The 209,686-nt window shown below is 70.0% G+C and carries 196 protein-coding genes and 7 pseudogenes (1 of these 203 running past the window's edge); 69 read left to right on the forward strand and 134 right to left on the reverse strand.

Annotated elements, in window-relative coordinates; translation table 11 throughout:
• From ACODT5_RS02110 to ACODT5_RS02120, 3 genes are all read left to right on the forward strand, one after another.
• A protein-coding gene (locus ACODT5_RS02110; RefSeq protein WP_422517437.1) for a non-ribosomal peptide synthetase crosses the window boundary here: on the forward strand, positions 1 to 1,751 show its 3' portion. 265 nt of this gene lie to the left of the window's left edge; only the last 1,751 of its 2,016 coding nucleotides appear in the window; its start codon lies beyond the left edge, outside the window; its stop codon occupies positions 1,749 to 1,751.
• Positions 1,752 to 1,844: 93 nt separating this feature from the next.
• Complete coding sequence (locus ACODT5_RS02115) at positions 1,845 to 3,695, forward strand: non-ribosomal peptide synthetase (protein ID WP_422517438.1); 1,851 nt, start codon at positions 1,845 to 1,847, stop codon at positions 3,693 to 3,695.
• A complete protein-coding gene (locus tag ACODT5_RS02120; RefSeq protein ID WP_422517439.1) occupies positions 3,692 to 6,532 on the forward strand; it encodes a condensation domain-containing protein in 2,841 nt (946 codons plus the stop codon). Before ACODT5_RS02115 ends, ACODT5_RS02120 begins: the two co-directional genes overlap by 4 nt.
• 160 nt (positions 6,533 to 6,692) lie before the next feature.
• Here ACODT5_RS02120 and ACODT5_RS02125 read toward each other — a convergent pair whose 3' ends face one another.
• The 5 genes from ACODT5_RS02125 to ACODT5_RS02145 form a co-directional block, all read right to left on the reverse strand.
• Positions 6,693 to 7,001: a hypothetical protein gene (locus tag ACODT5_RS02125; RefSeq protein WP_422517440.1), complete on the reverse strand. Its 309-nt coding sequence runs from the start codon at positions 6,999 to 7,001 to the stop codon at positions 6,693 to 6,695.
• Positions 7,002 to 7,429: 428 nt separating this feature from the next.
• Complete coding sequence (locus tag ACODT5_RS02130; RefSeq protein WP_422517441.1) at positions 7,430 to 8,650, reverse strand: TIGR02679 family protein; 1,221 nt, start codon at positions 8,648 to 8,650, stop codon at positions 7,430 to 7,432.
• A complete protein-coding gene (locus tag ACODT5_RS02135) occupies positions 8,650 to 12,714 on the reverse strand; it encodes a TIGR02680 family protein (protein ID WP_422517442.1) in 4,065 nt (1,354 codons plus the stop codon). Before ACODT5_RS02135 ends, ACODT5_RS02130 begins: the two co-directional genes overlap by 1 nt.
• On the reverse strand, positions 12,711 to 14,207 hold the full coding sequence (locus tag ACODT5_RS02140) for a TIGR02678 family protein (protein WP_422517443.1): 1,497 nt from the start codon (positions 14,205 to 14,207) through the stop codon (positions 12,711 to 12,713). The genes ACODT5_RS02135 and ACODT5_RS02140 overlap by 4 nt, the downstream gene beginning before the upstream one ends.
• On the reverse strand, positions 14,204 to 15,787 hold the full coding sequence (locus ACODT5_RS02145; RefSeq protein WP_422517444.1) for a TIGR02677 family protein: 1,584 nt from the start codon (positions 15,785 to 15,787) through the stop codon (positions 14,204 to 14,206). Before ACODT5_RS02145 ends, ACODT5_RS02140 begins: the two co-directional genes overlap by 4 nt.
• A 200-nt stretch (positions 15,788 to 15,987) precedes the next feature.
• Between ACODT5_RS02145 and ACODT5_RS02150 the strand changes: the two are divergent.
• Positions 15,988 to 16,197, forward strand: a pseudogene (locus tag ACODT5_RS02150) (IS6 family transposase); the annotation flags it as partial.
• Positions 16,198 to 16,269: 72 nt separating this feature from the next.
• Here the strand turns inward: ACODT5_RS02150 and ACODT5_RS02155 are convergent.
• The 3 genes from ACODT5_RS02155 to ACODT5_RS02165 all read right to left on the reverse strand — a co-directional run bounded on the left by ACODT5_RS02155 (position 16,270) and on the right by ACODT5_RS02165 (position 18,081).
• Complete coding sequence (locus ACODT5_RS02155) at positions 16,270 to 17,172, reverse strand: IS5 family transposase (protein ID WP_422517445.1); 903 nt, start codon at positions 17,170 to 17,172, stop codon at positions 16,270 to 16,272.
• A gap of 409 nt (positions 17,173 to 17,581) precedes the next feature.
• Positions 17,582 to 17,830, reverse strand: coding sequence for a type II toxin-antitoxin system RelE family toxin (locus ACODT5_RS02160; protein WP_422517446.1), 249 nt, complete (start codon positions 17,828 to 17,830; stop codon positions 17,582 to 17,584).
• Positions 17,827 to 18,081, reverse strand: a complete 255-nt coding sequence (locus ACODT5_RS02165) for a type II toxin-antitoxin system Phd/YefM family antitoxin (protein WP_422517447.1) — start codon at positions 18,079 to 18,081, stop codon at positions 17,827 to 17,829. Before ACODT5_RS02165 ends, ACODT5_RS02160 begins: the two co-directional genes overlap by 4 nt.
• Positions 18,082 to 18,296: 215 nt before the next feature.
• Between ACODT5_RS02165 and ACODT5_RS02170 the strand changes: the two genes are divergently transcribed.
• From ACODT5_RS02170 to ACODT5_RS02180, 3 genes and pseudogenes are all read left to right on the forward strand, one after another.
• Positions 18,297 to 18,782 carry a DM13 domain-containing protein gene (locus tag ACODT5_RS02170; protein ID WP_422517448.1) on the forward strand — a complete coding sequence of 162 codons (486 nt, stop codon included), beginning with the start codon at positions 18,297 to 18,299 and terminating at the stop codon, positions 18,780 to 18,782.
• Positions 18,783 to 19,393: 611 nt separating this feature from the next.
• Positions 19,394 to 19,744 (forward strand): transcriptional regulator, encoded by a 351-nt coding sequence (locus tag ACODT5_RS02175; RefSeq protein WP_422517449.1) that lies wholly within the window; start codon positions 19,394 to 19,396, stop codon positions 19,742 to 19,744.
• Positions 19,741 to 20,046, forward strand: a pseudogene (locus ACODT5_RS02180) (hypothetical protein); the annotation flags it as partial. The gene ACODT5_RS02175 and the pseudogene ACODT5_RS02180, both read left to right, overlap by 4 nt.
• A 241-nt stretch (positions 20,047 to 20,287) precedes the next feature.
• Here ACODT5_RS02180 and ACODT5_RS02185 read toward each other — a convergent pair.
• Complete coding sequence (locus ACODT5_RS02185) at positions 20,288 to 21,856, reverse strand: hypothetical protein (RefSeq protein WP_422517450.1); 1,569 nt, start codon at positions 21,854 to 21,856, stop codon at positions 20,288 to 20,290.
• Positions 21,857 to 22,059: 203 nt separating this feature from the next.
• Here ACODT5_RS02185 and folK point away from each other — a divergent pair, with 203 nt between their 5' ends.
• Both folK and ACODT5_RS02195 read left to right on the forward strand, forming a co-directional pair.
• Positions 22,060 to 22,650 carry a 2-amino-4-hydroxy-6-hydroxymethyldihydropteridine diphosphokinase gene (folK, locus tag ACODT5_RS02190; protein ID WP_422517451.1) on the forward strand — a complete coding sequence of 197 codons (591 nt, stop codon included), beginning with the start codon at positions 22,060 to 22,062 and terminating at the stop codon, positions 22,648 to 22,650.
• Positions 22,651 to 22,698: 48 nt separating this feature from the next.
• Complete coding sequence (locus tag ACODT5_RS02195) at positions 22,699 to 23,967, forward strand: FAD-dependent oxidoreductase (protein ID WP_422517452.1); 1,269 nt, start codon at positions 22,699 to 22,701, stop codon at positions 23,965 to 23,967.
• Positions 23,968 to 24,120: 153 nt separating this feature from the next.
• Here ACODT5_RS02195 and ACODT5_RS02200 read toward each other — a convergent pair whose 3' ends face one another.
• Both ACODT5_RS02200 and ACODT5_RS02205 read right to left on the reverse strand, forming a co-directional pair.
• A complete protein-coding gene (locus ACODT5_RS02200; protein WP_422517453.1) occupies positions 24,121 to 25,446 on the reverse strand; it encodes a GNAT family N-acetyltransferase in 1,326 nt (441 codons plus the stop codon).
• A 297-nt stretch (positions 25,447 to 25,743) separates the two neighbouring features.
• Positions 25,744 to 27,108: an IS701 family transposase gene (locus ACODT5_RS02205; protein WP_422517424.1), complete on the reverse strand. Its 1,365-nt coding sequence runs from the start codon at positions 27,106 to 27,108 to the stop codon at positions 25,744 to 25,746.
• Between the two features lie 283 nt (positions 27,109 to 27,391).
• Between ACODT5_RS02205 and ACODT5_RS02210 the strand changes: the two genes are divergently transcribed.
• The 3 genes and pseudogenes from ACODT5_RS02210 to ACODT5_RS02220 form a co-directional block, all read left to right on the forward strand.
• Entirely contained in the window at positions 27,392 to 28,627 is a 1,236-nt protein-coding gene (locus ACODT5_RS02210) for an IS701 family transposase (protein WP_422517622.1), read from the forward strand.
• 707 nt (positions 28,628 to 29,334) lie between these two features.
• Positions 29,335 to 30,828 carry an IS701 family transposase gene (locus ACODT5_RS02215; protein WP_422517426.1) on the forward strand — a complete coding sequence of 498 codons (1,494 nt, stop codon included), beginning with the start codon at positions 29,335 to 29,337 and terminating at the stop codon, positions 30,826 to 30,828.
• 83 nt (positions 30,829 to 30,911) lie between these two features.
• Positions 30,912 to 31,430, forward strand: a pseudogene (locus tag ACODT5_RS02220) (IS30 family transposase); the annotation flags it as partial.
• On the opposite strand, the gene ACODT5_RS02225 reads toward ACODT5_RS02220, so the two are convergent.
• The 9 genes from ACODT5_RS02225 to ACODT5_RS02265 all read right to left on the reverse strand — a co-directional run bounded on the left by ACODT5_RS02225 (position 31,402) and on the right by ACODT5_RS02265 (position 39,404).
• Positions 31,402 to 32,055 (reverse strand): IS3 family transposase, encoded by a 654-nt coding sequence (locus ACODT5_RS02225; protein WP_422517626.1) that lies wholly within the window; start codon positions 32,053 to 32,055, stop codon positions 31,402 to 31,404. The pseudogene ACODT5_RS02220 and the gene ACODT5_RS02225 overlap by 29 nt on opposite strands.
• A gap of 5 nt (positions 32,056 to 32,060) precedes the next feature.
• On the reverse strand, positions 32,061 to 32,387 hold the full coding sequence (locus ACODT5_RS02230; protein WP_422517454.1) for a transposase: 327 nt from the start codon (positions 32,385 to 32,387) through the stop codon (positions 32,061 to 32,063).
• A 393-nt stretch (positions 32,388 to 32,780) separates the two neighbouring features.
• The gene (locus ACODT5_RS02235) at positions 32,781 to 33,359 is read right to left on the reverse strand and encodes a hypothetical protein (protein WP_422517455.1); all 579 of its coding nucleotides are present in this window, start codon (positions 33,357 to 33,359) and stop codon (positions 32,781 to 32,783) included.
• Between the two features lie 193 nt (positions 33,360 to 33,552).
• Positions 33,553 to 33,858: an IS3 family transposase gene (locus ACODT5_RS02240; RefSeq protein WP_422517627.1), complete on the reverse strand. Its 306-nt coding sequence runs from the start codon at positions 33,856 to 33,858 to the stop codon at positions 33,553 to 33,555.
• Complete coding sequence (locus ACODT5_RS02245; protein WP_422517456.1) at positions 33,822 to 34,565, reverse strand: IS6 family transposase; 744 nt, start codon at positions 34,563 to 34,565, stop codon at positions 33,822 to 33,824. Before ACODT5_RS02245 ends, ACODT5_RS02240 begins: the two co-directional genes overlap by 37 nt.
• Positions 34,566 to 34,931: 366 nt before the next feature.
• Positions 34,932 to 35,495: a hypothetical protein gene (locus tag ACODT5_RS02250; RefSeq protein WP_422517457.1), complete on the reverse strand. Its 564-nt coding sequence runs from the start codon at positions 35,493 to 35,495 to the stop codon at positions 34,932 to 34,934.
• A gap of 65 nt (positions 35,496 to 35,560) precedes the next feature.
• A complete protein-coding gene (locus ACODT5_RS02255; RefSeq protein WP_422517458.1) occupies positions 35,561 to 36,304 on the reverse strand; it encodes an IS6 family transposase in 744 nt (247 codons plus the stop codon).
• A 136-nt stretch (positions 36,305 to 36,440) separates the two neighbouring features.
• Positions 36,441 to 37,175 carry an LptA/OstA family protein gene (locus ACODT5_RS02260; RefSeq protein WP_422517459.1) on the reverse strand — a complete coding sequence of 245 codons (735 nt, stop codon included), beginning with the start codon at positions 37,173 to 37,175 and terminating at the stop codon, positions 36,441 to 36,443.
• Between the two features lie 966 nt (positions 37,176 to 38,141).
• Positions 38,142 to 39,404 (reverse strand): Tn3 family transposase, encoded by a 1,263-nt coding sequence (locus ACODT5_RS02265; RefSeq protein WP_422517460.1) that lies wholly within the window; start codon positions 39,402 to 39,404, stop codon positions 38,142 to 38,144.
• Positions 39,405 to 39,519: 115 nt separating this feature from the next.
• On the opposite strand from ACODT5_RS02265, the gene ACODT5_RS02270 reads away from it, so the two are divergent.
• Both ACODT5_RS02270 and ACODT5_RS02275 read left to right on the forward strand, forming a co-directional pair.
• The gene (locus ACODT5_RS02270; RefSeq protein ID WP_422517461.1) at positions 39,520 to 39,807 is read left to right on the forward strand and encodes a hypothetical protein; all 288 of its coding nucleotides are present in this window, start codon (positions 39,520 to 39,522) and stop codon (positions 39,805 to 39,807) included.
• A 13-nt stretch (positions 39,808 to 39,820) separates the two neighbouring features.
• A pseudogene (locus ACODT5_RS02275) lies at positions 39,821 to 40,768 on the forward strand (ISAzo13 family transposase); the annotation flags it as partial.
• Positions 40,769 to 40,785: 17 nt separating this feature from the next.
• Here the strand turns inward: ACODT5_RS02275 and ACODT5_RS02280 are convergent.
• Entirely contained in the window at positions 40,786 to 42,144 is a 1,359-nt protein-coding gene (locus ACODT5_RS02280) for an IS4 family transposase (RefSeq protein ID WP_422517462.1), read from the reverse strand.
• Between the two features lie 70 nt (positions 42,145 to 42,214).
• On the opposite strand from ACODT5_RS02280, the pseudogene ACODT5_RS02285 reads away from it, so the two are divergent.
• A pseudogene (locus ACODT5_RS02285) lies at positions 42,215 to 42,967 on the forward strand (ISAzo13-like element transposase-related protein); the annotation flags it as partial.
• A gap of 230 nt (positions 42,968 to 43,197) precedes the next feature.
• On the opposite strand, the gene ACODT5_RS02290 reads toward ACODT5_RS02285, so the two are convergent.
• Positions 43,198 to 44,439: a glycosyltransferase gene (locus tag ACODT5_RS02290; RefSeq protein WP_422517463.1), complete on the reverse strand. Its 1,242-nt coding sequence runs from the start codon at positions 44,437 to 44,439 to the stop codon at positions 43,198 to 43,200.
• A gap of 237 nt (positions 44,440 to 44,676) precedes the next feature.
• Between ACODT5_RS02290 and ACODT5_RS02295 the strand changes: the two genes are divergently transcribed.
• The 3 genes from ACODT5_RS02295 (at position 44,677) to ACODT5_RS02305 (ending at position 48,271) form a co-directional block, all read left to right on the forward strand.
• Positions 44,677 to 45,087, forward strand: a complete 411-nt coding sequence (locus tag ACODT5_RS02295; RefSeq protein WP_422517464.1) for a peptide deformylase — start codon at positions 44,677 to 44,679, stop codon at positions 45,085 to 45,087.
• 81 nt (positions 45,088 to 45,168) lie between these two features.
• Entirely contained in the window at positions 45,169 to 45,450 is a 282-nt protein-coding gene (locus tag ACODT5_RS46975; protein ID WP_479685658.1) for a DUF6087 family protein, read from the forward strand.
• A gap of 157 nt (positions 45,451 to 45,607) precedes the next feature.
• Positions 45,608 to 48,271 (forward strand): TOTE conflict system archaeo-eukaryotic primase domain-containing protein, encoded by a 2,664-nt coding sequence (locus ACODT5_RS02305; protein ID WP_422517466.1) that lies wholly within the window; start codon positions 45,608 to 45,610, stop codon positions 48,269 to 48,271.
• A gap of 336 nt (positions 48,272 to 48,607) precedes the next feature.
• Here the strand turns inward: ACODT5_RS02305 and ACODT5_RS02310 are convergent, their stop codons facing one another.
• The 6 genes and pseudogenes from ACODT5_RS02310 to ACODT5_RS02335 all read right to left on the reverse strand — a co-directional run bounded on the left by ACODT5_RS02310 (position 48,608) and on the right by ACODT5_RS02335 (position 55,128).
• Positions 48,608 to 49,504 (reverse strand): ParA family protein, encoded by an 897-nt coding sequence (locus ACODT5_RS02310; protein ID WP_422517467.1) that lies wholly within the window; start codon positions 49,502 to 49,504, stop codon positions 48,608 to 48,610.
• Positions 49,501 to 50,844 carry a ParB/RepB/Spo0J family partition protein gene (locus ACODT5_RS02315; protein ID WP_422517468.1) on the reverse strand — a complete coding sequence of 448 codons (1,344 nt, stop codon included), beginning with the start codon at positions 50,842 to 50,844 and terminating at the stop codon, positions 49,501 to 49,503. Before ACODT5_RS02315 ends, ACODT5_RS02310 begins: the two co-directional genes overlap by 4 nt.
• 170 nt (positions 50,845 to 51,014) lie before the next feature.
• Entirely contained in the window at positions 51,015 to 51,758 is a 744-nt protein-coding gene (locus ACODT5_RS02320; protein ID WP_422517469.1) for an IS6 family transposase, read from the reverse strand.
• Between the two features lie 55 nt (positions 51,759 to 51,813).
• A pseudogene (locus tag ACODT5_RS02325) lies at positions 51,814 to 52,062 on the reverse strand (transposase); the annotation flags it as partial.
• A gap of 143 nt (positions 52,063 to 52,205) precedes the next feature.
• On the reverse strand, positions 52,206 to 53,699 hold the full coding sequence (locus tag ACODT5_RS02330; RefSeq protein ID WP_422517426.1) for an IS701 family transposase: 1,494 nt from the start codon (positions 53,697 to 53,699) through the stop codon (positions 52,206 to 52,208).
• Positions 53,700 to 54,064: 365 nt separating this feature from the next.
• A protein-coding gene (locus ACODT5_RS02335; protein ID WP_422517359.1) for an IS630 family transposase occupies positions 54,065 to 55,128 on the reverse strand; the annotation gives its coding sequence in 2 pieces (ribosomal slippage) (positions 54,065 to 54,664 and positions 54,667 to 55,128; 1,062 coding nt in all).
• Between the two features lie 771 nt (positions 55,129 to 55,899).
• Between ACODT5_RS02335 and ACODT5_RS02340 the strand changes: the two genes are divergently transcribed.
• Positions 55,900 to 56,220, forward strand: coding sequence for a hypothetical protein (locus ACODT5_RS02340; protein WP_422517470.1), 321 nt, complete (start codon positions 55,900 to 55,902; stop codon positions 56,218 to 56,220).
• 36 nt (positions 56,221 to 56,256) lie between these two features.
• On the opposite strand, the gene ACODT5_RS02345 is transcribed toward ACODT5_RS02340, so the two are convergent.
• A complete protein-coding gene (locus ACODT5_RS02345; protein ID WP_422517471.1) occupies positions 56,257 to 57,621 on the reverse strand; it encodes an IS701 family transposase in 1,365 nt (454 codons plus the stop codon).
• A 156-nt stretch (positions 57,622 to 57,777) separates the two neighbouring features.
• Positions 57,778 to 58,497 carry a prepilin peptidase gene (locus ACODT5_RS02350; protein WP_422517472.1) on the reverse strand — a complete coding sequence of 240 codons (720 nt, stop codon included), beginning with the start codon at positions 58,495 to 58,497 and terminating at the stop codon, positions 57,778 to 57,780.
• Between the two features lie 387 nt (positions 58,498 to 58,884).
• On the opposite strand from ACODT5_RS02350, the gene ACODT5_RS02355 reads away from it, so the two are divergent.
• The gene (locus ACODT5_RS02355; RefSeq protein WP_422517473.1) at positions 58,885 to 60,291 is read left to right on the forward strand and encodes a DUF2637 domain-containing protein; all 1,407 of its coding nucleotides are present in this window, start codon (positions 58,885 to 58,887) and stop codon (positions 60,289 to 60,291) included.
• A 23-nt stretch (positions 60,292 to 60,314) separates the two neighbouring features.
• On the opposite strand, the gene ACODT5_RS02360 is transcribed toward ACODT5_RS02355, so the two are convergent.
• Complete coding sequence (locus ACODT5_RS02360; RefSeq protein ID WP_422517474.1) at positions 60,315 to 60,872, reverse strand: hypothetical protein; 558 nt, start codon at positions 60,870 to 60,872, stop codon at positions 60,315 to 60,317.
• 514 nt (positions 60,873 to 61,386) lie between these two features.
• On the opposite strand from ACODT5_RS02360, the gene ACODT5_RS02365 reads away from it, so the two are divergent.
• Positions 61,387 to 61,590: a helix-turn-helix domain-containing protein gene (locus tag ACODT5_RS02365; RefSeq protein ID WP_422517475.1), complete on the forward strand. Its 204-nt coding sequence runs from the start codon at positions 61,387 to 61,389 to the stop codon at positions 61,588 to 61,590.
• A gap of 9 nt (positions 61,591 to 61,599) precedes the next feature.
• Here the strand turns inward: ACODT5_RS02365 and ACODT5_RS02370 are convergent, their stop codons facing one another.
• Complete coding sequence (locus ACODT5_RS02370; RefSeq protein ID WP_422517476.1) at positions 61,600 to 61,866, reverse strand: hypothetical protein; 267 nt, start codon at positions 61,864 to 61,866, stop codon at positions 61,600 to 61,602.
• A gap of 120 nt (positions 61,867 to 61,986) precedes the next feature.
• Positions 61,987 to 62,361, reverse strand: coding sequence for an ExeA family protein (locus ACODT5_RS02375; RefSeq protein ID WP_422517477.1), 375 nt, complete (start codon positions 62,359 to 62,361; stop codon positions 61,987 to 61,989).
• 44 nt (positions 62,362 to 62,405) lie between these two features.
• Here ACODT5_RS02375 and ACODT5_RS02380 point away from each other — a divergent pair, with 44 nt between their 5' ends.
• Complete coding sequence (locus tag ACODT5_RS02380; protein ID WP_422517420.1) at positions 62,406 to 63,149, forward strand: IS6 family transposase; 744 nt, start codon at positions 62,406 to 62,408, stop codon at positions 63,147 to 63,149.
• Between the two features lie 196 nt (positions 63,150 to 63,345).
• Here ACODT5_RS02380 and ACODT5_RS02385 read toward each other — a convergent pair whose 3' ends face one another.
• A complete protein-coding gene (locus ACODT5_RS02385; protein ID WP_422517628.1) occupies positions 63,346 to 63,618 on the reverse strand; it encodes a DUF5372 family protein in 273 nt (90 codons plus the stop codon).
• A gap of 77 nt (positions 63,619 to 63,695) precedes the next feature.
• Between ACODT5_RS02385 and ACODT5_RS02390 the strand changes: the two genes are divergently transcribed.
• The 3 genes from ACODT5_RS02390 to ACODT5_RS02400 all read left to right on the forward strand — a co-directional run bounded on the left by ACODT5_RS02390 (position 63,696) and on the right by ACODT5_RS02400 (position 67,046).
• Positions 63,696 to 63,917 carry an IS3 family transposase gene (locus ACODT5_RS02390; protein ID WP_422517478.1) on the forward strand — a complete coding sequence of 74 codons (222 nt, stop codon included), beginning with the start codon at positions 63,696 to 63,698 and terminating at the stop codon, positions 63,915 to 63,917.
• 1,204 nt (positions 63,918 to 65,121) lie between these two features.
• Positions 65,122 to 66,024, forward strand: coding sequence for an AAA family ATPase (locus ACODT5_RS02395; protein ID WP_422517479.1), 903 nt, complete (start codon positions 65,122 to 65,124; stop codon positions 66,022 to 66,024).
• Positions 66,025 to 66,602: 578 nt separating this feature from the next.
• Positions 66,603 to 67,046, forward strand: coding sequence for a hypothetical protein (locus tag ACODT5_RS02400; RefSeq protein WP_422517480.1), 444 nt, complete (start codon positions 66,603 to 66,605; stop codon positions 67,044 to 67,046).
• A 572-nt stretch (positions 67,047 to 67,618) separates the two neighbouring features.
• Here ACODT5_RS02400 and ACODT5_RS02405 read toward each other — a convergent pair.
• Positions 67,619 to 68,218, reverse strand: a complete 600-nt coding sequence (locus ACODT5_RS02405; protein ID WP_422517481.1) for a hypothetical protein — start codon at positions 68,216 to 68,218, stop codon at positions 67,619 to 67,621.
• A 577-nt stretch (positions 68,219 to 68,795) separates the two neighbouring features.
• Here ACODT5_RS02405 and ACODT5_RS02410 point away from each other — a divergent pair.
• From ACODT5_RS02410 to ACODT5_RS02430, 5 genes are all read left to right on the forward strand, one after another.
• A complete protein-coding gene (locus ACODT5_RS02410) occupies positions 68,796 to 71,261 on the forward strand; it encodes a hypothetical protein (protein ID WP_422517482.1) in 2,466 nt (821 codons plus the stop codon).
• Positions 71,262 to 71,365: 104 nt separating this feature from the next.
• Positions 71,366 to 72,109 (forward strand): IS6 family transposase, encoded by a 744-nt coding sequence (locus tag ACODT5_RS02415; RefSeq protein ID WP_422517456.1) that lies wholly within the window; start codon positions 71,366 to 71,368, stop codon positions 72,107 to 72,109.
• 171 nt (positions 72,110 to 72,280) lie between these two features.
• Complete coding sequence (locus ACODT5_RS02420) at positions 72,281 to 72,520, forward strand: hypothetical protein (protein WP_422517483.1); 240 nt, start codon at positions 72,281 to 72,283, stop codon at positions 72,518 to 72,520.
• Positions 72,517 to 73,089: a DUF6262 family protein gene (locus tag ACODT5_RS02425; RefSeq protein ID WP_422517484.1), complete on the forward strand. Its 573-nt coding sequence runs from the start codon at positions 72,517 to 72,519 to the stop codon at positions 73,087 to 73,089. The genes ACODT5_RS02420 and ACODT5_RS02425 overlap by 4 nt, the downstream gene beginning before the upstream one ends.
• A 168-nt stretch (positions 73,090 to 73,257) precedes the next feature.
• Entirely contained in the window at positions 73,258 to 74,547 is a 1,290-nt protein-coding gene (locus tag ACODT5_RS02430; protein WP_422517485.1) for an MFS transporter, read from the forward strand.
• Positions 74,548 to 74,569: 22 nt separating this feature from the next.
• Here the strand turns inward: ACODT5_RS02430 and ACODT5_RS02435 are convergent, their stop codons facing one another.
• From ACODT5_RS02435 to ACODT5_RS02495, 13 genes are all read right to left on the reverse strand, one after another.
• Complete coding sequence (locus ACODT5_RS02435) at positions 74,570 to 75,385, reverse strand: IS5 family transposase (protein WP_422517629.1); 816 nt, start codon at positions 75,383 to 75,385, stop codon at positions 74,570 to 74,572.
• 355 nt (positions 75,386 to 75,740) lie between these two features.
• Positions 75,741 to 76,220 (reverse strand): GNAT family N-acetyltransferase, encoded by a 480-nt coding sequence (locus ACODT5_RS02440; protein ID WP_422517486.1) that lies wholly within the window; start codon positions 76,218 to 76,220, stop codon positions 75,741 to 75,743.
• A gap of 39 nt (positions 76,221 to 76,259) precedes the next feature.
• The gene (locus ACODT5_RS02445; protein ID WP_422517487.1) at positions 76,260 to 77,645 is read right to left on the reverse strand and encodes an NUDIX domain-containing protein; all 1,386 of its coding nucleotides are present in this window, start codon (positions 77,643 to 77,645) and stop codon (positions 76,260 to 76,262) included.
• Positions 77,642 to 78,448: a class I SAM-dependent methyltransferase gene (locus ACODT5_RS02450; protein ID WP_422517488.1), complete on the reverse strand. Its 807-nt coding sequence runs from the start codon at positions 78,446 to 78,448 to the stop codon at positions 77,642 to 77,644. Before ACODT5_RS02450 ends, ACODT5_RS02445 begins: the two co-directional genes overlap by 4 nt.
• Positions 78,449 to 78,508: 60 nt before the next feature.
• The gene (locus ACODT5_RS02455; protein ID WP_422517489.1) at positions 78,509 to 78,922 is read right to left on the reverse strand and encodes a GFA family protein; all 414 of its coding nucleotides are present in this window, start codon (positions 78,920 to 78,922) and stop codon (positions 78,509 to 78,511) included.
• Between the two features lie 101 nt (positions 78,923 to 79,023).
• Positions 79,024 to 79,578 carry an HIT family protein gene (locus ACODT5_RS02460; RefSeq protein WP_422517490.1) on the reverse strand — a complete coding sequence of 185 codons (555 nt, stop codon included), beginning with the start codon at positions 79,576 to 79,578 and terminating at the stop codon, positions 79,024 to 79,026.
• On the reverse strand, positions 79,575 to 80,858 hold the full coding sequence (locus ACODT5_RS02465) for a protein-L-isoaspartate O-methyltransferase family protein (RefSeq protein WP_422517491.1): 1,284 nt from the start codon (positions 80,856 to 80,858) through the stop codon (positions 79,575 to 79,577). Before ACODT5_RS02465 ends, ACODT5_RS02460 begins: the two co-directional genes overlap by 4 nt.
• Positions 80,859 to 80,917: 59 nt before the next feature.
• Entirely contained in the window at positions 80,918 to 81,835 is a 918-nt protein-coding gene (locus ACODT5_RS02470; RefSeq protein ID WP_422517492.1) for an NUDIX hydrolase, read from the reverse strand.
• A 17-nt stretch (positions 81,836 to 81,852) separates the two neighbouring features.
• Positions 81,853 to 83,151 (reverse strand): MFS transporter, encoded by a 1,299-nt coding sequence (locus ACODT5_RS02475; protein WP_422517493.1) that lies wholly within the window; start codon positions 83,149 to 83,151, stop codon positions 81,853 to 81,855.
• On the reverse strand, positions 83,148 to 83,996 hold the full coding sequence (locus ACODT5_RS02480) for a 5'-3' exonuclease (RefSeq protein ID WP_422517494.1): 849 nt from the start codon (positions 83,994 to 83,996) through the stop codon (positions 83,148 to 83,150). Before ACODT5_RS02480 ends, ACODT5_RS02475 begins: the two co-directional genes overlap by 4 nt.
• Positions 83,997 to 84,115: 119 nt before the next feature.
• Entirely contained in the window at positions 84,116 to 86,131 is a 2,016-nt protein-coding gene (locus ACODT5_RS02485) for an ATP-binding cassette domain-containing protein (RefSeq protein ID WP_422517495.1), read from the reverse strand.
• Between the two features lie 59 nt (positions 86,132 to 86,190).
• Positions 86,191 to 86,607, reverse strand: a complete 417-nt coding sequence (locus ACODT5_RS02490; RefSeq protein ID WP_422517496.1) for an NUDIX hydrolase — start codon at positions 86,605 to 86,607, stop codon at positions 86,191 to 86,193.
• Between the two features lie 441 nt (positions 86,608 to 87,048).
• Positions 87,049 to 87,987, reverse strand: a complete 939-nt coding sequence (locus ACODT5_RS02495; RefSeq protein ID WP_422517497.1) for a S66 peptidase family protein — start codon at positions 87,985 to 87,987, stop codon at positions 87,049 to 87,051.
• Between the two features lie 170 nt (positions 87,988 to 88,157).
• On the opposite strand from ACODT5_RS02495, the gene ACODT5_RS02500 reads away from it, so the two are divergent.
• Positions 88,158 to 89,123 carry a phosphotransferase family protein gene (locus ACODT5_RS02500; protein ID WP_422517498.1) on the forward strand — a complete coding sequence of 322 codons (966 nt, stop codon included), beginning with the start codon at positions 88,158 to 88,160 and terminating at the stop codon, positions 89,121 to 89,123.
• Here ACODT5_RS02500 and ACODT5_RS02505 read toward each other — a convergent pair.
• Positions 89,107 to 90,153, reverse strand: a complete 1,047-nt coding sequence (locus ACODT5_RS02505) for a TauD/TfdA family dioxygenase (RefSeq protein ID WP_422517499.1) — start codon at positions 90,151 to 90,153, stop codon at positions 89,107 to 89,109. The two genes, ACODT5_RS02500 and ACODT5_RS02505, sit on opposite strands and share 17 nt — an antisense overlap.
• A gap of 155 nt (positions 90,154 to 90,308) precedes the next feature.
• Between ACODT5_RS02505 and ACODT5_RS02510 the strand changes: the two genes are divergently transcribed.
• Positions 90,309 to 90,968 carry a pentapeptide repeat-containing protein gene (locus ACODT5_RS02510; protein WP_422517500.1) on the forward strand — a complete coding sequence of 220 codons (660 nt, stop codon included), beginning with the start codon at positions 90,309 to 90,311 and terminating at the stop codon, positions 90,966 to 90,968.
• A gap of 11 nt (positions 90,969 to 90,979) precedes the next feature.
• Here ACODT5_RS02510 and ACODT5_RS02515 read toward each other — a convergent pair whose 3' ends face one another.
• The 8 genes from ACODT5_RS02515 to ACODT5_RS02550 form a co-directional block, all read right to left on the reverse strand.
• Entirely contained in the window at positions 90,980 to 91,951 is a 972-nt protein-coding gene (locus ACODT5_RS02515) for an alpha-ketoacid dehydrogenase subunit beta (protein WP_422517501.1), read from the reverse strand.
• The gene (locus tag ACODT5_RS02520) at positions 91,944 to 93,050 is read right to left on the reverse strand and encodes a thiamine pyrophosphate-dependent dehydrogenase E1 component subunit alpha (RefSeq protein WP_422517502.1); all 1,107 of its coding nucleotides are present in this window, start codon (positions 93,048 to 93,050) and stop codon (positions 91,944 to 91,946) included. Before ACODT5_RS02520 ends, ACODT5_RS02515 begins: the two co-directional genes overlap by 8 nt.
• A complete protein-coding gene (locus tag ACODT5_RS02525) occupies positions 93,047 to 93,814 on the reverse strand; it encodes a hypothetical protein (protein WP_422517503.1) in 768 nt (255 codons plus the stop codon). Before ACODT5_RS02525 ends, ACODT5_RS02520 begins: the two co-directional genes overlap by 4 nt.
• Positions 93,815 to 93,827: 13 nt before the next feature.
• Positions 93,828 to 94,844: an ornithine cyclodeaminase gene (locus ACODT5_RS02530; RefSeq protein WP_422517504.1), complete on the reverse strand. Its 1,017-nt coding sequence runs from the start codon at positions 94,842 to 94,844 to the stop codon at positions 93,828 to 93,830.
• Positions 94,841 to 95,887 carry a pyridoxal-phosphate dependent enzyme gene (locus ACODT5_RS02535; protein ID WP_422517505.1) on the reverse strand — a complete coding sequence of 349 codons (1,047 nt, stop codon included), beginning with the start codon at positions 95,885 to 95,887 and terminating at the stop codon, positions 94,841 to 94,843. Before ACODT5_RS02535 ends, ACODT5_RS02530 begins: the two co-directional genes overlap by 4 nt.
• Entirely contained in the window at positions 95,884 to 103,398 is a 7,515-nt protein-coding gene (locus ACODT5_RS02540; protein ID WP_422517506.1) for an amino acid adenylation domain-containing protein, read from the reverse strand. Before ACODT5_RS02540 ends, ACODT5_RS02535 begins: the two co-directional genes overlap by 4 nt.
• Before the next feature lie 71 nt (positions 103,399 to 103,469).
• Positions 103,470 to 103,718 (reverse strand): acyl carrier protein, encoded by a 249-nt coding sequence (locus ACODT5_RS02545; protein ID WP_422517507.1) that lies wholly within the window; start codon positions 103,716 to 103,718, stop codon positions 103,470 to 103,472.
• The gene (locus ACODT5_RS02550) at positions 103,702 to 105,261 is read right to left on the reverse strand and encodes an AMP-binding protein (protein ID WP_422517508.1); all 1,560 of its coding nucleotides are present in this window, start codon (positions 105,259 to 105,261) and stop codon (positions 103,702 to 103,704) included. The genes ACODT5_RS02545 and ACODT5_RS02550 overlap by 17 nt, the downstream gene beginning before the upstream one ends.
• Positions 105,262 to 105,582: 321 nt before the next feature.
• Here ACODT5_RS02550 and ACODT5_RS02555 point away from each other — a divergent pair, with 321 nt between their 5' ends.
• Positions 105,583 to 107,061 (forward strand): peptide deformylase, encoded by a 1,479-nt coding sequence (locus ACODT5_RS02555; protein ID WP_422517509.1) that lies wholly within the window; start codon positions 105,583 to 105,585, stop codon positions 107,059 to 107,061.
• A 360-nt stretch (positions 107,062 to 107,421) separates the two neighbouring features.
• Here the strand turns inward: ACODT5_RS02555 and ACODT5_RS02560 are convergent, their stop codons facing one another.
• Together ACODT5_RS02560 and ACODT5_RS02565 are read right to left on the reverse strand one after the other, a co-directional pair.
• The gene (locus ACODT5_RS02560; RefSeq protein ID WP_422517510.1) at positions 107,422 to 108,468 is read right to left on the reverse strand and encodes a phosphotransferase enzyme family protein; all 1,047 of its coding nucleotides are present in this window, start codon (positions 108,466 to 108,468) and stop codon (positions 107,422 to 107,424) included.
• A 13-nt stretch (positions 108,469 to 108,481) separates the two neighbouring features.
• Positions 108,482 to 108,685, reverse strand: a complete 204-nt coding sequence (locus ACODT5_RS02565) for a hypothetical protein (protein WP_422517511.1) — start codon at positions 108,683 to 108,685, stop codon at positions 108,482 to 108,484.
• Between the two features lie 503 nt (positions 108,686 to 109,188).
• Here ACODT5_RS02565 and ACODT5_RS02570 point away from each other — a divergent pair.
• From ACODT5_RS02570 to ACODT5_RS02605, 8 genes are all read left to right on the forward strand, one after another.
• Positions 109,189 to 110,334 (forward strand): aldo/keto reductase, encoded by a 1,146-nt coding sequence (locus ACODT5_RS02570; protein WP_422517512.1) that lies wholly within the window; start codon positions 109,189 to 109,191, stop codon positions 110,332 to 110,334.
• Between the two features lie 32 nt (positions 110,335 to 110,366).
• Positions 110,367 to 111,614, forward strand: coding sequence for a class I SAM-dependent methyltransferase (locus ACODT5_RS02575; RefSeq protein WP_422517513.1), 1,248 nt, complete (start codon positions 110,367 to 110,369; stop codon positions 111,612 to 111,614).
• A 127-nt stretch (positions 111,615 to 111,741) separates the two neighbouring features.
• Positions 111,742 to 112,461: a uracil-DNA glycosylase family protein gene (locus ACODT5_RS02580; RefSeq protein WP_422517514.1), complete on the forward strand. Its 720-nt coding sequence runs from the start codon at positions 111,742 to 111,744 to the stop codon at positions 112,459 to 112,461.
• A 92-nt stretch (positions 112,462 to 112,553) separates the two neighbouring features.
• Positions 112,554 to 113,330, forward strand: coding sequence for a nucleoside 2-deoxyribosyltransferase (locus tag ACODT5_RS02585; RefSeq protein WP_422517515.1), 777 nt, complete (start codon positions 112,554 to 112,556; stop codon positions 113,328 to 113,330).
• Positions 113,331 to 113,495: 165 nt separating this feature from the next.
• Positions 113,496 to 115,280 (forward strand): AMP-binding protein, encoded by a 1,785-nt coding sequence (locus tag ACODT5_RS02590; protein WP_422517516.1) that lies wholly within the window; start codon positions 113,496 to 113,498, stop codon positions 115,278 to 115,280.
• Positions 115,277 to 116,413 carry a beta-ketoacyl synthase N-terminal-like domain-containing protein gene (locus ACODT5_RS02595; protein ID WP_422517517.1) on the forward strand — a complete coding sequence of 379 codons (1,137 nt, stop codon included), beginning with the start codon at positions 115,277 to 115,279 and terminating at the stop codon, positions 116,411 to 116,413. The genes ACODT5_RS02590 and ACODT5_RS02595 overlap by 4 nt, the downstream gene beginning before the upstream one ends.
• The gene (locus tag ACODT5_RS02600; protein ID WP_422517518.1) at positions 116,410 to 117,378 is read left to right on the forward strand and encodes a beta-ketoacyl synthase N-terminal-like domain-containing protein; all 969 of its coding nucleotides are present in this window, start codon (positions 116,410 to 116,412) and stop codon (positions 117,376 to 117,378) included. Before ACODT5_RS02595 ends, ACODT5_RS02600 begins: the two co-directional genes overlap by 4 nt.
• A 41-nt stretch (positions 117,379 to 117,419) precedes the next feature.
• Entirely contained in the window at positions 117,420 to 118,421 is a 1,002-nt protein-coding gene (locus tag ACODT5_RS02605) for an alpha/beta fold hydrolase (protein WP_422517519.1), read from the forward strand.
• A gap of 76 nt (positions 118,422 to 118,497) precedes the next feature.
• Here ACODT5_RS02605 and ACODT5_RS02610 read toward each other — a convergent pair whose 3' ends face one another.
• From ACODT5_RS02610 to ACODT5_RS02705, 20 genes and pseudogenes are all read right to left on the reverse strand, one after another.
• Complete coding sequence (locus tag ACODT5_RS02610) at positions 118,498 to 118,887, reverse strand: hypothetical protein (protein WP_422517520.1); 390 nt, start codon at positions 118,885 to 118,887, stop codon at positions 118,498 to 118,500.
• Positions 118,888 to 119,325: 438 nt separating this feature from the next.
• Positions 119,326 to 119,628: pseudogene (locus ACODT5_RS02615) on the reverse strand (hypothetical protein); the annotation flags it as partial.
• Positions 119,629 to 119,741: 113 nt separating this feature from the next.
• Entirely contained in the window at positions 119,742 to 120,263 is a 522-nt protein-coding gene (locus tag ACODT5_RS02620) for an NUDIX hydrolase (protein WP_422517521.1), read from the reverse strand.
• A gap of 412 nt (positions 120,264 to 120,675) precedes the next feature.
• The gene (locus tag ACODT5_RS02625) at positions 120,676 to 121,155 is read right to left on the reverse strand and encodes a PPC domain-containing DNA-binding protein (RefSeq protein ID WP_422517522.1); all 480 of its coding nucleotides are present in this window, start codon (positions 121,153 to 121,155) and stop codon (positions 120,676 to 120,678) included.
• Positions 121,155 to 122,153: an asparaginase gene (locus tag ACODT5_RS02630; protein ID WP_422517523.1), complete on the reverse strand. Its 999-nt coding sequence runs from the start codon at positions 122,151 to 122,153 to the stop codon at positions 121,155 to 121,157. The genes ACODT5_RS02625 and ACODT5_RS02630 overlap by 1 nt, the downstream gene beginning before the upstream one ends.
• Positions 122,154 to 122,225: 72 nt before the next feature.
• Complete coding sequence (locus ACODT5_RS02635) at positions 122,226 to 123,764, reverse strand: hypothetical protein (protein ID WP_422517524.1); 1,539 nt, start codon at positions 123,762 to 123,764, stop codon at positions 122,226 to 122,228.
• On the reverse strand, positions 123,761 to 123,988 hold the full coding sequence (locus ACODT5_RS02640) for a hypothetical protein (protein ID WP_422517525.1): 228 nt from the start codon (positions 123,986 to 123,988) through the stop codon (positions 123,761 to 123,763). Before ACODT5_RS02640 ends, ACODT5_RS02635 begins: the two co-directional genes overlap by 4 nt.
• Before the next feature lie 65 nt (positions 123,989 to 124,053).
• Positions 124,054 to 124,581, reverse strand: coding sequence for a hypothetical protein (locus ACODT5_RS02645; protein WP_422517526.1), 528 nt, complete (start codon positions 124,579 to 124,581; stop codon positions 124,054 to 124,056).
• Positions 124,578 to 125,189 (reverse strand): hypothetical protein, encoded by a 612-nt coding sequence (locus ACODT5_RS02650; protein ID WP_422517527.1) that lies wholly within the window; start codon positions 125,187 to 125,189, stop codon positions 124,578 to 124,580. The genes ACODT5_RS02645 and ACODT5_RS02650 overlap by 4 nt, the downstream gene beginning before the upstream one ends.
• 17 nt (positions 125,190 to 125,206) lie before the next feature.
• On the reverse strand, positions 125,207 to 126,055 hold the full coding sequence (locus ACODT5_RS02655) for an SAM-dependent methyltransferase (protein WP_422517528.1): 849 nt from the start codon (positions 126,053 to 126,055) through the stop codon (positions 125,207 to 125,209).
• Entirely contained in the window at positions 126,052 to 126,579 is a 528-nt protein-coding gene (locus tag ACODT5_RS02660) for a helix-turn-helix domain-containing protein (RefSeq protein ID WP_422517529.1), read from the reverse strand. The genes ACODT5_RS02655 and ACODT5_RS02660 overlap by 4 nt, the downstream gene beginning before the upstream one ends.
• 71 nt (positions 126,580 to 126,650) lie before the next feature.
• Positions 126,651 to 127,871 carry an MFS transporter gene (locus ACODT5_RS02665; RefSeq protein WP_422517530.1) on the reverse strand — a complete coding sequence of 407 codons (1,221 nt, stop codon included), beginning with the start codon at positions 127,869 to 127,871 and terminating at the stop codon, positions 126,651 to 126,653.
• A 131-nt stretch (positions 127,872 to 128,002) separates the two neighbouring features.
• Positions 128,003 to 129,232 carry a hypothetical protein gene (locus ACODT5_RS02670; RefSeq protein WP_422517531.1) on the reverse strand — a complete coding sequence of 410 codons (1,230 nt, stop codon included), beginning with the start codon at positions 129,230 to 129,232 and terminating at the stop codon, positions 128,003 to 128,005.
• On the reverse strand, positions 129,225 to 129,764 hold the full coding sequence (locus tag ACODT5_RS02675; protein ID WP_422517532.1) for a hypothetical protein: 540 nt from the start codon (positions 129,762 to 129,764) through the stop codon (positions 129,225 to 129,227). The genes ACODT5_RS02670 and ACODT5_RS02675 overlap by 8 nt, the downstream gene beginning before the upstream one ends.
• Positions 129,761 to 130,654 carry a hypothetical protein gene (locus tag ACODT5_RS02680; RefSeq protein ID WP_422517533.1) on the reverse strand — a complete coding sequence of 298 codons (894 nt, stop codon included), beginning with the start codon at positions 130,652 to 130,654 and terminating at the stop codon, positions 129,761 to 129,763. The genes ACODT5_RS02675 and ACODT5_RS02680 overlap by 4 nt, the downstream gene beginning before the upstream one ends.
• On the reverse strand, positions 130,651 to 131,745 hold the full coding sequence (locus tag ACODT5_RS02685; RefSeq protein ID WP_422517534.1) for a hypothetical protein: 1,095 nt from the start codon (positions 131,743 to 131,745) through the stop codon (positions 130,651 to 130,653). Before ACODT5_RS02685 ends, ACODT5_RS02680 begins: the two co-directional genes overlap by 4 nt.
• On the reverse strand, positions 131,739 to 132,476 hold the full coding sequence (locus ACODT5_RS02690) for a hypothetical protein (protein WP_422517535.1): 738 nt from the start codon (positions 132,474 to 132,476) through the stop codon (positions 131,739 to 131,741). Before ACODT5_RS02690 ends, ACODT5_RS02685 begins: the two co-directional genes overlap by 7 nt.
• The gene (locus tag ACODT5_RS02695) at positions 132,473 to 132,988 is read right to left on the reverse strand and encodes a hypothetical protein (RefSeq protein ID WP_422517536.1); all 516 of its coding nucleotides are present in this window, start codon (positions 132,986 to 132,988) and stop codon (positions 132,473 to 132,475) included. The genes ACODT5_RS02690 and ACODT5_RS02695 overlap by 4 nt, the downstream gene beginning before the upstream one ends.
• 48 nt (positions 132,989 to 133,036) lie before the next feature.
• The gene (locus ACODT5_RS02700) at positions 133,037 to 133,594 is read right to left on the reverse strand and encodes a DUF5999 family protein (RefSeq protein WP_422517537.1); all 558 of its coding nucleotides are present in this window, start codon (positions 133,592 to 133,594) and stop codon (positions 133,037 to 133,039) included.
• Positions 133,591 to 134,052 (reverse strand): ATP-binding protein, encoded by a 462-nt coding sequence (locus tag ACODT5_RS02705; RefSeq protein WP_422517538.1) that lies wholly within the window; start codon positions 134,050 to 134,052, stop codon positions 133,591 to 133,593. The genes ACODT5_RS02700 and ACODT5_RS02705 overlap by 4 nt, the downstream gene beginning before the upstream one ends.
• A 306-nt stretch (positions 134,053 to 134,358) precedes the next feature.
• Between ACODT5_RS02705 and ACODT5_RS02710 the strand changes: the two genes are divergently transcribed.
• Both ACODT5_RS02710 and ACODT5_RS02715 read left to right on the forward strand, forming a co-directional pair.
• Positions 134,359 to 135,747 carry an NsdA family TPR-like regulatory protein gene (locus ACODT5_RS02710; protein ID WP_422517539.1) on the forward strand — a complete coding sequence of 463 codons (1,389 nt, stop codon included), beginning with the start codon at positions 134,359 to 134,361 and terminating at the stop codon, positions 135,745 to 135,747.
• 63 nt (positions 135,748 to 135,810) lie between these two features.
• Positions 135,811 to 136,320 (forward strand): TrmO family methyltransferase domain-containing protein, encoded by a 510-nt coding sequence (locus ACODT5_RS02715; RefSeq protein ID WP_422517540.1) that lies wholly within the window; start codon positions 135,811 to 135,813, stop codon positions 136,318 to 136,320.
• Between the two features lie 272 nt (positions 136,321 to 136,592).
• Here the strand turns inward: ACODT5_RS02715 and ACODT5_RS02720 are convergent, their stop codons facing one another.
• Positions 136,593 to 136,907 carry a hypothetical protein gene (locus ACODT5_RS02720; protein WP_422517541.1) on the reverse strand — a complete coding sequence of 105 codons (315 nt, stop codon included), beginning with the start codon at positions 136,905 to 136,907 and terminating at the stop codon, positions 136,593 to 136,595.
• 85 nt (positions 136,908 to 136,992) lie between these two features.
• Between ACODT5_RS02720 and ACODT5_RS02725 the strand changes: the two genes are divergently transcribed.
• The 10 genes from ACODT5_RS02725 to ACODT5_RS02770 all read left to right on the forward strand — a co-directional run bounded on the left by ACODT5_RS02725 (position 136,993) and on the right by ACODT5_RS02770 (position 144,936).
• Positions 136,993 to 138,174 (forward strand): helix-turn-helix domain-containing protein, encoded by a 1,182-nt coding sequence (locus tag ACODT5_RS02725; protein WP_422517542.1) that lies wholly within the window; start codon positions 136,993 to 136,995, stop codon positions 138,172 to 138,174.
• Between the two features lie 5 nt (positions 138,175 to 138,179).
• A complete protein-coding gene (locus ACODT5_RS02730; RefSeq protein WP_422517543.1) occupies positions 138,180 to 138,389 on the forward strand; it encodes a DUF397 domain-containing protein in 210 nt (69 codons plus the stop codon).
• Positions 138,390 to 138,655: 266 nt separating this feature from the next.
• Positions 138,656 to 139,666, forward strand: a complete 1,011-nt coding sequence (locus tag ACODT5_RS02735; protein ID WP_422517544.1) for an NsdA family TPR-like regulatory protein — start codon at positions 138,656 to 138,658, stop codon at positions 139,664 to 139,666.
• Positions 139,663 to 140,553 carry a phosphotransferase family protein gene (locus ACODT5_RS02740; protein WP_422517545.1) on the forward strand — a complete coding sequence of 297 codons (891 nt, stop codon included), beginning with the start codon at positions 139,663 to 139,665 and terminating at the stop codon, positions 140,551 to 140,553. The genes ACODT5_RS02735 and ACODT5_RS02740 overlap by 4 nt, the downstream gene beginning before the upstream one ends.
• A 425-nt stretch (positions 140,554 to 140,978) precedes the next feature.
• Positions 140,979 to 141,953: a transcriptional regulator gene (locus ACODT5_RS02745; RefSeq protein WP_422517546.1), complete on the forward strand. Its 975-nt coding sequence runs from the start codon at positions 140,979 to 140,981 to the stop codon at positions 141,951 to 141,953.
• Between the two features lie 224 nt (positions 141,954 to 142,177).
• A complete protein-coding gene (locus ACODT5_RS02750) occupies positions 142,178 to 142,597 on the forward strand; it encodes an NUDIX domain-containing protein (protein ID WP_422517547.1) in 420 nt (139 codons plus the stop codon).
• Positions 142,598 to 142,653: 56 nt separating this feature from the next.
• Positions 142,654 to 143,331, forward strand: coding sequence for a pentapeptide repeat-containing protein (locus tag ACODT5_RS02755; protein ID WP_422517548.1), 678 nt, complete (start codon positions 142,654 to 142,656; stop codon positions 143,329 to 143,331).
• 90 nt (positions 143,332 to 143,421) lie between these two features.
• Positions 143,422 to 143,715 carry a hypothetical protein gene (locus tag ACODT5_RS02760; protein WP_422517549.1) on the forward strand — a complete coding sequence of 98 codons (294 nt, stop codon included), beginning with the start codon at positions 143,422 to 143,424 and terminating at the stop codon, positions 143,713 to 143,715.
• A 246-nt stretch (positions 143,716 to 143,961) separates the two neighbouring features.
• On the forward strand, positions 143,962 to 144,123 hold the full coding sequence (locus ACODT5_RS02765) for a hypothetical protein (protein ID WP_422517550.1): 162 nt from the start codon (positions 143,962 to 143,964) through the stop codon (positions 144,121 to 144,123).
• A 69-nt stretch (positions 144,124 to 144,192) separates the two neighbouring features.
• Positions 144,193 to 144,936: a hypothetical protein gene (locus ACODT5_RS02770; protein ID WP_422517551.1), complete on the forward strand. Its 744-nt coding sequence runs from the start codon at positions 144,193 to 144,195 to the stop codon at positions 144,934 to 144,936.
• Between the two features lie 120 nt (positions 144,937 to 145,056).
• Here the strand turns inward: ACODT5_RS02770 and ACODT5_RS02775 are convergent, their stop codons facing one another.
• The 4 genes from ACODT5_RS02775 to ACODT5_RS02790 form a co-directional block, all read right to left on the reverse strand.
• A complete protein-coding gene (locus ACODT5_RS02775) occupies positions 145,057 to 145,659 on the reverse strand; it encodes a hypothetical protein (RefSeq protein WP_422517552.1) in 603 nt (200 codons plus the stop codon).
• Positions 145,660 to 145,801: 142 nt separating this feature from the next.
• On the reverse strand, positions 145,802 to 146,362 hold the full coding sequence (locus tag ACODT5_RS02780; protein ID WP_422517553.1) for a hypothetical protein: 561 nt from the start codon (positions 146,360 to 146,362) through the stop codon (positions 145,802 to 145,804).
• A gap of 40 nt (positions 146,363 to 146,402) precedes the next feature.
• Positions 146,403 to 147,266, reverse strand: a complete 864-nt coding sequence (locus ACODT5_RS02785; protein ID WP_422517554.1) for a hypothetical protein — start codon at positions 147,264 to 147,266, stop codon at positions 146,403 to 146,405.
• A 326-nt stretch (positions 147,267 to 147,592) separates the two neighbouring features.
• A complete protein-coding gene (locus ACODT5_RS02790; RefSeq protein WP_422517555.1) occupies positions 147,593 to 148,051 on the reverse strand; it encodes a hypothetical protein in 459 nt (152 codons plus the stop codon).
• 444 nt (positions 148,052 to 148,495) lie between these two features.
• Between ACODT5_RS02790 and ACODT5_RS02795 the strand changes: the two genes are divergently transcribed.
• The 3 genes from ACODT5_RS02795 to ACODT5_RS02805 all read left to right on the forward strand — a co-directional run bounded on the left by ACODT5_RS02795 (position 148,496) and on the right by ACODT5_RS02805 (position 152,027).
• Complete coding sequence (locus tag ACODT5_RS02795; RefSeq protein ID WP_422517556.1) at positions 148,496 to 149,986, forward strand: hypothetical protein; 1,491 nt, start codon at positions 148,496 to 148,498, stop codon at positions 149,984 to 149,986.
• A gap of 413 nt (positions 149,987 to 150,399) precedes the next feature.
• The gene (locus ACODT5_RS02800) at positions 150,400 to 151,098 is read left to right on the forward strand and encodes a hypothetical protein (protein WP_422517557.1); all 699 of its coding nucleotides are present in this window, start codon (positions 150,400 to 150,402) and stop codon (positions 151,096 to 151,098) included.
• Positions 151,099 to 151,193: 95 nt separating this feature from the next.
• Complete coding sequence (locus ACODT5_RS02805) at positions 151,194 to 152,027, forward strand: hypothetical protein (RefSeq protein WP_422517558.1); 834 nt, start codon at positions 151,194 to 151,196, stop codon at positions 152,025 to 152,027.
• Between the two features lie 113 nt (positions 152,028 to 152,140).
• On the opposite strand, the gene ACODT5_RS02810 is transcribed toward ACODT5_RS02805, so the two are convergent.
• The 5 genes from ACODT5_RS02810 to ACODT5_RS02830 all read right to left on the reverse strand — a co-directional run bounded on the left by ACODT5_RS02810 (position 152,141) and on the right by ACODT5_RS02830 (position 154,924).
• Positions 152,141 to 152,728: a hypothetical protein gene (locus ACODT5_RS02810; protein ID WP_422517559.1), complete on the reverse strand. Its 588-nt coding sequence runs from the start codon at positions 152,726 to 152,728 to the stop codon at positions 152,141 to 152,143.
• A 189-nt stretch (positions 152,729 to 152,917) separates the two neighbouring features.
• The gene (locus tag ACODT5_RS02815; RefSeq protein ID WP_422517560.1) at positions 152,918 to 153,178 is read right to left on the reverse strand and encodes a hypothetical protein; all 261 of its coding nucleotides are present in this window, start codon (positions 153,176 to 153,178) and stop codon (positions 152,918 to 152,920) included.
• Complete coding sequence (locus ACODT5_RS02820) at positions 153,175 to 153,834, reverse strand: hypothetical protein (protein WP_422517561.1); 660 nt, start codon at positions 153,832 to 153,834, stop codon at positions 153,175 to 153,177. Before ACODT5_RS02820 ends, ACODT5_RS02815 begins: the two co-directional genes overlap by 4 nt.
• A gap of 36 nt (positions 153,835 to 153,870) precedes the next feature.
• Complete coding sequence (locus ACODT5_RS02825; protein WP_422517562.1) at positions 153,871 to 154,350, reverse strand: hypothetical protein; 480 nt, start codon at positions 154,348 to 154,350, stop codon at positions 153,871 to 153,873.
• 28 nt (positions 154,351 to 154,378) lie between these two features.
• Positions 154,379 to 154,924 (reverse strand): hypothetical protein, encoded by a 546-nt coding sequence (locus ACODT5_RS02830; RefSeq protein WP_422517563.1) that lies wholly within the window; start codon positions 154,922 to 154,924, stop codon positions 154,379 to 154,381.
• Between the two features lie 330 nt (positions 154,925 to 155,254).
• On the opposite strand from ACODT5_RS02830, the gene ACODT5_RS02835 reads away from it, so the two are divergent.
• The 4 genes from ACODT5_RS02835 to ACODT5_RS02850 all read left to right on the forward strand — a co-directional run bounded on the left by ACODT5_RS02835 (position 155,255) and on the right by ACODT5_RS02850 (position 157,399).
• Complete coding sequence (locus tag ACODT5_RS02835; RefSeq protein WP_422517564.1) at positions 155,255 to 155,986, forward strand: hypothetical protein; 732 nt, start codon at positions 155,255 to 155,257, stop codon at positions 155,984 to 155,986.
• 32 nt (positions 155,987 to 156,018) lie between these two features.
• Positions 156,019 to 156,714: a GNAT family N-acetyltransferase gene (locus ACODT5_RS02840; RefSeq protein WP_422517565.1), complete on the forward strand. Its 696-nt coding sequence runs from the start codon at positions 156,019 to 156,021 to the stop codon at positions 156,712 to 156,714.
• Positions 156,715 to 156,770: 56 nt separating this feature from the next.
• The gene (locus ACODT5_RS02845; protein ID WP_422517566.1) at positions 156,771 to 156,938 is read left to right on the forward strand and encodes a hypothetical protein; all 168 of its coding nucleotides are present in this window, start codon (positions 156,771 to 156,773) and stop codon (positions 156,936 to 156,938) included.
• Between the two features lie 125 nt (positions 156,939 to 157,063).
• The gene (locus ACODT5_RS02850) at positions 157,064 to 157,399 is read left to right on the forward strand and encodes a hypothetical protein (protein ID WP_422517567.1); all 336 of its coding nucleotides are present in this window, start codon (positions 157,064 to 157,066) and stop codon (positions 157,397 to 157,399) included.
• 62 nt (positions 157,400 to 157,461) lie between these two features.
• Here ACODT5_RS02850 and ACODT5_RS02855 read toward each other — a convergent pair whose 3' ends face one another.
• A complete protein-coding gene (locus ACODT5_RS02855; protein ID WP_422517568.1) occupies positions 157,462 to 157,770 on the reverse strand; it encodes a hypothetical protein in 309 nt (102 codons plus the stop codon).
• Between the two features lie 348 nt (positions 157,771 to 158,118).
• On the opposite strand from ACODT5_RS02855, the gene tap reads away from it, so the two are divergent.
• The 3 genes from tap to ACODT5_RS02870 are packed head-to-tail and all read left to right on the forward strand — an operon-like array spanning position 158,119 to position 163,596.
• Positions 158,119 to 160,620 carry a telomere-associated protein Tap gene (tap, locus tag ACODT5_RS02860; protein WP_422517569.1) on the forward strand — a complete coding sequence of 834 codons (2,502 nt, stop codon included), beginning with the start codon at positions 158,119 to 158,121 and terminating at the stop codon, positions 160,618 to 160,620.
• 8 nt (positions 160,621 to 160,628) lie between these two features.
• Positions 160,629 to 161,201 carry a telomere-protecting terminal protein Tpg gene (tpg, locus tag ACODT5_RS02865; RefSeq protein ID WP_422517570.1) on the forward strand — a complete coding sequence of 191 codons (573 nt, stop codon included), beginning with the start codon at positions 160,629 to 160,631 and terminating at the stop codon, positions 161,199 to 161,201.
• 43 nt (positions 161,202 to 161,244) lie between these two features.
• Positions 161,245 to 163,596, forward strand: a complete 2,352-nt coding sequence (locus ACODT5_RS02870) for a DEAD/DEAH box helicase (protein ID WP_422517571.1) — start codon at positions 161,245 to 161,247, stop codon at positions 163,594 to 163,596.
• A 33-nt stretch (positions 163,597 to 163,629) separates the two neighbouring features.
• Here the strand turns inward: ACODT5_RS02870 and ACODT5_RS02875 are convergent, their stop codons facing one another.
• Positions 163,630 to 164,187, reverse strand: coding sequence for a hypothetical protein (locus ACODT5_RS02875; protein WP_422517572.1), 558 nt, complete (start codon positions 164,185 to 164,187; stop codon positions 163,630 to 163,632).
• Between the two features lie 532 nt (positions 164,188 to 164,719).
• Between ACODT5_RS02875 and ACODT5_RS02880 the strand changes: the two genes are divergently transcribed.
• On the forward strand, positions 164,720 to 165,532 hold the full coding sequence (locus tag ACODT5_RS02880) for a hypothetical protein (RefSeq protein ID WP_422517573.1): 813 nt from the start codon (positions 164,720 to 164,722) through the stop codon (positions 165,530 to 165,532).
• Positions 165,533 to 165,635: 103 nt separating this feature from the next.
• Here ACODT5_RS02880 and ACODT5_RS02885 read toward each other — a convergent pair whose 3' ends face one another.
• The 18 genes from ACODT5_RS02885 to ACODT5_RS02970 form a co-directional block, all read right to left on the reverse strand.
• Complete coding sequence (locus tag ACODT5_RS02885) at positions 165,636 to 166,466, reverse strand: SDR family oxidoreductase (RefSeq protein WP_422517574.1); 831 nt, start codon at positions 166,464 to 166,466, stop codon at positions 165,636 to 165,638.
• 20 nt (positions 166,467 to 166,486) lie between these two features.
• Positions 166,487 to 167,299: a class I SAM-dependent methyltransferase gene (locus ACODT5_RS02890; protein ID WP_422517575.1), complete on the reverse strand. Its 813-nt coding sequence runs from the start codon at positions 167,297 to 167,299 to the stop codon at positions 166,487 to 166,489.
• Positions 167,300 to 167,484: 185 nt separating this feature from the next.
• Positions 167,485 to 171,120, reverse strand: a complete 3,636-nt coding sequence (locus ACODT5_RS02895; protein WP_422517576.1) for a LysM peptidoglycan-binding domain-containing protein — start codon at positions 171,118 to 171,120, stop codon at positions 167,485 to 167,487.
• Positions 171,121 to 171,125: 5 nt separating this feature from the next.
• Positions 171,126 to 171,554: a pilus assembly protein TadG-related protein gene (locus ACODT5_RS02900; RefSeq protein ID WP_422517577.1), complete on the reverse strand. Its 429-nt coding sequence runs from the start codon at positions 171,552 to 171,554 to the stop codon at positions 171,126 to 171,128.
• A 13-nt stretch (positions 171,555 to 171,567) separates the two neighbouring features.
• Positions 171,568 to 172,017: a TadE/TadG family type IV pilus assembly protein gene (locus ACODT5_RS02905; RefSeq protein ID WP_422517578.1), complete on the reverse strand. Its 450-nt coding sequence runs from the start codon at positions 172,015 to 172,017 to the stop codon at positions 171,568 to 171,570.
• On the reverse strand, positions 172,014 to 172,436 hold the full coding sequence (locus ACODT5_RS02910) for a TadE/TadG family type IV pilus assembly protein (protein ID WP_422517579.1): 423 nt from the start codon (positions 172,434 to 172,436) through the stop codon (positions 172,014 to 172,016). The genes ACODT5_RS02905 and ACODT5_RS02910 overlap by 4 nt, the downstream gene beginning before the upstream one ends.
• On the reverse strand, positions 172,433 to 172,630 hold the full coding sequence (locus tag ACODT5_RS02915; RefSeq protein WP_422517580.1) for a hypothetical protein: 198 nt from the start codon (positions 172,628 to 172,630) through the stop codon (positions 172,433 to 172,435). The genes ACODT5_RS02910 and ACODT5_RS02915 overlap by 4 nt, the downstream gene beginning before the upstream one ends.
• A gap of 27 nt (positions 172,631 to 172,657) precedes the next feature.
• Positions 172,658 to 173,560, reverse strand: coding sequence for a type II secretion system F family protein (locus ACODT5_RS02920; RefSeq protein ID WP_422517581.1), 903 nt, complete (start codon positions 173,558 to 173,560; stop codon positions 172,658 to 172,660).
• Positions 173,557 to 174,489, reverse strand: coding sequence for a type II secretion system F family protein (locus ACODT5_RS02925; RefSeq protein ID WP_422517582.1), 933 nt, complete (start codon positions 174,487 to 174,489; stop codon positions 173,557 to 173,559). Before ACODT5_RS02925 ends, ACODT5_RS02920 begins: the two co-directional genes overlap by 4 nt.
• On the reverse strand, positions 174,486 to 176,054 hold the full coding sequence (locus ACODT5_RS02930; RefSeq protein ID WP_422517583.1) for a TadA family conjugal transfer-associated ATPase: 1,569 nt from the start codon (positions 176,052 to 176,054) through the stop codon (positions 174,486 to 174,488). The genes ACODT5_RS02925 and ACODT5_RS02930 overlap by 4 nt, the downstream gene beginning before the upstream one ends.
• Positions 176,051 to 176,872, reverse strand: a complete 822-nt coding sequence (locus ACODT5_RS02935) for a CpaE/TadZ family protein (RefSeq protein WP_422517584.1) — start codon at positions 176,870 to 176,872, stop codon at positions 176,051 to 176,053. The genes ACODT5_RS02930 and ACODT5_RS02935 overlap by 4 nt, the downstream gene beginning before the upstream one ends.
• Positions 176,872 to 177,567: an SAF domain-containing protein gene (locus tag ACODT5_RS02940; protein WP_422517585.1), complete on the reverse strand. Its 696-nt coding sequence runs from the start codon at positions 177,565 to 177,567 to the stop codon at positions 176,872 to 176,874. The genes ACODT5_RS02935 and ACODT5_RS02940 overlap by 1 nt, the downstream gene beginning before the upstream one ends.
• A 21-nt stretch (positions 177,568 to 177,588) precedes the next feature.
• Entirely contained in the window at positions 177,589 to 178,134 is a 546-nt protein-coding gene (locus ACODT5_RS02945) for an ATP/GTP-binding protein (protein ID WP_422517586.1), read from the reverse strand.
• Between the two features lie 386 nt (positions 178,135 to 178,520).
• The gene (locus tag ACODT5_RS02950) at positions 178,521 to 179,090 is read right to left on the reverse strand and encodes a hypothetical protein (RefSeq protein WP_422517587.1); all 570 of its coding nucleotides are present in this window, start codon (positions 179,088 to 179,090) and stop codon (positions 178,521 to 178,523) included.
• Between the two features lie 144 nt (positions 179,091 to 179,234).
• A complete protein-coding gene (locus ACODT5_RS02955; protein ID WP_422517588.1) occupies positions 179,235 to 179,696 on the reverse strand; it encodes a helix-turn-helix domain-containing protein in 462 nt (153 codons plus the stop codon).
• Positions 179,697 to 180,244: 548 nt separating this feature from the next.
• Positions 180,245 to 180,598, reverse strand: coding sequence for a hypothetical protein (locus ACODT5_RS02960; RefSeq protein ID WP_422517589.1), 354 nt, complete (start codon positions 180,596 to 180,598; stop codon positions 180,245 to 180,247).
• Positions 180,585 to 181,304, reverse strand: a complete 720-nt coding sequence (locus tag ACODT5_RS02965) for a hypothetical protein (protein ID WP_422517590.1) — start codon at positions 181,302 to 181,304, stop codon at positions 180,585 to 180,587. Before ACODT5_RS02965 ends, ACODT5_RS02960 begins: the two co-directional genes overlap by 14 nt.
• Positions 181,305 to 181,618: 314 nt before the next feature.
• On the reverse strand, positions 181,619 to 182,329 hold the full coding sequence (locus tag ACODT5_RS02970; RefSeq protein ID WP_422517591.1) for an HNH endonuclease family protein: 711 nt from the start codon (positions 182,327 to 182,329) through the stop codon (positions 181,619 to 181,621).
• A 324-nt stretch (positions 182,330 to 182,653) separates the two neighbouring features.
• On the opposite strand from ACODT5_RS02970, the gene ACODT5_RS02975 reads away from it, so the two are divergent.
• On the forward strand, positions 182,654 to 182,989 hold the full coding sequence (locus ACODT5_RS02975; RefSeq protein ID WP_422517592.1) for a hypothetical protein: 336 nt from the start codon (positions 182,654 to 182,656) through the stop codon (positions 182,987 to 182,989).
• Between the two features lie 52 nt (positions 182,990 to 183,041).
• Here ACODT5_RS02975 and ACODT5_RS02980 read toward each other — a convergent pair whose 3' ends face one another.
• The 4 genes from ACODT5_RS02980 to ACODT5_RS02995 form a co-directional block, all read right to left on the reverse strand.
• Positions 183,042 to 184,031: a hypothetical protein gene (locus ACODT5_RS02980; RefSeq protein WP_422517593.1), complete on the reverse strand. Its 990-nt coding sequence runs from the start codon at positions 184,029 to 184,031 to the stop codon at positions 183,042 to 183,044.
• Between the two features lie 215 nt (positions 184,032 to 184,246).
• The gene (locus ACODT5_RS02985; protein ID WP_422517594.1) at positions 184,247 to 185,086 is read right to left on the reverse strand and encodes an N-6 DNA methylase; all 840 of its coding nucleotides are present in this window, start codon (positions 185,084 to 185,086) and stop codon (positions 184,247 to 184,249) included.
• Between the two features lie 513 nt (positions 185,087 to 185,599).
• The gene (locus tag ACODT5_RS02990) at positions 185,600 to 186,112 is read right to left on the reverse strand and encodes a hypothetical protein (RefSeq protein ID WP_422517595.1); all 513 of its coding nucleotides are present in this window, start codon (positions 186,110 to 186,112) and stop codon (positions 185,600 to 185,602) included.
• Positions 186,113 to 186,178: 66 nt separating this feature from the next.
• A complete protein-coding gene (locus ACODT5_RS02995; RefSeq protein WP_422517596.1) occupies positions 186,179 to 186,649 on the reverse strand; it encodes a hypothetical protein in 471 nt (156 codons plus the stop codon).
• A gap of 469 nt (positions 186,650 to 187,118) precedes the next feature.
• On the opposite strand from ACODT5_RS02995, the gene ACODT5_RS03000 reads away from it, so the two are divergent.
• The 3 genes from ACODT5_RS03000 to ACODT5_RS03010 all read left to right on the forward strand — a co-directional run bounded on the left by ACODT5_RS03000 (position 187,119) and on the right by ACODT5_RS03010 (position 192,210).
• Positions 187,119 to 188,663, forward strand: coding sequence for an IS1182 family transposase (locus ACODT5_RS03000; protein ID WP_422517597.1), 1,545 nt, complete (start codon positions 187,119 to 187,121; stop codon positions 188,661 to 188,663).
• Positions 188,664 to 189,151: 488 nt separating this feature from the next.
• A complete protein-coding gene (locus ACODT5_RS03005; RefSeq protein ID WP_422517598.1) occupies positions 189,152 to 190,189 on the forward strand; it encodes a hypothetical protein in 1,038 nt (345 codons plus the stop codon).
• Between the two features lie 323 nt (positions 190,190 to 190,512).
• A complete protein-coding gene (locus ACODT5_RS03010) occupies positions 190,513 to 192,210 on the forward strand; it encodes a hypothetical protein (protein WP_422517599.1) in 1,698 nt (565 codons plus the stop codon).
• A gap of 149 nt (positions 192,211 to 192,359) precedes the next feature.
• On the opposite strand, the gene ACODT5_RS03015 is transcribed toward ACODT5_RS03010, so the two are convergent.
• From ACODT5_RS03015 to ACODT5_RS03100, 18 genes are all read right to left on the reverse strand, one after another.
• Entirely contained in the window at positions 192,360 to 192,716 is a 357-nt protein-coding gene (locus ACODT5_RS03015; protein WP_422517600.1) for a zinc finger domain-containing protein, read from the reverse strand.
• Positions 192,706 to 193,692 (reverse strand): DUF4007 family protein, encoded by a 987-nt coding sequence (locus ACODT5_RS03020; RefSeq protein WP_422517601.1) that lies wholly within the window; start codon positions 193,690 to 193,692, stop codon positions 192,706 to 192,708. The genes ACODT5_RS03015 and ACODT5_RS03020 overlap by 11 nt, the downstream gene beginning before the upstream one ends.
• A 71-nt stretch (positions 193,693 to 193,763) precedes the next feature.
• A complete protein-coding gene (locus tag ACODT5_RS03025) occupies positions 193,764 to 194,672 on the reverse strand; it encodes an SRA domain-containing endonuclease (protein ID WP_422517602.1) in 909 nt (302 codons plus the stop codon).
• Between the two features lie 102 nt (positions 194,673 to 194,774).
• Complete coding sequence (locus ACODT5_RS03030) at positions 194,775 to 195,476, reverse strand: hypothetical protein (RefSeq protein WP_422517603.1); 702 nt, start codon at positions 195,474 to 195,476, stop codon at positions 194,775 to 194,777.
• 181 nt (positions 195,477 to 195,657) lie between these two features.
• On the reverse strand, positions 195,658 to 195,888 hold the full coding sequence (locus ACODT5_RS03035) for a hypothetical protein (protein ID WP_422517604.1): 231 nt from the start codon (positions 195,886 to 195,888) through the stop codon (positions 195,658 to 195,660).
• Complete coding sequence (locus ACODT5_RS03040; protein WP_422517605.1) at positions 195,888 to 196,244, reverse strand: hypothetical protein; 357 nt, start codon at positions 196,242 to 196,244, stop codon at positions 195,888 to 195,890. Before ACODT5_RS03040 ends, ACODT5_RS03035 begins: the two co-directional genes overlap by 1 nt.
• A gap of 228 nt (positions 196,245 to 196,472) precedes the next feature.
• Entirely contained in the window at positions 196,473 to 196,916 is a 444-nt protein-coding gene (locus ACODT5_RS03045) for a hypothetical protein (RefSeq protein ID WP_422517606.1), read from the reverse strand.
• A gap of 68 nt (positions 196,917 to 196,984) precedes the next feature.
• A complete protein-coding gene (locus ACODT5_RS03050) occupies positions 196,985 to 197,380 on the reverse strand; it encodes a hypothetical protein (RefSeq protein ID WP_422517607.1) in 396 nt (131 codons plus the stop codon).
• 121 nt (positions 197,381 to 197,501) lie between these two features.
• Positions 197,502 to 197,891 carry a hypothetical protein gene (locus ACODT5_RS03055; RefSeq protein WP_422517608.1) on the reverse strand — a complete coding sequence of 130 codons (390 nt, stop codon included), beginning with the start codon at positions 197,889 to 197,891 and terminating at the stop codon, positions 197,502 to 197,504.
• 212 nt (positions 197,892 to 198,103) lie between these two features.
• Entirely contained in the window at positions 198,104 to 198,382 is a 279-nt protein-coding gene (locus ACODT5_RS03060; protein ID WP_422517609.1) for a hypothetical protein, read from the reverse strand.
• A gap of 191 nt (positions 198,383 to 198,573) precedes the next feature.
• Positions 198,574 to 198,855, reverse strand: a complete 282-nt coding sequence (locus ACODT5_RS03065; RefSeq protein ID WP_422517610.1) for a DUF3263 domain-containing protein — start codon at positions 198,853 to 198,855, stop codon at positions 198,574 to 198,576.
• 167 nt (positions 198,856 to 199,022) lie between these two features.
• A complete protein-coding gene (locus tag ACODT5_RS03070; protein WP_422517611.1) occupies positions 199,023 to 200,330 on the reverse strand; it encodes an Eco57I restriction-modification methylase domain-containing protein in 1,308 nt (435 codons plus the stop codon).
• Positions 200,331 to 200,457: 127 nt separating this feature from the next.
• Positions 200,458 to 201,462 (reverse strand): hypothetical protein, encoded by a 1,005-nt coding sequence (locus ACODT5_RS03075; RefSeq protein WP_422517612.1) that lies wholly within the window; start codon positions 201,460 to 201,462, stop codon positions 200,458 to 200,460.
• Positions 201,463 to 201,598: 136 nt separating this feature from the next.
• Complete coding sequence (locus ACODT5_RS03080; RefSeq protein ID WP_422517613.1) at positions 201,599 to 202,066, reverse strand: hypothetical protein; 468 nt, start codon at positions 202,064 to 202,066, stop codon at positions 201,599 to 201,601.
• Positions 202,067 to 202,687: 621 nt separating this feature from the next.
• Positions 202,688 to 203,260, reverse strand: coding sequence for a hypothetical protein (locus tag ACODT5_RS03085; RefSeq protein ID WP_422517614.1), 573 nt, complete (start codon positions 203,258 to 203,260; stop codon positions 202,688 to 202,690).
• The gene (locus tag ACODT5_RS03090; protein ID WP_422517615.1) at positions 203,257 to 203,964 is read right to left on the reverse strand and encodes a hypothetical protein; all 708 of its coding nucleotides are present in this window, start codon (positions 203,962 to 203,964) and stop codon (positions 203,257 to 203,259) included. The genes ACODT5_RS03085 and ACODT5_RS03090 overlap by 4 nt, the downstream gene beginning before the upstream one ends.
• 200 nt (positions 203,965 to 204,164) lie before the next feature.
• Positions 204,165 to 204,773: a hypothetical protein gene (locus ACODT5_RS03095; RefSeq protein WP_422517616.1), complete on the reverse strand. Its 609-nt coding sequence runs from the start codon at positions 204,771 to 204,773 to the stop codon at positions 204,165 to 204,167.
• A 34-nt stretch (positions 204,774 to 204,807) separates the two neighbouring features.
• Complete coding sequence (locus ACODT5_RS03100; RefSeq protein ID WP_422517617.1) at positions 204,808 to 205,062, reverse strand: hypothetical protein; 255 nt, start codon at positions 205,060 to 205,062, stop codon at positions 204,808 to 204,810.
• Between the two features lie 350 nt (positions 205,063 to 205,412).
• Here ACODT5_RS03100 and ACODT5_RS03105 point away from each other — a divergent pair, with 350 nt between their 5' ends.
• Positions 205,413 to 207,032 carry an ADP-ribosylglycohydrolase family protein gene (locus tag ACODT5_RS03105; protein ID WP_422517618.1) on the forward strand — a complete coding sequence of 540 codons (1,620 nt, stop codon included), beginning with the start codon at positions 205,413 to 205,415 and terminating at the stop codon, positions 207,030 to 207,032.
• 102 nt (positions 207,033 to 207,134) lie between these two features.
• Here the strand turns inward: ACODT5_RS03105 and ACODT5_RS03110 are convergent, their stop codons facing one another.
• The 3 genes from ACODT5_RS03110 to ACODT5_RS03120 all read right to left on the reverse strand — a co-directional run.
• The gene (locus tag ACODT5_RS03110; protein ID WP_422517619.1) at positions 207,135 to 207,911 is read right to left on the reverse strand and encodes a hypothetical protein; all 777 of its coding nucleotides are present in this window, start codon (positions 207,909 to 207,911) and stop codon (positions 207,135 to 207,137) included.
• Between the two features lie 76 nt (positions 207,912 to 207,987).
• The gene (locus ACODT5_RS03115; RefSeq protein ID WP_422517620.1) at positions 207,988 to 209,109 is read right to left on the reverse strand and encodes a hypothetical protein; all 1,122 of its coding nucleotides are present in this window, start codon (positions 209,107 to 209,109) and stop codon (positions 207,988 to 207,990) included.
• Between the two features lie 288 nt (positions 209,110 to 209,397).
• A partial coding sequence (locus tag ACODT5_RS03120) for a GP88 family protein (protein WP_422517621.1) occupies positions 209,398 to 209,686 on the reverse strand: 289 nt, incomplete at its 5' end.

Consider the following 209,686-nt stretch of genomic DNA (forward strand, 5'->3'; position numbering starts at 1 on the left):
AGCTGGCCGACACCCTTCGCGGCCGGGTCCGGCCCGGGGACCTCGTGGGCGTCTGTCTGGACCGGTCCGTCGCCCTGGTCGCGACGGCCGTCGCCGTGGCCCGGCTGGGCGCGGTCTACCTGCCGCTCGGCACCCGGCCGGGCGAGCGACGGCTGGCCGCGGTGACGGAACGGCTGCGCGTGGCCTGCCTCATCGGGTCCGAGGACGCGGTCGCGCGGACGGCCGGTGCGGTGGGCGGGACGGCGGGCGGCGAGGCGGACGGGCTGCTCCAGCTCCCGCTGCCGCTCGTGGGCGCCAATACGGACGGCCACCCGATGGCTGCCTTCCCGGCCGGGGCGGCCGACGCGGAGCTGCCCGAAGGGACCTTCTACGCCGTCCTGACCTCCGGTTCCACCGGGACCCCCAAGGCCGTCGCCGTCGGCGGCGCCTCCCTCGACGCGGTGGTGGCCTGGTACAACGCCCGGACCGGCTCCGGGCCGGGCGACCGGCACAGCATGCTGATCGGCGTCGCCTTCGACCCGCACGTCAAGGAGGTGTGGGCCGCGCTGTGTTCGGGTGCCGCGCTCGCGGTGGCCCCGGACGAGGTGCGCTGGGATCCCGGCTGCCTGACCACCTGGTGGCGGCGGGCCCGGGTGACGGTCAGCGTGCTGCCCACCCCGCTCGCGGAGTTGGTCCTCGCCCGGCCCTGGCCCCGGCTCCCGAAGCTGCGGTACCTGGAGATCGGCGGTGACCGGCTGAACCTGTGGCCGGACCGTGAGGTCACGGCGGCCGTGCACAACTCGTACGGGCCGGCCGAGGCGACCGTCGTCACCACCAGTCACCTGGTGCACGCGCCGGACGGCCCTGAGCTGGGGCCGGAGACGGCGCCACCGCCGGTCGGGCTGCCGGTGGACGGGGCCGTGCTCGTCGTCACCGACGACGAGGGCCAGCCCGTGCCCCGGGGCGAGGCCGGTGAACTACGCATCGGCGGCGACGGTCTGGCCCTCGGGTACCTCGACGCGGAGCTGACCGCTCGTCGCTTCGTGCCCGCGCCGCCCGGCGTCGAGGACGTCGACCGCGTGTACCGCACCGGGGACCGGGTGCGGATGCGGCCGGACGGCGTCCTCGACTTCCTCGGCCGCTGCGACGGCCAGGTGAAGGTCAGCGGGGTCAGGATCGAGCCCGCCGAGGTCGAAGCCGCCCTGGAGCAGCACCCGCGGGTGCACCGGGCCGTCGTCGTGCCGCACCGCACCGGGGACGGTCCGCTTCAGCTGCGCGCGTACGTGCTGCTCGCCTGGGCCGGTGAGCAGGATACGCCGGACGGTCCGGCCCTGCTCGCCGAGGCGGCCCGGTGGCTGCCGCGGCAGGCAGTGCCCGCCACGGTCCGGCAGGTGGACGCCTTCCCGCTGGACGCCAACGGCAAGATCGACCGAGCGGCCCTGCTGACCGCCCGGCCGGCCATGTCGCAGGTCGTCCACGACATCGTCGCGGGGAGTGATACCGAGCGTCATCTGCTCGCGCTGTGCCGGGAGTTGCTGGGTAACGAACGGCTCGGTCCCCGGGACGGCTTCGTCGCCTCGGGCGGCACCTCGCTGGACGCCGCACGCCTGCTGACCCGGCTGGAGCAGCACTACGCGATCCGGCTCCGCACGCCGGAGCTGCTGCGCCAGCCGGACCTGCACGCGATGGCGCGGCTAGTGGACAGCCGCCGTGCCGCCGCGTCCGGGGGCGGGGCCGATGCCGGGGAGCTGACCCCGGCCACGCGCGGCTGATCCGTGTCCCGGGTCCCGTCCCGTCCTCCGCCCCCGCGTCCCTCCTCCCCCTCCTTCCGTTTCCCCCTCCGTCCGCTATTGAGGAACCCCTCCATGCCCCCTCTCCCCGCCGCCCCGGCCGGTCTTCCGGCCCGGATCGCGGAGCACGCCCGGATCGCCCCCGACGCCGTCGCGGTGCACGACGGCACCCACTCTCTGACGTACGGGCAGCTCATCGACTCTGCCCGGCAGTTGGCTGGTGTGCTGAGTGCGTCCGGGGTGGGCCCGGGCAGTGCCGTCGGGCTGCTGATGCCGCACGCTGTACGGACCGTGGTGGCGCAGCTCGCCGTCTGGTGGGCGGGCGGGCACTACGTTCCGCTTGACCCCGCCTATCCCGAGGCCCGCACCGCCGCGATGCTGCGCGAGACCGGCGCCGCACTCACCCTCGCAGACCCCGAGCTGCTCTCGGGCGCCCCCGTACTGCCGGGATCCGTCCTGGAACTGCCTGAGCTGCCGCTCGTACCGCTCGCCGAGGAGCTGCGGGACCTGCCCGCTGGTCCGCCGCCGTACGATCCCGACGCGACCGCGTACGTGATCTACACGTCCGGTTCCACCGGCCGTCCGAAGGGGATCGCGCTCACGCACCGGGGGGTCGGGCTGATGGCCACCGCGCCGCCCTGCGGCCCGCTCCGGCAGGAGGACCGGGTGCTGTTCCACTCCCCGATGGCCTTCGACGCCTCGGCCTTCGAGGTGTGGGCGCCGCTGGCGCACGGGGCGACGGTGGTCGTCTGCGCGAGCGGGCGGCCCGCTGTGGAACACCTGGCGACGGAGGCCGCCCACCTCGGCGTCACCGTCGCCTTCCTCACCACCAGCCTCTTCCATCACCTGGCCGGGCAGGACTCGGCGCTGTTCGGTCTGGTGCGGACGGTGGTGACCGGCGGTGAAGCCCTCTCGGGGCCGCACGCCCGCCGCGTGCTGCGCGCCCGGCCCGCGCTGGAGCTGGTCAACGCGTACGGGCCCACCGAGTCCACCACCTTCACCACCGCGCACCGGGTCCGCGACGAGGACTGCGACGCGCCGCCGCCCATCGGCCTGCCGCTGCCGGGCGTCGGGGCGCACGTACTGAACGACCTGCTGCGGGAGGTGCCGCAGGGCGAGGCCGGGGAGCTGTGGCTCAGCGGGCCGCGGCTGGCGGGCGGTTACGTGGACCGGCCGGAGCTGACGGCCGAGCGGTTCATGCAGCCCGCCGCCGGGGCCGACCCGGCCGAGGCGCCGTGGGGGATCCGCCTCTACCGCACCAGTGACCTGGTTTCGGTCGACGCGGACGGGGTGCTGCGCTTCCTGGGGCGGACGGACGGGCAGGTCAAGGTACGTGGGCACCGTATCGAGACTGGTGAGGTCGAGCACGCGCTCCACCTGCATCCGGGGGTGCGGCGGGCGGTGGTGGCGGTCCGGCGGCCGTCGGCGGAGGACGCCCGGCTGACCGCGTACGTCGTCGGCGCGCCCGGACAGGACTGCTCGGCCCGGACCCTTCGCGCGCACCTGACGCGGCTGCTGCCCGCGCACATGGTGCCCGGGATATGGATACCGGTGGTCGAGCTGCCGATCGCCCTGGGCGGGAAGGTGGACCACCGGGCACTGGCGGCGCTCCCGCTGCCGACGGGCCCGGACGACGGCCCGCCGACGGGCCCCACTCCGCCCCCCTCCTTGCTGCTTTCGCCGCTCCAGCGGACCGTGGCCGAGGCCTGGTCGGCCGCGCTGGGCGTCCCGGTGGACCGGCCCGAGGCGGACTTCTTCGCCCTCGGCGGCCATTCGTTGCTCGCACTCTGCGTCCTTGAGGGCATGCGGCGCGACCTGGGGGCGGGCACCAGCCTCGCCGCGTTCTACGCGGACCCCACGGTGGCGGGCCACGCCACCCTCCTCGCGGCGGCCCTCGGGGACAACCAGCCGGAGGCGGCCCGATGAGCGGCCTGTCGCGTGACGACGCCGAAGAGGCCCTGCTGACGCGGGCCCGAGCGCGGGTGGCCCGTGTCCGGGACGCGGCCGGGAGCGAGTCGGCGGTGGACGAGGCGGCGGTGTGGGACGTGCCGTTGTCGCGCGCTCAGCGGCGGATGTGGCTGCTGGAGCAGCTGAGCCCCGGCACCGACCGGTACAACGTCCCGATCGCCAGCCGCGTCCGCGGACCGCTCGACGTCGACGCGCTCGGCCGGGCCCTGACCGCGCTGACCGCCCGGCATTCCGTCCTGCGGACCCGTTTCACGACCGGCCCGGACGGCGAGCCCCGGCAGACCGCCGACGCGCCCGCGCCCGTCCCCGTCGAGGTGGTGGACCGCCCGGACGGCGCAGGGGCCGACGCGCTGGTGCGCGCGGCGGCGGCCCGGCCGTTCGAGCTGGCGGCGGGACCGGTCCTGCGCGCCCTGGTGGTCCGGCACGCGGCCGAGGACCACACCGTGCTGCTGGCCTTTCACCACATCGCGGTCGACGGCCCGTCCGTCGCGCTGATCGCCGACGAGCTCACCGTCCTGTACGGATCGCTCGGATCACACGAAGCCGAAGGAGGCACGGGCGATCCCCTGCCGGCCGCGCCCCAGTACGCCGCTCTGGCCCGGCGGGAGTGGGCCGTTCCCGCCGCCGCGCTGGCGCACTGGCGGGAACGGCTCGCCGGGGCCGCGCCCGTACGCCTGCCCCGGCCGGAGGGCGCCGACGCCGGGCGGCACGGCGCGGCCGTCCAGGCGCAGCCTCTGCCCCCGAACGTCCTGGAGCCGCTCCGCACGCTGGCGGTGGCCCACCGCACCACCCTGTTCACGGTGGTCCTCACCGCCGCGTACGCCGCGCTGATGGCGGGCACGGGGCAGCAGGACCTGCTCATCGGCTGTGCCAGCACCGACCGGGACCTCCCGGAGGCGGCCGGGACGGTGGGCCCGTGCGTCAACATCCTGCCACTGCGCGCCGATCTGTCCGGGGTCACGGACTTCGCGGGCGCGCTGGAGCGAGTGCGGGAGGTGCTGGTGACCGCGCAGCAGCACCGGCACGTCCCCCTCGACGCCATCGTCGACGGACTCGGCGCCGGTTCCCGTGACGGCGACGGCACCGCCCTGGTCAGCGTGAGTGTGGACCTGGTGGGCCCGGCCGAGGTACTGCGGTTGCCCGGCACCACGGCCGTGCCCGTCGAGGTGCCCTCGGCCACCGCGAAGTTCCCGTTCGCCCTGTGCGTCGAGGAGACCGGCGACGGGCAGGTCCGCGCGCTGGCCCACCACAACCTCGCCCGGGTTTCCCCGGGCGCGGCGCGGGCGTTGCTCGCGTCGTTCGCCGGGCTGCTCGCCCAGGCGGCGGACGACCCCGCGACGCCGTTGGTGCGCGGCCGGGCCGCCGAGCTGTACGTGCGGGCGCTGCCCGGGGTCGCGGACGTGCTCAGCGTCGGGCCAGACGGCCCGGACGGCGTCCTGTACGTGGTGCCGGACGGGACGGCCGGACTCGACGCCGAACGGCTGCGCGCCGCCCTGCGCACCCGCCTCGGCCCGGCAGCGGCGCCGGGCGCGCTGACCGCGGTGGACACCCTGCCGGGCGCGGACGGGGGCGCGGACGACGACGGCCGGGAGGCGGGCGGTACCGAGGCCGTCCGCGCGGCCTTCGCCGACCTGCTCGGCCAACCGGTGCACGACGACGAGGACTTCTTCGTGCTGGGCGGGCACTCACTGCTCGCCGTCCGCCTCGCCGAACGGCTGCGCGAGGGCTTCGGGGTGCCGATGACGGGGCTGGACGTGATGCAGCAGCGCACGCCCGGCGCGGTGGCCGCCCTGGTGCGCTCCCGGACGGCGGACCGCGCGGCCCGGGAACGCACCACGCGCCCGTCGCCAGCACGGTCCGGCGCGACCTCGTCTGCGGAGGGCGCCGTCCTGCTGACTGGGGCCACCGGCGGGGTCGGGGCCTTCGTCCTGCGCGAGCTGCTCGCGCGCGGGACCCCGGTCCGCGCACTCACCCGGCCCGAGTCGGCGCACCTGCTGCCCTTGGCCGGGGTGGAGGTCGTCGAGGGCGACCTCACCGACCCGGACTCCCTGCGCGCCGCCCTGCGCGGAACGCGCGGTGTCATCCACGCCGCCTGCACCTTCACCGAGCCCGAGGTGGACCGGGTCGCGATGGCGGCAATGCTCGACGGGTGGCACGACGGGCCGTTCGTCTTCATCAGCAGTACCGACGCCTACGGGCAGCCCGCCACCGCCGACGTCACCGAGGACACCCCCGCCCGCGGCCCGCACAGCGGGTACGGGCGAGCCAAGCTGGACTGCGAGGAGCTGCTGCTGACGGCGGCGTCCACCCCAGACCGGCCCGGCCGGGACTGGGCCAGCGTGCTGCGGGCCCCGCTGGTGTGGGGCGCCCACCCGCGGCTGCGCGAGCAGCTGCGCTGGGGCGCGACCGGTTCCCTGTACCAGGCGGCGCTGGCGGGGCGGCCCCTGCCACTGCCCCCCGCCCACCCGGATCCGGACGGCGGGGCGTGGCTGGGCACCGCGTGGGTGCACGCGGCGGCGCTCGCACGGGCCTCGGCGCAGTGCCTCGCCGCGCCGCTGCACGGCCGGGCCAACACGGTGAGCGGGCACCTGGCGTGGCGGGACATCGCGGAGGAACTCACCCGGCTGCTGGGCACCCCCTCAGCCACGGCCTCGGCGGAGGCGGAGGACCGGGACCTGCCGGTGCACCTGCACCGGCGCCGCTACCGGGCCGAGCGACTCGCGGCGGTCCTGGCGCCCGGCCTGGGCGAGGACTGGCGGTCCGCCCTCGCGGAAACCGCCGGCCCGGAACGCTGAGCCCGGCCCGTACGGCACGCCGGGCCCCCGGGACCGCTCGTCACCTGGACCCCGACCGGTTTGGCAGACCCCATAGGCTTCGGGCAGCTCGGCGATGCCGCGCCGGTGAACCGATCTATGACACTCCCGGGCCGGACGGGTGTCCGGCCCGGGGACCTGATCAGCTCGCGGTCACCGTCCACTTGTCGGGCTGGATAACCTGGACCGAGGTCGGCTTGGTCTGCGGAATCGGCATCTCGATCTCGAGGAGGTCCGGGTGCCCGGGGACCGGCTTGGCGGTCTCGGTCTGGCGGCCCGGCATGGACCGGGTCGCGGGCGTCGGGCAGCGGGGTCGGGTTGACCTGGTCGCGCTTGGGCCGCCGAACGGCATGCCCAAGTGGCCGGTGAACGCGAAGGGGCAGTGGTCCTGCAGGGTGTGGTTGACGACGCGCGGCCCGTCGAGGAACTGGTTCCGGATCCGCAGCGACATCGTCATAGGCTCCGGCCCCACCAGATACACCGCCGCCCTCTACACGGCCCGCGCGAGCCTCCAGCCGCTCGTCTTCGGAGGCGCGGTCTTCGTCGGCGGGGTGACCGCCCGGACGTCCCGCACCGCCGCCACACCCGGGTCACGGTGCAAGCCGGCACGATTCGAGGCGCGGCCGCTGGAACATGGCCGGACCCCGGGCGGTGCGTCCGCCCCGTACGGGGTCCGGCTCCGCTGCCGGCCGGCGCAGGGGCGGGCCCCCGTCCGGGCCGAGGACGACCGCCAGGCCGTCGGTGGCGTGCCGGACCGTTCCCACGGTATGGACCGCACGCCACGCGCCCCGGACGTGGCCATACTTGCTGGCCCAGACTGAGATCGCCACGACCGCCCTCTTCGGGGGCGTGAGGAGGAGGTCGGCGGCTCGCGCTCGTTCAGTGGCGCCCGGCTCTTTGGAGGTCGTCGAGTAGGGCGGGGAGCAGGCGTTCTTCCATGACGGTGCGGTCTTGGGCAGTCATGAGGGCGGCGAGGGCGGGGTCCCAGGGGCTGGGCGCGGGTGAGCCGGTGAGGCGGGTGGTCTCGCCCTCGTCCAGGCTGCGGCGGTAGTCGGTGGCGCTCATCCGCCAGGGCGTCGCGCGGTGTGCGGCGATGGCCTTGGCGGTGATGCGCAGGCCCGTCCAGTCGAAGTCGGCGCGCCAGTGCAGGCGTCCGGTCGCCTGGGCGAGGAGGCGGTGGCAGGCGGCGGAGGGAATTCCCTCGGTGCACACCAGGGGTGGGCAGTGCTCGCCGAGTTCGGCGGCGGCGACGCGTAGCACGGCCGGGTTCTCGCAGACGTACAGCTCGCGGGCAGCGGGGATGACCGGGTCGGTGGTGAGCTGCTGGAGGGTAAGCCGGAAGGGGATGGCGAAGTCGGCGGCGTCGTTGAGCCAGCCGGAGACCACGTCGTCGCCGGTGCAGCGGACGTTCAGGACGAGCACCTGGCTGGCCAGGTCGTCGGCGATGCCCCCGGCGCTCTCCCAGAGAATCCTCTGGCCCGTGCGGTCGCGCGGTACGGCCGGGACTCCGGTGCGCAGGGCCAGCGCGCGCAGGACGAGCATCGCCAGGGGGCTGCCCGGGACGAGGGCCTTGGTGTCGCCGGTGGCGCGTTCGGCGAGGACTGGCAGCGGTACGGGGCCGGGTGCGGCGAGGAGGTGTTCCAGTGCGGTGACCGCCTGCCCGGCGAGCCGGTCGTCGCCTCGGCGGACCAGTCGGGTGAGCGTGCCGTCCGCCGTGAGGGAGTCTCGCCAGTCGGTGAACCACCCTTCGCCGCCGAGGGAGTCGGAGGTCAGGTCGGACAGCGCCTGGGCGCGGCGTCCGGCTTCGCCCGCGCGTTCGGCGGGACGGTCGCGCAGCGGTCCGTCCAGCGCGGCAAGCGTCTTCAGCAGTCCCTCGCCGTACGCCCGCGACAGCGCGAGGTCCAGATCGGTGAGGCGGACGGTGAGGCGCCCCGCGGTCTCGGGGCGGTAGCTACCGGTGACGCCGATGATGATCTTGCGTTCGGCCTCGCTCGGCTCGTTCAGCGAGATGGCTCCGTCAAGCTGCCCGCCGGTGCGTTCCAGGCGGCGCCGAGCGGCCGCCAGCAGCCGGCGCCAGCCCGCCCCGCGCAGCTCCTCCATCAGGCCGCCGGTTCCGGTTCCGCGGTGCGGCGGCGGGCTCCCGGCGAGCCGAGGGCCGCTGCGAGCTCACCCGCGTCGTCCGCCAGCAGCTCGGTGCCGTCCCAGACCAGCAGCAGGGCGCTGACGGTGTGTTCGGCGGGTGAGTGCGCCAGGTCGTAGTGTGCGGCCGCCCGCACGTCGGCGTGGGTGGCCCACAGGTCGTACCCGGTCATGAACAGATCGAGGTCGAACTGGGCGGCCAGGCTCATCAGTTCGCCCCGCCCGGTGTCGTCCACGCCCGCGAACGCCTCGTCGAGTGCGAGCAGCCTCGGTGCGTGCGGGGCGGCGGAGTTGAGCGTGGCGTGCGCGGCGGCGAACAGCGGCAGGTGCAGCGAGACGGATTGCTCGCCGCCCGAGAGCCGGGAGTGCCGGGCGCGGGTGAGTTTCTGCTCACTGCCGTCGGGCCGTACGAGCTGGAAGGCGAACTGCCGCCAGCGCCGGTAGTCCAGAACCTGGGCGAGCAGTTCACGGAAGGGCAGTTCGCGGTGCACGGCACGCGCGTTCTTGATGCGGTCGGCGAAGTGGCCGCGCATCTTCGTCAGCGCGTCCGGGCCGAGCCGGGCCGCGTCCGCGTCCAGCAGGGAGGACACCTGGCGCTGCTCGGGGTCCAGGTCGTCGGCGAGGAGCCAGTTGACGCCGACGGTGGTGCCGGAGGACATCTTGCGCTGCCGCATCTCGGCGTTCATCCGGTGGATGAGGTCGCGTGCGTCGACCGTCCGCTCGTGGATCTGCTGGGCCAGCCGGGTGAGCAGCGCGTCCTCCAGGATGCGCTGCTCGGATTCGCTGAGCAGCAGCTGCTGGTCGCGGCGGGCGGCGGCGATGCGCGCGGCGAACGCGCCGACGGGCAGCGGTCCCTGTTCGTCGGCGATCCGCACCACGATCACGCCGTCCGCGCTGTCCCACTCGGGGTGGTAGTCCTGGCCGGCCGCGCCGAGCTGGGTCTGTAGTTCGTCGAGAGCCTTCGTCAGGCGGGTGGCGGACTGCTTGAGCGAGGTCTCGGTGGGGGTGAGTTCGCGGGTCGCGTCCAGGATCGCCGCATGGATGTCCGTGACGACCTGGGGCAGGTGGTCGTCGGCCCAGTCGTCCTGTTGCGCGGGCCAGGCGAGCCCGGGTGGGCACTTGAGTACGTCGAGGAGTTCGCGGGCCGCGTAGGGGCCGAGGCCGTGTGCGGTCTCGCGTTCCTCGGCGGCGGCCACGGCTGTGGCCTGGCGGGCGGCGGCGAGGCGTTCGCGGGCGGCGACCTGGACGGTGAGTGCCTCGCGCTCGGCGGTGCGGGCGGCGGCGTCCTCGGCCTCGGCGGCGGTGATCTCGTGCTCGGTGTGCTCGATGCGGTCCATGACCTCGCGGGCCTCTGCACCGACGGCGCCGCGCAGCGCGTCGAGCTTCGCGGTCTCCTCGGTGTGGCGGCGGCGCGCGGCGCGTGCGGCGTCGGCTGCGAGTTGCTCGTCCTCGGCCGCCGCCTCGAGCCGTTCGGTGGCCTCGGTGACGGAGTCGTGCTGCCGGTCCTGCTCGCGGCGCTGGGCGGTGAGCTGTCCGCCGCCGGTCTCGAAGCGGCGTACGGCGTCCTGGACGTGGTCGACGGCCGAGGGGTCGAGGCCGCCTTCGGCGGCGGTGCGGCGTACCGCGCGCTCGGCGACCGTGCAGGAGGCTACCGATTCGTCGTACGCGGACTGGGCGGCGTCGGCCGCGGCGCGGGCGGCCCGCAGCCGGCCGGCCGCGCGGATCTCCTCGCGCAGCGCGGCGGCGATCGGCCCGGTGCGGGGCAGGGCCGCGCGGGCGGCGGCGAAGGCGTCCAGCGCCGAGTCGAGCCGGGCCAGGCCGCGTCCCGCCTCGGTGATCTGTGCGTCGAGCGCGGCGATGCGCTGCTCGCAGTCGGCGATACGGGCCGCGCGGCGTCGGCCCCGGGCGGTGGCGCCGACGTACTCGGCGTGCTCCTTGCGGTGTGCGCCGACGGTGACGCCGTGCGCGTACCGGCCGTCGGTGGTGACCTGGGCGGGGCCGGGGGCCACGTCGCCGGTCAGGGCGATGGATGCGAGGACCGCGCTGATCCGGGCGGCGGACACGACGGCGTCGCCCTCGGGGACGAGGGGACCCGCGAGGCTCGCACCCCGGACGGGGGCGCCGGGCAGCAGATAGCCGTCGCTGTCCCCGGCCGCGACCGTGTGGTCGGCGGGGTGGATCCAGGCGTCCAGCATCCCGGAGGCTTCGAGCGCGGCCTCCAGGGCCGCGGCCGTCGCGTCGTCCACGTCGTCGGCGAAGCGCACCAGCTGCCACAGGGGCGCGCCCGCGCGGTCCGTGCGGTCGGCGCGGCGGGCCGCGGAGGGCGGCGGGGCGTCGTCGCGTTCGGCGGCGATCGCGTCCCGCTCGGCCACCGCCTCCTGGCGGGTCCGCTCCAGGCCGGTGCGGTGGGTGCGCAGCGCGGACCTCTCGTCGCGTACCTGCTGGACGCAGGCTGCGGTTTCCTCGCCGAAGACCGCCTCCAGGGATGGCGCGTCCGGTTCGCCCGCCTGTTCCAGGGCGGCCGACAGGGCGGTGTCCAGCCGGGCGGCGGCGTCCGTGTCCAGCGGAAGGGTGTGCTCGTCCAGCCAGCGGGTCAGCTCGGCGCGCGCCTCGGCGCGCCGCTGCTCGACGGCCTCGGCCGCTTCGGCCTCGGCGGCCTCCGCCGCGGCCGTCGTTTCCTGAGCCGCGTCCAGGGCGCGGCGGGCCAGGTCACGGGCCTGCTCGGCGGCCCGGTGCGCCTCCAGCGCGGCCCGCAGCGCCCGGATCGCCTCATGCCGTTCGGCACTGCGCGCGGCCACCCGCTCCGCCAGCCCGGCCGCCTCGGCGTCGGCCGGGCTCCAGGCGATCCCGGCGGCGGCCGCATCCTGGGCGAGCCGTGCCGCCGTGCGCGACACCTGAGCCTGGAGTTCGGTCAGCACTTCATGGGCGCGTTCCCGCTCGCGGCGGGCCCGGCCTGCGGCCTCGGCGCGGCGCGCGGCCTCGGTCTCGGCGGCCTGGTCGGCCTGCTCACAGGTGCGGACCAGCCGCTCCAGGTCGGCGAGCTGCTCGACGGCCTGGTACGCGGCTGAGGAGCGCAGCTGCTCCACCCGGGCGCGTGCAGTGGTGAGCGCGCTGTCGGCCGCCTCGCAGCGTGCCTCGGCTGCCGTCTGCTCCTCCTCCGCGCGCACCAGTGCGGTCTGCGAGGAGGCCACCGCCTGCCGTCTGGCGCCGGTGTCGTGAAGGCGCCGGGTCAACGCGTCGGCGGCCCAGCGGGCGTGGGTGCGCACATAGGTCGTGTAGCCGGCGAGGAAGGAGCGGGTGGCCTCGTCGGCGGCGGTCAGGCCCTCCAGGGTGCGGGCGACGGACTCCATGTCGTCGAAGGAGCGCGCGGCCTCGGCGATCAGGTCGTCGTCGAGCGGGCGCAGGCCCTCGGTGAGGGTGCCGGACAGCTTCACCGGGTCGAGGTTCTTCGCCAGCTGCGGCCGGCGCAGCGTCAGGATCAGGGTGAGCAGCTGCTCGTACCGCTCGCGCCCGAGCCCGAACAGGCGCCGGTCGATCGCGGCCCGGTAGTCGGTGGGCGAGACGAGCAGCGCGCCCTCGCCGAGTTCTGCGGACAGCTGCTTCTTCGTCATCGGCCGGTCGTCGGCGGTGAGCAGCGAGAAGTCCTGTCCGACCCGCCCGTCGATGACGAAGTGCCAGCGCACCGGGGCGTCGCGGTGCCGCTGGGCATGTAGGCCGACGCCGATGGTGACAGCCTCGCCGGTGTCGCGGTGGGTCAATTCCAGCCAGACGTAGCCGACGGCGTTCTCCTGCCCGCGGAAGAGCAGGTTGGACTTCATGGTGCGGTCCTCGGCGGCGAACGGGTTGAGCCGCTTGGGGTCGATCCGCCCGTCCAGTACATAAGGGAACAGCACTTCGAGGGCCTTGGTCTTGCCTGAGCCGTTGGGCCCGCGTAGCACCAGCCAGCCGCCCGCGAAGCAGAACTCCTCGTCCCGGTAGTCCCACAGGTTGACGATCCCGGCCCGGGTGGGCTCGAAGCGGGTCACGCGCGGTCGTCCTTCGTCTCGATCGTGGTCGCGGTCCCGGTTTCGGTCCCGGTTTCGGTTTCGGTCGCGGTCGCGGTCGCGGTCGCGGTCGCGGCGAGGATCTCCACCCGCGCCTCCGGGTCAGTCTTGCGGCCGGCCTGCCGGGGCAGTCTGATCTGCGCGGTCACACCGCGATAGCGGGCCAGCAGGGGCAGCACCAGCACCCCGCCGTCCACCCGGGCCAGCAGGCCCATCGAGGCCAGCAGCCCCAGTGCCTCCGCCAGCAGTCTTTCGGGGTCGGCGAGCTGCTTCTCCGCCATGCCCGCGCCGAATTCCGCGGTCAGCTTGCGCAGCGCGGCGCGCAGCCATGCCTCGGTGAGGAAGGGGTACGCCGCCTCCTCACCCGGCTCGCTCTCCTGCCGCTCCGGCCGCGGCCGCTCCGGGGCGTCGTTCAGCAGCTCGGCCGCCGCCGCGCGCGCGGGCAGCGCGCCGTCGATCCGCTCGGCGGCCCGCTGCAGCCGCTCGGCCGCATCCGGCGCCGGCAGGTACTCGATCCGCCCGCGCGACGTCGCCGCCCACTCCACCTGCCCGGCGATCTTCGCGCACAGCAGCAGCGCCGCCTGCGCGACCGTGCCGCCCGCCGGGAACGCCGTGTCGGAGAGCCGGCGCGCGATGTCCACCAGCGCCACCCCCTCGGCGCGCCGCTCCACCTCAAGGCCCGTCAAACGAGCCAGGTCCTCGGCCAGTGCGGGGGAGCGCAGCTGGCCGTGCAGGGCCGCGTCCACGTCCGCGTAGTAGACCACCGGTTGTTCCAGCACCATCCTGCGTGCCTCGCGCGCGGCGGCCCGGCGCTGGGTCTCCCGGCCCTGCGCGAGACCCCGGGATCCGCTCTCGTGGAGCAGACCGGTCACCGAGTCCAGGTGCTGGAGGGCGCGCGAGGGGCGGAACAGCGCGCCGACGACCTCGCGGTCGATGTCGTACAGCGCCTCGGCCTTGTCCGGGTCGCCCGCCCAGTCGGCGGCCGAGCCGTCCGCCATCCGCAGCGCTGCACAGGCTTCCAGCCACGTCACCGCGTCCACGAACGCGTCCCGGTCGGGCTTGCGCCCGGTGTCCATGCCCAGGCCGTCGATCCGCCCCGCGTCGGCCGCCACCGCCGACGCCAGCTCGCTCAGGGACACCTGCGTACCGCTGCGGCCCAGCGCGGCCAGGGTGAGGGCCAGGTAGGCGTACCGGCGCCGGTCGAAGGGACGCCCGGCCTTGGTCAGTGCCGGGCGGGTGGCGTCGAGGGCGTCCTGGGTACGGAAGAGCCGCGCCGTCTCCCCGTCCGTCACCAGCCGGTAGCCGAGCACCTCCCCGAGGTCCGCGCGCAGCAGCTGTGCCCAGCGCCGTACGAGGGGCAGCGCGGCCCGGTCCGGATGGCCGGCGGTGATCAGCGGATGGCGCAGTACGAGGCGTACCGCCTTCTGGTACTCGGCCAGTTCCAGCGCCGGGACCCCGTCGGCGACCCTGCTCATGCCCTCACCTCCAGCCGCAACCCGTCCAGATGAAGCCGCCCCCGTACGGTGTGGACGGTCGTCGAGCCCGGCGTGGGGCGCAGCGTGAGCCGCACCCCGTGCGCGGAGCCGCTGGCCTGCGCCACCCCGCGGCTGACCGGGACGCGGGCGGCGAGCGCCAGGTCCAGCAGGCCGAGCAGGGTCTGGGTCTCGGGTTCGTCCAGCACCCGCCCGTAGACACCGTCGGTCGCCAGCTGCGCCGCGGCCGTACGCCGCTGGGCGGTGGCCTTGAGCTGCTCGGCGCGCAGCCGCTCCCGCACCGCCTCGTTGCGTTCGATCCGACCCGGACCGCGCAGCGCGGGAGCCCGCCCGGAGCGTACGAGGGTCCGGGCGAGCTCCACCGGCTCGGCCTCCCACCAGGACTGCCGGGTCGCGATCAGCTCCGGGTCCTCGTACGGCACGGCGATATGGCGGGGCGCGCCCAGCGCGAACACCGCCTGGAACAGCGCGTGCGCGTCGGCGTCCGTCGGGCAGCCCGAGAACCACTGGGCGAGATGGCGCAGCTGGCTCTCCCGGCTCACCCCGCCGCGCCGCGACTCGGTGACCCTGCGCAGCAGCGAGGTCACATTGGCGATCGCGGTGACCGTGGCGTCCTGCAGCCTCTCGGCCTCGCTGCGTCCGGGGGGTCCGGCGGCTGTCCCCCTGGAAGGGACGGCGTCCCCGAACCAGTGCACCAGGCCGTCCCAGCGCGTGAGCCAGTCCTGTACGCGCTCCACCGGGGTGCGGAACAGCCGCTCGTCGGCCTCCGCCGCCAGTTCCGCGATCCGCTCGGAGCCGACCGCGGCCGTATCGGCGACGGCCTGCGCGAGGAGGGGGGCGTAGCGCGACAACTCGGCGTGGAATTCCCGCATATGGGCCAGCAGCGCGTCCTTGTGCGCGAGGAACACCTCGGGCCGGGTGTCGTTGGTACGGGCCAGATCGCCCAGCATCAGGTAGAAGCGGGCGGCCCGCTGCGCCATGTCGCCCAGCGCGCCGTCGAGCCGGGACAGCTTGCGGTACACCTCCTCGCTGTCGCCCGCCCGCCCCGCCTCGGCGAGCGCGCGCAGGTCGGCGAGGATGTCGGGGAAGACGAGCCGCGAGAGCTGGGCGTCCTCCAGGCTCGCCCCCAGGACGTCCTCGACGGCCTGGTAGGCGCGGTACCCGGCCTGGGTGAACTGGTAGACATAGTGCCGGTTGCGGTACTCGGCGAGGTTCGCCGCCCGTGTCCCGTCGTAACTGCGGTCCAGCACCTGCCAGTCCGCCAGCGCGTCCAGCAGCGGCTGCACCTCCCCCACCGCGCCCGCCGCAGGCTGCTCCGCGGCCATCCTGCCGAGCAGAGCCCCCGCGTCGGAGGCGTGCAGCAGCACCTGGTACTCGGCACGCGCCCGGTCGAAGGCCCGCAGCAGCCACAGATACTCGCGGCGCTTCTCGGCGGCGGCGAAATGGAACAGCCGCAGCCGGTCGTCCAGGGTGAAAGCGTCGATGCCGAAGCTGCCCTCGCCCGCGTCGACAGGCGTGCCGGCAGCAGACATCGGGGCCTCGTTCGTCGGTACGGCATCCATACGGTCACCAGCATGCCGCATGCCCCAGGCCGCCCGCGCCACCCTTGACATCTCCACCGAACCGCTATAAGGGACGCCGCTACAGGTTGAGCGAGGGCATCTCCGGATAGGCTGATCACCGGGCAGACCACTGCCAGGGAAGGGCGGGTTGTGGACTCGGTGCAGGCACTTCGTACCGGGGCTACCGCCGCCCTTCGGAGATCATCGCTCAATGTGTGTGGCTGTACCACCGGTTCGCCCTCAGCCTGCGTGCCGTCCAGGAGCTGATGCTGGAGCGGGGGACCGAGGTCACCTACGAGACGATCCGGCAGTGGTCCCTCACGTTCGGCCCCGACTACGCCACGGCCCTGCGCCACCGCAGCCCGCGACCGGGCGACAAGTGGCATCTGGACGAGGTCTTCGTCAAAATCCTGGATGAGCGGCCGTACCTGGGGTTTTCCCCGTGGACCAGCACGGCAAGAGCCTGTCGGGTGGCCGGTTGATTACGATGCGATGAGGTCCTCAACGGTCTTGGCTCGGGCGGTCTTGCGGTGGGATTCAGGGCTCCACGGCGATGGCTGTCCGGCGAGCCGGACGAGCATCAGGCGGATCATCGCCACCTTGATCATGGCCTCGGAGGTCGCGGTCAGCCGTTCGTAGTCGCGGGCCAGCCGGCGGTTTCGGACCAGCCAGCCGAAACTTCGCTCCACCACCCAGCGGCGGGGCAGGACCTTGAAGCCCTTGACGTCGTCGGTCCGCTTCACGATCTCGACGACGATGTTCAACGCATCCCGGGCCCATGAAAGCAGCGTGGAATCAACGGAGTTGGCGTATCCGCCGTCGGCCCACACCAGGCTGACCGTGCGGAAGCCGGCGGCGAGCCGGGCCAGGACGGTGCGGCCTCCGGCCCGGTCCTGCACGGACGCGGAGGTGACGGCGACGACCAGCAGCAGGCCCATCGTGTCCACGATCACGTGCCGCTTGCCGCCCGTCGTTCGCTTGCCCGCGTCGAATCCACGTGCTTCGCCGCCCTCGCTGGTCTTGATCGACTGGGCGTCGATCACCGCGGCCGACGGCTCGGGGTCGCGTCCGGCCCCGATCCGGACCTGGCGGCGGAGCTCGTCGTGGACGCGGTCCCAGGTGCCGTCCCGGCGCCACTTGGTGAACCAGCGGTGGGCCGCGTCCCAGGGCATCAGATCGCGCGGGAGCATCCGCCACTGGCAGCCCGACCGCAGCACGTAGAAGACCGAGTCGAGCACCAACCGGTCTCCGTACTTGCGCATCCCGCCGCCTTTTCGCAGGTCACGCACGGGAAGGAGCCGCTGGATGATCTCCCACATCTCATCGGTCAGGCTGTACGGATAGCATGGGCCGCTGACGGCCTCGGAGTTGTCGCACTGGCACACACCACGTGATCATTCCGGGGCCGTCGCCATACCCGGAGGGCAGATCGCAACCATCACGCTTCGCGCATGATCAGCCACCCGACAGGCTCTGAGGCGGGATTGGCTGGCCTCCCTGGAGGAGATCGAGCTGGTCGACCTCCGCAAGATCCTGGACGTCGTCGCCGAGGTCCTCACCGGACGCGCGCCCGCCGTCCGGAGAGGACGTGGACCGGCGCTGGCGGCGCCCCGACCCGTGTCCGCGTGGACGGGGCCGTGGCCTGGCGCTGTAACATCAAGCGCGGCACGGCCAGCGCCCCACGGCTCATGTGGTGGAAATAGCCCGACAGCACGGTCGAGCTGGGCAGCATCGCCGCCCATGACGACTTGCACCTGCGCGTGCCGCCTCCGGGGAGACGGCAAGCGACGTCATCTAAGCCCGCCCGAGGTGGAAGACGGTGACGGTGACCGTCTGATCCTGGATCTCATACTGGATCCGGTAGAGCCCCACCTGAATGCGGTAGATACCGCTGGTCCCCACGGTGAAGGCACCCGTCGGGCGGGGGTTGTCGGCCAGGAGGTCAACGGCTCGGAAGACCTGTTGGATGCCTTCGCGATCGCCCGCGGCGTGCTTCTCCGCCACGGCCAGGACGCGGGGCTCCCAGACGACACGGAAGCTCACGAAACGTCCCCGAAGATCCTGCGACGGGCTTCGTCATGGGGGATGCCGGGACCGGTCTCACCGCGTTCCTTGCGCGCCAGGTACTCCGCGGTGACCCGGTGGTACTCGAGTACTTCCAGCTCGGCCGGGCTGATGAGCACGGCCATCGTCTGGCCCCGGTCAGTGAGAGCGACCTGCTTCTGCTCGGCGCTGACCTGTCTGGCGAGCGCTCCCAGCTTGGTACGGGCCTCGGTGATGGGATAGGTGTCCATGCACAGAACTCTACAGTAGTGCGCACTCTTCGGCAGGCCGTGCCGCTGGTATCGCTGCTGTGATCGCTGACCGGGCACCGGCAGCCATGCGCGAGGGCGCTATTGTCTGGCGGGAATCGGAGGCAAGGGGAGGCGTTTCATGGGACGTGGATGGGTAACGAGCAGGCCGGTCGTTCTCGCTGTTGCGATGGTCGCGGTATCGGTGAAGTGTCGGCATGTACCTGTTTCAACCGTGGAAGCTGTGGCAGGACGAGACCGTGCGGGAGGCCCTGCCTTCCACGGCCGCCACCGCGTCGCCCGGGCCGTCCCAGCCGAGCCCGCGTCCGACGCTCTCTGCGCCTGCGGGCCCTCGGACGGTCTCTGCGGGGCAGCTGATCAGTCATGAGCACCCGACGACGGGCACAGTGAAGATCGTCCGTCTTGCGGATGGTTCGCACACGCTGCGGCTGGAGAACCTCGACACCAGCAACGGCCCCGACCTGCACGTCTGGCTCACGGATGCGCCAGTGAAGGAAGGCAAGGCGGGCTGGGAGGTCTTCGATGACGGCAAGTACGTCAGTCTAGGCAAGCTCAAGGGCAACAAGGGCGACCAGAACTACGTTCTTCCCGCGGATGTCGACCTCTCGCAGTACACGAGCGTGAGCATCTGGTGCGACCGCTTCAATGTCTCCTTCGGTGCCGCGGCACTCGCGAAGGCCTGACAGCCTGACGACAAGCGGCCCGCCGACACGCGGAGCCGGCGGGCCTTCGTCGATCCCCTTGTTTCGTGGCGACCTGTTTCTGTTCGGCCAGTCCCATGGTGCGGCTGGCCCTGTGCTCTGCTGTTGGAGCGCGCCTCGGCCCTGGACGTACAGCACGTGTTGAAGGTTCAGGGGGCCTCCCTCAGAGGGCTGGAGCCGATCGCCCCCCAGTCCAGCGGGTACTCGGGGCCGCTCCACCCACACGAGGAAACCACCCGCAACTCGGCCGCCTACGGGATGTGCGGTCGGCGGGCGTCGTAGACACTCCAGTGCCGCGCCTCCGTGCCGCCAGCCCGACCCGGAGTCGAAGTACACCGGCCCCGGAACGCTCCCGTCGGCCAGGACCACCCCTGCCGAACCCTCGTGCGAAGCCCCGAACTCGTCCGTCGTCCAGCTCTCCTCCACCGCGCTCCCCAGCTCCGTGCCGCGCCCGGTATCCGGACACGACGATCCCGCACGTGCCCCGGCCACACCCCCGAACGGACAAGATGCACGCTCACATGCTGCTGTGGCGCGCCGGGCAGGGTGGGCTAGGGGCACCGGTCGGCGCCGGGCCGGGGGATACTCGGGGCGTGACTGTCTCCGACCCCGGTCTCGACGACGCCGCGCTGTACCGGGTGAAATTCGCCCGCCGACTGCCGGCCGGTCTGTCCGAGCTGACCGGGCCCGTACACGGAACGGTCGAGCTCCCGCTGCATGTGGTGTGGTCCGGGCTGCGCGCCTTCGACCTGGACCAGCCGCGCCAGCGGATGGGCCTCTACCGCACGGTCCTCGCCGAGGGCACTCGTGAGGACCTGTGCCGGTTCCTGAACGCTGAGCTGCTCGCCAGCCTGTGGCCGGTGCTGCGCACCCTTGCCGGCCCGAGCGTGCGCGACGTGTGGGAGGACGCCTTCCCCCAACTGCGGGAGCGGGCCGCGGCGTGAAGATGCCCGACCTGCACGCACGGCTGCTCGCCGACGTGCTCGCCCTCGGCTCCCCGTACCCCCTCGTCCTGACCGGCGGCTATGTCGTACAGGCCCACCAGCTCCTGGAGCGGGTCAGCCAGGACCTGGACGTCGCCACCGAGTCCGCGACTCCCATGGGAGAGATCGCCCAGGCTGTGCGTGACGGGCTCACGGAACGCAGCTGGCAGGTAGCCATGGTCGAAATCGCCCCGCTCTCCGCGCGCTTCCAGGTCACCGACCCGCTCACCGGCGAAGCGTGCGAGGTCGACGTGTTGAAAGAGGTCGGGTGCAGTTTCCTGTGAGGGTCCTTCGTTGGGGTGATTCGCGGGGGTTTTGGTGTATGCATGGCGGGTCTGGCTTCTACCTTCGGCGGTGAGTCGTTCGCCGTCGGGTGGAACTTCACACCCGTAAACCGGAGCTTCGTTGCGTACGTGACGCCCCTCCATGAACATCACCAGCCCGCCGTGACCAGCGACGCCACGTGATCACCCCGACTTTGAATCAGCCCTGGGGCCCACGGGCTCACGCGCCGCGCACGGCGGCGTTGATGCGGGCGCCAAGGTCCAGGACCGCACGGCGCAGGGACGCCTTGTCGGTGATGGCGAGGGTGTGGCTGTAGATGGACGTGGCGATGTCGGACTTGTCGCGCGCCGTGGCCGGGGCGTACTCCTCGCGGCCGCCGCGGATGCCCAGCAGGCTGCCGTCGGCGGAGCTGATCTCCTCCAGCTGGGTCAGCAGGGCCAGTTCGGCGTCCGGCAGCGCCGCGCCCGAGCGTTCCAGGGCCTGGCGGGCGGCCGCGGTCATCCGCTGGAGGTACTTGGCGCTGCGGTAGAAGGCCTCGCCGGAATCGGCGTAGTGGGTGAGGTCCTTGAGGAGGTCGCCGAACTGCTCGTTGAACGACTGGAGGTAGTGCGCGCTGGTGACGGTCACCTCGGTCTTGGCCTGTTTGCCGACGACGTCGAGGACGGCGCCCTCGGAGTGGTAGGCCTCCATGGCGTGCCAGAGGGAGTAGCTGGTCTGGCTCCGGATGGCGAGCGCCAGGCCGTCGTCGGTGGGGTCGGCGTCGTGGCGCGCCTGGAGCGTGCGCAGCTCGGCCGCGTACTTGGCGTACAGGAGGTTGCGCGCCTTGACGACGGCGTCGGGGCGGGAGTGTTCCAGCTCCTCGATGAGGGCGGCGGCGGTCGTGGCGGGCCGGACCTCGTGGGTGTCGGCGCGCAGCCGGTCCGCGAGTTCGGTCGTGGCCTGGCGGTGGGTGTGGTCCGCGGCGGCGTGCCGGTCTTGGACCCCGGCGCGGGCGGTGGCGGGCAGGTGGGCGAGGACCTGGTCGACGTACGGCTGCCAGTCGGCGTCCGGCAGGTACTTGCGGAGCTTGGTCAGCGCCGCCACGTCCTGGTCGGCCTCGGCAATGCCGAGGGCTTTCTTGTCAATCGGCCGGACGAGGCCCGAGTCCGGGGTTTCGGGGCTGAGCCGGCGCCCGCCGGGGGCGGGTTCCCAGCCGTCGGCGGTCCGCTCCCAGGAGCGGACCTGACGCGGGTCACCGGCCAGGGGCGGCAGGAGTTCGGTCTCGGACCAGCGCAGGCCGGGGGCGCCGGGGGCGTAGGGGAAGGCGAAGTTGCCGCGCTCCGGCAGGAAGTCCTTGACGTAGAGGTTGACGTCGAAGACGGTGGCCGACTCCTTGCCCCACTCGCGGCGGAAGGACGCGTTGAACTCGGCGACCGCGTCGGCGTCACCGGGCCCGCTGACGGTGATGTCGTAGTCGGAGGTGGGGTTGGCGCTGCCGACCGAGCGGATGCGCAGGCCGGGGTACCGCCTGCGCAGTTCCAGGAGCCGGGCGTCGATGAGGACCTTGCGCCACTGGGCCACGCTCAGCATCTCCGCGGACGAGCCGTAGAGTTTCTTGGCCTCCACCCAGTCGTTTTTGGCGTCCTCCAGCAGGCGGCGCGCCCGCTCGAAGGAGGTGCCCGCGAGCTGTTCCTCGGCGAGGCCGGGCGCCATCTGGCCGGGGACCGGCGGCTGGGGCTGCTCCTGCCATTGCCGGGAGGGGACGGGCCGAACGGTCAGGGGCTGCGGACCGGTCAGGTACTGGGGCATGACGTCTCAACGCCTCTCGCACGGGGACAAAGTTCGACGCTAGCCAGACTTTCCCTGGTTTTTGCCGATCAGGGGTGGACTTCTTGTCTCCTTTCGTACGCACATAGTGGTCCTTTCGGCGACCGGAAGTATCCGATGGGCGGGTGCCGTGGAGCGGCGGGCCGGGTGAGGATCGGCAGACCGCCCTTTCCCCGGAGCCGCAGATGCCCTACGACGCCTACGATGCCCCGAGCGCCCCCCACCCGCCGCCCAGGCACGTCTTCGGGGCGCCGTGTCCGGCCGTCCTCGCGCTCGGCGCGAACGCGGGCCACCGGCTGGAGAGCCTCCAGGACGCGGTCGACGCCCTCGGCGACACCCCGGGGCTGCGGGTGGTGGCCGTCTCCCCCGTCTGCGAGGCCGAGCCGTGGGGCCGGGACGCGGGGATGTCCTCGACGCAGGCGGCGTATCTGAACGCGGTGGTCCTCGTACGGACCATGCTGGCCCCGCGCGCGCTGTTGGAGCGCGGCCAGGCCGTCGAGGAGGCCTTGCGCCGCGACCGCGCGGACCCGTGGGGGCCGCGCACCATCGACGTCGACCTCGTCTCGTACGGCGGTCTGGTGCGCGCGGAGCCCGGCCTGACGCTGCCCCACCCGGCCGCGCACCGGCGGGCCCGGGTCCTCGCGCCCTGGTACTGCCTGGACCCGGGGGCGTGGCTGCCCGGGCACGGGCCGGTCGAGGAGCTGCTGGCCGGGCTTCCTGTCGGGGCGGTGGACGCGTGCCCGCGGCCCGACCTGTGGCTGAGCCCGCCCTTCTGAGCGTCCCCTACCTGTCCCTGTCCTGACGAGAGAGAGCGAACCGGCATCGTGCACAGCGTCACCCCCCTGCACACCGAGGAATTCGACGTGGTCGTGGTCGGCGGTGGATCGGCGGGAGTGGCCGCGGCGCTGGGCGCCGACCGGGCCGGGGCGCGGACCCGGCTGATCGAGAAGTACGCCTTCCTCGGGGGCGCCGCCACCGCCTCCGGCGTGGCCATCTACTGCGGGTTCACCGACCAGCGGCGCGAACGCGTGGTGGCGGGCGTGGGCGCCGGGATCCTGCGGCGGCTGCACGCGGCGGGCGGTTCGCGGGAGTCCGGGTTCCCGTGGTCGGGGAACAGTTTCGTGCTGCTGGACGTGGAGACCACCAAGGCGGCCCTGGACGAGGAACTGGCCGCCTCCACCGTCGACTTGCGGCTGCACAGCAGTGTGGTCGCGGCGCGCAGCGCGGGCGGGCGGGTGCGGGAGGTGGAGGTCGGCGATCCGGCCGGGCGCCACCGGGTGCGCGCCCGGTCCTTCGTGGACGCGAGCGGCTGCGGCTCCTTCTCTGCGCTCGCCGGTGCGGGGGTCGTGGTGACCCCGGTGGCGGACCGTCAGACCAGCACGCTGATCAGCCGGATCGGCGGGGTCGCCGCGGACGCGGACCTCTCGCAGGCGGGCACGGCGGCCGCGGTCGCCGCGTACAACGCGATGACCGGCCGCGCGCTGCCCCGGGACCGGGGGGTGCTGGCCCGGCTGCCAATGACCGGAGAGGTGATCTCCCTTCTCGTCGACGAGCACATCGACACCCTCGACCCGGCGGAGCGGACCCGCGCCGAAATGTCGGCGCGCCGCCAGGCGCGGGCGTACCTCGACGCGCTGCGGGCGGGTCTGCACGGCTGGTCCGGGGCGTACCTGCTGGCCACCGGCCCACAGCTGGGCATCCGCGAAGGCCGCCGGATCGCCGCCCGGGAGGTGGTCACGGGCGCCGACGTACGCTCGGCCCGCAAGCGCCCGTACGACTCGATCGCCCGCTGCGGCTGGCCGATCGAGGACCACGAGGGGCCGGGCGTGACCCGTTACGAGCCGATCGCAGGCCGGGGCTGGTACGACATCCCCTACGGCGCGATCTGTTCGGCGAACCGGGAGAACCTGTGGGCCGCCGGGCGGCTGACCGGTTCGGACGACGACGCCTTCACCTCGCTGCGGGTGATGGGCACGGCCTTCGCCACGGGCCACGCGGCGGGCGTCGCGGCGGCCCTCGCCGCGCGTGGCGGCCCGGCGCACGACATCCCGGCGATCCGCGCGGAGCTGCTGCGGCAGGACGCCTTGGTCTGACGGGCGGTGAGCGAGTGGCCGCGTCAGCTCCCGTACGTCCTGATCGTGATCGGCGTCCTCACCGTCATCGTGATCGGGACTCGCTGACATCCGTCCCCGGTGCACCCGCTCGGCGCCCGGGCCCGTCCTCCCGACGGAGGACGGGCCCCGGGGTCACATGCGTGGCAGCAGCGAGCGGCAGAAGGCGTACGGCAGCCAGGGGGCCACGGTCGAGGCGAAGGCGGTCGTCGCGGCGGGGAGCGCTCCGGGGCGGTGCTCGCGGACCCGGCCGGCTCCGGCCAGTTCGGTGAGGGTGATGCCGCCGAGGTAGGCCGAGCCGAGTGCGGAGGCGTCCAGGGAGAGGTCGGGGGCGTCGTAGGTGCGGGTGCACACCGCCCCGGCGGCGTCCCCGGTGAGCCGCCAACGGCCCTGGTTCCAGGGGGCCAGGGGGTCCTCGATCTCCAGGACCAGGTCGATTCCGGCGGCGTAGGTGCGGGCGGTCAGCGCGACCGGGGCGTCCACCACGCGTACGTACAGGCTGTCCAGCACCGTCGGCGTGCAGTGGCGGACGTCCGACACCAGGTGCAGGAACGGTTCGTCGACCGGCCGGTTCGGGAAGATGACCCGCGAGGTGAGGTCGGTCTCCAGTAGGAAGCGCCACAGCGCGGCGTAGGCGCGTGGGTCCCGGGCCTCGATGTCGCGGACCCGGACGGTGCCTTCGGCCGTGTTGGTACGGGACCAGTCGACGGCCACCGCGTACCGGGCGTAGCCGACGACCTCGCCGTCCACCCGGGCGACGACGCATTCGAGCGGGGACGCGCCCTGCCGCCAAGCGGGCGGGTCGAGCAGCGGCAGCAGCTCCCAGCCGTCGGCGCGGGTCAGCATGCCGGGGCGCAGCGGGACCTGACGCGCGTAGAACTCCTCGCAGGCACCGAGGGCCTTGTGCGGGTCCTCCACGGTCAGTTCGATCTCGGGGTCGCCGTTGCCGTTGCCGTTGCCGTCGTCGCCGCGGGGCGGGGTGGCGGTCCGGACCCGGCGCGAGGCGATGTCCAGGGAGAGCTGGCGGGCCGCGACCCCGTAGCCGAACCGCCCGTAGATGGGTGCCTCGGAGGCGGTCAGCACGGCGAGCGGTTCGCCCTGGCGCTGGAGCGACTCCAGTTGGTGGCGCATCAGGGTGCTGAGAACACCGCGTCGGCGGCACGCCGGCTGGACGCTGACCATGCTCACCCCGGCGGTGTCCACGAGCCGCCCGCCGGGGACCGTCATGCGCAAGGAGAAGACCGCCGCCGTGCCGGCGATGGTGCCGCGGTCCTCGACGACCACGCAGCGCTGCGGCTCGGCGAGGGTCCGCCACAGGTCGGTGACCTCGTCCGGTTCGGTTTCGTGGAACGCGCCGAGCACCGCGGCGTAGAAGGACGTCCAGTGATCGGTCGGGAGGGCCCGCACCTCCCACGGGGGAGGCGGGAGGCCGCGGGTGAAGGGCTGGGTGGACGATGACATCTTCGGGACCCTCCTGGTTCTTTCTCGTTCTTTGTCAGGCTTCGTCGCCCATCTGTAGCAACGGAAGCCAGGTGTTCATAGGGGGCCGGGCTGCTTCACGCCATCCACCACGCCCGTCAATTCTTCAGGTCATAGCGCCGATTCGCTTGTCCATCCACGGCGATTCGGCGAATTCTCCCCTGAGAACGGAGGTGTAGATCGTCCACTTCTTTGGCCGGAAGGCCGCCCGGCCGACCGCCTCGGGCAACGACCCGGGTCAGACACGGCAGCTGTAGTTCGTGACGTGTGAGGTTCCTGTCATGTGACGGCTGCTGCGGTGACGTTGTTCCAGTGGCGGTGGTAGTTGGCGGCGCGGTGCTGGTGTTGGCGGCGCCGGTGAGACCACTGGAGTGCGTGTGCGGGGTCGGTGTCCTGGCGGGGCCGGGGCAGGGTGAAGCTCCGGAGCAGGGTGAGGAGTTCACGTGGGCTGACGGGCACCATGTCGTCTTCGTCGTCGGGCTTGCCCGCGGTGCGCCGGCGCTCGTGGAGGGCGCCGATGGCGAGGAGCGCGTAGGCGATCATCGACATGAGGGTCCAGCGGTGCCAGGAGGTCCAGGAGGTGGTCTGGCCGGTGTCGAGGTGGGCCAGGCCCTTGGCTCCTTGGAAGTCCTCTTCGACGCGCCAGCGGCGGCAGACCGCGCTGACCAGCATGGATATCGGCTGCTGGGCGGTGTGCCAGGTGCGGTAGAAGGAGAGGGTACCGCTGCGGCGGTGGCGCCGGATCAGGACGTGGCTGTGTCCGGCTTCCTGGCCGGGTGGTGTGTCGTCGGCGGCCACGTCGATCACCGCCCAGTCGTAGAGCCGTTCGCCCTTGGTGCCGTTTCCGGTCTTCATCCGCATCCAGGCCCGCTTCGGTATCCGCTTCAGCAGTGCGGTGACCTGCTCCTTTCCGCCGCCGGGCGTGGTGACGCAGTGGCTGGTGGGCACGGCCATCGCGTAGCCGTAGCCCAGAGAGCGGATCCGGGTACGCAACTCCCGGCCGCCGTAGACCTCGTCCGCGGCGACCGTGGCGGTATGGATGCCCGCGGCGTGCGCGGCGGCGAGCATGTCGCCGGCCAGCTGCGGCTTGGTGGCGAACCCTGTCTCCTCGGGCACCCCGACCAGATCGCGGCGCTCCTCGTCAGCGGCCCATGCCTCACCGAGATACAGGCGGTGGTCGATCAGCGCGTGCCCTTCCGCGCTCACATAGGACAGGTGTACCGCGACCTGGCACAGACCGATCCCGCCCAGCGCCCCGGAATACTGCCTCGCCGCGCCGGCCGCGTCGGTGGAGGACTTCTCATCACCCGTCTCGTCCACCACCAACATCACATCCTCCGGGCCGAGTTGCTCCACCGTCCAGGCCGCCGCAGACCGGCGTATCGCCGCGTCGTCGAACCGGGCCCGGGACAAGAAGTGCTGCAGGACGTGCGGGCCACCGTGCCCGATCGCCTCGGCCAGCGACCAGCAGTTCGCCGACTCCTTCACCACCAGCAGCCCCTCGACCACATTCCGGCAGGTCATCCGGGTCTCCCGGCGAGGGAAACACCCGGCCAGCCGGCCCATGAGGACCTCAAAGGAACCGGCCCACACCTCATGCACTACCGTGGCCGCTGCGGCCACCGCGTTCTGATTCGTCGTCACAAACGATCACAATGCCGGTGGCCGTACCCATGCCCACAGGCACCCACCCACCACGCTGACCAGCGACGACGCCCTACACCTCACGAACTACAGCTGCCGTGACAGCCACCCGAACAAGCCGAAGCACTGGATATCCGACAAGTACTTCGGCCGGTTCAACAGGTCCAGGAACGACCGGTGGGTGTTCGGCGACCGCGACAGCGGCGCCTACCTGCTCAAGTTCTCCTGTACTACAGCCGGAGATCTTGTGACCGTGTCCTGTCAGCGTCGTTGACCGGGCATGATGACGGATGTGACGGCTGAGCAGATAGCCGGGTGGGATGCGGAACTGTCCATGTTGACCGGCTCGTTGGGGCGGTTGTTCAACCGGCCCGAGCCGCGGGTGGTGTTCGCGCAGTACGTCGAAGGGCTGCTGGCGGAGCTGCCGAAGAAGAACGGCTGGACGCTGTCGGAGCGGGCCGGGCACGTGACGCCGGACCGGATGCAGTGGCTGCTGAACGGCTCGGTCTGGGACGCCGACCAGTTGCGCGACGCCGTGCGCGACTATGTGGTCCAGCACCTCGGCGCCCCGGACGCGTCGCTGGTGATCGACGACACCCAGGCGCAGAAGAAGGGCACCAAGTCGGTCGGCGTGGCCTTCCAGCACTGCGGACTGACCGCGGATGTCCGCAACTGCCAGACCATGGTCATGCTCACCTACGCCACCGAGAACGCCCACGCCTTCATCGACCGCCGCCTCTACCTGCCCGAGGAATGGACGAACGACCGCGACCGCTGCCGCGAGGCCGGCGTGCCCGAGACCGTCGGCTTCGCCACCAAGCCCGAACTCGCGATCGCGATGCTCGAGAAGGCCCTGGCCGCCGGCGTCCCGTTCGGCTGGGTGCTGGCGGATTCCGGCTACGGCCGCGACCGGAAACTGCGCGCCTTCTGTCACGACAGGACGCTCCCCTACGTGCTCGCTGTCCCGGTCGACCTGCCACTCGACGGGCCGCCCGGCAAACCGCGTCAGCCGGCCGTGCGCCGGGCCGACGGCCTGCTCCACTACGCCAAGACCCGTGACCAGTGGGAACGCCGTTCCCTCGGGGAGGGTGCCAAGGGTGAACGCCTCTATGACTGGACCGCGTTCGCGGTCACCGTCAAGGACGAGGCCCCGTCCGAGGGCTTCGTGCACTGGCTGGTGATGCGCCGATCCCTGCACCCCAACCGGCGCGGCAAGGACGGACAACTCCACCGGGAGATCGCCTACTTCCTCATCCACGCCCCCGACGACACCACGCTCACCGAGATCATCAGCCGGGCCGGCGGGCGGTGGCGGATCGAGGAGGACAACGAGATCAACAAACAGCTCGTCGGCTTCGCCCAGTACCAGGTACGTAAGTGGACGCCCTGGCACCGTCACATCACCGCTTGCATGCTCGCCACCGCGTTCCTCACCGTCCAGCACGCCGCCCTCGCCGATCCCGAGGAGGAAGATCCGGGAAAAGACCCGACGGCCGGAGAGAGCGAGACCACCGGCTAATCCCCGGCCCGCTGCTGCGGCCCTCCCGCCAGACCATCCGACACTGCCTCGCCACCACCCGCCTCAACCCCCACCACTCCATCGAAACCGTCCTGACCTGCGAGTACTGGCGCCGCCTCCACCAAACCCGCGCCACCGTCAGCCACTACCGACGCCGCGGTGACCCCCTACCCCGCCGCCTACGGGCCTGGGCCGACCACCAGCCGACCCCACCGATCACCGACCCTCAAGATCTCCGGCTGTAGTACCTGGACGAAGATAGTCCGGCACCAACTGGTCAAGGGGAAGTCGTCCCCGGACGACCCTGCCCTGGAATCCTATTGGGCTCAGCGGCGACGCAAGGGAACCTCTCTACCAATCGACGCTATGACCGTGCGTCTACTACAGGCACAACACGGCCGTTGCCCGATCTGCGGAGGACTCTTACTGCACGCCGACCACCCGCCACAAAGCCCGCAGGAATGGGAAACGTGGCGGGCGGTCATCCGGAAGGCGATCTCCAAGCAATACATCGCGTTTCCGGATGGCAGTACGCCGGACGGTCAACGACTCCGTCTCCTCCACACCCATTGTCAACGGCGGAATGGAGCCGCCGAGATGACAGATCCAGCACTTTTGCCTGCCGGCGAGCCTTTGGGGCTTGTACTACAGCGGCAGATCATGTGACTGCTGATCGGTTGTGTCGTTGAGCGGTCATGCTGGCTGTTGTGACAGAAGAACAACTCGGTGAGTGGGCCGAGGAGTTAGCGGTCTTCCTGGGTGGTCTCGGGCACTTGTTCGCGCGGCCGGAGCCGCGGGAGGTGTTCGCGGATCTGGTCGAGGGGCTGCTGTCGGACCTGCGCAGGAAGAACGCCTGGACGATGTCCGCACGCGCGGGCCACGTCACGCCGTCGCGGATCCAGAAGTTCCTCAACGCGGCCTCGTGGTCGGCGGACGCCCTGCTCGGCGAGCTGCGTGCCTACGTCGCCGAACACCTGGGCGACCCGGCCGCGACGCTCGTCCTGGACGACACGCAGGTGCAGAAGAAGGGGACCAGGTCGGTGGGGGTCGCCAGGCAGCACTGCGGGGTGACCGGCGACGTACGGAACTGCCAGGTCATGGTGATGCTGACCTACGCCGCCCCCGGCGGGCACACCTACATCGACCGCCGCCTGTACCTGCCCGCGGCCTGGACCGACGACCGGGCCCGCTGCCGTGAGGCCGGGGTACCCGACGCGGTCGCGTTCGCCACGAAGCCGCAGCTGGCGGTTCGCATGCTCGAACAGGCCCTGGCCGAGGGGGTGCTGTTCTCCTGGGTCGTGGCCGACTCCGGTTACGGCCGCGATGGCGGCCTGCGCGACTTCCTGCATCGCGAACGCCTGTCCTACGTGCTGGCGGTCCCGGTCACTCTGCCGCTGGCCGGCCCGCCCGGCAGCCCCGCCCCGGGCACCGCGAGGATCAAGCGCGCGGACCACCTGCTGCCCTACGCGAAGCGCCGTGACCAGTGGGAACGCCGCTCCTGCGGGGAGGGTTCCAAGGGTCTGCGCTACTACGACTGGACCTTGTTCGCGGTGACGGTCACCGGCCAGGAACCGGCCGACGGATTCGAACACCAGCTGCTGATCCGACGCTCCACCCACCAGAAGCAACTCGCCGGCGGACGGTTCGACTACGAGTACGCCTACTTCCTCGTCCACGCCCCCATGGGCACCCCGGCCGGTGCGGCGATCGGGCAGGCAGGCGTGAGATGGCAGATCGAGGAGGACAATGAGCAGGGAAAACAGCTCACCGGTCTGGACCAGTACCAGGTCCGCAAGTGGACCCCATGGCACCGCAGCATCACCTGCACGATGCTCGCCCACGCCTTCCTCACCGTCCAGAGTGCCCGGCACCCGAGCGATGCCCTCGAACTCCCAAGCGGCACAACGGACCTGGCCGCAGCCGCCCCCGCGCTCCCCGAGGTACCTGCGGTCCCGACCTCCCGCGCGCGCGAACCCGGCCCGATGATCCGGCTGACCCTCTCGGCCATCGCCGGACTCCTCGCCCTCACCGGCCTGGCCGTCCGCCACGACGACGCCGAGCTCCTGCGCCAGCACCACTGGCGAGTCGAGCACCAGACCGCAGCCGCCATCAGCCACTACCAGCGACGTGGCGACCCCCTGCCCGCACACCTTCGCCCAATCGAACCAACCCGATCACATCAGCAAGATCCGCCGCTGTAGTACTTGCTTGAGCCGTGTGCGGTGAAAGCTGCTTGCACGGTTCTGAGGGGGCGGGGACGCAGCAATGCGTCCCCGCTACCCGACTGATCATCGGCACCAACCAGTCCGCGATCGGCACTCTCGTGGAACGCACCACCCGGCTCACCGTGCTGCTGCACCTGCCTCGCCTTGAGGGATACGGCGTCGAAGCACGCGTCAAGAACGGTCCGGCGCTTGCGGGGCACGGCGCCGAAGCCGTCCGGATCGCACGTGCCGCCGCTTTCGAGACGCTGCCGGAACACATGCGCCGCTCGCTGACCTGGGACCGCGGCAAGGAACTGGCCCAGCACGTCCAACTGACCGCGGACACGGGGATGAAGGTGTTCTTCGCCGACCCGCACAGCCCCTGGCAGCGTGGCACGAACGAGAACACGAACGGGCTGCTGCGACAGTACTTTCCGAAAGGGACGGACCTGTCCCGATGGACCGCCGATGAGATCAACGCAGTGGCTGCCACCCTCAACAGCAGACCGCGCAGGACCCTCGACTGGAGAACTCCTGCCGAAGCCCTCACCGATCAGCTAATGTCGCCGGTCAGAGCCGGTGTTGCAACGACTGGTTGAATCCGCCTTGCGATCCGGCATCCGAGTGATGGATCAACTCGCCCCGAATGTAAGGGTATTGGTCGCGATCGCGCTGCCACAGGGCCATCTCCAAGGCGTCCAGGACGAGCTGGGTTTCCTTCGATGTGGCGGCGGACCAGCCGACGATACGGCGGGAGAAGGTGTCCACGACGAAGGCGACGTAGACGACGCCGGCCCAGGTTGCCACGTGCGTGAAGTCGGCGACCCAGGTGCGGTTCGGGGCGTCGGCGACGAAGTCGCGCTCGACGCGGTCCGGTGCCCGCTCGGCCTTCTCGTCGGGGATCGTGGTGATCACCTTCTTGCCGCGGACGGCGCCGGTGATGTCCAGCTCGCGCATGAGCCGCTCGACGGTGCAGCGGGCCACCGCAAGGTCCTGGCGGTTCAGCTCGCGCCATATCTTCCTCGCCCCGTAGACGCGGTAGTTGGACGCGTAGACCTCCTCGATCTTCTCCTTCAGCTCGGCATCCCGCAGGGTCCGCGCGGACGGTGCGGCGAGGCGTTTGTGGTGGGCGTAGTAGGTGGAGGGGGCGATCTTGCAGTCGTGCATGGTCAGCACGCGGCAGATCGGATCGACACCGCCGAAGCGGCCCCGGTGCTCGTCGATAAACGCTACGAGCGTGTGAGTGGCCGGTCGATCTCGGCCGCGAAGAAAGACGCCGCGGCCTTCAGGATCTCGTTGGCGCGCCGAAGCTCGGCGTTCTCCTTCTTCAGCGCCTTGAGCTGGGCGGACTCCTCCGTGGTCGCCCCTGGCCGCTGCCCGGAGTCGACCTGGTCCTGGCGCACCCACTTGCGCAGCGTCTCGGTCGAACCGATCCCCAGCTTCTGGGCGACCGCCTTGATCGCGGCGGACTCGGCCGGGTAGTCGCCGAGGACCTCGGCGACCAGGCGCACCGCACGGCGGCGCAGCTCAAGCGGATAGGAAGAAGGTCGTGCCATGACTCTGATCCTTACATGGAATCGAGTCTCTATTCGACCCGGGGCGGTTCACTACCGACAGGAGATGGCTCACCGCTTCACCGTCTGGAACACGGTCACCGGCGTGCCCACCATCGGCTGACTTCGGGCGGGTATCGCCGGCTGACACGTCCTGATCCGGAACTGACCGTTCAACACCCCACCAAGTTGACGACGCCCTCCACGAACGACCCCTCCCCAGCGGCGATCAACCTGATGATCATGCCGGAGGGAGGGTCCCCCGCTCAACCTGACAACGCCCATGGGAGACGTGGTGAAACCCACGAGGCCACGGCTCAGGAGCCGTGGCCTCGTCGGGACAGCGTGACAGTTCACCTCTGCGAGTGGCGGACTGCCCGCCGCCGATTCAGAATGTCACTTAATGGGCTGGAAGACGTGCGTAGCGAAGTCAAAAGCCTTCGGACCTGTCCACACGCCCATCCGGTCCGCCAGGACTTCACTCCCCGGCTTGGTGTCGGCGAAGGCGACAGCGACAGCCTTGAAGTCACCAGCGCGATCGCCCGGCTCCGCGGCCAGTACCGGTTCACCGGAACACGTCGCATTGTCGAAAAGCAGAGCGACCTTCTTGGTTTCGTTGGCGATCTCCGTGACCGAGCCGTTGGCTACTGCCAGGTCGTGGCACTTTTCTTCCGACAGATCATTAATCTGTGCGTGCTGCGGCTTACCCGCCTTCATGAAGGTGTAATTGAAGGCGTTGCTGTCGTCCGCCAGTGCCTGGGAAGCGGTGGGCAGGATGATGGCCATGGCCCCGACAAGGACGGCGGCGGTGGTGCGAAGACGCATGAAAGTTCCGTTCTTCCACGTGATGAATGCCAATCTGTTGGCAATCCATGCAAAGCATAGAAGGGCATCCTCATCCCAACGGATTCTTCTGAGAGTGCCGTTCGCATGTTCACCCGACTGCCTTGCCATGTAACTCAGCTGCTCTAACACGGCAGCTGTAGTTCGTGACGTGTGAGGTTCCTGTCATGTGACGGCTGCTGCGGTGACGTTGTTCCAGTGGCGGTGGTAGTTGGCGGCGCGGTGCTGGTGTTGGCGGCGCCGGTGAGACCACTGGAGTGGAGTTCCACCTCTGACACGGCAGTGAGGGGCCGCGCGTTTTCCGGACACCGGTTACGGGTGTTTTCTATGCCGCGAGCTGCATCTCTACATATTCGGCGTAGACCTCTGCAGGGGTCTTGTAACCGAGTCCCGAGTGGAGTCGCTTGCGATTATAGAACACCTCGATGTAGCGAACGACCGCGCGCCGGGCATGTTCGCGTGTAGGGAACGCTGTTCGGTAGATTAGCTCGTTCTTGAGGGCGCCGAAGAATGATTCGGGCGTCGTCAACTTGGTGGGGTGTTGAACGGTCAGTTCCGGATCAGGACGTGTCAGCCGGCGATACCCGTCCGAAGTCAGCCGATGGTGGGCACGCCGGTGACCGTGTTCCAGACGGTGAAGCGGTGAGCCATCTCCTGTCGGTAGTCACGGGCTGTCATCAGGTGGCGGCGGGGCCGGAAGTGGGGCGAGATGAAGCTGAATGCCCCCAGGAAGCGTTGCGCGGCTCCGGCGGAACGGAAGTACTTCATTGACCGTTCTCGCTCGCGGGTGGGTTGGTGGGAGTTCTCGGCCCGGTTGTTCAAGCCCTTGTGCGAGCGGTGCTCGACCGAGGGCATCGTCTCGCGCAGGGCCGCCCCGTAGGAGCGGAGCTTGTCGGTGACCACCACCCGGGGTACCGAGGCGGTCTTCTTGCGCAGCTTCTTGAAGAACCGCCTGGCCGCAGCCGCATCCCGGCGGGACTGGACCAGGATGTCCAGGACGTTGCCGTCGGCGTCGACGGCCCGCCACAGGTACTTGCGCTCGCCGCGGATCCTGATGAAGACCTCGTCCAGGTGCCACTTGTCGTCCGGGGCCGGGCGGCGGTGCCGCAGCCCCCGGGCGTACTCGGGGCCGAAGGTGATCGACCACTGCCGGATCGTCTCGTGGGTGACCTCGATCCCGCGCTCGAGCATCAGCTCCTCGATGTCGCGCAGGCTCAGGGTGAACCGGTGGTACAGCCACACGCAGTGACCGATGATGTCCGCGGGATAGCGGTAGCCCCGGTACGACGGTGTCTCCACGAACGACCCCTCCCCAGCGGCGATCAACCTGATGATCATGCCGGAGGGAGGGTCCCCCGCTGATGATGTGCATTGATTTGTCAGTGATTTTTCGGCGTTGATATGTCAGTGGTTCTTCGGGGGATTGCCGCTGGTCGGCGGGTGTGTGGGCTGGGTTTTGGTACTGACAGTTGGTGCCGATTTCGCGGTGACGTCTTTGGCGTTTTGCCTGGTCAGTTTGGTGGAGATTGGTACTGAGATTTCGGGGTCTGCGTGGGCCCGTGGCCGAGATGTTGGGTCTTCGAAGGGTGGCCTCAACCCTGTGGGCCCCGGGGGCGTATGGATTGCTGCTCTGCCGTCGGGGCGCGGGCTGGCGGCCCCTGGATTGCGCCGGCTTCCTCCGCGTACTCCGGAGGTGTGGGGGTTTCAGCGGGGTAGGCGGGTGCGGATGGCGTTGGCGTGTTCGGTGAGGGTGGCGGCGTTGCGGGCGGTGATGAGGGGGTGGAGGGCGCTGGTTGGTGGGCGGCCGGTGTCGAGGTGGTGGTGGTGTGCTGCGGTGATGAGGGTGTGGGCCCAGGTGGGCAGGGCGTGGACGCGGCAGTGTCGGTGGGTGTGGGGGTCGTGAAGTTTGACGTGGGTGCCGTGGGGGTGGACGTCGGTGCCGCGGAGCATGGCGAGGCGATCGGGGCCGGTTGCGGTCAGGAGGCTGATGGTCAGGGCTGCCGCGTTCAGGGGATGGGCGATGGTGTGCAGACGGTCGGCGAGTTCGCCGGAGTCGTCGCTCTGCAGTAGTGAGGGCCCGTCTGGGTGGGGGAGTGCTTCGATGCCGTCGCACAGAGCACGTCGGGTACGGGAGACAGGCAGACCGGGCAGGGGTGGTGGCGGATCGAGCCAGGGGACGGATGTCCGCGGTGACCGGCGACCTGCGGGTCCGGGGGCTGTGCCAGTGGGGTTGGTCGGGACGTCGAGGGTGTCGGTGGGCGTCGTCAACTTGGTGGGGTGTTGAACGGTCAGTTCCGGATCAGGACGTGTCAGCCGGCGATACCCGTCCGAAGTCAGCCGATGGTGGGCACGCCGGTGACCGTGTTCCAGACGGTGAAGCGGTGAGCCATCTCCTGTCGGTAGTAACGGGCTGTCATCAGGTGGCGGCGGGGCCGGAAGTGGGGCGAGATGAAGCTGAATGCCCCCAGGAAGCGTTGCGCGGCTCCGGCGGAACGGAAGTACTTCATTGACCGTTCTCGCTCGCGGGTGGGTTGGTGGGAGTTCTCGGCCCGGTTGTTCAAGCCCTTGTGCGAGCGGTGCTCGACCGAGGGCATCGTCTCGCGCAGGGCCGCCCCGTAGGAGCGGAGCTTGTCGGTGACCACCACCCGGGGTACCGAGGCGGTCTTCTTGCGCAGCTTCTTGAAGAACCGCCTGGCCGCAGCCGCATCCCGGCGGGACTGGACCAGGATGTCCAGGACGTTGCCGTCGGCGTCGACGGCCCGCCACAGGTACTTGCGCTCGCCGCGGATCCTGATGAAGACCTCGTCCAGGTGCCACTTGTCGTCCGGGGCCGGGCGGCGGTGCCGCAGCCCCCGGGCGTACTCGGGGCCGAAGGTGATCGACCACTGCCGGATCGTCTCGTGGGTGACCTCGATCCCGCGCTCGAGCATCAGCTCCTCGATGTCGCGCAGGCTCAGGGTGAACCGGTGGTACAGCCACACGCAGTGACCGATGATGTCCGCGGGATAGCGGTAGCCCCGGTACGACGATGTCTCCACGAACGACCCCTCCCCAGCGGCGATCAACCTGATGATCATGCCGGAGGGAGGGTCCCCCGCTCAACCTGACAACGCCAGTTCGTAGGGTCTGTATGCACGCGGACGCTGTTCCGGTCAGATTCCGTAGTGCTTGTCAGCCAATGCAGGTCGGCGGCGGCGAGGCCTCAGGCCTCTGTCAGGTGGTGGCCTTGCCGATGCAGAACCAGACGGTGCCCGCACCGAGTCCTCCGGCGGCGGTGATGCACGGTACGCAGGCGGCGCCGGCCGTTCCCACGCAGGCGCCGGCGCATGCGGTGGCGATCAGTGCCAGGGTCCAGGATGAGATGCCCGCGCTGGCGAGGCAGTTGTTGAGCTTGCTCCAGCTGAAGCCGAAGGTGGAGAGCTGCGGCTGCTTGATGCTGAGGTCCTTGGGAAGGTCCGCAGCGTTGATGATCTTGTCGGCGGTCAGGCTGCCGTTGCGCCACACCTGTGCGTGGCCGGTGTTGTCGTCGTGGGTGAGCTGCATCTCCAGCGTCTCGATCAGCTTGCCGGAGGAGTCGTACACCGCGTTCAGGCTCGCGCCGACGATCTGGCCGCTGATGGGGACGGCGATCTGGGTGTTGCCGTTCTTGAACTTGTAGACGGTGGCGCCTTCCGTCACCAGAGACGAGTCGGCCTTTAGGTGGGTAGTGATCTTCTTGGCGTCCACATCGGCGCCGACCCGCTCCACCCATGCCCGGGCCTGGTCGCCGTCGATGACGGAGGACTGGCTCTGGAGTGCCTGGATGTTCTTGGCCAGCGCGGCCGATTCGGGGGAGACGCCGCTTGCGGCGGACGCCGAGGGGGCGAGCGCGTGGCTTTGCGCCGCCGTCGTGCCAACGAGAGCCAGGCCGGCCAGGGCGGCGGTGGCTATGCGATAGGAGAGCTTCAAGAGAGCGTTTCCTTCTGGAACAGGGATGGGTGCGACTGCTCGCACGGATGGGAACCTCAGCGCTTGCGGAGCAGCACGATGAAGACGAGTACGGAACCGGCGGCTGCGGCGGCCCAGGGGCTCGGGCCGTTATCCCAGGTGGCTACCGTTGCGGCGATGGTCAAGACCGCGTTGAATCCTGCGATTCCCAGGGTTGATCCCGCTGTTCGCTCGTTCTCCATCTGCGTTCCCTGCTGTGGTCGTTCACCGCTGCGGTCGGAAGCAACCGTATGGGCGAGATAAGACCCATTCAAGCGTCGACCAGGTCATAGTGATCATTTCCGGACATGCCGCAGTGGCGTTGCGGCTGCCGACGCACCGCCTGCTTCATGGCCCGGCGACTGGTAACGGCAGCTGTATGGCAAGCCGTTGACCACGGATGTCGAATTCTGCGGGCCTTCGGGCGTGGTGATCGGCCGTTCGATTGACCTTCGATGAGATGTCCTGATTGGTTGACAGCGCGTTGGCCCGCGCGCCAGCCGGGAGATTCGGACGCACTGGACCGCCCTCGCCGGCGGCCTGCCGGGCGTCACCGACGGCGTACGGCAGGTCCTGGCCCGCGCGTAGAACACCACCGGGGCTGGCGGTGGGATCGCGCGGTGTGCGGCTCCCGGTCCTCCCGTTGGGCCCGTCTCGCCCAGAGACGGGGCGGGCCCAACGGCCGCCGAGGCCGGCGTCACCGACGCGGCGATCGTCTCCCTGATCGGGGCCGCCGACTCCTTTACCGTCTCCACCATGCCCGAATGCGTCGAAGGCGACCACGCCATCGCCGGACACCTCCACGAAGCCTCAATCGACACCCACTTCGCCCGCGCCTACGTCATCCCCGACTGACATCCCGGCCGCCGGCCAGGGTGTTGGCACCATCGGCCCGGGCTGCCGCCCCTTCCCCATCGGGGCGTCGCCGGGGCCGGCTGCTGCCCGGGGCTATTCCTCGGAGGCGGCCGGATAGCTCAGCGGGCGCAGTGAGCCGTCGCCGTGGGAGCGGACGATCGGGTACCGGCCATGGACGATGTGTTCATGGACCAGCGGAGAGAGCCGGGAGCGGATCTCCGGTGAGATCGTCAGCCCGCCGGCCTCCAGTTCCTTGACGGCGGCGTCCATGTAGAGGGTGGTCCAGACCACCGCGTTCAGGGCCATGCCCAGCGCCCCCAGCTGATCCATCCCCTCCCGGTAGGCGTGCCTGAGTTCGCCGAGCCGTCCGAAGAAGATGTTCCGGGCCAGCGCGTGGCGGCCCTCGCCGATGTTCAGCTGGACACCGATCATGCGCCGGTACGCCTCGGAGTCGATGAACTGGAGGATTATGTGGAGGGTCTTGAAGATCCGGCCGTGGTGCGCGAACGCGTCGCCCAGGCCGGTCATGCGGTCGCCGCTGGTCATCATCCGCAGCAGGTCGTATGCCCGCACCTTCCCGGTCGTGAGCGACCCGGCGACGCGGAGCATGTCCTCCCAGTTCTGCCAGGTGCGCTCGACCTGCACGCGCTGGCGGGAGACCGGCTGGAGCGGTCCGTAGTCCTTGGACATGTCCAGGCGCCACAGCCGCGCGTCGGAGATGTCGGCGATCCTGGGGGAGAACTGGTAGCCGCAGATCGCGAAGAGCCCGAAGACGAGGTCTAAATACGAACCGGTATCGGTGATGACGATCTCCGGGCGGACCGGCCCGTCGAGGTTGAACATCGCGTCCAGAATGCCGAGCGAATCCCGCAGCGTGCCGGGCATCACGATGCCGCCCAGGCCCATCACCCGGTCCGAGACGACGTTGAGCCAGGTCGCCCCGCGACCTGTCGAAATATACTTCCGATTCGGCCGGGTATGTATAGATTTGAGGGGGACGGTGAAGCGCATCCCGTCGGCGGAGGCAACGTGCGCGCCACCCCAGTCGGAGGCGAGGTCGATATCACCCTGCCGGCCGACCAGCAGGCCAGAGGCGGCACTCATCCCGGGCAGGTTCCAGTAGCCCCAGTCCGCCGCCGTCAGCCGCGAGCGGGTCAGCGCCTTCTCACCGGGCTTGATCACCGGCTCGAACCCGATGTTCGTGGACTTGCTGACCAAGAGCGCGGTGAGCGTGAGGTCAAGATCCTGGGGCCGGGAGACCTTCCCGCCGACGTGCTCGAAGGGGTCGAACATGCCGGTACGGGCGTGGCCTTCCAGCAGCAGCTCCGGATAGCGGCGCCGTCCTGCTCCCAGCAAGCATGGCGTTCGCACTGACATGGCGCCGACCGCCCCTGACCATCCGGGGCCTTTAGTCCGCCACCCCCAGACCCGGCCTCCGCACGAGGCCGTCGCACCCCTTACAAGGAGAAACGTGCACCACGTACGCACGCGCGCAATCCGCGGCGCCGCCGCCGCCGCGGCCATCCTGACCCTGACCGCCGGCATCGCCCCCGCACACGCCGAGGGCTACTTCACCTCCTCGATCAGCAACTTCAGAGACGGCAATGAGTCCCGCCGCTGGACCGACAAGAACACCGACGGCACCAGCACCTCCGTCTCCCTGTGGAACTGCAGTGATCGTCAACGAACTGGCAGCCGTTCAGGAGCCGTAATTTATCTACTGCCGGATTCGACTCAACTTAGCTGTTTGATGTGGTAGTTGGGTTGTTGTGATGATTCCGGGTGAAGTCCTGGTGGTGCTGGATGTGAAGTTCGCGGCGATTCTGCCGCATCTGGATGAGCGTCAGCGTCGTCTGTACCTGGCTTCCGAGGCGGAGGCGTTGGGGCATGGCGGGATCGCGGCGGTGGCCAGGCTCGCGGAGGTCTCCGAGTCGACGGTCGCAAGGGGGCGTGAGGAACTTGCCGCAGAGGCAGCGCCGTTGGGGCGGGTGCGCAGGGCTGGCGGTGGACGCAAGTCCGCTGCTGAACGTGACCCCGGCCTGGTGGCGGCTCTCGAGCCGCTGATCGAGCCGCGTGAGCTGGGAGATCCGGTCTCCCCGCTGCGCTGGACCACTGCCTCGCTGCGGGACTTGTCCCGGGAGCTGACCGAAGCCGGTCATCCGGTCAGTGCCCCGGTGGTCGGTGGTCTGCTGCGTGCGATGGGCTTCAGTCTGCAGGGCATGGCCAAGACCCGGTCCGGAAGCCAGGTCCCCGACCGTGACGCCCAGTTCCGGCACATCAACTCGACCGCTGAACGCTTCCTGGCGGGGGGCTTGCCGGTGGTGAGTGTGGATACGAAGCAGAAGGAACCTATCGGCGACTTGGCCCGCCCCGGCCGCACCTACCGTCCCAAAGGCCGGCCGATCACCGCCCCGGACCATGACTTCATCGGCCCTGACACCTCGTTCGCCATTCCGTATGGCATCTATGACCTGGGACGTGACAGCGGCTGGGTGAACGTGGGCACCGACCGCAACACCGCTGCGTTCGCGGTGGAGTCCTTGCGCCGCTGGTGGAAGCTCCAAGGGCACGCCGACTATCCCGGAGCGGACCGCTTGCTGGTCACCGCCGACGCCGGTGGGGCAAACTCGGCAGACTCCCGCCTGTTCAAGATGGGCCTGGCCAGCCTTGCCGACGAGTGCGGGCTGAGCATCACCGTCATGCACTTTCCACCAGGTACTCAATGCCGTTGCTTGACTCATTGAACTATCGCGGGCTGCAGCGTGATGACCTTGGGTGTGGCCCGCCGTGTCGGGCGCCGGTCCCGGGTGTTGATCCGGTAGGAGAGCTTCGAGGAGTACTTCGAGTCAGGCCGCTTGAGGTGTCGGTCCGCCTCGCGCAGGCGCCTGGCGCCGTTGTCGAGCTTCCGGCTCACCTTCGCCGCCAGCACGGCCAGGAACCTCTTGATCTTCTTGGGCGTGTCCGCGCACTGGCGAACCACGCTTCGCCGCGTGTGCTTGAGGACCTTGACGAACGAGACCCGGCCCGGATCGATGCCGCTGTCGTCGGCCAGGGCCATGATGACCCGCGTAAGGCAGTGATGCACGACCATGTGCGCCCAGACCTCCTGCCGCACCAGGTCCGGATCTCCCGAGCGCAGGACCTCGGCCGGTCCGCGCTGGAAGGTCTTGATCTGCCGGAACGCCGACTCCGCCTCCCACCTCGCGTGGTAAAGCCGGGCCAACTCCGCCGCCGGATAGGCAGCCGGGTCCAGCAGATCAGTCAGCAGCCTGACCACCTCGCCGCCGTCGACGCGGTACTCGATCACCCGGACCAGTACCCCGCCCGGATGCGAGGCCCGTTGGCCAGCCAAGCTCATCCTCCCCAGGTAGGTCCCGTCGGGCAGATGCTCGACCGGCCGGTGTGCCACCGGCGAGCGGGCCCGGATCAGCAGGTGGGCCCCAGCCCCGAGATAGGCCTTCCATAACTCGACCCCGGGGAAGCCCCGATCCATGATGACGAGCATCTTGCTCGCCGAGGGCGCCAGAGCGATCGCCAACTCCCGCTCACCGCCGTTGAATCCGCCCACCGCCGCGTCGATCTGGGCATGCGTGCCGCACTCGGTCAACGTCACCACCCGCACCTGCGGAAACCCAGCCGGCTGCCCGTTCTTGACCGGCCCGCCGAACGTCGCCCGGTTGGCCGCTGTGTCCGGCGCGTCCAGCACGAACCCGTCCACCGCGGCCAGCCGCATCCCGCGGTAGAAGGAGCCCTCCAGACCGGCAGGGGCCAACGTGTCGGCCAGCTCGCGGAACACGGTCTCCAGGACCAGCGGTCCCAGGCGTCTGCGCGCCCGCGTGAACGAGGACTTGTTCGGGATGCACCCGCTCAGCTCCCGAACACTCCCCACCAGTTGCTCCGCCACATCGTCATAGGAGTCCTGCTGGAACAGCGCCAGGGCAAGCGTGAAATAGACCATGAACCCGGCCGGCAGCGCGCCGGGCTTCTTGTCCCGAACCTCGCACTTCTCCAACACCTCGCTGATCAGTTCCGGAGTCACCCACCGGGTCACCACACCCAGTCGCACATGATCGGACAACCCCACCCAAGGATGCATGCCGGGCCCAACGACCGCGCTCCTCCAGCGTCACTGCGAACTGCTTGACGAGTTCAAGCAACGGCATTGACCAGGTACTTCAAAATGGAACAAAGTGGAACACCGGCTGTTCTCCCGAATCACCCACAGCCTGCGCGGACAGCCGCTGACCAGCTACGAAGTACTGCTGCAGACCATCTCCGCCACCCGCACCAGCACCGGACTGACGGTCCAGGCCATGCTGGACGAGAACATGTATCCCACCGGCCGCGTGCTCACCCGGGCCGAGCGCAAGAGCGTCGATCGGCGGGTCGAGCGCGATGCGTTCCACGGCGAGTGGAACTACACCATCGCGCCACGGGACCCCGACCAGCAGCTTCCGGAAGACACACACGACGAGCCAGGGCCTCCAGTCCCGCCCGAGGCCACCTTCCTCCTCACCCACCCCGCACTCACCGGCATGACCCGAGAAGAGTTCGAGCAACTCGTGCTCCAGCTCGAACCGTGCCGACAGGTCCTGGCCGAAGCCGAACGACAGAGTGAAGGCAGGGACCACCGCGGTCGCAACCCCGGCTTCGGCATCCTCGATCACCGACACCGCGTCCTGGCCGCCGTGCTCCGCAGCCGCAACACCATCACGCTGACGCTCGCGGCCGAGCTCATGGGCCGGACACGCAACGTGCTGAGCTACCACGCCGGGAGGGCCAAGCCTCTCCTGGCCTTCGCCGGCCCTGAACTCGCCAGAATCCTCGTCTTCCACAGGACCCACCCACCCCGCACGCTCGAGGCTTTGAACCGCGTGACCGAGCAGTACGACAGAGAGATCGAATCCGGCAGTAGATAAATTACGGCTCCTCAGGAGCCGAATTTAGCTCGGAAGTAGAAGGCGCCATCAGCGAATTCGCCCACGGCCACGGCATGCGCCGCTGCCGAAGGACCCGCCCGACCTTGTGGACCTCCCATCAGCCGAAATCCGCCGTCCCTACCAAAGTCGGGATGTCCCCGCGCCCGCACCGCTATGCTCCCCACCCTCAAGCCGTCGACCAGTACCAACACCGAAGTCCGACTGGAGTACTACGTGAGGCGCTCCAGTGTGGCCAGTACCTGTTGGGCTCCGTCCTCACGGGCCAGGGCCGCGGAGAGGCGGCGGGAGCGTATGCGCAGGGCGGGGTCGCCGGTGGCGGTGAGGATCGCGGCGGTCAGGCGCTCTACGGTCAGGCGCTGGTAGCGCAGTGGGGCTGGGGCGACGCCAAGGCGGGTCAGGCGGCCAGCCCAGAAGTGCTGGTCCAGCTGGACTGGGACTGGGACGGCCGGAACCCCGGCGCGGAGTCCGGCCGCGGTGGTACCGGCTCCGGCGTGGTGGATGACGGCGGCGGTTTTCGGGAACAGCCAGGCGTGCGGGACTTCCTGGACGGTGAGTAGGTCGTCGTGCTCGGCGTGCAGGCCGCTCCAGCCGGCTTGGATGATCCCTCGTACCTTCGCCCGGCGCAGGGCGTGGGCGAGCAGAGCGCTCAGCCGCTCGGCGTCGGCGGCGACGAAGCTGCCGAAGCCGGCGAACACCGGTGGAGGTCCGGCGTCGAGGAAGTTCAGAAGCCGGGGGTCGGGCTGCCAGCCGGGCGGCGTCCCGGGCCACCAGTAGCCGCAGACTTGGTGGCCTTCAGGCCAGTCCGTGGGACGTGGAACGATCCGCGGGCTGAAGCCGTGCAAGACCGTCCGCCCGCGCGGCAGGCCCCGCGGCCCGCCGAACCTTTGCGGCGGCAGACCCAGTTCGCGCCGCAGCTCACCGACGGCGGGAGTGAAGATCCGGTCGGTGCCGGCCAGCAGGCCGTGCGCGGCCAGCCGGTTGCCGTACGGTCCGAACGACCGGAATCCTGTGACCAGTGGCGGAAAGGCCGAAGTGGGCTGGATCGGCTGGAGGTAGACACCGATGCTCGGCAGCCGCAGCGCTTCGCCGAGCGCCGAGCACATGGGGTCGGTGAGCGTGGAGCTCAGCAGTACGTCGGCACCACGTCGTACGGCGTCGGCGACACCCGCGGTCAGCTGCGGCATGAACGCCGCTGCCATGCGCATCAGCCGTGCCACCGCGACCGGTGCGCTGACCGCTCTGGCGAGCCCCTGACCAACCGCTGAACCCAGCTCCTCCCGCGGGTCGACCGGCAGCGGCCGGAACCCTAGATCGTGGGCGGTCACGGCCTCCTCGAACCGCTCATGGGTGGCAAGCACCACCTCGTGGCCGGCCGAGCGCAGTCGCGAGCCCAGCCCAATGTAGGGCGCGACGTCGCCCCAACTCCCCGCCATCACGATCAGTACGCGCACCAGTACAGAGTGCCATATCTGTGAGGAGCGGTACAGGAAACGCGCCACGGTAGCGGGGTGCCGTCGCCCCGACGGCAGCGGGTGAGTCCCGCAAGGTCAAATCGCCGGTCCCCCGCTACAGCGAGCGCCAGAGCGACGGTCGGCCCGACGTCAGCCGCACCGCTACCGTCCTCGACATCATCGTCCTCGAACCTCGTAGCCCGTGCTGCCTTCCTGGCCGAGCCTGCCCGCCCCTTCGTGCTGCCTGCCGAGAGGGAGACCGCTGAAGGTGTCATCGGTGAACTCCTCGACGCCATGGAGCGCATCCGTCGCGCGCACGACTTCTCCGGCAAGGGCCTGGGCCTGGCCGCCCCGCAGATCGGCAACGGCTGGAGCCGCCCGGCGCCGACCCGGTCGCGCTGCTCAACCCCCGCCTCACCCCCGCGTCCCGCGTCCGAAGAGATGGACGAGAAGTACGAGGGGTGTCTGTCGTTCATCGACGTACGCGCCCTGGTCCCCAGGGCCCTGCGGATCACGGTCGAGTCGGTGACGCCTGGGGGGAACGCCTCGACCGCGGTCTACGAGCACGGCGTGGCCCGGCTGATCAGCCACGAGATCAACCGCCTCGACGGCTTGCTACTTCTGAACCGGATGCGGGCCCGGCGGTAACCCGATCCCCGTCGATAAGTACCGGCAGACCGTCGAGGCCACCGGCCGGGCCTGGTCGTACGAGTAGGGGAGGTCGAGCTCATGGACAGACACAGCCGCCCTGGACCTTCGGATCAGCCCTCCCGCGCGGTCCCGAGCGTCGATCCTGGTGATCCGCTCGCCCCGTACCACCGGAGGCGTCGCGCACCGATGGACGTCTATCGCCACCACCGCCCGGTGGGCGGCGCGGCCGGCCACGTGCGGCCGCAGGAGCCGAGGATTCTGGAGTCCTGGGACGGATTCGCCTGCATCCCCGAAGGAACAGCCCCGAACCTTGCGGCCGCTCAGCTCTGGGCTGCCGGGGGTTCGCCGCCGCTCTCGTAGAGCGCGGGGAGCGATGCCCTTGGGTCCGCGGCCCCGCCCGTTCCTGGACGGCCAGCTCCGTCGTGTTCGAGAGTCTGGTCGAGCGCCACTCGAACCGGTTGGTGAAAGACACCCGAAGTAGCTGCGCATCCAACGTCCGGTCTGGATCATGAGATGCGTGGATGACTGGTCCGTTTGCGACGATCCGGTGGAACTCCGGATCCGGCTCGACGTGGCGCTCGAGGAGAACGCAGAGCTGCACACCGAACTCGCCGCGCTCCGTGCCGAGAACACAGCCTTGCGTACGCGCCTGGGTATGCCCAACGGCGACGGCCAAGATGAGCTGCCGCCCGTTCCCGAGGCTCCCGAGGTCCCGGCGTCGCCGCTCCGGGGCGACGGCAGCCTGCCGTACGCGGACGCCTCCTCCAGCACGGAGGCGAAGATCGCTCTCTTCAGGGCGCTGTTCGCCGGCCGCGAGGACGTCTACGCCACCCGGTGGGTCAGCGCGAAGTCCGGCCGGACCGGCTGCCGCCCGGCCGAGGACGACCCCTTCGCCAAGAACAAGAACGACGCCGAGCGAGTGTTCTGGCCGCTGAGCGACCAGGCCGTCTACAACCACCTCTCCCGGCCCGAGCCGGGGCGCCGGGAGGTGCACCTCGGTCTGTACCCGCTGCTGGCCGACGACACCTGCCGCCTGCTCGCGGTCGACTTCGACGGCAAGGACGGCAGCGACTGGCGCGGGGATGCGGCCGCCTACGCCGCGGTCTGCCGGGGCGCGGACGTGCCGGCCCTGGTAGAGGTCTCCCGGTCCGGGGCCGGCGCACACGTGTGGACCTTCTTCACCGCCCCCGTCGCCGCGGCCACGGCCCGCGCACTCGGGATGGCGTTGCTGCGCCGCGCGATCGACGCCCGCGGGCGGATGACGCTGGCCAGCTATGACCGGCTCTTCCCCGCCCAGGACCTGATGCCGACGAACGCGAAGGGCAACGCCCGGTTCGGCAACCTGATCGCGCTGCCGTTGCAGGGCGTCTCTCGCCTCAAGGGCAGTACGGTCTTTTGCGACCCGCAGACCTGGACGCCCCACCCGGACCAGTTCGCCCATCTCTCCCGCGCCGAGCGGCTGTCTCCGGATCAGGTGGAGGCGCTCGTCGACAAGCTCGGCCAGGTCAAGGCCGGCCCTGCAGCGACGGCGGCGCCGCTGCCTGCGCCCAAGCCCCGCCGCAGCGCCCTGGGCAAGGCGCCCAAGACGGTCGCGGCGCGGCTGTCGTCGATGCTCGCGATCTCCACCGAGGGCCTGCCGTCCCCGTTGCTCGCCGCACTCAAGCACGCGGCGTCGTTCCACAACCCGGAGTTCTACCGCCGCCAGAACCAGCGGTACTCCACCTGGGACACCCCGCGCCTAGTCTGCTCCTACGACGCCACCGACCCGGACTGGCTGAAGCTGCCGCGCGGCCTGCGTGACGAGGCGGCCCAGCTCATCGCCGCGGCCGGCGGGACCCTCACCGTCACCAGCGACTTGCCCGACCTCGCACCCGTCACCGCCCGGTTCACCGGCGAGCTGACCGCAGTGCAGCGCCAGGCCGTAGACGCGATGAGGGACCACCCCGCCGGTGTGCTCGTGGCACCCCCGGGCTCGGGTAAGACTGTCATGGCATGCGCGCTGATCGCCCACCACCAGACGGCCACCGCGATCATCGTCAACAGGTCCGAGCTGCTGGCCCAGTGGCAGGACCGCCTGGCCGCGTTCCTAGACCTGGGTGAAGGCCGCGTCGGCTCGCTCGGCGCGGGCAAGGACCGCCGTGGCCACACCGTCGATCTGATCATGCTGCAGACGCTCAGCCACCGTGACGCCGCCGACGATCTGCTGGACGGGTACGGGCTGGTCGTCGTCGACGAGTGCCACGCCGTGGGCGCGCAGGGCGCCGAGGCCGCGATCCGCAAGGCGCGCGCCCCGCGGTGGATCGGGCTGTCCGCAACCCCCTACCGGGCCGATCAGATGGACCCCCTGATCACCATGCAGTGCGGCCCCATCCGGCATGAGATCGAGGAAGCCGGCACCTTCGCCAAGCACCTCGTGGTGCACTCCACTTCGTTCACCACCGCCGAGCCGGGCAAGGACGGCGCATCCCTCCAGGCCATCTACACGGAACTCGCCGCGAACCAGGACCGCAACACCCAGATCGCTGCTGATATCGCCGACGCGGCCCGGCGCGGCCGGTGCAGCCTGGCGCTGTCCAACCGCGTCGAGCACCTCCACCAGCTCGCCACAGCCCTGACCGCGCACGGTGTCGAACCACTGCTCCTGCACGGCGGTATGCCGTCGGCCGAGCGCGCCCGCGTCCGCAAGGTCCTGGCCGACGAGACCACAAGGCCACTGGTGCTGCTGGCGATTGACAAGCTGGCGGGGGAGGGCTTTGACGCCCCCCGGCTCGACACTCTGTTCCTTACCAGCCCGATCTCGTTCAAGGGCAGGGTGATCCAGCAAGTCGGACGGATCATGAGGAACACCGAGGCGAAGAAGTCCCACGTCGAAGCGCACGACTACCTCGACGCCGATGTCCCCTGGCTGGAACGCATGCACCACAGGCGCCGCCGCACCCTCGAACGCCGCGGCTTCCACGTCACCCCCCTCGACGACCTCCCACAGCCCCAGCTCCATGTGACGGTCCCCGCCCGCCGGCAGCCCGCACCCATGCCCACTTCGGCAGCCACACCGTCGGTGGCACAGGTACGCCAGTGGGCTCGGGACCGGGGCATGGACGTGCCACCGCGCGGCCGACTCCGCAACGAGATCTGGGACGCCTGGCACGCAGCCCACGCGCCGGATCACCCCGTCGGCTGATCCGTCTCATCACGAGCGCGTGGCCCCATCCCCTCCCCCGGCGACGCTCGGCAGGGTGAAGTCCCGCGCATCAGCCGTAAGCCTCCAGGATCTGGCTGGATCTCGCATCGGCCGGGGTCAGCCGGTGGAGTCCGCCCCTGCAGCGTGATCAAGAACCAGCGGCCGGTACGCACCGTCGATCGGGGTGACGGTCATCCGCTCCGAGGCCCGGTCGGCGGAGGGAGCCTGCGATGCGTTTGGGAACTCGCGCTCACTCGCGTACGGGGTGCCTTGCAGGCAATGCCCCGGGCCACCGAGCGCCCGGTGATACCGGGTCCGTTTCCAATGGAAACGGCGTCAGGTCCGGTTGGGGAATCCGATGTGGGTCATCAGCTTCCGGTAGTCGACGGCTGGCACCGAGTTGGGCAGGAGGATGGGTAGGGGACAGCAGTCGTCGTACAGCTTCTTCGCGTCGGCGGAGTACCGGATGTAGGGCGTGAGAATGTCGCCGTACAGGGACTCGGCTAGTGCCGTTGCCTTCCTGGCTGATGCTTCGGTGTAGCTGGCGGTTGGTGTGCCGGTGAGGATCAGGTGGCGGACCGTCGGGCGGCCAGGCACGGAGCGCCTGAGACGGTTCTTCTCCCGGACGCGGTCCAGTTCCTCGAACAGCGGGACCAGCAACTTGACGTCTTTCGGATCTGCCCGGACCGACGGGATGACGGAGTCGTCCTCGTCGAGCATGCGGATCACGGAGTAGACCATCTTCCCGTAGCTGGCCGGGAAATCGAGCCAGAAGACGTCGTCCTCGTCGCCCTCGTAGCCGAGCAGGATCTCAGCGAACCAGTCTTGCCTGTCCGCATCCTCAGCGATTGCCGTGTCTGCGGTGGACATCTCCTTGCCGCTGGGCACGATGCGCAGGCCGGGGATGTATGCGAAGGCGTCGTCGTCATATCCGTCGCCGATGCGGTAGCGGGCCGGCAGCGCCACCTCGTCCAGGGTCGCGGTTCCGTGGATGAGGTCGAGGACGGTCTTCCGTCCCTTCATCGCCTCTTCGTCGTAGCCGAGGATCGTGGTCGTGGACCGGTTGGCGTCGAAGTCGAAGATGGTGCCCCGGTATCCGCGGAGCGCTGCTTCCGTGGCCATGGACGTGGCGCTGGTGGTTTTGGTGGAGCCTCCGCACTCGAGGATGAATGCGTAGATCTTGGGGTGGCGGCGCCCTCTGGGGCGGAAACGGGGCTCTACGGTGCGCGTCACTCGGTCCCTCCTGTGGTGTCCAAGCCCAGTTCCTTCTTCTCCCACGCGGTCTCCGGGGCGTACTGCGCGTGGTCCTGGAGGAGACGGAGGTAGCCGATCTCGCGGCTGCCCCACGAGTGCCGACGGGCGGCGGTTCGGAGCTCGGCAGCAGCAAGGGCGCTCGCGAAGGCGGCGAGCTTCTGGAGTTCGCCGTCGCCAGACTCCTGGATGGCGTTGAAGTACGAGCCGGCGTTCTGGTCGTCGATATTGTGGCGTTCGGCTCGGCGCAGCCAGACCAGGGCGCGCTGCTGCGCTGCGGACTGCTGCTGCGGAGCGAGCAGTGCGCCGGTCATGGTTTTGAGGAGGAGCTCGCTGTCGGCGGCGTCGCTGGTGTCGACGGTTTCGACGAGGAGCTGGCAGGCGGCGTCCCGGGCAGCGGCTGCGGTGCTCCGGTCTCGTTCGTACTGGTCCGCGGTCGGTTTGGGCTGTTCCCTCTTCGGTGCCGTCCGGGACTTGGGGGTGCCGTTTCCAATGGAAACGGCAGTATCCACCGGGGCCGGGCCGTTTCCATTGGAAACGGCATCATCGCTCCCACTCTTATCAGAGTCGGGCGTGTCATCGGTCTGGCGCTGCCGCGCGAGGATCTGTGCCTGGGCCTCCAGCGGACGCATGCCGGCTTGGACGAGGGCCACGGCTTCCCGCTGGTCTTCGGCGCTCATCTTCTGGAGCTTCTCCGCGTTACTGACGGCCAGCGTGCCGTCCCGGAGAGCGTCCTGGACTTCTGGCTCCATGGTGAGGAGCTGGACGCGTTTCCAGACGGTGCCTTTGGAGATGGCGCCCTTGGCGGTCTCTCCGACCTTTTGCGCGATCTGCCCGTACGACAGCCCGCTTCTCTTCAGAGCCGCGTAGTGCTCTGCTTCTTCCAGCGGGCTGAGCTGTGCGCGGCGGAGGTTCTCGATGAGGGTGATGAGCCGGGCGTCAGCGACCTTGTCGTCCATCAGGACGCTGGGGATCCTTTCCCAGCCCAGGGACTGGACGGCGCGCCAGCGGTGCTCGCCGAAGAGGATTACGTTCGCGGCGGTGATCTTCTCCGCTGTCTCCGGGTAGTGCGTGAGCCAGATGTCCGCAGGGATATGGGCGATGCTTTGAAGGAGGCCGACTCCCTCGATCGTGGCGGCGAGTTCTTCGACGCCCGACATGACCCTCCGATTGAAGGGGTTGGGGCAGAGGTTCGTGGGGTGGAGTTCAACGGTGTCGCCGCTGCGGTCCTTGCCGCCCCGGTAGAACGCCTCTTCCCTGGGCGGAGCCGCAGGGGTCTGCTTGGTGCTTGTGCGCTTGGGCCTTGGAAGGGTGGCAGCCATAGATTCTCCAGGACGACTTGAAAGTACGGCCCGAGACTAGCCGTTTCCAATGGAAACGCTGGCCTCCTCGCACAGCCCGCGTATGCGCTGCCAGGGCGTCGTCAACTTGGTGGGGTGTTGAACGGTCAGTTCCGGATCAGGACGTGTCAGCCGGCGATACCCGTCCGAAGTCAGCCGATGGTGGGCACGCCGGTGACCGTGTTCCAGACGGTGAAGCGGTGAGCCATCTCCTGTCGGTAGTAACGGGCTGTCATCAGGTGGCGGCGGGGCCGGAAGTGGGGCGAGATGAAGCTGAATGCCCCCAGGAAGCGTTGCGCGGCTCCGGCGGAACGGAAGTACTTCATTGACCGTTCTCGCTCGCGGGTGGGTTGGTGGGAGTTCTCGGCCCGGTTGTTCAAGCCCTTGTGCGAGCGGTGCTCGACCGAGGGCATCGTCTCGCGCAGGGCCGCCCCGTAGGAGCGGAGCTTGTCGGTGACCACCACCCGGGGTACCGAGGCGGTCTTCTTGCGCAGCTTCTTGAAGAACCGCCTGGCCGCAGCCGCATCCCGGCGGGACTGGACCAGGATGTCCAGGACGTTGCCGTCGGCGTCGACGGCCCGCCACAGGTACTTGCGCTCGCCGCGGATCCTGATGAAGACCTCGTCCAGGTGCCACTTGTCGTCCGGGGCCGGGCGGCGGTGCCGCAGCCCCCGGGCGTACTCGGGGCCGAAGGTGATCGACCACTGCCGGATCGTCTCGTGGGTGACCTCGATCCCGCGCTCGAGCATCAGCTCCTCGATGTCGCGCAGGCTCAGGGTGAACCGGTGGTACAGCCACACGCAGTGACCGATGATGTCCGCGGGATAGCGGTAGCCCCGGTACGACGGTGTCTCCACGAACGACCCCTCCCCAGCGGCGATCAACCTGATGATCATGCCGGAGGGAGGGTCCCCCGCTCAACCTGACAACGCCCTCATCACCCGTCTCGTCCACCACCAACATCACATCCTCCGGGCCGAGTTGCTCCACCGTCCAGGCCGCCGCAGACCGGCGTATCGCCGCGTCGTCGAACCGGGCCCGGGACAAGAAGTGCTGCAGGACGTGCGGGCCACCGTGCCCGATCGCCTCGGCCAGCGACCAGCAGTTCGCCGACTCCTTCACCACCAGCAGCCCCTCGACCACATTCCGGCAGGTCATCCGGGTCTCCCGGCGAGGGAAACACCCGGCCAGCCGGCCCATGAGGACCTCAAAGGAACCGGCCCACACCTCATGCACTACCGTGGCCGCTGCGGCCACCGCGTTCTGATTCGTCGTCACAAACGATCACAATGCCGGTGGCCGTACCCATGCCCACAGGCACCCACCCACCACGCTGACCAGTACTACAGCGGCGGATCTTGCTGATGTGATCGGGTTGGTTCGATTGGGCGAAGGTGTGCGGGCAGGGGGTCGCCACGTCGCTGGTAGTGGCTGATGGCGGCTGCGGTCTGGTGCTCGACTCGCCAGTGGTGCTGGCGCAGGAGCTCGGCGTCGTCGTGGCGGACGGCCAGGCCGGTGAGGGCGAGGAGTCCGGCGATGGCCGAGAGGGTCAGCCGGATCATCGGGCCGGGTTCGCGCGCGCGGGAGGTCGGGACCGCAGGTACCTCGGGGAGCGCGGGGGCGGCTGCGGCCAGGTCCGTTGTGCCGCTTGGGAGTTCGAGGGCATCGCTCGGGTGCCGGGCACTCTGGACGGTGAGGAAGGCGTGGGCGAGCATCGTGCAGGTGATGCTGCGGTGCCATGGGGTCCACTTGCGGACCTGGTACTGGTCCAGACCGGTGAGCTGTTTTCCCTGCTCATTGTCCTCCTCGATCTGCCATCTCACGCCTGCCTGCCCGATCGCCGCACCGGCCGGGGTGCCCATGGGGGCGTGGACGAGGAAGTAGGCGTACTCGTAGTCGAACCGTCCGCCGGCGAGTTGCTTCTGGTGGGTGGAGCGTCGGATCAGCAGCTGGTGTTCGAATCCGTCGGCCGGTTCCTGGCCGGTGACCGTCACCGCGAACAAGGTCCAGTCGTAGTAGCGCAGACCCTTGGAACCCTCCCCGCAGGAGCGGCGTTCCCACTGGTCACGGCGCTTCGCGTAGGGCAGCAGGTGGTCCGCGCGCTTGATCCTCGCGGTGCCCGGGGCGGGGCTGCCGGGCGGGCCGGCCAGCGGCAGAGTGACCGGGACCGCCAGCACGTAGGACAGGCGTTCGCGATGCAGGAAGTCGCGCAGGCCGCCATCGCGGCCGTAACCGGAGTCGGCCACGACCCAGGAGAACAGCACCCCCTCGGCCAGGGCCTGTTCGAGCATGCGAACCGCCAGCTGCGGCTTCGTGGCGAACGCGACCGCGTCGGGTACCCCGGCCTCACGGCAGCGGGCCCGGTCGTCGGTCCAGGCCGCGGGCAGGTACAGGCGGCGGTCGATGTAGGTGTGCCCGCCGGGGGCGGCGTAGGTCAGCATCACCATGACCTGGCAGTTCCGTACGTCGCCGGTCACCCCGCAGTGCTGCCTGGCGACCCCCACCGACCTGGTCCCCTTCTTCTGCACCTGCGTGTCGTCCAGGACGAGCGTCGCGGCCGGGTCGCCCAGGTGTTCGGCGACGTAGGCACGCAGCTCGCCGAGCAGGGCGTCCGCCGACCACGAGGCCGCGTTGAGGAACTTCTGGATCCGCGACGGCGTGACGTGGCCCGCGCGTGCGGACATCGTCCAGGCGTTCTTCCTGCGCAGGTCCGACAGCAGCCCCTCGACCAGATCCGCGAACACCTCCCGCGGCTCCGGCCGCGCGAACAAGTGCCCGAGACCACCCAGGAAGACCGCTAACTCCTCGGCCCACTCACCGAGTTGTTCTTCTGTCACAACAGCCAGCATGACCGCTCAACGACACAACCGATCAGCAGTCACATGATCTGCCGCTGTAGTACCAGCGACGACGCCCTACACCTCACGAACTACAGCTGCCGTGACTATGAATCAGCCCTGCCTGCTGATCAACCCAGCACCCTCATCGGATACGCACCCATCAAGAAATCCAGAATCGGTCAGGGAAGACGGCACCTAAAGGTGTTTCGCGCGTCTTGAGAATCCATCGCTGTCGCTGTCGTACGGGCCGCTAGGAGGCACTCCAGCAGAACCTCGAATTCTGCTGCCGGCATGCTCTCATGGAGCGCCGACACCAGATTGGCTGCTACTGAACTTGAATGTGTGATGTCGGTTTGATCGTGTCAGCTGGTCAGGGTCAGGCCGGTGCCTATGAGGCAGCCGTCGATGAGGTGCGGTCGGTACTGGGTCTTCTTGAGGCTGCGCTTCACGGCGGCGGCGAGCTGGTCGAGGTTGGCGGCGGCGAGGTTGCCGATGGTCCGTTTCACCAGGGACCAGATGCCTTCCTGAGGATTGAGGTCAGGGGCGTAGGACGGGAAGTGGAAGACGGTCAGCCAGTGCTCGTTCGCGGCGATGAAATCCTTCATCTGCGGCATGAGATGGGTGCGCAGGTTGTCCCAGACCAGGACGATGGGGCCTTTGAGCTGGTTGTGCGCCCGCACGATGAGGTCGCGGTAGTCCTGCCAGGTGAAGCCCTTGGGTTCGCCCTTGCGGCCCCGGTGGACGCGGAAGCTGTAGATCAGCCGGGAGCGGTCTCCGGGGCGGAAGCAGACCATTCCCGCCATCGAAACCCGTCCGGAACCCCTGCCCCGGACGCGGACTACCGGCGTCTGGCCGATGCGGCCCCAGGACCTCGCGCGTGGCGGCCTCAGCGACTGGCTGGCCTCGTCCTCGAAGACGATCCAGGCATCGCGGGCCGCCGCCGTGCTTTTACCTGCGGCCACACCTCCTTCTTCCACAACTCCACTGCCTCGTCGTCACGTTCGATCGCCCGGCGAGCCGGCTGCTGCCACGACCAGCCATGACGCTTCAGCAGCCGCCATGTCCCCTCCACCGTGTAGCTGACGTGGAACAACCGTCCGATCAGAGTCTTCACCCGGGCCAGTGTCCACCGCTGGTCAACCCAGCCATGGGCGAGCGGACCGCGCTCCAACTCCCGCTCCAGTTTCACGATTTGCTCTTCCGAAAGCCTCGGGCGTCCTGGCGATCCCTTCGACCGGACACCCTCTTCGCCCCGCTCGCGCCACTGACGGCGCCAGCGCTCCACCGACCGCTCGCTCACCCGCAGCGCGGCAGCGATCTCCCCGTTCTTCGCGCCGCTCTCGAAGCGACCGACCGCCTCCAGCCGGATCAGCTCTCTTGCAGCCCTCTTGGCATCGGTCAAACCGCCGCCCTGCGCGTATCTCACACCACACAACTACCGACCTAACTCAGACCCTGTCAGGCGAACGGCCCGACATCACCCAATCAAGTTCAGTAGCGCGACCACAGGCCCGGGATCGGGTCCGAAGCGTAGAGTCAGGGGCTCCTGCAGATGCGATCGGAAGGTGTCCGGAAGCAGCGAGAGTCGTCGGTCTCGCCGCGTCCTCACTGCTTCTTGAACGCATTCGAGGAAGGCTTCGTAGCCATTGCGTGACAGTGATCCGACCAAACTTTGGAACACAGTGTGCCCCATGCCGGTCGTCACAGGTGGGACACTCTCGTACCGCTCACTGAGGTGAATGCCGAGGTGGGACAAGTAGAGCAACTGATAGTCAAAGAATTGCGTCCTCATAGAGGACGGGGATAGTGCGTTCCCCGGTGACTGCTGGAGTCGACGCGCCGAGGTCCGTTGCGGGGAGCCTTGGGAATCACCCGTCTGCCATAAGATTGACACGTGGTTGACCGGACCGAAGCACCGGCACAAGGTCCTGTTGGCGCCCCGGATTTCGTCGGGAGTGGACGGATCACGTGCTCTCGCAAGGTTCGAGCGACACGATATCCTTGAGTCGATTCTTCTGCGGACCCGCCTGCTGGTCCGCCAGTCAGGTGTAGAGAGCGATCGTTTCGGCTCGAATTCGGGTTCGCGGGGGCAGAACTGGTGTTTAGTTCGATCGCGCGGATGACACATGGGACATCCGTGTATGGCCGGTCTGGTGTTGTCGACACCCGCCGGAGGAAACGGAAAGAGGGCCGCGTAGTGACCTACAGCCACCACGATGAGGCAATGCCGCTGGACGAGAATCGCCACGCATGGTCGTTGGAAGCGGCGCACAAGGACCTGGGTGGCGCGTTGGGCTGGCTGATCGCCCTCGCCACGCAGATGCAGGACATGTGTAGGACTGCAGATGTCCCCACAGGTACCGATGAGTGCTTCGCACAGGCCTTCCGCTCCGTCATCATCTGCATCCTCAGGTGTGAGGTGCTTCAGGAGCATTCCCATGCTGCCGCACTACAGGTGGAGTGCGGCAGCACTTCCCTGGGGTCTGGCGAGCGGTGGCGAGATTTTCGACGGGGCTGACACGGCAGCTGTAGTTCGTGACGTGTGAGGTTCCTGTCATGTGACGGCTGCTGCGGTGACGTTGTTCCAGTGGCGGTGGTAGTTGGCGGCGCGGTGCTGGTGTTGGCGGCGCCGGTGAGACCACTGGAGTGCGTGTGCGGGGTCGGTGTCCTGGCGGGGCCGGGGCAGGGTGAAGCTCCGGAGCAGGGTGAGGAGTTCACGTGGGCTGACGGGCACCATGTCGTCTTCGTCGTCGGGCTTGCCCGCGGTGCGCCGGCGTTCATGGAGGGCGCCGATGGCGAGGAGCGCGTAGGCGATCATCGACATGAGGGTCCAGCGGTGCCAGGAGGTCCAGGAGGTGGTCTGGCCGGTGTCGAGGTGGGCCAGGCCCTTGGCTCCTTGGAAGTCCTCTTCGACGCGCCAGCGGCGGCAGACCGCGCTGACCAGCATGGATATCGGCTGCTGGGCGGTGTGCCAGGTGCGGTAGAAGGAGAGGGTACCGCTGCGGCGGTGGCGCCGGATCAGGACGTGGCTGTGTCCGGCTTCCTGGCCGGGTGGTGTGTCGTCGGCGGCCACGTCGATCACCGCCCAGTCGTAGAGCCGTTCGCCCTTGGTGCCGTTTCCGGTCTTCATCCGCATCCAGGCCCGCTTCGGTATCCGCTTCAGCAGTGCGGTGACCTGCTCCTTTCCGCCGCCGGGCGTGGTGACGCAGTGGCTGGTGGGCACGGCCATCGCGTAGCCGTAGCCCAGAGAGCGGATCCGGGTACGCAACTCCCGGCCGCCGTAGACCTCGTCCGCGGCGACCGTGGCGGTATGGATGCCCGCGGCGTGCGCGGCGGCGAGCATGTCGCCGGCCAGCTGCGGCTTGGTGGCGAACCCTGTCTCCTCGGGCACCCCGACCAGATCGCGGCGCTCCTCGTCAGCGGCCCATGCCTCACCGAGATACAGGCGGTGGTCGATCAGCGCGTGCCCTTCCGCGCTCACATAGGACAGGTGTACCGCGACCTGGCACAGACCGATCCCGCCCAGCGCCCCGGAATACTGCCTCGCCGCGCCGGCCGCGTCGGTGGAGGACTTCTCATCACCCGTCTCGTCCACCACCAACATCACATCCTCCGGGCCGAGTTGCTCCACCGTCCAGGCCGCCGCAGACCGGCGTATCGCCGCGTCGTCGAACCGGGCCCGGGACAAGAAGTGCTGCAGGACGTGCGGGCCACCGTGCCCGATCGCCTCGGCCAGCGACCAGCAGTTCGCCGACTCCTTCACCACCAGCAGCCCCTCGATCACATTCCGGCAGGTCATCCGGGTCTCCCGGCGAGGGAAACACCCGGCCAGCCGGCCCATGAGGACCTCAAAGGAACCGGCCCACACCTCATGCACTACCGTGGCCGCTGCGGCCACCGCGTTCTGATTCGTCGTCACAAACGATCACAATGCCGGTGGCCGTACCCATGCCCACAGGCACCCACCCACCACGCTGACCAGCGACGACGCCCTACACCTCACGAACTACAGCTGCCGTGTCTGAAGCTCACGCGCAGCCCCGCTCTGTCGTGCAGCCCCATCGGCGTTGTGGTGTCAGGCGCCTTTGCTGAAGGCGGAGACTGTGAGGGCTCCGAGGATCATGTAGGGGCCGAAGGCGAGTTCGGTCTTTCTGGTGGCTCTCCCGAGCAGCATGAGGGTGAGGCCGGAGGCGGCGCCGAGGAAGAAGCCGGCGATGGTGCCCCAGAGGACGGCGGTCCAGCTCGACCAGCCCAGGAGCGCTCCGACTGCTGGCGCCAACTTGATGTCGCCTCCACCGGCCCGGGTGAAGAGGTAGACCGCGGTGACGGCCGCGGCTCCGGCGAGGGCGCGCCAGAGGCTGCCGGATTCTCCGGCGAGCGCCGCTCCGTTGATCAGCAGAATGGTGCCCGCGGACGCGGGCAGTGTCAGGACGTTGGGCAGGCGGTGGACGGCGAGGTCGATGAGGGCCAGGGTCGCGCCGCAGGCGAGGAGCCAGTACTGCGCTGCGCCGATCCAGCCGGTGGCGCCGGTGGCGGCGAGCGCGGCGAAGGTCGCTCCGGTGAGGAGTTCGGGGAGCCAGGCTGCCGGACCGGCCTTCGCCTTGCAGGACGGGCATCGGCCGGTCGTCGCCCGGAGTCGGACGCGGAGGCCGGGGGAGAGGTAGTCGGCGTCGCAGGAGGGGCAGGTCCGCCGGTTCGGCTCGCCGCTGGGGACGGCGCGGGCGAAGATCAGCGGCCGGGCGGCTGCGCCGGCGGCGAGGCCCGAGAGGAGCGCGACGACGGTGACCACGTACATCTGGGCTCTCCAGGCGATCTGAGGTAGCTGATTTCAGCCAGCTCGAAAGCTGGACAACTGAAGCGTAACGAAGTCGCCCGGGGTTGCCGCCGGGGTGGGGCAGATCGTGATCTTCAGTACAAACCAGCAGGTGGCACAGGGTAACGTGAGGCAAAAGGGGGTGGTTCGCAGACTTCATCCCTCGTACCGTTCAGAGTCGCCGGGGTGGCTTGAATACGAGGGGGCGTCGATCCGGTGTCACACCCGAGGCGTTGATCGCACCTCTATGTGTGATGCGCGCCTGCGCACGGACTCGACGAGAGGGAAGTACGATCAATGACCGCTGGGTCGAGCAGCACAAGTCTTCAGCCGCCCCCGTCGCCCGATGCGGCTGCGAGGCCCGCCGGGGTGCGGTGGACGAGGGGACGCAAGGCGCTGTTCGGTGCCATCGGGTTCGGGTCGACCGTGATCGCGGGGGTGGGCTTCGTCGGCTCCTACACCGCGGTGCGCGCGCTGGCGGAGGAGAAGGGCTTCGGTTCCTTCGCGCCGGCCTTCCCGCTCGCGGTGGACCTCGGAATCGCGGTGCTGCTGGCCCTGGACCTGGCCCTGACGTCGATCAACCTGAAGTATCCGCTGCTGCGCTACATAGCCTGGCTGCTGACGGCCGCGACCATCACCTTCAACGCGGCCAGCTCGTGGCCGGACGTGCTCGGCTCCGCGATGCACGCCACGATCCCGTTGCTGTTCATCGCGGTGACCGAGGCGATGCGCAACGCGATCGCCAAGGCCACCTCCATCGAGCTCGACCAGCACATGGACTCCATACGGCTGTCCCGCTGGTTCCTCTCCCCGGCGGCGACGTTCTCCATATGGCGGGACATGAAGCTGTGGGAGATCCGCTCGTACGCCCTCGCCCTGCAGCGGTACCAGGAGAGGATGCTGCTCCGCCAGGACCTGAGGGCCGAGTACGGACGCGGCTGGCGGAGGAAGGCGACGAGCGCGCAGCTGCGCCCGCTGCGCCAGGCCCGCCTCGGCATCGCCGTCGAACGCGGGACCACCGACGCGCTGGTCGTCGAGCCGATGCGTGACGAAGCCCCGGTCCAGGCGCTCGCCCCGGTGCAGTCGCCGGCACTCGCCCCTCAGGGCTCGGCCGCCGTCCTGGAGGCGACGCCGGCTCTCGCGCCGCAGAACCTTCCCGCCACGCCCGCACCCGTGGCCGACGCCGTCCAGGCGCGCGCGGTGGTGCTGGAGCAGTTCGTGCCGCTGGCTCCAGAGCCGGCTTCGCAGCCCGCCGTTGAGGCTGTCGCCCCGATCCCGGCCGCGCGCGAAGAACACGCCGAGCCCGGCCTCGCCAAGCTCACGCCGCGGTCCGGCCCGGTACCGGCTCCGGTCACCGAACCGCAGAGCGGGGACCCCGTCGCACCCCAGGGCGTCGACGCCGCCGATCCCGGAACGGGGGAGAGCGCCGGCGAGGAGCCCGAGACCGCGGACCACGCCGAGGACGACGAGGCCGCCGGGGGAGAGATGGAGGAGCCCCGCGTGGACCTGGGCGTCGCGCCGCCCGGGGAGACGAAGGGGCAGCGCGCCGAGCGGATCTACCTGGCCCACCAGCAGGCCGGGGTGGAGCTGACCAAGCCGAACCTGGCCCGGTGGGCGGGATACCAGCAGGAAGGGTCCGGCCGCACGCAGTACAACAAGCTGGAGAAGACGCACGGACCGATCATCGTCCGCGAAGGCGCCGACCAACTCGACCTGGACTGGCGCCAGCCCGGAGGCCAGGACGCCGGACTGCGTCCGGCCGAGTCCGTGCGGTAGAACCCGGAGCGGACCGGGGCGCTTTACGGGGCGGGGGAGGGGCGGGGCAGGCCGTTCATCCAGCACAGGTGGGAGACCCGCCGGCGAAGGGCGGCCCAGTCGTCGCCGGTCGGTGCGAGGCTCTGCTGGAGCCGGTCGCAGACTTCGCTCAGGCACCGAAGGGCCTCACGGCCGTGGCCGCCGCGTACCGCGTTGCGAGCCCGGTCCAGCAGCAGATCGGTCTCGGCGTCGGGCGCTCGTCGCTGCATCGCGGCGATGTGGGGCAGGAGCTCGGGGATGACGGGCGAAAGGACGCGGTCGGAGAACGCGACGGACCGCGCCCGTCGGAACACGTGCACGATCACGACGAGCCCAGCCGCCCACACCACCTGCTGGGCCAGGCCCAGGAGCACACCGCCGGGGCGGGGGAGCAGGCCCAGCTGCATGATCAGCAGGAGGCCGAACTGGCTCGCGGTCACGAGAACGACCCAGCCCATCGGGCCCGGGAGTGGCGAACCCCAGCGACGCTCGGGGTCTGCCACCTTGGCGTACCCGACGGCGCCGAACGCGATGGCCGTGAGCCAGCCCAAGGTTCCCGCCATCACCGTCACTGCATGCACCGCGCGCCCTGCCCTCGTCTCGCCCGTCTGGTCGCACGACACTACCCGGGCGCTCTGACACCGCGAGGTTCCCGATGCAAGGGAGGCCCGGCCGCCCGCGCCCGGTGAGTCGATCCTGCCGTAGAGCCCAATGAAGGCTTGGCGGTCCGGCACCGTCCGACGGCGTGGAGGAGCAGAACGGAAAGGAGGCCCCGCAGCGTCGACGGCCATGGCCGACACTCGAAACGCCCTCCTCCATGCCGGTGAAGATCCCTTCCGCCCCGATCCCCTTCGCGAGTCCGGTCGTTCTGTTCGACATGCGGTCGGGACACGGTGAAGAGGGCCGAGGATGAGTAAACGCCAGAAGGGCCGACGGCGTCGCAGCGTGAACCGGACCCCGCGCCCGGTCCGCCACCGTGCGGCCGCTACCCCAACGCCCACGGCGGCGGCGCCTGCTGTGCGGCGAGACAGCCCCCGAATTCCCGCGCCGGCCGAACCGCCCCCACTCGGCCGGAATGTGGCACGCACCTACATCCGTCTGACCGAGGCCGGGGCGCGCACGGTGCAGGAGTTGTGCGAGGCGGTGGGCTACACCCCGCGGACCATCAACCGCCACCTGGAGGACCTGACACGCCACGGCCTGGCCGTCTGTTCGACGGACGGCCGCTGGACGGCGATCAGGACCCCGGGGACGAGAGCCGGCGGTCCGATGATTACCTGATTTCCCAGTTCAGAGGGAGACTGCACCATGGATGAATCGCTGTTCATCGGTCGTCCCGCAACAGGGAAGACCCGTCTGCCAGCCGATGCCGACATCGCCGCGTTCGTGTCGCAACTTCGGCGCGCTGAGCTGGAGATCGGCACGCGCGAAGGTGGTGCCCGTCCGATCGCTGACTACCCGCTCTACGTGCTCTCCGCGGAGCACCTTCGGGCCCGGCATCCCGACAGCGTAGAACTTCATCAACTCCTGGTGTTGCTTGCCGTTCAAGATGAGCATGGGGTTGTCACTCCCGATGAGCATGTGGGGCGACGAGAATGCCCTGCCGGACTCCGTCCGGCAGGGCGTTTGATGCTCACGGTGTCACTGGGATGCTCATCGTGCCGTTCGCGAGGGTGGTCATTCCTCGGTGACTTCGGCGACGGCGGCGCGGGCAGAGGACTCGTCGACGATGGACTTGTTGTCGGCGTAGGCGGAGAGCAAAGCCTGAACGGCGAGGTTGTTGACGGCGCGGGGGTAGCCGCGGGCGGTGTCGTGGATCAGGGTGATCGCGTCGTCGGAGAACAGGGTGTCGCTGCGGCCGGCGAGTGCGAGGTGGTGGGCGAGGTAGCTGGTGGTCTCCTCGCCGGTCATGGGCGGCATGTTGTATCGGATCGCGATCCGCTGGTCGAGGGCGGCCAGCATGCCGAGCTTGATGTTCCGTCGCAAGGTGGGCTGCCCGACGAGGAGGCAGGCCAGCGGGCTGGTGGAGTCCATGTCGTGGTTCGTGAGCATCCTCACGGGCGTTGTCAGGTTGAGCGGGGGACCCTCCCTCCGGCATGATCATCAGGTTGATCGCCGCTGGGGAGGGGTCGTTCGTGGAGACATCGTCGTACCGGGGCTACCGCTATCCCGCGGACATCATCGGTCACTGCGTGTGGCTGTACCACCGGTTCACCCTGAGCCTGCGCGACATCGAGGAGCTGATGCTCGAGCGCGGGATCGAGGTCACCCACGAGACGATCCGGCAGTGGTCGATCACCTTCGGCCCCGAGTACGCCCGGGGGCTGCGGCACCGCCGCCCGGCCCCGGACGACAAGTGGCACCTGGACGAGGTCTTCATCAGGATCCGCGGCGAGCGCAAGTACCTGTGGCGGGCCGTCGACGCCGACGGCAACGTCCTGGACATCCTGGTCCAGTCCCGCCGGGATGCGGCTGCGGCCAGGCGGTTCTTCAAGAAGCTGCGCAAGAAGACCGCCTCGGTACCCCGGGTGGTGGTCACCGACAAGCTCCGCTCCTACGGGGCGGCCCTGCGCGAGACGATGCCCTCGGTCGAGCACCGCTCGCACAAGGGCTTGAACAACCGGGCCGAGAACTCCCACCAACCCACCCGCGAGCGAGAACGGTCAATGAAGTACTTCCGTTCCGCCGGAGCCGCGCAACGCTTCCTGGGGGCATTCAGCTTCATCTCGCCCCACTTCCGGCCCCGCCGCCACCTGATGACAGCCCGTGACTACCGACAGGAGATGGCTCACCGCTTCACCGTCTGGAACACGGTCACCGGCGTGCCCACCATCGGCTGACTTCGGACGGGTATCGCCGGCTGACACGTCCTGATCCGGAACTGACCGTTCAACACCCCACCAAGTTGACGACGCCCCAAGAGCGCACGACCACCCCGAAGAAGCACAAGGAGCAGGTCAGGCCGTGGAACGAGCCCCCGCGCGCGCCCAGGCACGAGCACGCGCACCCGTCGCTCCGGCCGGAATCCGACGACACTCACGGCGTCATCCCTTCGACACCGCCCAGCCCCCGATTCCGCAGGTGCTGGACCAAATCCGCAAGCTCGAGCAGATCCTCGGTACGGAACGGACAGCACGCACCGGCCATCGCCACGAACGCGTCCACCGGCGCGACATCCGTCCATTCCACCGGGAACGAGCACCTCCGGCCCTGCCCGTCCAGCACGAGAACCACGTCCCCACGCCACGAGTTCAACCGCTCGAGGAACTCAAAGACCTCACCGTTCCGCGGGTGGAACGGATGGATCAGCCGGACACATCCATCGTCAACGCGGTGAACGAGCGCATTCGACGGTTCATGCCAACGCCCTCGCCGAGAACCTCTGGATGCTCATCAAGACCGAATGCGTCCGCGGCCGCGTCTTCGAAACGAGGGCCGAGGCCAACCTCGCGCTCTTCGAGTACATCGACGGCTTCTACAACCCCCGGCGCATCCAGAAACGCCTCGGCTACCTCAGCCCCATCGAGTTCGAAGAGAAGCACTACGCCAACCAGGCGACGACCGAACAAGCGAACCTCAAACCCCGCCAACCCGCCCTGACCAGCTAATCAGCACCTCCCGCCCAGCGGGGGAACCTCAGCCCACCATCGGCTGACTTCGGGCGGGTATCGCCGGCTGACACGTCCTGATCCGGAACTGACCGTTCAACACCCCACCAAGTTGACGACGCCCATGGAACGGCTACGCCGACGTTCGGACCTGCGATTTCACGACTGATGGGCCTACCCACATCACCGTCCGTTACCACCGGATGTGAGACAGAGCCGTTACCTTGGCTCTGGCTCACATTCGGTGACGGAGTGTCACGTCATGCCTGGGAAGTCGTCGATCCGAGAAGTCCGCAGGCCAGTGGATCCGAGTGGAATCCGACGCGGAGTGTCAACCTGGCCGTCGATTGTCCGCCGAGCGTGGGCAGCTCACTCCAGATACCCGTAGGCCGACTGACGAACCGCCAGGCGAGAGGGCCTGCCGAGGTCAATCTTTACCGAGGGTGAACTCGGTCGCCATCTGTCACCACCGGATGTGAGCCAGAGCCGTTAACTTTACAGACCCCTGCTCGCCCTTCGGCCTCCCGTCAGGCCTCGACGGCAGACGGACAACGGATGGCCGCACTCGCCGCGGACTCACGCCTCTTCCTGGGCATCCCCCACGACCCGGGGCCGTCTCCGGACCCGCTGAAATTCACCTCCCTAGCGACCTCTGCCCATCGTCCAGAAAGGTAATGAGTTCGCAAGATACACCACTTGACCTGCTATTTCACAAATACACAACCTGGGACACAAGGCGAGACACAAGGCGAGACACGAGGACACAATCGGCCCAGCGAATACCCCACCCTCCGCGAGATCGACACCCTCCAGGCCCCTGCTTCCACTTCACAACCGCTACCCCGCTGGAACTCGCACAGATCGCGAGGTCTCAACTCAACGCGGACGCGGGTCACTCAACCCCGCGCCTACACGCAAGACATAGTCTCTCTCTGCTAGCGTGGCCCCGCCGCTTTGAAGAGGAAGCGGTTACAACCCGCCACCGTTTGCGCTACCGCGAGACCTTGACTGCCTACCGCTCCCGGGAACAACAGCCTCGCGGACGCAGCATCCCCTGCGACCGCGGAGCCTACCTAGGAGCTTCGGGACTCACCGCAAATTGAGACTCAAGGGCGCGCGCATAGACGGGGAGTCGCCCCCCAAGGTCACTCCAGGCGGGGTACAGGTAGTCACTCGCCAACGCAAGAGCAGGTACCAGACAGACATGACCGGTCAGATCACACCCACCACGGTCCACCAATCCACAGAGGCGCCCTCTCCTCTGATTCCCGCTCAGGCAGCTCGCCTGCCCCTCACACTTCCGGCCGACCTTTCGCCCGAGGTAGCAGAGCTCGTGAAGAGCCTGCCCGAGCCTCTGCAGACCGCCGTTGTCGCTGCCCTGAACACACCGGACGGCGTTCGCCTGACCATGGGGAACGCCAAGGGCGGCGTCATGAAGACGACCCTCTCCGTCTATGTCGCGCTGATTCTCGCGTTGACAGGTGAACCAGTTCTCCTCGTGGACGCGGACGAGACCAACAAGACGTGCCTTAAGTGGCAAGCCACTGCCGGCGACAGTTGGCCGGGGCTCGTGACGGTGGTGGGATACTCCGGCTCTGCATCCGGTGCAACAATGCCCAAGTTCGTGAACGACCTGATGGCCCGCGGCTTCAAGCACCTGATCATCGACGTCGGCCCCACCGACAAGGGCGTCCTCAAGATGGCGTGGAGCCTGACCAAGAAGGGCCTCGTGCCTACCCAGCAGTACGTCGGTGACGTCGTTCAGCTGACAACGACGTTCGCCCTCCTCGCGGAGATGGGGGAGCCCGTAGACCTCAAGGTCGTCCTCGCACGAACCTTCCCGAACCGCACCAGCTACGGCCGGGCGCAGGATTACGTTCGCGGTCTGATCGGGGGCGCCAGCCCGGATCACCCGAATGGCCTACCGACCGTGACCCTCCTCGATGGGACCGTCCCTCACCTTGAGGGGATCGCCGAGACCTGGGGAGACATCCCCGACGACTTCGGTCACTTCGCCCATGTGCTCGCCGAGACGCTTGGCGTCAACTCGTCGGACATCGCCTGGCGCATCCAAGCTGAGGACGAAGCACACACGGGTGGTCGGTAGCCATGGCAGCCCGAAAGGCCAAAGCAGGCACCGCGTTCGACAGGCTCAACAAGATGACAGCGTCCGGCACTCTCGCTGGCCTCAACGCGGCTGCCCCGCCGGCAGATGTTCCTGCCGTCACCGACCAGACCTCCGCAGCGTCACAGCCTGACAGCACGCCTGTACCTGACGACGCCGGCCCCGTCGCCACTCTCGCAGCGCCGAATCCGCAGGTCGAGTTCATCTCGCCCCGCTCTGAGCAGGACGTCGTGGCGGCCGGATCTCCGGCAACCGCTACTACGCCGCGCGTAGAGCAGCCCACCGACTCCGGCGCAGCGGCTAGCCCGGGGACAGCGGCAGAAGAATCACCGCTTGAAGCACACCAGGTCCTCCATTTCTCTCCTGTGGCTATGCCCGCAGCTCCCCTGCAGGAGCCGAGTGCGGGTGACGAAGACAAGGTCGGGTCGACACAAAGGAACTACACGTCTGTTTCAGTGCGCCCCAGTGCAACCCCAAGCTTCACTCAGGGCAGCGGCATGGGACGGGGCCTCTCGGCAAACCTCCCGGCACCACTGGCCGAGAAGGTGCGCGGTCTCCCAGTGGCCTACCAAGAACTCGCAGCGAGCTACCGTAACGCCAAGGACACCCGCACCGGGAAGGCGCTCACACGCCGGAACATCCGGCTTCACAGCACCCTCACCGCCACGCTGACCAAGCAGCTGGTGCACGACAAGCGCCTACTGAAGCTTCGCGACCTCGTCCCGAGCTACTACGTCGACGCAGCGCTGGCCTTCATGCGCAGCCTTCCGACGTCCCAGTTCATTGAGGCAGCGGACAACTTCCGCGATCGACTCGTGGGATCTGACGCGGGATTCGAGGCCCCCAACCACTACAGCATCACCACGGAGAACGACGACTGGCTGGAGGACATGAAGGACGAGTTGATGCTCGCAGGCACCAAGGGTCTCCACGGGCACATGATCAACGCGATCATCGAGGCCTTCCTCATGCAGCTCAACCAAGAACGCTCCTCGGGGGACTAGACACCGGAAGTCCTAGGACGAAGGCGGGCCCAGAACGGGCCCGCCTTTCGCGTTTTCACAAGCGCACAGCTTGGGACACAAGGCGCGACACAGAGACACAACCGGCGACACTCGCCGCTGGGCCACTCACCCCTCGCCGCCGTCCGCCCCCTTCCCGTAGGGGCAGAATCCTCTCTCGCTCCGGCATCAACAGGGGCCCACCTCAGTGGACCGTTCTCGCACCCAACCGGGCTTACCTGCGCGAGGGTCGCGCACTCACGTCTAGTCGGCCGGTTGCCCGACCGACCCAACGCGACGGACCGCGGGACGCTCCCGCTCGGACGCATCTCCGACACTCCAGCAACACCGGCGCGCTTCAACGGCTCTGACGAGGTGTTTTTCATTGATGCCCGTCCGGCTTCGCTCAACTACCGGCGTGTCGCCACGCCGGTAGTTGACGTCGCGGCCCATCGGCGCGCTAAGTTGAGCGAAGCCAGGTGCACGAGGGTCGTATGATTTCGCCCGTAGAACTAAGTCGGACACCGGGTCAACTCGTGCTGATCTCGTTTGGAGGGGAATACGTGCCACGCCGGTCACCCGTGCGCGCTGACGGAACCATGTCCCAACGGACCGTCTCGTCGTGGTCTGGAGTCAGCGCCGGCACGTTGAAGAATCTCGCCCGCATCGACCTTCTTCCTCACGCCGATAAACTCCAGCCCCGTGATGTCGTACTGGCACAGGTAGGTGTCGCACTCGGAGCCACACGTTCGACAAATCGGGACACCCAGCAGGGTGTTCGGACCGAGACGGCGAACTCTCGCGACTGGGACGCCATGAAGGTAGTCCTCGAGCTGCTCATCAAGGAGACCCCAGACAATCCGGTCTCCCCTCGCACACGCCTGGTCGCCTTCCCGGCGCGCGTCGTGCTCATTGAGCACGACTACGAGCTCCTCGCTCTGAGCGAAGAGGCACTCGTCGCGGGCTGGGCCTGGCAGGTACTCCCTGTCGGAGCATGGCACGCAGATGTCTGCAAGCGGCTCGCCGAAACACATGAGGTTCTGGCGCAGGATCCGCAGTTGGTTCTGGAGGCCGCTTCGATAGCCGCGTAAATACGGAACGGCACCCGACTCTCTGCCGCAAACAGAGGGGGTGCCGTCCATAGAAAAGGCTAGGTAGCCCTTCTCGCCGCCCATGAGGTTACCAGCCTCCAGCCGAGCCGTCTCCAGCACCTGGAGCCTCGGCTATACGTGTCTCCCCAATAGCACAGGACTGGTATCTCATGAAACGATCTTTGGCCCAGTATCGACCGGTTTCCCATCGAGCAGCTACAACCGGGGCGCACACACCGAACTGCGTCTGCCTAGGCCTCGTGGACCAAGCCCACAGCGAGTTCCTCTCACGCCACTCAGGCGCGTGGCCACTTCGCCTGGTCTCCAGGTACCAGTCCGCCTGATCCATCGGGCGGCCGCGACCTACTGCAGCCACGAACGAGCCCGCTCTCCCCCTGTTGTCAGCTTGTCGGAGGGAAGCACGCTCTCGGTGTTTCGCCTTCACCCTTCGCGCTCGGAGAAGATCATCACCAGCAACCCGAGGGGTGGCTTTGTCTTGCCGTCCCCGGGTACAAGGCCACCCCGCGCCCCGCGCCCGCATGCCCAATCACCGAAGTCCCCTTCCACCGGTCGGCGTTTTGGACCCCGTACCGTGTACCGCCACGCGGCTGGACCGATTCTGCCCGCTGGACCCGGGCGTCCCCTGCAATTGGGCTGGGCTATGCGCACGCGGCTGCTCACCGCTGTACGCGCGGTGCTCGCTGATCCGGCGTTGTCTGGTGCCCTGGATGCGGTGCGTCTGGCTGCGGTGCTGCTGCTGGCGAAGGCGCCGGCGGCGGCGGCGGGTGTTCGAATCCGTGCGAGGGACTTGGCGGCCTGGTTGGGTTGTTCGGAGTCGTACGTCGACCACGTTGTGCTGCCTGCTCTCCGGAGCGCGAGTGTGGTGCGCTCTCGTCCGACGAAGGACGCCGACGGGCAGGTTGATGGTCTTGAGTTGACGCTCATGTCGTTGGAGCGCGGCCGCGCTGAGGGTCCCGGTGACCCGTTGTCGTTGTCGCAGCCGGAACTGGCGACGCTGTTGCGTCTGGCGGAGGCGGTGTTTGGGCCGGGTTGGCCTGCGAAGGACGATAAGCCGGAGACACCTCCGGGGCTGCTTGCTGGCCGACGGGGCAAGGGGGCGGGCACGGAGCGTCTCGCGTTGTTCCTTCTTGTGCTGCAGACCCGCCCCAACGGGCGAGTGGTGATGGCGCCGGGATCGGTGACCGCCGGGTTCGGGCGCGCCGCAGCTACGGTTGCGCGCCAGCTCGGGAGTTCGCTTCCCGTTGCTCAGCGGGTCGTCCAGAGCCTGGAGGCCGCCAAGCTTCTTCAGATCGACGGGGTTCTCAACCGGGAGCGCCTGGTCGTGCCGGCCGTCGCGCTGGCCCACCGTCCCACGCGGGACGCAGCACCAGAGCCGTCGCGGTCTGGACTTCCCGACGCTACTTCGCCTTCCGTGCCGATCGGTTGTGTCCACTGTGATCACTGCGTGGCCGCAGGCTCGGACCGGGTGGGGGAGTTGTCGGGGGAAGGCTTCGTTCAGGAATCGTTCGACGACGTGCTGAGGGCTGCTGAAGGCGACGTTTCTGGTGCACTCAGGGATCATTTGGATCTTGGCGGGGCGAATGCGATGCCTGAATCCCTTGGGGCTGCTGGGGTGGACGGGCTTGTGGCGGATGTGGACGGTGGCGGCGATGGTGCCCTGCTCCACACCACTCACCCGCAGTTGGTTGCTAACGTAGGTTCTTCTGACGGGTATCTGGATGGTTTTTCCGGCTCTGCCGTCTCGGGTTGCGGTCCGCTGCCGGACCGCGCGAGTGCGGGCGAGAGTCAGCCGGAAGTCGACGACCCATCGACGGCCGCGGATAGCGGGGCGGTTGCTGAGTGCCCGCTGCGCGGGGAGAAGCCGGCATCTTCTGTGCGAGGGGCAGGTTCATCACTTCTGCCTGCTTGGCTGGTTGGTCAGACCGCGGTGGCCGTTCCACGCGATCTGACACTGGCTCTCGCTCCGGTGGGCTTCTTGTGGGCGCGTCTGGGAAAGCCCAGTACGCAGCGGTGGATGGCCTCGCGGGTTCGTTCCGAGCTCGAGCGGATCAGGGATCTGGTTGGCGCCGATCGCGCTGAGCGGGTTCTCGCGGCTCGCTTCGAGGTGCGGTTGGGCGAGCTGTTCGGGCGGCCGGTGGCTGATCCCGTGGCGTGGATCCTCAAGCGGGCCCTGCCACAGCGGGTCGGTTGCTGGTCGGTGCTGTGCGACAACGAAGTGCGGATGGACACCGGTCTGCCCTGTGCCAGCTGCGCGACGATCACGGGGGACCGGCGGGACCTCCGAGCGCGGATTCGCGCCGAAGTCGTTGCAGAGGCGGTCGGCCTGTCGCCGGGGGAGCAGCGCGCCGAGGTGGATCGTCGGTTGAACCTGGCTGTCCAGCACCAGATCGTGATGGCTGAGCTCCGTCGCGAACGGGGCCTGGCGGAGAAGGGGCTGCGGATGGAGGTCGTGGAACGGCGGCGAGCCGAGATCGCCGCCGAGCACACGGCCTGGGCCGGACAGCCCTGCGCGGACTGTGGCATCCCGGACGCCGGTGGGCTCTGTCTGGCCTGCACCGCCGATCGGGGCGTGGCACGGGTGCTGCGGCAGGCCGTGGACGTCGCGGTCGCGATGCGGGCTGACTTCACCGACCTCCAGGCCGTACGGGACTTGTCTGCGCAGATCGAGGCGGACACTCTGGCCACCGCTGACGCTGCCGCTGCGGGCGAGGTCCTGCGGGATCCAGCCGTTGTCACTTTCGCCCGGCTCTCAGCACTACGCAAGATCCTCGCGGAGCGCACCCAGCGGGCTCTCCACCGGCTGGAAGCGGGATCAATCGCGCAGCGGGCGGCCCGGCAGGTCCGGTGGGCCGCGGAACGCCGCACTCACCTGTACTCGACGGACGCGGAACGGCAGGCAGCTGTCGCGAGCGAGGAACACAAGGCCCGTGCGGGAGCAGCGCGGGACCTCCTGGACGGACTGCTCGCGGACGTAGCCCGGTCCCAGCCAACAGATCCGGGCCCTCCGGAGCCCAGATGGTCCGCTGTCCTCTCCGGCCTCGCTGCTCGGCCGCTGCCCGGTGACACGATCCACGTAGCCTCCGGCGAACTCGTGGGCGTGGGATGAACGGCGAGGAGTGAGAGCGGAGGGCCGGGAGCCTGCGGCCCTGGAACACCTCCGGGGCCTGCCTATTGGCGTTGTCAGGTTGAGCGGGGGACCCTCCCTCCGGCATGATCATCAGGTTGATCGCCGCTGGGGAGGGGTCGTTCGTGGAGACACCGTCGTACCGGGGCTACCGCTATCCCGCGGACATCATCGGTCACTGCGTGTGGCTGTACCACCGGTTCACCCTGAGCCTGCGCGACATCGAGGAGCTGATGCTCGAGCGCGGGATCGAGGTCACCCACGAGACGATCCGGCAGTGGTCGATCACCTTCGGCCCCGAGTACGCCCGGGGGCTGCGGCACCGCCGCCCGGCCCCGGACGACAAGTGGCACCTGGACGAGGTCTTCATCAGGATCCGCGGCGAGCGCAAGTACCTGTGGCGGGCCGTCGACGCCGACGGCAACGTCCTGGACATCCTGGTCCAGTCCCGCCGGGATGCGGCTGCGGCCAGGCGGTTCTTCAAGAAGCTGCGCAAGAAGACCGCCTCGGTACCCCGGGTGGTGGTCACCGACAAGCTCCGCTCCTACGGGGCGGCCCTGCGCGAGACGATGCCCTCGGTCGAGCACCGCTCGCACAAGGGCTTGAACAACCGGGCCGAGAACTCCCACCAACCCACCCGCGAGCGAGAACGGTCAATGAAGTACTTCCGTTCCGCCGGAGCCGCGCAACGCTTCCTGGGGGCATTCAGCTTCATCTCGCCCCACTTCCGGCCCCGCCGCCACCTGATGACAGCCCGTGACTACCGACAGGAGATGGCTCACCGCTTCACCGTCTGGAACACGGTCACCGGCGTGCCCACCATCGGCTGACTTCGGACGGGTATCGCCGGCTGACACGTCCTGATCCGGAACTGACCGTTCAACACCCCACCAAGTTGACGACGCCGTTTCCAGTGCTCGGGCTGCCCGTCGTTTCGGCCCGATCCCTCTCACCTGCCTGCCATCGAGGATCACGTCAGGACGCTGAAGACGAACAAGGAAATGGCTGAGGCCATCGGGGCGGCCGACTACACGATCACGGGCATGGCGGGCGAGATCAGCGACTACCAGAAGGTGATCATGAAAATGAGAGACAAAATGGAGGGCATGTCGGACGAAGAACGCGCCGAGGTGGAAGAAGCCAGCCGGGTCCTGCGTCGGCTGCGGGCCTCCTCCACCGCCCCAAGCCCCGTTGCCCTGCCGATGCCGGTGGTCCCCCGGCGGGCGGGTGGAGTGGCATGACCGAGTCCCGGACGCCCGCCCAGGTTCTGCTGGAGGCGCGTCGCAAGGACAGCCGCGACAAGCGGACGAGGGTGTTCGCGGTGGTGGACCAGATGAAGGCGAACGGGGAGCCGATCAGCTTCCTCGGGGTGGCGAAGGCCGCCGGCGTCTCGAACTGGCTGGTCTATGCCGAGGGTGTCCGGGAGTACATCGAGCAGGCCCGCAAGGGGCAGGCCGGGGAAACGTCACGCCGGCGCACTGAAGGCGCCAGCGCGAGCTCGGCGAGCCTGGCCACCGACCTGGAGCTGGCCCGCGCTGAGCTGCGGGCGGTCCGCGAGGAACGTGACCGGCTCAGGGCCGCGGTCGAACGGAGTCTGGGGCAACAAATCGACCAGGCGGGCTCTGCGGAACTGGTGGCCCGAGTGCATGAGCTGGTCGAACACGTCCAGGAGCGAGACCAGGCGCTGGAGGCTCTGGCCGCCGAACGAGTTGCGCTACAGCGGACGCTGGATGAGGCACAAGACGATCTGATTGCGGCTCGCACAGCTCTGCGGAACATGATGCGGGACCAGAACCGGCCGGCAGAGTAAGAACTCCTAACGAAATAGACCTGGAGGTTGACCAGAGCGAGCAATTCTCCGGCGGTGTACAGCAGCTTTCCCCGCAGCGGGCACCACGACGAGTGGGCCTGAATGTCAGTGCCGTGTGGCACTGTCGCTCCGTGATCATCGTCATCGTCGGATCAATCGGGGGACCCAATGGCGGCCAGTGATGAGGTGGCCGAGGAGACTTTGGAAGCCGGTGTCGCCCCGGTTCCCGAGGTGTGTGACGAGAGGCATGGCCAGGACCGGCTGCCTCGGGCGTACACGTTGTGGCTCGTCGGCATCCTGGTGTCGCTCGTGGGTAATTCGGTCTTCTACTTCGCCCTCGGCTGGGCAGCCAGCGAGTATGGCGGGAGCATCGCCGCGCTGGCCCTGAGCGCGATCACGCTGCCCCGCGTCCTGCTCCTCCTCGTCGGAGGGGCGGTCAGCGACCGCGTCAGCGCACGCCGCGTGCTGATCACCGGCGACGCGGCAATGCTGATCTTCTCGCTCGCTCTCGCGGCTGTCGCCTACTCCCTGGGGGCCACGCCCTTGTTGCTCATTGCAACAGGCGTTGCGGTCGGTGTCGTCGACGCGTTCTATCTCCCAGCCTCAGGGTCTATGCCCCGCCGGTTGGTGGCCAAGGCTCAGTTGCCTCGTGCGTTGTCCCTCAGGCAGGTAGGCGGCCAGGTGATCAACATGGGAGGCGGTCCGCTGGCCGGCGTGCTGGTCGGTCTGGCCGGGTTCGCGGGCGCCGCTTTCGTCAACGCGGTCACGTTCGCCTTCACTCTGGTTGTCCTGATCGCCGTCCGCCCCCAGCACGACGTGCCTCCGTCTCCGAAGACGGACGGTCTCCTGAAGGAAGCCTTGAGCGGGGTGAAGGTGGCCTTCTCCCATCCGGTGCTGCGCCCGGGACTGTGGCTCACTGGGGCAGCGGCCGGTTTCCTGCTGCCCGTGCTGTCTCTGCTGGTCCCCCTGCTTGCACGCGAGGAGGAGTGGGGCGCGGGAGCCGCCGGGCTGGTGTTTGGAGCGCAGGGCGTGGGCATGGTGGCGGTCACCCTGCTGGTGGTGAAGCGCGGCCCGCTGGGGCGGCCTGGTCTGATGGCGGCGAGCGCGCTGATCCTTGCGGGTGTGGGCGTGCTCGCGCTCGGTCTCTCCCCCAGCGCGACCGTAGCCATCGCCGGCGGCCTGGTAATCGGAATCGGCAACGGGACCTTCTCCGCGCACATCGCGCCGCTGGTCCTTGCGTCATCACCCGACTCGCACTTGTCGCGAATCCAGGCGGTTCTGGTACTTGTGCAGAGCGTGGCCCTGTTGTTGATGAACAACGTGCTTGGCGCGCTCGTCGACCTGCAAGGCGCCACCGTCACCGTTGTCGCCTGTGCCGTCATGCTCGTCGGTGTGGGGCTCACAGGTCTGGCCTCGAGCCCGCTCCGAAACGACCGAACGGGACTGAGGCGCCGCTGACCGCAACCGCCGCTCGGAAGTGCTATCGCACCGATTTCAGGCGCCGCCAACAGATCAGAGCACAGCCGAGGATGAGGAACGCTTCGTGGATGTCATCGCGTTTCTCCCAGCGGATCCGAAGTCGGCGGAACCAGTGCAAGTGGGCGAACGCACGCTCGACCACCCACCGTTGAGTCCCCAAGCCGGAACCGTGCGCAGCGCCGCGGCGGGCGATCACCGGCTTCACACCGAGATCCCAAACGAGACGGCGGTACTTGTCGTGGTCGTAGCCGCGGTCGCCGAGCACGATGTCCGGACGGCGCCGGGGTCGGCCGCGCTTGCCGCGCACGGGAGGCACGGCCTGGAGCAGTGGAATGAGCTGGGTGACGTCGTTGCGGTTGCCGCCGGTCAAGGTGGCGGCGAGCGGGATGCCGGTAGCGTCGGTGATCAGGTGGTGCTTACTGCCCGTCCTGCCCCGGTCGACAGGGCTTCGTCCCGTCTTAGACCCCCCCTTTAACGCCCGGATGTGGGAGCCGTCGACGGCCGCCCGGGAGAAGTCCAGCGCGTTCGCGCTGCGGAGTTCGGCGAGGAGGGCCTCGTGCAGTCGGGGCCATACACCTGCCTCGGTCCACTCGGCCAGGCGGCGCCAGCAGGTCATGCCCGAGCTGAAGCCGAGTTCCTGCGGCAGGTGTTCCCAGGCGATCCCGGTGTGCAGAACGAACAGGATGCCCTGGAACACAAGCCGGTCCGGATGCCGCTTGCGCCCCGGGTGCCGAGTTCGGCGCTCGACTTTGGGCAACAGTGGCTCGACCATCGCCCACAACTCGTCATCGACATACCACGGCTTCGGCCGAGCCACCCCATACCCGCGGATCAACAGTCCCAGAGTGATCCAACCACCTCGAAGATCATTTTGTTAGGAGTTCTAAGGGGCAGGGCTGCTGCCGCGGGAAAGTCCGGGCAACAGATGCAGGGCCCCGGCAGCTTGAACCGCAGGCAGCCGGGGCCTTCGCCACGTCCAGCCTCATGGACCAAAGCGAGCTCCAGGCTCGACCGACAGAGCCCAGACAGACCGCACCGGCGATCGGACGCCCCTCAACGTGCCTTACGTAACTGATCGACCAGTACGTCTCTGATCAGCAAGAAAGCTTGACAGCCCTAGATAAGGGAGAGCGTCGCGGCGAACTCCTCCGGAGGCAACCAAGCAGTGCCGCTCACGACGTCCTCCCGTCGAGCGGGGCGGCGAAACGGGTCATCCGCATCCGCATGGGATCACTCGCGAAGCCGAGCCCCTCGTAGAGCGGGGCGGAGTCCTCGTTCGCGTAGAGCTCGTACAGGGTGACCCCCTCGTCTTCCAGATGATCCAGGAGCGCGGTGAGCGCGGCCTTGGCGTGGCCACGGCGCCGGTACTCGAGGTCGGTGGCCACCGCATGGATCCGTACGGCAAGCCCCTTGGGGTACTTGGGGGCAGGCAGGACCTTGTGGACGAGACCGAGGGCGCAGCTGGCCAGGCGGTCATCGGGGGCGTCGACCACGTAGGCGCGCGCGTCGCCTCCGGATACGAGGCGTACGGCGAGCTGGTCTGTGCATCGGTCCAGCCAGAGCGGGTCCAGGGGCTCGGACAGGATGTTCTCCGAGCGCAGGCGGGAGATCTCCGCCGCGTCGGCGGGTGTGGCCAGGCGGGGCTGGGACATACCGTGTTCCTTCCTCGAAAGCAGGGCTCCGGTCGCGGGTTAGCGGTGGCGGGCGGTGTGGAGGCGCAGCAGGGTCCGGCGTCCTCGTTCGGTGACCTCGGGGTCGCCGTGCGACATGCCGTAGGCGATGCCGGAGACCGCGTCGAAGGCCGCCTCGCAGTCCAGGCGCAGCTCCTCGTCCGCGTCGAGCAGCCGGCCGTACCCGTCCAGAAACGCCGCCCGCAGGTCGCCTCTGCCGGCCCAGGTGTCGGAGAGCCGCACCATGTCCCGGGTGTCGGAGGCGTACTCGGAGCGCTCGAAATCCAGCAGTCGCAGCCCTCCGTCGTCGCCGATCAGGACGTTGCGGTACTGCAGGTCCCCGTGTGTCGGCACCGCGAGAGGCGCGGGCAGGTCCGCGTACGAGCGGGCCAGAGCGAGGACCAGGTCCTCGTCGCCGACGGCCAGGTACGGTCCGGCCGCTTTCAGGTGCCGCTCGATCTTGCCCAGCGCCGGGGAAGGGCCGGCGGGCTGCGCGGGAGCGGCGCCGTGCAGGGAGGCGGCCAGCCGGCCCAGACCGTGCTGGATTTGTGCCTCGGTCGCCGGGTCCAGGGCCATGCCGTGCAGCGGCCGGCCGGTGAGAGCCGTGACAACGATCGCCTGCGCCTGGCTGTCGGCCGCGACTAGCCGCGGGGCCTGCGCGCCGAGTACCGGCGCCCACGCCCGGAGCGCGGCCACCTCCCGATCATGGAACTTGGCCCCCCGGTGCCGTTTGAGGTACCAGATACCGCCGCCGGCGCCGGTGATCCGCCAGACCCTGCTCCCGGTCCGTACCCAGGAAACGTCCTCAGCTCTGGTGATCCGGCCCACGGCCCGCTCGGCGAACTCCCGCAGCTGGTGGGGGAGTCCGGGTCCGCCGACCGGCGGGCCGGGCAGGAGAAGGGTGCGGTCGGGCCCCTGGGGGGCGTAGGGGATCGGGTCGCCCGGTTCCTGGAAGTGGACGGCGGCGGGCAGGCCGGCACGGTAGGCGTCCAGGCCGGCCCGGCAGTACGCCACCATCGGCTCCGGCAGCCCGCCCTCCAGCGGGTACCAGCCCATGTCGTCGCACCGGTCCGGCTCCATCACGGCCGGCTGTCCCGACCACCGGCGGACCTCGAAGAACACGCCGAAACGGCTCCCGGCACCGACCGGCGGCCGGTGATGGACGATCACGGCCACGGTCACGTCCTCAGGATCGATGAGGACCCCGGTCTCCTCGCGGGCCTCCCTGATGACGGCCACCACCATGTCCTCGCCAGGATCGAGATGTCCCGACGGGCAGTGGAAGAGCTCCGTCGCGTACACGGGACCGGCACGGCGCGACAGCAGTACCTCCGGGCCGTCCTCGCCGTCACGGCGCAGGATGAGGTGGACGTCGACCGGCACGGTGTGCCGCGGGCCGCCGCTCACCGTGCGGCCTTCGGCCGGCGGGCGACGAGCACGGTGAAGACGGACTCCTCGTTCAGCGGGCCGTCTTGGGCATGCGCCTCGAGGAGTTCCAGGGCCTGCTCCTCGAATCGGGCGTGGTCGGGGAAGAGGTCGGGCCGGGCGAAGCTGGTGGAGCGCAGGTACCCGATCACACCGGCCGGGGTCCACGTCCGGGTGAACGGAAAGCGCTGCTCGGTGACGTCGCTGAATGCGGAGTCGGCCAGGTCGTCCTCATACCGGCGTCCGGGCCCCGAGTAGGCCCCGGTGGTACCCGCGCGGCGGCCTTCGCCGAGGTGCGTCTGGATCAGCTCCTTCAGCGCGGCCGTCCAGTCCGCCTGATGGGTCCACAGACTTCCGTCACCCAGGAGCGCGAACGCCGCCGTGCGGGTGGTCACCCGGTCGGCCATGGCCAGCACCGCTGGCCGGTCCATCCAGTGGAACGACCTGCAGCAGGTGACCAGATCCGCCCGGTAGCCCGGGGGCGCCGGAGCGAACTCCTCGGCCCGAACGGCGTGCGGGACCGCGGTGCGCTCGCCGAGGTGCGGGCGCAAGGCCTCCATCGCCGCGCTGAGCATGCCCTTGTCCTGATCCACGAGGTCGAGGCGTGCGGAGGGAGGCAGGGCGGGGAGGAGCGCGAGGGCGACCTGGCCGGTGCCCGCGCCGAGGTCCACCACCGTGGGCTCAACCACCCCGGCCAAGATGCCGGCCAAGAGCTGCACCACGTCGTCCGGCACGCCGGGCCGGTACCGGTGGTAGTCGTCAGCTACCGAGTCGAACAAGGCCATGCGTCTCCGATCGGGACGGTGGGAACGGGCCGCGAGCGAGCCGTCACGGCAGGGCGGTGATCAGGCATGGAGGCCGGGGCGGCTGTCGGGGACCTGCGCCAGCCACGGCACCGCGTCCTCACGGTGGCTCTGGTTGACCGGGAGAAGATCCGCCGGATTGCCGAGCGCGGAGAGCGTGATCGCGATGCTGTCCGCGCCGTCATCGAGCGCGCAGAGCTGGCTCCCGCACCTCGGACAGAATCCTCGGCGGGAGTCCGGCCACGTGTAGTGCCAGGAAGGCTCGCCTCCGGCGCCGGTCCACTTCATGCCATCCAGGGGGAAGGACACCCAGGCCATCATCGGGCCGCCGGACAGGACCTGGCAGTGGTTACAACTGCAGGTATGGACGTAATCGGGCTCGCCGGTGACCGTGAACTCGATGTCCCGGCACTGACAGCGCCCGGTCCGAGTAGTGGCCCTGATGGTGGTGGTCATGTGTCGACTCTCTTCTCGATGTGCCGCGCTGAGCGGGATGAACGGGTATGGCGTGAGCGTGTGAGGTGCATGGCTTCGGGGCGTCGCGGCACTTGCCGCTCTCATCCCGAGTTCGTATCGCGGCGGGTGAGGCCGGTTGCCGGGTCGAGGAGCAAGCGGAGATGGGCCGCGTCGTGCTGGAGTTGTTCCTCCGGCTGGCGGCCTTCGTCGAGGAACATGAAAGGCAGGGGCCCGCCCGGGCTGGGGTCGATCCCCGCCGCGTACCGCGGGATCACATGCGTGTGCAAATGGGGCAAGACGTTACCGAGGGTGCAGTAGTTGGTCTTCAGAGGCCGGTAGTGGGCCTCGATGGCACGGCCGAGGGCCAGGGTCTCCCGGGCGAAGGCGGCCGCTGCCGCGTCCGGAAGCTGGGTGGGTTCGGCGACGTGACCGTCCCGGTAGATCAGGACGCAGTAGCCGCGGATCTGACCGGACCGCCATAGGTAGGCGTTCGCGACCTCGCCGCGGCGCAGCAGGATTCCCCACTCGATGTCCTCGGCGGCGAAGTCGTTGCCGCACATCGGGCAGCCGATCCCGGCCATGTGCTCCTCGAACTGCTCCGGCCAGCGGCCGACGGCGAGCTCCGGCGGTCCTGCGGGCGTGGAAGAGCTCGTCATCGGGCCCCCTGAGACGTTGCCGCCGAGGTGTCGGCGGTGGGCAGGGTCCAGGACAGTTCGTGACGGCCGGATCCGGCGCCGAGCCACTGCTGTCCGTCGCCTTCGAAGTGGAGCCGGTAGGTGGTGGGGCCGCCGGCGGCCTGCCAGCGGGCAGCCGTCTGCTGGATCTCCTCCCAGATATCCCGGGGCCCGGCCGAGGTGACCTCCCAGCCGCCCGTGCTGCCCGGGTAGGCGGTCACCCAGGATCCGCACGCGGGCGCACCGATGATGAGGTCGTCCGTTCCCCCCTTCCGCACCAGCCCCGGGTGGAGAAAGTTCAACGCCAACCAGAACCCGCGCGCGGTGTCCGGCGGCAGGGCCTTGCGGCTCTGGGAGACGGTGCCACCGTCGCGTGCCTCGATCCGGTCCCGGAAAGGCTTCTTGAGGAAGATCCAATCCAGGCCGTGCCCGGCCCGGTGCCCGTAACGGACGGGCCGGAACTCACCGGCGGTGCGCCCGGCCGGATCCCTGGAAACGACGGCCAGCCCCGGCCACGACGGGGAGCCGGTGGTCAGGTGGAGCAGGGCCGTGCCACCCGGTGCCAGCTGCTCCAGCCATGGCGCCGGAACGCGGGCGAGGGAGTAGGAGGCGAAGATCCGGTCGAAGGGAGCCAGCGCCGGCCAGCCGGCCTCGCCGTCGCCGGTGACCAGCGTCGGATGCAGGCCGAGAGCGGCGAGGTGGTGGCGGGCGGCTTCGGTGACGTACGGATCCCGGTCGGTGGAGACCACGTGCTGGTCGCCGCAGATCCGGGCGGCGATCGCGCACGTCACCGCGGGGCCCGTCCCGACGTCCGCGACCCGTAACCCCGGCCGGAGAGCCAGCTGTTCCATCAGCACCGCGGTCATGAACATACCGCTGGACATCGACGTCATCGTGCCGCCCGTCCGCCGCACACCGGCCTCCCGCCCGAGGATGGGCTCGCCGTCGTGCTGGATCAAGACGCTCTCCCCGCAGTGCAGAGCGTCGAGGTGCTCCACCCGGTCCGCGGGCACCGACCAGTCCAGCAACTGCCACTGCACGGGAAGCTCGTCCAAACCGGTACGACGGACGTAACCCTGCGGCATGAGGCCCTCGCGCGAGAGGTCCAGCAGGACATCGCGCACAGGCCCCGCGTACAGGGCCCCTTCCTCTTCGAGGCGGGCGACCATCGCGGCCCGGGCGGCCGCCGGATCCGGTTCAGGGCTGGGGAGTTGGCGGGGCACTGCTGCGGTGAGGCCGTCGGCAAGAGGCTGTTCAGACAAAGGGAGATCTCCTCGGCATCCGGGGACAGGGACGGTGCGGCGCGCGGCAGATCTGCGGGTCACGACCAGCCGAGCTCGGTGTACGTCTCACCGCGGCCGATCGCCTCGATGGCGACCTGCGTGTAGCTGACCATCGGCTCAGGCAGCTGGGACGGGTCGGCCCAGATCCACTCCACGCACTTGTCCGGCTCCCGTACCTCCGGCGTGCCCGACCAGGTGCGGGCACGGAAAACGAGACCGAGCCTCGGCTGCCCATCTGTGTTTTCGCCCTCGTCGAGCATGTGGACGGTGTGGATCAGTTCGAGATCCCCGGGGGCGATGGTGAGGCCGGCTTCTTCCTCGGCCTCCCGGATCAGCCCGGACTTGGCGCCCTCGGTCTCCAAGTGGCCGGCCAGGAAGTGGAAGTGGTCGCCGGCGAAGGCGACATCGGGGTGGCGCCGGCCGAGGAGGATCCGGCCGTCCGGGCGCTCGAGGAAAAGGTGGACGCCGATCACGTTGAGCCGGGTCCCGCTCCTCCCTGCTCGTGCGGGCCCGCTCGCCGATCGGGGGGCCGGGACGGGGGCGGTCTTCTGGTGCAGGGCGATGACCTCGGCCGTCCACGGGCACATGGTCAGGAAGGCCGTGGTCTCGGCGGGAAACCACTTGAACATGATCCCTTCGGGGCACGGCAGGCTGCTGTCGTCACCGTCCCAGGCGCCGATGTACACCTGGATCTGGCCCTTGTCGCCGGTCGGCACGTGGGCGTCGACGACGGTGAGGGGCTCCAGCTGGACGTTCAGGCCGGTCTCCTCGAGGAGCTCGCGTTCGACTGCCTGGCGGCAGGTTTCCTCGCCCTCGCGGTCACCGCCCGGGATGGACCACGTCCCCGGGTCACAGATGTACGGCTTGTTGGCGTCCCGCAGATGCAGGAGGTACTGGCCGGCAGCGTTCACGAGAAGGGCTGCGGTGCCGCGCGGCTCGGTGGACAGGATCGTCATGGTCGGACTCCTCAAGATCAGGGGCGAGTGGCGCCGGCGGGCGCGGTGGACGCGGGGACCGGCATCGTGGTGAGGCGGGAGACCGGTGAGCGCCACAGGACGAGCGCGGGCACGGCGAGCACGAGTGCTCCGGCCAGCAGGACCGTCCACACGTTGGTCGCGGCGGCCAGGGCGCCCGCGGTGAGGGCGGCGAAGGGGCGGCTGCCGGTGACGAGCCAGGTGGAGGTCTGCTGGGCACGTGCCTGCAGCTCGGGGGGACAGATCTGCTGGCGTACCGAGCGCTGGGTGGTGCCCGCGCAGGCGGCCGCCGCGAGCTGGAGACCGCCCGCGACCGCTAGGACCAGCAGCCAGATCGGGCCGGGCCCGGCGAACAGGAGCGGCACGCTCATCAGCGGGTACATCGCGAAGCCGGCGACCAGGACCCGTCCGGGCCCGAACCGGCGGACGATCCTCGGTGCGGCGAGCGCCCCAACTAGGCATCCGGCGCCGGACACCCCCATGATCACCCCGAGCCCGGTCGTGCCGGTCTTCACCGTCGTCAGGAGATGGAAGGCCCAGAAGGTCGAGGTCAGCGCCGAACCAAAGCCGGTGCCGCCGAGGCACAGCACGAGCGGCCTCACGAGCGGGGTGCGGGCCACGTACACCAGGCCCTCCCAGATCTCGACGGCCATCCTCCGCCGCGCCCTGGTGGACGGCGGTGCGGGCGCGGTACGGATCCGGGTCGCGCACCATGCCGAGAGCAGGTAGGAGGCGGAGTCCAGGGCGAAGGCCCTGCCGGCTCCGACGAGGGCGACCACGGCGGTCCCCAGGTAGGTGCCGGCGGTGTCGGCGGCGCCGAACGCGGCCCCGATCCGCGAGTTGGCCTGCTGCAGCAGCCCGGGTTCGACGAGCTGGGGGACGATGGCGATGGCCGCGGCCTGGTGCAGCACCGTCACGGCCCCCAGCGCTACGGCAACGCAGTACAGCACGGGCATGGACAGCGTTCCCAGGACCGCGGTGGCCGGGATGACCGCGACCACTGCGGCCGCCACGAGATTGGTGACGACCAGCACCGTCTTCTTGTCGTGCCGGTCGATGACCGCCCCGGCCGGCAGCGCGAGCACGAAGGTGGGTAGCTGGGCGAGGAAGGCGAGGAGCGAGATCTGCCCTGGGGTGGCCTTGAGGTGGAGGATCGCGAGCGTCGGCAGCGCGACGCCGTGCACGGCCGTTCCGACCAGGCTCGCGCTCTCGCCGGTCAGATAGGCGCGGAAGGACCGGTGGCCCCGCAGGGACACCTTGGCGGCCATCGGGGTGAGGGCCGCCGGGGGCGTGTTCACCACAGGCCGGCCGCCTTCATCAGCACCGCGGGCGCGATCAGTTCGGGCGTGGCCGTCCCGGTGACGGAGTCGTGCGGGATCGGGACCTCGCTGTTCAGGCGCAGGAGGGACCGTTCGCGCAGGACGTTCTCCCAGGTCTCCCGGATCCGGAGCAGTGGCTTGGCCAGGTGGCCCGGCGCGGTGGCGGGGAGGTCTTCGAGGTGGCGGCCGCCGGTCAGGAGCCGGGCGGCGGTCACCGGTCCCACCCCGGCAACCCCGGGAAGGTTGTCGGCCGGGTCCCCGGTCAGGGCCCGGAAGTCGGCCCACTGAGCCGGCGTCACCCCGTACCGGTCGGTGACAGCACGGGCGGTGATGAACTCGCGGCCGGGCGGGGCCTGCGGGTTGAGGATCTGGACCCGGTCCGCGGCGAGCAGGCTGTAGAGGTCCCGGTCTCCCGAGAGCACCACCACGGCACGGCCGACGGCGGCCTCGCGGGTGGCGATCGTGGCCAGCACGTCGTCGCCCTCGGCGCCGGGCCATTCCAGCCACCGCACCCCGCCCTGGTCGAGCATCTCCTTCAGCGGCGCCAGGGCCTGGATCGGGCTGTGGTCGGCGTCAGACCGGTTCGCCTTGTACCCGGCATCAACCTGGACCCGGCCGCCTGCACCGTCCTCGGCGTCGAAGACCACCAAGACCTCATGGCCGGCGCAGTGCTCCCGGTGTGCCTTCCGCAGGAGCGCCACGAACCCGAACGCGCCAGTCACATCGGTGCCGTCCACAGCCCAGAAGCGCTTTAGAAAGCCGAAATGCGACCGGTAGAGGAGATGGTGGCCGTCGACGAGCAGGAGCGGTGTGGGCGCGGGCATGGCCATGATGGTGCCTCCGGGCATCCGAGGCGCCAGCAGCCGCGACGCCCGGGCGCCCCGGGACGGGCAGCCCGCCAGAATATCGGCCCCCGCGCGGCGCCGAGCCGCTGACACGGAAGTCACGTCCGGTCCTCCGCGCGATCGGCAGCGGGGCCCCGCTGAGCGGGCACGCTGTCGGCGAAGGCCGCGGCCTGAATCAGGTAGGCGTCACGGAATTCGCCCGTACCGATGCTCTCGTCCATGAGCTCGGCGAACGTCCCGGACTCGGCGAACGTCCCGGACTCGGCGACCTGACCGTCCTTCATGACGTGGATGACATCGGCGTCGCGCACCGAATGCAGGCGGTGAGTGATCAGGACAACGGTCTGTCCCGTGGCGGCCACCGCGCGGATCTGGTCGAAGACCCGCTGCTCAGCTACCGCGTCCAGGGCACTCGTCGGCTCGTCGACCACCAGAATCCCGGCGCGTTTGTACCAGGCCCGGCTGATCCCGACCATCTGCCACTCCCCGCCCGATGCTTCTTGTCCGCCCTTGTAGCCGCGCCCGAGTAGCGTGCCGAGACCGCGGCGCAGTCCGGCGATGAACCGGTCGGCGCCGGAGAACAGGGCGGCGTCCCGGACTGCCTGGTCGTCGATGGGGGCGGTGGGCCTGCCGATCCCGATGTTGACCCTGACGGTGAAGGGCCAGCGGAAGAACGACTGCGACATGAGGGCGATGCGGGAGAAGATCTGCTTGCGGTCGGCCTTGGCGGCATCGACGTCGTCCCACCAGATCGTGCCGCCTCCGACGTCTGGGAGGTGCAGGCCGGCCAGGAGCTTGACCAGCGTGGACTTGCCCGAGCCGTTCGCTCCGACCAGGGCGATCACCTTGCCCATGGGGAACGCCAGCGATACCTCGCGCAGGGTCGGCTCCGGCGTCTCGCCGCCACTGCCAGGATAGGTGAACGTGACCTTCTCGAAGCGGACTTCCCGCACATCCACCGGCAGGTCCTCCCCGCTCTCCGGGATCGCCCGCGCCTTGGCCTCCGTACAGAGCCGCTCGAAGTCCGCCACAAAGAGGGACTCCTGGTGAAGGTCGGCCATCTGCACGACGAGGCTGTCCAGGCTGGAGGAGCCGGTGCGGATGGCGAGGACCGCGGTGCCGGCGACCGCGAGATCCATCCGCCCGCTCCACAAGAACAGTCCCAGCGCCCCGTACGTGAGCAGGGTGGCGACGCCGGATGCGCCGTCGGCGATCAATCCGATCTTCGCCGCGTTGCGGGCAAGGCGGGTCTGCTCGCGCTCGCTCGTCTCGGCCATCTCCCGGAAGTGAGAGAGGAGGAAGGGCCCGACCTCGTGGACGCGGACCTCGGCGGCCGCCTCCCGCTGGGTCAGCAACTGCCCCAGCAGATGTCCGGCCCGAGCGTGCTGGACGAAGGCGTGAAAGGAGAGGTAGCGCTGCCGGGAGATCGTCAGCGCCCTCCACCCGCTCGGCAGGGTCATCAGCACGAGCAGGGGCAAAAGTCCGACGTGCAGAACGGTGATCACGCCGGCCGCCGCGATCAGGGAGATCCCGGAGTTCAACGTGTTGGTGCAGTACCGGATCATGCGCCGGGCCGAGTCGGCCCCGTACCGGGCGGCGTCCAGCAGCCGGTGGAACTCGTCGTCCTCGATCGCCGCGAGCTCCACCCGGTGCACCAGCCCCAGGTACTGCTCGGTGGCCACCCGCTGGACCTTCGGCTCCAGCTCACCGGTGGCGGCCGTGGACGCGGACCGCAGCAGCGAACCCACCAACGCGGCGACGGCCACGACGATCAGCGCCGGGAACGCACTGGTCAGGCGCTCGTTCGTCCCGCCGCCGGCGAGGATGTGACCCAGGACCGCGTTGACGGCGACCAGCCCAATCGCCTGTACGACCCCGCGGCCCACCTCGGCGCCGAGGACCACTCGCAGGGCGCGGGCGTCGGCGAGATGCGCGAGGCGCAGCCCGGTGCCGACCATCCGGGGTAACCCTTTGGCCATGGTCCACAGGCCCAGCTTCAGCCAGGCACCCTCGTGCTGGTCCCAGCCGACGTCGTACGCCAACTCCCCGCCGAAAAGCAGCCGCTCCGAGTCCGAGACCGTCGACTGTGAGTCCTTGCTGTCCTCGCCGCTCATTCGTCCCCCTTGTTCATGGTTGGTCCGTGGTGGGTAACTCAGCCGGGTGCGGCCCGAGCTCAGCCGTCCAGGCAGCCGGTGCCCGCGGTCGTGGGAGCGGCGGGCATGGCGAGGGCGCCGTAGAGCGTGCCCGAGACGTACTGGTTGAGGACGGCGTGGGTCAGCGGCCGGCAGTCGGCCGGAGGCCCACCGGGATCTGCCCACACCACCTCGCTGTACTCGCCGGGGGCGCAGTTGCGGGGGTCCCCGGACCAGCGCTGTGCGGCGAAGACCGCGCACAGGCGGCCCGCGCCCTGCTCACTGCGGTAGTGCAGGAGGCCGCTGAGTTCGACGTCCTGTACCTCCAACCGGATTCCCAAGGTGTGGGAGGCACCTCGGCAGGCGGCTTCGTCCAGCCACTCCGCCGCCTCAAGCCGCCGGCTCACCAGGGCGAGCTGGCCCTGGTCTGGGTGGTGGGCCCGGCGGACCAACGCCACGCGCCCATCAGGACGCAGCGCGAGCAGTACCGCCTTCGTCGCCGGCCGGTATCCAGGCCCGCCGTGTTCGAATCGCGCGGAGGCCGTGTGGGGATTGGGCGTTGAGGACACTGGGCCTCCCTGCATGGATGCGGAACCGCGTGGATGGCCGAACAACTTCGTACGGACGGATGCCGTAACGGACTCGGAAGGGTGAAATTCCCGAACTGATATGCGATCTCGGCGTGCAGGGCGGTCCCTTCGGGGTTGGAGGCGTTTGAACTCACACGTTGGAGTGGACGGGGAGTTGAGGGCACCCGATCAGGGTCTTGCGCGGCGGCTGTTCGATGTCCATCGAGGACCGGCTGGCACGGATGCCTGGACCGGTTGGCGCACCCGGTGGGGAAGCCCCGGTGATCGGGTACGGCAAGAAGCGGAGCCGCTGGTTTCTGAGCCAGGTCTTCACGCGGCGACCCAGGGTGAGATGAAGGTGAGCGGGTGCTTTGCCTCGGAGTCCATCCGCAGGGTGGCGCCGATGGGCAGGGTGTACTTGCGCGGGGTGTGCCCGTACGGCAGGCCGTGGGCGAAGGGCCAGGCGTACTCGCGGCACAGCTCGTCAACCATGGCGGTGACCGTGATGCCCGCGGTGGCCTCGCAGCCGACGCTCTCCCCGATGATCAGTCCCGCGATCTTGTCGAAGACCCCGACGTCCCGTAGGTGGGTGAAGGTCTGGTCAAGGACGTCGGTGGGCTTGAAGGCGTCCTCGACCGCCAGGATCGCGCCGTCCCATCGGGGCTCCCACGGGGTGCCGAGCAGGCAGCGCAGCGACGAGAGACAGCCCGCGATCAGGGGGCCTTCGGCGCTGCCAGGTCGGGTCCAGGTCAGAGGGGCGCCGATCCGGGCGGCGGCGCTCTGGCCGGCGAGCATCGCGGTGAAATGCTCGGCCGTCTCACAGGGCGCGTCCGGGGCCGCGAGGTCCCACATCACCGACGGCCCGTGGAGGGTGACCAGGCCGGTTCGCGAGGTGATCGCGTTGAGGAGGAGGCTGGGATCGCTCACGCCGACGATCAGCTTCGGGTTGGCGGCAATCAGCGAGAGGTCGAGTCCAGACAGGAGCCGGTTGGAGTTCCTTCCGCCGCCCGCGCACACCACGGCCGCGATCGAAGGGTCGGCGATCATCTGGTGGAAGTCGTCCAGGAGCTCGTCGGTGGTGCCGGCGCGATATCCGGACCGCCCGGTGGCATGGGCGCCCACGACGGCTTCGAAGCCGAGGCCGGTGAGCGCCTGGACGCCGCGGGAGAAGACGTCGGGCAGGTCGGCGGGCTCCGGGGCTGAAACGGTGACGATACCGATCCGGTCGCCCTTGGACACGGGCGCAGCGAGCCGGGGTGTTGTGCTCATGGGGAGTTCTCCGTTCGTTGATTCGTTGGGTACCGGGCTGGACTACACGGCGGACCTGATGTCGGAGTTGGTCCACTGCGCCTCCAGAGGGCCGTCCGTTCCCCGACCGGCAGGTAGGGGCAGCGTGTTGCCATTGGGGTTACGGAGGCGGGTGAGGCAGGCTCTTGCCTATGGCTGATGACGCTGTTTCCTCCATGGATCGCGGAGTTCTGGATGTCCTGAGTAGACGGGTCCTCGGGGGTGCACAGGTCGTCGATGAGCGGCGCCTGTCGGGTGGATTCAGCAGCGACAACATGCTGCTGCGCACCGACCGGGGGAAGTCGTTCGTGCTCCGGCGGTATCCGCGGAGCAACACGTGTGCCGTGGAGGCGGCTCTGATGGAGCGGGTCCGGGAACGAGTTCCGGTTCCCGAAGTGATCTACGCCGATGACGGTGGGGATCTGTTGGGTGAGCCGTTCATACTGATGCGATTCGCTTCCGGGGTTCCGTTGACTTCGGTGTTCGCCGGCGCGTCGGAAGAGGACGGCCCGCCGTTGGCCGAGGCGCTGGCCGAGGTCCTGGTCGCCATCCACTCGGTGCGGTTCGGTCGGCCCGGCTTCTTCTCCGACGGGTCCCTGCTGCCCGATGCGACGCCGCCGGAGCATCATGACGACCTGGCTGCGTTCGTCGAAGCCGCCGTGGTTCGAGGGAACGCCGCGGCGGTGCTGTCGAAGGCGGAACAGCAGGCGCTGATGGAGCTCGCCGCCAGTTCCGCGCCACTGGTGGTGGCCGCGACCGCCGATGCCGATCAGCTGGTGCACTCGGACTTCAACCCCAAGAACGTGCTCATGCGCCCCGGGGACCATGGAACCTGGCGCGTGGCCGCGGTCCTGGACTGGGAGTACGCCTTCTCCGGCTCCGGCCTGTGCGACATCGGGAACATGCTCCGCTTCCCCCATGACCTCTCCCCGGGCTTCGCCGGCCATTTCCCCAGTGCGTACGAGATGGCCGGCGGGACGTTGCCAGGCCGGTGGCGGGAGATCAGCGAGGCGCTCGATCTGTTCGCGCTGTCGGATCTGCTCACCCGCGCACCGGACCATCCGCTCTTCGCACAGGCTGCGGCGGCCATTCGGCAGAGGCTCACTGCGAACCGCTGACGCGCGCCGTGTCCGCAGTAGCGGTCCGAAACCCTCTGCATGGTGCGGTTCCAGCCATAGCGACGAGCACTTCGCGGCTTCCCTGAAACGGGCGGCGCCCGTGAGCTACGGCGGTGTTGTCGACGAGGAGCACGTCGCCTCGTTGCCAGGGCTCGGCCCAGCTGCAGTTGGTGAAGGTCTTGTTGATCGTTTCGATGTCGCTGTCCGGGATGGCGGTTCCATCGCCGAAGGTGGCGTTGCGCGGCAGGTGGTCGGTGGGCAGCTGCCGTACGGCGGCCGCGATATCGCCGGGCAGCGCCGCGGGGTGGAAGAGGTTGGCCTGATTCAGCCAGACCAGGCGGCCCGTTCCTACCCGTGCGTGGGTGGCCTGCGCGATCTGGATGGTGTGCAGGACCGTTCCGTGGTCGTGCCACTCGGTGGTGAGCCCGGTCTCGGCGCACAGGCGGTCAACTTCGGCACGGTCCTCGGTCTGGAAGGAGTCGGCCCAGGAGACGTCGAGCCCGGGCCGATACCAGCGGTCGTAGCGGACGCCGTGCGCTTGGAAGCGGGCGACAAGGTCGGCGGGGAGGTGCTCGAGGACCTGGGCGGTTGACGCGAGCGGGGTCTCGCCGCCGCTGGTGGCGGAGGTGGTGCACAAAAAGCCGAGCACGGCCGGCCAGGTGGCGGCGTAGGACTGTTCGCTGTGCAGGTGGATGGCCTGGTCACGGCGGTACTCGGTGGAGGTGAAGACCTGCCCGTGGACTCGGCTGCGCGGCGTGGATCGGTTGACGTACTCCAGCAGCGGGGCGTCGGCGATCAGAGCGACCGTCTGCCCGAACGACTCGGCGGTGATGTCGGTGCCGCGCAGTCGGAGCGCGCCGTGGTCGGAGAGCAGGGCACGCACGGTGCTCAGGTGGGCACGGGTCCAGTCGAGTACCGGGACGGGGCCGCTGCCTTCGACGACCACAGCTGCGGGCTGCCAGGGGATGGTCGTCGCCTCGTGCACGACCGGGCCCTGGACTCGGATCGTGGTGGTGGTGTGTTGGCTCATTGCTTCTCCTGCGGGTGAGTTACGCCGATAGAGTCGGGGGCGTTCCCTTCCGGGACTCGCCTTCGAACCTGAGGCGGTCCCCTCTGGGCCCGTGCTGCCGTGCAGGCCGTGGGCCTCCTTCGCCTGTGCCGTCTTCGATGCCTGTGAGGTCCGCCATGCCCGCGCCCGCTCCCCGAGAACTTGCCGACCTGCCCTACGCGGGCTACCTGGAGCCATTTCTGGGCGAGCTGGAGCGGGAGGGCGATTACGACTCCGTCCACGCCGAGGGAAACGAGTTCACGGACACCGACGCCGGCAGTGCCCGCTTCACCGAGTCCGCGTTCTCCTCGGTCAACTTCACCGGGGGCCGCATGCGGCGAGCCCGGTTCAACGACGTGTGGCTGCACACCGTCCGTTGGGTCGGCACCGATCTGGCCGAGTCGAACTGGCTGGACGTGGAAGTCATCGCGAGTGCCCTGGCGGGCGTGGAGGTCTTCAGCGCGGAGCTGCGCCGGGTGTCCTTCTTCAACTGCAAGTTCGACTCGGTGAACCTGCGCACCACCACGCTGCAGGACGTGGCGTTCGTCGACTGCCTGCTGCGGGACGTCGACTTCGGCGGTACGAAGCTGACCGGCGTGACATTCCCCGGCTCGACGCTGGACGGCGTGCGTTTCGGCAAGGCGCAGATGAAGAAGGTCGACCTGCGCGGCGCCGTGGCGCTGGGGATTGCAGACGGGGTCGACGCGTTGAAGGGGGCCACCATCAGCAGCACGCAGCTCCTGGACCTCGCCCCGGCGTTCGCCCAGGCGCTCGGCGTCACCGTCAAGGACCGCTGATGGCCGGCCGTTCACGCGTACTCGTTCAGGGAGTGCACCGCGGTAAGGACGCGGTCGGTGTCGGGTAGGTAGTGCTCTTCCAGTCGGGGGGCCGGGTAGGGGGCGTCGATGCCGGTGACGCGGCGGATCGGTGCTTCGAGGTGGTAGAAGCAGGCTTCGGTGAGCCGGGCGGCGAGTTCTGCACCGTACCCGCCAAATCCGGCCGCTTCATGGACGATCACCGCGCGCCCGGTCCGGCGGATGCTGCCTGCCAGGGTGTCCACGTCGAGCGGAACGAGGGTGCGCACGTCGATGACTTCCAGGTTCCAGCCGGCGGCCGTTGCCTGGTCGGCGGCGTCGAGGGCGACCTCGACGCCGGGGCCGTAGGTGATGAGCGTGGCGGTCGTGCCGCGGCGGCGGATCACGGCCTTGCCGAACGGCTTGGTGCGCCGCGGGATCGGGGTGTCGTCCTTGGTCCAGTACAGGCGCTTGGGTTCGAGGAAGATCACCGGGTCTGGGTGGTCGATGGCCTCGCGCAGCAGGGAGTAGGCGTCGGCGACGGTGGAGGGCGTGACGACGGTCAGGCCGGGGGTGTGGGTGTAGTACGCCTCGGAGGAGTCGCTGTGGTGTTCGACGGCTCCGATGCCGCCGCCGTAAGGGATCCGGATCACCATCGGAAGGCTGACGCGACCACGGGTTCGGGCGCGCATCTTGGCCACGTGGCTTGTGATCTGCTCGAAGGCGGGGTAGGCGAACGCGTCGAACTGGATCTCGATCACGGGCAGTAGCCCGTTCATGGCCATGCCGACCGCGCAGCCGACGATGCCTGACTCTGAGAGCGGCGTGTCGAAGCACCGCCGCTGTCCGAACTGGGCGGTCAGACCGTCGGTGACCCGGAAGACACCGCCGTTCGCGCCGACGTCGAGGCCAAAGGTGAGGACACGGTCGTCGTCGGCCATTGCGTCCCGCAGCGCCTGGTTCAGGGCGCCGGCGAAGTTAGTCATCTCCGCTCCCCTCCGTCAGCAGGGCTGCGGTCTGGGCGAGGAGGTGGCTGGGCGGTTCGGCGTAGACGTGGGCGGTGATATCGGCCGGGTCAGGCACGAAGGGCTCCTCCGCGTACAGCCGCAGCTTGCGGACCGCCGCCTGGGCGGCCCGCGCGGAGCCCTCCAGATACTCAGGCGTGAGGATCCCGTGATCGTGCAGGTAGGCGGCGTACTGGTGGAGGGGATCCTTGTCCTTCCAGGGCTCGGGTTCAGCTGCCGGACGGTAGCGGGTGGGGTCATCCGAGCTGGTGTGCGGTCCGATGCGGTAGGTGAGTGCCTCGATGAGGGCCGGCCCCGCCCCGGCGCGTGCGCGCTCAACGGCGGCGCGCGCGGTCATCAGAACGGCCAGAACATCGTTGCCGTCGACGCGCTCGGCGGGGACCCCGTAGCCGATGCCCTTGTGCGCGAAGGACGGCGCCGCGCTCTGCAGGCGAGCTGGGGTGCTGATCGCGTACCCGTTGTTCTGGACCACGAAGACGACCGGCGCCTGGTACGCGGCGGCGAAGGTCAAGGCGGCGTGGAAGTCGCCCTCGCTGGTGGCGCCCTCCCCCAGCAGTACGAGGGCGACGGTGTTCTCGCCGCGGTAGCGGGCGGCGTGCGCGAAACCGACCGCGTGCGGTGCGTGCGTGGCCAGGGGCGTGCACAGCGGGGCAGTGCGCTGCTCGTACGGGTCGTATCCGAGGTGGCGGCGGCCGATGGGGCCGGCGAGGACCTCGGCGGGCTCGGCGCCGCGGGAGATGACGGCGATGGAGTCGCGGTAGGTCGGGAACAGCCAGTCCGGGCGCTTGAGCGCGGCGGCGGCGCCGACCTGGCAGGCTTCCTGGCCGCGGGCGGCGGGGTAGACGGCCATCAGGCCCTGTTTGGCCATGGCGGTCGCGGCGTCCTCCACCGCTCGGCCGAGGAGCATCGCCCGATACAGCTCCCGGAGTTCCTCCGCCTCGGGTATCCGGCCGAGGCTGGTGGCCGAACCGGGGGCGGGCCGGCCGTTCAGGACCTGCCGCAGATCCTCGGGCAGGGTGGCGGTGAACGGGGCGGTTTCGGTGAGGGTGGCGTCGGTCACCGGCTCTCCCCGAGCGGGGTGTTGCGGTACATCCACAGGTCCAGGTGCGGGCGGTCGCTGCCGATGACTCGCGGGTTGCGGGTGACGGTGACGCTCACGGTGGCACCGAGCTCGTGGGCACGGCGCAGGGCGGCCTGCTGCAGTACCCGGGACAGGCGCAGCCCCCGGTTCGGCTCGGGGACCGCTCCCCAGGTCTGGAACGCGGTCCGGTTCTTGACGGTGAGCGCCGATACGGCGGCCGCCTCGGGAGCGGCGCCGCGGTGGAGGGTGATGAGCTCGGTGTGCGCGACGGCCTCACGGAGCTGTGCGAGGACCTTGTCCGGGGCGGTGCGGGTGTCCGGGAAGCAGGCGGTGACCAGACGGAGGAAGTCCTTCTCGGTCTCGGCGTTGCCCAGGGTGCTCAAGCAGACGGTGGTGGCGTCGTCTGGGGTGACCTCGACGGGGCCGGTCTCCTCCACGATCACGTGGAGCGGCCGGTCGTCGGCCTGCCAGCCGCCACCGAGGTCGATAGGGGTGGCCATGGTGGTGACGGGGACGAGGAGGCAGGCCGTCGGTGCGGCGCCGGCCCACCGCTGGTCCCAGAAGGCTCGGGCGGCGGCGAGTTCGCGCGGTCCGGGGGTATGGGGTCCGGTGTGGATGATGGGTGAGAAGCTCGGGGAGGGCCAGCCGGGGACGGTGCAGGCGCGCAGCGTGCCGTCTTCGAGGTCGGTGACGTCCTGGGCGAGGACGGCGAAGCCGTCCAGGGCGGCCTTGAGCAGATCCATCAGTGGGTCTCCTTCAGCGGGGCAGGTGGGTTCCGGTGCCGCAGGCCAGGGCGGCGGCGTGGACGCGGGCGGCCAGGGCGATGTCGTGGACGCCCATTCCGAAGGGGTTGATCACGATCCGGTCGGTGGGGGCGATCGGCCTCGGGTAGGTGCCGGCGAGGAGCGTGGAGATCTCCCCGTCCACCTGGCGGCCGCCCGGGGGTGGCGTGTGGCCGGGGGCGGTGACGCGTCCGTCGTGGGCGAGGCGGCCGAGCAGGCGCGTGGTGTCTTCGGCGACGAGGGTCCAGTCGTCGATGATCAGGTGGTCGCAGCCGAGCAGCAGTTCCTCGGTGGCGTCGTCGAGGGAGACGTTCACGAACACCGCCCCCGCCTCCAGCCAAGCAGTTGGCACGTATCCGATGTTCGTGGTGGTGGCGGCGATGACGACCTCGCTCCCGCGGACCGCGTCCTCGGCCCGCTGCGCGACGGTGATCTCGGTGTCGGGCAGGTCCTTGCGGGCGTTCGCCGCGAACTCCCCCCCGCGCGCCGGGTCAGAGTCGTAGACGGTGACCGTCTGCAGCTCGGCCCTGGGGGCGAGGAGTTCGAGGTGTGTGCGTGCCTGGCGGCCTGCGCCGAGGAGGCCCACGTGCCGCAGGTCAGCGAGATCGCGGACGGCGCGGAGCGCGGTGAGGGAGACGGCTGCGGTGCGCAGGGCGCTGATGCGGGCGCCCTCCATGATGCAGACGGGGGCGGCGGTGTCGGGATCGGACAGGATGATCAGCCCGTGGGCGCGGGGCAGGCCGCGGTCGGGGTTGCCGATGCAGGCGTTGATGACCTTGCAGCCGTAGGTGCGCTCATGCCAGGCCGGGAGCGTGAGGCTGCGGGCGCCGGTAGCGTCGCCGGCCGTCCAGCGCAGAGCGGCCTCCGGGGTGATCCCGGCCCGGCCGGCCCGTACGGCGAGGAACGCGTCGGTGACCGCCTCCAGCGGATCGAACCGGCCCAACATTTCGGCGACGCGTTCGGCGTCCAGGTACAGCAGGGTGTCGTTCATCGGGCGGGTTCTCTTTCCATGGTCAGGTGCTGGAGGGCGGCGGAGGCGGATGATGTCGCCGGTTCGCAGAGGGCGGTGCGGGGCGGGCTGGGGGCGTAGATCGTGTTCTGGTAGCGGTCGCCGCCGTCCGGGCACAGGCACGCCACATCCCTTACCTGGGGGTTTCGGGCGGCCGTGGTGATCGCGGCGAGGACGGCGGCGCCGGCTGATCCGCCGAGCGCGATCCCGGTGCGGGCGTGGACGATCCGGCAGGTCAGCGCCGCGTCGGCGTCGGTCATGTACGCCACGTGGTCGTAGTGCTCGGCGGTGAGGAGCCGGGAGGTGAGGCCGGACCCGAGGCCGGGGAGCTTGTCCGGTCTCGGGGCCGCAGTTTGGCCGGTGGCGGCGGAGCCGACCGCGTCCACCGCCCAGATCCGTACCTCGGGAGCTTCGGCGCGGACGTAGGTGGCGACGCCGGCCAGGGTCCCGCCGGTCGATACCGGCACGAGCACCGCGTCCGGGTACGGGAGCCGCCCGTGGTGCAGGAGGGCGGGGCCCGTCGTGGCGGCGTGCGCGGCGGGCCCGGCCGGGTTGTGATACTGGTCCGTCCACACCGCGAGCGAGTGGGCGGCGAGGAACTCACGTACTGTGCGCAGGCGTTCGGCGACAGCGTGGCCCCTGTCTGGCGTCTTCACTTGGATGAGCTCGGCGCCCAGGCCGGCCATGAGACGCAGGCTGTAGGGGGAGGTGGCGTCGTCGACGACGAGAGTGCAGCGGTAGCCGCGCTCGGCGCACAGCCCGGCCAGGGCGATACCGAGGTTGCCGGAGGTTGATTCGACGACGTGCCCGCCCGGGTGCAGGCGGCCCGTCTCCTCCAGGGCGCCGAGCAGCGCCAGGGCGGTCCGGGTCTTGACGGATCCGTAGCGGCTTTCGCCTTCGAGGTGCAGGCGAAGCCGCAGTGTCCGGTCGGCCATGGGCAGGCAGAGCAGCCGTACGGCGCCGGTGGATATGGCGGAGGGAGCCTCGTGCACGTCGGTGGACGGGGACGGGGGCGCGGCGGTCATCCTTCACCGCCCGCGAGGCGGGTGTCGTCGAGCATCATCGGCGCGCCGTCGAAACCGGCCCGCGTCAGGTGTCGGTGGACCTCGGCCGTCTGGTCGAGGGCCGGTTCTCCGAGCACCGGCGGCAGGCTGCCGGTGAGGGCGGGCAGTGCGGCGGTCAGGCAGCCCATCGCGGTGCGGGGGCTGGGCCGGTATCCACGCAGTGCGCCGAGCCCGTCGGCCAGGAGCGGATCGGTCGGGGACCAGCGGATTTCTCGCAGAGGCTCCGGCCACTGCAGGACGCCGCCCTCGCTGATGTACAGCTCTCCGGCACGGGCGCGGTCGATGGCGGCGTCCGTGTCGAACAGGTGGGGTGCGGAGTCGTCGATGACGATCGTGCCGGCGTTGAGCAGGCGGGTGTCGAGGAGGCCGGTGGCGCTCGCCGCCCCCACGATCACACCGGCTCCGGCCACGTGTCCGGTCACCTCGTGCGGCAGAGCGGTCACCGCGGTCAGCGGCCCGTCGTAGCCTGCTGCACGGACGGCGTGTTCGGCGGCGGTCAGGCGGTGCTCGGCGGTGCGGGACTCCACGAGGGTGAGGGCGGCCGGCTGGCCGAGCACGTGGAGCAGCAGCTCCGTGCTGGCACGGCCGATCGAGCCGAGCCCGATAACGGCCACATGCTGATCCGCCCAGGCGGCGTCGGCCGTGCTCAGGGCTCGGGTGACGTTGAGGACGACGGTGGCGGTGGTCACGTCGTGCCCCGTCGTCACCTCGGTCGCCAGGCTCGGCAGGGTCGTGCCGTACTTGGTGGCCGCGGGGATGAGACCGGTCAGCGCGGTGCGGGCGGCCCCGTGGCGGTGCGCGTGGTCGGCGGCCCGGGCGATCAGGTTGGCGAGCCGGTCGGGAGCGGTGAACATCTCGTCCCCGAGCAGGGGCAGCAGGTAGTGGCCGACCGTGCCGAACGGGGTGGCGACGATGCGGCGAAGTACCGGTGCCTCGCCGAGCCGGTGAAGGATCTCGTGGGCCGGGTGGCCGGCGCGGGCGAGCGCGGCGGGTGTGAGGTAGCCGACCGCTGCCGCGTCCAGGCGCCCGCCGGGCACCAGTCCGAGCAGCTCGTCGGGATCGTTCAGGGTGGCGGTGATGACCCCGGCGACTCCTGCCGGGGCCCGGAGCGGTCCTGGGGCGGTGGGTCGGTTCGGGGTGAGCAGGTGCGTGAGGTCGATGAGGCGCGGGGCGTGGAGGAGGTCGGTCACGGTGACCGGCCGCCCCAGGCGGGCGCTGATCCGGGCGGTGAGACGGACGCTGTCCAGGGAGGAGCCTCCCTCGGCGAAGAAGTCGCTCTGCGGTCCGGGCGTACGGCCGGTGATCCGTGACCATTCCTCGGCGATGACCTCCCCCACCGTCCCCGGCCGGTCTGCCATCGCGGGCTGCGAAGGCGCGGTACGGGCGGGAGGGGTGGGGGCGTAGGGGGCGGTGGTCAGGGCGTTGCGGTCGAGTTTGCCGTGCGGGGTCAGCGGCAGGTCCGCGGTGAGGGTGATCTCGTCGGGCAGCAGCCACTTGGGCAGGTGCTCTCGCAGATGTGCCTGCAGCTCACGGCTGTGCACGGTGTATCCGGTGCGGGGGACGACGACGGCGCGCAGCCGCCCGCCGCCCTCGCTCACCACGGTCGCGGCCGCGTCCTTGACCGCGGGATGGGTGCGCAGGTGGGTTTCGATGTCGCCGAGCTCGATCCGGCGGCCACGGACCTTGACCTCGGCGTCGATGCGTCCGAGCCACAGCAGTTCACCGCGCTCGGTGAACCTGGCCCGGTCGCCGGTGCGGTAGCCAACCACCCGGTGCTGCTGGTTGCGGATGAACCGGCCGGGCTCATCGTCGGGGTCGAGGTAGCCGAGCCCGAGGCAGGCGCCGCTCACCCGGAGTTCGCCCTCGGCTCCGAGGGGGACCGGCTGCCCGTGCTCGTCGGTGACCTGGCAGACGATGTTCGGGATTGGCCGGCCGATCGGGACCACGCCGGAGATGTCCGGGTCGTCGATCAGCTGGTGGGTGATGTCGTCCGCGCATTCGGTGGGCCCGTAGGCGTTGACGATCGGGGCCCCGCCCGCGCGCAGCCACCGGCGGCACACCTCGGCGGGGACGGCCTCGCCGGTCACCATCAGGCAGTCGAGGCGGCTGCTGGTCCTCGGCCAGGGCACCGCATTGCAGTCGATGGCGTCGAGGAGCGCGGCCAGGTGGCTGGGCACGGTCTCGAACAGCCGCACGCCGCGCTCGTCGAGCCGCTGGAACAGGCGGGCGGGGTCGAGGAGGACCGCGTCGTCGAGGACGACGACGCGGCCGCCGCGCAGCCACGGGACGGCGAACTGCCAGATCGAAACGTCGAACGAGGCGGGCGCCGACTGCCCCACCACGCCGAGCTCGTCGAGGCCGAGCAGGTTGGCTTTGGCCCACCAGTGGTTGACCATCTCCGCGGGGCCGATCCGGGTGCCCTTGGGGCGGCCGGTGGAGCCGGAGGTGAACAGCACGTACGCGGTCTCGGCCAGCGGACGCGGGGCGAGCGACGGCGCCGGCCCGGCAGGCAGAGCCCCCATGTCGAGGCGTGTCAGCGCCCCGGGCAGTGCTGCCGTGGCGCCGGTGTGCTCGCGGGGGTCGGTGAAGACCAGCTCCACGGTGGCCTGGTCGGTCATCTGCTGGAGGCGTTCGGCCGGAAGCCCAGGCGAGAGCGCCACGTAGGTGCCGCCCGCCCACCAGATGCCCAGCACGGTGGCCCAGTAGCGAGCTGACCGGGACGCCATCACGCCCACGACCGGATGCGCGCTGTCGGTGTGCTGACGGATCTGGTGGGCGTAGGTGCGGCTGAGGGCGGCCAAGTCCTCGTAGGTGTAGGACTCGGTGCCGTCCTCGACGGCCACCGCGTCCGGCCGGCTGGTGGCGTGCGCCTCCACGATGCGGGCGAGGGACAACTCCGCGGGCCAGGTACGTTCCGGGCCACGGCCGACCTGGTCGAGACGGGCGAGTTCAGCGGCCGGGAGGCGGTCCGTCTCGACGGGCGCGTCCACGTCCCGGGCAGCTGTGCGGGCGGCGTGGACCAGGCAGTCCAGGAACCGCCGCGCATCGGCCGCGGTGACGGCCGACGTGCGATGGTCAACCGACAGGCGCATACGCTGGCCGGTCGGATCCAGCGAGCACTGCACCGTCAGGTCCAGATACGTCTGGTCCAGCGCCGCGACCTGCCGCAGGCGCAGGGCCCGGCCGCTGTCGTCGAACAGGTCGCGGTAACGGTGGAATTCGGTGTAGTTGAACACACAGCTCGGCTCGAATCCGGGCACCAGGGCCCGCAGCCCGGCGTACGGGGTACGGCGGTAGCGCCACGAGGACTGCTCGGCGGCCACCAGCTGGCCCACCAGGTCCCGCCACGTCGTGCCGGGACGGATCTCGACCGCAGCGGGCAGCATGTTCAAGAACAGCCCGACCAGGTCCTCCGCGCCGTCCTCTTCCGGACGGCCGTTGACCATCACGGCGGACCCGCTGCGCTCCCGGCCCGTGAACAGGGCGACGGTGCGCATGTGCACCGCCCACATCAGGGTGCGCAGCGACACTCCCAGCCGGTCCGCGGCCTCCCGGAGCGCAGTCACCTCGGCTTCGTCGAGGTGGTGGTTCCACCGGCTCCAGGTCGTCGGTACGTCCGGGTCGCCCGGCGCGAGGGCCAGGCGCCACGCCGTGCCCTCCTGCCCCACCACCGCGTGCCAGTGAGCGAGCGCCTTCTCGTCGGTGGCGGCCGCGGCCTCCAACTCAACGAAGCGCCCGTACGACGCAGCTGCCCGGCCGTTCAGGGGTCGCGCGGTCGCGGGAGGCTGCGTTCCCGCGCGGGAGGCGGCGAGGTGCTCGTACGTGTCGAGGATGTCCCGACCGAGGACGGCCACGCTCCAGCCGTCCAGGAACGGCTCGACGATGGAGAACATGACCGTCCCCGGCGTGAAGCGGTGGAGATGGAAGGTGAACAGCGGCGCGGTGTCCCAGGAGAACGGGAGGGTACGGACCTCCTGACGCCACCGGCCCCACGCCATCTCCCGCTCGCTGTCAGAGAGCGCCGTGAGGTCGTGCTCGAGCACCTCCACATCCACGGCCTCCAGGACTACCTGCTGGGGACCTGCCAGGTCGGCCAAGTCCACCGCTGAGCGGAGGAACTCGTGCCTGCCGGCCACCTGCGCGAGCGCCTCGCGCAGCAACGCGGCATCGATGGCGCCATCGAGCTCGTAGGAGGTGAGGTAAGTCAGGTAGTCGGCGCTCGCCTGCCGGTGGTAGAGAAGGCCGAGCTCCAGCTGTGACAACGGGAACCGTGCCGCCACCCGGTGCCCGTTCCACACCACCGGCGCGGCCGACACCTGAGGTCCGGTCAGGGCAGGGAGCCCCGGAGCGCTGCTGGGAGCGGGGCGCACACGGGCGGCGAGCGCGGCCAGGGTGCGGGCCTCGAAGATGTCGGCGACCTCCAGCACAACGCCGCGGCGCCGCAGCAGGGCGACCAGGCGCAGCGCGGTGATGGAGTCCAGGCCCAGGTGGAACAGGTCGGCGCCGGCCGGGACCTGTGGCATGTCCAGCACCTCGCCGGCCACGGCCGCGATCAGCTCGGCGGCCCCATCGGATGCGGGTGCTGCGGGGATGGTCGCGGCGGTCAGGACGTGGCCGGACAGGCCGGTGAGCCGGGTGCGGTCCAGTTTGCCGCTTGCCGAGTACGCCAGCTCCGGCACCACCGTGAACCCAGCGGGGATGAGGGATGCCGGCAGGTGGTCCGCGGCATGGGACCGCAGGTCAGCGACCTCAAGCGCAGCCCCGTCGCGCGCGATGAGGTAGGCGTGGAGGCGGCGCCCGGCCCCCTCCCCATGGTCGGCGACGGCGGCGGCCGCCACGTCCGGGTGGTCGGCCAGGACGGCATCGATCTCCGCCAGCTCCACCCGCTGCCCGTTGATCTTCACTTGGTCGTCGGCCCGGCCGAGGAACTCCAGAACCCCTCCCGAGCGCCACCGGGCCAGATCTCCGGTGCGGTAGGTGCGCTGGCCTTCCGGGCTCACCGAGAACCGGCCCGCATCCAGCGAGCCGTCGCCGACGTAGCCCAGGGCCACCTGAACGCCCTCGACCACGAGCTCGCCGACCGCCCCGAGGGGCACCTCGGATCCGTCCTCGCTGCAGACGCGCACCGTGGTGTTGTCCACCGGGCGGCCGATCGGGACGAACGCCCGGCCCTCACCGGGCCGGTAGGTGAATCCGGTGACGTCGATCGACGCCTCGGTGGGCCCGTAGAGGTTGTGCAGGCAGATCCCGAACTGCGTCTGGGCGCGCCGGGCGAGCGCGAGAGGCAGCCGCTCACCGCTGGTGAACACCTGTTTCAGCGCCGGGAAGCGGCGCCCGGCTGCCGAGTTGAGGAACTCGGCGAGCATGGCGGGCACGAAATGCACCGTGTCGACGGCGTACCGGTCGAGGACGTCGGAGAGATAGGCGGGATCCGCGTGCCGCCCGTGCCGCGCCGCGACCACCGTCGCGCCGGTCATCGGCGGCCACAGCAGCTCCCACAGGCACACGTCGAAGCTGAGCGGGGTCTTGGCCAGCACCACGTTGCCCGGGCCGATCGGGAAGGCGCGCTGCATCCAGGCCAGGCGGTTGATGATCCCGGCGTGGGAGATGGCGACGCCCTTGGGGCGGCCGGTCGACCCGGAGGTGTACATCACGTACGCGGCTTGGGTCGCCGCGCCTTCCAGGGCGAGCGGCACCGGGTCAGGGGTCTCGATCAGCACGGTGACGCGCAGCACCTGCCCGAGGACCCGCAGGGTGTCGGGTCCCTCATCCGCCGCCGGCTCGATGAGCAGGTGGGCGCGGCTGTCGGTGAGCATGAACTGGGCCCTGGCCGGGGGAAGGTCCGGGTCGCACAGCAGGAGCACGCAGCGGGCGTGGAGCACGCCGTGCACGGCGGCGATCAAAGCGGCGCCGCGCGGCATACGAACCGCGACCGCCCTGCCTGCGCCGGCTCCGAGCCCGGTGAGGTGCCCGGCCACGGCCAGGGCCGCGGCGGCGAGCTGTGCGTAGGTCACCGCCTGGCCCCCGGCCACGGTGTCGTCGACGACGGCAATACGAAGGGGATCCTCCGCGGCGCACGCGAAGAAGGGGGCCTCCACCCGGCGCCCGCGCAGCTGCACCTGGCGCCCGGACGCCGCCCCGCCACGGCTGTGGCCGAGCGCTGGGACCGGCTCGTCCAGCCTGGCGGTGACGGCGCCGGTCACCGCGGCGGCCGCGAGATCGGCGAACCATTCCCGCTCACGGGCATCGACGGCGTTCGCGCGGTACTCGAAGGTCAGTGCCAGGCGCCCCTCGTGGGCTGCGACGTGGACGCTCAGGTCGAACTTGGCCGTCCTGCTGGGCAGCAGGTAGCGCCGCCAGTGAAGCCCGGCAGCCTCGACGGGCTCGCCCCGGTAGTGGGTGAGGAGTCCGGTCGGCTGCAGCTGGTTCACGACCGTCACCGAGGTTCCGTCGGGCTTGACCCCGGTGTTGAAGAGGGCCTCGGTGTCACCCCAGTCCGCGTGCACCGCGGCCTGGCGCAGTTCACCTCCGACCTCGGCGAGGAGAGCAGCGACGGACTCACCCTGACCGGAAGGCAGCCGCACGGGCAGAGCGCGGACCCGGTAGCTGACCTCGGTGTCCTCGTCGGGCAGGCGGTGGCTGAACGGCACCCGCACCGCCACCTCGCTCTCGCCGCCGAAACGGGACAGCGCCGCTCCGATCCCGGCCAGCACGACCGCGAACGGGCTCGCGCCAGCCTCCGTGGCGCGCGCGGAGGTCTCGGAGACGGTGACGTCCAGGACGCGCTGCATGAGCACGCCGACGTCGTCCGCCGTCCGCGTCCGGTTGCGGCCCCGAGGCAGCAGCACGGTGGACTCCGCCAGGTCCAGACGGGGGCGGAAGAAGTCACGGGCCTCATCCGGCGTGACCAGTGGCTGGTAGGGCAGCACCTCCCGGTCGGCCGCCGTGGCATCGGGCCCGTCGGTGGACTCCCGGTAGGCGGCGATGACCTCGTCGACGAGGCGGCGCAGGCTCAACCCGTCGCAGGCGCAGTGGTGCACGGTGATCTGCAGGAGCGCCCCGGCCGACTTCAGGTCCCACAGCACCAGGCGGTGCAGCAACTCGCTGGCGAGGAACGGGCGGCGGGCCTCGGTCTCCAGCGCGGCGGCGCCCGAGCCCTCGGCCCAGGTCCGGAGGTCGGCCGTGGTGACAGGGACGGTGCGCCAGTGCGGCTCGATGCCGAGGCGTTGCCAGACGAGCTGTTCCCCGCCGCCGTCCACCGTCGAGTGCAGGGCTCGATGCCGGGCGATGACGGTGCGGGCGGCGGCGTGGAGCAGCGCGGGATCGAGCCGGCCTTCGATCTCCACGGCCGCGCAGATGTTGTAGGCGGGGCTGAGGGGGTGGCGCTGCTGGTGACGCCATAAGGCCGCCTCGGCCCCGGTCAGGAGCACCGGGGAGGCGGACACGACGGCGAGGGACGATGAACTGGTCACGACGAGAGCCCATCTGCGGTAGGGACGGCGGACGGAGCGGCTGGCGCCCGAAGGTTGCGGGAACGTGCTGGTCAGGTCGTCATGCGTGCGACGCGATCAGCGAAGTCGTTGACGTCCCCAGCCGTGTTGAGCGTGTCGAAGGGCACGCGCAGGCCGAGGGTCTTGTGGAGCGCGCCGAGCAGGCGCAGCCCGGACAGCGAGTCGCCGCCGGCCTCGGTGAATGTGCCGCTCGTACCGTCGGGGAGAACGCTCAGCCACAGCTCGCGGACGCGAGCGCGCACGTCCATCCCGGGAGCATCGGTGTCATCGGTGGTCGGCATCGGCCTCTCCTCCTGCGTGGTTGTCCTCGAAATAGCGGCCCGCGAGCTGCTGGTGGTCGGTTTTGCCGTTGGGCAGCAGCGGCCAGTGGGTCGTCACCGTGATCTCGGCGGGCACCATGTGGGCCGGGACCCGGTTTCTCAGCCACGCGATCACCTGCCGGGGATCCGGGCCGGACGGTCCGTGGGCGGGCTCAACCGTGCACACCAGGCCGCGGTCGGAGGCGGCCACGACAGCGGCCCGCTGCACGTGGTCGTGGGCGATGAGCTGTTGCTCAACGCTCTCGGCCGCCACCCGCATGCCGCGGACCTTGACCATGCGGTCCGCTCGCCCCCGCCACACCAGCCCTGCCGTGGACTGCTCGGCATGGTCGCCGGTCTCCAGCCGCCGTACCGCGGCCCCAAGGCCGGAGCCAGCGCCGCTCCCGAGACGTCCGAGGGCCACGGCGCGGCCGGTGACAACGATCTGGCCCTCTGGGTGCTCGGTGTCGCTGAAGGCGGGCGCCAGAGAGACGGTGACGTGGTCCAGTGCGGTGCCGATCGGTACGGCGGCATCTTCCGGCTCGCTGCCGGTGACCTCGTAGGCGGTGACGATGCCGGTGGTCTCGGTGCAGCCGTACATGTTCCACAGCCGGACGTGCGGGGCCAGCCGCCGGGTGTGGTGGGCTAGGTGGCCGTCCAAGGGCTCACTGGCGAACAGCACGCGCCGGACCCCGGCCAGCATCCGCCGCGCGTCGTCCTCCGGTAGCGCGTCCAGCAGAGCTCGCCAGAACGACGGTGTCACGTCCAAGTGCGATACCAGCTCCTCGTGGACGAGGTCCGCGAACTCCCAGGGCGTGCGCACCTGACCGTCAGTGGGGACCACCACGGTCGCCCCCACCGCGAGCGGAACAAGCAACTGCCGCATAGCGGATGAAAAGCCCAGCGGCGCGACTCCCAGACACCGGTCACCGGCGCCCAGACCGACCCGTCGGGGAAGCGCCCCGGCGTAGTCGGCGAGCCCTCCGTGCCCCAGCAGGACTCCCTTGGGATCTCCCGTCGATCCGGAGGTGAACATGCCGTATGCGCCTGAGCACGGGTCGATGGGCGCCAGCGGGAGGCAGCCGGACAGGGGCGACAGGAGCTCCACGGCGCTCAGGCACCGGTGTCCCGGAGGCACACGGCCCGCAGCATCCTGGTCGACGATCACGGCGCGAACATCCGCTGCCCTGGCCATTACCGCCAGAAGCGCGTCCGGGTAGAGCGGGTCCAGCGGCAGGTAGACCGCGCGGGATCGCATGATGCCGAGAACCAGAGACGGCACCTGATGCGAACGGCTGGAACAGACGCCAACGACGTCACCCGGTGCTACCCCAGCCTCCAGCAGCCGCGCCGCCACCGCATCGGCCATATCCATCACCGTGCTGTACGTCAGGGGGGTAGGTCCGGTGACGGCCTGCGCATCGGGGCGCTGCCGCGCCAGTCGTCGAACGAGATCCGGCAGGCCCTCCGAGGCAGAGGGTGCCTCATCGCCGCGCTGCTCCAGGTGGGAAAGCTCAGGTCGCATCGATGCCTCCGTCGATGGCGGGGCCCGTGAGGGCCGGCGAATCAGCACGGGTTCTCCCGCCTGAACTGGCCTGGTGTGCAAGTTCGTACGCGGCGGCGCTGTTCATGCCGCACAAGCCCGCGGTGAACGGGGTAGAGCGAATCCAGGCGCTAGTCCTGGTGAGGACATGGGGGTTATGTCGCGTCGGGCGGGCGTCCGAGGCGCGGCTATGCGTAGCTCAGGCAGCCGCCTGGCACCAGTGAGCCTCGGGCGGGCAGGATGAGTCATCCATGAGCGGGACTCACTCACGCTCACGTTCAACTCACCAAGGCGGGGGACTACATGGGGCACCGACCCGGGCGTGAGTCGTTCGCGGCCACGCTGAAGCACTTCCGCACGATCCGTGGCTATTCGGGGGCCGCGCTGGCCCGAAGGCTTGGCATCGACCCCTCCTACGTCAGCCACCTGGAGGCCGGACGGGAACGAGGAAGCTCCGACCTGATCCGCCGCATGGACAAGGAACTTGAAGCCGCCGGCGCCGTGTGGCAAGCCTGGCAGGAGGACGACGGGGACCCCGTGCCTTCCGATGCTCCTGACGAGACACCCACCTCCGCCGGAGTTCTCGTCATGGAGGACGAGGCCGACCTGACCTACGACGACGGCCTCTACCAGCTGCGGATGCGACGGCTGCTGCGCAACACCGGCAGCGAACCGGTCACCCGCTACCTGGTCCGCATCGCCGTCGACCGCTATCCCGGCGAACCGGAGCGTTCCAACGCCCTCTACCGCGCGCGGCCACTGACCTGGGAGGAACTGCGACTGGTCGCCCACTGTGGGGGCGAGCCGATGAGCTGGACGGCCAAACACGACCGGGACGCCTTCAAGGAGGTCTGGCTGACCTTCGCGAACGACCGGGCGCGTTTCCCCCTCTATCCCGGCCAGGAGGCCGAGATCATCTACTCGTACTCCGTCAGCGCAGACAAGTGGGGCCCGTGGTTTCAGCGAGCCGTCCGCGGGCCGACGCGCGAACTCAGCGTGACCCTCACTTTCCCTGCTGCCCTTGAACCCGTCGTCTGGGGGACCGAGACGTCCCTCACCGCCGATTTCGCACCCTTGCGCACACCTCCCGAGCGCCGCACGGACGGTGACCGGACGGTCTTCTCGTGGAGCACCCGGGATCCCCAACTTCACGCCCGCTACCGCCTGGAATGGCGGTTCAAGACCCCTCACACCACAGAGAGCGAGCCCGAGTCCGTGAACCCCACATCCCCGAGCACCGCCATGGCCAGCGCCGGCATCATCCAGGACGGTGATCCTCTGCTCCACGCCGTCGCACGGTCCTTCGACCTCCCCGGCGAGGCCGAGGAAGCGCAGCGCGTAGTGAGTGGGCTCCTCGAAGCCATCGACCGTGTCCGGCGCCTTCACACGTTCGGGAAGGGCATGGGGATCGCCGCCTGCCAGATCGGAAACGACCGGGCCGTCGCCGTCGTCATCCCACCGGACCCTGAAGCCGAGCCGATCGTCCTCCTCAACCCCGTCATCGCCGAGACCGCGGCCCAAACCGATGAGCAGTACGAGGGCTGCCTCAGCTACTTCGACGTGCGCGGCCTCGTACCCAGGCCCCTGAGCGTCGTAATCGCCCACACCAGTCTCGACGGAACCCGCCGTCTCACCCGGTACGAACAAGGACTCGCCCGGCTCGTCCTCCACGAGGTCGACCACCTCTATGGGTTGCTCTACCGCGACCGCATGCTCCCCGGCACCGCGCCGATCCCCGTCGAGGAGTACCGGGGAACCGGCCAGACCTGGAACTACCAATGATCGTGACCAGCTAGGTCGGGCTGACGAGTTGGTCGATAGTGTCCGGCCTGGGCAGCTGCCGCTCACGGCGTGTCGCGGACGCAGGCCCGGTACGTGGGTGGCGATGGTCGCCTCGGTCGGACCGTAGGCGTTGGCGACCTGGCGCCGGTCGATCCAGTGGCGGAATCGGGCCGGGTCCAGTGCCGGGCCTCCGACGACGAGCAGCCGGAGCTCGGGCAGCGTCACCTCCGGTAGGGCCGCGAGCACCGGGCCGGATGCCCTGACCGCGCGGTACTCGACGGGGTGGGCGTCGCCAGCCTGGCACGGAGATCCGGTGGTGTGCGCACGTAGAGAGCTACGCCGGCCATGGGGGTCATGAAGTCAGCGAAGAGCGTCACGCAGGGCCTCCTCCAAGACAGGTAGCTGGTCCAGCAGCATCAGATCGGCCTCGTGCCGCGCCGTGGCGTAGGACTCAAGTGCGGCGTCGACGATGTGCGGACGTTTCACTGGTGCCGAGAACGGAAACGTCGAGCAGAGCACGGCTGCACAGCCCACACGGAGCGAGGACACGAGGTCGTCCGCCGACACCTTGGGATTGGCGTCCCGGTAGGCCAGGGTGAGATCGGTGTATCCGGTGAGCCAGCCCTCCACACCGTTGGCCAGCACGCTGCTGGGGTCACAGCCCAGACGCGCGATTTCCCAGGCGAGGTACCCGGGTGTGGGCGGTCGGAAGTCCACGAATGCGGCGGCAGCGTCGTCCTTCAACAAGACGTTGGGGCCGGACAGGTCGCCGTGCAGGACCTGGACCGTCAGCGGGGGAAGCGAAGCAAGGATGCGCTCGACGCCACCGAAGAGCGCTTGCCGTTCACGCGTCGCCTGCAGCGACCATGCCTCGAACTCTCCAAGCCTGGGCTTGCTCTGGAACGCGTGAATCAGACCCTCATAGCTGTCTCGTGCGGTAGCCACGTCACACACCGCGGCACCAGGTTCCAGGGTCGGTGCGGCGGCGGGGTGAGCGGCGAGTCGACTGTGGAGTCGGCCCATCGCTGTGCCGACTGCTGCCCACCGTGCGCTCCTCAGGCCGCCTTCGGCGGTCGCGGTGTGCGGCACGTACGACCACAGGGACATCGGAAGGCGACCGCGGGTCTCGATGAGTTCGTCCTCGCACGTGCGGGTTGCCCGCGCGGTCGCGACGCCTCCGTCGGCGCAGTACTCGGACAGCTCCACCGATGCCCGCTCGAGATCCAAGTGATCCCGAGTGCGGTAGACCTTGGCGAAGTGCTGGCGGCCCGCCTGGTCCACGACGGCGTAGTTGTCCGTCGCGGTGCCCTCCGGGATACGCGTGATGTCTGCCGGGTTTAGTCCGTACGCGCGCACCAGCGTGCCGGTGACCGCCATGATCTGCTCTTGCGCAACGGGTTCACGCACTGACGGCTCCACGTCACACCTCTTCCGGCACTGCGTCGGTCGCACGCTGCTCACCAGGGCATTCCGGCAAGGCGTCACGTACGGGCCACGGGACAACCAGGCGGCAATGCTCCCTGTCCAGAACGTCGCCGGCGGGCACCTGATCGTCGCGCGTGCCCGCCGGATGCACCGTCAGGACCGGGGCGACGTGCTGGTCGACGATCGCAGTCACAGTCACGGGTAAGGGCTCCTCGGGGAGTGAAACCAGAGCTTCGGAGACCGGGTCACCACAGGGTTCCTGACGTTCGAAGCCCCGGGGGGCTATGCGCGGATGGGGGACAGAGGAGAGGCCCGGCACGTGGCACGGCCGGTTCGTCTTGACCACTGGGGAGCCGATCGCAAGCCTGCCCTGCCGGCATCAGTCGGGCCAGGTGCACGGGGGCTCATAACGAGGGTCATTCAGTTCCGCCTTCCACCACGTGGCGTGTAGCCCCAAACCCGGTTATTTCCGGGCTAATTGCTGGTAGGCGGGCCGTCTCCTCGTGGGAATGACCCCCGGGATGAGCCGGTGGGCGGCTGGATTTCCCGTTCGGACAAGTGCGACGGTGAGAGCGGGGCTGACAAGAGCCGTGCTCCGCCCCACTTCTCTCCAGATTCCCCAGGCCACTGCCTCGTCGCTGTGCTGCACCACGGCGAGCCGAGCCGGCGCCCTATTCCTTCGCGATGAGAGCGAGCCCCGTCGTGACCGCTTCACACCTGGCCCGGCGACGCCTGGTCGCCGGATGGGACGAGCACCCTCTCGGCGTCGGTTGCCGGCCCATCGGGGGGCCGGCAGCCAACCTGGGCCACGCCGCGGGATGGGCCCATGTGGACGACGACTGCGCCGTTGATGCCCTCCTGCGCGCCCGCGAAGAGGGAGCGACTGTCTTCGACACCTCGGACGTCTACGGTCTCGGGCATTCCCAGAGGCTGCTGGGCCGCATGCTTGCCCAGGTACCCCGCGAAAGCATCAGCATCACCAGCACGGTCGGCGCTTTCAGGGGCACCAGCGTCAACGCCTACCGCTCCTTGAGCCTGCACGGGCAGGTGGAGCAGAGCCTTGAGAACCTCGGCGTGGAATCGCTGGATGTCCTGACGCTGCACCACACCGACTTCGGCCCTCGCGATCAGTTCCTCCCGGAGGCGCGGGAGACGCTGGAGGCCCTGCGTGACCTTGGCAGGGTCAAGGCGCTCGGGATGAGGGCGCCGAACCGGCTGGCTGCGGGTACCGAGACCCCGGGCGACCGGAACCAGGTGAGCGCGGCCCGGTTCGCGTTCCTCGTCCAGCAGTTCGACGCCAAGGTCATCGCCATCTCCTGCAACCCCCTCAGCCGACCCCCCGAGCACAAGGCCGCCGATTGCGGCGAGGAGGAGGAGGACGTCTTCAGTTTCGCCCGTCGCCACGGCGTCGCCACCATGATTACCGAGCCGCTGGGGCTGGGCCTGCTCACCGGAAAATACCGTCCGGGCACGGCCTTCGGCCCCGGAGACGTCCGCTCCCGCCTCACCGCGCCGGTCCTGGACGCCGTCCAGCGAGGCCTGCAGCCCCTGCGGGACCGATTCGGATCCACCCCGCAAGACCTCGCCCGGGTCGCTCTCCTGTACTGCCTCCGACGCTGCCCGGACTCGATCGTTCTGACCGGATTCACCAGTCCACAGCAGGTGGCCCTGAACTACCAGGGCCTCAAGACTGCGCTGAGCGAACCGGACTACGAGTTCGTCGACGCCGCATACGCGGCCATACGCGCCGAGCTGGAGGAGGTAAGCCAGCCCCGCTCCAGCGAGGCGGCGTCCGTGCCGTGCATTCCCGGGGCAGGCCAGCCTGCCCACGTCCCCGAGGAGCGATGACGCCCCGTGCGCGCCTCAAAGGGGGAGACCCCGTGAACCCGGACAGCACCTACTGGATGAAATACGCCATCGGCCTCGCACAAGAGACGCCACAGCCAGGCCGGCGGGTCGGCGCCGCGCTCGTCTCCGAACGCGGCCGGCTGATCTGCTCCGCCTTCGAGGGCGAAGTGCACGGCGCGTCCTGGATCCGCATTCTGCGGCGCAGAGTCCATGAACTCGGAGTATCCAGCGCGCACAGCGTCTACCTGACGATCAACACCCTGTCGGCGGACCGGTCGTTCGAGCTGGCCGAGCTCCTGGAGGACGTGCGGATCGACAAGATGTACATCGGTCTGCCGGACCCCGCGCTGACGAGCTACCTCGATGGCGATCCCGTCACCGAGCGAGGCCATGTACTCCGCTTCCCCGACTACCTGCAGCGCGAGATCCTGAAGCAGAACCGAGACCTCTACGCGGCGAGCGAGCAGAGCATCGAGTGCAACCCCCACTACTCCACCCATCGCATCAGCGAAGCCGTCGCCACCAGGCTGAGGTCGATGGGATTCGAGCTGACCAGGGAGGATGTCAACGCGAACAGGGGGAGGGTTGCCCTCGCCTCGCTCATCTGCCACAGGTACGGGATCGAGTACAAAGAGGCCGATCGCGCCGTGGGCGACGCACTGGCCGAAGCGTTCGACGCGAAGTACGGCACCTATGACTACGCGTACGACGCTCGCGCCGCCAACGTGGGCTGGGCCGACGACTTCATGTCGGTGTACCGGAGGTCGTCCACAAGGACTCTGCCCGCCGTCACCATCCTCAACGTCGGCGTCGGTGCCGGCCACGAAGCAGCAGCTCTGTTCTCCGACTGCCCGCGGATCACCTTTGCCGATATCGCGGAAAGCGGCCTTGCAAACATAAGCGGACGCATTCCTTCGGCGAGAACTGTCGTCTCCAGTGCTGAAGACCTGTCCGTCCTGCCGGACGACAGTTTCGATCTGTATGTCTCATTGAGGACGTACAACTCGTCGTTCTTCGACACGTCCGCCGCGGCCTCGGAGGCGCACAGAGTCCTGAAGCCCGGTGCGGTGATTATCGTCTCCGTGGCCAACGGATTTCTGTATACTCAGCGGCGCTGCGTCGTGCCGGGACTGATCATTCCCGGCACTGAATTCGTTGACATCTACCGTGGGATGGAAACAGCGAACCTGGTCGGCGCGGGGCTCGAGTCTGCTGGATTTAAAGATCCCCGCATGTTTCCAACAAGTACCGAGATTTACCTGTCGGCTGTCGCCGTCTAACGCTTCCACCGGCCTCCGGCCGGCCACGGTCGCGGCGTCCCATCAGTACTGCGGGAAGGCTGGATCGCAGACTGCCGGGGGCGACCGGACGGCCCAGAGGGAGCAGCGTGAAGGAAGGACTTCTGCAATGAACGGGCGAACGACTGTTGCCGATCGGATCCTGCGGTTCAACGAGGGACTCGCGGAGACGGCGCTCGAACTGCCTCCCGGATTCAGGGTCGTCAACCCGTTCAGCGGCCCCCAGCAGGAGCGCGTCCGCGGGGTGACGGCCGCGTTCTACCGCAAGTACTACGACGACGACAGGCCCCGCCGTCTGGTCCTGGGGAGCTCACCTGCCCGGCGGGGCACAGCCGTGACCGGGGTCCCGTTCGAAGACGCCGAGTTCCTCGAAAGCGACACGGGAGTCGACGTCGCTGACGGCTATGCGGTGAGCAGGCCCTCCGCCGGGTTCCTGCAGGACGTCATCGCGCGCTACGGGGGCCGGACAAGGTTCTACGCCGACTTCATCATGAGCTTTGTGTGCCCTCTCGGCCTGGTGAGAACGAACCCCCGGGGAAGAGAGGTCAACTGCAACTTCTATGAGAATAAGAAGCTGCTGGAGCGCCTCAACTCCTTCCTCATGGACACCCTGGAGTGCCAGCTGGCATTCGGAATTGACACCTCTGTGTGCTACTGCATCGGCAGCGGTGAGAACTTCAAATTCCTCACGAAGGTGAACGAGGGTCAGCGCTTCTTCAAAAAGATCGTGCCCTTGGCGCACCCGCGCTTCATCACGCAATACAACGGCGGGCGAACGGAAGAATTCGCCGAAAAGTACCTCAGTGCTCTGCGCGGAGAAGGCGATTAACCGCCGCGCCCTCGCAGCGCATTCCTCGGCTGACTTCCCGAAGGCCGAGGGCCCCTACGCGCCGGATCGAGAAGAAGGAGAACAGCACAGTGGTGACAGAAGGCAGGATATTGGTCCACTTCGGCTCGGAACGCGTCAGCGTCTACCGCTTCCAGAGCGGAGAGCTGAGGCTGCTCACGAGGGAGCAGCTTCCGTTCGGAGCCGGCCTGGCCGGCGAGACGCTGGCGGACAGCGTTGGCGAGTTCTGCGCCGGGCTCAAGGAGTTCACCGAGGTCGTTGACAACAAGAGCACGCGAGTGCACGCCACCGGGGTCTTCCAGCAGCTCCCACAGCCGGAAGCGGCCGCGCTGGTCAACAGCGTCTACGTCGACACGGGCCTCTACTTCAACATCGTGGGGCCCGAGCTGGAGCGGTTCTACCTGGACACAAGCATGTCCGCAGGCGGTTCGAACGACATGGTGGAAGGCCTGATCCGGCGCGAGTTCCGGACGGCTGTCGTCTGCGGCAGTTTCCAGCAGTCCCTGGGGTACATCGGGGACACCATCGCCCAACTGCGCGAAACCGGCACCGAGGTGCTCAGCCCCCGCAGCACCAGGATCAAGCCGGAAACCGCGGGCACCGACTTCATCCTCTTCGACTATCAGGACTCGCTGAAGAACCACCGCGACACGTGGCGGCACAAGTACGAGCACCTGGACGCGTTCCGGCAAGCCGACGCTGTCGTCGTGTGCAACCCGGGCGGTCGCGTCGGAAGCGGCACCGTCTTCGAGCTCGGCTTCATGGCCGGACTGTCCAAGAGGGTCATCTTCACGGAGGAGCCCGCGGGCGTGTCGGTCTCCTTCCCCTGCGAGGTGGGCCTGGGTTCCTGACCCCACCCGCTGGGGGCTGCCGCATCCCACCCCGTTTCCGCATCCCCGACCGCATCGCGTCTCGGTGAACGGCGCAGTCCCCGGAAGCAGGTCGCCTGCCCGTCCTCGCTCTGTCCACCCCGATCCCGCTTCTCGGCTACGAAGATATGGAAAGGACCCTCGCCGGTGGAACACATCGACATAGTGCGCGACAGGCTGCGAGAGATCGTGGCGTCTGTCCTGGAGATGGACAAGGAAGCCATCAAGCCTGGTGCCCAGTTCTATGAGGAACTCGGCATGAGCTCCTTGGAGAAAGTCGAGATCGTGGTCGCGATCGAGCGCGAGCTCGGAGCCCTGTCCGCCCAGGAAGCGGCAGCCCTCACCAGTCTGGACGCCGCAGTGGCCGTGCTCGGCGAGCGGGCGAGGAGCCTCCAGGGGGTCGACCTGATCGACCGCCTGGTGACGGGCCATGTCTCTGCCGGCCGGGGTGACCGGGCCAGCTACCTCGACCCCCACTCCGGGGAGATCACCTACGCGGGCCTTCTCGAGGCAGCACGCGGGTACGCGGGCGCCCTGCGGGCAGCAGAGGTACCCGAGTGCACCCGCGGCCTCCTGGTCGCCGACGACTCCGTGGCGACCGTGGTCGCCGTCCTCGGCCTGTGGTGGCACGGCTGCGTCCCTGTGGTGATCAGCCCGATGCTCACGGACGACGAAGTCCGCTACATCGCCGCAGACTGCGCCGCCGCGATGGTCCACCTCGACGCAGCACCCAAGCGGCAACGTGCCCTGGAGGAGCTGTTCGCGACGACAACCCGGTTCGCCGGCTCTGACGTCCGCGCTGCTCTGGCGACGGCCGAGCCCGGACCCGCACGACGCCCGGAGGAGGCTGGGGCTCCGGCCGCATGGAGCACGGGGCGTGAGGCGCTCGTGCAGTACACCTCCGGAAGCACCGGCATGCCCAAGGGGGTGCGCCACTCGGCAGGCGCGATCGCGGCCATGGCCGACGGAATCGGCACGGTCCTGGCACTGACCCCCGAGGACACCGTTCTGTCCACCGCGAGGATGTCCTTCGGCTACGGATTCGGCAACAGCGTCCTGTGCCCCCTGGCGGCCGGCGCCCGCGTCGCGCTCATCAGCGGCACCGTCGACGTCCACTCCCTCGCCGCCTCGCTGCAGCGCCACCAGCCCACCGTGCTGTTCTCCGTCCCGCGGCTGTACGCGGCGCTGCTGAACGCCTCTGGGCCGGCGCTCGCCTCCGACTGCGTCGACTCCGTGCGGCTGTGCGTAGCGGCGGGCGAGAACCTGCCCGGTCCGCTCAGCCAGCGGATCCGCGCCGCCTTCCAGGCTGAGCTGCTCAACGGCCTCGGCGCGACCGAGGTGCTCTACACCGTCGTCGGCACCCCGCCAGGGGAGGACCGCCCGGGAACGTTCGGGGTGCCGGTGCCCGGAATCACCGCGACCGTCCGCGCCGCGGACGGCACGCCCGTCGCCGATGGGCAGGAGGGCCGTCTGCACATCGCCGGCCCGACCGTCGCCCTGGGCTACGTCGGCCGGCCGGAGGCCGCAGCGGCGACCTTCGCCGACGGCGGTGCGTACACCGGCGACGTGGTGCGCCGTGCGCCGGACGGCACGTTCACCCATCTCTGCCGAGCTGATGACCTGCTCAACCTGGGTGGCTACAAGGTCTATCCGCGTGAGATCGAGAGCGTCATCCGCGGTGTCGAAGGGGTCCAGGACTGCGTGGTGGTCGGCGGCCGCGACGCCGACGGCCTGGAGCAGGCCGCGGCGTACCTGGTGGCCCGGCCGGGGTCCGACGAGGCCGTGGTGCGGCGTACGGTGATCGCCGCGATCCGTGGCGGTCTTGCCGCCTACAAGCGGCCCGCCCAGCTGGAGTTCCTCGACGAGCTCCCGACCACGTCGACCGGCAAGCTGGCCGCCTTCGAGCTGCGGAAGGCGGCTACACAACCGTGACCTGGGACATTACGGGCATGGCCGCCGTCGCCAACATCGGCGCCAGCCCCCAGGAGATCTTCGCCGCGTTGTGCGCGGGCCAGGAGAGCCGCAAGCCCCTGAAGGCGTTCGACCCGGACAAGTACAGGGCGGCCTACGCCTACGAGATCGACGACCGGCCCGAGGGCGGCGGCGATATACCGCGGCGTGCCACCCGCTGGCTCACCACCGTGGCCCGTCAGGCAGCCGCTGACGCGGGCCTGGGCGAGGACCTGTCCCAGGTACCCGTGCTGGTCGGGACCACCATGCGCGAGCAGCGCAGTCTTGAACTGTGGTGGCGTGACCACGCGGAAGTCGGCCTCGAAGATCTGCACTTCGGCACCGCCCTGAAGGCGGCCTTCGGGGCGTCCACCACGTACACCTTCGCCAACGCCTGCTCCGCCTCGCTGTACGCGCTCGGGATGGCCACCGACATGATCGAGGCCGGCATGGCCGACACGGTCGTCGTCGCGGGCACCGACGCCGCAACCGAGAGTGGCTTCGGCACGCTCGACCGGGTGCAGAACGGCATCCCCGACGCACTGCGCCCCTTCGATGCCACGCACAAGGGCATGCTGATGGGTGAGGGCGCGGCAGCTGTCGTCGTCCAGCGCGCCAGCACCGGGAAGGGGCCCGTGCACGCCCGGGTGCGCGGTGTGTCCATGAGCTGCGACGCTCACCACGCCACCGCGCCCGACCCCGACGGCATCACCCGTGCGGTGCTGGACGCCTACACCAGAGCAGGGGTGCGGGCCCGCGACATCGACCTGGTGATGCTGCACGGCAGCGGCACCCCCCGCAACGACCTGACGGAGTCGAGCGTCCTGAGCCGCATCTTCCAGGGCGCCGGAACCGGTCCGCGGATGACCGCCATCAAGGCGATGACCGGCCACACCCTGGGCGGCTCGGGACTGCTCAGCCTCCTGATGGCGGTGCTCGCCATGAAAGAGGGGACGGTACCCCCAGTCCTGGGACTCACCGACCCGATCCCCGAGGCCGCAGGACTGGGCCTGGTGCAGGGCGCTCCCGCATCCGGCGACCTGGCCATCGCTCAGATCAACGCGTTCGGCTTCGGAGGCATCAACGCCGTCGCGATCGTGGAGACAGCGCGATGAGCGCGACGAGCACCGCACACACGAGGATCCCGAACGCCCGGAAGGTCGTCGTCACGGGCATCGGACTAGCGCTCCCAGGTGTCGCGACGTACGGCGACCTCCTCGGACCGCTGCCCGGTGAGGGCGGCTTCGACCCGGCGACCGGGCTCAGCGGACGCGAGCTCCGCCACAAGGACCGTGCGTCCCGGCTCGCCCTGCGGGCCGCCGGGTTCGCCCTCCACGATGCGGGTCTGACCGATGCCGACGCGACGTTCACGGGCGTGGCTGATGCGACCGCGGTCGTGGTCAGCACCAACCTGGGCAACGTGGACAGCGTCTGCGAAGCCACCGACACGATCGCCAGGGAAGGCGCCAGGGGCCTCAGCCCCTTGGGTCTGCCACAGAACTCAAGCAATGTCATCGCCGGCTGGGTGGCCATCCGCTACGGGCTGCGCGGCCCCAACCTCACCGTCTGCAACGGCGTCACGAGCGGTCTGGATGCCGTGTCCTGGGCCCGGAACCTCATCGTGGCCGGACGTGCCGAAGCAGCCGTCGTCGTCGGAGTCGAACCAGCCAACGACGTGGTGACGAAGGTCCTCGGCGAGCAGTCCACCGACGCGGCGGTCTCGATCGTCCTTGAATCAGCGACCGCAGCCGCTTCCCGTGGCGCACGGCCGCGCGCGACGATCGCCGGGTACGCACGGGCCCGGGATCTCGCCGCGGCGTTGGCCTCCGCCGGTGTGACCGAGGAGAAGGCTGTCGGACTGTGGCTCGTGGACGCGGCGGGTGCCGGGTCGGGCCAGCTGCTCGCAGCCACTCGCCGGATCGATCTGGAAGCCCAGCTGGGCCCGCTGTCGGGAGCACTGGGCATCCTGCAATGCGCCGCCGCGGCTGCGCATCTGGAGAGCTCCGCCACCGGGAACGTGCTCGCCACGGCTGGAGGCCCTCCCCACGACGCGACCGGTTCTCTTCTGCTGACCCCGTGACCGCCCATTCGTCCATCCACGCAGGAGCGAGGGGAACACCCATGACCGCTGCGCCCGTGACCATCGAGGAGCTCCGCGCTCTGATAGCCGGCGTACTGGAGATCGAACCCGGGGAGGTCACCGACGAGGCACGCTTCACCGACGAGCTCGAGATCGACTCGCTGCTGATGCTCGAGCTCTCAACCCGCGTGGAGAACGCGTTCGACGTCCCGGAGAACACCGTGGTCATCAGCGGTGCCAAGACCCTCGCTGAGCTGCACGCCTTCGTCGTCCCGAAGCTCGTCGGCGAGACGTCTGCCGGCCCGGTCATCCGCCCGAGGCCGCTGAGCGACCCGGTGGCGCGCCTGTTCATGTTCCACCACGCCGGCGGCTCACACCTGCTCTACCGGGGCTGGGCGGAGCATTTCCCGCAGGACTGGGAACTCTGTCTCCTGGAAGCCCCCGGCCGAGGCCGGCTGCAGACACTGCCGCTGATCGACGACTGCGATCGGCTGGTCGACTACTTCCACACCGCCATCGCTCCACTGCTTGACCGGCCCTTCGGGTTCTTCGGCCACAGCATGGGCGCACTCATCGCCTACCAGCTCGCCCGCCGACTTCACCACGAGGGGGACCCGCTCCCCAGCTGGCTGGGTATCTCCGCCTACGGCGCCCCGCGAGGTGAGGCTGAAGCTGCCGGCCGCCCTCACCTGATGTCGGACGACGAACTGCGCGGCTGGCTGCGGAGCGTGGGCGGCAGCCCACCGCAGCTCCTCGACGACGACACCGTCTGGCGCGAGTTCGCCCCGGTGTTCCGTAGCGACTTCAAACTCGTGGACACCTGGGCTCCTCCCCGCAACCCCGAGCCGCTGCCCGTTCCACTCTCGGTGTTCGGGGGCCGCAGCGACAGGCTGATCGGTGAGGACCGTCTGCTCTCCTGGCGAGCGTTCACGACGCATTTCCGCGGACTCGAGAGGTACGAGGGCGACCACTTCTACCTGATGAACCACCGGCAACCTCTCGCCGTTGCCATAGCGGCCGCGATGCGTTCCGCCGCTCCTTGAGCTCGCTTTCACCACCATGCCATGCACTAGGTGATCAAGTTCAAGGGGTGCCTGCGGAGGGTGCGGGGGTGGACGCTCAGGCGTCGGGGTCGACTTCGGGGTGCGTGAACCGCACGGGCTTGCCGAGCGACCGGGCGTAGGCGATTTCGGCTCGGGTGCTGTCTCCGATGTAGTCGCCGACTACGAGCACGTCATCAGCGAGCAGGATCTTCGACCGGTGCAGCTCGTCGAGTCGAACTTTCAGCGCCTCGGCCTCGACGGGATCGGACCAAAGCTCATGCGGGGACTTCAGGTCGCAACCCGGCTTGACGACGATCCTTCCGGCTTTTGTCTCCCGCAGATCGGCCTCGTTCATCTCGGCCATGAAACGGGTGGAGCCGCAGATCGCGACGATACCCGGGAAGTTCAGCTGCTTCTTCGCATCGGCGAGCTTCTCCTCGGGGGTGATCAGTTGCGGGGATGACACTGGAATCCTCCTGGTGGTGCGGCCCGAGGGGAGCCTGCGGAGACGAGAACGAAGGCGTCCAAGATCGTCTTATGGTGAACGTCGGTGGACGCGCTCGCGCCAGCACCCTATGCGACGAGCATCTCGACCTGGCGCCGTGGCGCCCGCCGGCCGGCCTTACGCCCCGCCTGAGCGATGCCGAACCGGTCACCCTCGCCACGAAGGGCCGGCATCGGTCACCGCGTAGACCGCCTCGAACAACCGCTTCGCGTGGCGGCGGGCCGCGGTGTCGGCCTTTTCGGCCGGTCCTCCTGCGTGCGCTGGTGGTGGTGCCGGGCCGGCTCGGGTACTGCCACAACCAGGCAGCCGCGGAACGTGGTCGCCGGCCAGCACGTCGTACTGGACGAGGCTGTGGTACTCGGACCCGAAGGGCGCTGACGAGGACGTCGTCGCCCTGGTTCAGCAGCTCGGACGTACGCGCGGGCTGGTCGCACTGCATGTAGCGGGTGCGCCTGGCAGATCCCACCGAACGAGGGACGCGCAATCCAAAGACCCCATTGACGGAGCGCCACCACCAGCGATCTCGCGGTCGTTGGTGCCCGATGTTGTCGCCACGGCGGGTGGGATGCCGGTCCAGCGGCGGGAGAGGGTGGCTCGGTCGTGTGCCAGGTGGCGTGCCGGGCGAGCCAGCAAGGGAGGGCTCCCTCTGCCGGGCAGGTAGCGGTCGTACGCCTGCCAGAGGGCGATCCGGGCCTCCTGGACGAGGTCGTCGTGGCAGACGGGGACGTGGCCGTGCGCCTGGTCCTGGGAGGAGCGCGGCCGCCGCGCCCAGAGGGTGGGGGCGGCGGTGGTGGGTCAGGCGGACGGGGCGGCGATCATCTGGCGAGCTGGTCCACTCGAAGTAGGTCGTCGGGGCTGATGTGGATCGCGGCGATGTTGGCGAGCCACTGCATCCACACCGGCTCGATGCCGGGCGCAGCCTCGAACTCGGCGTCTGTGATGTGTTCCTGGGCGTAGGCGACCGTCCGGTCTGCCAACTCCTGTAGAGCGTCGGGAGCGATCCAGCGGACGTTCTTCGTCTCGCGGGCGCTCGGGATGAGATCGCCGGTGACGGTGGCCTGGTAGATGGTCCAGTCGTGGCCGGTGCCGCGTGCGCCGGGCAGGCGGCGGCATCGGTTGTCCCGCCAGCATCCGGTGACGTGGGTGAGGCCGGTGACGGTGAGGCCGAGTTCTTCCTCGACTTCGGCGTAGGCGGCGTCCTCGGCGGTCCCGTGGTCGTCGATGTGGCCGGCGGCGGGTGCCGTGCCGGGTGGGAAGGTGGCGCGGTCGAACATCAGGTAGCGGCCCTGGTGATCGGTGATGACGATGCCGACCGAGGTGTTGTCGCAGGTCTTCATGGTCCCGTTCCTGGTGGGTTCTGGAGGTCAGGCGGCTGTTCGCGCGGCACGGATGATGCGGGTGCCCACGGCGCGTCTGTGCTCGCAGTCGCAGACCACGCGTCGCCCGGAGTGGACGGTGCATCCGCGGTGGCAGCGCTGGACGGCGGTGACGAGGGTGGGGCGCGCGGGCCGGGCGAGGCTGACCCTGCCGGTGACGGCGGGGAGCCCGTTCCAGGTGGTTTGGACTGACAGGCCTCGGCGCTGCAACTCGGCGATCATGCCGTCCTCGGCTGGTGGTCGACGAGTGGGCTTTCCCCTCCTCACTGCCAAGGGCGGGATGACGACGAGACGGTACTGGCCGGCTCACGGAGGGGAGGCGGGAACCGGCGCGGAGGCTGTCGCGCCGAGCTGGGGGTGGAGCCGGCCGGGGTCACAGGATCTCGGCCTTGGGGTGTGGGGCGAAGGCCAGGGTCGGGACGGCGTGTGGTCCGCACAGCGGTCGCAGCATCCGGGGGGAGAGAACCTCCTGAAGGAACATCTCCTGGATGAACTGCACCTCCGCCCGCAGCAGATGAGACACATTCCCCGAAGCCGCGAGGTCCTTGCGTCCGACCGCGACATGGATGTGCGGGGCGAGAGCGTCGTTCTCCGGGCTCCAGGCGAGCGTGGCGGAGCCGACCGCTTCCACCGTGTGCAGGACCGTCTCGTCCCATACAGGAGCTTCCGGGTCTTCCAGCGGGCCGTTCGTCCCCACCAGGCTCACCTGCCGGAACCCGCCGAGGAACATCGGGATGATCGCCTGCCGGATCCCCATCTCCGCGCAGAAACCGGTCAGCTCCGCGACGAAGTCGTCGCCGTCATCGAAGGCCAGCGCGAAGTTGCGCCCCATCGTCAGTTCCGTGTGCCGCATCAGCCACGCCCCTCCACGGTCGTCCCGGCGGGTGCGAAAGTGGCGAGGATCGTGTCGCGGTGGGCGCCGCTGCGCAGCAGGACTGTCAGCAGATGGCGGGCTTTGTGCGGGTCCAGGTGCCCGGCCCCGATCAGACCCCGCTCCAACAGGTCCTTTTCCGAGCCGTCGAATCCGTACGTGTGCGTGAGGGTGGTGCCGCCACCGGTGCGGGAGGCGAGGACGATCGGGATCCGCTGAGCGGCCTCCTGGAGGAGGGGAACCCAGGGCGCGGGCACGTGACCGACTCCGAAGCCGGCGATGACCATGCCGTCGACCTGCTCAAGGAGCAGCGCCAGCAGCATGCCGTCGTCGCCGAGGGACGCGGGGTATACGCCGACGCGGGCCGGGCGGGTCATCGCCGCGGAGAGGGGGAGGGGTTTGTGCGCGGGGATCGCAAGGAGCCGCAGGCGGCCTTCGGCCACGGTGCCCAGGGGGCCGGTGTCGGGTGCGGTGAACGCGTTCGTGCTGGTGCTGTGAGTCTTGCGGACCCTCGCGGCGTCGAAGATCTGGTCATTGAAGACGACCAGGACGCCCAGGCCGCGGGCCAGGGGGCTCGCCGCGACGGTGACGGAGGCGAGCAGGTTGGCCGGTCCGTCGGCTCCGGCCAGGTAGGGGGCGCGCATCGCGCCCGTGATGATCAGAGGCGTCTCGCCCGCGTACAGCAGGCTCAGCAGGTATGACGTCTCCTCCAAGGTGTCGGTCCCCTGGGCCACGACGAAGCCGTCGAAAGTGCGCTGACCGTCCATGGCCCGCAGCTGGCCGGCGAGCTCCTCGATCTCGTCGAACGTCAGGGACGCGCCCGGTTTGGTCGTGAACGACTGCGTCTTGACGACGATGCCGGTGCCGGCCAGTTGCGGCACGGCAGCGGCCAGGTCCTGCGCGCTCAGCGTGGGCTGCGCCGCGCCCTCCGCGGTGGTGGGGGTCATCGTGATGGTGCCGCCGAGGCTGATCACGAGCACAGTGGGAGGAGGGGAACTTGGCTTCGTCAACGCACATTCCTCGGATCGCGGCTGGAGCAGGGTGAGTTGAGCTTATCGGCCGCCATTTGGGCTGCCCAGCCTGCCGATGAACCGCAGGGTCTGGTCGAGTGCCTTGAGGGTGAGAAGGCGGCTGCGGGGACGCAGCATGCTGGTGAGCCCTTCCTCGGCGAGGCCCTGGCAGCGGCCGGTCAACCAGGTCCAGTCCAGGCCGAGGTAGTCGGCCAGGGCCTGCAGCCGTGCCGCCGGCGTCGGCCCGTCGACCAGGCTGTGGGCCCGCGCGTGGCCGATCACCTCCTGGTAGGGAGCCACCTCCCGTCGCGCGCTGGTAGTGGCGACCCGCCAGACGGATTCTTCGCGTACCCAGTTCGCCAGGATGGCCTGGTTGCGTGCCAGGACGAACCCCTCAACCTCTTGGTACTCCTGCTCCGTGCTCAGCCACACCTTGACCCCGTACATCTCCATCATGGCAATCGTGAGGAACAGAAGAATTCGCTCATAAATCTCGCTTGATCGAACGACGGACTCTGGGACGCAAAACGCGCGACCAAGTGGGCTTCCTGGTCCCGCGAAGCGATCGGCGACGTTCTGCAAGTAGTCGTGTTTGTGCCTGAACAGCAACCATGGTGCGCATTCCTCCCCGGTGGCTTCGCGGGTCCAGAACGCCGGCACCTCGGGAAGGTCACCGAGATGGCGGACGATGTACTGGGCGCAGAGACTGGAGCCCAGCCACGCGGCGCCGATGGGGGAGAGGTCGGGCATCTCGGATCGCGGCGGCGCCGAGTTGCTGATCCTGACGTAGTGCCGAAGCTGCTCGGCACGGTCGGAGAGCGGATTGTCATCCGCCAGCAGACCGTCGTCCACGACGTACAGCGCCCAGATGATCGCGTAGACCAGGTCGTCCAGCTGGTAGGCGAGCGGTACACGCGGGTCCTGGCCCACGAAGAGGTTCTGGCGGGCGAGCGCGGCGTCAATCACGTACAGGCCGGACCCGCCGGCGGCACCGGGGGAGGCCAGAATCACGCCCCTGCGCGAGGAGCGGACGAAGGTCTCCAGGTGGGGGAGGTCTGCGGAGCTGATCTCCATGACGTCGCCGCGGGGCTCAGCTTCATAGATCTGCACGCCGATCGAGGTGCCGTCGAAGTTCCGTCCGCCGGCAAGCTCCCAGCTGCCGAAGATTCCGGCGTCCGGTTCGCCGGGGACGTGCCGGGACGTGGGCCAGGTGTAGTCCAGGGTCCGTACCGCGGTGCGCGTCCTTCGGTCCAGCGTGCGGGGGCGGACGATGTCGCGTACGGGGACGAGCCGGAAGAGGGCCTCGACCTTCTTGCCGAAATAGGCCTCGAGGATGGTGCGCAGTTCTCCGCGGGGGATGTGGGTGCCGGCCAGCCACCGTTTGTAGGTAGCCGTGGAAGGCCGGACCCTGGCGAGTCGCGGCTCTTGTAATGCTTTCGCGGCGTTTTCGGCCATGATCGGCCAGAGGACCCGAAGCTTGTTCGGTGAAGCACAGTTGAGCTCTGGAGCGTCCAGCAGGTGGTACAGGAGCGGCACGACGGTCCGGGCCCGTGACTCCCGTGGCTCCTCTGGGTGCGTCATGTCGTCCTCCCTGATGTCCCCAGCGCCGCAAGGCTGCTCGTGGGGTGTTCGTTCGCTGCTTCGGTGTGCCCGCGGTCCGCGAGCTGGTAGCCGGTCCGCGCCCAGCGGGCAGGCAGGCGGACCAGGGCCGCGGCAGCGGTGAACAGCACCGTGGCCGCGTGCCACACGGTCAGGGCGCGGCTGGGCAGGCGGATGAATCTCGTGCCGGAGCCGGGCATCGTCATGCCACCACGCCAAGGTGGCCTTCGCGAAGCCCTCTTCGTGACCGGCGCTCCGGCGATCGGGGCGTTCAGGAGGTGCGCAGTGCATCGGCGAGCGTCCACGGGTCCAGAAGCACGCCGGAGCCGTCCGGTGGCACAGCCCAGGTCCGCGGCGGGACTCCCGCCTGACCGGGCTCGGGACACCGCAGGATCTCCTGTGCAGCGCCCGTGAGCAGGGCTCCGCCCGGGATGTCTCGGCCGTCCCGCATGCCGGGGTGGACAAGGAAGATCCAGACGTGCCCGGCGTCAAGGACCGGAGAGGGCGGCACCTCCCAGTCCCGGAGCAATTCCGCAGCCGTCGCCGCAGCCGCCGTGGGGACGCGGACGACGGCCAGTGCGCGGCCGAGCGGGATGTCGGCGAGAGGTCCGCGGGCCCACGGGTTGCAGCTCCAGTTCGGCTGGGGGTAGCCGGCCTGCTCGGCCAGCCAGAGGGCCCCTGGGGAGAACGAGGCGACTCCCGCTCCGGGCGCGCGCCGTGCCGGTGTGCCGCCGGATCCCGGGGCCGGCGTCGTGAGCTGTCGACCCGGCGCCTTGGCACGGAGTGGGGTCGTGGTCATGAGGTGGCTCCCGGGTCCAGTTCGAGGGAGACCAGGTTGGGGAGGGTATTCACGGTCTCACCGGTGGGTGGCGTCAGGTGGCCGCTCCCGTAGGCCCAGCCGACGATCTTGTTCCAGGCTTCGTTCGGGGCCAGGCCGGCCGCGATGCGCAGGCGGCGCGTCCCGGCAGCGACGTCCGCGGGACTGCGCTTCAGGCGGTCAGGGAGGTCCCCGGAGGACACGCCGTCCACGACCAGCTGCAGGATCCGCCGCGGCAAATCACCCAGGTCTGTCGGCGGCACCGGGGCGGGGGTCAGCAAGCCGCTGGAGTACGCGTAGTCGAGGAGCTTCGGGAGCTGGACGCGCACAGAGGAGTAGCCCGTGCCCATGTGCACGCCGAAGGCCCTCGCGTACACCGACCTCAGGAGAGCCGAGGCCTCCTGCTGGCGAATACCGAGGAATCCGGCAGCATCCGCAACCGTCCGCCCCTCACCGAGCAGGCCGAGGAGCTCCACCCCGGCCGGGGTGAACCCGACACCCGCACCGGTTCGCGCCGCCGGCACCGGCGGTCCGGACGGTGGCCTCAGGTCTCGGCGCCGGGCGGCCCGCATCACCTTCAGCGATTCCAAACCAGTAGATCCTGTGCTCACGGCAGCCTCCCGGCCGGCTTGATGGCGATCCCCGCGTACGCGGCCGACGCCTGCTCAGGGCCAGCGTGGTCGGGGTGATCTGTATGCCAGCGGGCCACCGCCTGGATCCCCGGCCCCTGCTGAATCCAGCCACCGAACATCCCGGCCACCGCGAGGTACGGGCGCGGCAGGTAGGTGATGTCTGCTGCTTCGTACAGGGACGTGAGCTGGGACATCACCTCCTGCTGCCCGAAGTCGCTGGTGGGATGGGTGATCGACAGGGCGCTGCCCGTGGGGAGCCATGCCCTCAACGCGGCGAGGGCCGGGTCGAGGACCTGGTCGGGGACCCACGTCAGGACGTCGTGGGCGAAGACCACGACGGGCATGTCCCGGCGCAGTGCGCCGCGGGTGATCTCGCCGAGATCGTCGAGGAGGTCGGGCAGGTTTCGGAGGTCAGCGAGGACGTGGTGCACGCCTTCCGCCCCGAAGGCCAGGGCCCGCGCGTGGGAGAAGGCGAGGCGGTCGGCCTCGACGTAGACGACGGGGACGCCAGGGTGGCGTGGGTGGACGAGGCGGTGGATGTCCGGGTTGCGGCTGTCAGGGGAGGGGTAGCCGCAACCCAGGTCGAGGAACTGCCGGAATCCGAGCCGGGCGAAGTAGCGGGCAGTCAGGGTCCGATGGACACGGCCGATCCGCGCGGCCGCCTCGAGTCCGTCGAACGCTGTCAGGAGCTGATCTTTGAGGTCGGTGTCGGCGTCGTAGGCGTCGCGGTGGCCGCCGACGAGCAGGTGGGCGATCCGGCTGGCGGACGGTCGGCGCAGCGTGTCGTCGTTGAGGGGGGCGGCCCCGTAGTCGGGGGTGGTCATGGGGTCCGCTTCCGGGGTGACACGGGGCGGGCCGCATTCACCGGGTGGCCCGTCACGGTGCCGGCGGGCTGTGTGGGGCCGAGGAGGCCCAGGGTGTGGCCGAGCCCGACGAGGTGCGCGCTGTCGCTGGCCCGCATCGCGTACACGAGCTTGCGGGTGCGGGCCTTGAGGGAGCTGGGGGCGATCTTCGCGGCCCGTGCGATGTCCGCGGTGGCCGAATGCTCGGCGATGGCCCGCAGCAGCAGGAGCGCCCCCGGGGACGGGGTGAACGGCTCGAAGAGCGGCGGGAGGGCCGGCGGTTTGACCAGGCCGTGCTGGAGCAGCGTGTGAGTGAGGACTGCGCGCGAGCAGCGCGACTCGCAGTGCAGGTTCGCGCGGATGCGGCGGAGGTGGGAGGTGACCGTGCTGGCGGTCACCCAGAGCTGCTCGGCGGTCTCGGCGCTCGACAGTCCTTCGACCAGGTGCTGGGCGACCGGTCTCTGCGCGGGGCTCAGGCGCGCGTTGGGGGCGGCGACGGTACTCACGTGGGAACTTCCTCTGGTTGGGCTGGTGCGGGCGGGCGAAGGGCTGGAGGTGCGCGATGGGGCTCTTCCCGTCATCCCGGTGAGTGGCGGGGAACGGTGTCGGGTAGGCGGCTGAGGTGGCGGACTGGGGAGAGCCACAGGGCGAGCGCGGCGCCGGCGAGGACGAGGGTGCCGGTGAGGAGGGTGGTCCAGACCCCGGCTGTCCCGGCGAGGACACTGGCGCCGAGCGCGGCGAGGGGGCGGCTGCCGGCTACCAGCCACGTCGCGGTCTGCTGGGTGCGGGCCCGGAGTTCGGGAGGGCATCGGAGTTGGCGGACCATCCGGACGGTTGCGGTCGCGCAGGCCGCCGCCGCGAGCTGGCACGCTCCGGCCACGGCCAGGACCGCGGGCCACCAGCCGCCGGGCCGGGCCACCAGAAGCGGTACCTCCAGCAGCGGGTACACCGCCATGCTCACGATCAGGACCCTGCCGGGCCCGTACCGGCCGGTGAGATGGGGTGAGGCGAGGGCTCCGGCCAGGTATCCGGCGCCGGACACGCCCATGATCACGCCGAGGCCGGTGGGCCCGACCTTGATCACGGTCAGCAGGTACCAGGCGGAGACCGCCGTGATGACACCGGCTCCGGCACCCGTCCCGCCCAGGCACAGGGCCAGGGGCCGCAGGATCGGGTCGCGCAGGACGTAGCGGAGCCCTTCCCTGATCTCGGTCCGGAGCGTCGTACGGCGGGCGCGGGCCGGGGCCGTGGGGTGGGCGGGGGTGAGGGAGGTGCACCAGGCCGATACGAGGTAGGAGAGGGCGTCGACGGCGAGGGCCCGGGCCGCGGTGGTGACGGCGAGGATGCCGGTACCCACGTACAGGCCGATCGCGGACGCGGCGCCCAGGACTGCTTCCTGGCGGGCGGTGGCCTGGTGGAGGAGGCCGGGATCCGACAGCTGCATGAGGATCACGCTGGCCGCGGCCTGGTGGAGGACGGTGACGGCCCCCAGGACGAGGGCAACGATGTAGAGGACGGGCATCGTCAGCACATGGAAGGCCGCGGCGGCGGGAACGGACGCGACCAGCGCGGCCGCCGCCAGATCCGTTGCGATCAGCACCGCCTTGACCCGGTAGCGGTCGACGATGGCGCCGGCGGGCAGCGCAAACACTAGATACGGGACCTGGGACAGCAGGTAGAGATGCGCAGCCTGGGTGGGGCTGGCGTGCAGGTAGATGACGGCGAGGACCGGCAGGACCACGGTGTGGACACCGGTGCCGACCAGGCTCGCAGCCTCCCCGCTCAGGTACACGGTCACCGCACGGTTTCCGCGCGCCGAGGTGGGCGACGCCACAGCCAGGAGATGGGCGCCGTGCTCGTCCCCCGCGCGATCGGCTGCGGGCGGGCGGTCTGCCGGGTGAGGAAGGGGCGGGATGCCGTTTCGTCCGTTCATCGCTGGCCCCGCGCGGCCGTGACCGATACGCCGTATCGCAGCTGGACCCGGGATTCGGCCAGGAGGGCGTAGACGGTGGTCGTCGACATGCCGATCTCCTCGGCGATCTGATCGACGGGCATCTTCGTCTCGGTGTACGCGTACGCGACGGCGGTCGCGACCCTCTTGCGGTCCCCGTTGTAGAGCGCCCTGCCTTTGACCTGAGGGGTGAGGCGGGGAGCGTCCGGGTGAAGTGCGGTCCTGGGCGGCGGCGAGACCACGACCGGAACACTGTCGGCGGGATCGTCCGATCCCTCCGCGCTGTCGAGAGCGGCTCCGATCGCCCTGGCGAGAGAAGCGACGTGCCACCGCCGCGCGGCGGGCTCATATGGGGCGAGAGCTGTGGCGAGGTCCGCCAGCGCCGCGAAGACAACCACCTGCTCCGCGTTCGTGGCCGGGGGAAGGGAGGCGATGACCTGGGCGGCCATTGCCTGCGTGCGATGCCACGGCCTGCTGGCCGGGTAGGCCGGCATCGGCGTGCGGCTGGCGTCGTGCCGCAGCGCCGCGACGGTCTCGGTGATCTCGGAGTGGGTGAAGGGAATCGCGCGGGGCCGGGGCAGCGGAACCCGCGGTGGGCTGGGGAGTTCGCCGGCCTGGCGGCTCACGACCCACGCCCTGCCTTCACGCCGCAGCAGCCCCTGGTGGCGCAGCAGGCCGGGAAGGCCGGAGTGACTGCCGACGTGGAGAAGCGACTCCATGAGGTCCACAGGGAATGGACTGCCCGGGTGAAGGCTGGTGGCGAGCTGCGCGCGGACCCGTTCCACGGCCCAGTCCAGCACCCGGTTCGGCAGGTCCCGGGCGTCGCGGACCCAGTACAGGCCGCCGTCACCACTGCGGGCAAGGAGCTCCTCGCGGTGCAGGAGCTCCAGGGCCGCCGCGGCCGGGACGGCACGCGCGCCGAGATCGTCGGCTATCTGCGGGGCGGTCAGGGGCTGGGTGCTGGTGTAGGCGCGATAGGTGATGGCGGCACGGATCGTGTCGGCGATCGCGTTGGCCTCGGCCGCGAGGCCGACGGCAGGCGCGCAGCCATCCGTGCTGGCGCCGGCCAGGAGGGTCCAGACCGCAAGCTCTTGTTCCGCGAGGCCCGGGGCGACGGCGTCGGGCCAGAGCTGCTCTACCGCCTCCGGCCTCTCATCGGGCTCGCTGCGGCGCGGGCTGACGGTCACCGCGGTAAGGGCGCTATCCATGCTGTACGGCCTTCTCGTTCTGTACGGGGCGCGGGACTTCGGTGCCGGATACGGGACGGACGTAGATGCCGGGGCCGAGGGGGCCGCGGCGCAGGCTGTGCAGGAGCCCCTCCCGGATCAGGGGCCGGCAGGCCCGCCGGGGCCGGGCCGCCCACCCGCCGTACTCCAGCGAGATCACGGCGAGCGCGAGCGGCTGTCCGGGCGCGTAGTCGCCGTCGTCGATGCCTTGGCGGATCCGGGCCGTGATGCCCTCGTCGTCCGGGTGGGCGATCTGGCCGCGAAGGATCATCAGACCGTGCCCGGCCACCGGGGCGAGGTCACCGCGTTCGTCCAGGATCCGCACGGCCGAGCGCACCTCGTCCGCCGGAAGCCCGGTCCTGGACGAGAGGTGAGCGATGTTGTCCTCGATGGCGGACGGCACCGGGAGGAGGAAGCCGCCCGGGCGGCGGGCAGCGAGGTAGGAGCGCACCTGCCAGGTGGCTGGCGCCCGGGTGCGGGCACCACGGGCGGCGAGCGTGCGTGTATCGGTCATGAGCGCACTCCTTCGCTCAAGGCCAGCCGGTAGCCCCCGGCCGGAGGGGTGGCTACCGGGCAGGAGGCCCGCGTGGCCGAGAGCTCCGTAGCCGGGGCCGGCGGCAGGGAGGAGCGGTGCGTCGTCGGCCAGGCGGCTGTGTGCAGCGAGCGGAGGTACTCGGTCAGTTCCCAGTCGACGGTGACCTCTTCGAGGCGCAGGACCATCTGATGAGCTACGACCCAGGCCAAGGCCGGGTTCTCATACGAGACCGGTTTCTTGAGGCGGCGCAGGGTGCCGTCGAGCGGGCGGTAGGCGAAGCCAGCCACTCCGTAGAGGACGGGCCGTCGCACCCACAGAGCTGTGGCGCGCCCCAGACGGGGACAGCCGGCCGCCGACTCCACCGCGTCCGCGAGGCACACCGGCGGTGTCGCCTCCAACGCCTGCTCTGCCCAGCCCGCCGGCTGGGCAGACCGGTCCGGGGGCCCGTCGGGCACCACGAACAGGTAGCGCTCGCGCTCGTCGCGTTCCGGCCCGCCCGTACAGACCTGGCACAGGCGCCCCTCCATCAGTGCCCGCTGCCGGTAGGGGTGCGGGATCGCATTCTCGACTGTCCCGGCACCGGACAGGTCTGTGGACACCCGTGCCCACAGAGCACCATCGCGATCCCGGTCCTGCTCCCCCTCGCCCTCGTCGGATTCGTCTTCGTAGCCGAGCTCCAGGCCCTCTGCTCCCGGACGGACGATCAAGGTTCCGGGCAGCGACTGTTCAGTGGTGCGACTGGCGATGAACGGCCAGGCCGGGGTGCCGATCACGGCAGAGCCCTCGATGAGCGGTGCCTGAATCTCCGTGCCAGCCGGGCACACCGTCCGCGCGAGGTCGAGCGCCGCGGGGGCCAAAATGATGCTCACCGGGCGGCTCCCGACGAGCGGGACGAGCGGGAAGGGGCGTCACTGTGGCGGACGTCGAGCCGCAGCAGCCACACGATGCCGTTGCCACCGGTTTTGATCCCGCGGGTGCGCCAGCCGAGATCGGTGAGCTGCGCCACCTGGTTACGGGAGCCTGTCCGTACCTGCACGTACGGCAGCCGCTCATGCCGGGCAAGGCGCGCGGCCCAACGGCTCACCTCCATCAGCACGTCCAGGCAGCCGGCCTCATCCCAGAGCAACAGCCGGTCCAGGTACAAGACCGTCTCCTGCCTGCTGGTGGCCGGGTCACCGGAGCGGGTGCGCGCGGGCGGGCGCAGGCATGCGGTGAGGACCGCGGCGAGACGCCCGCTGGCCAGCACCTTGAATCCGCAGCTGCGGCCGGGTGCCCCTTCGACGGGGTAGTCGTCGGCCCGGATCTCGCTGTCGGCCTCGTCGAGGAACTGAACGAGCGCGCCCTTGTCCTCGGGGACGAGCGGGGTCACCTCCACGACCGACTCCAGCGTCAAGGGCTCTTGTTCGGTGACCATGGCGGGCAGAGTGGGGTGGAGGTTGGGGTGGTGATAGTCGGTGCGGACCACGCGCCCGTCGTGGTGGGTGTGCGTGGTGCTGCCGAAGGAAGAGTGATGGGGCTTGAGTCGGCGGGCGAGGAGGCACTGGGTGTGGACGTGCACCTCGCGGACGAGGGCCGGCCGGTGCGCGGCCCAGCGCGTGCACCAGGCGAGAAGGAGGTCCTGCGGCCGGTCGTCCGCGCACGTGGGCTCGGCGAGCAGGTGATGGACATGGAGGACGCCGATGCCATCCCCGCTCAGCCTCACGCTCAGGCACGCGGCCCCCACCACGTCCCCGGTGGGCGTGTGAGTCAGCACCCACATCCCGGACAGCCCGGCGGAGAGATGCGCTTCCAGCGCGGCCGCTTCCCGGCACTGCGCCGCCCCGGGGCACACCTCTTGGTGGAACTGCAGGTGGGCTCGCAGGCTGGGGATGTGGACGGGTCGTGCGGGTTGGACGACGAAGTCGGCGCCGGGGGGCGCGGCCGGATTGGCCTCGGTCCCCGGCTGGTGGCGGGTCAGCACCGTTCCTCCACATCGTGATCGGCGAGGGGAGCGCCGTGCTCGGCCGTCACCAGGCGGATCCCATGGGCGCGCAGCCGGTCCCAGATCCCAGGCAGCGTCCAGATGCCGTCTTCGTACCGCGGATCGGCGGGGGGCAGGTGCTCCAGGGACGGGATGACCAGCACGTGGATCCGGCGGCTCTCGGCCAGTTCGAGGACCGAGCGCAGCGCGGGCCGTACGTGGCCGGGGGCCGGCTCGTGGTCGTGACGCCACAGCGGGGCCTGCCCGCAGAACCGGTGGGCGGTGTCTTCCAGGACGGCGAGGACCGCGCGGTCGTCTGCGCCGGGCGCGACCACGGCGTAGGCGAGGCCGAGGGCGTTCGTGTTGAGGTGGCGCTCGGCCCGCTCCGCAACGTTTTCGAGGGCTGCGACGAACCGTTCATCGGGCCGAGCCGGATCGCGGGGCTCGACGTCCTGCCATCGGATCACCTGCTCGATCACCTGATACGTGGCGGGGTGGGCGGGCAGGGCCATGAGCCAGCCGCCGAGCTGCTCCAGGCGGGCCCGCAGCATGGCGACCCGGTCCGCTCGCCGTGCCCCTTCCTCCGGGACGGGCACGGCCGCTAACCCCCGCAGGATGTCGTCGAGACGGTTCCGGGCGTCCAGGGACTGGCTTGGGGCAGCGTCCGTGAAGGGTGCCGCGACGGGGACGGTGGGCGCCTCGGCCGGCTGTGTACGCGCGAGGGTGGTCATCGGCCGGCCGTTCCGGCCGAGGCCTGGCGAGCCGCGGGCAGCGGTCGGATGACGGTGGCCGGGCGGCCGGGAACGAGCGCGACGGCCTCCCGCATCGCCGCCAGCCGCAGTCCCTCGCGGACGACGTCCACGTTCACGCAGTACATGGCGGCCAACTGCCGGTCGGAGGGCAACTCGTTTACGGCCGGAGTCCGGGGTGCGGTGGCCTCGTGGATGATGCGCCGGGCCACGGCTTCGGCGGCGGGGGTGGGCCGACGCACCGGGAACGGCCACAGGGCGCGCGCGATGACCACATGCCGGCCCTGCCACCGCGGTTCCAGGACACCGGCCACGACGAGCTCATCCAGGGCTTCGTCCGCCACCTGATGCGGTATCCGCAACGCGGCGGCCACGGCCCCGACGGCAGGAAGCTCCTCCTCATCGCGGTAGCGGCCGAACGCGCACTGCAGCAGCACGACCTGCGCGGTCTCGCTCAACTGCGGGCGCGGGCGTGCGCCGACGGTGGTAGCCATGACGTCCTTCACGAAAGCGGGGGAGTGGGAGGGGCTGCATCGGACGGATCAGCGGGGCACGGCCTGGCCGGTCCTGTGGGGCGGATCGACGCTTCCGTCCGGCGCCAGGCCGCCCGTGTCGTCGAAGGAAAGGAAGCCGTTGCACAACAGGCGGCATCCGATGTCGGGGAAGTCCTTGCGGATGTGGGCGGCGGCCCGGTCCGGGGCGTGAGCGGGAGGGCATTCCCGCGGGTGCACGCACACCAGCCCGCACCGGCCCATCTCGGCCAGGACCGCCTTCACCTCCCCAGCCAGCCGCCGCAGGTAGGCCTGGGCCTCACCGAGACCGGCCGGAGGCGCCTGGGCGGCGGAGCGGCGTGCCGTCTCAACCAGCCGGTCCAGGCGGGGCTGGGCCGGGCGGGCGCCGGCCGCCACGGTCCCGAGCCGTTTCAGGTGGCGCCGCAGGCGCAGGCGCAGATCACGCACGTCCTGGTCGCTCTTCACCACCGCAGCGTCCTCGTCCAACAGCAGCTCGCAGGTCTCCCGGGCCGAGACAGCCGCTGAACGCACGGCAGTCGGTCTGCGCCCCGGGGCGCGGCGCGTGGCGGTCAGGGTACGAAGGTTCATGCGACACGCTCCTCGGCGACGAACAGGTCGAGCTCCAGCCAGACGGACTTCCCGCACCCGTTGGGGCCGGGCTCCACCCCCCACCGGTGGCTGAGCGCGTCCACCAGCGTCAGCCCGCGCCCACCGGCCCGGTAGGCCGACGCTTCCTGCACGGCGGGCAGAGCGTCGGAGGGGTCGTCCACTGCCACGCGAAGCCGCTTGCCGGTCCACTCCGCTGTGAGGGTCACCTCGCAGGTCGACGGAAGGCCATGGCAACCGTGCACAACCGCGTTGGTCATCAGCTCGCTCGCGGCCAACGCCACGTCGTCCGCGATCTGGGCCAACCCGGCTCGCTCCAGGCATCCGCGCAGCCGGCGCCGCACGGGCCCAATCGCGGACTGGGTGGCCGGGAACACGGCCTCGAAGCAGGCCACCGCCGGTTCACAGCCCGGGGGCAACAGGGCAGGGGATTCGCTCATCACGCGTTCTCCTTGAGCCGTCCGGTCTGCTCCCTCACGCACGGGGCCGACTGGTGGTGTCCACGAAGGCAAGGCGCCACCGGCGCCAAATGGTTCATCAGGGGGCTTCTCCTCGCCGGCCACACACCAGAAGCGCCAGTTGCCGCGCACCCATGGGGATGGCGTCGACGATTTCCGTGCACCCAGCGGGCGTTGGAGGAATATCGTCTTCACGAGAGAACCGCGTTCGCGGCCCGGTGGGTATCCCGTCGATAGCGCGGACCCAATGCACGTTATGCAAGATCGTTTAGAGGATGGGGGCACGCCGTGGGGCGGACACGCAACCTCAGGCTGGAAGCCGCGATCCACGAGCTGGGCCTGCCCCAGGAGCGTCTCGCCGCCAGATTCCGTGCCGTCGCGGCAGAGAACGGGGCCACCGAACTGGCCGCGACAAACCAGTCCTCGATCACCCGATGGATCGCTGGCACGCGCCCGAGCGGCCGCGCGCCGTCTATCTTGGCCGCGACGCTCTCGCAAGGCCTCGGCCGCACCGTGACCCTCACCGATATCGGCCTCGCCGAGACCGAGGGCCCCGACCCGCGGCCACCCCAGTGGAGCGCCGACACATTGACGACCCTGGTTGACCTCGGGAGCACTGACTTGGACATTGACCGTCGGCGCGTACTGACCGGCTCGGCATACTCCGTCGCAGGCCTGGCAATTCCCACCATGGACTGGTGGAACGAGGCCTTCGACCGCGCGCGAGCCCGCACACCTGTCGCGGCGCACACCGTCACCGTGCAGGACGTTGAAAGCGTCCGCGAGATGACCGCCTTCTTCTCCCGCCGCGACCAGCAACGCGGCGGCCGCGGGGCCGGCCGCACCGCACTCGTCGCCTACCTGCGCACCGAGGTCGCGCAGTACCTCGACGGACGCTTCCCCTCGGAAGAGGTCCGCCGCTCCATGACTTCGGCAGCCGGAGAGCTCGCCTACGTCGCCGGATGGACCGCCTTCGACGCGGGAGAACACCCCGTCGCCCTGCACTGGTTCACCCTCGCCACACAACTCGCCGAAGAGGCCCGGGACGCCCCGCTCGCCGGCCACGTCCTTCGGGCCATGGCCCACCAGGCCGTAGACCTCAACCAGAGCGCCCAGGCCGTCCGGCTGTCCACCGCCTCCCTCGCCGACAACCGCTACACCCACGCGAGCTGGCGCGAGAAGGCCCTCATCGGAGTCGTCCACGCCCGCGCCCTGGCCGCCGACAGGCGCCGCAAGGAAGCCGCGACAGCACTCCTCCAGGCAGAGCGAGACCTCAGCCGGGCCCAGGTCGGAGACGACGAGCCCAGCCGCGTCTGGTTCTTCGGCGAAGCCTCCCTCGCACACGAAACTGCCGCCACGCTGCGCGACCTCGGTGACCTCAAGGGCGCCGAGGTCGCATTCGAGCGCAGCGTCCGCACCCGTGCGCTCCCCTTCGCCCGCACCCACGCTGTGACCCTCGGATACCTCGGCGACGTCCAGGTCCGCCAAGGCCACCTCGACGACGCCTGCCACACCTGGACCCGGGCCCTGGACGCCATGACCGGCATCCACTCCGGCCGGACCCGCGACACCGTCGTCCAGATGCGCCGCTCCCTCTCCCCGGTCAAGGGCCGCGGCGGCAGCACTGCAGCCGCCCTTGACCAGCGGGCACGCGAGTTCCTCGCCCACGTAGTCTGACCCGGCCACGACAGCACCAAGCTGCCGGAGCTGAGCTCCGGCCAGATGGACCGGGGGGACCTCATGTCCGAGCAGACCTTCACCTACACGCCCGTCGCCACCGTCATCGGCGGCCACACCACACCTCTGGACGACTACCAGGGCGGCACCCAGGCCATCATCCGCCTCAACGCCGATTTCCACGAAGAAGTCCTCCAAGGGATCGAGGAGTTCTCGCACCTGCAGGTCACCTGGCCCTTCACCCTGGCCTCGCCCACCGACGTCGAGCTCCACGCCCGCAGCCCCCGCAACAACCCCCGCTGGCCGGCGACCGGCACGTTCGTCCACCGAAACCACCGGCGTCCGGCGCAGCTCGCCACGTCCTTCCCCCGCCTCCTGCGAGCGGAGGGACTGGACCTGCACGTCACTGACCTCGACGCTGTTGACGGCACCCCCGTGATTGACCTGGCCCCGTACTTCCCTCAGATGGGCCCCCGCGGCCCGGTCACCGTCCCGGCGTGGCCCGGCGAGATGCTGGCCCACTACTGGGACAACCGGTCCGACCGGCCGCCTGTAGGTTCCGCGGACTCGTGAGCGCTGTCGAGGGATCATGAGCACCCTCCGAGCAATTCCCCGAGTTGGTGAGCAATGGATCGTGGGACCTGCGGCTTCTTCGAAGCATCCGACCGTGAAGTCCGCGCTGTCCGGGCCTGATTGCTCATGATCGGCCGCTGGATTCTGCCGCCAGCACTGGTTACGACGGCCGACACCGGAGGTTCGGCGCTCGAGGCTGCTCACGAATTCGCGAAACCTACATCGGGCTGAGATCGACCGCACCGGCTCGCAGATGCCACCGCGCAGTGGCTTCACAGGCGAGCTGCCTTGCGGGCCCGGTACGCCTGGGCGTACACGGAGAGGTGGTCCGCGGCTTTCGCGTGCAGGCGAAGCCGCGCGCTTGGGTCTCCGTAGTCGATGGGACGGGAGGCGATCTCGCGGGCGTGGCGGATCGTCTCGGAGACGACGTAGCGCCTATGGGTGGTCTTCGCCAGGGTGAAGACGAACCGGTCGGCGTCCTCCAGGCAGCCCTTGATGTGCTCCCGAAGCCGCTCGATGACCGCCCGGCTCGCGGGGCCGGCCGGAGCCATCTTCGCGAGGCCGAGCGCGATCTGAACGTCGCTCATGACCGCCGCCCGAGGAGCCTGCCCCGGCGCTCCTATAGGCCGGGCCTCACCCGGAGCCTGTTCCATGGTGCGTACGTGCTCGGTCATGGATGTCATGACGTGCTCCGATCGCGGACAGCAGAAGGTGGGTGCCGCTTGGCTTCCGGACCTCGAAGGAGGCTTCCTGGCGAGTGTCGAGCGGCGTGCCTCTACAGTCCTCCCGTTTCTACTTGAATTTCAATCTGGTCCCGTACTCGATTGCATCTTGAAGGCGGATTGGTATATGACGGAGGCGCACCGAGGCCAACTCGGCGCGTACCGGGCAGTGTTCGAGACGAACCGGGGGAGTTTCGAGAGGGACCGGGGTATCTCGGAAGCGAACCGGCACGGCGTCGAGGCGAACCGAACGGGAGGTGACAGGGTGGCGGCGAACGTGGGGGCTACGTTCCTCCGTATCGTGCTGGGCCAGGAGCTCATCCGCCTGCGGGACCAAGCTGGGCTGACCCAGGGGCAGGCCGCGAAGGCGGCCGGCTGCGCAACGTCCACGATCCACAACGTCGAGAGCGGAACCACGGGGTTCCGCCGGATAGAGCAGCTGACAGCGCTGCTGGGCGAGTACAAGCTGAGCAAGCCCGACCGTGAAATGCTGATGGACTTCTATCGGCAGGCCAAGGGCGACGACTGGTGGACCACGAGCATCTCGGTCCTCCCGTCAGGCATGAGCCTGTTCCTTGCACTGGAGTCCGGTGCCAACGCGCTCAGATGGTGGTGCCACGGCGTCATCAACGGCCTGGTCCAGACGCCGGAGTACGCACACGCGCTGATCATGTCCGCGAAGGTGGCGAACGACACCACGGACCATTTCGTGGAGCAGGCCGTCGACGTACGCCTGAAGCGTCAGCGGCGGATCACCGACGAAGGGCTCGAGTTCCACTGCATCATGGATGAGGCTGCGCTGAGCAATACAGTCGGCAGCAGCGAGATCATGCGCGCCCAGCTTCAGGCGATCGCCGAGCTGGACCAGCTTCCGAACGTGACCATCCAGATCATTCCGAAGAGGGCACCCACCTACCGGGCGACCAGCGGGGACTTCGGGATCATCGGATTCGCCCCGGAACAGCGACTTGCTCCCGCCGTGGCGAGTGGCACCGTGGACGGGGCCACCAGGGTCTCCTCCAAGGAGCTGGCGACCAAGCAGTTCGAACGCCGGTTTGAAGTGCTGGCCAGAGGAGCGCTTCCTCCGTACGAAACCCCCGCCTTCCTAGAGAAACTCTCACGAGAGGTCTGATCGCAATGAGCACCACCGGCAACACCGTCCGCCCGTTGGGCAAGTACTTCAAGTCGTCCTTCAGCGGGAATCCGAACGGCGAGTGCGTCGAGGCGTGCCCGTTGCCGGGCACGGTGAAGATCCGCGACTCGAAGCGCAAGAACGATCCCGGGCACCCAGAGGTCCAGTTCTCCTTGACCGCTTGGTCGGCGTTCACCACCCACCTTCAGCAGTAGGAGCCGCCCGCGGCGCTGGCCACCGCGCAAGTGGAACACCACGAGGGCCCCTTCCCGAACGGCGCGGGATGGGGCCCTCACGACATGTGCACTTTGGTCTCCGCCTTGGAGAAGGTCGACACCTGGCCAGGCGCTTGTGAGCAGCATTTCGGGGGTGGCCGAGAAGCACCTTCACTCGGAGATGAGGTTGCCAGGCTATGCGGAGGGTGTGCGCGGAGCGGACCCTCGAGCCCGGAGGGAGACGCCTCCTTGATCGGAGCCTGCCTGTGCGCCGCCGAAATCTGCTGGCACTCACCGGTCTCGCGGCGGTCAGCCCTGCCGCCCTCACCACCCCGGCCGCAGCGGCCGACGGGATGGGACACACGGCAGTCAGGCCAGAAGACATCGAGCAGATCCATGCCGCGTCCCGCACCCTCGCAGAGTGGGACAACCTGTACGGCGGGGGGATTGTCCGGGAGGTCGCTGGCGGTCAGCTTGAACGCGCGCGTAGCCTCCTGCAACTGCCGTGTCCGCCCCGCCTCCACGCCGAGCTCCACACCGCCGTGGGCAGACTCGCCATCGTTATGGGCGCCAGCCTCTTCGACTCCTTCTGGCACGACGAGGCCCGAGACCTCTTCGATCTCGGGACCTGGTGTGCGGAGAACGCGGGCAACTGGCACCTCCGCGCGGCGGCGTTGAACTGGAGGGCCCGACAGGCCATCTGGATCGGCGCCCCAGACGAGGGACTGACCCACGCACAGAACGGCCTGATCCGGAGCGATCGACTGACCCCACGTGAACAGGCCATGCTTCACAACGCTGGAGCTCGGGCATGGGCCCGCATGGGCGACCGCCAGGAGTGCCTCGCTGCGGTCGGGCGGTCGGACGATGCCTTCGCGTCTGCGACTAACGATCAAGACGAGGCGTGGATGGCGTACTACGACGCCGCGCAGCACCACGGCGACACGGGGCACGCTCTGTTCGACATCGCCCTTCAATCGGGACACCCCGCGGTTGGCGCAGAGGGCAGGCTCCAGACAGCAATCCACGGCCACACCAGCAGCTACGTACGATCCAGGGCCCTATCGGGGACCAAACTCGCAACCCTCATGATGGCCACCGGCGACCCCGCCCAAGCCGTGGCCGTGGGTAACCGGGCTCTCGACGAAGTCGGCCGCCTCAGGTCGAAGCGGGCAATTGCCGACGTCCAGGCGCTCCGCCAGGCCTCCGACCCCTACCGGCGGTACCCCGAGGTCATCGCCCTGCGCGAGCGCATCACCGCTACCGTCAAGCAATGACCCCCACCGCCGAGCGCATCGCCCAATCCCGAGCCGTGCTGCACGACATCACCGCAGCAGCCGGCCTCTCATCCGTGGACGCCACACCAATCCGCCTGGCCGAGAACGACATCTGGCTGCTCCCACACATCGCGGTCGTGCGGATCGCGAGGAAGGGACAGGAGATGGCAGCAGTCCGCGAAGTAGCCGTCGCGCGCTGGCTGAAACAGCAGAACGTCGCTGCGGTGCGCTCCCTGCCTGTTCAACAACCCGTCTACGCTGCGGGGCGCGCAGCTACGTTCTGGGAAGAGCTTCCCCCGCACCGACCTGGCACCGAAGCTGAACTCGCCCCGCTCCTCCGGGATCTGCATCAGCTTCCCATTCCAGACCTCGAGCTCGGCACGCTTGACCCATTCGTGCGTATCTCCGAGCGATTGGAAGCCTCCGCGACCCCAAGCGCCGACGATCGGGCCTACCTCCTCGACAGGCTGGACGACCTCCGAGCACGTTGGGACCAGCTCCCTGCTGGTCTACCGCGATGTGTCATCCACGGAGATGCCTGGGGCGGGAACTGCGCTGTCACCCGGGAAGGTGCAGTCCTCCTGGACTTCGAGCGCACCTCGCTCGGTCCGCCGGAGTGGGACCTGACCTCCACGGCCATCGCGGTCGACACCTTCGGAAGCCTGTCCCAAGCGGCGTACGCGGACTTCGCGACGGCGTACGGGCACGATGTCCGAGCCTGGGAGGGGTACCCCGTACTACGAGAAATCAGAGAGCTCAGGTTGACTACCTTTGCCCTCCAGATAGCTGACCAGGACCAAAGCGCCGCAATTCAAGCCAGACACCGCATCGAGTGTCTTCGAGGCCGGTACGGTGCACGCCCATGGAATTGGCAACCCGTCGGCTGACCCCCGACGAGGCGAATGCGGCGGGGTGGGGTGTCATCTTGAGCCCACACGGCCCTGGGCCAGGCACATCAGGAACTGGCCGGGGCACCCAAGCGCAGGCCGGCGAGTACACCGGCGCCCTCCGATCCCTCGACCATGCCCGTGCCTCCCTCCGCAAGGCAGATCCCGCCGCGCGCCGCCTGTCCTGGATCGGTTTCTACGACGATGCGGAGCTCAATGGCCGGACCGCTCTTGGGGCCCGCCTGGGCTGCTCCGGGTCCACGGTCTCCCGCCTCGAACACGGCACCCTCAGCGATCTCGCCCTGCTCCGGCACGCCGCCGGGGAAGTGGGTGTTCCCGCCGATCTGCTGGTGGCTGCCTTGGGGTTAAGGGCGCAGCCGGGGCCTAGAGTTAATGCTGATCCGCTGCCTGCTCAGGAGGACCCGATGCGCCGCCGCACCGTCATCGCCGCCGTCGGCCTCGCCGCCCCCCTCAGCCTCGTCGGTGGCCTGGACGCGGCCCTGGCCGCCACCCCCGACCCCAGCGGATCCCCGGTCCCCGTGGACGCCCGCCTCGCCGCCGCGCGCGCCCTCTTTGACGCCGGACATCACACCCGGCTCCTTCAGGAACTCCCCGGCCTGCTCGGCGACGCCCACCACGCGGCTGCCGCCCGCCGCGACATCGACTACGCCCGCCTCTCCTCCGCCTACACCCTCGCCGCGACAGTCCTCAACAAGCTGGGGGAGTACGGCCCGGGCCGGATGACCGCGGACCGGGCCGCGACATACGCGGAGGTGTCCGGCTCACCCCTCGCGGCGGCGGCCGCCGCCCGCGAGCTCGCCGCAGTCCTGCGTCACCAGGGCCAGGAAGGCGCCGCGCAACGCCGCGTGGAGGCGGCGGTCGCCCGGATCGAGGCCACCGGGCTGGCCACGGACGCGCAGGCCTCCGCGTACGCGCAGATGCTTGCCTCCACCGCGTACACCGCGGCCATTGCCGACGACCGCGACCAGGCCCTGACCATGATCCGTGAAGCCGCTCGGGCCGCCCGCGACCTCCCCGACCAGCCCCCGCCCGGCCGCCTGTTCCCCATCACCCCGGCCGCCATCAACTTGTACGCCGTCGGAGTGCATTGGGCCCTCGGCGACGCCGGCAAGGCCCTCGAAGCCGGCCGCGCCCTGCACCCGGGCCAGTTCGCCACCGCAGAGCGCAAGGGCAGAATGCACACTGACCTCGGGCGCGCCTGGCTCCAACGGGGCAATCCTGAGCAGGCCGCCGCCGAGCTCCTCAAGGCCGCCCGGGTGGCCCGCTCGGAAGTCCGCGACCGGCCTCCGATCCGGCGGATCGTCACCGAACTCCACACCCGACACCCTCGTGTCGCTGGTGTGCGCGAGCTCGTCGCGCTCACCGCGGCGCCGGCGTAGTGGCACCTTGACCGGGACGCAGTAGCGGGCCTCGACGGGCCCTGCAGCTGCGACGACGGCAGGCATGGACTCCGGACTCGTACTCGTTGCCGCAGTTGAAGTCCGAACGGTCTTTCGGGGAGGGCGGAGGCTGCAGAGCGCTCATGTGTCCTCGGCATCAGGTAGCGGCAGGGATAGATCGTCTCTTCGATTGGGGTCCTATGTACAAGTCCTCGCGGTGGCCCGTGTCTGTCAAGGGCGTCGCCCTTGACTCCGAGCACCGGGTGCTACTCCTCTGCAACGAGAGGGCGGAATGGGAACTACCCGGCGGTCGCCTGGAGATCGGGCCGACGGGCGGCGGATCCGATCCCGCCGACGAGAGCCCCGCCCTGGCCCTGGAACGAGAGTTCCGCGAGGAGACCGGCTGGATCGTCACAACTGGCCCGCAGCTGGAGGGAGGGACGTGGATTTACGAGCCGCTCCCCGGACGGCGCGTCCTGATCGTCACCTACGGGTGCACTGTCCTCACCCCCGACGATCCGCCCGTCCTGAGCCACGAACACAAGAAGGTCGGTCTTTTCCACCGAGATGAGATCGGCGCGCTTCCCATGCCCGCCGGGTACAAGGCCTCGATCTCCACCTGGTTTACCCACTTGCAGAGGTAGTCGGCTTCGGGAGCTCGTTCTCGCCGGCAGCACGTGCTGGCCCCACGACAAGGAGCATGGTGGCTACTCGCACCTTCGGCCTCACCACGATCACCCTGCCGGAGCTGGACGGGCCCGGCCTCTACCTGAGCACGATCGACAGCCTCGACAGCGCCCGCGGCACCGTCCAGAACTTCGTGTACGGGGACGCGGACCTGCGCTCCCTCGACCTCGCGGACACCCAGCTCATCACCGGCCGGATCACGGGCATCCACGCCAAGCGGACCGGGCTCGAGGCGGTGAACCTTCACGGTGTGGAGATCACCGGCAGCGACTTCGGCTCGGCGCGCTGGAGCAAGAGCAAGCTGACCCGAGTCCACGTTCGCGACACCAAGCTGATGGGGGCCGCCCTGGACGGCCTGGTCCTTGATGACGTCCTGTTCGAGGGCTGCAAGTTCGACTACGCCACCTTCGAGAAAGTCCGCGCCACCGGCCCTGTCGCCTTCATCGGCTGCGTCCTTACCGAGGCCACGTTCACCGACTGCGACCTGTCCGAGGTCGTGTTCTCCGACTGCCAGTTCAGGCTCGCCGAGTTCGGCGCCGGCCGCTACCGGGACACAGACCTACGCGAGAACGACCTCTCGCAGATCCGCGGCGTCGCCAACCTCGCCAAGGTCCGCATCGACCTCGGCCAGCAGGCCCACCTCGCCGAAGCCCTCGTGAACGAACTCGACATCACCATCGGGGACGGTTAATCCGGGAGGACCCCGCGAGCGGTGTAGGGCGATGAGAGTGACCACTGCCTGGCCCAGTACCAGACCGAGGTCGTCGGCGTCGTCCTGAATGTGGAGGAGGACCACCCCGAGACCTACGCCGACCGCGCCGAAGCCATCGGCGTGTTCGCCGACCTCGCGCGCTCCGCCCGGATCCTGCTCGCCTCGGCCGACGACGACGGTGCCCGTCAGGTCGCGGCCGCCGTCGCCAGGAGCGTCCACACGATCACCGTCGGCCGGAGCGCGAGCGCGGACGCGCGGGTCGTCGCCCTGTTAATCGAGGGTGCCAGCACCCGCGTCACTCTGTCCTGGCGGGCGAGCTGGTGCCCCTGCGCGTACCCGTTCCCGGCATCGAGAACGCGATGAATCGCGGTCGCCGCGTTCACGGACGCGGCCGCCCTTGGTGTTGACCCGGTGCTCCTGGCCGGCGGGCTGAGCTCCTTCGAGGGAGTCCAGCGGAGGCTGGCTGGGATGGCGGGGTGCAGGTGCGGGACTCCTACGCCCACTGCCCGACCGCCGTCAGCGCCGACATCAAGGCCGCCCGCACCCTGACCGGCGACGGCGAGCGGGTCGTCGTGGTTGTCGAGCCGTCGGTGGGCGCGGACCGCCGCCATGGGCCACGAGCTCGGCGTAGCCCTCGCGGGCGCCGACGAGGTCGTGCTCCTCCACTCGCTGCTGGCCGACTCCCTGATCAGCCCGGCGGACGTCAAGATCATCGCCCGGGCCATCACCGCGCACGGCACCCGCGTCCGCCAGAGGTGCTCTCGGGCCTGAGGTCACACGGCGGGGGAATTGTGCACCTCTATTCGGGATAGCACCTCTCGCACAAGGAGTGATCTCCCGATGACCGAGTCCGTCGTGTCCCCCACGGAGGCCGTAGGTTCGCTCGATCCGCACCTCACCATCCTGCTTCTACCGGCTGGCGGTGCACATACCGAGGGCATGCCTTCGGAGACCGCAGGGGGTCTGGACGGGATTGAGGCAGCCTGGCGCGTACCGCGGAGCCAGGCCGTGCACCTGGGCCGGCCGGTCCGGGTGAGCGTGGCCCGGCCCGATGGCGTGGTGGAGGCCTACCTGCTTACGCCGGATGGAACGGCTTCCCCCGCCGCTCGCCACCCTCGGCGCCTGCCGGCTGAACCGGTGGATTCGCGTTGGATGGACGGGATGCCTGACCGGCATGACCTGCTGGGGGTGGTTCGGGCCGCGGACCGGGCGGGCCAGTGGCACGGGGCCTTGGTGGCCGCGGAGCGGCTGACACTCCAGCTTGAGGCGGACCTCGGGAACGACCATCCGCACGTGGTCCAGGCCGTCGAGCTGCAAGGCCACTTCGCCCTCCGCGCCCAGGACTGGACTGCTGCCGCCCGGTTGCTCTGCTCGGCGGCCGCGGGCCGGTACGCGCAGGGCGCGCCTGCTGCTGACACCAGCAGGGCGCTGGCCAACGCGGTCGCGAGCTGGATGCGGGCGCGTAACCACCGCGGCGCGTTCACGACAGGCCTTGGCCTGGCCCACTTGCTGGTCCGCGCGGCGCCGGAGCCGCGAGGCCGACTGGCCGCTGTTCTCGGCGGACTGGAAGATGCGGCGCGGTGACACCGTTCGTACCTGCTCACAAGACCGAAGACGTGTGCCGCTGTTCCTGCGCGCGCTGCTGCACCCCCGGGCCGGGAGGATCGGTCCCGACCGGGGGCGTGCAGCGGGGGATGCCGGTGCTCAGTTGAAGACGGGCAGGCCTTCGCGGAGCGCGTGGGCGATCCGGCCGAGGCCGGAGGGGACGAGGCCGAGGCCGACCGTGCTCTGGTCGCGTTGAGCGGTGGAGAGGACCCGGGGCTCCTCACCGCGGCGGCGGCAGACGTAGAACTCTTCCTGGTTGATGTCCACGCAGTAGACGAGGCGGGACTCGATCCGGTCCGGGGCGAGGTGGTTGACTCGCAGGCCCTGCGCGTTAGCGTGCTGTTCGTCCTCGGTCGGTTCCCGGTCTGCGGGTCGGCCCCAGGCTTCGGACATCATCGCGACCCCGGCGACGGGGGCGTCGGCATACGGACGCCGCTCCAGGCCCGGAGGAACGGCGGGCAGGTGGCGGGCAACATGGGTGAGCGCGTCGGCGGGGTTAAGGACCAGAGCGCCCCACGTCCGGGCCGGGACCAGGCGCAGTTCGATCGACCGGGTGTCGAGGTCCATCAGGTGGACGGTGAACAGCCGGGCGGGCTTGCCCCACCCGCGTCGTTCTCCTTCGCGATCTTCGATGGCGGCCAGCGCGGTGGCCATGGCGTCCGCCATCTTGTCCTCGCACAGATTGAGGGGTGTGCTCGGCATAAGGACAGTTCGCTTCTCCCACATCTCCATGGGTGCGCTCTCTTTCGTTCGGGCCCGGGGGTGCGGGCGCTGAGGCCCGTGCGCTGTGAATCGCGGCGCACGGGCCGGGGGCGGGCCGGTCGTCTCTGGCCGGCGGGGTGGTTCAGGACTGGTCGCGGTACCAGGTGAGGAACTGCTCGGCGCGGGCCTGGTCGAGGAGAACGGTCAGTCCGCCGTCGCTGTCCCGCTCTTGGAGGACACCGGTGGCCGGGCCGTCCGGCGTGGTGGAGCCGGGCCAGCGGGCGATCAGGGAGTGCAGGAGTGCGGTGACCTGTCCTTCGGCGGCGAGCTTGAGGACGATCGTGAGCACCTCGTCGTCGATGGCGACGGTGACCAGGCTGCGGGGCATCTCGGTGCGCAGCCGGTCGAGGAGGTTCTGTAGGTCGCGTACGGCAGCGCCGAAGGCGTCGGAGTTCGCCTGTGCCTGCGCGGTGCGGGCGTAGAAGGTGTCGATCAGCTTCTGTGCGCTGGCGCGGAGCTCGGTGTCGGCGATGTCCTCCAGTGCGGAGACGGTGCGCTCGCTCGTGCCGGGCGGGGTACTGGAGTAGAAGCCGATCTGGCGCTGGGTCTTGTCGCTGTCCCGGAGGGTCAGGATCGTCAGGTTGAGGACGGGGTGGAGGAGGATCGTCCACTGGTCGGGCAGCGGCTTGGGGGACGTGGTCACGGTGCGCTCCGGTGTAGTTTCGGTGTGCGTGGGCGAGGGGTCAGACGGCGGTGTGCAGGACCCGGCGCAGCGCGGTGTGAGTCGCGGCGCGCTGGTCGGCGGTGACGTGGTCGGCGAAGGCGAGGTGGAGGCGGACCGCGGGGGTGCCGTCCTTCTGGCGGGTGATGGTCTCGGGGTCGGGAACGAGGTGCTCGTCCGCCATGGCGATGGCCCAGGGGGCGAGGTCGGGGGCGTTGTCGAGGAGTTCTCGGATGGCCCGGTAGGCCGAACTGGCTCTCTCGTCGCCGAGGGACTGCCAGGTGCGGGGTGTGGCCGTGCCGTCGGTGTGGGGGATCGTGTGGTCGCAGATGCCTTCCCCGACGCCGGACTCCGCGTCCAGGGCAAGGAGCAGCATCTGATGGACGGTGGCGGCGGCGGAGCGCAGATCCGCGGCGGAGTACGGCGTAGCGAGTGGGGCCGAATCCGTGGCGGGCTGTCCTGTCGGCCGGGTTGCTGAGCCGGAGGTGTCCGCGGCTTCGTCCTCACCTGCGCTCTCGCCGGCACAGGCCCGGTCGGCGCAGTTGCCGCATCGGCCTTCCCAGCCCTCGCCCTCGGCGGTGGAGTTCTCGCAATCCTCTGTCGAGCAGAACAAGTCGTCGTAGACCTGCTCGGGGATGAACCGCATACAGGCGGTGGCGCTCTCGAGGGTGAGGATGCCGTGTTCGCCGATCCGGGCGGCGGCGGTGTAGCGGGGGGCCCGTCGGATGGCGTGCCAGACGTCGACCCCGTGAAGGACCTGGTGCTCGACGGTTCCGGGCCGGGTCCAGGAATCGTGGGTGTGGACCTGGACGACGTACTGGGAGTCGAAGTCGATCGCGGCCCGGAGTTCGGCGGCGGCCCCAGGGGCGAAGGTGGTGGTGGGCATGGCGAGGCAGCTCCCTGAAGATCGATGATGGTCGGGCGGGTGAGACGGGCGGTGCCGGGGCGCGCGTGGGGCCGCGCGTGCCGGGCGGCGGTCAGATCCGGGCGATACGGTCGCCGTCGTCGGTGAGAGTGAGAATCAGCCGCTGGCAGGCGTGCGGGGCGTCCCACGCGACGCCGAGGTGGCGCAACTGCGGGTTCGGATTCCACTTGATGACGGTCCCGGTGGCGCCGCTGGGAATCGGGGCGTGCCTATCGGTGCACAGCAGGACCCTGCTCCGGTCTCCCGGAGCCCCAGGGCGGGCCGGATGTCGTGTTGCTGCGCGCTGTTCAACGGTGCTCGATCTCGCCCTGGTTGTCGACCTCGACGAGCAGCAGACGGGGACGCTCGGCCTCGTGCTCGATGTGCACGTAGGGCACCAGATGCTGGTCGTCCCACTCTGCGCGCAGCCGCACCAGGATGCCGACGCCGAAGACCCGGAGCTCGTATACGGCGCTGGGCATGTTGCCCTCGAGGTCCGGGTCGGCATCGGCGACGGTGAGGACGGCCTGCCGCAGCGTGTACTTCGTACCCCGGCGACGGCGCGGCATGGTTGCGGTGAACACGCAGACCGCCGTGGTGGACGTGGCCGCGGCCAGGACGAGGTCGCTCACGGTGTGGGGCTGGTAGAGCAAGGCGGTGCCCAGGCCCAGGGCCGCGCTGGGCAGCGCATGGAGAGCGCTCCAGCGCCACCATCGGGTGGACTCCCGCGGGGCTGCGGGCACGGGACGGCGGGCGAGTTCGGGCACGGGGTCTCCAGTGTGGACAGGCCGGAAGGCGCGGTGGCCATGGCAGAGGGTTCCGCTGCGCGGGGGCGGCTTTCCGTTTCGCTTCCCGGCAGAGCTCAAAGCTACATGAATTCATAGACTTAAGCAATGAACAGGGCTTTCGGCGCCCCTCAGGGCTCTGTTGGTTGAGATCCCGGTGGGGGCTGGCGCGTACGTGTGCGTGGCCGGTGCGCGTCTTGCGGCGTCGACGACCCGCCTCCCCGTGTGAGCCGACGTGCCGGCCGGCCGCTGCCGGGCTGCCGATCGCGGGGAGGCGCACGGCGGGGCTCCAGTCGGCTAGGCGTGCTCCATTGCTTAAATCTAGGAATATGATTATGGTTGAAGTGCGCTGCCCGTCACTCCTCAACTCCCCATGCTGCGCCCGACTGGCAAGGCTGGTCCGGCAGCCACGGAAGGACACGACCGATGTCTCGCACTCTCTCCGTCACGGAGCACCGAGCGATGCTGCACGACGCGCTGTCCGCGATCACGGACACCGACGCCCTCACCCTCCCCGCAGCGATGATGTACACCCCCAGTGCCCACCGTCCGGCCCTGTACGCGGACAGCTCCGTCGTACGCGGGGGTACGGGGGAGGGGAAGACCTTCTGGGCCCGCGCCCTGACCGATCCCCGTATGCGGGCCATCGCCGCTCGCGAGTACCGGATGCCGAGGCTGGAGCGCACCGAGGCCGTCGTCGGCTACGGCGTCCGGCCGGACACGGCCCAGCCGACCGCCGGGGAGCTGCGCGCCTTCGCGGAGTGGGGTGTCGATCCGACCGCTCTGTGGAGCGCCGTCACCCTGACCGCCCTCGGGGTCCCGGATCTCGTCGGCCGGACCACCTGGACCGAACGTGTCGACTGGTTGATCCGCAACCCGGGCGCGACCGCGCGGTCCCTGGCTGAGCTTGAAGCCGCCGCCCGCACCGGCGACACCACCCGGCTCGTCCTCTTCGACGCACTGGACGAGCTCCACCCGAACCGGGAACGGGCCGAGCACCTGGCCTCCGGCATGCTCAACCTCGCCGTCACACTGTCCCGGCAGACCACCCGGCTCCGCGCGAAGGTCTTCATCCGCCCGGACATGCTGGACGGAGCCCTGTCGAGCGTGCCCCGCGTCGATCGCAGCACCCTGACCTCCCGCTCCGCCGACCTCTCCTGGAGCAGGGGCGACTACCTCGGCCGCCTGGAGCGGAGCGACCTGTACGGACTGTTCTTCCAGCTGCTCGGCAGCCGCGACAGCGCCGAGGCCGCCGCCTTCCGCGAGGCCTGGCCGACCTGGGAGCGGACCGAGGACGGACGCTTCCTCGCTCCCGCCGAACTGCGCAACGATCCGGCGGTCCAGGAGCGGGCCTTCACTACCCTGGCGGGCCGGTTCATGGGCGGCAACGCCCGCAGGGGCCACACCTACACCTACCTGTCGTGCCACCTCCAGGACGCCCGCGGGATCGTCACTCCGCGCCCGTTCCTCGCAGCCCTGGCCAGCGCACTCCTTCACACCACAGGGAGCTACCCGGACCACGACCGTGCGCTGCACCACGACGGCCTCCGCCACGGTGCGCGCTGCGGGGCGCGAGCCGAGGAACTCGACCGGGCGATGCCGTGGGTCCGGCTGGCCCTGGAACCGCTGGCCGGCAATCCGCTCCCCATCGAGGAGGACGACGTCCTTGCCCTGTGGGCGAAATCCGGGCTGACCGCCCGGCTCCAGGAGTTCGCACGGGAAGCCGAAAACGAGAACCACGGCGTACGGACCGGGCCACGTGACACCGGCACCCACCCGAACCTGGTGGAGGAGCTGATCAGCGCCGGAGTGATGAGCCGCCGCACCGGCGGGCAGCTCGACATGCCAGACACCTACCGGATAGCCCACCGTATGGGCCGCCGTGGGGGAGTCGGGCGAGCCACCCCGGCCGCGTAGTCCGCCCCCAACTCCCGCGCCCCGGTGAGACCGGCCCCCGCCGTGGCACCGGGGCTGCGCCATGGCCTGGACAAGCCGCGCGCCCCGCGCGTGAACCGCGCACCCACAATCCCGCCCACGAGATCGCGGAACCAGTTACAGGCCTGCTCGCCATCTGGCGGACTCACTTCCCGCCACGGCGCTTCCCCGCACTGCACCTCCGCTCTGCTCGGCGCGCGGTATCGTGGAACCGCGGGTGATGCCCGTCGGCCAACTCCGCGTGGCCGTGCCAACAGCCGCCGGTGCCCCGGCCGGGCGGTGGGCAGAAACGGGTTCCATGAGCGTCTCGGTCTCCACCACCATCAGACCCTGACGCCCCTCGTACGGGCGAGCACAGGCCGGGATGCTCACCCTGTACGGGACGAGAGGCCGTCATGCCGTCCGACACCAGACTTCTGAAGACCATCGCCCACCAGGCCGGTCTCACCCACCAAAGACTCCTCCAGGACTGCCACGCTCTCCAGCCGTCCAGCGGCCTGAGCAGCCCTGCGGCGTGGGCCATGCACCACTACCCCCTGCTCAGCGAACTGCTGTGCCTGCCCGACCCGCATGGCCGCCGGCTGCGCCCGGTCGGCCTGGTCGCCGTCCGCACGCTGATGGGCCTGCCGCGCAGCGGCATCCGGATGCTGCTGGACCGGGACCAGGCCACCGCCGCGTTCCCGGACCTCCAGCTGCCTTCCACAACGGAGCGCTTCACGGTGGCGGTTGTCTTCCGCCACCGCCGGGAGCACCAGCTCCCGGACTACCTGTTCGACGCTTCCGCCCGCGGTGGCCCGTCCCGCCCGGTGATCTTCGACGCGGACATCGTCGTCTTGGTGCTCATCGGCGCCTCCGGGCTGGCCGAGGTCGCCCGCGCCCTCAGCCGGGCCGACACCGCCCGATACAGCGCCACCGACGTCGGCCGGGGAGGGGCGACCAACTACAAGTTCGCCTTCAACCGGTACGTCCTCCACGGCTTCGGCGTGGACATCACCACCGCGGTCAACGCCCAGCTCTCCCAGCTCCGCGACCGCCGCCCCCCGCACGACACCGCGCGTATGCCGCCCGAGGCATCCGCGCCTCGGCCTGCGTAAATACCGCCTTCACGACAGCCCACCGACCGCCGGGCCGGGAGACCAGCCCCGGCACCGGACCTGGAACGCGTGTTCACGTTGGATAGGCTGCCCGGATGGGGGACATGATGAGCGACCTGGCGCGGCTCGCCGGGATGGCCGGGCTTGGCACGCTGCTCGTCTCCGCGTTCATCGCCTGGGCACGCCGGGAGTTCGGCCGCGCGATCACGCTGCTGGTGTTCGCCTTCGCCGCGTCGGCCGCCATGTACGCGGGCCCAGACCTGGTGGCGGCTGTCACGGATGCACCGGTCCGTTCCGGGGGCGGCACCGCCGGTGACGGAGATGCCGACGGGTTCCCGTTCTGGATGCTTTGGGTGGCTCTCGGCCTGGCCGGCACGGCCGGCGTCGTGGGCACGGTGGCTCGATTCGTGGTCATCCGGCGTCGGCGCAGGGCGGACAGCCGTCGACAAGCTGCCGCCGACCTCGATCGGCGCCAGGCAATCGAGGCCGATCACAACGCGGTCCGCGAGGCATACGGGACGTACGCCTCCGATGTCCTTCAATTCCTGGACCGGCCGGCTCTCGCCGATGTCACCGACTCCCTAACTGTCGCGTTTCTGCACGCCATGGACGCCGCAGCCGACGCACGACGGGGTACTGACCTCGATACCTACCGGCAGACTGTGAGCTCCTTGAAAACCGCGTGGCAGGCCGCCGACGAGCACGCCCGCAAGTCAGGCAGCCGCTACCTGCCCAAGTCGGAACAGACCGCCATCGCCAGGGCTCGCGCGCTCCTCGAACTAGCACTGGACGGGAGCAGCGGTGCCCACGAGCGCCAGGCCGCCTACGTCAAGGCGCGCGCCCTCCTCGACGGAGTCGTGACCATCCCCCGGCAGGCCGCCGCGCAGCTCGAAGCACACCACCGTCTGGCCCTCCCCGCGAAGCGGTGAGCGTGCTGCCCGGCGAGCAGTCGCCGGGACGCCACCGCCGAGAGACGACCACCGCGACGTGAGCACCCCCGACCGCACCTGATCGTACGGAGCGATGTCCCAGCGGGGGCCGGTCACATCACGCTGATCAACACCGGGTGGCCTGAAGGAAGACGCCCGAGGCCGTCGATCCCGAAGGGGACGCCGGGGCGGGTGCGCAGGGCGTGCACGCCGGTGGACGCCATCTCGAGCGCGGCCGTCGGGTCGCCGGCGCTGTCGACGAGCAGCTGCACGTGCATGCGCCGGAAGTCGTCGCGGACCTCGAGTCCGCTCAGGACCACCGGCAGGTCGGACAGGGCGCTGGCCCACGGCAGGAGACCACCCAGGAGTTCGGAGGTGGCCCGCGTGGAGGTGGCCCGGTCGGCCGGGGTGCGGTTGTTGAGCGTGGGGTGGGTGCCGGCGACGAGCACGAGACCCCCGGGCAGATCCGCGGTCAGGGTGTAGGTGTAGGAGTCGGCGCCCAGGGCGGAGAAGACCGGCGCGGCGCCCGTCGCGGCGGCGAGCCGGTCTACGCTGCCGCGCTGCTCGGCCATCGCTACGCCCTCGGCGAAGGTGACCTGAGCGTCCCGGCCGGCGAGCGTGAGCTGCAGGGGCTCCAGTGGGCCGGCGCTGTCCAGGACGGCGGCGACACCGCGCAGCAGATCGGGAAGGGCAGGGCGCATGCCGTCATTGTTCCCGTTCCGGCAAGGGCCCCGCTACACGATCGAGAAGGCCCCCACGGCGGGATCCGGCCTACGCCGTAGGGGCGCGGCCGGATCCCCTGCGCGGCCCCGAGCCGGAGGACAAGGACGGGGGCAAGCGCGGCAGCACGTGGGGCCGCCCGGTGAGGGCCGCGCCTGCCGGACGGGCTGCTACCGGCGGGCGTCCTGAACAGCGTGTTCGGGGACGCCCAGGTAGCCGGCGAGAGCGGCTGGGGTGTGGGCTGTGAACGTGTGGGCGCTGCGATAGAGCGAGATGTCGTCCGGGCCGCAGATTTCGAATCCGTCGGAGAACAGGTCGATGCCGACGGCACCGGCGTCGACCGCGGCGCGAAGGGCGGCGGCGAGTACCTGCTCCCCGGTCTCTTCGGGGGCCTCGGTCTGGCTGTGCTGCGGGTGCGGTGTGGTCGTCATCGGGGCTCTCCCAGGTCGATGTAGGGCAGGTATGCGTATCGGTCGTCTTCGTCCAGGTCGCGGAGTTCTTCGGGAAGGGAGCCGAAGACGACTCCGGCCTCGTGTAGTTCCTGGACGATGTGGTCGAGCGCGGTCTCGTTCGTGAGGTCGTGGGGCAGCCAGGCGCGGGCGACGTCTTCGGGCACGGCGGGGAGCTGGCCGACGTCGTAGAAGGTCCGCAGTGTGCTCCCATCGGCGGAGATGGCGCGCCTGAGGGCGACCGAATCCTCGGTGATGGCCAGGACCATGTGGGCGGCTTCGGGGAACAGTCGGCGCAGCAGCGCGGTGAACGCCGACTCCGCGGCGGCCGACTCCTCGTTCAGTCGTTCACGCGCGGCGAGCATCCGGGCGTAGGCGGAGACCTGCTCGCCGACGACAGAGTCGGTGTCGTCGCGCTGGTCCGGTTCGTCATCGTCCTCGCCTTCGGCCGCGATCAGGACGCGGGCCCGCTCGGCGAGCTCATGTTGCCGCTCGGAGAGGTCGGCCCAGTTGCCGTACAGGGCGTCGACGGCGGTGCGCACCAGGCCCTCCACTTCGATCGGGGTGAAGTCGGCGCTGATGCCGACGAGTTCGACGCAGTCGGGGGTGTGGGAGGGGAAGGCGGGGGGATGGGGCATGTCTGGCTCCGGTGATCGGGTTTGGTGAAGGTGGGCTCAGGTGTCCTGGACGGTCAGGAGGACCGGCGGTCGGCCGTAGGACAGGCTGACGGCGTCCAGGGCCAGGCGTCCGAGGGTGGTGAGGTCGTCCCGCCCTGCGGTCCAGAAGCCGGCGAAACACTCCGAGATTGGGGTGCCGGGTTCCGTTCCGGGTTCGCGCAGCGCCCAACTGGCGCCGGTGGTACCCAGTAGCAGCGCGCCCAGGAGTCCCGTGGACCGCTGTGAGAGCTCGTTGTCGTGGTCGTCGAAGTCGGGGAAGGCGGTGCGCCACGGGGCGAGGTCGCCGATTGCCTCTTCGGCGTGGAGGGCGTGCAGGAGCAGTCCGGGGGAGCACACCACCATGGGCTCGTCATGGGTTTCGGGCCACAGGGCGTAGACGCTGGTGCCGCAGCCGCCATAGCTGTCGAGGTGGGTGGGCCAGGTGAGCAGTGAACCGGTCATGGCGGTGGGGTCCATCCGCCGCCAGTGGGTCGTCACAGCAATCCTCCAGTGGTGGTGGGGCTCGTCAGATGCGGGCGTAGGCGGCGAGGACGACGCCGAGGATTCCGTCCTCGTTGGCGTCCGGGTTGGTGACCTCGTTGTCGTCGAAGAAGGCGGCGGCGGCCTGGAAGGCGGCGGGCAGCAGCGTTCCGTCGGCCGGGTACTGGTAGCCCTCTCGTTCGGTGTTGAGCGCGAAGTTGAAGGTGAAGTTCCAGGTGCCGTGTTCGTGGACCGGGGCGGTGGCCAGGTTGATGCCCTCGCCGATCACCAGCGCCGTCTGCCAGGCTGTCCAGTTGGTCGTGAAGGCCGGGCGGGCGAGTCTGGCGATCAGCAGGCGTGCCCTCGTCAGCGAGTGGAGCTGCGTCAGGCGGCTTGCCGGGGTGGGCGGCGTACCGTCGGTGGTCTCGTAGACGTCGTACATCGGGTGCTCGGGGAAGCGGTGCGAGCCGTGAACGACGAAAGTGCGCTCGCGGTCTGTGATTTGCCAACGCAGCCGTCCGGCGGGGGCGCCGGACGGTTCCATGAGCTGGACGGCATTCTGTTCCTGGTCCCAGGTGAACGGGATCGACATGGTGGTGTCCTTCATGGTGGGAACGGGCGGCCGGGAGTGCCCCGACGAGGGCGTACGAACGCGAACGGCGCAGCCGCTTCGGCTGGCTCACGGACCCCCGCAAAGGGCAGATGTAGCCACGCCAGGCCTGACTGCTTAAGTCTAAGAGAGTGGGCATTGTCACGTCAAGGAGGCCGGGCGCCCCTTGAGATATTGCTTAAATCTATGAATCTGTATAGTCTGTGGATGTCGCCAAGGATCACGGCGGTCGTCACCGCCGCCCGTTGGCCGGCATCCGACGGCACGCCGGTCCCCGTGCCGCCCCTTTCACCCTGTTGGGAGCTTGAAGACGTGAAGCGAAGCCTGCGCCGCCACATAGAGGCCGCCATCAACGAGTCCTGGAACCCCCGCCGCCAGAACAGCCGCGGCCAGGTCGCGGTCGTCCTGTCGTTTCCCGAGACCGCGTTCCCCGATGCTCCGCAGTGGAGCCCCGGGCCCGACTTCTACGCCACGGCGGGCGAGTACGCATGGCGCCGGGACAACTCCGACGGAACCTCGACCGTGGCCGTCGCGGGGGTCGGTCCCAAGGAACGGCCCGCCGCCGACGGCGGCCCGTGGACCGAACCGGAGGTCTGGACGGCGACCGCACCGAGTGACGGCCCCTTCATGGACAGCGGGGCCATGTGGGACAAGCCGCACCGCGTCACCTGGCTGCTCGACGAGCCCGAGGCGGTCATCCACCGCGAGCCGTATGCGGGGCACCCTTCCGCAGCTGTCGATGACTACTGGGAAGCGTTCGAGGAGAAATGGGGCTTCGTCCCGCGCCGGATGCACCGGGGCGAGTACCCGTACGCCGACCACCGCCGGTGGGCCGTACTGCACACCGAACTGGCATGGAAGGACATGCCCGGCGAAGTGGAGTTGCTGGAGACGGCGGTCTTCCTCGCCCGGACCTTCGGGGCCAAGGCCAAGGCGTACGGCTACGACCCGCAGCGCCGCACCACCCGCGACCCGATGGGCACCTCCTACGACCACACACTCACCAGCGTGCTCCGCCGCGTAGACCCCTTCACCCGCCGCTGACCACCGCCAACCGCTTCCGGGAGTCCTCCGCCATGTCCTCTTCGCTTCCCTCGGCCCAGTCCGTACCGGATACCGTCCCGTTCACGATCCGCGTCGCGGGTCATGCAGACATCGCCGCCTTCATGGAGCTGATCGCTCACGCAGACCCCCACGACCCCGATCCCTTCGGTCTCGCGCGGGACATCCTGGCCCGGGGCCCCGAACGGCCGCTCTCCCACTACCGGGACCTGTGCCTGCTCGCCGAGGACGGCACCGGCGCAGTCGTGGGCGCCCTGCTCGGCGGGGTCCCCCGGTGGCTCCTGGAGCATCCCGGCATCGACACCCTGGCTCTGGCCGACCGGATGGTCTCGCGCCTGGGCATGATCCACGCCGTGGCCGTCCACCCCGACCACCGTCGCCGGGGCATCGGCCGGGCACTGATCCAGCGGGCGGAACGGCGGTTCGCGCAGGCGGGGTACGGCTTGATGACCCTCAATCACGCACCCGAGTTGGACGACTACTACCGCGCCCTGGGGTACACCGTGGACGACGCGCTCCTCGTACACCTGCCCCAGCAGCGGCTGATCGGCATGACCACCGACGACACCCGGATGTCCGCCAAGCCGCTGCACCCGTCGGTCCGCCTCGCCGACGTCCCCGGCGCAGCTCACCGGGTCATCACCAGCCTCCTGCCCGGAGCCGCCCTCCCGCCCGGCGCCTCCTTCGACGGCACCCGCCTCCAGTACTGACCCAGTCGGGCCCGGCCGTTGCACCGGCCGGGCCCGGGTATCGAAATGAGGGGCCCATGACCCACTTGCACATCGCCGAACGCTGCATCCACAGCGAGACCAAGCGCAACCTGTGCGACCACAAAGTCCTCTGGAACAGGTACCGGGTGCGCGGCGTCCCGTGCGAGCCCTCGTTCTGCGAGACCACCCGCCGCACTCAGGCCCAGGACGCCGAGAGCGACTGACCGTCGAGGTCACGAGCCCGAGCCCCCTACCCCCGGTCGCGCGGTGCCGGCCAACACCGGCCCCGCCGCACCGCGCGCAGCTCACTCCCGCCACGACGACCGGACCACGAAACGAGGAACACTCCGTGCCCCGCTTCCGCTTCACACACCACGGCAGCCCCGAGACCTACGACGAAGCCCTGCTCTCCACGTGGACGGCCTTCTGCACCCGCCACGGCATCCCCGCCGCCCCCCGCTACCCGACCGGCGACGCCGAGCTGGACGCTTCGAACGCGATCCACGAGTACCGCGAGCGTCCGCTCGCGCAGATGACCCGGATCTCCCTCCCGGCGCCGCTCGGACGGCTCCGCCCTGGCCGCTACCGATGGATCGCCCGGAAGTACTGGCGCATGAACCCGACGCGGCTGTGGTGGACCACCCATGTCTGGGACGAGGTGCGCGCCGACTGGCAGGACCATTGACGGCCGGCCCGAAACGGGCCGGCCGAAGCAGAGAATCTGCAGGTCAAGGCGTTATCGATGGGTTACCCGCCACCGAGCCCAAGTTGACGCGCGGTGCTGTCCGGATCAGCCCGGACAGCATCGAGCGCGATCTGCACCCCCGCCACATCCATCGCGCGGTACAGCCCGTGCTCGTTGGTGACGAATGTGGGGTTGGCCAGGTCGTCTCGGGGCGCGAGCCGGTAGCCAGGCGGCAGGGGATCGCCGTCGGCGGTCTGCTCGACCAGCCAGAGCCGCCAGACGACGCCGTGCGGGTCCTCCGCCTCGTACGTATCGCTGCCGTAGCCGCCGACCGTGATCCATTGCGGCAGGGGGCCGTCTGCGTAGGTCATGACGCTAGTTCCTCCGGGCCGTCCGTTGCCGGGCCCGCCGAGCCGCACGCCCTGTGAGCTGACTGCCGAGCGGTTCGAGACTCAGCACAGACTTGGCAACGCCACCCTTCCCGAGGGAGCGGTCCACCCGCTCCAGGCTCGCTGATTGCTCCGGCTGCTGTTCCGCAGAGATCGCGCCTTCTCCCTCGACTGGACCGTTGTGCGAGCTACTGAAGAACCTACTGAATTCTTCCCTGCCGTACTGAAGTCTTCGGCGCCGTCCGGCATCCGATTTCGGCAGCATCGTAAGAGGCGTTCTCGGATGTTGGGATTGAGTTAGAATTATGTCTGTTTCAGGAGGAGGGTGGCATGGCTGATCTGGGCAGCACCGAGGGGGACGCGCTCACTCTGGCGCTGAGCCTGGGACCCGTCCCGCCTATGCCGTCGCCGGCGGAGCGCGAACGGCTGCGAGAGGCCTGGGGCTGGAGCAAGCGGCAGCTCGCCGACTACCTCGGGGTCAAGCGGGAGACGATCTGGGCATGGGAGAAGCCCGGCGGTTCCACTCCTCGGGGGGCCAAAGGGCAGGCGTACGCCCGGCTGCTGGACCGAATGCGCCGTGAGCTCGATGACACCGGATCCGCCACCACGGTGCCCGAGGCCCCCGCAGCCGAGACGCTGCCGGACACCGGAGCCGGGGCTGAGCCCCCCTCCGCCCCGGCGGCGCGCGCCCCTGCGTCGACCGCGCCTCCCGTGGCTCAGATGCTTCCGATGGAACTTCCGGGCGACGTAGTGGAGATGGAGGTACCCGAGCTGGGAGCCGCGCCCACCGTCCCCACCGGGCCGGTCCCGTTCGACGATCCCGACACCGTCCGTGACCTTCCGGACGGAGAGATGCGCAACTGCGTGCGCTGCGGACGGCCCACCAGCATCCTGGTGGGCGGCGAGCCCCGCCACCTCTACACCGCCGCCTCTGCCGCCGTCGCTCCGCCGTGCTGGGCCACAGCCCTGCCGTCTGCCCTCCCCCCGGCCGAGCTGACCGCGCCGGCGTCCACTGAGCCGGACGCGTCCGAATCCGTCACCGCCCCCACGCCTCCCGTCCCTGTTCTCGCAGGGCCCTCTGCGCGCGCCGCGGTTCAGCCGGTACCGGCCACGGTCCGCCGGGCCCGGCCGCGCCCCGCCGCCGGGGCTTTTTCCGACGGTCCGCTGGCGGTCCTGGAGATCTCCGACGGACACCTGGTCGCGCACCTGGCCGACGGACGCGTCCTGGACTGCCCGGCCAGGTCCATCCCGGCACTGGCCACCTGGACGCTCGACAAGACCCACCTCGGCAGTGCGAAGCTCCACCACCACGGATTCGACGGCGACCCCCTGGTCGTCCTGACCGCCGGCGCGGCCGAATACCTCGGGCTGCCCCCGGCCCTCGAAGACCGCGCTGACCTGCGACTCGACGCCAAGCACAAGGTGGTCAAGCAGATCACCAAGGCCGGCTGGGAGCTGCCCTACCGCGGCTTCGGACCGTGGCCGCGCGTCTTCCAGCGGGTCCAGCACGGGCGCCGCTCGGTCCAGCTCGCCGTCCTGCCCTGGGACGCGCTGGAGAAGCGGGTGTGGGGCGACACCGTGGACCAGCCCGCCCCCGAGATCGCACGGCGGCTCGGCCTGTACGCCGAGCGCGTCATCACCCCCCGCGGGACCACGGGCGTCAACAGCCATGAGCTGATGGCGTCGGTCCGACCCAAGACCCGCGCGGAGAAGGACGCGGAGACCGGCACCTGGCGCTCCGCGCCCGTCGCCGGCTCACTGCAGGGCCCGGTCGATCCCGCTCCGCCGGAGGCACTGGACGAACACCCCCTGATCCACGAGCTCTTCCCCGACGGCCGGCCCCAGTCGGAGGCCCTCAACGAAGAGGCGTGCCAGTGGGTGCGCCCCTACGAGCTGATCACCCCCGAGGAACGCGCCCAGCCCATGGTGGTGGGCCTGGACCTGATCACCGCGTTCCTGGCCGCCGCCAACAACACGCGCGTCGGCCTCGGGCCCGCCGAGTTCGTCGAGCACCCGCGCTTCGACAAGCGCACCGACACCCCCGGCTCGTGGTGGGTCGACCTGTCCCACATCGAGATCGACCCCCGCATGCCCAACCCGTTCACCCCCAGCGGGCAACGGCCCACCGGCCCGGCCTGGTACGCGACCCCGACGCTCTCCTACGCCGTGGAGCTCGGCGCGAGCATCCAGCCGACGAAGGCCTGGCTCCGGCCGGACAACGGCCTGTACCTCACACCCTGGTACGCGAGGCTGCGCGACGCCTACCTGGCCACGATGGCCGACCTCGGCGTGCACATCCCCGCCAAGGGCGAAGAACTCGACGAGCGCGCGTTCCTGAAGGAGATGGCCCGGCACAAGCAGGGCGATCCGGGCGCCGTCGCGCTGCTGGCGGCGATCAAGGCCACGGCCAAGTCGGGCATCGGCAAGCTCCAGGAACGCCCGCAGGGCGACTCGTACATCGACGGGGAGCCCTGGCCGGCGCTGAAGAGGGCACTGTGGCGCCCCGACATCCGCGCCGCCGTGCTCTCCCGGGCCCGTGTCAACATGCACCGCAAGCTGATGAAGACGGCCGAGCTCACCGGCCTCTACCCGCTGGCGATCCTGACCGACTGCGTCACCTACGCCTCCCCCGGGCCCTCGCCGCTCGACATCCTGCCGCACACGGCCGACGGCAAGCCCGCCAAGGGGGCCTTCGCTCTCGGCGTGAGCCCCGGATCGGTCAAGCACCAGGGCACCGAAACCATGGCCTGGGCCCTGTCGCAGCTCGTCCAGGGCATCAACATCGCCAACTACATCGGCGGCGGGAACTCCGCCATCGACGACGGAGAGTGACGCGCACCATGGGCAAGATCGAGGACTCGCTCGACGCGGCGTTCACCAACGCCGTCTCCAAGCCGATGCCCAAGTCCATCGGCGCCCGGGTCCGGTTCCTGCTGTCCAAGGAGAAGACCGACAACCCCGCCGAGGCCGCCCGGCTCCTCGCCGAGAAGCTCGGCTGCCACCAGCGCACCGTCGAGCGCTACCGGGACGACCAGGTGAAGAAGCCCAAGGCGGACATGGCGGGGAAGATCGAGGACCTGACCCGCCAGCTGTGGCAGCCCAAGGTCCGTGCCGACCGGGCGAAGAAGGCGGCCACGATCACCGGCATCCGAGTCGCCCTGCGCGGCCAGTTCGGGTTCACAGCGGCTCCCGGCACGACCAACGACCCCCGTCAGCGCCGGATCACCCGGACCCTGCCCCCCGAGTACGCCCAGTCGCTGTTCACCGCCCGGCAGGCCGGCGCGAGCGAGGACGAGCTCGGACAGATTCTCGCCGACGGTCTGGCCGAGGTGTACTTCACCGACGGCGGCACCCGCGCCCCCGGACTGGCCGTCACCCTCGACGACCTCGACTACCTCACCATCCAGTACTGACCTCCGCGCCCGCCCACCCTCCTTCCGAAAGGACGACCCCGCCGTGACCGCCACCGCCGCCTCACCGCGCCGCATGCGCCTGCGCTCGCACCAGGCACGCGCCGTGCACTGCGCGACGACGGCACTGCGCCACGGCACCCGCACCACCGTCGTCTCCGCCTGCGGCACCGGCAAGACGGTCATCGCGGCCCGCGTCGCCCAGCAGGTCGTACGCCACGGCCACCAGCTCGTGCTGCTGCCCACCCTCGAACTCCTCGCCCAGACCATCGCCGAATGGCGGGAGGCCGGACACACCGGCCCCGTCATGGCCATGTGCCACCGCCGCCCGATCGTCCCCGGCGAACACGTCCCCGCCAGTACCCGCCCCGGCTACCTGGCCGCCTGGATCAACGACAACCCCGACGGCACCGTCTTCGCCCTCTACCAGTCCCTCAACAAGATCCACAAAGCCCACCGCGACCACAAACTCGGCCCCTGGGCTCTGATCAGCGTCGACGAAGCCCACCGCACCAGCGGCTTCATCGGCAAGGAATGGGCGGCCGTCCACGACGACGAGCTCATCCCCGCAGGCCACCGCGCCTACTACACCGCCACTCCCCGGATCTGGTCGGCCGGCGACGCGGAGGACCCCTCTCTCGTCGCGTCGATGGCCGACACCCAGCTCTACGGCGACACCTCCTTCCGCCTCCCGCTGGCCGAGGCCATCGACCTCCAGCTCCTGGCCGACTACCGCGTCGTCGTCCTGGAAGTCCACGAAGCCGAACTGCGCACACGCCTGGGCCTGCCCGACAAGACCGCCGAGGCCGAGCTCCGCGCCGCCGCCCTCCAGGTCGCCGTGCTGCGCGCCATGAAACAGCTCGACCTGCGCCGCGTCGTCACCTTCCACCACCGCGTCGCCGACGCCCACGACTTCGCCGACACCTTCCAGGCCACCGCCCGGCACCTGGCCACGCTCGCCGCCCCCGGGGCCGTCTTCCCGGACCCGGAACAGCTGTGGGCCCGCGGGATCGACGGCACCCAGTCCAGCGATCTCCGCCGCTCCCTGCTGAACACCTTCGACGGCCGGCCCGAGGACGGCAGTACGCCGGCCGAGCGGACCGTGATCGCCAACGCACGCCTCCTGGGCGAGGGGGTGAACATTCCTTCGATCGACTGCGTCGTCTTCGCCGACACCAAGGACAGCGTAGTCGACACCGTGCAGGCCATCGGCCGGGCGCTGCGGCAGCACCCCGGCGCCGGGAAGAAGGCGACCATCCTGGTCCCGCTGTTCGTCGCCCCTCACCAGGACGCGAACGACCTTCTGGACTCGCCCGTCTACAAGCCGCTGTGGAAGGTCCTCCAGGCGCTGAAGGCGCACGACGACCGGCTCGCCGACCGCCTGGCCGTGCCGCAGACCCGCACCGAATACGAAGACGAGGCCGACCAGCCCGAGCCGGAGCAGGACCAACGGCTCCTGATGGACCGCGCCTTCCCCGACGACACCCTCGCGCTGGCGCTGCGCCTACGGGTCCTCCACCCGCGCGACGCCGCCTGGCAGCGCGGCCTGGCCGCCGCCGAGCAGTACTTCGCTACCCGCGGCCACCTCGACGTACCCCAGCTCTTCGACGACGAGAACGGCCTCGCGCTCGGCCGGTGGATCAACTACGCCCGCCAGATGTACGCCGCACACCGCCTGAAACCGAAGCGGATCAAGGAACTCGACGCGATCGGCATGATCTGGGACCTGCGCAAGCAGGCTGCCGAACGGGGCCTGACCCACGCCCGTCTCTACGTGCAAGAGCACGGCCACCTCGCTGTACCCGCGGACGCGGTCGTCGGCGACTACGCGTTCGGCCGCTGGCTGGTCAACTGCCGGCGCAACGCTCGGCAGCGCGCTGCCAAGGGCCAGGCACCCGATGCCGTAGAGACACAGCTGGCCGAGCTGTACGAATGGTGGAACCCGGCCTGGCCGGTCACCTGGCAGCGCGAGTACATCACCGCCCGCCGCTACAGCGAGGCCAGCATCAACCTCGACGACGTCCCGCGCGACTTCGTCACCGACGAAAACGAGCCCCTCGGCGAGTGGATCTACCAGCAGAGCATCGCCTTCGACCAACTCCACCCCGACCAGGTCCGCCTGCTGACGGAGATCAGCATCACCCCGATCCAGCCGGCGCCGACCGGCCGGGAACTGCGCCAGCAGCGCCAGCTCGACCACGGCCTGGCCGCCGTCGCCGCCTTCCGCGCCCAGCACGGCGACGACGCACCCATCCGCCAGCGGGACACGGTCGTGGTCGCGGGCGAGGAGGTGAAGGTGGGCCAGTTCATCAACAACTTGCGCAAACGCCTGGACCGGCTCACCCCCGAGCAGATGCAGCAGGTCACCGCCGCAGGGCTGGCGCCGGCCAGCACCTGACCGAGGCCAGGTACGGGCGCCCCGGCTGCCGCGTCAGCTTTCGGCGGGCGGCCGCAGCTGGCGCAGAACCTCGTCCTGCTCGGCGGCGGTCAGGCCGAGAGACGGGTCGTACATCCCCAGCGGCGGCACGTCGACGACGACCGGCTCGTACGCGAAGGGATCCAGCGCGGGTGCGGGCCAAGGACCGGACAGCGAAGGCTGGGAATCCAAGTCGAAGAGCAGGACACGCGAGTTGTGGACCCCAGCGGCAGCGGCGAAGTCCGCGGCGGTGGGCGGGTCGGACCTGACCATGGTCTTCTCGTAGCCTCCCCGCTGGAAGAGCGACGCCAGATCCGAAGCGCCGGACGACGACCCCGGGACCCGGGAACCGGAAGGCGGGTCGGACACGGTGGCCGGCTCGGTGGTGCTCAGCAAGCGCACGGCTTCGGCCCGGCCCTCCTTGTCGAGGACGGCAGGCAGAACTCCCCGCGCAGCGGCATCCTCGACACGGCGCAGAGCCTGCTGGTAGGTGAGACCGGTGGCGTCACGGAGAGCCTTGGCGATCTGCTGGCGGTTGCTGCTGAGAGGCTTCTTCTTGTGCGGATGTGCCATAGAGGTCTCCTGACCCTGGGCTGCTGAGCGTCCCACCACGACAAGCACCAAGGGGCTGCGGATCGTCGGCGCCGAACCGGTCTCACCTCCCGCGCGGCAGCACGGTTCACCTTCGGCCGGAGGTGGGTCCGCGCCGGGTACGCACAGGGAGGTACGCGACTACACCGTACCAACTAGGTCGGACAGCAAGGCCGGAGCGGCCTGAACTGGAGTGGTGCGTCTGGCGGGCCGGGGCGGCACCGCTGAACCGTTACGGACCGCCGGCCAGCATGAACCGCGGGACCAGAGCAGAAACGCTCGGCTCCCCGCGCGAAGCGTGAGCCCGCCCACACCCTGTACGCACGCGGGCCCGGGAGGCCGCTACCCTCGGTCCATGACTCAGCACTCACCACCCCGTTCCGGTGGGAGGTCCGAGGCGCAGTGGATCCCCGCCGACCGCTTCGGCCCGGAGCAGGCGCGCGCACTCGCGCAGCGAGCCGAGATCTCCCCGAGTGCACGGCGTGCGTACGTGGCTGCGCACATTGTCTCGGACGTGACCGCCGAGCAGCAGATCCGGGAGCTCCTCGCGCGCGTCTTGCAGACCGGCAGGATCGCCCGGAAGCCGTCGGGCTACCGGGCACGCAGCCACAAGGCCGACAGCTCGGACGATGGCTCTCTCGACGGCTCGTACACCTTCATCCTGGACAGCGGATGCCAGCGAGTCGTCGCGTACTTCGGGCCGCCCATTTCCTGGTTCGATCAGGAGACCCATATCCCGGTCGAGGACCTGCTGCGCCAGCTCGAAGATCGACGACGCCGAGAGCTTGAAGCCCAGCGACTGAAGGAGCAACGGCAGGAAGAGGAGAAGCGGCGGCAGGACGCGCACGAGGAGCTAATGCGTACGCAGCGCGCCGAGGCTGAGGCTCGCCGGACGGCGGCCCTCCCTGTACCGGACTGGCCCCTGCTGCCTGCTGATCAGGCGTACGACTGGGATGGCCAGGCCGTACCTCTGCCGCATCCCCGGAGGCCCGTCATCGACGAGGCGACGATCCGCCGTGCCGGCCGCCGCCCCTACGTCCTCTTCCACGCAGACGCCCTCAACTCCCCGTTCTTCCGCGAGGTCCCTCTGGAGCAGCGTCACGAGGCCCTCCGCGCGGTCGTCGACAAGCTGCTGCGAGCCCCGACCAGGGGCGTCGTGACCATTGGCTCGACGTGCATCACCGTCACCGGGCAGAACGTGACTTTCACCCTGACCCCCGACTGCGCCATGGTCCGTACCCTCAACCCGCCGAAGCCAGGCAACAACGAGCCGGCGCGCTACCGGGCCGACCGCTGGAAACTTCCCAAACCCAAGAAGAGCGAGTAGCCACGAAATCCTGCCGGGCTCAGTCATTTCGCAGGGTGCGGGGCAAGGAGGAGGGCGAGGTCGAGCTCCGGGCCGCCGCCGCTGTCCCGCTTGCCGCCGGCGTTTAGGCCGCCGAGGTGAGGAACTGGCGGCCGCCGCGCAGCGTGGTGCGCAGTTTGCGCTGGGTTGCGCGGCTGTCGAGGCGGACGTCGAGGGCCCCGGGAAGCGTGCTGTCGGCCCGTAGGCCTGTGGGCAGTCGCGATTCGTCGAGTCCATCGCGCCTGGCGATGAGGACGCCGAGTTCGTGACGGCTCAGGGCCTGGCTTCCGCCGAGGTGGTGGATGCCGGTTGCATCTCCCAACGCCAGTTCCAGGAGACCTGCGGCCAAATCGCTCACATGGACTGGGCACCGGATGTCGTCCGTGAACAGGACGCCGACGCGGGTACCGGTGGCTAGTTCGCGGACAGCGCGCTCGTGTTCGGACTGCCCGTCGCCGATGATCAGCGAGGTGCGGGCAACCACGGTGTCTGGATGTACGAGAAGGACCCCGCTCTCCGCCGCCGCTTTCGCTGCACCGTACGGGGTGATGGGATCGGGCAGGCAGGACTCGTCGTAGGGGACGAGGGAAGCGCCGGAGAACACGGCGTCGCTGGAGACATGGATCAGGCGACTCCCGGACTTCGCCGCGGCGATCGCCAGGCGGAGAGGTCCCTCGGCCGTGATCTTCCAGTCCGCCTTGCCGCTGGATGCGTTGACGACGACACGAGGGCTGATCTCGGCCACGACCGCTTCCACATCTCCGGGATCCAGTAGATCGAGGGCGTGCCAGGCGACCGCCCGGGTGCGCCCAGGCCTGGTCGCGTAGGTCGCGGCTGTCGTGTGCCCGGCCGCTACTGCTTGCCGAACCAGCTCGGCGCCCAAGAATCCGGACCCACCTACGATCAGAATCGTCATGGGGCGACACCCTAGACCGGTCAGGTCCGGGCGATGGCAAGAACGTGGGCAGAGGCGTCGGTGAGCGCAGGGTGCGGTTCCGCGAGGCGCGCCGCAGCGAGCGCGGCGTCGTACATCGCTGTGCCCAAGAGGTTGGTGTCGGTGTACTTCTCGATGGCCTTGACCGCGACCCAGCCGGGTCCTTCGATTCCGTAGAGCGTGGGGTCGGTGAGTCCGGCCTCCGTGACCTCGACGCGGAGCTCGGTGGAGGTCTGGAAGTAGGCGACGGTAAAGCCGCGCTGTCCGGCGTAGCGGCCCTGGTCGAGGGTGTCGCGTACCCCGTCCTGGATGGCGGGCTCGGTGATGCCGGTGGTGGCGATGTAGTCCAGGAGAGGCGAGTAGCGGGAGATCGCGGCGGCGGCGATGAGACCGCCGGGTCGGGCCACGCGGGCCGCCTCGGTCAGCGCGGACAGCCGGTCGGCCTTGTCATGAAGATGGTAGAGAGGGCCGAGGAGCAGCACGACGTCGTACGTGCCGGCTGCCGCCGTGAGGTGGCGTGCGTCGCCGAGCTCGGCCGTCACTCCGTCGAGGGAGGCGGCCTGGCTGACGTGCTTGGGTACGGGGTCCACGACGTGCACGGTGTAGCCGTCCTCGGCGAGCCAACGGGCGTGGGTTCCGGGGCCACCACCCACGTCAAGTACGCGGGCTGGCGCTGGTGGGAGGTGGCGGCGGAGTAACTCCCGGGTGCGTACGAGTTCCAGGGAGCCGGTCGCGGTGGCGTGCAGCCGCGTGGCCTCGTCGGACCGGGTGTAGAAGTCGATGATCTCCGGGCGTACCGCGGGGTTGCTCGTCATAGGGACTCCACGTCGTGAGGGACTGGTGGTGTCCGGCAGGGTAGGGGACATGACGAAGTGATCACCGCGATTTTCGGTGGCCTGCGGAGACCGCCGGGAGACCCAACGGTGAGTGGGGAGACCGAGGTTGGGCGGATGCCCTCCCGGAAGCTGTGTGCTCAGCTTCGCGGGAGGGCCAGCCCAGATCAGGCGGACGCGATGCGGTTCGCGTCCATCAGCGCGTTGATCAAGGAAACCGTCTCGGGCGCGGAATCGTACCCACTTTCGATAGCGATGCGTGACAGCTGATGGGCCGTGCGGTCCAGCCCCTGGCGGTCGCCGGTCTCGCTGTAGATGGTGAACAGGTCGCGGTACAGCAGCTCGCTCATCTGGTCGCAGATCAAGCCCCGGGAGGCCGCCGCGAGCGCGGCACGGTAGTCGCGCGCGGCCAGACGCCGGGTGGCGAGCTCGTGCGCGACGTCCACGGTCGCCGAGATCATCTCTTGGATGTCGTACTCGGCCCAGCAGTACTTGGACTGGTTGATGTCGCTGAAGGGGCGGCCACGTACCAACGCCAGGGCGCTGGCCAGCGCCGTGTCCGCGTCCGTGCCGGTCCGGTGCATTCCTTCCTGGTAGTACTCCTGGAACCGCTGCCAGTCGGTGCTGACGTCGTCGTGGAGGCTGTACACGCCCCCGACGATCGGCGGCAGGTAGGCGCTGTGCGGGTCGCTGGCCGCCAGCAGGGGGTCGCGGCCGAGCCAGGCCCGCAGCTTGGACACGTTGGTGTTGCGGTCGTCGGCCCGAATTCGTTGACCGGGCCAGATGGCCTCGTCGAGCTCGTGGCGGGACTTGCCCGGGTGCAGGGCCAGCCACGCGGCGATCTCGGTGAGGCCGTTGCGCCGGTTGCTCTCGACCTTGCCGAGCGTGCTGATCACGTCGACGGGGCCGAGGACTCGGATCTGCGGGGCCGACGGCGGCTCGGGCGTGGTGTTCAGCGCGGCCAGGACACTGGACGTGACCGCGGTGACCCGGGCAACCGGGCGCACCGGAGCCGCGGTCTCGGAAGCGGACTGCGCGGACACCGGCCGGCCCAGCGCGGCGGGGGACAGGCCGGAGTCCTCCTCGTCGGACTGTCCGGCAGCTGTGCCGTCCAGATCGGCCGGCTCGTCCTGATCGTCGGCCTCCACGGTCTGCTCCGTAGGGGGCACGTCCTCCTGCTCGTCGAGGACATCCTGGAGCGCCTCGTCGAAGAGATCCTTGGACACCGGCCGCACGCTCGGCGCGGTCTCGGCTTCGGGCTCCTCCTCGGCGGGATCCTCTGCGCGACCGGTCACCGTGCCGGTGACGGACGGGGCCAGGGCACTGAAGCTGGGTACCGCGGTGGCGAGGGAGGAGCTGACCGGGCTGACCGCGACCTGCATCAACGGGGCCGTCGGCGCCGCGGCAGGCTGCTCGTCGCCGGCATCGTTGAGCGAGCCCTCCTCCGAGGTGTCGCCTTCTTCTTGGTCCTGGGCGAGAGCCGAGTCTCCCCTCGGGGCAAGCGGGCTCGGACCGTTCGGCGCGGGCGCGCCGTCGGGAGCGTGCGTCCAGGCCGGAGCGGCGACGTCGTCCGTCCGGTCGGCCGTGGCCAGCAGCTCGATCAGCGGGAGATACGCCGCCGCCTCCAGGCGCTGCAACGTGACAGCGAGGTCCAGGCCCGGAAGCTGTACCGCGCTGCCGGGCGCCGCAGGGAGAGTCCACGCTCCGGAGACCGCCAGCTGGCTGCCGGCTCCGGCGACCAGGGCGCTGGCGGTCCTGGGGCGGGAGGCGAACAAGTCGGTCAGATCGTCGGCTTCCTCGACCGAGGGTTGCAGCGGCGAGATCAGGACCTTGGGAACCCAGGTGTCTCCGCCGCCGTCGGCCAGGCGGGCGTCGTCGAGACCATCGAACTCCCCGGCGTCCAGCGCACCCCGCTGCAGGGCGTCGTGAGCCCGCAGCTCGGGAAGGGCCCGACCCAGGTCCTCCTGGTGCTCGACCCGGACTGGGAAGACCCCGGCGAGTTCGGCGCCGAGGCCCGCGAGGACCACCGTGGTGTCGTCCGACAGCCCGGAGGAGGCCAGTTCGACGGCCATGCCGAGCATGACGGCGCGGACATCCGCGTCGGTGCCGCTCAGGCGTAGCGCCCCGATGGACTCCAGGTTGACCAGGACCGGTTCGCCTTCGTCGGTCTCTCCGAGGCTGACCAGCGCCGGGTAGGGCGGCGTGATGTCCCGGGCCTTGTCGTCATCCAGGAGGCGGGTGGGGCGAGTCGGGCACCACCAGAGGTCCGGGTTCTCGTCCATCTCGCTGAACGGCGCGATCTGGGGAGTCGGCGCCGCCAGGTGTACCTCCAGCCCGCGGGAGGTGATCCGGATGGCCTCGAGCTGGGGGAGAGGCTGGCCGGTCTTGGCGCAGTTCGCCGCGAGGGTGCGCAGAGCCCGGTCCACGAGCTGGATCCCCGACAGGTCGGAGGCGGCCCGCAGATCGCTTTCGAACTGGGCGGCCTGGCCGGCGGGAATGGGGATGCGGCGGCGCGGGCGGCGGCGGCGCTGCTGGAGTGCGCGGCGCCCGGCGATGACGGCGAGGACCCCGGCCGCCGTGATGCTTCCAGCCGCAGCGACCGTGCGCAGCATGTCCTGGTCTTGGCCGTCGGAGGCAGGAGCCTGCTCGGCGGGGGCGGCCGTCGGCGCCTGCTCGGCCGGCGTGGGTGCCTGGGCCGTGGGGGCCGCAGGGGTCTGCGCCGCGGTCGGCTGCTGCGGCGCTGGCGTGGCCGGCGCGGGTGCGGCCTGGTCCGGTCCGCGGGTGGGCGCCTGGGCCGGAGGCGTCGCGTTCTCGGGAGCGGGAACGGCCGTCTCCGGCGCCGCCGATTCAGCGCTGGGAGATTCCGCCCCGTGCGCGCCGGCGGCGGGTACCTTCAGCTCCCATCCCGGGTGGATGTCGTCGGGGTCGGTGAAGGTCCGGCCGTCCGACTGCTCGTCACCCAGGTTCATCTCAGCGATCTCCGGGTACTCGTCGGCGTCGCCGAGGACGTCCTTGGCGATGGACGACAGCGTCTCGCCCGCCCGCACGGTGTGGGTGTCGGCCTGTACTGAAGTGCTGCCTGCGGTCTGGGTCTTCAGCCCGGTCGCCGCCTGGTCCGCCGGCGCGGCGTCGGAGGGCAGCCGCAGAACCCAGCCGGGCTGCAGATCCGTGGTGTCCGCGGTGATCAGCGTGCCGTCGGCCTGGGGGACGTCCTTGTTGACGTCGATGATGCGGTGCCACTCGATCCCGCCGCCGAGCTGCTGCTCGGCGATGTCCCACAGGGTGTCGCCCGCCACGACGCGGTGCACCGGCCCGTCATAGGCGCTGCTGGCCGACGTGGCCGACGTGGTCGACGTGGTCGACGTCTGCGGGGCCGTGGAGGCCTGCGGGACGGCCGAGGCGACCGCGGCCACCGGCGCGGCGCTCGCAGGCGAGGCGAACGCGGTCCCGGTCGGCAGGAGAATCAGGATGCCGCCGACGAGCGCGCCGGCGAGTTGCTGGGAGCCGCCGAGGAGCCTGATGCGTGGTGCGCTACGGTGCCGCAGGGCCGCGGCCGTCTCCAGGACTACGGAGATGACGAACGTGCCATACCCGTACCAGCCGATGAGCGTGATCGCCCCGAGGAACAGGGCCCCGCTGTCTGGGCTGGTCAGGGCCGTGCCGACTTCGTCGAGGCTCGGCAGGTGGTCGGGCAGGACTCCGACGGTGAGCAGCGCGTACGGCACGCCGGCCAGGAGCACGGCGAGGGCGACCAGCGCGAGGAGCGCGCGCAGGATCGTGGCGGTGGTGCTTCGGTTGTTCATTGCTGCTACCCCCGGTAGACCAGGCTCGCGCGGCCTTGGCCGGTGACGGACCAGTCGCCGCTTCCGAGGAAGACGGGCTGGTAGTGCTCGTTGACGGTGACCTCCAGGGAGCCCCCGTCCTCGCTGACGCTGACCGATCCGGTGACGCCTGCGTTGCTCAGGTAGGAACGCGCGGCGGCGACCGCGGCATTGCGGTCCACGCTCACACCGCCGCCGGAGATGACCTTCCCGGCGTCGACGGCCTGCCCGCCGGCCCTGGCCGCCTCGTGGGCCACGCCCTCGGCATGCGTGCGGGCACGCAGTTTGCCGCCGCCGTCGACCACGAGCGCGGCGACGGCGAGCAGGGCCACGATGGTGACGAGGACGAACAGGCTCATCGAGCCGCGGTCACTCGACAAGGCGCGGCGTACGCGGTGGGCGAGGGCGGGATTCATGCGTTCTTCCTGGTCAGCCGCGCTGGCGGTACGAGTCGATCGGCGAGGTGAACGAACTGGACATGGTTTTGGATCCAGGCAGCCCAGGCAGCGCAATATCGGACAGATTTACGACACAGGTCACCGTGGCGGTGGTGGAGGCGGGTTCACCGATCCGCGCGGAGAACCCGCCCGTGCTGATGGACACCGACGTGCTCGTGCACTGCAGGCCCTGCTGGGCCAGGACCTCGCGCGCCGTCTCCTGGCCGGCGCTGCTCGCCGACCCGCCGTTGCGTTCCAGGGACGCGGCACGGGCCGCGTTGCGCGCGGCCGAGTCGACCGCGTTGTGGGATGAGGTCACGCGGCCGGCGGCCACCACGAGCAGCAGCACCATGATCAGTACGGGAAAGAGCACCATCGCCTCAAGCGACAGCGCCCCGCGATCGCACTGTGTGTGCCGCAGCCGGTGCACGAGGGTCTTCATCGCGCCTCCGTGATGCGCTCGGCGGCGGCATCCGCGTGCTGGTCGATCTTGAGGCGGAGGCCGGGAACCATGGTGTCGACGTAGCCGGTCACCCGGATCCGCACCGTCGCCCCCTTACTGCCGCTCACGGCAGTGTCGGAGATGCTGCCGCCCGCCCTGGACAGGAAGTCCCGGGCCTCCGCGGTGCCGGCGCCGATCGATGCTCCGCGGACCCGCGAGGACTCCACACCCAGCTGCGCCGCCGAAAGCGCGACGTTGCGGGCATGCCACCACAGCCCGACGTGCACGACGAGCAGGATGATCAGCAGCATGGCGGGGAAGACGATGAGCATTTCAAGGCTCATCGCGCCGCGGTCCCGCGCGCCGCGGTCGGCGAGCGTGCGGGACCAGCGTCGGACAGCCCTGCGGGGCCAGGTCACTTGATCTCTTTCGCCTTCTCGTTGACCTTGGTGAGGATGACACCGGCGGCTATGGCCGCGACGACGACGAGACCGGCGACGATCATCATCGTCTCGATGGAGATCGCTCCGCGGTCGTCGCGGACCTGACGCAGCTTCTCCAGGCGGGCCCCGAAGTAGACCTTGAGGAAGTCGAAGGTCGAGTCTTTCTGCATGGCGAAGTTCCTTGTCTGTTCTGGGAGTTAGCTGGCCATGATCCGCGAGAGCGCGGGATAGCCGATGTAGACGGTCATGATCAGGACGAGCATCGCCACGGGCATGACCATCTTTTCGCTGGCCGTGTTGGCCTGCGCTTTTGCCGCGGTGACGAGTGCTCCGGACAGGGAGCGCGCCTGGGCGCCGAGGGTGTCCCCGACGGCCGCGCCCTCCTCACCGGCGATGGCGATGATGTCGGCGGGAGCGCCGAGCTCGGGGACGTCGAGCTCGACGGAGAGCCGCTTGAGGCCCTCCCAGGGGCTGATGCCCTCGAGCTCGGCCCGGGTGATGGTGTCGCGGATCTTCGCGAACACCCAGCCGTCGCCCACCTCCGCCGCCTTCTTCAGGGCCTGGGTGGGCGCCGCGTCCGCCGCTCGCTCCAGCTGGACCAGGCGGAGGTAGGCCTTGATGGCGTGGCGGAAGTCCTCGCGCGCCTCGGTGGCCTGCTGCTTGAGCTGCAGGTCCGGGAGCAGCCAGAACACCACGGCCAGAGCGAGGCCGGCGATTGCCGGGATGGCGAACGGGATCGGGAAGCCGGCGACGGTAGCCAGGCTCACGGCCAGGACGGGCAGAAGCAGCCCGTACAGCGCGAGCCCGATCTTGCGGCCCAGGTGGGCGGCGGGGGACCGGCCGACGAGTTCCAGCTGCTGACGGGGAACGCGCAGCGTCCCCTCACCGGCCATGCGCAGCAGGGCGGCGCCGGCCTTCTCCATCAGCGAGTCGGGAGTGCCTGTGTGCCGGTGACGCTCAAGGTTCTCCAGGCGGCTGGCGTCCATACGCGCCAGCACGTCCTTGAGGTCGGGCCGGCCGGGCATGACGCCGCGGGCGGCGATCACCAGGCCGAGACCGGCGATGGCGCCGCCGACGACGGCGTACGGGGAGAGGATCACGAGGACTCCTCCAGGCTGAGGCCGGCGCCGGAGCGGTCGGCGGAGGAGAGGAACCTGGGGGCGGGCTCGATGACGGCCATCTTCCGCATCCAGATCTTCACCAGGACGAATCCGACCCCGACGCCGACCAGGACGACCTGGCCCGTGACCGTGTTGTACGGCTCGACGTATCCGCCGGAGAGCATCGTCATCCCGAAGATGAGCAAGCAGAAGATCGTCACCCAGCGGTCGTTGGTGCGCGGCTTCTGCCGGTCGGCCTCCACCTCGCGGCGCATCAGCACCTCGTGGCTCAGCGCTTCGGCGAGTTCCCGCATGGCGCGGCTCAGACCGGCGCCGCGGTCCTCGACGTGCAGGATCAGCAGCGCGACGACTTCGTCGACGGTGGCGTCGTTGAGGTCATCGGCGAACGCCCGGTAGGCGTCCTGGGGGAGCCAGCCGGCCGTCAGCCGCGACACCAGCAGGGTCACGTCCTCCTTGATGGCCTTCGGGACCGTCTCCAGGCTCCGCTGGACCGAGGCCTCCAGGCTGACGCCGACGGTGTGGATGTCGGACATGCGCCGCACCCACTCCTCGACCCCTTCGAGCTTGGCGATCTGGCCCTTGCCGGATCCGCTCGTGTTGAGCAGCCAGGGCAGGCCGACGATGACGGCGACGGTGAGCAGGCCGCCCATCGGCCAGCCCGTGAACAGCCACACGCCCATGCCGACGAGGACGGCCGCGCCCAGGCGCGAGCTGCCCTGCGCCCACCAGGCGGTCTTCGATCGCGGGTCTTTGCCGAGGAAGGCGCGGATCCGCTGTTCGGTTCGGCTGCGGCGCCGCACGGTCGTGGAGGGAGCCCAGCCGACGCCGCCCGCGACGGCCAGCGCGAGACCGCCGACCGCGGCCAGGCCGGCGAGGCCGGCGAGCAGGGCACCGAGGGTGAGCGTCATAGCGGCATCACCGTGTTCAGCGGCGCGCCCCAGGATCCCCACCGGTTGTGCAGGACGCTGCGGTCCAGCCCGGCGCGGACCATGTCTTCGAGGCGGCCCTGGGAGATGTTGCCGTGCGGGACGGCGCGTGCTTCGCGGTGGCCGTCCTGCTCGCGGGGCGCGAAGACCATCTGGTGGCTCGGGCGGCCGCCCTCGCCGATGCCGGTGATCTCCATGACGTGGCTGACGAAGCGATGCTTTCGTCCTGTCTTGCCGTCCGGGCCGACGAGTTCGGTCTCGTCGACCAGGCGCACGTAGACGACCAGGTTGATCGCCTGGGCGATGAGCCGGTAGGCCAGGGCCTCGGTCATGCCGATGCCGGCCTCCAGGCAGAGGGTGGCCAGGCGCTCGATGGACAGCTGCGGGCTGCGGGCGTGGAGGGTCGCCATGCTCCCGCCCTCGCCCTCGTTCATGGCGTGCAGCATGGGTACGACTTCCTTGGAGCGGACCTCGCCGACCAGGACCCGCCTCAGGCTCATGCGCAGCAGCTGCGGGAACAGGTCGGACAGCGTCAGTTCGCCCTGGAGCTTGCCGTCCGGACCTCGTTCACCGTTGGACTCGCGCCCTTCGTAGGCGACGACTTCCGGGCCCTCGGGGTCCTCGTGGAGATAGAGCTCGTACTCGCTCTCGAGCGTGCCGACTCGTTCGTTGCGGGGGATCTCGCGGGCCATTGCACGGAGCAGTGACGTTTTTCCAACGCCCTGGGATCCGACGACGACGATGTTCTGACGGGCCTTGACGGCCGCGCGCAGAAAGTGGGCGAGGGTGGTGTCGATGGTGCCCCAGCGCACGAGGTCGTCCAGGCCCTGCCCGCGCGTGCGGTGGCGGCGGATGACGACCTGCGGGCTGGGAGTGACCCAGGCGGAGGCCGCCAGACGGGACCCGTCGGCCATCCTCATGTTCAGGTTCGGCGTGGCCGGGGTGAGGGCCCTCTCGCCCTGCCCCTGCATGCGGCTGATGTGGTTGATCAGCGCGATGAGGTCCTTGTCGCTGGCCGCGACGGGATCCCACTTCCGGGTGGGTCGGTCGGCGTAGTCGACGCGGACCTGGCTCCCGTTGATGATGATGTTCTCGACGTTCGGGTTGTCCAGCAGCGGCTGGAGCCGGCCTGCCCTGAACAGCTCGTCGAACACGGCCTTCTTGAGCTGGGCCTCCTGGGCGGACGTCAGCGGCGTGGCCGTGGCGGCGTACTTCGTTGCCCACTGGGAGACGACCTCGTTGATGATCGACCGGCCGCGCTGGCGGCGGTCCTGGTCGGTCATCCCGGGCTCGGCTGCGGCGGCCTCGCCGATCCGGACACTGGCCCGGCCACGGAGTTCGGTGATCACCTCGTGCCCGACGGGCAGAGTGCCGGGCGTGGATCCGTCCAGCGGCGACGCGGCGGGCACGGGAATGCTCGTGGCCGTGGCGGCGTGACCGGGCACGGCGGTGAGCTTCGGCGCCGGAGCGGGCGTCTGGTTCAGCGCCTGGGTGAACCGGTGCTCAAGGTCGGAAATCGCTGCGGATTCGGGACGCGTGGCGGTCATGAGGCCCTCCCTGCCACCGCGGGCATGGCGGCCGGCCGCAGCTGGATCCTGCGGCGGGTGACGAGTTCGTTGATGGGGCCGTGCGCGGTCCGGGCCGAGCGCAGCAAGGCCTTCGGCGTCCGCTTGAAGTTGCCGTGGGTGAAGACGTCGGCGGTGTCGGGGTCCCAGGCGAGCATGCCGATGACCGGAGTCTGCAGTTCCTGCTGCACGTTGCTGGAGGAGAAGGAGCCCTCCTCGATGAGGAGGAGGCCAAGGGCGTCGGCCCCGGTGCCGTTGTGGGAGAGCTCCTCACGCAGGATCCGCACGGCAGGCGCGGCAGACGTGATCGACGCCTGCGTGGTACGTACGACGAGCAGGACAGCGTCGGCGCGGCGTAGCAGCGGCGTCGGGTAAGCGGTCGTGCTCAGGCGGGTCTCGGACTCCGGGACGAGCCGTCCGGCGTCGATGATCACGTCGTAGCCGCTCTGGTCCATGACGTCCAGCAGCGTGGCGATCTGGTCCCAGGTCCGCGTGAGCGAGGGAGCCTGCGAGGGATCGGTCAGGCCCGGGAGCAGCATCCGGTTGCCGGTGAGGTCCCGGTCCAGGCTCACGAAGTGCTTGGCGAACTCCCTGGGCAGGGTTCCCTGCCGGTCGGCGGCGGCCAGCCGGTGCATGCCGACGGCCGCGCTGCCCTCGCCGCCGAGGTACCCGGCCCGGACCGTCCCGCCGGCGGGGTCTGCCTCGACGAGCAGGGATGGCCTGGGAGAGGCCAAGGCCAAGGCGAGCGCCGAGCAGGTGACCCCGGACGACTTTCCCGATACGAGTGCGATGACGGCCATCAGTTCCTCGCTTTCAGCACGATGGCGACGCTGCCGCGAGCGGCCCAGGTCGCCAGCGGGGCGCTGTCCGTGGGGGCGACGGCCACGTCGACGACCTGCGCCCCGTTCGCGTCGGGAGCGGACACACCGACGACGACGGCACTGAGGCTGTCCGGCGTGGCCGGCTTCTGGCCGCTCTTCGTCGGGTCGGCGTTGTCCTGCGGGGTGTTGACGACCATGACGGCATCGCCCGTCCGCAGCGGCTGAGCCGGGAGTTGGCCGGGCTTGGCCAGGAGCCCGACGGTGTCGCGGCCCTTCGCCACGTTGGCGCCCTCGCTGACCGACGCTCCGGTGACCAGCGTGCCCTTGGGTAGATCGGAGGCCGCGGTCTTGCCCACGATCTCCTTGCTCCGAGCCACCGGCACCGGGTCGAGGGCCGGGTCGGGAGCGACCTCGGCGGCCACGAGGTCACTGGCCTTCACGACCTCGCCGGCCTTGATGCCGTGGGCGACCGCGATGACAGCAACCCGGTTGCCGGCCTCGTTGACCTGCCAGACCGCCACGAGCGCGCCCACGGCGGCCAGCGCCAGGCCGGCACCCACCACCACGGGGCGTCGCCGCCGGCGCGGAGCTTCCTGGGTGATCGGCAGCGGACCTGCCGGAACGGTCTGCTGCTCGGAGCCCTTGGACTTCCTGGATGTGATCGTCGTTGCCATGGTCGTGCTTCGTTCCTCGGGCTAGTTGACGACCTGCAGCTCGCCGATGCGAGCCGTGGTCGTGGAGGTGCGGGTGGTGTCCGGGAGCGTGCCGGTCTCGCCGTTGGTGGCGGTCCAGTCCACCGTCCACGTGCTGGTGGCCGTGATCGTGAAGCTGCCGACCTTCGTGTATCGGTGCCCGCAGTCCGGGGAGTCCGTCTTGCCGTAGCTCTTCTCGTACGGCGTGCCGGGTTTGGTGCAGGTCACGGTGGTGCCGTCGCCCATGGACCAGCCGATGGCCTTCACCTTGGCCGTCACCGTGACGGACAGGCCGCCGGCGGAGACCGTCATCGACTGCGGACCCCACGTCTGCGGCGACTGCGCGGTCCACAACCACACGGGAATGCCGACAAGGCCCTCGGAGCCGGCAGGCGGCGCCGAGCCGATCTGCGCCCCGTCCAGGCGCATCCGGGCGAAGGCCTGCTGGGCGAGCTGCGCTGCCGACGGGCCGGTACCGAGGGGGTCCGTGGCGTGCCATGCCATGAAGCCGCCGTTTTGACCGTTGGGCAGCCCGTGGGTCTGGGACATGCACGCGTGGTAATAGATCGCGCCGGTTGTCTCTCCGTGCCAGACGGGGTCGGACTTGGGCGGCTGGGGAATGGCGAGGCCGATATAGCAGGCGTCGTCGTTCCACCGGCCGATCCCGGGGAGCTCGCAGGGGAAGATGCCGTTGTGCGTGGCCCCGGAGGCACATGTGGTTCCGGGGCCCTGGCTGCCGCCGCCCCCGCCCCCGCCGCCCCCGCCTCCGCCGCCCCCGGTGGGGGGCTTTCCGGGCACGGTGACACCGCCGCACACCCACGAGTTGCAGTGTCCGACATTGGGGTCGCCGTCTGCCCAGGCTGGCGTCGTCGGCTGGATCAGGACGGCAATGACCGCAAGGAAAGCGAGGAACACGGCCGGCAGGACGCGAGACCTCAGCATGTGCGGTCCTGCTGTTCGACGGAGACGATCTTCCACTCGCTGCCCACGGTGCGCGCCTCGAACTTGGTGACGAAGCGCTTCAGACGTTCGGGCGGCAGGGGGAACTCCTTGCCCGTCTTCGGGTCGACGACCTTCCAGTTCGTGACGTCGACGCAGTCACTGATGGACGCCTTCTTCGGGTCCTGGTCGAGACTCACTGCCGTGACTTCGGGGGTGATCTGCGGCTTCCCCGTCATCACGCTCCCGTTCACCTTCATCGTGGCCACGTCCGCGAGGGTCTTGCTGTACGCCTGGTCGAAGGCGTACTTCTCAAGGCCCGTGTCTCGGACATCCGCCTTCGCGAAGGCGGCGATCTGGACATCCCAGTAGCTGCGGTAGACCGCGGCCACCTCGGCCTTCGCGGCGGCCTGCGGGTCAGCGCTCGCGGACGGCGAAGCGGAGGGCGTAGGAGCAGCCTTCTTCTCGGATCCGCTCGTGCAGCCGGCCAGCAGCGCGACCGTGGCGGACGCGGTCACCAGCATCAGGCCGGCACGACGTATATCAGCCGCATTTGAGAGTGCCACTGGCATATCCCCCTACGTGAAAGGTCATCAGGAAAACGCGAGTTGAAAGAGGTTGTTGACATCGCCGCGGACAGTGGGCGCGGGCGGGCCAAGGTCAGGGGGACCGCGAGCTTAGAACGGGGCAGCCGGGATAGTCACTCGGATTTAGCCGTGCGAACTCGGCGTGAATCCGCTGCGCGCAGCCTCGAGAGCGCGGCGCAGCTGACCCACGGGAATCTTCAGCAGCCTGGCGGCCGGCGGGAGCATGGAGTCGTCGAGTGACGACTTGCCACGCTCGATCCTGGACCAGCGGGCCTGGGCGACTCCCAGACGCCTGGCCACATCGCCCTGGCTCATGCCGGCCAGCATTCTCAGCCTGGCCAGATCGACCGGGGCGCTGTCCGGTATGAGCGCGGACAGTGGCACGCACAGCACAGCGGCCAGCGCCAGCACGGTGGTCAGCTGGGGTTTGCGCTTTCCCTGTTCGTACAGGCAGATGTGTGGACCGGCCACGCTCGCTCCGTGGCTGCGCGCCCGCGTGGCCAGCTCGTCCTGGGACAGCCGAGCGGCCGTTCGCAGCCGGCGCAGGGCGGCGGCGCTGAAGCCTGCTACTCCGCGACTGCCCACCGTGCTCCGTCTCGCCTGTGACTTCGAGGCGGTCTCCGCGCCCGTTCCCGGCCAAGGTGGTGCCGGTGGGCGGGATGTTAGCGGGCACGGCAGGAATTCGGACAGTCGGTGCGAGGTCATACTCGGCCGCCGAGGGGTTTGCCGAGTCTTCGCGGGTGGCCGCGGCGGAGAAGCATGTGCACGTCAGACGTGATTTGGAATACACACGTCCCCCTCCCCCGTTCCCACGTCCCCACGTGGAAATACTGGTCGTTCCGTGACTGAATCTGATCGGTAACTTATACGAATCTTGCACGGCCCTTTCGGGGCGTCAAGATCTATTCTTGTGATGATCTTGACCTTATGTGTGCGTATGTCTGTTCTGGTCGGGTGTGATGCTGACTTGGCCTTCTGTCCGCCGAGCGGTCGGCCGGGGCTCGGACCCTCGCCTGGCGGTTCAATCAACGTTGGTTCAGGCCAGTGCTTTCGGGCCCCGCTCGCAGTGCCGGTACGGCAGTTCACCAAGGCGCCCAGCCCCAACTCCGGGCTCGACGGAGCTATGACGGAGATCACGCTCCCTCCCGTGAGACGGTCTTCCCGGAGCGTGACTCCGAGTGGGCACGCGTACCTGCGGACGCGGCGAACCGGACCAGACCGAGCGCAGCCATAAACGCGATGAACAGGCGATAGACCGTGACCAGTCCGGACACGAGGCCGCCGATGATGCTGAGCAGCGCCACCGGCCGACCCAATGGGCTCGGAAGGTACGGAGCCGTCACCACGGTTCCGAGCAGACTGACGGTCAGGACCGCCCACACCAGCCCGCGGGCTGCCGATTCGGTGGCCAGGCGTGCCCGCTGGGCACCCAGGGGATCACGTGAGCGTCCAGCCGCCGCTGCCGTCGTTCCATCACCGGTCGCCATGACCGTCCTCCTCCGGGTGGGGTGCCGGATCAGTGGCGCGAGCGACGGCGTGCTGAGCGTGCCGCAGTCCGGCCGCCAGCTCCACCAGGCTCTCGGTGATCTCGTCCAGGACGGCAGTGGGCACCGCCTCCTCGACAAGCCGGGCAGACCGCGTGCCGCGGTAGGCGCCCTGGTCTCCGGCGCCACCTCTGTCTCCTTCGTCCAGGTCGGCCAACCGGTCTTCCAGATGCCCCTGCTCTTCCAACACCTGTGCGGACGCCGCCCCCAGCCGGTGATAGGCCTCTTCGTACTCCTCGACCACATCGAGCGCACGCCCCTCTTCACCGGCGGCCAGGACAAGTCCGGTGGCGTCCCAGAGGAATCGGTGCCCGCCCTGTGCCGCGTGCCGCAGTTCGGCTACCTCCGAGACCGATGCCGCCGAAGCGATCACTTGCTGGAGGGCCAGTAGACGGTGGATTCGTCCGGCGTACGGAGCACCGGCGTCCAGGATGCGGACCTGGCGACACGTGGCCACGGCGGCAACGGCAGGGCCGCCCCAGGCCAGTGCGACGCCGGCAACGGCCGCACCGACCAGGGCAGTCCCCGCCGCCAGGTGCACGCCCAGGACCGGCCCGAGAAGAAGAACCACGGCCAGGACCAGCGCTAGACGGCCCACACTCACCGGGATCGGCAGTTCGGCACCGCCGAGCTGCTTCAACAGCAGCACCGGGCGGCGCCCCCACACGATGCGTGCAGGGACTGCACGCCACCCTGTGCTCCGCCCTGGGGCGAACACTCCGACCTCCGCAGGGAAAGCGGCTTCGAACTGGAGCCTCGACTGAAGCGGGTACCCCCAGCGGATCCATCCCCAGTCCGTGCGCTCCACGGTCTGCACTGCAACGGCCGACTGGACGAAGGCTCCACCCGCGAGCTGCTCCGAGACGGCGTGGTGGCGACGCACGGCCTGCTCGGTCGCGCTTTGCCAGCGATCTACGTCGCCCCCGAACGGCCGCGGACGGAGCGATCCGGTTATGTCCTCCTTCACTTGGCTGCCGCCTCACCGGGGAGCGCCGGCCCGGGGCAGCTGCCGAGAACACGGTGCAGCGCCTCCTTCTCCGCGGACGTCACCCACAGCCGGTACTTCTTCTTCACCGCGACCTGGCGCAGGGCGTAGCCGCAGCGGATCTCCTTGTTGGGCGGCAGCCAGGAGGCGGCGTCGCGGTCCCCCTTGGCTTGGTTCGTCGGACCGTCGACCGCGACGAGATTGAGTGGGTCCCCCGCGAAGTCGAGGCGCTCGGCAGGAGTCAGCTGCTGCGCGCCGGTCTGCCAGCTGAGGCTCAGCGGCACAATGTGGTCGATCTGGACGGCCATGGAGGTCTTCGAGCCTCGGGTGAATGTGATCGTGCGGGCGGTGTACGGGTCGTGCAGCACTCCGGATACGACGGTGCACGGCCCCTCGCGGACCACGTCGGTCAGGTCGCGGGCGAGGATGTCGTCGCGCCCTGAGCAGCCGTTGTGGCTGCCCGGGGCGGAGCCGTTGTCGCTCCAGGGCGGCCCGAACTGGTCGCGGCTGTAGCCCGTCTTGGGGGCCCTGCCCTTGACGGGGAGCTGGTCGAGCGCCGTGATGGCGGACGTGACCTGTGTCATCGGGCCGGCCGCGGCCTTCGGGGCCGACTCGGTGGGGGCGCAGGCGGCCAGCGTGGCCGCCGCGAGGGCGGCGCTGACGGCCGAGGCGAGAAGACGGTGGGACATGGCGTTCCTTGAGTGTCGGAGTGATGCGTCATCCATAGAGGTGGCGGAGAGGCCTTTGGTGTGACAACGGGCCAAACAGCGCCGAGGCGCGCGCTACGACGGTGTGGCCGACCTGGCACAACGAGGCGGGGACGTTGAGGTCGGCGGAGGACCTCCTGGGCCTCGGGGGCAGGGCTCCGCTAAGGTCACCGCTGGCAGGTACGTCCCGCCGTGGCGGTCCCGTAGGGGCCGAGGATCTCAACGCACGCAATCGCAATCCGGATGCGCTCAGCGCACGCCGGTGCCCAGCGCTGCCCTTGCCCCCGCCATGAAAGGAACGCCCTCATGAGCCTCGACGTACTCCACCTGAACACGCCGCCCACCGAGCAGGACTGGGCCGAGCTGATCAGCTACGCCCCGGCCGACGACGGCTTCGAATGGCGCGACCTGCTGACCGAGCAGGACATGGCCGCCTCCCACCACTACAACGACGACGTCCGCCGAATGCTCCACTCCATGCCCGGCGCATCCGCCCGTCTGCAGGAGCTCGCGGAACTGCTCCTGATCGGGACCGTCCGCGAGGCGCTGCGCCCGGCTGTATGTGTCCTGCGCCTGGAGGAACTCGGTGAACTTCGCCGCGCCGGCGCCGACGGCAACGCGTTCACCAGCGCCCGGCCGTAGCAACTGCGTGCCGCCTTGCGGTGTCGCTGGCGTACGTCCGAAGGCGGCGCCTTCAGCTGACTGTGCCGCTGAAAGTGAACGTGGTTCCCTGATCGACCGCTTCGACGCTGATCGGACCCGGGACGGCCGAGGACGGCAGCGTGAAGTGCACGTTGACGGTGGCCGGGCGCGACGGGGCGATCGGAGCGTCCGGGTAGTCCAGGCCCGCGGTGAGCGCCGCGGTGGTGCGCAGGTCCGTGCCAGTCAGCACCCGCAGGGTGACTCCCAGGCCGGTGCGGGGCTGAGAGGCGCCGTTGACGACGGTGAGGTCGGCCGAAGCCGACCTCACCCCGTCCTTCGCCGGCCCGAGCGTGATCGCGGAGAGCCGGACCCCGGTCTGCGACCACGTATCGAGAGGAAGAACTCCTTCAGTGGCGGGCCCCGCCTCGGTGGGCACCGGGGAGTCAGATGCTCCGGCTGTGGTGCCCGGCAGGGTGCCCTCGAAGAAGAGGTTGTCGGCCTCCGCCATCCCCTCCTCCGTGGCTTCGGCGGTGACAGTGACCCGCTGACCGAGCCCCTGTGGCGGAACGGCCACTCCGACCTCGGCGGTGAACGTGGAGCCCGGGGTCTCCTTCACGGCGGCCTCGCGCGCGGGCAGGCCAGTGAGGACGGCGTCCTTGACCAGAACTGCCTGGCGGCCGATGGGGCCGAACCGCACGGTGAGAGCGGTGTCGGGCAGGCGCGCGACACGGCCGCTGCTGTTCGTGAATCGCGCCTTCGTGCGCAGTACGGTCCAGCCGGCGGGCACGCCCTCAGCGGAGGCGCCCGCGCTGGTCTCCTGGAAAGGATCCACCTGCAGCGTCCAGCCCTGGGTCGCGATGGGGGCCGGGCTCCCCAGCGCGGTGATTCCTTCAGGGAGCGGGGATGTTGCGGTGCTGGGAGCGGCTGCAGGCCGGGCGGCCTCCTGGCCGGGGCCCGCTTCGGACGTTGAGCCCGCACAACCCGCCGACAGCGTCGCGATCGCCACCGAGATGACGGCGGCCAGTCCCCGTGTGCTGCGCATGGCTTCCCCTTCGGTCGCGGCGCGGAATCGCGCTCCTGATCGAGGATCATGCCAAAACGGCTGACAGCCCCGATACGACGGGGACGAAGGGGGCGCCATCCGGGCGCCGCAGCGAGGGCAAGGCGGGCGCTGGGGGAACGCGCTAAGCGGAAAGGTGTGACCAACCCGGGGACAATCTCGCGGATTTCGTCATCGCCGTCGGCCCCCGCAGAAGGTCAGGAGCCGTCCTTGCCGAAGTGCTGATCGATGATGGTCGTCACTCGGCGAATTGCCGCGATCGCACCAACCTTCTTGAGGATCGTGTCGCGCTCGGCCCGGAGCTCGATCCGCGTACTCGCGACGCGCTCAGCCACCTGCGGATCGCGCAAGGTGTCACCACAGGCGACAACCACCCTGCGGCCGAGCCCCCACACGATACTGTTCGCCGCCGCTGCAGCGGCGGCCAGAGGGTCGATCTCGACCAGCCACCATTCGTAGTCCGCCGGATCCCCGCCCAGCGAGCGCACATGCTGCGCGATTGCCCGGAAGATCCCGCCTGTTCCCCGCGCCGGTTCCATGAACTGCTCACCGGCCGGCGGCAGTGTCCCGCCCGCGCCCAAGTTCGCGACCAGCTCAGACAGGTGCGGCGGCGTGTGGTACTCGCCCAGGCGCTTGCGAGCACCGGGTGAGCGCAGCTCCATCAGCACCCACGAGAGCACATCGACGTGGCTGCGCTCCTCCGGATTGCTACTCCCCGTCATGCCCAAGATGCCCTCACGTAGGCAGGCGTCGACCACGAGGCGAACCGAGCGGGCGAGGTCCTCCACGTTCTCTTCGACCAGCCAGGCGAACAGGGGCGTCATCACCGGCGCCAACTCGGGCTGCCGCGCCCAGTGATGCACACACACCTCCCGCAGCCCCTGCAGGAGCTGGCGATCGCTGCTCCCGTTGATGATCTGGACGATCTCGGCGGGATGGTCTCTCCCCGGAATCAGGGCCAGGGAGGCGACGACGCCGAGGGGGATGTCCATGCGGCTGCTGAACGGTGTGGAGTGCCAGGCCTCGGCGACGGCCACGCCGAGCCGGTGGGCGTCGGCGTGGCCTCGGGGGCGGCCCAGCGGTCGGCGCTGCTGGGGCGGTGTGGGGTTAGGCGGTTTCATACGGGACTCCGTGAGGGCTCGACCGGTCGGATCGGACTGTCAGGGGCGCGGCGGTCGCGGGCGTCGGGCGGTGCCGGAGGCCGGCGCCCGACAAGTTGGGGCCAGGCGGTCCCCCGGGGCGCTGCGCGGGTCAGCGGCCCTTCGCGGCCGGGCTCGTATGGCGGGGCGCGGCCGGGGCGGGTGCTTCGGCGGAGTGAGCTCCTTCCGGCAGGAGCTGGCTGGAGGGGATCGTGCGGCGAGCAGCACGCAGGCCTCGGCCAGTTGGCCCGTAGCCGTTGGGGGCGACACAGCAGGCCTGCTTCGCCACGTTCCACGCCTGCGCGGCCGTCGCCACGCTTGGCGTGGTGCTGCCCGGTGGGCGGAGTGGGGCGCCGATTCGTTCCGACCCCAGCCGGGCACAGCGGCGGGGGCCGCCACCGGTGGCGCACATCAGCAGAGCGACCACTGGCCGGTTTGGCGAAACTCGCCGCTGACCAGGTCTACGACCAGGTGGTCGCCTTCCTGGGGGTGGTCGGCGCGGGCGTAGTCGGCGAGCAGATCCGCGTACCGGGTGGCCATGGCGTCCCACTCCGGGTCCTGCGGATCCTCCGGCCAGTAGAACTCCTCGACCGAGCCGTCTGCGCGGTGTAGGTAGATCATGTCCCCGTCCCAGAACACGCCGTCCTCGTACGGGCTGTCGGTGACGAACTCGATCTTGACCACGGGGGAGTCTGGGTTCTCAGGTGGCTGAGCGCACAGGTCGCGCAGGATCTCCAGGAGCTCCTGGGCTCCCCGCCGGTCGCCCTCGCTCAGCAGCATGTTGCCGATGGCGAACAGCTGGTCCATCGTCCAGTGCTCGACCATCGCGAGGATGGCGGGCTCGTCGGCGAAGAGCTCCGCGTTCAGGCGCGGCGGGGCTGCCGGGGTGGTGTCGGCGGGGGTATTGATCGTGCTGGTGGTCATGGGGGCGGCCTTTCGGTGCTGGGTGGGCCGCCTGACGTTGCGCCGGGCGGCCGGGGCGGGACGGGTTCAGGCGGGCAGGGGGACGTACAGGACGGGGCTCGGCGTCCCGTAGGGCTGCTCGTCATCGCCGATCTCGACCAGGGCGTCAGCGACGAACGTCCGCTCGAAGTCGGGGGCCTCGACCGTGGCGTCGGGTCCGTAGTGGAGCGTCGCCCCGTAGGTGTTCCAGGCGGGCCCGTCGTCGTAGTCGTTGGTGACGGCGATCGTGACGGCGCTCGGCATCGGGAACTTCCGGTGCGTGAAGAACTCCATCAGGGCGTCCCGGAGGTCGATGCGCAGCTCGGCCGGAACGTTTGGGTACACGTCGTGGGCGGGGCCCCGGGTGGTGGGGAAGGCGGCGCGCAGCTCGGCGGCGAGCTCCGCCGGCAGGGCGGCGGCGGACGCTATGGCGTGGAAGGCGCGCTTTAGGTCGTCTTCGGTGGCGCGGAACACGGCGTCCTGGGCGTCGTAGTCGGCTTCGGACAGGGGCTTGGGCATGGTCGGGCTCCTAGCGGTGTGTGGAGGGGGCCCTGCGTAGCGGGCTGGTGAAGGTGCGGGCGAGCGGCATGTCCGCGTCGCCCCAAGGGGGCGTGGACCGGGTGGTCTGCCAGCGGGCCCAGGCTTCCCGGAGTGCGATCCGGCGGGTGAACTGGCAGTTAGTGGGGTGCCGCCCCCCGACCTGTAAACCATATCGTGTTTCATAGAATTAAGCAATCTACTTGGGGTAGGGCTGCGCCCTGAGGGCAACGACCGTCCGAGATCGTTCCGCCGCGCTGCGCCCCACCAGCAGGATGTAGCGGTCCCGAAGTGCCGTAGCCGACGGCGCCGAGGTGGTGCAGGGTGTCGGCCAGCACTCGCCTAGAAGACTGATGAAGATGTTGGGTTCTGGCTCCGCCGCGTCAGCGGCGGGGCCAGACTGGTTGTTGTGGTTCAAGGGGAGTGGGTCGGGGAGACGGTCGGGCCTGATGTGTGGGCGACGTGTCGGGAGTTGATTCCGGCTGGGAGTGTGTTCGCGTTCCTGGCCGAGCACCGTGGCCGGTTGTTTCCCGCGGAGATGTTCGCGGATATGTATCCGTCGGCGAACGGGCGGCCGTCCATGCCGCCGCAGATCCTGGCCGCGGCGATCACGGTGCAGGCCCTGCACGGCCTGTCGGACTTCGAGACGGTCCAGGAATTACGCTGTGACCTGCGGTGGAAAGCCGCCTGCGGCCTCGGTCTGCATGACATGGCGTTCGACCCGTCGCTGCTGGCCTACTTCCGGCGCCGGCTGGCCCGCTCCACCCGCCCGAACCGGGTCTTCGAGGCCGTTCGTGAGGTCGTCAAGGCCACCGGGGCGCTGAAGGGCAAGCACCGCCGGGCGCTGGACTCCACCGTTTTGGACGACGCGGTCGCCACCCAGGACACCGTCACCCAGATCATCTCCGCGATCCGGGCGGTGATCCGGGAAGTCCCCGGCGCCGCCGAGGTGGCCGCAGTGCAGTGCACGGCCCACGACTACACCGACCCGGGCAAGCCCCGCATCGCCTGGAACGACGCCCAGGCCCGCGCCGACCTCGTAGATGCCCTGGTCACGGACGCGTTGCGGCTGTTGGGGCACCTGCCCGAGCAGCCGCTCGGCGAGAAGGCAGCCGGCGCGGTCGGTCTGCTTGCCCTGGTCGCCGGGCAGGACGTCGAGCCCGCCGACGGCTCCGACGGCCGCGACGGGCGCTGGCGCATCACCCAGGGGACCGCCCCTGGCCGCATGGTCTCCACCGTCGATCCCGAGTCCCGTCACGTCCACAAGACCCGCAGCCATCAGCAGGACGGCTTCAAGGCCCACCTCGCGATCGAGCCCGAGACCGGCCTGTTCACCGCCGTCGCCCTGCGTCCCGGCTCCGGAGCCGAACACCACGAAGCAGCCGTCGGCCTGGACCTGCTCGCCGACGAAGAACAGCCGGTCCACGCCTTCGGCGACACCGCCTACTCCACCGGCGACGCCCGCCAGGCCCTCGAAGCCGCAGGTCACCGGCTGTTCCTCAAACCCGCGCCATTGCGGGCGGCCGTTCCCGGCGGATTCACCCTCAACGACTTCGCCATCGACACCACCTCGGCGACCGTGACCTGCCCCCAAGGACACACCGTCCCGCTCTCGGACCCCGGCGGACAGCACCACCAGCGCACAGCATCCTTCAAGGACCTGTGCACCGGATGCCCCCTGCGCGAGCGGTGCACCAAAGCCAAAGCAGGCCGGACCCTGACCATCCGCCCCCACCACGACCAGCAGGCGGCCGCCCGCCACCAGGCCGCCACCGACCCCGACTGGCAAGCCGCCTACCGCCGCTGGCGACCCCCCGTCGAACGCGCCGTCGCCTGGATCGTCCACCGGGGCAACCGCAGACTCCGATACATCGGCACCATCAAGAACGACACCTGGCTCCACACCCGAGCAGCAGCCCTCAACCTCCGCCGACTGCTCAACCTCGGACTCACCCACACGAACGGCACCTGGCACCTCGCCCCAGCCGACACATGACCACGAGGGGCTGCCCGGCCTCCGGCCGGACAGCCCCTCAACAAGATCTTCATCAGCCTTCTAGGAGCTGTCCAGACGCCGGCGCCCGGGCGCCGACCTGGACCAGACGCTTGATCACCCCGTCGCAGCCAGCCTCCGATCCGGTGATCTTGGACCGTGATCTGGCTGAAGCGCGCGAGTTCTCAGAATCCGGGACGACCAGGGCGGGTAACCCGCGCGGGATCTGCAAATCGGGCGGGATATGCACGCGGGTTCGCTCTGTTCTTGTCGACGCGTTGGCCAGATGGCCAGGGCAGTCCCGTGCCCGGGACTCGGCGAGCACCGGGCCGCTCGGAGAGGGCCGACGGCTTGCGCGCTATCCAGGCGCGCGCAGATCGCGTCCGTGCGCCGGGGAAGAAAGTTAGGACCGGCCAGCCCAGCCGCCGAGCGTCAGTAGGCTGGGCTCGGCCCAGCCGGCCACCGTCCGCCCGTCTCCAGGAAGAGCCGCCGTGAGCAATCAGCCCCGCCTCGCCGAAGCCAGCGACGATGCCGTCGCCCTGCGGGAGACGACCCGGCACTACCTTCAGATGGTGGCGCAGTCCTGCGGACAGGAGTATGACGCGCCCTGGGCCTGGAACTCTTTCGGACTGTGGGTCCCGCCCGAGGACCCGTCAGCCGCGTCCGAGGAGATGCAGCGGCTCTTCGGTGACTGCAGCCCCGAAGAGCCCGCGACCGTCGAGATCCTGTGGAAGAGCTGGGACGACACGGCACCAGCCTGGTACCGCATGCACATCATGGAGACCTACTCCAACCGGACTCGGCCGGCGATGCGCGGCACCTGGGCGAACCCGGCGACCGGCTTGGTGGAGCTCGACGACGTGGTCGCGGTGCGTCCTTCCATCGAGGGCCTGCCGCTGAGCTGTACCGAGACCGCGAGCCCGAAGTTCCAGCCCTCCCCACTGCGCCCGGCAGCCGACCCGGAGGACCTGCTGCCCGAGGTCACGATGACCCAGGCCGAGGCGGAGCTGATGATCAGCCTCTACCTCCACCTGGAGAGCCACCGCCTCGGCCCGCTGTGGACCACGATCGACGCGCAGGCAGCGGCGACCCGCGACCGGCTCCTCGACATCGTCAACACCGCCGGGTCCGCGGGCTCACGGACCGACATCAACATCACGGTCGCCGTCCGCGACACCTCGGTGAGCCAGTGCCCGCACCACGTCTTCGACCCGGCGCCTGCATACACCGATGTTGACGAGACGCGGACGGTGGGCCTGCACGAGGTCGCACACGCCCACAAGGACGGGACCGTGGGCCTTGAAGAGCACGGTCACGAGCACCTTCGCACGGTCCTAACCTGTGTGGCCCTGTACGGCGGGAGCGTCCACCTGGCCACCGTCCCCCTCGACGGCTCAGCGGTCCCGGTGGCCACCGAGTCCCACTACCAGGTCCACTACGACTGGCGATGTGAACTTGTCGAGGATGCCGAGCAGCGCCAGATCCGCCACCTCAACCACATGATCACCACCCGCGCCGGCGACCGCTGACGGCTGCCTGTGTGGCCGGGGAGGATCGACCAGGACACGGCCCTAACCTCCCGCCCCCTCGCAACCGGTCGGGGACCTACGCGGCCCGCCGCCTATGCGTTGTCCAGCTGCCCCCATCCGAGCGGGAACCGGGCGTCACTCGCTGCTGCGGGGAGATGACCGCGGTGCTGCACAGCGACCGCCCCAAGCCCCGTGTCAGTGGGCTGGGCGATACTGGGCCGGTTCCCCGCCCCATCCCCGTCACCTGAGCGAGCATGGCATACCAGAAGAAAGCCCCGTCCCCGCTGCCCGGCACCGTCTGGTACTCAGGGGGCAGGAGCGCGGTGAAGCAGTCCACGCGTGTGGTGGAGCAGCGGCTGGATGAGCTGATCGCCGCCGGGACGGTCGAGGACTTCGTCCGCCACGACTACCCCGACGAGAAGCGCCCGAGCCGCATGTTCGAGGCCCGCTGGCGCCCGGAGAAGGACGTGACCGTCCGCGCCCGCATGATGCTCACCGGGTTCGACGGCGGGCCGATCAGCACTTGGGAGATCATCGCCGAGGCGTCGGAGCCCTGGAACTGGTCGTGGCCCTCGCCGGCGACGATGTTCTGGCCGAAGTCGAGAGACTCGGCCTGGGACGTCGTCGGGGCCCGCGGACTGTTGCGCTACCGCGGCGCCAACCCTGTGGACTCGTCCGAGGCGGCGCGCGAGGCGGTCCGGGCCGCCCTGGATGCGCAGGCGGACATCCACGTGCTCACCACCGACGACGGGCAGGAAGACCTCGAGCCGCCGCTCATGCCCCTGGTGCGGTACCTGCCCGCCGGCTTCGTCGGCCGGCTCGTCGAGCACCGCGTTGCACCGTGGGCGCTGACCGCGGTCAACCGCGAGCTGAAGTCCCTCGGGCTGCGGCTCCCGCCCGCCGGCGCCCTCATCGTCCCCCAGCGTCCCCGCCCTGGGCACGTCCGTCCGGCAGACCTGGTGATCGCCGAGGCCCGCTTCAGCCAGGGGCGGCCGCAGGCGCTCCTCGACGCAGTCGTCCGTCACGCCCCTCTCCAGCGCCAGGCCGGTCCGGACCTGCACCGCCACGTCGCGCTGCTGCGTGAGCAGTTCACCCTGGCGACGGGCCAGGAAGTCGTCGAGGATCTCGAGGACGACCTGGACGCCGCCGAGGCCCAGCTCGCCGCCGCCCTCAGGGCCGAGGAAGAAGTGCGCAAGGAACTCAAGAAGACCGCCGCACTGCTGGACGAGGCCCGGCAGGAGGCACAGACCTACCGCGCCCAGGAGACGGAAGCGCTGCAAGAGGTGGAGGCGGCGCGCGCGGCACTTGCGGAAGCCCACGCTGCCCACGAGCAGCTGCTCACCGTCTTCGCCACGAGCGACCTGGGGCAGGCACTGCGGGACGCGGAAGCCCGCCGGGACGCGGCCGAGGGCGAGGCGGAGGCCGCCGAGGACTTGCTCGACGAACAGGCGCGCGAGATCGTCTGGCTGCGCTCCCGGCTCACGGCAGCCGGCCAGCCGTCCGTAGGGCCGCTGCCGGAGGCCGCCTGCCCAGCCTCCTGGGAGGAGCTCGTCGAGCGGGCCGAGGCCGAGCTGGACCGCATCGTGCTCGGTGACGTGCTCGCGACTTCCCGGCCACTGCGCGGCCACACCGCGGAGACGACCTGGCGCCAGCGCACCTGGGAGGCCCTTCGTGCCCTGGACGCGTATGCCCGCGCGAAAAGCGAGCACGGCGCGGAGCTGCTGCCTCACCTGACCGCGTACCTGTCGTGGAAGGACGCCTCCGTCCCGCTGCCGCGCAGCCGGTACTCGGCGACCGAATCGCAGCTGGTACTCAACACATCGAAGCTGCGCGAGGAGCGCCTGCTGCCCGTCCCGCGCGAGGTCCATCCGTCCGGCCGTGCCCTCATGGCGGAGCACATCCGCATCGGCTCCGGCAAACCCCCCGCCCCACGCCTGCACCTCTACGACAACACAGCCGGCAACGGGCGAATCTACGTGGGATACATAGGCGAGCACCTCCGCAATTCCCACACCAACTGAAGCCGACAGGAACGCTCTGCGAAGTCACCGGGGCCTCCGCCAGGCCGTCCGACGTCGTCGCCGCGGGCGTGGTGCTGCGGCAGGGACGGCCGAGGCGAATGAGAATCCGTCGCCGCCCCGCTGTGTGAGGGGCTGCGCCGCGGTGGTGGTCACTCGGGCCAGGGCGCGAGCAGGGTCTGGTCGTCGGCTTCCTCGCGGTCCCGGTCCACGGCCTCGGCGGCCCGAACGCGGCTGGTGTGGAACCGGTCCGCTGTGTGCCCGCTGGGGCGCATACACCGCTGTCCGGAGGTCGCCGAGCAGCGGGGGCATGGCAGAGAGCCGGGGCAGGTGAAGGTGTCCATGAGCCAGTCGCAGGTCGGGCACGGTGCGCCGCTCACCGTCCGGCCCGCGCGGTCGACCAGGACGCCGGCGGCGAGCAGCTGCTGGTACTCGAACCGGTAGACCGGGGCCGGGATGGGCTGGAGCGCACCGGAGGGGGCGTTCGGCCGGGCCAGGTCAGCGGTCACCGGGGCCCTCTGGGCGGCGGTAGGCGGCGGCCAGGACTTTGTTGGCCAGCACCGCAGGGGGCGCGGAGTAGGCGAGGAGTACCTCGTCCGCCGCGGATTCGACGACCGACAGCCCCGGGTAACGGTGGGCCGCGCGCTCGAGAGCGCTGTGCAGCGAGCGGGTGTCGATCAGCAGCACGCGGCCCGGGCTGCCGGGCCCGTTGGCCAGCAGTGAGAGCGTGGTGCTTCCGGGAGCCGGTGCCGCGATCCGGGCGGCGTGGTCGAGACAGGCGTACGCCAGGACCGCGTCGGGGGCGAGTTGGCCAGCTCCGCGGTTGAGGCCGAGTAAGTGGCTGCGGTCGCCGCGGTGGTCGTCCCCGGGCGTCGCGGTGCGAAGAAGGTTGAGGTCGCGGAACGGGTTACTGAGGACGTCCTCGACGCTGGCGCGTGGCTGGTCGGGGGACCCGACCTGCGGGGCGTACATCGCCGCCATGCACGCGATGTCACGGCCGATGGTGTCGTCGGCCGGAGGCTTCCAGCCGGTCTGCTCGGCTGCGCGGCGGATGTAGGCGCGCAGCTTGGCGCGGGTGAAGGTGGAGAGCCCGGCCCGGGCGAACAGGTAGTACCAGGCCGGCACGGAGCACGGCGTGCCGCTGAGCAGCCACCAGTGAAGCAGCCACAGGCTGGCCGGATCCTCCAGGTAGGGGTCGGCGCCGTCCTCGTCGAGCAGCCAGTGGCCCCGGGGAGTCGGCGTCGCCGCTCCGCTCCCTGCGGCGTCGTCCTGAACGAGCCCGAAGGCGCCGGCCCAGAACCGCATGCTCGGAACCATGCTGGAGCCGACGCCGAGGACGACGGTTGCGTCGGGGTGGCGGAAGAGGTGCGGGTCGCCCTGAAGGGCGGTGTGTACCTTCAGGAGCCAGCCCTGCCTCGGGGGGTAGGTCCGGTGTCGGCCGAACGCGGGAACGCAACCGGCCAGCTGGGGTGAGTGGTCCCTCATGTTGACGGTGTCCTCCTTCGGCGAGCGGTGCCCTGCCGCCGGGCGGCAGGGCACGGGGATGATGCGAGGGGTCAGAGCGGAGGCTCGGCGCGGTCGAACTCGCGCGGGCCGGAGGGCCACATGGCAGTCACCTGCTCGCGAAGCAGCAGTTCCATCAGGTCGCTGCTGGGCGGTGAGGGGAGCAACAGGACGCGGCGCGGCTCCGGATCGAAGTAGCGGACCAGGTCGTGAAGCTCCCCGATGGCGCCCTGCACGGAGGCCCGTGCCGCTGTGGCGCGAGCCACGACGAGTTCGTTGCGGGTGAGGTCGTACAGGTCGACGTGGAGTTCGGTGAACTCTCCGGCGATCTTGATCCGGTAGCCGGTCAGGTCGGCCTGGTGAGACCACCTGGCGTGGCGTTCGTAGCGCTGGAGCAGCTTGCTCGCGGCTTCCTGGGCCGGGCTGGGTTCCGCGTGCCGCAGTACGGCCCCTGGGACGGAGCAAGGGGCGGTCGGCTGGACGGTTCGGCGCCGTGCGACGGGGTCGGCCACAGGCAGGGCAACCGGCGGGGGGCCGTTCAGCGGCAGCAGCCGGAAGATGACGGCCCGACGGATGTCCTGGGGTCTGCGCGCGTCGGAGGAGGCGTCGACGTGCACGAACGGCATCTTCGGGTCCAGCCGGTACTGGCCCAGGTACTGGACCGGTCGACCATGAAGCTGGAGGAAGACGCGCAGCGCCCGGCCGTCCTGTTCGTGCTCGAAGACGGAGCGGTTGCCGTGCGAAAGCGTTTGGTCCGTGCCGTCCAGACCGCCCTCTCCGCCGAAGTGCAGATGTCTGCCCGTCCAGCCATCGAGCGAGCTGGCCACGGCGTCGGGGGTGATGAACAGGTGGACGTTCGGGCTCTGCTTCGAGGGGCTGATGCGGGACTTGATGCGACCGTCGAAGCGGGCGTGGAGATCCGCGCGGTTGATGTGCTGACCGGGGATGAGGTCCCAGGACATGGGGAGTCTCCTTGGCGCATGAGGTGACGGGCGGGGAGTTCGGGCGGTACTTCGGCCCCGGGCCGCCTGCTGGATCGAGGCGGCGGCCCGGCGGGAAGAAGGTCAGCGGCGGCAGTCGACACCCACAACCAGGTAGTCGGCGGGGAGGGCGTCGATGTAGGCGTTCGCGTGGTCGAAGTAGGCGGTGCTGCCGGTCTCGGAGAAGTCGTCCGAGTTCAGCCAGGCAGGATCCGTGGTCCAGGTGCCGTCGAGCTCCCGGAGGCTGTTGCCGGGTACAGCACGACGCCGGGCCCGGTCGATGAACTCGCTGCGGTCCAGCCTGATCAGGGCCGCCTCTTCGCCCCGCTGCCTGGTCCCCGGCCCGCTGATTCCGGCCAGCGCCTTGAGCTGCGGCTGCTCGCGGAAGGCGAGGAGCGCTTGAAAGGAGTTCGCGCCCCAGTGTTCCGCGAACGTCGCCCACGGCTGGGCTGGGGGCATCCCGTCGGTGGCGCGCACCCAGGTGTCGTGGAGGTCGGCCGCCTCCGTCGCGCGGCGGTCCCGCAGCACGGCGAGGTCCAGCAGGCTGAGCGGGCCGCCCGCGCACACGTCGGCCGGGCCCGACGCGGGGCGTACGAGACGCGAATCGTCTGCGGGCGCTCCAGGGGTCAGCGGGAAGTGGCCGGTGTATCGGCCCGAGGTGATCTGGTAGCTGTCGAAGCGCCCACCTCGCACCTTGTTGAGCGCGCGCCGCAGCCTCGTGTCGAGGGTGTACGCGGTCTCGGCGAAGTGCGGCGGCAGGCACAGAAGAGCGTGTCGTGAAGCCATGGAGGTTCCGTTCGAGAACTGGATCAGGGGATCGGGGCGCGCCGTGCTACGAGCAGGAGGCTGGGGAGAGTCCTGCCCGGTAGGACGAGCGAAGCGATGCCTGAACCATAACCAAACACATAGACTTAAGCAACGAATGATGCGGTCGACCGTACGGCCCTGCTCAAAGAATGGCCGCTGTCTACCGGCGTCGACTCCGAGGAATGTCGAAGGGGCGTCCGATGTGCCAGTGCGGTTCCCGCCCGCTGTACTGGCACTCGTAGGCAACGCGGGTGTGCCGCCAGGGATCTTCGCGGGCGATCCGCTCGGCGGCCTGCTGTGCCGCCTCAAGCGAGGGAAACTTCCGCTTGTCGGTGCACGCCCGCCGCCGGGTGGCGGACACCTTGGTGCGCCGCAGCGCGGACCTGCCCATCAGGAACCGCCTTCTCGTACGCCGACCTGCGGCCGGCCCGCGTTCCCCGCGGCGTCTTCCACCGCCGTGTGCAGATCGGCCAGACACGCGAGGTATCCGTCGTTGTAGGCCGTCGAGACGTGGCTGCCGCCGGCAGCGAATGCGGGCGGACCCATCCGGCCTACCGCCTCCATCGTTCGCCGAAGCGACTTCAGCTCCTCATCGGCTCGTCCGAGGTCGGAGAGCAGGCGGCCCACCACCTCTTGCGTGTGCCGCAGCAGGGATCTGGTCAGCCGATTGGTGCGCTGCGCACCAGGAGAGAACCAGCGGGCCAGCTCCCCGATGATGAGTTTCTCGGCTTCATTCCGGGCGTCCATGGTCTCCCTCTCCGTGTTCGGTGATGGGTGCGGTCCGACGAGCTCACGCCTGCCGGACCGCTGGCGAAGCCGCCGAAGCCCCGGAGCGGAGCCTCGGCGCGATTACCTCGGCTGTTGGTGATCAGACCGGGCGTGACGGCGATCGGTTCGGCAGGCGCGGCTCGGAGAAGGCGAGGCCAGCGGCCAACGGCGTTGCACGCCCTCTCCGCGCGGCGTCGTGCGGCACAGCTACGCGTAGTAGCTCGCCATGATCCACTCGGGCGCAGTGGCCCGGGTGCTCAGCCCCAGGACGGAGAGCGCCCGCGTCAGGCTCGCATCGTGCTGCGAGGCGGCGCCCATCGCTGCCGGGTCCAAGGCGGTCGGCCCGCCTGCGGGTTCATTCACGGCGGCCGCGAGGATGTAGCCCTCGTCGTCCCAGCCGATGGAGTACGTCTGGATCCGCAGTGCGCCCAGGCCGGCTTCGGCCAGCCGCTCCTCCGCCGCCGCCGCGAAGTGGTCAGAGTGGTTCTCTTCGCGCATCGCCTCGGTGGACCAGGACACGCGCGGCATCGGCCATGACGAACCGGCGTCGCCGTACCGCACCAACTCGCCGGACAGGCCCACCCAGTTGTCCGCCGGTCCGCCCAGGCGGTATCCGTACGCCAGCGCTACGTGATTGCTGATGGCTCCCATGATCTCTCCCTTTGCTGTGTGCTGATCGCGTTCTGTGGTGGGCGCGGAGGGGGCGAAGGCCTGCTCCCTCAGGTCAATGCCTTGTAGATGCGCTCCGCCTCTTCGAGGAAGTGCTGGCAGGCCTCGACGTGCAGCTCCTGGCGGGCGTTGGCCACGTGGGTCCCCATGCCCGCAGTCACGCCCACCTCGGTGACGGCCTCGGCCCGAGCGATTTCGTCCTGGAAGACCTGGGACGCATTCCTGAGGGCGCACTGACCGACCACGCTCGCCCACATCTCGATCAGCCGCTGGTGCAGTTCCAGCCCCTTGAACAGGGTCGGAGGGTAGATGATCTGCGGATTCATGTTCCTGAACCGGTCCCAGTGCTCGTTGAGCTTCTTCTTCTGATCGTCCACGGCGCGCTGCGCGCGGCCGGCGAGGCGGTCGTGGATCTGAGCGGCGCGCCGGTCGGCGTTGGGTGCCATCGAGATCTCCTGCGATTGTCGGATTGAGGGGGCGCGAGCGTGGGCCTCGCGGTCGCAGTCGCTGCGACCGCCTGCCGTCATGCCTCGACTCTATCCATATTCATGGACTTAAGCAACTTGCTTAGCTCTGCCGCGCATCGCCCGGAGGAGTCTCGGGCCTGAGCCACTGCTGGGAGGCCTGGTCCCAGCGGGCCTGGTAGAAAACCCTGTTGAAGTCGGGCATGTAGTCCTGGCCGTACTCGACGGCATCGGCTTGCGGGGGAACCGGGATCCATCCCCTGCCGGGCTTGAGTGCGGCGAACCAGCCGAAGGACACGGCGGCCGCCTCGCCCGGGACCAGGCCGGTCCAGGTTCCGCGTCCGCTGTGGCCGTGCCGACCGGGGCAGTAGCTCTGGGGCAGACCGGTTTGCGGGCACTCCATCTCCCGGCAGCCGGGGCGGTGGTCGCCGCCGACCTGCGCTTCACAGCCGATGCACGGTTCACCGCGAGCGGGGGAGAACTCGGCCGCCATCAGACCCCACCGCCGCCGAGTACCGCCTGGGGGCGGTGAAGCGACCGTGTTCGGGCGGGGTGAGGGCAGAGGGACACCCCGATCGGTGCGGTCGGCGTCTTGTCAACACTTGCCATGGTGGTGCCTCTCAACGTGCGGACAGCGGAGGGGGTCCGGCCCCGGTGGGTGAAGTTGCGGGGATATGCCCACCGCCGGGCACGCGGGACGGACGGCTATGCGGCGGCTGTGGTGCGGAAGTCGACGCAGGCGGGGAAGTCGGGCTTGATGTCCGGCCCTCGACGGCGCTGCGCCTTGATGGCGCACTTCAGCCGCGGCGTTCCGTCGCCGGTAAGCCGTTCCGCCAGAAACGCGCACGAGCCGCAGCGGGAGGCCGGCTCGGCGGTGCCCGGCTCCAGCAGCGGCTTGAGGGTGGCCGGGTGGATACCGCGATCGAGCTTGATCCGTATGGCTCCGCGACCGACGATCGCGGGCGAAATGGTCAGGGTGGTCATCTACTTCGTCCTTTCGGGTTTGCTGGTGACGGGCTGGGCCCGTCATGTACAGGTGTGGGCGCCCGGTGTGTCTGCTGGGTCTGGCGGGTTGGCAGGCGAGGCGGCCGGTTGTCCGGCCGGGGCGCCCCGCCGACTGCCGTGGATCGCCGCCGGGCTGTGGAGGCCCCTGCGGGGATTCGCTGGCCATCAGCTCATTGCCGCGCGTTCCGGCGGTTCTCGCGCACGGCGCGGAGCCGGTTGATCATCACGGGGTGCCGGGCGAGAGCGGCCCCGCAGTCCAGGAGGCTGTTGAGTAGCTGGTAGTAGCGGGTCGGTGAGATTCCGAGCTCGTTCCGGATGGCCGCTTCCTTCGGGCCGGGCCCTGCGGGTGCCGACTTCGGCCAGTACCGGTACTCGAAGTCCAGGAGGGCGGCGTCCTGCTCGCTCAGGGCGACCTGCGTCGGCGCGTGGGCCGGGAGGGTGAAGGTGTCCAATGTGGGCTCCGGAGCTGTCGAGTGGACTGCTGGCGTCCGCGGAGGTGCGGGCGGACGGAAGTCGGTGGGTTTCTCACCAGCGGCTGAGGCTGATGGCGGCCAGACGGCCAGGGAAAGGCCGGCGCGGTTGGGCGCCGACCTTTCGAACTCTATGTGAAGTCGTAGATTTAAGCAATATTGCCGGTTGGGGTAGAGGGTGTCTGCTCCCGCAGATGCTTCTTCATGCCCCGCCGGAGACGGTCCGTCGCCAGACGTTGGTGAACGGCTTCCTCGATCGCCCTCCAGACCAGGCCCTGGGCCGGGTCTTCCGGGACGTGCGGCTCGCCGCGGTTGCCGCGAATGGTGATGACGGTGTCCCCCTGCGGCGGCTGGGCCCTGAGCACCATGATCAGCGTCGGCGTCCCGTGTCCGGGGATGTACGCCCCCGAGGTGTCGATCACCCAGGTCAGATCCAGTTTCGTGAGGTATTCCTCGATGAACTTGCGGCCGAACTCGCGCTTCATGAAGGAGTTGGCCGTCAGTTGCGCGACGGTCCCGCCCGGCCTGGCCAGCCTCGTCATGAGCGCGGTGAACGGGAGCGCGAGGCTGTACTTGCCGCTGCACGCCTCCGGGTAGGCGCGCCGAACCTGCTCGCGCAGCCGGGGGTCGCGCACGGTGATGTACGGCGGATTGCCGACGACCGCGTGATAGCTGCCGGGGCGCAGCAGTGGCTCGTCGGTGCTGAGGAGTGAGTCGGCTGCGGCCACCTGTACCGGCCATGCCGCCGGGACCGCTGAGATCGGCCGGCGTAGGAGGCCCGCGGTGGTCGCAAGGAGCCGGTACCGCGCCAGGGCGGCCGCGTACCCATCCAGATCGACGCCGTGGACGGCCTCCAAGGCACGTTCCAGGGAACGCTCCATCGTGACCGCGGTGCGCGGAGCCCGTCCGCGCGGCCGGTGCGCTCGGATGCGGTGGAAGGCGGCCAGAAGGATGTGCCCGGTCCCGCAGGACGGGTCGATCATCCGGATCTGGTCCGCTCCGACATCGTCGAGCGCTGGTTCCACGGACAGTTCGAGCAGCAGCTCCGCGACCCAGGGAGGGGTCTGGCACAACGCCCTGGACTTCCGGGCGTCCGACGACAGGGCCTGGTAGGCGTCGCCGAGCCGGTACCCGTCGAGGCGGTGTCGGTCGTCGGCGATCGGGACGAGGCCCCACAGCTGGGCAATCCGGTCCCAGCCGGCCTGGCTGATCGGTCTCTCCCAGAGGGGTGCCACCTGCGGGTCCGCGAACGATTCGAGGGCCGGGTGGGCGGCGGACAGGGCTTCCAGGGCGCGACGGGTGTGATCCGGGCCGGTCCCGGTAGAGCAGTCGACGAGGCGGTGCTCGGTGGCGTGCTCGACCAGGGCGACGGCGTGGGCCCAGGAGACGGCGGAGCCAACGCCGACCTCGCCGGCGAGGTCGGTGATCAGGCGCTCGTAGGCTCGCGCAGAAGGCAAGGCGGTAGGAGGCACGGGATGTCCTTGCGGTAGGGCGAAGGCCCGCACCGGACGGTGCGGGGCTCGACGGGGAGTGTTCAGGGCGAGTCGGCGGGCGGCGTGCCAATCTAGGGAACGTGAAGCATCGTCACGCTCCACTCCTCTTCGTGCTGATGGTGCTGATGCGAGCTGCGCGACGGGGATCGAGTTCGCGGCCCTTGGGGCCGTTGACGTGTGCCTTGACCCGGGCCTTGACGGCGGGGCACTCGCCTCCAGCCGCGATGATGGCCTTGTGCTCGCGGGGGTTGGGGCAGCGCCAGCTCCACCGGGCTTCGACCTCCCACCGCAGCGTCTCCTCTCCCCACTTGTGGTCTTGCCCGGCGGGGACGTGCTCGCCGGTGTAGCGCGTCGCCGCCTCGCGGATCACGCGGACGTCGCGAAACTTCACGCGGATCTTGCGGCCCTTGCCCCTCTTCTGCCTCACCGTGCGTTCGTCGTGCTCGAAGGCGGGCCTCAGGTCCCAGAACGCGAGAAGCAGGCCGACGAGGATGGACCCCGGGGCCGCGCCCCAGTGCGGAGCGTGGCCGTAGCTCTGGATGCTCGTGCTGATCTGGGGGACGGCCAGGACCATCGCGTTGGGCGTGTAGGGGGTGGCGGCCTGGTGGTTGGGGACGAGGAGCTCGGGGAGGATACCGTGGAGATCAGGTGTGCTGGTGAGCGCGGTGACCGACAGCAGGAGCTCGGCTCCGGCCCCCTCGGTCTCCCAGGCCAACCCGTGAATGGGAAGGTCGGATGCGTCAGTGATCGGGACGGGGAAGTACACGACGCCGACCGGGGCCGGAGCTTCGTCGGTGTTCTCCAGGAGGTAGCCGTCGGAACTGGTGACCAGCTCATGCTCAATCACGGCGGCGGTCAGGGCCCGTGAGGCAACCCACACCTGCGCTTCGTCGAGGTTCTTGGACATCTTCGTGAGCAGGTCCAAGTGGAGCTTGACGGCGGCCCGGTCCTCGGCGATGTCTCGGCTGGTCCGGCTGAGGTGCATGGCCTGGACGAGGTCCATGGCCAGCGGGTAGCTGTTGATGGGCTTGCCGAAGAAGTCGGCGAGGTCGGCGCGCATCTGCTCCGCCGTGGCGGCGCTGTCCTCGAGGCTCACGTGGTCATCCGCTTCGAACTGACGGCGGGGCAGGGCCGGAACATGCCGGTGTCTCCAGGCTGCTTGGCGGTGGTCGTGGTGTTCCTGCTGCGGACAGCGGATCGCCCGTACTCGACGGGCGGCGCCCGCGTCGCGGTCAGTCCCCGGGCAGCGCGGGGAGCTCGGCAACCTGCTGTCCGAGGTCGGTGCGGAAGGGGTAGTGAACCGCGCCGGACACTCCGGTGTCGCCGTCGGTCGGCTTGGGGACACCGGCCGCGTCGCGGTACTCGACCAGCCCGAGAACGGTGAGGGACTTCGCCGTCTGCCAGGTCACGTTCGGCGCCATCCGGCCAGCGGAGGCGACATGGAGCGTCAAGGCGTTCAGCTGTGCCGGGCTCAGGACGGCACGTCGCCCCTCCAGAGTGATCACGACCGGCCCCTCGGTGCTGGCCAGTGCGTCCTCGACGGAAAGGCGGTAGCGATCGCGGTCCAAGCGGTACGCGTACCTTCCGGTCAGCACCTCCTTGAGAATCTTCTTGCTGATCTTGTCGGGCAGATGCCCGTTCGAGGTGGCGGATGCCGCCTTGAGGGTCTTGACGGCGGCAGGCGAGAGAGTGCCGGGCATGGGATGACCTCTTGTCTTCCGATGGCGTGTAGTCAGGTGATCCGCCCTCCGGAGCGGGGATGAACCGGGAAGAGCGGCCGAACACAGTTCAGACATTACCGAGATTCGTAGAATTAAGCAAGGTAAATCCGTTTCGGGCTCACCCGGCGCTGGTTGCCCCTCCCGGCCCGCCAGAGTGCTCAAGCGGGTTCGTGCAGGCCTCCGTTGGGCGTGAGCGTCACGGCGTAGCCATGGCCGGAGAGAACGGCGGCGCACAGGAGGCGCCCTCCCTTCTCGATCCAGAGGCTGGAGCTGTCGATCGTTTGGGATTCCCGCCACGAAACGCTCACAGCCAAGTGGTGGGAATTGACGACGCCAGCGGCGGACGCCGGGTCGCTCCAGCCGACCAACCGGAATGTTGGGCAAGAACGCAGCGGACGGCGTCGCTGCGCCGCACCGCCTCACGCTCGCAGGCAGCGCTCTTGGCTCGGTGGGAGCCGACGGAGTGGAAGGCCATGCCCCCGGAAGTCCGCCCGGTGTCCACAACCGCCCCGATGGGCCCGGTGGTAACCCGGGAGCGGCCGACGCCACGCGCAAGGACCCCGCCATCCCGCCCGCAGCCACACTCGTAGAGTTACGCAATCACCTCTGAAGGAGGTGCCGGGCGTCGACCAGTTCTCCAGCCCGGATCTCCTGGAGCCCAGTCCACCGAGCGCACAGGGCCACGACCTCTTCGGATCCGTCGGACAGTGCGAGGCGGATCGCGTCATGGGCGAACGTACGGGCCAGGTACATGCTCTGCGGCCGTTCCTTCGCCACCAGGGGTGACGACGGCCTGGCGGCGCGGTCCTTGCGGTAGCGGGCGTTCGGCATCAAGAGGAAGGGGCAGCCGGCCGCGGCGTGCGTGGCCGCGAAGACCGCGCACTCCACACACATCGGCGGGTCCATCGCGATGTGGTGCTCGACCACCTGCGGACCTCCGATCACGGCCCGGATCAGGGGCAGCGTCTGCCCACACAGGCCGCACAGGTGCTCGGTGATCGCCTTGGCCCGTCGAGGGCCGTCCAGCTCGGTGAAGTCGGGTGTCCCGTCCGGGCCGAGAGCGGTCACGAAGCTGATCGGGAAGCCGCGTGCATCGCGCGGCCGGGTGGCGATCTTGGGAGGTAGTTGTGCCGCTAGGCGGCGCGCGATGGCGGATCCGGTTTCGTTGCTCACGCTTCCTCCTTGCGGCGGCCGGCGATGAAGGTGGTCCAGGCGTCGTGCTCGGCGGCGGTGAAGACCGGTGCGGGATCAAGCGGCGCGCGCCCGAAACAGCCGGCGCACTCGGGCACCTGCACGCCTGCGGCGTCCTCGGCCCGCTGATCCAGCCACCGACCGCAGACGGAGAGGGCATCGCTCTCGAACGGCCCGACGGCCAGGTGCCGCTCCTTCTTGTCCGGGGCGAGCCCTTCCGTGACCACGACCACGTCCGGCCCGCTGACGGGGAGCGCGGGGGCGAAGCTGCGCGCTTCCTCGGCGTGGACCTCCAATGCCGGGCCGAGAAGCTGGAAGGGGTCCGCCATGTGCCACTGCGCGAGGTCGAGCAACGCGGTCGCGCCCTCGCGGACGCTTAGCTCCACATCGTCGGGTTCCGGTTCCGCGGTGAACCGCGCGCGTTCAGTGAGGAGGAGCAGCAGCAGTCGGCCCGCGCCGTGTCCTGAAGTGCCTGCATCCAGGAGATGGGCCAGGCTGGCGAGGCCGTCTCGGGCTGCTGCGACGACACCCAGGGTGTTGCCCAGGTCGGCGCTGTCCAGCAGTCCGCTGTCCAAGAGGGCGGCCTGCACGGCGTCGGCGCGGCGCGACTCGTCCTGGGGCCAGGAGTTGGGCAGGGCGTTGATGAAGCGCTGGGCGTCAGCGCGCGAGTCAGCGGGGGTTCGCATCGTTCGGTTCTTCCTGTCGGGTCGGAGTGTGTGCGGGCGGCGCAGTCCGGGCCGCCCAGATGGCGCCGCGGTAGGCGTGGCCGGGGTAGCTGGCCCTGGTCTTCATGAGGTGGCCCTCGTACGTACGGGCCTTGCACTTGCATGTCATCGGCGCCCTCTCGGAGGGCGCCCCGGCGGCCGTACCGCCCGGGTGCGCACGATCACAACGCGGGGGCGTGGTGGGCCAGCCACTCCTTGGCGGGCACCTGCTCGGAGTCCTCGGGGAACGCCAGGTAGAACTCCAGCGGCCCCCTGCGGCGCGCGCCCGGGTCCCTGTACGGGAACACGCCGTAGATCAGGTCGCGCTCGGCCGATACGCCGGTGATCCGTCGCTCGCGAAGGCTGTAGGAGCGCGAAATCGTCAGCTCGACGTCGGCGGCCGCCGCGAGCACAGGGCAGACCAGCAGCGCGTACGCCGCGCACCGGGGGTGCACGGGGGGCTCGACGTAGAAGTCGGCGTTCGGGCCGCCGATGAACACCAGGCGGCTGGTCGACTTGATCGGCCTGGAGCAGATTCCGCAGAGGCGGTTCACCATCAGCTGTCGTTGGCGCGGCGGGCACTGGTCGCCGAACTTGGCCGTCCCCCGGCCGGGCTGGCACGGGCAGATCACGTGCTCGCCCAGCTCGGCGTTCCTCGCGACGGCCAGCTGCCCTCCGGCGGAGCCGGGGTCGTTCCAGGGGGTGTTGTGGGGTACGGGGCGCCCGGCGGTGTTGCGCGGGAGCCGCGCGATGTTCGGTGGCATGGGGACGGATTGCCAGGTCGCGGTCAACGTCGTCTCTCCTTGACGGGGGTGGGCGGGCAGATCACCGAGGTGTCGCCCTGCCGGGGTCCGAAGAGCTGGTGACGCTCGCGCTCAGGGCGAGCACCACGGCGTCCGCGACGTCCTGGGCCAGTTCGGCCTTCGCCTCGCTGCGGGCAATGCTCATATCGGTGTCGCCGTAGTCGGGCTTCGGGGCCGGCGAGTACCAGGCCGCGGTGTCAACGGCCGCCTGTACGGCGGCGGCGAGCCGGTCACGGTCGGCTGCACGCAGCAGATGGGCCAGGTCAGGGACGAGCATGAAGGACTCCGGATGGATTCGCTGTGGCGGCCGCCCGGGCGCCGGCGGCCAGAAGGTAGGGCGGGGAGGCGTCCCCGAGGGGAATCGAACCTCCGCGCACGGCTTCGCAAGACGCAGCTCCGTCCTCTGAGCTGCGGGGGCATCCGAGGAGCCTTGAGGCGGCCGGACGTGTACGACCATACACAGACTCATAGATTTACGAAACGTCACCGAAAGGCTTGACGCCCGCTCTGACGCTATGACAAATTGTCAACGCGTCACGGCGGAGGAACGCCGACGCTCCCTCACCTCGACACCGCCCGCGTGCGGTTGTCGCTTTCTGGGCCCGAACGGCTCGCAGAAGGAGAACCATGACCCCGCACTCCAACGCCCCGCACGCCACCACCGACCTTGGCCCGTTGCCGGCCGCCACCGAACCGGCTTCGCGGCTGGACGAGAGGTCCATGGACCGCGCCGCCGGAGTGCTCCTCGGAGCGGGAGCGGGCGACGCACTCGGCGTCCCGTACGAGTTCCGCCCCAGCATGAGTGACACCAAGCGCCCGGAAATGAAGGGCGGTGGCCTCGGCCCGTTCGCACCCGGCGAGTACAGCGATGACACCCAGATGCAGGTGTGCATCGCCGAGGTCGCCGCGACCGGCGTGGATCTGCGCACCGCCGAGGCGCTGGACGCGATCGCGCTGAACTTCCTCCGCTGGTACGGCGGCGGACCGGCCGACGTGGGCAACCAGACCCGCAGCATCCTGGGGGCCGCCATGAGAGGCAAGGGCTCCTCGCCCTCCGAGGTGATGCTCGACGTGTCCCGCCGCCACGCCGCCGCCAACCCCAACAACAGCGCCGGAAACGGGTCGCTGATGAGGACAGGCATCGTCGCCCTCGCGTACCTGGATGACGCCAAGGCCTTGGCCGAGGCCGCCATCCTGGTCAGCGAGCTGACGCACGCAGACCCCGACTGCGCCGATGCGTGCGTCCTGTGGTGCTCCGGCATCCGCACAGCGGTCCTGGACGGCACGTTTGACGGCGTCCGGGCCGGACTGGAGCTCCTGCCCGAAGAGCGCCGCGCGGTATGGGCGGCCCGGCTGGACGAGGCGGAGGCGCACCCGCCGCGCCACTTCGAACGGAAGAACGGCTGGGTGGTTGCCGCTCTCCAGGCGGCGTGGTCCGCCATCACCCGCACCCCCGTTCCCGAGGACCGGCCGGAGGACGGCATCTTCGCAGCCCAGCACTTCCAGCTCGCGCTGGAAGCCGCTGTACGTACAGGCCACGACACCGACACCGTCGCCGCGATCGCCGGTGCGCTGCTCGGGGCGCGCTGGGGCTGCTCGGCCGTTCCCCAGGCCTGGCAGAACAAGGTCCACGGCTGGCCCGCCAACACCAGCATCGACCTTGTCCGCCTCGCCGTTCTCACGGCCCGGTCCGGCCAGGAAGACGGCGACGGCTGGCCCTCCGCACCCCGTGTGCGCACCCCGCTCTCCTCGGGACGCGCCTTCAGCGCCCGCCACCCGCGCGACCCCAACCTCGTGCTGGGCAACCTGGCGCTGACCGAGTACACCGGCCCCGCCCCGGTCGACGCGGTCGTCTCACTGTGCCGGGTCGGCGCCGACCCGATCCTGACAGGCGCCGAGGTCGAGCACGTCCGGGTCTGGCTGGTGGATAAGTCGGGCGCGAACAACCACCTCCACTTCACCCTCGACCAGGCCGCCCGAGAGGTCCTGAGGCTGCGCCGGGAGGGCAAGCGCGTTCTCCTCCACTGCGTGGCCGGACGCAGCCGGACCCCCGCTGTGGCGGCGATCTACAGCGGTCTGGCCTACGACATCCCACCCGTGGACGCGCTGCGCGAGGTCAACCGGGCGCTGGGCAACTACTGGACACTGCCCAACCACCCCGAAATGCTCGACGCGGTATTCGAGTTGGCAGGAGAGAAGTCCCAGCGGGCGGCGCTTCCCGCAGCCTCGACTCGCGCGGGGGTGTGAGCGCATCGCCAGGCGGTGACTGGCGGAACACAGCAAAACGGGGCGTGGGCCCAGGGAAGAACCCTGGGCCCACGCCCCGTTTTGCTGCCGGATCACCAGCGGTCAGGTCTTCTTCCGCGTGCGCCGGGTCCGGCCGGCACGCAGTCGCCCTTGCCCCCTGCGCGAGTAGACGTGTCTGGTGATCGTCTCCAGGAACCACATGTCCTCGAAGACCTCAGGCCTCTTCCGGTCGCCCACTTTGCGGTCCGGCGGCTCCAAATGCCCCTGCCGCTTGTAGGTCTGCGCCGTCGCCCGGGGCAGAGGCTTGCCCCGGGTCGCGTTGCCCAGGATGACCCCGTACCCGCCGACGTCGTAGAGGTCCTTCGGCTCCCCTTCCGGAGGCGCGATCACGACCTTGGGACCTTCGCCGGTGATCTCCGCCCAGACGTGCGCCCGGTACTTCTCGACCCACGAATCGACGGTACCGGCCCGCCACCTCCCGGGCTCCACCTCGTCCGGGAACGCGGCGGCACCCGCAACACGGGTCCACGCATCCACCGCGGCTTCGGACACCCCGTACCGCAGTGCCAGGCCAGCCTTCCGCAACAGCTCGTCGCGTCCGGCGAGGCCCTCTGCCGCCTCGGAGACACTCGCGGGTTCTCCCTGCGCCACGGGCCCGGACACCGCGGCCTCCGGCTGAACGGTCCGAGCCGGCCAGGCGTGAGGCCGGCTGGCCCTCACCCAGGCGTCGACCTGCTGTGCGTCCCACTCCCCGTCGGCGCCGGGGGCCGGGAAGTTCGGCAACTTCACCCAGGCATCAACGATCCGTGGAGCCTCGCCGTAGGTCTCGCCGATACCCGCGCGGTCGATCCGGGCCGTGGGACGCCTGCTGGGGGTCACCGCTCCACCATCCTGTCGTGCTGCGCGCTGGGCAGGAACGCCGACGTACGGCGCCCCGACGCCGGGTCGTGGGTCATCAGCGGGATCCGCCGAGCTGGCCGGGGCGGCGGATGAACGTGTAGGCGGTCGAGCGGTACCACTTCGGCTCGTCGACGGCCGGCTCCTGGCCGTCGCCGGGCGTCCGGTCCGCCTTCGCCAGCAGCTTGTTGTACATGTAGGTCCGCATCGACGTCACGGTGGTGGCCTTGCCACGGCCGCGGGCCCTTCCGTCGATCTTCCCGATCTCCTGCAGGGTCAGCAGGTCGGTGTCCGACCCCGCCGGCAGCTTCAAGTCCTCGCGCAGCGGACCCTGCTCCTCGGCCACCGCGCGCGGAGCACGTGCCGCTGCTCCCAAGCGGCCGGGGCGGCGGATGAACGTGTAGGCGGTCGAGCGGTACCACTTCGGCTCGTCGACGGCCGGCTCCTGGCCGTCGCCGGGCGTCCGGTCCGCCTTCGCCAGCAGCTTCTGCGACATGTAGTTCTTCAGGGTGCCGATGGTCGTGGCCTTGCCGCGACCGCGCGCCTCGCCGTCGAGTTCCCCGATCTCCTGCAGGGACAGCAGGTCGGTGTCCGCGCCCGCGGGCAGCTCCAGGTCGAGCAGGGCATCACCGGCACCGTCGCGCGGCGTCTCCCCCGCTGGGCGCTCCGTCGTCTGTCCCGTGGTGGCGGTCGACGCGCGGCGCGTCCGGCGCGGTCGGCCGATGTAGGCGTAGGCGGTCTCGCGGAACCACATCGGCTCCGTGACGGTCGGCTGCTTGCCGTCATCCGGGAGGCGGTCAGCCGGCGCCAGGATCGCCTTGGACGGGGACAGGTAGCTGCGCAGGGTCTCGATAGGCGTGGCGGCCCGGTTCAGTGCCCGGCCCTCGAGCTCGCCGATCCGGCGCAGCGTCAGGAGGTCGCGAGGACCGCCCTTGGGAAGGTCGAGGGGGTTCTTCTTGCCCTGCTGCGACTGTAGCCACGCACCGAAATGGTGCTCGCGGACCCAGTCGTGGACGCGATCCTCGTCGTAGATCTGCAGCCCGCCCTGGCCTGCGGTGAACAGGACCTCCGGGAACCCCTCTTCCTGGGACCACTTCGCGGCTGCCGTACGGTCCACGCCGTAACGGACTGCCATCTTGTCGTAGTTGGTGTGCTTTCGCTCTGAACCTGCGGGGATCATGGTCGCCTCCATCGGTGGGCCAGCTGGGCCGGCGGGTAGGACCGGCCGGCCCCGCGCGGGGATGGCCGGGCTCTGCTTGTGGTCGCGGCCGGCGATTCTTCCGCCGACCGGTCTTGTGTGCTGGCCGTGAGGTGCAGGGGGCGACCTCGCGAGCGAGGTTATCCAAACTCATAGACTTTCGCAATTTGGTCGGCCGGCGCGTCCGCGACTCCGGGAACGCCGGGAACGCGGGAGGGCGGGCCCAGCTGAGTGCTGGACCCGCCCTCGCCTCCGAGTCGACGGCCGGGGTCACGACGCCAGGCGGTAGGCCCGGTCGGCCGCTCGCTTCTTCTTCTCGGCCAGCTTGGCGTCCAGTGCCCGCTGGAGGCTGCCGAACGTTTCCTCCCCCTGGCGTTTGAGGAGGTGCGGGATCCGGTTGGCCGGAATTCCAACGAGGGGGGACTTGCTGAGTACCGCGAGAAGGTCGGATTCCGTCTGGTCGGAGTATCCGGCGGCGATGAGCGCCTCGACATCGGGGAACACGTCCGCGTGGCGCTCACGGGTGAGATCGATGAGGTGATCCTCCCGGCCGCCTACG

This window comes from Streptomyces tatrensis, from assembly GCF_049310065.1.
Classification (GTDB): domain Bacteria; phylum Actinomycetota; class Actinomycetes; order Streptomycetales; family Streptomycetaceae; genus Streptomyces.

Bases quoted from the DNA above. Each gene is read 5' to 3' on its own strand.
- ACODT5_RS03045 (WP_422517606.1), bottom strand. From the start codon at position 196,916: ATGGGAGCCATCAGCAATCACGTAGCGCTGGCGTACGGATACCGCCTG.
- ACODT5_RS03115 (WP_422517620.1), bottom strand. From the start codon at position 209,109: ATGATCCCCGCAGGTTCAGAGCGAAAGCACACCAACTACGACAAGATG.
- ACODT5_RS02840 (WP_422517565.1), top strand. From the start codon at position 156,019: ATGTCCTCTTCGCTTCCCTCGGCCCAGTCCGTACCGGATACCGTCCCG.
- ACODT5_RS03060 (WP_422517609.1), bottom strand. From the start codon at position 198,382: ATGACCACCCTGACCATTTCGCCCGCGATCGTCGGTCGCGGAGCCATA.
- ACODT5_RS02620 (WP_422517521.1), bottom strand. From the start codon at position 120,263: ATGAAGACCTGCGACAACACCTCGGTCGGCATCGTCATCACCGATCAC.
- ACODT5_RS03100 (WP_422517617.1), bottom strand. From the start codon at position 205,062: ATGCTCGTCCCTGACCTGGCCCATCTGCTGCGTGCAGCCGACCGTGAC.
- ACODT5_RS02990 (WP_422517595.1), bottom strand. From the start codon at position 186,112: ATGACCACCAGCACGATCAATACCCCCGCCGACACCACCCCGGCAGCC.
- ACODT5_RS02810 (WP_422517559.1), bottom strand. From the start codon at position 152,728: ATGCGCCCTGCCCTTCCCGATCTGCTGCGCGGTGTCGCCGCCGTCCTG.
- ACODT5_RS02605 (WP_422517519.1), top strand. From the start codon at position 117,420: ATGACCGCTGCGCCCGTGACCATCGAGGAGCTCCGCGCTCTGATAGCC.
- ACODT5_RS03050 (WP_422517607.1), bottom strand. From the start codon at position 197,380: ATGGCACCCAACGCCGACCGGCGCGCCGCTCAGATCCACGACCGCCTC.
- ACODT5_RS02185 (WP_422517450.1), bottom strand. From the start codon at position 21,856: ATGCCCCAGTACCTGACCGGTCCGCAGCCCCTGACCGTTCGGCCCGTC.
- ACODT5_RS02895 (WP_422517576.1), bottom strand. From the start codon at position 171,120: ATGAACAACCGAAGCACCACCGCCACGATCCTGCGCGCGCTCCTCGCG.
- ACODT5_RS02315 (WP_422517468.1), bottom strand. From the start codon at position 50,844: ATGGCTGCCACCCTTCCAAGGCCCAAGCGCACAAGCACCAAGCAGACC.
- ACODT5_RS02785 (WP_422517554.1), bottom strand. From the start codon at position 147,266: ATGCCCACCACCACCTTCGCCCCTGGGGCCGCCGCCGAACTCCGGGCC.
- ACODT5_RS02360 (WP_422517474.1), bottom strand. From the start codon at position 60,872: ATGGCGGGAACCTTGGGCTGGCTCACGGCCATCGCGTTCGGCGCCGTC.
- ACODT5_RS02925 (WP_422517582.1), bottom strand. From the start codon at position 174,489: ATGACGCTCACCCTCGGTGCCCTGCTCGCCGGCCTCGCCGGCCTGGCC.
- ACODT5_RS02550 (WP_422517508.1), bottom strand. From the start codon at position 105,261: ATGCGACCTGAGCTTTCCCACCTGGAGCAGCGCGGCGATGAGGCACCC.
- ACODT5_RS02805 (WP_422517558.1), top strand. From the start codon at position 151,194: ATGGGGGACATGATGAGCGACCTGGCGCGGCTCGCCGGGATGGCCGGG.
- ACODT5_RS02940 (WP_422517585.1), bottom strand. From the start codon at position 177,567: ATGGCAACGACGATCACATCCAGGAAGTCCAAGGGCTCCGAGCAGCAG.
- ACODT5_RS02855 (WP_422517568.1), bottom strand. From the start codon at position 157,770: ATGACCTACGCAGACGGCCCCCTGCCGCAATGGATCACGGTCGGCGGC.
- ACODT5_RS02170 (WP_422517448.1), top strand. From the start codon at position 18,297: ATGTACCTGTTTCAACCGTGGAAGCTGTGGCAGGACGAGACCGTGCGG.
- ACODT5_RS02820 (WP_422517561.1), bottom strand. From the start codon at position 153,834: ATGCCCCATCCCCCCGCCTTCCCCTCCCACACCCCCGACTGCGTCGAA.
- ACODT5_RS02930 (WP_422517583.1), bottom strand. From the start codon at position 176,054: ATGACCGCCACGCGTCCCGAATCCGCAGCGATTTCCGACCTTGAGCAC.
- ACODT5_RS02200 (WP_422517453.1), bottom strand. From the start codon at position 25,446: ATGTCATCGTCCACCCAGCCCTTCACCCGCGGCCTCCCGCCTCCCCCG.
- ACODT5_RS02580 (WP_422517514.1), top strand. From the start codon at position 111,742: ATGAACGGGCGAACGACTGTTGCCGATCGGATCCTGCGGTTCAACGAG.
- ACODT5_RS02130 (WP_422517441.1), bottom strand. From the start codon at position 8,650: ATGGAGGAGCTGCGCGGGGCGGGCTGGCGCCGGCTGCTGGCGGCCGCT.
- ACODT5_RS02885 (WP_422517574.1), bottom strand. From the start codon at position 166,466: ATGACGATTCTGATCGTAGGTGGGTCCGGATTCTTGGGCGCCGAGCTG.
- ACODT5_RS02500 (WP_422517498.1), top strand. From the start codon at position 88,158: ATGGCTGATGACGCTGTTTCCTCCATGGATCGCGGAGTTCTGGATGTC.
- ACODT5_RS02145 (WP_422517444.1), bottom strand. From the start codon at position 15,787: ATGGATGCCGTACCGACGAACGAGGCCCCGATGTCTGCTGCCGGCACG.
- ACODT5_RS02915 (WP_422517580.1), bottom strand. From the start codon at position 172,630: ATGCAGAAAGACTCGACCTTCGACTTCCTCAAGGTCTACTTCGGGGCC.
- ACODT5_RS02995 (WP_422517596.1), bottom strand. From the start codon at position 186,649: ATGCCCAAGCCCCTGTCCGAAGCCGACTACGACGCCCAGGACGCCGTG.
- ACODT5_RS03020 (WP_422517601.1), bottom strand. From the start codon at position 193,692: ATGAGGGACCACTCACCCCAGCTGGCCGGTTGCGTTCCCGCGTTCGGC.
- ACODT5_RS02370 (WP_422517476.1), bottom strand. From the start codon at position 61,866: ATGCTCATCTTGAACGGCAAGCAACACCAGGAGTTGATGAAGTTCTAC.
- ACODT5_RS46975 (WP_479685658.1), top strand. From the start codon at position 45,169: ATGGACAGACACAGCCGCCCTGGACCTTCGGATCAGCCCTCCCGCGCG.
- ACODT5_RS02645 (WP_422517526.1), bottom strand. From the start codon at position 124,581: ATGACCACGACCCCACTCCGTGCCAAGGCGCCGGGTCGACAGCTCACG.
- folK (WP_422517451.1), top strand. From the start codon at position 22,060: ATGCCCTACGACGCCTACGATGCCCCGAGCGCCCCCCACCCGCCGCCC.
- ACODT5_RS02535 (WP_422517505.1), bottom strand. From the start codon at position 95,887: ATGACCGCCGCGCCCCCGTCCCCGTCCACCGACGTGCACGAGGCTCCC.
- ACODT5_RS02380 (WP_422517420.1), top strand. From the start codon at position 62,406: ATGATCATCAGGTTGATCGCCGCTGGGGAGGGGTCGTTCGTGGAGACA.
- ACODT5_RS02525 (WP_422517503.1), bottom strand. From the start codon at position 93,814: ATGGATCTGCTCAAGGCCGCCCTGGACGGCTTCGCCGTCCTCGCCCAG.
- ACODT5_RS03105 (WP_422517618.1), top strand. From the start codon at position 205,413: ATGACCCCGCACTCCAACGCCCCGCACGCCACCACCGACCTTGGCCCG.
- ACODT5_RS02510 (WP_422517500.1), top strand. From the start codon at position 90,309: ATGCCCGCGCCCGCTCCCCGAGAACTTGCCGACCTGCCCTACGCGGGC.
- ACODT5_RS02505 (WP_422517499.1), bottom strand. From the start codon at position 90,153: ATGAGCCAACACACCACCACCACGATCCGAGTCCAGGGCCCGGTCGTG.
- ACODT5_RS02730 (WP_422517543.1), top strand. From the start codon at position 138,180: ATGAGCACCACCGGCAACACCGTCCGCCCGTTGGGCAAGTACTTCAAG.
- ACODT5_RS02695 (WP_422517536.1), bottom strand. From the start codon at position 132,988: ATGGCTACCACCGTCGGCGCACGCCCGCGCCCGCAGTTGAGCGAGACC.
- ACODT5_RS03080 (WP_422517613.1), bottom strand. From the start codon at position 202,066: ATGCCCGGCACTCTCTCGCCTGCCGCCGTCAAGACCCTCAAGGCGGCA.
- ACODT5_RS02670 (WP_422517531.1), bottom strand. From the start codon at position 129,232: ATGGATAGCGCCCTTACCGCGGTGACCGTCAGCCCGCGCCGCAGCGAG.
- ACODT5_RS02770 (WP_422517551.1), top strand. From the start codon at position 144,193: ATGACCGAGTCCGTCGTGTCCCCCACGGAGGCCGTAGGTTCGCTCGAT.
- ACODT5_RS02555 (WP_422517509.1), top strand. From the start codon at position 105,583: ATGGGGCACCGACCCGGGCGTGAGTCGTTCGCGGCCACGCTGAAGCAC.
- ACODT5_RS02935 (WP_422517584.1), bottom strand. From the start codon at position 176,872: ATGGCCGTCATCGCACTCGTATCGGGAAAGTCGTCCGGGGTCACCTGC.
- ACODT5_RS02480 (WP_422517494.1), bottom strand. From the start codon at position 83,996: ATGCCCGCGCCCACACCGCTCCTGCTCGTCGACGGCCACCATCTCCTC.
- ACODT5_RS02600 (WP_422517518.1), top strand. From the start codon at position 116,410: ATGAGCGCGACGAGCACCGCACACACGAGGATCCCGAACGCCCGGAAG.
- ACODT5_RS02970 (WP_422517591.1), bottom strand. From the start codon at position 182,329: ATGTCCCACCGTCTTCTCGCCTCGGCCGTCAGCGCCGCCCTCGCGGCG.
- ACODT5_RS02405 (WP_422517481.1), bottom strand. From the start codon at position 68,218: ATGGGCGGCGAGAAGGGCTACCTAGCCTTTTCTATGGACGGCACCCCC.
- ACODT5_RS02165 (WP_422517447.1), bottom strand. From the start codon at position 18,081: ATGGACACCTATCCCATCACCGAGGCCCGTACCAAGCTGGGAGCGCTC.
- ACODT5_RS02765 (WP_422517550.1), top strand. From the start codon at position 143,962: ATGGGCCACGAGCTCGGCGTAGCCCTCGCGGGCGCCGACGAGGTCGTG.
- ACODT5_RS02350 (WP_422517472.1), bottom strand. From the start codon at position 58,497: ATGTACGTGGTCACCGTCGTCGCGCTCCTCTCGGGCCTCGCCGCCGGC.
- ACODT5_RS02745 (WP_422517546.1), top strand. From the start codon at position 140,979: ATGCGCCGCCGCACCGTCATCGCCGCCGTCGGCCTCGCCGCCCCCCTC.
- ACODT5_RS02430 (WP_422517485.1), top strand. From the start codon at position 73,258: ATGGCGGCCAGTGATGAGGTGGCCGAGGAGACTTTGGAAGCCGGTGTC.
- ACODT5_RS02720 (WP_422517541.1), bottom strand. From the start codon at position 136,907: ATGAGCGACGTTCAGATCGCGCTCGGCCTCGCGAAGATGGCTCCGGCC.
- ACODT5_RS02900 (WP_422517577.1), bottom strand. From the start codon at position 171,554: ATGAATCCCGCCCTCGCCCACCGCGTACGCCGCGCCTTGTCGAGTGAC.
- ACODT5_RS02470 (WP_422517492.1), bottom strand. From the start codon at position 81,835: ATGACGATCCTGTCCACCGAGCCGCGCGGCACCGCAGCCCTTCTCGTG.
- ACODT5_RS02640 (WP_422517525.1), bottom strand. From the start codon at position 123,988: ATGACGATGCCCGGCTCCGGCACGAGATTCATCCGCCTGCCCAGCCGC.
- ACODT5_RS02705 (WP_422517538.1), bottom strand. From the start codon at position 134,052: ATGAGCGAATCCCCTGCCCTGTTGCCCCCGGGCTGTGAACCGGCGGTG.
- ACODT5_RS02115 (WP_422517438.1), top strand. From the start codon at position 1,845: ATGCCCCCTCTCCCCGCCGCCCCGGCCGGTCTTCCGGCCCGGATCGCG.
- ACODT5_RS02830 (WP_422517563.1), bottom strand. From the start codon at position 154,924: ATGTCGATCCCGTTCACCTGGGACCAGGAACAGAATGCCGTCCAGCTC.
- ACODT5_RS02700 (WP_422517537.1), bottom strand. From the start codon at position 133,594: ATGAACCTTCGTACCCTGACCGCCACGCGCCGCGCCCCGGGGCGCAGA.
- ACODT5_RS02545 (WP_422517507.1), bottom strand. From the start codon at position 103,718: ATGCCGACCACCGATGACACCGATGCTCCCGGGATGGACGTGCGCGCT.
- ACODT5_RS02625 (WP_422517522.1), bottom strand. From the start codon at position 121,155: ATGCGGCACACGGAACTGACGATGGGGCGCAACTTCGCGCTGGCCTTC.
- ACODT5_RS02905 (WP_422517578.1), bottom strand. From the start codon at position 172,017: ATGAAGACCCTCGTGCACCGGCTGCGGCACACACAGTGCGATCGCGGG.
- ACODT5_RS02390 (WP_422517478.1), top strand. From the start codon at position 63,696: ATGCTCATCAAGACCGAATGCGTCCGCGGCCGCGTCTTCGAAACGAGG.
- ACODT5_RS02775 (WP_422517552.1), bottom strand. From the start codon at position 145,659: ATGCCGAGCACACCCCTCAATCTGTGCGAGGACAAGATGGCGGACGCC.
- ACODT5_RS02450 (WP_422517488.1), bottom strand. From the start codon at position 78,448: ATGGCCTTGTTCGACTCGGTAGCTGACGACTACCACCGGTACCGGCCC.
- ACODT5_RS02395 (WP_422517479.1), top strand. From the start codon at position 65,122: ATGACCGGTCAGATCACACCCACCACGGTCCACCAATCCACAGAGGCG.
- ACODT5_RS02230 (WP_422517454.1), bottom strand. From the start codon at position 32,387: ATGGCACGACCTTCTTCCTATCCGCTTGAGCTGCGCCGCCGTGCGGTG.
- ACODT5_RS02675 (WP_422517532.1), bottom strand. From the start codon at position 129,764: ATGACCGATACACGCACGCTCGCCGCCCGTGGTGCCCGCACCCGGGCG.
- ACODT5_RS02495 (WP_422517497.1), bottom strand. From the start codon at position 87,987: ATGAGCACAACACCCCGGCTCGCTGCGCCCGTGTCCAAGGGCGACCGG.
- tpg (WP_422517570.1), top strand. From the start codon at position 160,629: ATGGGCAAGATCGAGGACTCGCTCGACGCGGCGTTCACCAACGCCGTC.
- ACODT5_RS02320 (WP_422517469.1), bottom strand. From the start codon at position 51,758: ATGATCATCAGGTTGATCGCCGCTGGGGAGGGGTCGTTCGTGGAGACA.
- ACODT5_RS02375 (WP_422517477.1), bottom strand. From the start codon at position 62,361: ATGCTCACGAACCACGACATGGACTCCACCAGCCCGCTGGCCTGCCTC.
- ACODT5_RS02410 (WP_422517482.1), top strand. From the start codon at position 68,796: ATGCGCACGCGGCTGCTCACCGCTGTACGCGCGGTGCTCGCTGATCCG.
- ACODT5_RS02815 (WP_422517560.1), bottom strand. From the start codon at position 153,178: ATGACGACCACACCGCACCCGCAGCACAGCCAGACCGAGGCCCCCGAA.
- ACODT5_RS03055 (WP_422517608.1), bottom strand. From the start codon at position 197,891: ATGGCGGCCGAGTTCTCCCCCGCTCGCGGTGAACCGTGCATCGGCTGT.
- ACODT5_RS03090 (WP_422517615.1), bottom strand. From the start codon at position 203,964: ATGCGAACCCCCGCTGACTCGCGCGCTGACGCCCAGCGCTTCATCAAC.
- ACODT5_RS02975 (WP_422517592.1), top strand. From the start codon at position 182,654: ATGAGCCTCGACGTACTCCACCTGAACACGCCGCCCACCGAGCAGGAC.
- ACODT5_RS02420 (WP_422517483.1), top strand. From the start codon at position 72,281: ATGGCTGAGGCCATCGGGGCGGCCGACTACACGATCACGGGCATGGCG.
- ACODT5_RS02140 (WP_422517443.1), bottom strand. From the start codon at position 14,207: ATGAGCAGGGTCGCCGACGGGGTCCCGGCGCTGGAACTGGCCGAGTAC.
- ACODT5_RS02945 (WP_422517586.1), bottom strand. From the start codon at position 178,134: ATGTCCCAGACCCACGGGCTGCCCAACGGTCAAAACGGCGGCTTCATG.
- ACODT5_RS02795 (WP_422517556.1), top strand. From the start codon at position 148,496: ATGTCTCGCACTCTCTCCGTCACGGAGCACCGAGCGATGCTGCACGAC.
- ACODT5_RS02255 (WP_422517458.1), bottom strand. From the start codon at position 36,304: ATGATCATCAGGTTGATCGCCGCTGGGGAGGGGTCGTTCGTGGAGACA.
- ACODT5_RS03040 (WP_422517605.1), bottom strand. From the start codon at position 196,244: ATGGACGCCCGGAATGAAGCCGAGAAACTCATCATCGGGGAGCTGGCC.
- ACODT5_RS02655 (WP_422517528.1), bottom strand. From the start codon at position 126,055: ATGACCACCCCCGACTACGGGGCCGCCCCCCTCAACGACGACACGCTG.
- ACODT5_RS02415 (WP_422517456.1), top strand. From the start codon at position 71,366: ATGATCATCAGGTTGATCGCCGCTGGGGAGGGGTCGTTCGTGGAGACA.
- ACODT5_RS02715 (WP_422517540.1), top strand. From the start codon at position 135,811: ATGTCCGAGCAGACCTTCACCTACACGCCCGTCGCCACCGTCATCGGC.
- ACODT5_RS02210 (WP_422517622.1), top strand. From the start codon at position 27,392: ATGACGGATGTGACGGCTGAGCAGATAGCCGGGTGGGATGCGGAACTG.
- ACODT5_RS02890 (WP_422517575.1), bottom strand. From the start codon at position 167,299: ATGACGAGCAACCCCGCGGTACGCCCGGAGATCATCGACTTCTACACC.
- ACODT5_RS02960 (WP_422517589.1), bottom strand. From the start codon at position 180,598: ATGGCGACCGGTGATGGAACGACGGCAGCGGCGGCTGGACGCTCACGT.
- ACODT5_RS03030 (WP_422517603.1), bottom strand. From the start codon at position 195,476: ATGGCTTCACGACACGCTCTTCTGTGCCTGCCGCCGCACTTCGCCGAG.
- ACODT5_RS02980 (WP_422517593.1), bottom strand. From the start codon at position 184,031: ATGCGCAGCACACGGGGACTGGCCGCCGTCATCTCGGTGGCGATCGCG.
- ACODT5_RS02515 (WP_422517501.1), bottom strand. From the start codon at position 91,951: ATGACTAACTTCGCCGGCGCCCTGAACCAGGCGCTGCGGGACGCAATG.
- ACODT5_RS02455 (WP_422517489.1), bottom strand. From the start codon at position 78,922: ATGACCACCACCATCAGGGCCACTACTCGGACCGGGCGCTGTCAGTGC.
- ACODT5_RS02245 (WP_422517456.1), bottom strand. From the start codon at position 34,565: ATGATCATCAGGTTGATCGCCGCTGGGGAGGGGTCGTTCGTGGAGACA.
- ACODT5_RS02280 (WP_422517462.1), bottom strand. From the start codon at position 42,144: ATGCATCCTTGGGTGGGGTTGTCCGATCATGTGCGACTGGGTGTGGTG.
- ACODT5_RS02425 (WP_422517484.1), top strand. From the start codon at position 72,517: ATGACCGAGTCCCGGACGCCCGCCCAGGTTCTGCTGGAGGCGCGTCGC.
- ACODT5_RS03025 (WP_422517602.1), bottom strand. From the start codon at position 194,672: ATGTCCTGGGACCTCATCCCCGGTCAGCACATCAACCGCGCGGATCTC.
- ACODT5_RS02635 (WP_422517524.1), bottom strand. From the start codon at position 123,764: ATGACGCACCCAGAGGAGCCACGGGAGTCACGGGCCCGGACCGTCGTG.
- ACODT5_RS02690 (WP_422517535.1), bottom strand. From the start codon at position 132,476: ATGACCACCCTCGCGCGTACACAGCCGGCCGAGGCGCCCACCGTCCCC.
- ACODT5_RS02725 (WP_422517542.1), top strand. From the start codon at position 136,993: ATGGATGTCATGACGTGCTCCGATCGCGGACAGCAGAAGGTGGGTGCC.
- ACODT5_RS02530 (WP_422517504.1), bottom strand. From the start codon at position 94,844: ATGAACGACACCCTGCTGTACCTGGACGCCGAACGCGTCGCCGAAATG.
- ACODT5_RS02740 (WP_422517545.1), top strand. From the start codon at position 139,663: ATGACCCCCACCGCCGAGCGCATCGCCCAATCCCGAGCCGTGCTGCAC.
- ACODT5_RS03035 (WP_422517604.1), bottom strand. From the start codon at position 195,888: ATGGGCAGGTCCGCGCTGCGGCGCACCAAGGTGTCCGCCACCCGGCGG.
- ACODT5_RS02755 (WP_422517548.1), top strand. From the start codon at position 142,654: ATGGTGGCTACTCGCACCTTCGGCCTCACCACGATCACCCTGCCGGAG.
- ACODT5_RS02845 (WP_422517566.1), top strand. From the start codon at position 156,771: ATGACCCACTTGCACATCGCCGAACGCTGCATCCACAGCGAGACCAAG.
- ACODT5_RS02485 (WP_422517495.1), bottom strand. From the start codon at position 86,131: ATGAGCGGCGAGGACAGCAAGGACTCACAGTCGACGGTCTCGGACTCG.
- ACODT5_RS02440 (WP_422517486.1), bottom strand. From the start codon at position 76,220: ATGTCCCAGCCCCGCCTGGCCACACCCGCCGACGCGGCGGAGATCTCC.
- ACODT5_RS02460 (WP_422517490.1), bottom strand. From the start codon at position 79,578: ATGACGAGCTCTTCCACGCCCGCAGGACCGCCGGAGCTCGCCGTCGGC.
- ACODT5_RS02120 (WP_422517439.1), top strand. From the start codon at position 3,692: ATGAGCGGCCTGTCGCGTGACGACGCCGAAGAGGCCCTGCTGACGCGG.
- ACODT5_RS02875 (WP_422517572.1), bottom strand. From the start codon at position 164,187: ATGGCACATCCGCACAAGAAGAAGCCTCTCAGCAGCAACCGCCAGCAG.
- ACODT5_RS02800 (WP_422517557.1), top strand. From the start codon at position 150,400: ATGCCGTCCGACACCAGACTTCTGAAGACCATCGCCCACCAGGCCGGT.
- tap (WP_422517569.1), top strand. From the start codon at position 158,119: ATGGCTGATCTGGGCAGCACCGAGGGGGACGCGCTCACTCTGGCGCTG.
- ACODT5_RS02125 (WP_422517440.1), bottom strand. From the start codon at position 7,001: ATGTCGCTGCGGATCCGGAACCAGTTCCTCGACGGGCCGCGCGTCGTC.